We start from the raw sequence: 230,686 nt of genomic DNA on the forward strand, positions 1-230,686 counted from the left end.
GTGCCTGGCGCAACTCCATCATGCACCCCATCCAATACGCCGTGGCCCCCGCCTTCACAGAACTCGCCGACTTACTCAAGCAAGATGTCTCTGAACGCAAGAAAACCTCCTGGCAGACGGCCATCCGGCAGGCCATTGACAGCGTAGCCGGCCTCACCGCCGTAGACGGCGCCACCGTGCTCTCTGACCAGTATGAGCTGCTGGCTTTCGGGGCCAAGATTGTGCGCGCGCATGAAAGTGAACAGGTAAAGCAGATGATGTTCACAGAGCCCATTGTGGGCGGCGAGGCCATGGTCATCTCGCCGGGCCAGACCGGCGGTACTCGTCACCTCTCTGCCGCCCAGTTTGTGCATGACCAGAAAGACGCCCTGGCCCTGGTGGCCTCCCAAGACGGCCGCTTCACCATCTTCACTTGGTCTCCCTGTGAGAACATGGTGCACGCGCACCGGGTGGATGCGTTGTTGTTGTAGAGTTAGCTCAAAGTCTTTATCTTTAAAAAGCATATGACTGATGTCCACAGCAAAAAGGTCAGGAGCTTTAACATGTCCCAAATTAAAGGGAAGAATACAAAGCCTGAAGTCTTAGTCCGCAAGTTCTTATTTTCAAAAGGGTTCCGTTTTAGATTACATGATAAAAAGCTTCTGGGGAAGCCTGATATCATACTGCCTAAATACAAGACCGTTATTTTTGTTCATGGGTGCTTCTGGCATTGTCATAATGGTTGTAAGTATTTTGTGGTACCTAAAACCAGAACTGATTGGTGGTTGAACAAACTGCAGACAAATAGGAAGAAAGACGAAGAAAATGAGAATCTTCTGGTTGAGAGGGGCTGGAAAGTCCTGACAATTTGGGAGTGCGAATTAAAGAGTAAAACAAAAGAAGTAACCTTAGTAAAGTTAGAAGAGGAGTTATGGAGGAGTTTAAATCAATCCCAGTAATTGATTTGTTTGCAGGCCCAGGTGGTTTGGGTGAAGGTTTTTCAAGCGTAAAGAGTAACGATAAGTATTTTTTTGATATAAAGCTTTCAATAGAGAAAGATCCTATTGCGCATGAGACCTTGAAATTGAGGAGCTTTTACCGGAAATTTTTACATAAAGGCTTAGAAATACCAGAAGAGTATTATGACCTTCTCAGAGAACCAAGCCTTAAAAAGCGTGAAAAATTACTGAAGAGTTTGTATGCTCAATATCCAGAAGTAGCAAAAGAGGCGGACGTAGAAGCGCGCAAGATTGAGCTAGGATCAGATAATTATCCTGCTTTATATGTTGATGCGCGGATAAAAAATGCATTAGGTGAAGAAAATAAACATTGGGTTCTGATTGGAGGGCCTCCCTGTCAAGCTTTCTCACTCGTTGGCAGATCTAGAGTCGGGGGGGTACATGAAACTGATCATAGAGTGTACCTCTACAAGGAGTACCTAAGAATAATTGCCAATCACCATCCCTCCGTCTTTATTATGGAGAATGTGAAAGGTTTGCTTTCTGCACAGGTAAATGGAGAAAAAGTTTTCGACTGGATGTTACGAGACCTCCAAAATCCAGCATCTGTTTTTAAAAATTCAAAATCTCCTAAATACACCATTTACTCTTTAGCAAAAACTGATATAAAGGATCATAAAGACTATCTGATTAAGGCTGAGAAATACTCAATCCCTCAGAAGCGGCATAGAGTGATTTTAATTGGCGTGAGGGAAGATGTTAATGTTCAGCCTGAAGTATTAAAAGAAGGTGGTAAGGTTACCCTTGAATCAGTTATAGGTAGTTTGCCAGCATTGAGAAGTGCACTAAGTAGAGATTTTATTAAAAGTGAAATAGTTGAGGGGAGGAAAAAGAGGATATATGAAAAACTGGAAGACTCTGAAACACTATGGAATGAGAAAGTAAGGGCTTTCAGGAATCAACTTTTAACTAAGAATGAATTTGGTGTTAAAAAAGAGCTATATGAGAATATGCTCTTTGAGAATGGCATTGGGGCAGAGTTTATTGAATGTGCTAATACCATTGCTCAGGATCATCCGCTTTACAAATGGTACTCAGACCCTAAGTTGGGAGGTGTGATAAATCATGAGTCACGCTCTCATTTGTTGCAAGACATTAAGCGGTACTTATTTGCCAGCATGTATTCCAAGCATAATAATAAATTCCCACGAATGGCAGATTATGCAAAGTATGATCAGGAACTGCTGCCCGATCATGAGAGTGCAAGCACAGGAAAGTTTGCAGACAGGTTCAGAGTGCAGTTACCTGATGACACCGCTACCACAGTTACAAGCCATATATCAAAAGATGGACATTACTTTATTCACTATGACCCTAAGCAATGTAGAAGCCTGACTGTGCGCGAAGCTGCCAGAATACAAACATTTCCAGATAATTATCTATTCTGGGGTGGACGCACAAGCCAATTTCATCAAGTAGGAAATGCAGTTCCTCCTTATTTAGCCAAGCAGATTGGGGATATAGTGAGAGATCTATTCCTGAAGATGGAGGATCAAGAAATTAACGAGCAGGGTGATGCTCAGGAGCAGTTGAAAGGTGAACTTGTAATAGAGCATTCCTGATGATTGATTATACTCAATATGAAACTGCTTCAGCTGAGCCTGAAGCAGTTTCTATGATTGAAACGTTTCGTGCTATTGGGTATAATCTGGAGACTGCAATTGCAGATATTATTGATAACTCCATTTCTGCCGGAGCTAAAAATATCTGGGTAGATTTTGACTACACAGGTGCCTCTACGTGGTTGACCATAAAGGATGATGGTCATGGAATGAACAATGAGGAGTTAATCCAAGCGATGCGCCCTGGATCCAAAAACCCAAATGAAGAGAGAGATGCACGGGACTTGGGTCGGTTTGGTCTTGGATTGAAGACTGCATCCTTTTCCCAATGCCGGAAATTAACGGTTGTTTCTAAATATCGGGATTCCGAACCAGTTTACTGGACCTGGGATCTGGATTATGTTTCAAAGGCTGGTAAATGGAACCTGATCAAATATCAACTAAATGAAAATGTCTTATCACAGATTAATAATCTAAATTCAGGAACCATTGTCCTTTGGAATGATCTGGACAGAGTAGTTCAGTCCCTCCATTCAGACGACAAAGTTGGTCTGGAAAAGTTCTTACAGATTATGGATCATGTGAAAAGGCATATAGCCATGATCTTTCACAGATATATTGAAAGTAAAAAAGTTAAAATCTGGTTCCAGACAAGAGAAGTAAAGCCTTGGGATCCTTTTCTGATTAGTGAACCTTCAACCCAGAAATTTCCGGAAGATCCGCTTCAGAATGGGAAAGTTAAATTACGGGGTTACGTTCTTCCTCATAAGTCTAAATTAATAGATACAAAATTTCGGGAAGCTGAAGGACCAAAGGGCTGGAATGCCCACCAAGGTTTCTATATATACCGGAAGGACCGCCTTTTACTAGCCGGTGATTGGCTGGGTATGTTCCGGAAAGAGGAGCATTTTAAATTGGCTCGTATTGCTGTGGATCTTCCAAACAATTTAGATGCCTCCTGGCAGATTGACATCAAAAAATCTGTGGCCAGGCCACCGCTTATCTTGAGGGATCAGCTGAAAGCTTATGCCAGTAAGGTCAGAGCACAGGCAGTGGAGGTTTACAGACACAAGGGTAAAGTATTACAGCGGAAATATGGGTCTAACCAATATCAGCCAGTCTGGTTGGAAAAGCTTCGGCATGGTAAGAGATTTTATGAAATCAATCAGGAACACCCCTTAGTCTCCCATTTATTGTCTCAATTTCCTGGTAAAATTCAGGAATTAAAGAAACTGCTTTACTTGATAGAAGAAACTGTTCCTGTTCCCTTAATTACCATTAAGGAGAGCGAACAACCTGACCTTCAAGGGCAGCCATTTGAGGGGATCAACCATGATGCGTTGTTAAGTATGATGAAGCTTATGTATGCTTCTTACATAACACAAGGTATACAGGATGATCTGGCCAAGACCATGATTCTTAATATGGAGCCCTTTAATCTTTATCCCCAACTAATTGAATCTATTTAATAATTCTTAAGCTATTTAATTCAATATTCTATTATGCTAGAGCAGGCAAAACAAATTTGTATAACCTTATTACAAAATAAATCCACTATTACTGTTTCTGACATTGATGAGGCCATCGTTAACGTCCAGAAAATCTTTCAAATTGAAGAGGAAGAAAGTAAAACATTATATAAATATCTGGAAGCTCAATTTTCTGTTTTTTCTGATAATTATAAAATTCTGTCTGATCCTGGGACTTATGTCCCGTGGTTGAAAAACAAGAAATCAGAAATTAAATGGAATTTCTGGAACCGGTACCTGATATACCAGCAGAAAAAAATAGCACCACCTACCTTAAACAAGCTGGATAACCTAACTGATGATATTCTGGACAGGCTTATTGACCCAACAACCAAAGGCCCTTGGGACAAAAGGGGAATGGTGGTAGGGCAAGTGCAATCTGGCAAAACCAGTAACTATACTGGTCTTATTAACAAAGCTGCTGATACTGGGTATAAGCTAATTATTGTCCTGGCAGGCCTTCATGATAGTCTTAGAAGCCAGACTCAGGTCAGGATTGATGAAGGGTTTCTGGGGTTTAATACACAGACGGCCATGAACTTCTCCAATGCAGGCAATAGAATTGGAGTAGGTCTTATTAATAAAGATTTGCCTGCTCATGCTCTAACCACCAGTAGACTTAATGGTGATTTTAAAGGGCCTGTAGCACAGTCTTCCGGAGTAAATATCAGAGGAACGGATCCTATTATTCTGGTTATAAAAAAGAATGCCTCTATTCTCAAGAACTTAGTTGCCTGGCTCGCAACCAGAGGAGACAAAACACCAGAAGGGAATATTATCATACGGGAACTACCCTTTCTGCTTATTGACGATGAGGCAGACAATGCCTCAATCAATGTGAACCCCAAAAAAGTATCCACTATTAACGGTTGTATACGGGCGCTATTATCCTTATTTGAGCAAAGCGCCTACGTTGGTTATACTGCAACCCCTTTTGCCAACATTTTTATTCCTTTGTTATCAGAGGAAATCACCAAAGGACTAAATCTGACCATTAAAGATTTTGAATTTACAGTAGGTCAGGATCTGTTTCCTAAAGATTTCATTGTTAACATTCCAGCACCGTCTAATTATATAGGTCCAACTAAAGTATTTGGGCTGCCGGCTTCTTCCTCTTCTGAGTCAGCAGAGGAACCCTTACCTATTGCCGTACCTGTCTTTGATTATGAGGCTTTTGTGCCGGATAAGCACAAGAAGGATACGCCATTTCCTGAAGAGCTTCCTGCCAGTTTGCGTTTTGCCATTAAATGTTTTGTCCTTTCCTGTGCCGCAAGGAGGGTTAGAAAACAGGTTAATGTCCATAATTCTATGCTCATTCACGTTTCTAGATACGTGGTCTGGCAGGATAGAATTGCTATGTTGGTAGATGCTGAACTTAAGCATTATCAAAAGCAGATTGAATTCAATCAAGGATCTATTATTGAAGAATTGCGGGAAGTTTGGGAAACTGAATATGAACCTAAGACTAACCAGGTTCTAATGCAGGATCATATCTACCAAGATCCTGGCATCGTTCCCATTTCCTGGAGTGAGATTGAAAATGAGTTATTCAATGCTAGTGCCAGAATAGAAGTAAGAGCTATACACGGGGATAAAAATGAAGCCGGGTTATCCTATCATAATATATCTCCACTGGATTACTTTATGTCTGAGCAGCAGGGTACTTATTTATCTGTGATTGCAGTAGGAGGTGATAAGCTTTCACGGGGATTAACGCTGGAAGGTTTATCTGTAAGCTATTACTTAAGAGCCTCCAAGATGTATGATACGCTTATGCAGATGGGCCGGTGGTTTGGCTACCGTCCAAGTTACGCCGATTTGTGCCGGCTATTTACTACTAGTGATCTTATTGAATGGTTTGAACACATAACCATTGCTTCAGAGGAAATGCGGGCTGATTTTGATTACATGTTCCTGCTTAATGAGACACCTAAAAACTATGGGTTAAAAGTCAGAACACATCCTGGAGCTTTGAAAATTACGGCAGCAAATAAATTCCGCCATAAGCAGATCATGTTGCTAAGTTATTCTGGAGAACTTGAACAAACTTATAAGCTTAAAATTGACCAGCATATCTTCAGGCGTAATTATGAGGCAACAGTAGACCTGATAAACACACTAGGTAGGCCAGTAGAAGATCCTTTAAATAACGAGGTGAAAACACAGCCTAACATCTGGAGTGGAAAGAACAACAGTAATCTGGTTATCAAATTTCTGACTAGCTATAGTATTGGCCGGGAAGTATTGGATGTTCAAAAAATGGCTGACTACATTCAGGCCCAAGTGCGGCAAAGCAATCTAACTGACTGGACTATTGTTTTAATACAGAATTCCACAGCAAAAGAATCAGATACATACCCATTTGAAATCAACAATGAAACTAAGAACATTGGTATGACTGACCGGAGTATTAATCTTACCCGACCAGATGAGATTGTTAAAGCCTACTCCATTAATAAAGCCATGATTATTTCTCCTAATCATGAGTTAATTGATTTGTCAGATCAGCAAATTGCAGAAGCCCTAAAGCTCACAAAACAGGATTGGGAACAGGATGAGAAAAAAAATGAGCCTACATTGCCAAGTGGTTTCAGGATAAAAAGAGGCAGATCTTCCACTAGGGGTTTGTTGTTATTATATCCATTGCATTCTTCTCCGATGCACCGGTGGTTGTCTGAAAACAGTACTCCTGAAAATAAAGAGTATAAAACTGAGAGAAGGAATTATTCAGATGTGCCTATAATGGGGTTTGCTATCAGCTTTCCTAATATACCTAATGATGAAAAAATTGAGTATGCGGTAAACGAGCAATTTATGCAGGATTATGATTACGCAGAGGAATTAGATGCGGAAGAGTTAATGCATGAATAGGCTAAAAGAAATTTGGGCAGAACTCAGAAAGCAGCCCGCTTCTATGAGTGGGTTAGCTAAAATCCGGTATTCAGAGTCATCAGATTGTGACCTTTATCTGGGCATCAGGTTACCCGAGGACTCTTCTTGTTTACTTCTCGGACTACCAATAAGAGTTATCAACAAAATCAATTCTGAACGGAAGTTGAGGGGGTTGAGATTAGAAAAGGTAGATGATCCCCAACATAGCACACGAGGATTTTTAAATCTGATTCTGCTGGACAATAGGTTCTCTGATATTTTTGATAGCCTTATTTTGGATATAATAAGGCATATCATCAACTTAGAAAACGAAGGTATAATTGCGCGTGAATTCCTAAATAGAATTGATAAGTGGCAAGCCCTTTTTGAAAAAGCAGCTTCAGAAGGTTTATCACCAGAAGCTCAAAGGGGTTTGTTTGGAGAACTATATTTCCTGAAAAAGTGGCTTTACATTGTTGAGGACAAAGCTAAATGTCTGCAGGCATGGGTCGGGCCAGAACTTGCTGTCAGGGACTTTGAATATGGAGGTTTAGCTCTGGAAGTGAAAACTACTAAAGGGAACAACCATCAAAAGGTTCAAATCAGCAGTGAAAGACAACTGGATGTTACCACATTAGATTTTCTGTTTCTTTTTCATTTGTCTCTGGATGTGCAACAAAATGCAGGGGAAACCTTGCCTGGGTTGATAGAATCTATAAAGGCGCTATTAATTCATGACTTTTCTTTATATTCCATATTCCAGGAAAAGCTTCTGCAGGCAGGATACTATCTAAGCCATCAGCATCTTTATGAATTTAAGAGTTATAAAATCCGTCAGGAATCATTCTATGAAGTGAAAGAAGACTTCCCCAGAATACAGGAAAATGAAGTGCGAGGAGGAGTAGGCGATATAAAATATTCAATCATACTAAGTAATTATAGTGACTACCTGGTAGATGAACAGGTAGTCTTCAAAACCTTAAACTGGCATGGCAGAAACGCTAGAGAATCTTGAGTTAAATAAATTTTATGCAAACGTTCAGCAAGAGATAAGGGCTACACAGTTATCAGAAGATGAGGGTGGAGCATTAGAGCAGTTTTTTACACAGTATGCTATTGGCTTATTGGCAGATGCCGGGGAAACGGAGAATGCACGAGCCTGTTATGATGAAAAAGTAAATAAGGCTAATAGTGTTCAGCATAAGATCAATGGCTATGCTCTTTCTGATAACTACGAGACGCTGGATCTGTTCATTACTATTTTCAAAGGAACAGATGAGCCTGCCAGAACTTTCAAAGAGGAGGTAGATAAAGCTGCGAAGAGAATTACTGCCTTCTTCCGGAATGCAGTGTACAACACGTATGTGCTGGAAATAGAAGAAGCCTCAGAAATATTTGACCTGGCTCATACTTTAAGCGAATCTAAAGAGCTAAAAAGCAACCTTGTTCGGGTGAATGTAATGATTTTAACGGACGGAGTTTATCCGGGTGAAACATTGCAGGAGCAGAATATTTCTGGTTATAAAGTTTACTCCCGGGTAATAGATCTGAATTATCTTTATAATATCTCTGAAAAGTCGCATGTACCTATTGAGATAAATTTTCAGGCGGACGGTTACACCATACCTTGCATCTTTACCCCCTCTGATAATGAGGAATACCAGTCCTATCTGGCCATTATTCCTGGAGCTGCACTAGTCAATATATATGAACGGTTTGGGTCACGCCTTTTAGAACAGAATGTAAGGTCTTTCCTGCAATTTTCTGGGAAGATAAATAAGGGCATCCGGAAGACTATTCTGGAAGAATCTCATATGTTTCTTGCCTTTAACAATGGTTTGGCAGCTACGGCAGAAGAAGTGCAACTAGTCTCCTCCCCAGACGGCTATGGGCAATCAATTGCCCGGGTGAAAGATTTGCAGATAGTGAACGGAGGCCAGACAACAGCATCAATTTACCACACCTGGAAAAAAGACAAGGCAGATATCTCCAGGATATTTGTGCAGGTAAAGCTTTCAGTGGTAAAGAATAAAACCAATTTTACCAATGTGGTAGCCAGAATTGCTGAGTATGCCAACACCCAGAACAAGATTTCTGCTTCTGACCTCAGCTCTAATAGTGAGAACCATATCATGCTGGAAAAACTTTCCCGCACTATCTGGGCACCGCCTATGCAGGGCAAAACCCAACAGACGCGTTGGTTCTATGAGCGTGCCAGAGGGCAGTATAAGAATGCTATCCTGAAGGAGGGATTCACTCAGGCTAAACGGAAAGCTTTTGAGCTGAAGAACCCCAAGGTGCAAGTCTTAACAAAAGAAGATATTGCCAAGTATGTGAATTCCTGGCAACAAGTATATGAAGGTAAAAAACTGGTAGTAGGGCCACATTTTGTAGTTAGGGGAAACCAGAAAAACTATGTTCAGTTTATCAACTACAATTTTGAAAGTAAGCCAGACAACATCTATTTTGAAGATGCTATTGCCAAGGCTATCCTATTCAGGGCAGCTGAAAAGGTGTATGGAGTAAAGCCTAACTCCATTGGCGATATGCGCTATATAACTGTTCCCTATACAGTGGCCTGGCTCGGGTATAAGCTTATTTACAAACTGGATCTCTACAAGATCTGGAAAGCTCAGGGTATAAGTGGGTCTCTAAAAGAAAAACTGAGGGAGATAATGGTGAAGATGGAAGCTTTCATTAAGAAAAAGGCTCCAGGTTCACTTTATGGGGAATATGCCAAAAAGGAGGAATGCTGGGAGGCAGTTAAACAGCAGGATTTTAATCTTTCACTTGAAAGCCTGAAGTATGATCTGGAGTCTAATAGTAAAAGCCCTAAAAGAGTACGACTTACAGAAGAAGATACCTTGCAGGCAGAAGTAATAGCTCTTCAGGAAAGATTGAAATCAGTTCATCCTAAAACATGGGCAGAAATTGAAGAATGGGGAAGAGCTACCGGGAAACTATCTCCTTACCAGCGTACCATGACAACTACCATTAGTTCTGCTGTTCTAAAAAAGAAACTGTTCAGTGATACAGAATTAAGTAATGGACAGAAGATTCTGGACCTTGCTATAGAGGAGGCACCGGAGTTATTTCTGAATATGGATGAGTACCTGGATGAAGCTGGAACTGCTACCGATACCTTAACAGGTATTAACACTGATCAGCTTAAGGAAGTAGTGAAATGGGAAAAGAAGCATAAAAAGCTATCTGACCCTGAGTATAAGTTCCTTGTGCTTCTGGCAGAGGGTAAACGGCCACTTTCTGATCGGAATCTAGGCTTTATTTCAAAAGTAATGAACAAAGTAAAAAGGTTTGGGTTTGGCGTGGCTGTAAGTGAAGTAGGAACAGCTGAGGATGCCCGGTGGGAAACTTCTATATGCTATTGGAGTGCGGTTGAACTACCGGGCTATACTTATGCAATTAAAAAGAATGCTTGGTGGAAGAAAAAATAAATTCCAGAATTAGGAATTGAAGCTTTCTATTTTTGATAATTTATGTTTTTGCAGTTTATCTAATACCAGTACTGATTTTTAAAAGCGGATAATGTCAAAAACAAGGCATGCGCCAAAAAATATACTAACGTAGTACCATGAAATTGTCCTCAAATAAGAATTTTTTTCAACCTCGAGCTAGGCTTTTATTACAACTTGGTGATAAGCTTATAAAAAACGAAAATATAGCATTATTGGAGTTAATTAAAAATTCTTATGATGCAGATGCGAGAAAAGTAAATGTTAAGTTAGAAAAAGTAACTAACAAGGAGTTTGGAAGAATAGAAATTATTGATGATGGGGAAGGAATGGATTTAGCCATAATAGAAAACGTTTGGCTGGAACCAGGAAGCGATTATAAAGCAGATTTATTCTCTAAAAAGATACGAACATCAAAATACAAGAGATTACCAATAGGAGAAAAAGGGATTGGTAGATTCGGAGTGCACAAATTAGGGAATAGTATAGAACTAATTTCTAGAAAAAAGGATCAAAATGAAGTAGTTGTTAGAATAAATTGGAATGAATTCTCAAAAAATAAATACCTAAAAGACGCAAGGTTTGAAGTGTTCGAAAGGACACCAGAATATTTTCTTCGAAATAGGGTTGGAACTAAAATTATTATTTCTGATTTAAGAACTAACTGGGATAGGAGAATGGTGAGGGAACTATATAAGTCTGTATTCACTTTAAACTCACCATTTCAAAAAGTAGGAAACTTTAAAATTGATTTAAAAATAGATGATCAATCTTTAATTGACAATTTGCCTAAATGGGACGAAATAAAAGGGTTTTCATTATGGCATTTTAAATGTAAGCTTCAGGGATCATCTATAAAAGAATTTACTTACGAATTCACTCCATGGAGCTCTATGGAGGGTTTAGAGCCTAGAAAAGTAACCGAAGAAAGCGACTTCATTTCTAATAACTCCACCATTCTTTATAAAAGTAAGCAAAATCCAAAAGAAGAAGTAATAATTAATTTATCTAAAAACTATGGGACAACTTCTGAAGTAAGAACTATTGGAGAGATAAATTTTGAAGGTTACATTTTTGACAGGGATAAAAGCACTTTGGATTTAAGTGCGCAGCAAGGGCTTTCTCTATTAAAACAATATTTAGATGAACAAGGAGGTATTAGGGTATACAGGGATAACATTAGGATAAATGAATATGGTGAAAAAGGAAATGATTGGCTTAATTTAGATTTAAGAAGAGTAAATACCCCAGCAAAAAAAATTAGTAATAATATAATCCTTTCTGTTGTAGACTTAGATGTTGAACAAAGCGGTGCTCTGATTGAAAAAACAAATAGAGAAGGTTTTATTGAAAATGAAGCTTTTTTTGATTTTTGTGCAGCTTTGTTATATGCAATTAACCTGATAGAGATTCTGCGCAAAATTGATAAAGATTTAATTAGGGCAAAATATAACCCAACAGAAAAGGAAGAACCAGTTCTTCACCATGTAGGAGAACTTAAAAGAATTGTAGAAAATAAGGTTAAGGATGAGCCTTTAAAAGAAGAAATCATAAAACACTTAAATAAAATTGAGACTGACTATAACCAAATCAATGAAATTTTATTGACAAGTGCAGGTGCTGGGTTAACTCTAGGTGTTGGAATTCATGAAGTTCAGAAAGTAATATCTGAATTGAATTTAGTAATAAAGAAAGAAGAAGTACCTGAAAAAATACTTAATTTAATTACCCACCTTGATAATTTAATTGAAAACTATAGTGATTTGCTACGTCAGAATGAAAGTAAGGAGGAGGATTTAATCAAATTATTAAAGGGTGCACTTTTTAATGTAGAATACAGGGCGATTGCACATAATATTACAATTGTAAAAGAGTACCAAAACTTTAATTTTCCAAGTTTTGCCTATTGTAGTCGAAGACTCTTACTTGGAGCGTTAATCAATATATTTGACAATTCAATTTACTGGCTTGAGAGAAAATTCAAAAAGTTGAAGGATATTGATAAAGACTATTCAAAAAAAATATACGTTAATTTATATTCAAATGAAGATGAGTCAATTGAAATTTTAATCGCTGATAATGGCTCAGGATTCAACATTCCCACAAATCAAGTTACCAAGCCTTTTATATCAAATAAACCCGGTGGTATAGGGTTAGGTCTTCATATAGTTAAGGAGATAATGCAGGCTCAGGATGGAAAGCTTTTATTTCCTAGCTCTAATGAATATAGCTTGCCGGCTGAATTTCAAAATGGAGCCATTGTGGTATTAAAACTAAATAAAAAACTATGATTTTACCTGATAATGGAAAGGTTGTAGTCTTTGATGATAAGCACGAAGACATCAAAGATTTACTTTCAGCACTTTCTAAAAAGAAAATTCCATATTTATACTATCAGGATGAAGCCGGTGATGACTTGCCAGATACTCCTATTGAAAATATACGTTTGGTCTTCTTAGATTTAGAGCTGGTAATAAGTAATGCCTCTTCACATAATATAATCTCCTCTATAGCTTTTAGGCTACGAGCTGTATTGGAAAAAAATCCAATTTATGTTTTGATCTATTGGAGTACGAAAGAGAATAAATACCGCGAAGCATTAGAACAAGCATTCAGCGAAGGGCTCAAGGATTACAAGCCTATCATGCTTTTAAGTTTAAATAAAGCAGAGGCTAAAGCTAGTGGTAACCAGACTAATTATATTATTGAACATTTGCAAGAAGAAATAAAAGCTTTTAGTACACTAAATGCCTTTATAACTTGGGAGACAATAGTTAATAATTCTGCAGGATCCATTACTAACCAAGTTTTGTCGTTCTATCCATATGATGTTAATACGTGGGATTCTACCAATAAATTTTTACTTCATAAATTGGCTAAAGCATATTCGGGGAGTCTGGGCGAAAGATTTGATGATTTCACAAGGTTAAAAAACGCAATGTATACATTAAATCACTCCCTTATTGACAATATTGAAACAGGAATTAATATGATTGATTCAGGTGATGCATTCAATAATCTATTGAGCAGAACTGAATTAGGAATTGAGTACTTCAACTCAAAGCTAAATAAAACTTTATTGGTTAGTAACCTTTTTGATGACGTTGCGCAGCCGGGGAATGTTTACTTTATTATAAATGAAACTGAAGATCTTTTGAAACAAAATGAGGAAGAACTTGAAAAAGCACTCGCTCAAGTTAAAGAATTAAAGCCAGAACTTCAGGAACAGGCAAGAATTGGGAAAATCAAAAAGCATAAAGGGTCTGAAGAAATTTTGAGACAAAGGTTGAATAAGGAAAAGACTAGGATAAATTCATTGATAAACTCTTGCTTGAATTTGCTACTGCTAAATGGGAAGGATGAAGTAAGATCGCAAATTTTTGATTCCTCTATTGGGATTGATTTAAATATAACTCCAATTTGTGATTATGCTCAAGAAAAGACTTCTTTATTCAGAGTTCTGCCTGGTTTGTTAGTAGAACAAAGATTTAAAGAATTTATCAATAAAGAGCCAGTATACTGTTATATAAGTGACCCAATTATCCATATTTTAGATAAAGATTATTTTTTAGTTTTTGATTTTAGATATTTGAGTTCCTTTGATGAATCAGAAGTAAAACTACGTAAACCAAAGTTCAGATTGAAGCATCAGTTTTTATCTGATATACAAGTTAAAATGAGCTCCCATATAAGTAGATCCGGAATTTTCTTTGTTGGTTAATAATAAAGAATGTTTAATATTTAAGTTTGATAATTACAAGTGTTTTATTGCCTTTCCCTTGCTATGATATTTGTTTTTATGCATAATAAGTTAGCTCTTATAGTTGCCTATTACTTAGCCAGATTTGATAGATATGGCTTAGAGATGCTGGGGTTTATCTCTTTCAATAATGCATTTGTTGAAGTTGCAGAACGTTTAGGAGTAAGGAAAAATTATGTAAAATTGAGAAGAGATGAGTTTGATTTTGTCTTCCCATGGAGACAAGGCTGGAAGCGTCCAATGGATAAACAGATATTACATGTCATTGAGATGTTTTCTGATTTAGATGAGCCCGCTGTTAGGAATATTGTTCTTAAGATTTTAGAAAATCAAGAGTATCAGAAGAGTGAAGAGTTGAGTATTATGCTTCAGGTCCTTCAAGATAATGATTCTAAACATACAGGTAACTTTATATTGCGAGCACCAACAGGAAGGAAGGCTGAAGAGTATTTTATAAAATATTTTCATGATAATCATATGCCTGTAAATGGCTTTCTAAAAGATACCCGCGATTTGGGTTGTGGTTATGATTTTGAAATTAGCAATGTTGACCAAACTACATTTATTGAGGTAAAAGGCCTTTCTGAAGATGCGGGAGGTGTAACTTTTACAAACAAGGAATGGAATACAGCCTTAGCTTCTGGCAAGGCATATTATCTAGTGTTAGTTAAGAATCTTAATGAAGATCCAGAAATATTATTCATTCAGAATCCTGCTTTCAAATTGAAAGCTAAACAAACCTTTTATGCTACTTTACAAGTTCAATGGAATATCTCTGAAAATGATCTTCGTGGCATTTAGAGATATTATAAGGACCTTAGATCAATTATAAAGCAGGTGGGATATTACCAATAGTGCTTCATGATTACAAAAACAGTCATCAACTAAAATATTAGGAAAGTAGTGGTCCTTGTTAGTTTGAAGATGTGTCAGCTAGCAATTTCTGTTTATCAAACTCAAAAGTGTAGCCGTAAGGTTGTATCCTGAAGTTTTCTCCCCGTATTTCTTCAATTTTATTCAACACTCCATAAATGGGATTACCCATAAAGATCAGCTCATTAGGTGTTACCCGAACAATCAGGTAATTTTTTCTGGATCTTGCCACATTAACCTCACTCCCTGTGATCCTGAAATTGTTATTCCTTGGACTTTGAGTGGTTTTTACTTCTACTAATACCGCCTGCCCCTCATACCATGCAACCAGATCTGTGAAAGCAAATTTATAGTGCAGGGTTAGGTAATAGAATGGAATAAGGGCTTTGGCAAGTGCTGGTTCATCCTCTATATAATCGAGGCAGGTCTGATAAAAATTTCTATGTTTCTCTAAGGCTGGTTCGTCTTTGCCTAAGACAGTACAGATTAATTTGAATACCTCATCGAGAGCCTGTTTTCTGTCTTCTGGTCTTTCTACATGCAGAAAATATCTGATGAGATAGCCCAAAACCTCCTCCTCGCCATTGGCTCCAGTCACTTCGGCATTAGTTGCCGGTAAGGAGTTTCCTTTGTAAATCAATTTTTTTGATTTGACCGGAATAGTAGAGGAGCTTACAGTCGCGCTAGCCTGGAAGCCGGACAATGTTTTTGCCGGATGCTGGTTCAAACCCTGATATATTCTTTCAATACGGGAAAGAACAGAGATCTCACGGGTTGCATCTGCCAGCTGTCCAAAAGATGGTTTACTAGCCTGCTCCGGGAACGCCAGCTCAACATCTGCCTCCAGCCTTTCCAGATCTTCTAATATGCCCATTTTGCCAAATAAGGCCTGAAGACGACCCTGGAGCTCCTTACTGTTTTCCGGGTCTGCTTGCTCTAGCCTTAAACACAGTTTCGCCAGCCGCTCGTGGTGCAGGTTAAAGTCTATGTCAAGGTTAAAGTCTGCAAAGATGCCATCACTAAATTCTGTCTGCTTTCTGCGAATCATCAACTCCAATTCATTTAAACAATCTCTGCGGAAGACATCTTCCAGAAAACGACTTTGGTGGTTTGCGTTATACACATGCCAGCGGCTATCTTCTGCTAATTGCTCCTGGTTAAAATGAGACAATACTTCTTTGGAGAAAGCTTTGAACCTGGTGTCATAATCACTGATCCAATACCGTTTAAATACATCCTGATGTATTTTGAGTTGCGCATGATACTCTTCTCTCAGTACCTCTTCCTCTTTATGAAAGACAATGAGTTCTAATGCTTTTGCTATCCGGGTATTATTGAAAACGCCTTTTGCAATAGCTTCGGCTTGCTGGTGAACAGGTAGATCTTTAGAAAGAAATAATGCCTCTTCATTAGTGTCAAAAGTTCTTTCTACTGTTTTACAGATGTTCCCTATCTGAATATCTCTGGTCAGTCTGTCTGCTTCATAGAACCTGAGCTGTTGCAATCTTTTGGACAGTTCTGCAATTTTTTCTGGTTCTTCAAAGTAATCTGTTTCAGATAAAGTTGACTGGCTGATTTCTAACAAGACATACACTAATTTGGGTAAAAGCTTCTGACGGTAGTATTCAATTTTATCTACCTGATTTTGGGCCACAATAGCCGCTTCCGTAATTTTCAGAACCTTACCTTTAAGATGATAAGCTTCCAGATCAATTTTGCTTTTATGATAGACCAGTACTGGCTTGTCCAGATCAGGAATGTCTGCTGCCAACTTAAATTCACTCTCATTCTGTACAATATAAAAATCTGTATGATGAACAAATTCCAGTTTGTTCTGCCGGATTACCAGATACTCCTGAAGTCTTTTGGCTAATGGCTCGAATATTTTCTGGTAAAGACGGATAATCTGTTCTTGCCGGTGCAGATTATTCTGGCAGATAGTCACCAGTTGTTGGAGATATTCCTTTGGGAAGTCATTGTACTTCTTGATCAGTAGTGAATGAGCATCATCTTTGAATTCAGCTATTCTCAGCTTTTCCAGAAAAGAATACTCATTGTCATTGATCAGGGCCGGAGGTATGGCTTTTTCATTTGCTACCACTCTGATGCCTTCAACAATCATAGAGTGTCTTAACTGATCCTCCTGATTGCCACTGCTCCCTTTCCATAACGCAGGAATATAATCCAGACCTTCTTTCAATGACTCCCAGATAGACAGATCAACAAATCGGTAAGAAGTATGGAAGGATACCCCTAAATACTGAAGGAAGGTCTTCTGGCTAATTCCTTTTGGCATCTCCGGAAGAAAAGAAAGGTCCAGATCTTTCTCTCTGCAAAGCTGGGCGGGCTTATACTTGCCTGGAATAGTTTTCAGAAATACTGTAGATAAACTAAAGTCAGCCAGATTGGCCGTTGTGTTGTCTTCGCTGTTTCTGCGCGTGATAAAGCTATTGTACCGGTGGGTAGGCAGAATATTTTCTCCTGTTTTGCCCATCAACGTACTAATGCTTCTAAGTAAGTCCCGCTGTTGTTCTTCTGTTATTTGATTTTCAGGGCCATGGTGCCGCCCGGTAGGAGAAACCTGCCGGTAATGTTTCAGGATTTCATTTCTATCCCTATACTCTCTGATTCCTAAAGCCTGCCTTAATTCTTGATTTTCAACCTTGTAATTTATAAGGGTCAATCCGACGAAAGAAGGCACAAAAGATTGCAAGTCTTCATTCTGTTCACGATAGATTAACTCAGTACTTTCAGAAACCGATATTCCTGGACCATCATGAGCATAGATAACGGCTGCATTTTTCTTTTTAAGTTGCCGGGCGAATTCAGTATAGAAGTAATTCGTCCATTTCCTGTCCTGACCATCCTCCCGGCTGAAATACGCAATGAAAGCGGTGGTATGTTCAAAGAAATCATCATGGTCTGTTTTAATCCTGGTCTCTTGGAAAAATACTTTCGCTAAGGAACTCAGGAAATTACTCCCGGTGGCATAATTATGATTCCCGATTTGCAGAATGTCTCTAACATGGCCAAATGCTGGCCAAGGTGCATGCAATTGCAGATAGTTCCAGTTAAATGGTGCCAGAACAGTATCTGCAAAACTCACCTCCTTTATAAATTGTGATTTTAGCTGAGGGACAACTTCACTTTTGTTGTAGCTATTCAAGTAGGAAAAGTAAAGCTCCAGACACGCCCTGAATAACGCTTTATTATACTCTCCAATGTTGCCATTAAAATTAATTGCTGTCCGGTCTACAGTCGTATGGAAATCAGCATGAAAGTCTACATTCTTGAAAGGAGAAGGGTATTTGGTTGGTAGATAATTATATAATACACCGGCATTTTCTTTTGAATTCTCCGTCGGCTTTAAATAAAAAGCAATCTGAGGATTAGAGATGTTTATGCCAGCTTTTGCCGCTAAGACTTTTACGTCTTCTTTTAAAGAGCATTTAATAATGGCTATCTCCCCATCATTAGTCCCTGACTTTTTTGTAAAACAGAGGCTTTCATTCCCTTCATACTTGAAAGTTATAGTTAGTGGTTTGGAAACCCGCAGCTGAACGAACTCGAAATGAATTCCTTTTATTTCGGAAAAAAGCTTTTTTACTTCTTCTTCCTTGCTGACCGTAAATGGGATCTGAATAATAGTCACAAATCCTTCCTGAAAAAGCGATTGAACGTAGTCATTCTGCTCTTGTTCCTGAATGGGGAAATAGAATCCAGGAACACCTCTTCCTGAGTTTTCCTTCTGTACCGCCTCTATCTGTTCCTTTAAAGTTTCCCGGATATCAACATTTAATGTTTCCGGCAACTTCTCAGGATCTTTAAAGCTGTCATAAATACGGAAGCTGATATTGGTAGACGAAGGATCACCGGCTTCCTGTACTATTTCACCTTGAGTATGAACCTGTACATAATTGTCCCGGGCAATGGAAAAAGCAGACTTAAAGCCTACCCCTTTGTTGCCGATGCTGGTATCAGCTGATTTTGTAGAAGTGGAGATAGAGCATAAAGATTGAAAATCGGCTCTTTTTGAAGTTCCGGTTTTATAATCAAAATCTACTTGATAGGTGAAAGGTGTTCCATCATTCGCTATGTAAAGGCAATAATCTTTAGCTGTTATCAGAATTCTGCCTTCAGCTTTATCAAAAGCATTTTGTAAAAGCTCATAGATAACCCTCCCCTGGTAATCAGCGCTTACCTGCTCTACCTGTCCGGCCTGCTGCTTAATGGTTTCTATTCCCACATTTAGATAATAATTGTGGTGGGCTTTGAATATGGATGTTGCCATTTCAGGTTCAAGGAGAATCATAAATTGTATTTAATTGCTGATTGGGATATGAATTAAGTTATATTCAATTTGTTAGACTAGCCTATTCATTGAGGCCTTCTCTGAAAGAAGGTGTCCTAAGACATCTGAATATAGCTAAAATTAGATGAAGAACTGTTTTGTATAACTGTTGAAATTTCGAGAGGAAGATTAGAGGAGGGAAGTTGCGTGACGAAAGTAAATTGATAGGCCATTTTTTAGCCTCTTTCCTGCAAAACAGGCCAAAAACAAAAACATCCCATGACTACAAGCGCCATGGGATGTTCTTGCATATATGAAATCCTATCAATTAGTTGCCAGCGCCCAGCGTCAAGGTGTCTGAGGTGATGGAAACGTCTTTGGTGGTATCTGCTGCTACGGTGGTGGTGTCTGTAGTAGTAACAGTAGTCGTGTCAGTAGTGGTGGTTTCGGCGGTTTCTGCCTCAGTGCCCTTTTTCATATCTGAGCAAGACATAAAGGAAAGAAGCGCCACAACGGTTAATAATTTTTTCATAAGGGTATAGCGGATAAGGTTTTAAGATTAAATAGAAGTTGAAGGTATTGATGAATTACCATATATGCAATTTTCTATATGGTGGTCATGGGACAAAAAGGCGGATATGGTACATGAATACCAAGACGTGTCCTGCGGTGGTGCAAGGCAAACGTATGACGCCATGGTAGATGAAAGGCTTTGGTTATAAGTCTTTCGTTTTTAGCCCAATTCCTGCAAAACACCCCAAAAACAAAAATCCCGCTCCAATTGCTTGAAGCGGGATTTGCTGTTGTACTGGTGGTGATGATTGGAATCGAACCAACGACACAAGGATTTTCAGTCCTTTGCTCTACCGACTGAGCTACATCACCAGCACTTTTTCTTAACTAGTCTAACAGTCTGTTACTGCCGTTCCCGTTAAAAAGTATGCAAAGGTAAGCAGGCAGACCACATTTGCAAAACTTCTGGCAAAAAAATCTTTTACCGGCTTTTGCGAATAGTTTACTAAATTCGTTCGTAGTAGAAGCAGATTTCAACGCTAAACTCCTTTCCTGTGATCAATTCTATCGTCTTTATTCTGGTGGCTGCGCTGGGTATCGGTCTGTTTGTCTGGCAGATCCGCAAGATCACGCGCAACATTAACCTGGGCCGTGACAAAGTCATTTCGGGCAACACGCCAGAGCGCGTCAACAAGCTTTTATTGATTGCCTTTGGGCAACAAAAAATGTTTAAGCGCCCCTTGCCGGCCGTCTTGCACCTGTTTGTCTATGTGGGTTTCCTGGTGATTAACATTGAAGTGCTGGAGATTTTCATTGACGGCATCTTCGGGACGCACCGCGTGCTAGGCTTCATGGGCCCCGTGTATGACGCCTTGATTGGCTTCAATGAGATTCTGGCGTTTTTGGTAATTATTGCCTGCGTTATTTTCCTGGCCCGCCGCAACATCACCAAAGTTCCCCGCCTGACTACCAGCCCAGAGATGCGTGCCTGGCCGAAGATGGACGCCAACATCATTCTGATGATTGAGATCGTGTTGATGGTGGCCTTGTTTGTCTTTAACATAGCTGACCAGAAACTACACCTATTGCGCGGCGCCGAACTGGCGGGCGCGTTCCCCATCACCGGTCCTTTGGTGGACTTGTTCGGGAGCAATCCAGAGTCCTTGCATTTGATAGAGCGCACTGGTTGGTGGTTCCACATCATTGGCATTCTGGCGTTCATGAACTACCTGCCCAGTTCCAAGCACTTGCACATTGTGACCGCGTTCCCTAACGTGTACTACAGCAAAGTAGAGCCGAAGGGCCAGTTCAGCAACGTAGAAAGCATCACGCATGAAATAAAAGCGATGATGGACCCAAGCTATCAGGTACCAGCTTTACCAGAAGGCGCTGAGCCGCAGAAGTTCGGGGTGAAGGACGTGGAAGACCTAAGCTGGAAACAACTCCTGGATTCTTATTCCTGTACCGAGTGCGGCCGTTGTACCAGCGTGTGCCCGGCTAACTTGACGGGTAAGTTGCTATCGCCAAGAAAGATTGTGATGGACACCCGTGACCGCATGGAAGAGAAAGGTGAATCGCCGCTCATCTTTGACCCGGCTAACTACAAAACCGAGTCTGAGCGCGTGAAGGTGACTGAGGAGAGAACTTTGCTACGCGGCTACGTGACGCCAGAAGAACTGTGGGCCTGTACCACTTGCAACGCCTGCGTAGAGTCTTGCCCGGTGAACATTGACCAGCTTTCTTCTATTATGGATATGCGCCGCTACTTGGTGCTAGAAGAATCGGCGGCGCCAGCTTCTTTGAACACCATGTTCAACAACATTGAGAACAACGGTGCGCCATGGGCCTTCTCACCAAGCGACCGCTTCAATTGGGCAGACAACCTGTTCGTGGCCTCCAAAAACTAAACGCTTCCTCTAACTCAGGGAGAAGAAAAATAACCTCTGCTGAACTACTAGAAATAGCACATCAGCACGTTAAATAATTAACATATTAAGTGTTTGGTGGCTTATCTGATAAAATAGCACATCAGCACATTAAGAAATTAGCACATTAATACAATGTCAGAAAAAAGACAGATAGAAGTACCGGTAATGGCAGACCTAGCCGCCCGCGGCGAATCTCCGGAAGTATTGTTTTGGGTAGGCTGTGCCGGCGCTTTTGATGACCGTTACAAGAACGTGACCCGTGCCTTTGTGCGCATCTTGGAGCACGTGGGCACCAAGTACGCCGTGCTGGGCATGGAAGAATCCTGCACCGGCGACCCTGCCAAGCGCGCTGGTAACGAGTTCCTGTTCCAGATGCAGGCCATGACCAACATCGCCACACTAGACGGCTACGGCATTAAAACCATTGTGACGGCCTGTCCGCATTGCTTCAACACCATCAAGAACGAGTACCCGGCCTTAGGCGGAAACTACGAAGTCATTCACCACTCCACCTTCTTGCAAAACCTTATCAATGAGGGCAAGGTAAAGATTCAGGGAGGCGGCGAGTTCAAAGGCAAGCGCATCACGTTCCATGACTCATGCTACCTGGGCCGCGCCAATGACATTTATGAAGCTCCGCGCGAAGTGTTAGCCGCTTTGGATGCCGACCTGGTAGAAATGAAGCGTAGCCGCGCCAACGGTTTGTGCTGTGGGGCTGGTGGTGCCCAGATGTGGAAAGAGCCAGAGCCAGGTAAGAAAGACATCAACGTAGAACGCGCCGAAGAAGCCTTAGGCACCGGTGCCACCATCATTGCCAGCGCGTGTCCGTTCTGTATGACCATGATGTCTGATGGCGTAAAAAGCCAAAACCAAGAAGATAACGTACAAGTATTTGATATTGCAGAACTGATAGCCCAGGCCGAAGGTTTGAACGCCTAGTTTGTAGTATCAAGTAGCACGTATTAGTAGCAAGACACATTGTCCACAGTCATTTTTAGCCTGATTTGTAGAAAACAGGCCAAAAACGACAAACCAAAATCCCTGCTTCAAGTTTCTAACTTGGAGCAACCATTGGCGCAAGTTTTCAACTTGCGTTTATTGGTAATAGTGGATTACGGAAGTTGAAAACTTCCACCATCACAACCACAAGCTACAAGCTTGCGGTAGAAGAAGACTTTCGTTTTTGGCCTGATTTCCAGAAAACAGGCTAAAAACGGAGAGTCTTACGTCTTACATCTTGTGTCCTGTGTCTTCCATTAGCACATCAGCACATTAAAACATTAGCACATTAAAATGTACGTTCCGTTTCATCAGTTGCCTCCGCATAGCCGCCTCTGGATTTACCAGCTGGACCGGCCGCTTTCTGACCAGGAAGCAAAGGCCATGGAACAAAAGCTGGAGGAGTTTGTAACCGAGTGGAGCAGTCACGGCAACGACCTGCAGGCGTCTTTCCAGATAAAGGAAAAGCAGTTTGTGGTGTTGGCCACCAATGAGCAGGTGGCCTCGGCTAGTGGTTGTTCCATTGACAAGTCTGTGAATTTTTTACGGCAATTAGAGCAGGAGTTTCGCGTTCAATTATTTGATAGGACGCAGTTGGCGTTCCAGCAAGACGGAGACGTGCACTTGGTGCCCATGGCGCAGATAAAAGCCGAAGTGGAGAAAGGCACCCTGTCGCCGGACTCATTGTATTTTGATACCTTAGTTTCTACCGTGGGCGGCCTGCAACAGCAATGGCCCGTTCCCGCAAAAGATACCTGGCTGGCGCGTTATTTTCAGCCTGTGTCCTAACATCTTTACCATATGATGCGACACTACAAAACGCTTGGGGCACTGGCCCTTCTAGTTGCTCTCAACGGGTGCGGCCCGTTTAAATCGTCTTTGTCTAAAGGCGACAAGGACTTTAAGCAGGGAGAATACCAACTGGCCATTGAGCACTACCAAGCCGCTTTAAAGAACAGTCGCAACGCCAGAACGGCCAACTTTAAACTAGCCGAAGCCTACCGCCTGTCTAACCGACTTCCGCAGGCCGAACCGTTTTACAAAGCCGCCATTGACGCTGGGCAGAAGAGCGAGGAAACCTTGTTCCGCTACGGCATGGCCCTGAAAGCCGTGGGTAGATATGAAGAGGCCGCCGCCCAACTACAGCAATACTTAGCAGTAGCCGCCAACAAGACCTTTATTGCCATTGCCAGCCGCGAGGTAGAGAACCTCAAGCAGGTACCGGCTATCTTGAATACACCTACCTACCAGGTAATTGAGCCTTTTAAAGCCGCCAACACGGCAGCCTCAGACTTCGGGCCGGTAGTGCACCAAGGGCAGTTGATGTTTGCCTCTACCCGTGAGACCCAGGTGTACAAGGGCAACGGCGAAGGCTTCCAGGATTTATATGTGGTCACCCAGAATGACACCACGGGCAGTGCGGTTTCTTTTGGGGAGCCTGTGAACTCTGTAGGCATCCATGAAGCCACGCCTACGTTCACCAACGAAGGTCGCACCATGATTTTTGCCCGAAGCAACAGCGGCAAGAAGAAAGGCCGCCAAGACGTGGATTTGTTTGTGTCCCAGTTCAAGACTGGCAAATGGTCTGACCCTACCATCTTAAGTTTCAACGATGATGCCGCCTGGGATGCCACACCGGCGTTCTCGCCAGACGGTAAAACCTTATATTTCTCCTCAGACCGCCGCGGTGGCCAGGGAGGCAATGATATCTGGAGCGCTACCTTAGATGAAGGTGGTCGTTTCTCGCGTCCGGTCAATCTGGGAGCTCCCATCAACACACCGGGCAATGAATCGTTTCCGCACGTAGCGCCAGATGGCACTTTGTACATCGCCTCAGACGGGCATCCGGGCTTGGGCGGGCTGGACTTGTTCAGAATCAATGGGGACTCTATTATCAACCTAGGTGCGCCTTTGAATACCGTAGGCGATGACTTTGCCATCTTCTACATAGACAAAGACAGAGGGTATTTCTCTTCTAACCGTGCTGGTGGCCAAGGAGGAGATGATATTTATGGCTTTGAGAAGCGTCAGCCTAAGCTGGTTAACTTCTTCGTGGACGGCCGCGTGGTAGAACGTAATGACAAAACCAACGCCACCACGGCCATGGGCAATATTCGCGTCACCTTGCAGAACGCCCAAGGACAGAAAGTGGCGGAGACTGTTTCTACTGCTGGTGGTGCTTTCAGCTTTAAGCTGGACACGGCCAGCGTGTATTCTGTCTTGGCAGAGCGCGAAGGCTACTTTGCCGCCCGTCAGTCAGTGATTACACAGGGCAAAACGCCGCCGCAAAGCCAACTGACTCAACCACTCACCGAGATTAGACTCACCACCACGCTCACGCTCACTAAGATTGTGAAGAACAAAGCCATTGTGGTGGAGAACATCTTCTATGACTTTGACAAAGCCAACATTAGACCGGACGCGGCCATTGAGCTAGACAAGCTGGTGCAGACTTTGGTGGACAATCCTAAAATCACCATTGAGTTGAGCTCGCATACAGACAGCCGTGGTAATGATTTGTACAACCAGGATTTGTCACAGCGCAGGGCCCAAAGTGCCGTGGATTACATTATCTCCAAAGGCATTGACAAGAACCGCATCACGGCCAAAGGATATGGCGAGTCAAGACCAGTGGTGAAGAATGCTAAAACCGAGGCTGAGCACCAACGCAACCGCCGCACGGAGTTCAAGGTAACCCGCATTGACGAGTAAGCCTTCACAGAGATTTCATTTGAATTAATAAAATGTCGTTTTCGGCCTGTTTTCCAGAAAGCAGGCCGAAAACGTTTTTAGAGTGCCCATGGAGCTACAAAGGCTAAGCGCAGAAACATACGAAGCAATTTTCCCGGCGCCCTACCATGTCTACAATTCCGTGGGCTTCAACCAATTCAACGCAGATAGACTGGGGTTGGAATTGCACTGCCTCGCGTTCAAAACCAAAAAGTATAGGCTGGGTCTGTTGGGAGTTGTACAGGACGGTGTCTTTAAATCTCCTTTCTCAGCGCCCTTCGGTGGATTTTCTTTTGTGAAGGACGATGTGCGCATTCAACATCTGGACCAGGCGCTGGATTCATTGCAAGAGTATTGCCTTGCAGAAGGCGTTTCTAGGATTGAATTCACGCTTCCGCCGCTGTTCTATAATCCCAGTTTTCTTGGCAAGTCTTATAATGCTTTGCATAGCCATGGCTTTACAGTCATGCAATTGGAGTTGAATCATTCCGTGCATCTGGCCGGGCAAACCATAGAAAGCTATCAAGAGACATTTAGACGAAACGCCCAGAAGAATCTGGCCATTGCCGTGACCAAAGACTTCTCCTTTTCTGTTTGCGAGACCGAGGAAGAGAAACGACTGGCGTATGAAGTTATCAAGCAGAATCGCTTCACCAGAACCAAGCCCCTGCGCATGTCCTTGGAGCAGTTGCTCCAGACAGGTTCGCTCATTCCTTCGGATTTCTTTTTGGTACGATTGGCGGGTGCGCCAGTAGCGGCGGCCATTGTTTTTCAGGTAGCCAAAGATGTGGTGCAGATTATCTACTGGGGAGACTTGCCCGAGTTGTCCAGCAATAGAACCATGAACTACCTGTCTTTCCAATTGGTGCAATACTATTTAGACAAAGGCGTGCAGGTGATAGACGTGGGCTATTCCACAGAGGATAGTGTGCCTAACTACGGGTTGTGTGACTTTAAGGAAAGCATTGGCTGTACGGCCTATCCTAAGCTTTCTTTCAGCAAGACGTTATAGGGGTGAAGAGGAGGGAAGCCAGCTCCGGGATTATTTTCATGGGAATCAGAATAAAAGCCTTCAAACCCAGAAGGCTTTCTTATTTTTACCCCAACAAAAGCACGGCCGCGTTTTTGGCCTGTTTCTGTGAAAGTAGCCTAATAACGGCTTTCATCTTTCCACCATTCCAGAGAAGCCCACCATGGAAAACCGGTACCTGCAACGCGGCGTGTCTGCCTCCAAAGAAGATGTGCACAACGCCATCCAGAACATTGACAAAGGCCTCTTCCCCAAAGCCTTCTGCAAAATCATCCCAGACCTGTTGGTAGGCGACCCCGAGTACTGCAACATCATGCACGCCGACGGCGCCGGCACCAAATCTGCGCTAGCATATCTGTACTGGAAAGAAACCGGCGACCTCTCCGTCTGGAAAGGCATTGCCCAAGACGCCATTGTCATGAACACCGATGACCTGCTGTGCGTGGGTGCCACCGAAAACATTTTACTGTCCTCTACCATTGGCCGTAACAAAAACTTGGTGCCCGGCGAGGTGATTGCCGCCATCATCAACGGCACCGAGGAAGTCTTGCAGATGCTACGGGACAACGGCATTGGCATTTACAGCACTGGCGGCGAGACCGCCGACGTGGGCGATTTGGTGCGCACCATCATTGTGGACAGCACCGTGACGGCCCGCATGAAACGCTCTGAGGTCATTTCCAACCACACCATCCAGCCCGGCGATGTGATTGTAGGCTTCGCGTCGTACGGACAGGCGACCTATGAGAGCGAATACAACGGCGGCATGGGCAGCAACGGCCTTACCAGCGCCCGTCATGACGTCTTCGCCAATTACCTGGCCCAGGCCTACCCAGAAAGCTTTGACCCCGCGGTGCCTTCTGATTTGGTATACTCTGGCTCCTGCAAACTCACCGATGTCAATGAAGAAACCGGCCTGACTGTTGGGAAACTAGTCTTGTCACCTACCAGAACCTACGCGCCCTTGGTGCAGGCCATCTTGAAAGACTACCGAAGCCAACTGCACGGCATGGTGCATTGCAGTGGTGGCGCGCAGACCAAGGTGTTGCACTTCACAGAGAACGTCCATATCATCAAAGACAACCTCTTGCCGGTGCCTCCGCTGTTCAGGCTCATTCAAGAGCAAAGCAACACCAGTTGGCAGGAAATGTACAAGGTCTTCAACATGGGCCACCGCCTGGAACTGTACGTGCCTCAGGAAATAGCCGAAGACTTGGTGAACATCGGCAAGTCCTTCAACATAGACTCCCAAATCATTGGCCGCGTAGAAGCGAGTGAGAAGAATGAGTTGACTATTAAGAGCCCGTACGGCGAGTTTTATTACGAAGGGTAAGGTGACAGGCAAAGCGGTATGCAGAAAGCCATAAAGTCAATATTGATGACCTTGCTGTTCCTTTTTGCCGGAGTAGGAGTGGTTGCTTCAGGATTGTTACTGCGGGAAGTGTATCTAGAGAGTAGGTATGAAAAGCTCTACATCAGGAACTGCCACAAAGTAAAAGCTGGAATGACCTTGGAAGAGGCCAAAGTGGCCATGGGCGGCAGTCGTTACTATGAGCATCTTAAAAGCTTTTCCTATGAGACTACATTTGAGAAAGGAAAACCAACTGCGTTTTTATTGACCTATCCAACAAGCGGCGCCTCTTATACAGTTGCTATAGAATATGACCCGACCACGGGTTTGGTAAAAGAAGTTGAGTGCTCAGGCTATTGAAGAATTTATCCCAAAGAGATTCTTGTAAATATCAATCCCTTCTTCGTTTTTGGCCTGTTTTACAGAAAGTAAGCCAAAAACGGAAAAGGGATTCATTTTAAATATAGAATTGGCACAATACTTGGATAAGGCTTTACATGAGTTTTACCTAAAGAATTACAGCCATGAAACCTTTGTACGCCTTCGTGATTTTATGCTTGCTCCTAGCCCTGCCACAGGTAGAGGCCAGACCCAGACAAGAAGCAGCTCTTTCTATTGCTACCGTGCGTGGCGAACTGTTCTACCTGACCGTCGGCGGAAGAGTCATTAACCGTACCGCTACTAATAGAGTAGATGTAGGCGATTTGCCCGCCGGTAGGTATTGGCTGGACATCAGGATATTGAGAAGAGGCCGGGCCCAGAACATACGCGCCGAGGTGTTCTTGCAAGAAGGCTATGAAAGCATCTATGAACTGGCCCGCGGCCCCAGAGGAAACGCCTTGTTCCTGCGCAAAGTAGGAGAGGAACCTATGCGCCGCCGTCCTGACCCAAGACCGACTCCCAGACCAAACCCTAGACCAGACAACAATTATGACCAGGACGATGTAGTGTGCCGGAACGCCATGCAAGAACGGGAACTGGAGCGCGCGCTTCGGTTCATAAAAGAGGAAGGCATGGATGACCGCAAGCTGGAGATTGCCAAAGGCGAAATTAAACTGGCCGGTGGGATCATGACCGAAGACTTAATCGCGCTCATGGACGCCCTCACCTTTGAAGACCGCAAAGTGAAACTAGCCAAATACGCCTACACCTTCGTGTGCGACACCCGCAACTTCCCTAGAGTGCTGGACGCTTTAGAGTTTTCTAGCAACAAACGCGAAATGCAGGATTTCATCTACAAGCAGTAGCGGAGTAGATATAAGACGCAAGACATATGATTTAAGACTTCATTTTGAATCTACACCAGACTATGAAAACAGAAGAGCCTCTGCACATTGCAGAGGCTCTTCTATTTTATTGAGGTACTACTACTACTACTAATTCTCTCCCTCTTTTGTCATCCTGAAAGGATCTCGGTAGCGAACTAGATAGGTAGAGGCAATGAAACAACCCTCTTCTTGTATAACTAATTCAGATGTCCACTTTTGGAAAACGCTATTACAGCTTGCCCACAAGATCCTTTCAGGATGACAAAAGAGGAGGGAATGCCTAAAGAAGGGTTGAGGTAGGATTAAAAAATACGAAAGAAGTAGGTGAGAAGGGGTTAGGCCAAAGAGAGGAAATTGCAATACACCAGACAAGAGGCATGAATGCCAGTGCATCGTTTTTAGCCTATTTTCATCAAAATAGGCCAAAAACGAAAGACGCCAGACACATTAGAAAATCTTGTGTCTGGCGTCTTGTGTCTTAAGTCTATCTTCGCGCTTAGCGCAATCTATCCATTGACCGCACCAAGTCCTCATCGCGTTTGATGAAGCGGTTGGCGAGGGCATTCATAACCATGGCCACGAAGGGAATGTAAAAGCCAGACAGGCGCTCTCCTGCTTCTTTGGTGGGAACCAAGTCTTCGCCCACGTAGAAAGAGAAGTAGAATACCACGCCCACTAAGGCAGCCAGTACCACAGAGTTTAAAAGACCCAGTTTCATTTGGGTGAGGCGGCTCTTGTATTGGAAGATTTCATAAAGAGCAATAAGGGCGGCGGCCCCAGCCAGAATAGCAATGAAAATGGCGCTCTTAGAAGTGGCTCCCTCGGTGGCGGTTTCAGGTCCTAATTGGTAGGCGTCCAATACATATTCCACGCCATTGGCCGGATTCGTCTTCGCCCAGATAGGCACGAAGAACATACCCACCATGGCAATCACAATAAGCAACAGAAACACACTTTGAATTCTTTGTATCATAACAGGGTTAGTTAACTTGCAGTCAGTAATACAAAGCTACATAAAACTTGTCAATCATGGCTCAAGACGCTTATATCATAGACATCATCCGGACGCCGGTAGGCAAATTTGGCGGTTCGTTGTGCAGCATCAGGCCAGACGACCTGGGTGCGCACGTCATCAAAGAGTTGATGGCCCGCAACCCAGACGTGAATCCCAAGGATATTGAAGACGTTATTTTCGGTGCGGCCAACCAAGCCGGCGAGGACAACCGCAACGTGGCCCGCATGTCGGCGTTGTTGGCGGGCCTGCCGCAAGAGGTGGGCGGCGTGACCGTAAACCGACTGTGCGCCTCAGGTTTACAGTCCATCGCAGACGCCAGCCGCGCTATCAAAGCTGGTGAAGGCGAAGTTTACATTGCCGGCGGCGTGGAGAGCATGACCCGCGCGCCGTTCGTGATGGCCAAATCAGACTCGGCCTGGAGCCGCACCCCTGAGATTCATGACACCACCATTGGCTGGCGCTTTGTGAATCCTGCCCTTTCCAAACTCCACCACCCGTACTCCATGGGCGAGACCGCCGAGAACGTGGCCAAGCAATGGAACATCTCCCGCGAAGACCAGGATAAATTTGCCGTACAGTCGCAGACCCGTTACCAGGAAGCCGCCAAGGCCGGCAAATTTAAGGATGAGATTGTGCCTGTGGCCGTGCCGCAGAAGAAAGGCGAGGCTTTGGTATTTGACACCGATGAGCACCCGCGCTTATCGCCCATTGAAAAGTTAGCCGAACTGAAGCCTGCCTTCATCAAAGAAGGTGGTTCTGTGACGGCTGGGAATGCCTCTGGGATCAATGACGGAGCCGCCGCGGCTTTAATTGTAAGTGGTGACTACATGCGCAAGCACAACCTCAAGCCTATGGCTAGGATTGTCGCCGCCGCTGTTGCCGGAGTAGACCCTGCGCACATGGGCATCGGTCCAGTACCGGCCACCCGCAAAGTGTTGGAGCGTGCTGGGCTGGAAGTAAAAGACCTGGATTTGATAGAACTGAATGAGGCCTTCGCCTCACAAGCGTTGGCTTGCTCAAAAGAATTAGGGCTGGACCCCGAGAAAGTGAACGTGAACGGAGGTTCCATTGCCATCGGGCATCCACTGGGTGCCAGCGGTACCCGAGTGAGCGCCACGCTTCTGCATGAAATGAAACGCCGTCCAGACGCCAAGTACGGTTTGGCTACCATGTGTATTGGTGTAGGCCAAGGCCTGGCGGTGCTATATGAAAAATGTGAATAGCTTGCTTTAGCATATTATTTCCAGATAATCCCGTCTTTGCTTAGCAGAGGCGGGACTATTTTTTATGCCTGAATTTGAGCGCGTTGAAATCGTTTTTGGCCTGTTTTCTGAAAAGTAGCCCGAAAACAAAATTATTCTGGCACGGACGTTGCATTCTACTAGTCAGAACTTAAAACCCACAGATATGAAACGGTACTTTTTACTCGCAATGTTTAGTGTTTTGTCCTTCGGAAACTTGGCCATGGCCTCTGGTGTGAAAGATGCTGATAAAGACAAGCAACAGCAGAAAGCCGCTGAGCAAAACCGAAAAGCGTTTGAGAAGGCCGCCAAGAAAGACGTTAAAAAAAGCAAGCGTGGCGACGAGGCTTCTTACCAGCAAGAGATGGCCCGCGCCAAATCTCAATACAATAGAGACAAGGACAACCTGAAGCGGGAATACAACCGCCGTCAGCATGAACTGCGCGATCGCTATAGAGCAGATGAGAATAGCTTGTCTAGAACTGATTATGAGCAAGAGAAAGCGAGTATGAAAGCGAATTATGAAAGGGAAAAAGATGCCTTGCAGGCTCGCTATGAGCAGGACCGCGATACCCGTCAGCAGAACTGGGAAGCGTCCAGAGGCAATATGTCTTTGATTTCTTTCAATAGATAGTGAATAATGGTTTTTGAATAGGTTAAGGTGAAAAAACGGCTTCCCGGAGGGAGGCCGTTTTTTTTGTGCCTGTGATTTCAGTTTTAGCTCGTTTCCCAGAAAGTAGGCCAAAAACACCATGCCGATTCAAAGTGCGAATTCTCCCGTCAAAGTGCAGATTCTCCCCTTGAGGGGGAGCGAAGAGGGGTGTTTACAATCGCTAATCATACCCGTCCGCCGTTGTTGGTGTTATCACCAACGACCAGAACTGCCTCCCAACTCTTACTTCTCAACTTTCAACTTTTCATACTCCGAGAGAGGTTTGTCACTTTTCTCCTTGATGAGAAAAGTAACCAAAAGAATCAAGAAGAAAAGAAACTCGCTGCCGCTCAGACAGCTTTTCTTCCTTCTCTGCACCTGGCTGATGTGATTCGTTTCATCGCGGGCTTAGTCCTCTGCTACTTTAAACGTCGCTGCTTTCTCCCTCGGCAAAAGAGCCTTAATGGGAACAGGCTCTTTTGCCTCAGTCGAGGGCAGGCGGGTTGCAGGTGGAGAAGTTGCAATGCCTTCATCGCCCTGCAGGCGGGGAGAAAAAATGACTCAGGACTCGCGACTCAAGACTCAGGACTAGATTCATTATCTTTGCGGCATGCGGTATTTCTTAGATGTGGCCTATGACGGCACGCGGTTTCATGGCTGGCAGACGCAACCCAACGCACTTACGGTGCAGGAGGTACTGGATGATGCCATTTCTAAGGTATTCAGGGTGCCGCAGGTAGAAAGTATTGGCAGTGGCCGGACTGATACCGGTGTGCATGCGGGTCAGCAATGGGTGCATGTGGATTTGCCTAAGGTTTTTACGCCAGAGGAGATTGTTTACAAGCTCAATCGCCTTCTGCCGCCAGACATTGCTGTGCGGCAGGCCAAGCAGGTAGGGCCCGAGGCGCACACCCGCTTTGACGCTATTTCAAGAACGTATGAGTACCACATTACGCTGGAGAAGAATCCGTTTCTGGTGAGACATGCGTATTTCTTATCGCGCAGGCCTAACGTGGAGCAGATGAATTTGGCGGCGCAGGCCTTGCTGGAACTGGAGGATTTCACTACGTTCTCAAAAGTTAAAGGCGACACCAAGCACTACCGCTGTACCATCAACCAAGCCTTTTGGCTAGAAGAGGACAACAGGTTGGTCTTCACTATTCAGGCCAACCGCTTTCTGCGCGGCATGGTGCGCCTCATTGTAGGAACGTTGCTGGATGTAGGCAAAGGAAAACTCAGCGTTCACCGGTTCAGAGAAATCATTGAGAGGCAGGATAGAAGCCTGTCCAGCGGGGCCGCTCCTTCAGAAGGCCTTTTTCTGCATCGCGTAGACTACCCCGAGGGGTACTTTGACCAACAGCAAGCCTTGTATAACCAAGAAGCGCACCGCCTGCAAGCTTTATCCAATCAAGAAGGATAATCGTTTTGGCCTGTTTTCTAGAAAGTAGCCCAAAAACGCATTCTCAACTCAAGACTCGCGACTCAGGACTCAGGACTGCTTATGAAGTAAGCATTATTGAGTACTTTTGCCCGAGGCTCTGGCACAGGCGTTTTTGGCTTGTTTTCTGGAAATCAGGCCAAAAACGAGAATAACGCAAAACTATCAGGTACCTGTACAGGTTTGTTTTCCGTACCACGTTCTCAGGAGCCCATCAAATTTAGCACAAGACCACATGAGTGAAATAGGCGGCAGTAAGACAGGAAGTGCCTTTGACTGGGAGGTACTCAGGAAGATTTTCCGGTTTGTGAAGCCCTACAACAAGGTATTTTATTTCGTGATTTTTCTGACGGTGGCCTCTGCCGTGCTGGCCACAGTGCGCCCGTTCCTTATTCAGGAAATGGTGGACAAGCAGATTCTGCAGTACAACTGGGCTGGCGTGAACCGCATGTTCATCTGGCTGGTGGTGCTCTTGATTCTGCACACGCTTGTTTCGTATCTACACACGTATTTTGCCGGATGGCTGGGACAGTACGTAGTGCGGGACATCCGGGTGAAGCTCTATGAGCACATCCTTAAGCTCAGACTCAAGTTCTATGACCGCACGCCTATCGGGACGCTGGTGACGCGTAACGTGAGCGACGTAGAGACCCTTTCTGACGTGTTCTCTGAAGGTTTGGCCGCCATGATTGGCGATGTTCTGCAACTGGTCTTCATTCTGGCCTACATGTTCTGGCTGGATTGGGAACTGACCTTGGTGAGTCTTTCCATGTTCCCACTTTTGATTTTGAGCACTTATGTCTTTAAAGAGAAAGTAAAAGCGTCTTTCCAGGAGGTGCGCGGGGCGGTGGCTAAGTTGAATGCCTTTGTGCAAGAGCACATCACGGGCATGATGGTGGTGCAGATTTTCAACAATGAGGCCCGCGAGATGAAGAAGTTTGAGGCTATCAACAAAGAACATACCCGCGCCAATGTCAAGTCCGTGCTGTATTACTCGGTGTACTTCCCGGTGGCCGAGGTGATTGGCGCGGCGGGTACGGGACTTTTAGTTTGGTACGGCGCGAAGGGCGTGGTGCAGGACCATGTCACGCTGGGTACGCTCATCGCCTTTATCATGTACATCGCCATGTTCTTCAGGCCCATCCGCCAAATCGCAGATAGATTCAATACCTTGCAGTTGGGCGTGGTGAGCTCAGAGCGTATCATGAAACTGCTGGAAAGCAAAGAACTGATTTCAGACACCGGGGAATACCGTCCAGAAACCATCAAAGGCGGCGTGGACTTTGAACAGGTATGGTTCGCTTACAACGATGAGGACTGGGTGTTGCGCGGTATCTCGTTCCAGGTGCAACCGGGGCAGACCGTGGCCTTGGTAGGCGCCACCGGTGCGGGTAAGACGTCCATCATCAACCTGCTCAGCCGATTCTATGAGATTAACAAAGGCGTGATTAAGGTAGACGGGCATGATATTAAAGAGTATGACCTGGATGTATTGCGCCGGCACATTGGCGTGGTCTTGCAAGACGTGTTCCTATTCTCAGGCACTATTCAAGAGAACATCACGCTGGGCAACAAAGACATCACCGAAAGCCAGATTTGGGAGGCCGCTCGCTTGGTAGGCGCCGATAAGTTCATTGAGCGTTTACCGGGTGGTTTGCAGTACAACGTGATGGAGCGTGGGGCTACTTTGTCCGTGGGGCAGCGGCAGTTGATTTCGTTTGTGCGTGCCATGGTCTATGACCCTAAGATCATCATCCTGGACGAGGCTACATCTAGCGTTGACTCAGAGACCGAAGAACTCATCCAATTCGCCATTGCCCAGTTGATGGAAGGCCGCACCTCTATTGTGATTGCGCACCGTCTGTCCACCATCCAGAAGGCAGACAACATCATTGTCTTGGACCGCGGCGAAATCAAGGAAAGCGGCACCCATGAGCAGCTCCTGCAATCTGGCGGCTACTATGCCCAGTTACATGAGATGCAGTACAAGAACTTCGTGTAAGACTAAACTGAAAAGACCGTTTTTGGCCTGTCTTCCAGGAAATAAGCCAAAAACGGTCATCAAAATCATCTTCACATTTCCAAATCTTCAAATCAGAATAAATAGCACATCAGCAAATTACCCCATTCTCTCAATCACTCATTCTCTCATTCACTCAATAAAAAATGAATAAGCGTTTCTTGATCTACATGCTCCTGGTCATTGCCGCCATGATAGGCATATATGCGTACGTGGGTGGTTTCAAGCAGGTAGACATTACCAAGACCACTTCCAGCCAAATCTTTATCGCCGGAAAACTATATGAGGGCAAGCCCGATGCCGAGGAACTGGGTGATTTGTTTCAGGAAGTGGGGCAGATGGTAGAACAGAAGAAGATAGTAGGCGAGCCCGCCGGCATCTATTACAACAACCCAGAGAAGAAAAGCAATACTCTGAGGGCCTTCATAGGCGTGGCTATTGCAGATACCACCGTGGCCCTGCCCAAAGGCTACAAAGTGCGGATTGTGAAGGCAGGTCAGCCGGTCTTGCAGGGCACCCTAGACGCCAGCCAGATGATTGCCCCCAAGAAGATATACGAGGCGCTCTTTGCCTACGCCGAAGACCATAAGATCAAACTGAAGAACTACTTCGTGGAGCGGTATCCAGACAGAGAATCGGCGGTGATTCAGGTGGGTTTGGAGTAGACAAGGTTTGCTAGAAGGCAGATAACACAAGAGCGGTTTCCGGGGGTGGGAGGCCGCTCTTGTCGTTTTTATGCTGTTTTCAGGGAAATAGGCTAAAAACGGCTTTGAGAGCATGCTGAAGATATACAGGCACGAAGAGTTGTATCCACGAACGGTTGCCGCTTATTGCTCTGCTGAATGCTTTCCTTTAAAAGTAAAGTAAGCTATTGGCTCTTGCTGCGGGTGGGTTGTGCTCCCCGGGTTTTAGGAACCTTGGTTGGTCTGGCGTATGGCACTTTCACTAGCTGGTGGAGGCGGTTGTTCTTCCCCCTGATCTCAAAATCTACCACGTAGGGCGTCTGGTCCCAGTGGAACCGCATGATGCCAAAATTGAGCCGGTCCTGCATCTGGCCCACGCGATGGCGGTTGCGTTCATGCACAAAGCCGCTCATCCAGTTGTGGGTGAGGCCGCTGGATGTGAATTCAAAAATAGGGTAAGGCACGCCTGGCCATTGTATTTTTGAGATTTCCGCGAAGTGCCGGTCACCGGTGAGCAGGATCACATTAGCGGCTTTGGTCTTGGCAATGAGGTTGAAGAGGCGAGTGCGCGCCCTAGGGAAGTTGCCCCAGCGTTCATAACCGTGCTCATTGGGGATGATTTGCAGACCGGTTCCAATCAAATGAAATTGCGCCTTGCTGTGGCGCAGCTCCCGTTCCAGCCAACGCCATTGCGCCTCGCCTAGCAGGTCTCCCTTGTTGTTTTCGCCGTACTTGGGTTCCTGGCCCACTAAAGAGTCTCTATGGTAGCGGCCGTCCAGAAGCAGAACTTTTACCTGCTGGCCCGGCGGACCGTAGGTGTGGGCGCTGTACACACCTTTCTGCTTGCGCCGAGGGCTCTTGGTGGGCTCGTCCAGAAAGTCCCAGAACAGGCGGGCGCTCTGGGCTTTGAATTCATACTCTTTGCCAGCGTTGTTTCGGCCGTAGTCATGGTCATCCCAGACGCCAATGACCGGTATCTGCTGGTAGAGTTTCTGGTAGTCTGGGTGCTGCCGCTGCTGGTCATATTTTGCTTTGAGCACGCGCATGTCGTCCGTATCCCCATAAATGTTGTCGCCCAGCCAGATCCAGAGCTGCGGGTTGTTCTTAAGGATTTCCTGCCAGAGCGGCTGCTTTCTGGCGGTAGAGTTGCAAGAACCCAGGGCCAAGGTCACCAATGGCGTCTGGGCGTTGACGGGTGTTTGAGGATTGGTTTTTTGCTCTATGCTAGAGGTGGTACAAGATAGAAGCAATAGCAGCATTAGGCAGAGACCTCTGCACAGGTTGAGGTACGGGTGCGTCATAGCCAAGCCTACGCTTAGCGTGGGGAAAGTGATGCACCAGACAACGCGCAAAAAAAAGGACTGGCATTCATGGCCAGTCCTGTAGGGGGTAAAAGTGGTTTGCACCAGGTATATATACATCCCTTTGCAGGGTACACAGCCGCGTGGGGGCTATCGGGTGTTCATGATTCTAAAGGCTTCTTCTCTTGAAATCTCTCTGTCTGCCAAGAGTAGGTTGTTGCTGGCTACTATCAATAATTGAAACTTCTTCTTTAGATCATGGTAATAGATAAGCATCGTCAAATCTTCGTAACATCTTGAAAAGATTTTCCTAGCCTTCGTCTTTAAATTAAATAATTCTAAGCGTATCCTTCTTAATCTATTCATCATAACCTTGTAAGACAGCAAATTTCCTAGATGCCTTACATGAGATTTATACTGATAACCGCTAGATGATGTTACGGTAATTATAAAAGAATGAAATTGTATTTTTAGAACGTAGGTAATCTTCTATATACAGGCAAGTGCTGTAAAAACGGCGTTTGTTAGATATAGGCCAATGTTTTTAAATGAAGATGACACGCAAGCAGACTCATTTCTTCTGGTAACAGGTAAGCCAAAAACTTAGCCTAAGACTTAATCTTACCAGGGGGTTTCCCGTATAAATGCCTTATAAAACGTATTTAAAACTCATTTATATGGACAAGTTGTACAAAAGCGTATGGAAGGGATTGACCGTTCTGGTTTTAGCTGTATTGGTAGGCCATGCGGCCAGCGCACAAACCCTTACGGTGACGGATCTGGTAAACCTGCAGTCTAAGTCTCTGGACGAGGTAAAGGAAACGCTGGGCAAGAAAGGCTGGGTGTATGACGGCAACTGCGGCAGCGGCAACGTGAAGCGCTACTGCTTTAACGCCGCAGACAAAGGCGAAGGCCTGGCGGCCATTGTCTATGTAGAGATTGACGGCGCCGGGCAGCAGGTGATTGAATACAGCGTGTTCAGACCGGGTCTCATCCAGAACATCAGGAACAGTATCAAAGCCGCGGCGCTTAAGCTAACGCGCCAGGAAACCCTACTGGCCTCAGACGTGAAGCAGAGAATCTACAAGAAAGGCGAATACACCGTCATCTCCAGAGGAAGCGACCAGCAGAAATACCTGAGCCTGAAGGTTCAGAAAGGGGAGGCTGGTACAATCTCCAACATGCAGGCATCTAAATAAGACGGATACTCCTTTTACAACAGAAAGCCTCTGTTTCCTTGCGTTGCTAAGCACCAGGAAACAGAGGCTTTCTGTTGTAAAGGACAAACGGTGGAATGGGAAATCTTGGCTCCTGCCTGGGGCAATGGGATGAAAAAAGGACCGGCCCAGCGGCAACGCCGCTGGGCCTGTTTGGTTGTTAATTCTCTGAGAAGGTGTAGCCGCAGAAATTGTAAATCTCTGCAAGGGGGGCTACCGGTGGCAACGTTTGCTGCAACACCAACGGCGGATTGTCACCCGCCACAAAACCCCATTTGTTACGGTTGCAGTACTGCAACTCCATAGGTAATCTAAGCTTGCGGTGTTTCATAAAAAGGTCCTCCGTTTTTAGTTTAGACGGAAAATCAATAGCGCTACCCCTACGCAGCTGCCTACTTTTTCCTTACTTGCACACTCACGCTGGCCGGTATTCTACTTGCGGGTACAAAACCGGAACATGCGCCTTCCAAAACTCAAATGAATACTAAATCAGGACGGATTATTGCGGGTGCCCTTTTACTAGTGATAACCGGGCAGCACGCATTCACCCAAGACTACATGGCCGCCGCCGCGTGGGGTAGTTTAACAGTGGCGGTGCTGCTGGCAGAAAAGAAAGTGCCGGGAGAGCAGCGTACCATTAAAACCCCTAGGCAAGTGGCCATGCTTGCTTTTATTGTACTGGCATTGGCCCTATTTGGTTTCCAGCTTTATCATGGCCTTACAGACGCGGGCATGAGCCTAGGGCATGCCACTACCATTGACTAATAGTAGACCTTGCCGTTTTTGGCCTTTTTTCTGGGAATCAGGGGAAAACTAGATGTGTTTGGTGAGTTCTCTAATGCGGTTTCTGAGCATGTCCAGGTGCGCTTTTTCCTGTTGGTGTTTCTCAATTTCCTCCAATTGGTGCAACAGGTTCTGCATCTCGGCTATGTAGGCAGAGCGGTCCTTCTTGAGGTGGGCCTCTGGGTGGGCGTTGGCATCCCCCTCGCCCTTGAACACGTTGCCCTCGCCGTAGATCACCCAGCGGGAGTTGAGGTCTGGGAGCTGCTTGAGAAACGCCAGAAGGTCATCCATGCAGTATTCCTCGCCCTGCACAATGCAGCCAACCATGGCGGGCGGCGTCTGGGTTAAAACGCTCAGCTGGTAGACGTCCAGCTCTTTTATGCGCATGTAAAAATTGAGTCGGGCGCTTATCTGCTGTAAATTTATAGCCATGGTGGTTTCTGGTTAAGTGCAAGCCGGGGTGCAGTGCTTCTTTTGCCAAGACGCCTGCCTGTGTAGAAATTCCCCCTCGTTTCTCTTCATACGCAAGAGGGCTATTCTATGTTGAAGTAGCTATATTCTTATGCTTCCATAACCAGTTACCGGCTGTACCAAGGCTTGCCCGTTTTTGGCTTCTTTTCCAGAAAATACGCCAAAAACGCGGGGCACGTACTGTAGTGTCCGGTAGCGGGGTCTCTGCGGAATGTCGCTCCGCTGGGCAGGTAGGTGTTTCGTAGGCGGGTGTCTTGAAGGCTCAGTTTAGAAAGCCCATATTGTTTCTTATATTTGTGTTAGTGTGCGTGGCCTACCATGCGTGTTAATTTGAGATTTGCTATGAAAAGTCAGTACGAGCCGTTGGACTTGGTCATGTTGGTAGACGACGATGATACCACCAATTTTGTGAATAAGCGGTTGCTGCTCAAGTTGGGCGTGGCCAAAGACATCTTAGTGCGGAAGAACGGAATAGAGGCGCTGGAGTACCTACGGGAAGCTGAAGAGGGAAACCCGCAAAAGGCCTACCCAGACATGATTTTCCTGGACCTGAAAATGCCTGTCATGGACGGTTTCAAGTTCCTGGACGAATACCACAAACAGAATCACCCCAAGGGCATGATCATTCTCATGCTTACCTCTTCGGCTAGCTTTTATGACCTGGAGCGCCTGAAAGAGTATGAGCACGTGAAGAAGCATTTCTCCAAGGCCCTCACAGAGAATGACATCAAAGAAATCATGTCTCAGTACTACAACCGCTAAGAACAGACAGCCCCATAAAAAAGAGGAGAGCCGTGAAGATGATTCACGGCTCTCCTCTTTTTATGTATAGACCGGCTAGAGCTGCTCTTTGCCGGGTTTGAGCAGGGGCCAGGTGAAATGCATGGCGGTACCGCGGCCGTTAGACTCTACCCAGGCGGCGCCCTCCTTCTCCTGCACAATCTTCTTGACAATGGCCAGCCCAATGCCGGTACTGCCAGGGTGGTTCACGTCACTGGTAGTCTCAAACATGTTGAAGATCTTCTCATGGTCCTCGGGTAGAATGCCGGGGCCGTCATCTGCCACCACAAACTCCCAGCAGTCTTCCTGCGGTATGGCAGAAACGGATAAGTGGCCCTTGGGTTGGTCATGGTACTTCACGGCGTTGCTTACCAGGTTGCTGAAAATCTGCCGCAGGTAAATCTCCTCAGCCTCCAGCGTGGGCAGGTCGTCGGCTACGTCTACCGTAAAGCCGGCCGGGATGGACAGTCCCTCCAGCACGTTCTCCACCAGTTCGCGCGTGTTGATTTGCTTTACCGGAATCTGTTGCATGCCAGTAAGAGAGTACTCCAACACGTCTCGTATCAGGTGGTCCATGCGCGTAATCTGCAGCTGCACCATGGGTAAAACGGCCTGCGCTTCTTCTATGCTTTCTTCTGCCAGAAAATCTGCCATGGCTTCTGTAAGCCCCACCAGGTTCTGCAGCGGTGCCTTTAGGTCATGCGTGATGGTATGGGCAAACTCATCCAGGGTCCTGTTCACGCGCTGCAGCTGCAGGTTGTAGCGGTCACGCTCCTGCAAGAGACCATTGACCTCATGGTTGGAGGCCTGCAGCTCTTCGTTCAAATGCTGAATCTGCTGAAGCTGGTACTCAGCCTCAATGGTACGTACGCGCAACTGCTCCATGAGCTCAATGAGCTGCATGTTCTGGCGTTTGATCTCTGCATAGGGCGAAATCTCGGGCTCCAGATTGAAATAGTCTGACCAGCCTTTCAAGATGGCCGGGTTGATGGGCGGGTGGTTGGCCGGAATCTGCTTTTGCAGCCGTACGCGGGTACCTTTCTCAAAATCACTTTCCACCTGAAACACGTCCACCAGTTTGCGCGAACTATGGATCCCGTGCCCCTTGCTGCCGGTAGGCGTAAAGCGACGGTCCAGAATCTCAGTGAGGTTGGGAATGCCGCGGCCCCGGTCTGTGATGTAGGCCTCTAAATACAGAACGCCCCTGTTCTCTAGTACGCTGAACCTGATGTTGCCTTCGCCCACATGCTCCAGCACGTTGCGGCAGATCTCTGAGACGGCCGTGGCAAACTTGGTCTGGCCGGCCACCGGCAGTCCCGTGAACTGTGACAGCTGCATGGCCCGGTTATAGGCCAGTACCACGTCCAGCTCATTCTGCAGCTTTATAGAAATGATGGATTGGTTCATTGCAAGGCTTATACCGTGGCGCGTACTACTATCACCAGTGAGTCGTCTAGGGTACGCGTATTGTCTTTATACAACACCGCCGCAATTAGCGTTGGATCATGGCGGGTGAGTTCTGGGTATTTGGTGAAATCCCAGCGGCTTTTGAGCCCGTCTGAGTGTAGCACCAGCATGGTCTGGGCAGTCCAGTTGTGCTGATGGTCATGGATGGTAGTAGGCACGGCCATGCCCAGCGTGCCATTGTAAGACAGCAGGTTTTTAGTAACTCCTGGCTGAAACAAACGTCCGCTAATGTTGCCCACCCCGCAGAAAAGGAGTTGGCCGCTCTCTGCGTTCCAGTGGGCAATGGCACCCACCGCGCCCCTGGTTTTTTTAATGGAGGCATGCACCTCACGCAACATGGTAGAAGGCGATTCTTTGGGTTGCTGTAAAAATACCTTAATGGCTTGGGTGGCTGCCTCATGCGCATATTCGCCGTGGCCCAGACCGTCCAGGATCATGAGGTACGCGCCTTCATGCGACAGGCGCAGGTTCCAGCCGTCACCGCTTACTTTCTCGCCGGGCTTGGGTACTTTCACCGCGCCCACCTGAAACTTCTGCTTGGACCGGGCCGCTGATTTTGGGGCCTTTCCTTTGCGGTAGATCCTGGACAGCAGCACCGTGCCCAGGCCACGCTTAGAGTACATGTCAAAAAAGTCTGACTGCCGCTTGATAGCCCCCAGTCCTTGGCCCATGCTGCCGTAGGTAGAAACGCCGTCCTCCATCATACGGATTGGGTCGCTCATGCCGGGACCGTTGTCCAGGCAGATGACTTCCAGACCGCAGGCTTGGCCATTTTCTTCGCAGATGGGCTTGATGAGGAGTTCACCGCCTTTGTCACCAGCGTGCTTGACCAGGTTGGTGGCCATTTCAGTGATAATCAGGTTTACCCGGCCCGTCTCTGTCTCAGAAAAGCCAGTGGCTTCTGCAATCTTGCCAATGTCTCTCCTGACAATGTTGAGGAAGCTTCTGTCTGCTAGCACAAAGTGCTGATGTACGTCAAAATTAAAGTCCATTTTTCCACCGGATTATGGTGATGGTAGTTCCCTTGCCGGGCTCGCTTTTAATGTCAAACTCATTTACGAGCCTTTTGGCGCCTGGCAATCCCAGTCCTAAGCTCTTTCCGGTAGAATATCCATCTTTCATGGCTAAGGATATGTCTGCAATGCCTGGGCCCTGGTCTATGAAAGACAACCGTACGCCCGGTATGCTGTTGCGGCTCACCACCTCTATGTGCGTAATGCCGCCGCCGCCGTACCGTAACATGTTGCGGACCAGTTCACTGGCCGCCGTCATGAGTTTGGTCTGGTTTACCAGGCTCATGCCAATCTTGGTGGCTACTTCTTTGATGCGGTTCCTGAACAGAATCACATCCTGTTCTTTCTGGATGGGAAGCTTCTCTTTAGATAAAACTATCATAGAGGCCCTCTTCATCTGCGTCTTGCTGGCCTATTTTGGTTCTCAACAGCTCCATGCCTTGTTCCACGTCCAGGGCGGTATGTACGCCAGAGAGGGTAAGCCCCAGTTCTACCAGCGTAATGGCTACCGCCGGCTGCATGCCCACCACTACTGTGGCGGCATCCATGATTTTAGACATGGAGGCAATGTTGCCCAAGATGCGGCCCATAAAGGAGTCCACAATGCTTACGGCAGATATGTCAATCAATACACCTTTGGCTTCTGTCTTGCTCACCATGTTGATGAGGTCATTCTCTAAGGTAAGGGCCAGCCGGTCATACAAGTCCACTTGAATGGTCACCAGCAGGAAGGGGCCCATTTTTAAAATAGGAATTCTATCCATAAAGGTGATTGATTATAGTCCGAAGCTCTTGTTTCCCCCGAATGCGGCGTTCTGTGCACTACGCGTCACCTGGATGTTCAGCATGGAGAAGGACATCTTCAAGGCGCTGGCCAGAGAGGCTTTGGTGTAAATGTTGGTAAGGTCAATGCCTAAGTGCACAATGGTCTGGGCAATTTCTGCTCTAATACCGCTAATGATACACTCGGCACCCATTAAGCGGGCGGCGCTCACGGTTTTAATCAAATGCTGGGCTACCAGTGAATCTACGGTAGGTACGCCAGAAATATCTAAGATGGCAATGCGGCTGCCGGTGGCAACAATCTCCTCCAGCAAAGCTTCCATCACCACCTGGGTGCGGGCACTGTCCAGGGTGCCAATGATTGGCAGGGCCAGAATGCCTTCCCATACGCGTATTACCGGCGTAGAGATCTCGTTCATCTCATTGGTCTGGCGCAGGATCACTTCTTCACGGCCCTTGATGTAGGTTTCCATGGTGACTATGCTCAGGCTGTCCATGATCTTGTTCATGGAGATGATTTCCTTGTACAAGGTGGCAGGTTCCTTCGCTAGAAAATCTACTAGCGCGTTGCTTAAAATCTCTTTCAGGCTAAGGATGTAGGCGCTGGTCTCCCGCGGAGAGAATCCTTGACGGGCACGTGAAATAGAAATCTCGTTGATCAGGTCTTGCGTGGTCTCATATTCGCTAGACTCTATGTCTTCAGCAGTAGAACTGGCAAAGGCCTTGAGCAGCGTAGTGAGTAGCTCATCTGACTGCTGCTGTAATTCTGCCACGCTCATAAGGTCATCTCTCAAAGAAGCATCTTTGATTTGACTGCCCATCCAGGCTTCTAACAGTTGCTTTTTCTTGCCCTTCAGAAAGGTGGCGGTTTCTTTGTTCATATGGAGGTTGCTGAGAATGCTGGTTTGATTTTTCGTTTTTAGCCTCTTTTTCTGGAAACAGCAAGAAACCGTCGCCAGTAGAGGTAATGTAAAAGTAAGAAGTTCCTTGGAAAGTTTTGGTGTGTCCTCAATGTTTACCAAATGTTTACACTGGCCAGCCTCCTTAAACGCAAAACTCCTCTTCGGTTTGCCCAAAGAGGAGTTTTTATAAAATGCGGAACCAGTTCTTATTCAGTTTTTAACGCCCGCACAGGGTTGGCCAGCGCCGCCCGCAGCGCCTGCACGCTCACCGTGGCCAGGGCAATCAACAACGTAAGCGCCCCAGCCGCCAAGAACACCCAGTAACTGATGTCTATGCGGTAGGTAAAGTCCTGCAGCCATTTCTCCATGAAGTAGTAAGAAACCGGCGCGGCAATCACAAAGGCCACCAGCACCAGCTTGGTAAAGTCTTTGGAGAACAAACCCACAATGCTGGCAGACGAGGCGCCCAGCACTTTGCGCACGCCCACCTCTTTGGTACGCTGCGTCACCATGAAAGACACCAGACCATACAAGCCCAGGCAGCCAATGAGAATGGCAATAACAGAAAAAACTTTGAACAGGTAGGACTGGCGCGCCTCCTCCTCATAGAAACGGGCAATGGCGTCATCTAAGAACTCATAGTCAAACACATCGTCTGGATAGGCGCTAGACCATACCTGCTTAAGGTGGGCCAGCGCGGCCTTGCTGTCTTTGGCCTCAATCTTGGCGTTCACAAAAAAGTAGAACTGGCTGAACGTGCTCATGACCACCGGCGAAATCTCCTCGCGCAGAGACCTCAAGTGGAAGTCTTTGATGACGCCCACAATACGGCCCTGCGTCTGGCCGCCGTTGATCTGCAGCTGCTTGCCAATGGCGTTCTGCGGATTGGTTTCGCCTACTCTTTTCAAGAATGTTTCATTGACCAGGAACTCGCGCATGGTGTCGTTTTTTTCATACATGCGGCCGGCAATCAACGGAATGTCAAAGGTCTTGAGGTAGTGCTCATCGGCTAGTTTCATGTTCACGTCAAAATTGCACGGAACAGAGAAATCATCATACCGCAGGGACATGTTCATGTCTATGTTGGCAGAAGGCGGCGCCAGGGCGAAGGACGTAGACTTGATGGCCGGGTGGGCTTCTAACTGCGCGCGCAGGGCCATTAAATCCTTGGCTTTCCCCGAGGGGAGGGGCATGGTCACAATGGCGTCTTTGTCAAAGCCCAGCTCGGCAGACCTGAAATACTCCATCTGGTTGTGCACAATGATGGTGCAGATAATCAAAATCTGACAGATGGTGAACTGCAGCACCACCAGCACCTGGCGCAGAGAAAGACCGGCCGTGCGCGCCGTGGCTACCTTACTTTTGAGCGCAGAGATAGGTTTAAAGCCAGACAGCACCAGGGCAGGATAGAACCCGGCAAAGAATGTTACGGCCACCAGCGTCACTGCCAGGAACAGCAGCACATCCGGGCTCTTGAGGAGATAAAGCTGTATCTGTATTTCCAGCAGCTTGTTCAAATAGGGGAGAAGCAGCTCTGCCAGTACCACAGAAACGAAAATGGCCAGCAAGGTGATGAGGCCGGTCTCACCCAAAAACTGCGTCATCAATTGCGTTCTGCTGGCCCCCAGTACTTTGCGCATGCCCACTTCTTTGGCCCGCCGCAGTGCTTGCGCCGTGGCCAGGTTCACGAAGTTGATGGAAGCCACCAAGACCAGAAACAGACCAATCAGGCTCAGTCCCCAGAGCGTGGTCTTGCTCACCGTGCGCCCCGAAAAGTTGCCATACCGTTCATCAAAATGAAGCTCAGACAGCGGCTTGAAGACATATCGCTCCTGCTCGCCGGGTTGCTGCGGCCTGAATTTGGAAACCACGGCATTCAAACGATCTTCGGCCTGTTTAAGCGATGCCCCCTCTGGCACGGCAAAAAATACCTGTTGGTTGCTGTTGGTGCTGTTCCAGGAGTCGTTCATGAAAGCATTAACCTTCTTGGAAGACTCATAGTCTATGAGCATGAGGTAGGGCAGGTCTGTAGTGGCCGGAGCATCTGGAATTACGCCCGTCACCTTCAGGTTGAGAAGGTTGTTCATGCGCAGTACCTGTCCCACCGGGTTCTGGCCCGGAAAGTACTTGTCTGCGATGGTCTTGGTAAGCAAAACCGTGTTCAACTCCTTAAGGGCCGCTTTTCCGTCAACCCCATTGGTCTCTATGTCAAACAATTCAAAGAAAGTGGGCTCTACAAACAGCACTTGCTTGTCTTCCCTGAATTTCTGGATGGCGCCTTTCCCGTTTGAGGGGGTGATGGCAAAGGTGCCTCCTTCCTCATTGTACACATGGGTGGCGGGCTTGAGCTCCGGCAGGGTGGTTTTGAACGTGGCCAGCATAGGATACGGTGTCCCTGACGTGTAGGTAGGTCCCGTCTGGCTCATCTTGTCCACGGCAATGCGGTAGGTGCGGTCTGCCTTGCTGTGGTGGGCGTCAAAGCTGAGCTCATAGCGCACCACCAGAAAGATGAGAAGACTGCAAGTAATGCCCAGCGCCAGTCCAATCACATTGAGCATAGTATACCCAAGGTGCCGGCGCAACGTGCGCACCGCCACTAAAATGTAGTTTTTTAACATGTCTAGGTAGGTTTAGAGAATAGCCAGTTCCTTTACATTCTCAGAGATGATTTGTCCGTCAAACAGGTTCACAATGCGGTGGGCAAAGTCGGCGTCTGACGGGGAGTGAGTCACCATGACAATAGTAGTGCCTTGCTCGTTCAACCCGCTCAGAAGTTGCATCACTTCCTGCCCGTGCGCCGAGTCCAGGTTACCCGTAGGCTCATCCGCTAGCAACAGTTCTGGTTTAGAAATCACGGCGCGGGCAATGGCCACCCGCTGTTGCTGACCACCCGATAGTTGTTGCGGGAAGTGGTTGCGGCGGTGGGCAATCTGCATTTGCTCTAAGGCCTGCTCCACACGCTGTTTGCGCTCTGCGTTGCCAATCTTAAGGTAGATTAAAGGCAGTTCCACGTTTTCATAGACCGTTAACTCGTCAATCAGGTTGAAGCTCTGGAACACAAACCCGATGTGCTTTTTGCGCAGGTTGGCTCGCTGGCGCTCATTGCACTTGGAGATTTCCTGGTCCAGGAAAAAGAACTCGCCACTGCTGGGGTTATCCAACAAGCCAATGATGTTCAACAAAGTGGACTTCCCACAGCCCGAAGGCCCCATGATGGCTACAAACTCGCCCTTGCGCACATGTAGGTTCACATTGACCAGCGCCGTGGTTTCTACTTCATCTGTGGTGTATTTTTTCTGAAGGTTTACAGTTCTTAACATAGCTCTATTCTTGATTGCTAATTGTTGATTGCTAGTTGTTTTTGGTAGCGCGTATCGTGTATTAAGTAGCACGATTCAATTTGTCTCTTCTTCGTCCCCCTTTGAAGGGGGGATGATTTCTTTATCTGATGATTCTCCCCTTGAGGATTACCCAAACGCGAGTTTGAGGTAGCGGGCATAGCCTAGGAGAGGGGTGTTTACATTCCAAACATACTCTCCAACGATTACACCCCTAAAGTCCCCTCAAGGGGACAATCACTTACTTTGTCATCCCGTGCCTTCAAAGGGGACGAAATGCGTGAACAATTTCTAATTCTTAATTTCTAATTTTTAATTGAAGCTGAAGTAATACCGTTTTTAGCCTGTTTTCCAGAAAGTAGGCCAAAAACGGTTTTACTTCAGCTCCAGTCTATCTGTATTATTGTAAGCGTCATAAGAAGAAATCACTACTTGCTCGCCGGGTTTCAGGCCGTCCAACACCTCATAGTATTCTGGGTTCTGGCGTCCTAGCCTGATGTCGCGTTTGGTCGCAAACTTGCCCGATTCATCTAGCACGTACACCCAGGAGCCACCAGTGCTCTGGTAAAAACCGCCTCTGGAAAGTAGCACTGCCGGAGCTGGGTCTGACAGCTGTAAGCGTATCTGCAATGTCTGTCCACGTCTGATACCTTCGGGCACCTTACCGATGAACTTCATGTCCACGGGGAATTTTCCGTTGGTCACTTCTGAGTACACCAGGGAAATCTCCAATGGGTAGCTCTGGCCGTTGTAGGTGAACTCCCCGCGCTGTCCGGCAAACACCCGGCTCACATAATGTTGGTCTAGTTCTGCCTTCACCTTGAAACCGCTCAAGTCATCTATCTGCCCAATGATTTGACCTGCCTGCACCGGCGTTCCAAGTTCCACTTGAATAGAAGATAATTGTCCCGAGATGGGTGCTTTGATGTACAAATTCTTCAGGTTGTCCTCCATCATTCTCAGGTTGCGGCTGGTGCGGGCGATGGTGGTTTCCAGTTGCGCTATCTGCTGACGGGCGTTGTTCTCCTCAAACTTCTGTGACTCCTTTTCAATCTGAAACTCGGCTTTGAGGCGCTCATAGTCCCGCTTGTAGTTGAAGAACTCCTGCTGAGAAACGGCTTTGGCCTCATACAAAGAGATGTTGCGTTGGTATAGGTCTTTGGAGGCATCTAATTGAGCGCCTAACGTGGCCAGTCTCCTGCGCAGGTTGAATTTATTTTGCTGTAAGCTCAGTTTAGAATTCTGGAGGTTGTTGATAAGATCGTTCATGAGCGTCTCTTGGTTCATGAAGTCTAATACCAGACGGTTGTTGTTGAGCTTCAGGATGGGGTCTCCTTGTTTCACGGGCTTACCGCCTTCCAGGTATTTCTCTTCTACGGTTCCGCCTTCTACCGCTGGTATTACAATGGTCTTGATGGGGTGCACAGTGCCGTCAATGGGGATAAACTCCTGGAAGGACCCTTGGCTTACGGTGGCCATGGTAATCTTCTGGCTATCCACGTTCAGCTTAGAGCTGTTGTCGGCGATGGCCAGGTAGTAGGTCAAGAAAGCAATCACGCCCACCGCCAAAGTAAGCAAGGCTATTTTCTTGGGTGTCCAGCGTTTCTTCTCAATAATGCGGTCCATGATTCTTGGGGTTGACTTTTATGGTCACTCTCTTTTATCCAATAGCTGTGCCATTTTTATAAATGCCTGAAAACCAACCGTAAACAAAGGTGTGGTTTTGCAGAGTGTGCGCCAGCGGACACTCTCACGTTCACGCCTGAACACATCTGCGGTCAATGGCACAGCGGCAAGAACCGTTTTTGGCTTCTTTTTCAGAAATGAGGCCAAAAACGAAAGGGCTGTTTTTTCGCTCTCCGTCTGTTAATACCCTCCCTCTTTTGTCGTCCTGAAAGGACCTTATGGGCGAACCAGATAAACCCTGCCAAATGCAGATTCTCCCCTTGAGGATTGCCCAAACGAGAGTTTGAGGCAGCGAGCGCAGCTCTGAAGAGGGGTGTTTACATCAGCAGATAAACCCAGCCAGAGAAAGCAATGCGGTCTCTATAGGGTAATCAATATTTGGTGGTAATAGCATCCATAGCAACCGCCTGTCTAGTTTGCTCCCAAGATCCTTTCAGGATGACAAATAGTGTGATTAGTACTGTGGGTCATTTGCTTGCTGGTGATAGTACACAGCTAAGGCGAGGACTTCCTGCAAAGAGGCAAAAAGAAACTTCATGAAACTTTTAAATGCTAATACTTGTATATACAATAAATGTACATACATTTGTTTATTCTTTCGGGAGAACGAAAGCGAAAAGAGATTTTTAAAACTACATAAAAACACAAGACTATGGCAACTACAAAATGGGCAGTAGACCCAATGCACTCAGAGGTTCAGTTCAAAGTGAAACACCTCATGATTACCACCGTGACCGGTTATTTCCAGAGCTTCAACGTGGAGGCTGAGACGGCAGATGAGACCTTTACCAGCGCCAACAAAGTGACCTTTACGGCAGACGTGAATTCCATCAGCACCAACAACGAGCAACGTGACACCCACTTGAAGTCAGCTGATTTCTTTGACGCAGACACGCACGGCCAAATCAAATTTGAAGGCAATAACTATGAGCAAGTAGGCGGTGAGGATTACCTTCTGCACGGCGACCTGACCATCAAAGGCATCACCAAGCCCGTGACCGTGAAAGTAGAGTTCGGTGGTATCGTGGTGGACCCATACGGCCAGACCAAAGCTGGTTTTACTGTGACTGGCAAAATCAGTCGCAAAGAGTTCGGGTTGACCTGGAACGCCGTTACGGAGGCTGGAAGCGTGGTAGTGAGCGATGAGATTAAACTACAGGCAGAGATTCAGTTAGTGAAACAAGCCTAATACTGGGCGTCGTTTTTGGCCTGTTTCTGAGAAAATAGGCCAAAAACGGAAAAGCCTGAACATCAGACCAAACCTACGTCCGTACAACCATCCAAACAGCGACCGCATGCAAGTAGAAAGATTCAATCCTGCAGACAGAGGCCTCAAAGACATAGGCTGGCTGAAGAGCAATTTCGTGTTCAGCTTCTCTGGCTACCAGAATCCGGTGCGGAGTGGGTTTGGGTTGTTGCGCGCGTTCAACGATGACTTTGTGCAACCGGAGAATGGTTTTGGCCTGCACCCGCACGCCAACATGGAGATTATCTCTGTGATGCTGGCCGGTTCCATGAGCCACATTGACTCACTTGGCTACAAAGAGACTGTGCACAAAGACTGGGTGCAGATTATGAGTGCGGGCAGTGGTTTGCGCCATGAGGAGCACAACGTGGGCCAGGATGAGGTGAATTTCCTGCAAATCTGGATTGAGCCCAAACTACAGAACATCACGCCCCGCTACCAGCGTCGTCATTTCCCGGAGGCAGACCGCAAAAACCAATTGGTCACCATTGTGAGCCAAGAGGAAGGCACTGCCCACTGCTGGATTAACCAAAACGCGAAGCTCTCTCTAGGCTTCTTTGAGTCGGGGCAAACCGCTAGTTATTCTTTTAACCCGGTGAACAAAGCGGTGTTCATCTTTAACATCAGCGGGACATTGGAAGTGAACGGAGAACAGCTCACTAACCGCGAGGCCCTGGGCATCTGGGACACCGCGCAACTGGATTTCACCATCTCACAAGAGAGCCGATTTCTGCTCATAGAAACACCTATCAACCACTAAGCATCTACTACCACTATGGAAACTAAAATATTAGGCCTGCACCACATCACGGCCATCGCCGACAAGGCCAAAAGCAACCTTGATTTCTACACCCAAATACTAGGCTTGCGCCTGCTTAAAAAGACCGTCAATTTCGATGACCCCGGCACCTATCATTTGTACTACGGCGATGAAAAAGGAAGCGCGGGTACTATCCTGACGTTCTTCCCGTATGAAGGCGCCCGCCGTGGAAGCGCCGGTACCGGCATGGCCACCAACATCGGCTACTCGGTGCCCGAAGGAAGCTTTGACTTCTGGATGAAGCGCTTCGAGGACCACAACGTCATCTACAACAAACCGTCAGAGAAGTTTGGGGAGAAGTACCTGACGTTCCTGGACCCAGACGGACTGAAGTTGGAGCTGGTTATCCCTAAGAACCAGGACAACCGCACTCCTTGGGTTACGGATGAAGTGAGCGCCGAGGTAGCCACCAGAGGTTTCCACAGCGTTACCTTGACCTTGAAAGACATCAAAGCCACCGCCACTATCTTGAGCGATATCTTTGGCTACACTTTGCAGGAGAAAAGCGGTAACCGTTACCGTTACATAACCGATGCCGTGGAGCACGCCTCTATCATTGATTTGGTGGAACTGCCTAATGAGGCCAGAGGCATCGGAGGGGCCGGTACCAACCACCACATCGCTTTCCGGGTGAAGGACGAGGCCACGTTGATGGAGTTCCGGAAGAAAGTAGCGGGCGCCGGGCATAACATCACAGAGAAGATTGACCGCAATTACTTCTACTCTTTGTATTTCAGGGAGCCGGGCGGAGTGTTGTTTGAGATAGCCACGGACAACCCGGGCTTCGGGATAGATGAGGAGTGGGATAAACTGGGTTCTAACCTCTTGTTGCCTACGCAGTACGAAGCCAGCAGAGCCAAAATTGAAGCCGTCCTGCCGAAGTTAGACTAAGGCTTAATAACAAGAAGTTTTACAACCGAATCCTTTAACATGTACACCCATCAGAAGAACGTCATCACCGCCGGTAAGCCCTTAACCCCAGACAGCAAGGTCCTGGTCATGGTTCATGGCCGGGGCGCCACGGCCCAAAGCATTTTGGAACTGGCCAACCATTTGCCGGTAGAGGAGTTTGCCTTGTATGCCCCGCAGGCCACCCAGCACAGTTGGTACCCGTACAGCTTCATGGCGCCCGCAGACCAGAACCAGCCCGCCTTAGACTCGGCGTTGGAGCAATTAGATGACCTGGTGACCGGTCTGCTTGCGCAAGGCGTGAAGAGCGAGAACATCTATTTGCTAGGCTTCTCTCAGGGTGCCTGTCTTTCCTCTGAATATGCCACCCGTCATGCCAAACGCTACGGCGGACTGATGCTCTTCACCGGCGGATTGATTGGTCAACAACTCGAGACAAGTAGCTATCAAGGAGACTTCGCAGGGACGCCAGTTTTAATCACTACTGGTGACCCAGACCCACACGTGCCGGTGAGTAGGGTGGAGGAGACGGTAATCATCATGGAAAAAATGGGCGCGAAGGTGACTCAGAAAATTTACAAAGGCCGTCCGCATACCATCTTGCAGGAAGAGATTACCTTGGCCAAAGAAATTCTGTCTTCACCAACTGCTCGCTAATTCTCATGGACTTGAACATTACTAACAACGAGGCCACGCATCGGTTTGAAACCGAAGTGGAAGGCCACACCGTGCACATTGAGTATAAATTGAAACCCGGCGTGATGACCGTTCTGCACACCATTGTACCTAAAGAACTGGAAGGCCGGGGCATTGCCGGCGCCATGATCAAATACGTGCTGGATTACATTGCCGAAGAAAACTTACAGGTAGTGCCCTTGTGTCCCTACATGGCATCTTATCTCAAAAAGCACCCCGAATACCAATATATGATAAAGCCGTAAAACAAGAATGTAAACCCTAACTCGTCTGGTATGGCCTGTCACGTTGATTTCAAAGGAGAGCAGTTGGTGCCGGTGGCCGAGGGGCAGACCTTGTTAAACGCGTCTTTAAAGGCGGGCATTCCGCATTACCACGCCTGTGGAGGAAAGGGGAGGTGTACTACCTGCCGGGTGCGGGTGCTAGCCGGACAGGAACACCTCACCCCAGAAACCGATGCTGAGAAAACCATCAGGGCGGTGCGCCATTTTCCGGGTAACGTACGCTTGGCATGTCAGGCGCAGGTCACTGGGCCAGACGTGCAGGTGCAACGCCTCATCAAAGACGATGCAGACCGTTTCATCTTCATCAATGGAGAGCAGGAGAACATTACTGAGGTCACGGGCGAGCGCCGGAAAATGGCTTTGTTCTTCATTGACATCCGCAATTTCACGCCCTTTATAGAAGCGCATTTGCCGTTTGACGTCATCCACATCATGCGCCGTATGTTCAGTCTCACACGCAACGCCATTGAGCAGTATGACGGCAGAATCATAGACACCGCCGGCGATGGTTTATACGCCGTCTTCGGGATGGATACTAAAATCAAGAAAGCCACCGAGTCTGCCGTACTGGCGGGCCTCAAGATTCTGGAGGACGTCAAAATCTTCAACAACACCTACATGCGCCCCTACTTCAACCATAATTTTGAGGTGGGCATAGGCGTGCACGTGGGTAAGGTTATTTACGGGAACGTGGGCATTGGGCTGAACAACAACCTCACCGTGATGGGCTACCCCGTGAACATAGCCGCCCGCTTGCAAGCCGCTACCAAGGAAGTGAACAATAGCTTCGTGATTTCACAGCGGGCCTATAGTCTGCTCAAGAACCCACCGTACTCCATGGACAGCACCATGCTCAGCCTCAAAGGCGTCCGCACAGAGTTTGAAGTGCAACTCATTGGTAAGCCTTATCAATACTCCAACGCATCGGCGCAAACCCAGTAGAATTATGCAAACCGCTTTTGGCCTCTTTTCTGGAAAACAAGCCAAAAACGCATCAGCACTATCTCTTCTCCCTGAGGGAGAAGGTTAGGATGAGGGGGGCAGCGTTCCATATTGTAGAGACCAGGCACCGCCTTGTCTCCCTCGCATTACTGATTTTCTCTATCTATGTAAACACCCCCTTCGCCCCCCTCAAGGGGGGAGTCTGCAGCTTGAGACGTCCTTGGCGCAGACGCTCGCAGGAGCTTCGCACGCTTCGAGATCTTTTGAGTAAAGGCAGTTCTAAGCCGCAGCGCCCTAGTCATCCCTAACCCCTTGCAAGGGGACGAAATACGCAGTCCTTGGAGAGACCAGGCACCGCCTTGTCTCCCGCGAATACCTGATTAACGATGCGTTCGGACAGCCATGGTTTGCCTTATATCTTTTCGCCTTCCTATTGGAGTCTGGAGACTCCACCCACCGCACGTCAAGAGTCCGGAGACTCGCGCCATAGGACAATCTCCGTTTTTAGCCTCTTTTGAAGAAAACAGCCCAAAAACGATTCTCCAAACCCGAACAACGAGTAACCCAAAACGATCCTCAACCAAGCGGACAGAAAGTGTTCACCAGCGGACACTTTTTTGTTCAACGCCGGACACATCCTGTAGCTTATTTTGTACATTCACCTTGCCAGCAGGCATATAGGGTATTTTCTATCTTCTGGCACAGTTTAGGTGTAGCATCCAGTAAACTCAACCCAGACCGCCGTGCAACCAACCTTAGGCAAAATCCTGATTATAGATGACAACGAGGACGTGCTGTTCTCGGCTAAGATGCTTTTGAAAAAGCACGCCCAGCAGGTGCTCATTGAGAAAGACCCGCGCAAGATTCCGTTCCTGCTCAATCATGATACCTATGACCTGATTCTGCTGGACATGAACTTCACCGAGGACATTTCCAGTGGCAACGAAGGCTTCTTCTGGCTCAAGGAGATTCTGGCCCGCGACCCCAGCGCCGTGGTGATTATGATTACCGCCTTCGGGGATGTGGAAATGGCGGTGCGGGCATTGAAAGAAGGCGCCACGGATTTTGTGCTCAAGCCCTGGCAGAACGAAAAACTGATTGCCACGCTCACGTCAGCTTCTCGGCTTAAAAGCTCCTACAAAGAAATCTCCTCGCTCAAGAAAACCAACTCGGCGCTGGCGTCTCAATTGAACCAGAATGTAGACTTGGTGACCGGTAAAAGCCCGGCCATGCAACAGCTCTTGCACCTCATGCACCGCGTGGCCAAAACCGATGCGGATGTGTTACTCCTGGGGGAAAACGGAACCGGGAAAGAAGTCATCGCCCGCGCTTTGCACCAAGAATCGGCCCGCGCTGATAAAGTGTTTATTACCGTAGACATGGGCGCCGTCACTGAGACCCTGTTTGAAAGCGAGTTGTTCGGGCATAAGAAAGGCGCGTTCACAGATGCCAAGGAAGACCGCGTAGGCCGTTTTGAAATGGCGAACGGCGGTACCTTGTTCCTGGACGAAATTGGTAACCTGTCCATGGCCATGCAAGCCAAACTGCTCACCGTCCTGCAACGCCGTGAGGTGATTCGCGTGGGCACCGGTCAGCCTATTCCCATAGATGTGCGTTTGATTTGTGCGACCAACATGCCTTTGCAGCAGATGGTGGCGCAGGGGCAGTTCAGGCAAGACTTGCTGTACCGCATCAATACCATTGAACTTCATTTACCACCCCTGCGCAACCGCTTAGAGGATTTGCCATTACTGGTAGAACATTTCCTGCAACGCTACGCCCAGAAGTACAAGCAACCGGCCAAGTCGGTGTCAGAGTCGGCGCTGGATAGGCTCAAGCGCTATGATTGGCCCGGCAACATCCGCGAGCTGGAGCACGTGCTGGAGCGGGCCTCCATCATTTCAGAGAATCACGTGTTGCAACCCCAGGATTTCTTCTTCTTGCAGGTTCAACAGCAGGCGCTACATTCAAATACGGCCTCCCAAACGCATAACTTGGACGAGATGGAGAAAGCCACCGTGGTCAAGGCCATGAGTAAATACGACGGCAATATCTCCAAGGCGGCCAAGGAGCTAGGTTTGTCACGCGCCTCTCTCTATAGAAGACTGGAGAAGTATGGGCTTTAGGAACTTCCGGTTTCAGATAGTAGTGCGCGTGCTGTTGCTTGTGGCCACCGTGTTTGTGTTCTTCAAAATAGGGTTTAACGCAACGCTGGTCAGTACGCAAATCTTTGTGGGCCTTTTGATTTCCGGACAGACCGTCGCACTCATCGTGTTCATGGAGCGCACTACCAACCGACTCATCAAGTTTCTAAACACCATCAAGTATGATGATTTCACCGAGGTCTTCACTAGCAGGGGCGAGGGCGAGAAGTTTGACGAGCTGTACAAAAGCTACAATGAGGTCATCAAGAAATTCAAAGACATCCGCTCAGAGAAAGAAGCCACCACGCACTACTTCCAGGCGGTGGTTCAGCACATTGGCATCGGCATTCTCACCTTCAAGAAATCCGGTGAAGTACAGCTCATGAACAACGCGGCCAAGTGTTTATTGCAAGTGCCCAGGCTGGAGCAAATAGAACATCTGCGTGCGGTTTCTCCGCAGTTGGTAGAGCAACTTCTTACCCTCCCCGCCGGACAAAGCGCCGTGCTTAAACTGCCGCACGGCAAAGAGCGTGTGCCCGTTTCTCTATATGCTGTGGATTTAGTCCTGCGTGGCGAGGACTTTCGGTTGGTCTCCATCCAGAATATTCAGCGCGAACTGGAGGACAAGGAGATGGAAGCCTGGCAGAACCTCATTCGCGTGCTCACCCATGAAATCATGAACTCGGTGACGCCCATCGCCTCTCTGGCCGGGAGCGTGGCCGCCGATGTGCAGGACTACCTGGAGGCCCAGCCTGGCACTCAAATCTGCTTGGAGCGCGAAGAAACCGAAGACATGGGCTTGGCTCTGCAAACTATTGAAAAACGCAGTCAGGGCTTGGTACGCTTTGTCAACGACTTTAGAAGCCTAGCCCGCGTGCCCACGCCCAAAAAGCAATTATTCTCTGTGGAGGAAATGCTCAAACAGTTGCAGTTGCTGTTTCAAGAAGAAGTAGCGCATGAAAACATTCTGTTCATTGTGAACTGCCGGCCAGCTTCCTTAACCGTCCTAGCCGACCGCGAACTGTTGGAGCAAGTGCTCATTAACCTGGTGCGCAACGCCATTCATGCCCTGGCAGACCAGCCTAACAAGACGCTGCAACTAGAAGCCTTTCAAGACGAGGACAGCCGCACGGTCTTACAGGTCTCAGATAATGGCACGGGTATTTCTGAAGAGGCGCAAGAGCAGATTTTCCTGCCGTTTTATACCACCAAGCCCACCGGATCGGGCATTGGATTGAGCTTGTCTAAGCAGATTATGCGGTTGCACAAAGGGTCTTTGTCGGTGAGTTCAGAGTTGAGCAAGGGCACTACGTTTACGCTTCGTTTTTAAGCTGTTTTCCAGGAAATAGGCTAAAAACGATGCTTCCTGCTTCTGGTATTTTATTTTCAAGGACAATACCTGTTCACGTTTGCACAGCGCCCGTTTCAAGCAGCAAGTGGACGGAATGATCAGGCGTTTTTAGGCACTTTTTGTTAAAATAGGTTAAAAACGACAAATGTTGTCAATGGCACATTATCTTAGGGAGATAATACATAGCCTCATGTTTCCTTTCTCTCGTCTAGGTGTAGCCTGTCTGTTGTGGGTTTCGGTTCTAGTTGGTTTGCCTGGTAAAAGTCTTGCGCAAGGCACAGGAACTGTCATAGGCAGCACGGTTGACACCGAGGCCAACCAGCCGCTGGGGTTTGCCACGGTCTTCATTGCGCAGACTACCTATGGCACTATGGCCGCAGAGAACGGCAGCTTTAAACTACCTAACCTTCCGGCGGGCAAGCATGAGCTGGTAGTGTCCTATCTTGGCTATGAGACCGTAACCTATGCGTTCACGCTGCAGCCGGGCCAGGAGCTGAAAATCAAAGTAGGCCTTACGCCCAAACCCAACGCTCTGCAGGAAGTGGTCATCACCAAAGACCCGCATTGGCGAGAAAACTACGCGGTGTTTGTGAAGCATTTTCTGGGCAATTCGGTGCTGGCGAAGAAAGCACGCATTTTAAACTCAGAAGCTTTGTATTTTGAGTACATCCCTGCCACCAACGTCCTCACCGCCGAGGCCTCAGAAGCCCTCATCATTGAAAACAAGGAACTGGGCTACAAGCTGCACTTTCTGCTAAAAGAGTTTAGAGCAGATTTCAAGAACCAAAAAATCTTCCATGCCGGCTACCCCAGGTTTGAGCCCATGGTGGCAAAAAACGAAGGCCAGCGAAAGCGTTGGGAGAAAGCGCGCTTAGCGGCGTACAATGGATCTGTCATGCATTTTGTAAGAGCCTTACACACCAAGACCTTGAGGCAGGAGGGCTTTAGCGTGCGCCGCCTGCAACGTTTGCCCAACCCTGACCGGCTGCCAGAGGCGCAGATACAGGCCGGCCTGAAACGCTGGCGACCCAAAGGCAGAATTGCCATTGTGCAAAGTTCTTCCAACGCCCAAACCCAGGATAGTCTCAATTACTGGTTCCAAATGTCTAGGGTAGACAAAATAATGGAAGTGGTGCACAATGACCTGGTACCCTATGAGAACATGGTGCAGAGAGAGGCCGGCAGCAATCTGCTCCTGCTTCATTTCCAGGATTTTCTGCAAGTGGTGTACACGGGTGAGAAGGAGGAGCCGGAATATTTAGAGTCGCGCCCGTTTATGCCCAACCGTAAACCCTCTTTTCAGACATCGGTGCTTTCACTCTTGGAGCCCTTCACGTACCTGGAGCCCAAGGGCATGATCCTCAATCCTTATTCGTTCCTGGTGGAAGGGTACTGGGGCTGGGAGAAACTAGCCGAGATGCTGCCCCTGGACTATGCGCCTGTAAGCGAGTAAGTACGGAGAAACAGATAATGCATTTTACGGGAGACTGCTAAACGATATCCTGTCTATTTTATTTTGCCATAGGTTGGGATTCTGTTATTGATTTTCCTTAATTTTATTGGAGTTTCTGAAAAGGGACTCCATTTTTTATGTACCGGGTGCTCCGCAGCCCTCCGCTTCTGTCTTACTTCCCTTCCTTCGCCTGGCCTCTTCCCCTGAAGCACGCTAGCCTAAAAACTTACTAAATATTCTATTCAATGGGCTTCTGGGCAGTTTCTGCCGTGGCCAGATTTATATTAATTTTCTTCTATATTTTTTAAAGCATGCACAGTTCTATACTTTCTTGGGCTAAACTCACCTTATTGTTAGCCGTTTTTCTTGTGAGTCTTTCTGCCGCCGCCCAGCCGGTGCCCGTCAAGTTTGGGGAGGTGACCCCAGAGGAAGTAAAAATGAAAGTCTATGAAAAGGACACTGCCGCCGCGGCTGTGGTGCTGGTAGACTTCGGGGATTCTTACTTCACGTTTGTGGGAGGGGAGTTCAAACTGGTGTTTCAGAGAACCCTTCGCCTGAAGATTCTTAAAAAAGCCGGCTATGACCGGGCCAACATAGAGATACCCTACCTGTACGGCAACTCCTCTGCCAAAGAATTTGTGACCCGGGTAAAAGCCACCACCTACAACTGGGAGAACGGCACCGTGGTGGCCACGCCCCTGGACAGCAAATCCATCTTGGACGAAAAGAAGCACGACCACCTGTATGTAAAGAAGCTAGCCTTGCCAGCCGTCAAGGAAGGCTCCCTGTTGGACATCACCTACACGGTCAACTCAGACTTCTTCATGAAGTTCAATGACTGGACGTTTCAAGAGTCCATTCCTACGGCGCACAGTGAGTACAGAGCCGCCATCCCAGAATACTTTGAATACAAGCAGTACGTACAGGGGCATGAACCCATGCAGGTGAGAGAGTCCAAGAAAGGCAACATGAAACACGGCACCGCCACCACCAATGAGTACCGGTGGGTCATGAAAGACGTGCCGGCGCTGGTCTCTGAGGCCTATATTACCACCGTGGCAGACCACGTTTCCAGAATAGAGTTTGAGCTGGAGTGGATAAAGATTCCTGGCAGCCGGCACCAGCAGGTATCGGGTTCGTGGGGCAGCTTTACCAAAAGCCTGATCAATGAAGAGAACTTTGGGGGCCAGTTGGGCAAGGCAGGCTTTCTGAAGGCAGAAGTGGCTTCTTTTGCTTCCATCAAGGACACCATGGAGCGGGTGAACACCATTTATAACTTTGTGAAAGACCGCATTGAATGGAACAAGAGCACGGGCATTCTGGCCAGCAACAGCCTGCGCAAAACCTATGACAGCAAAACCGGAAGCGCCGCCGACATCAATCTGCTCCTGATTGCCTTGCTCAAAGAAGCCGGAGTAGAGGCCTGGCCCGTAGTGCTCAGCACGCGTGACAACGGCCACATTCCGCAGCACTCGCCCCTGATCAGTAGGTTCAACTACGTGGTGGGAAGTGTAGTGGTAGGCGGGAAGACCTTGCTGATGGATGCTACAGACCCCATGCGCCCCTTGGGTTTACTGCCTCAGAACTGCTTAAATGGAAAAGGCTGGCAGGTAACAACCGGCGGCGGCGAGTGGATTCCTCTGCAAACCGGAGACAAAACCATGGAAGCCTTTAGCGCAGACCTGCACGTGCTGCCCAACGGCACCCTGCGCGGAACGGTAAGAGAGTCGTCCAGCGGCTACGCTGGATTTAACCAGAGACGCACGGTGAAAGACATGGGAGAGCCCAAGTACCTGGAGGCGTTCACCAACAGCCAGAGCAACTTTACGCGCAAGAAGCCCGTGGTGCAAAACCTTCAGGAGCTAAGACAGCCTTTCAACCTAGAGTATGAGGTCTTAAACGAGGGAGGCGCCCAGGCCAAGGACATCATCTACCTGCATCCCATGGCACTAAAGACGCCGGCAGACAACCCCTTTAAACTGCAGGAGCGCAAATATCCGGTAGACTTTGCCTTTGCCAAAGAAGAAGTCTTTATGTGCTCTTTCACCATTCCAGAGGGTTATGTGGTAGAGGAACTGCCCAAGAGCGCGGTGATTTCTCTGCCAGAGAACAAGGGCAAGTTCACCTACATGCTGCAGGCCCAGGGAAACAAAGTGCAGGTAATTAGCAAGGTGGTCATCTCCAATCCTGTGTTTTATGCCCAGGAGTATGCTTTCCTGAAGCAGTTCTACGCCCAGATACTGGCCAAGCAGGCAGAGCAGATTGTGCTCAGAAAGAAAAGCTAAGATGAATGGCCCTTTAGCATGGGCATCCATTTTTCTGCTTCAAATAAGGAGCCTTGCTCTTATAGGCGCTTCCATAAAAAAATATGCCCCTTTACATTAACCATTTTATTTTTCATGTTATAAATCAACTGTTTGGCTTTTAAACCAATACCGTTTACCATTCTATCTAAACCCTCTAGTATGCATAACCCTACCCGCTTGCCTTTAAAGGGCATGTTGCTGGTGCTTTGCTTGCTGGGTAGTTTCCTGGCCATGGCCCAGGACGCCCCAGTTAAATATGGCAAAGTGTCTGAAGAAGAAGTCAAGATGAAGGTCTATGACAAAGACACCGCCGCCGCTGCCGTGATCCTGGCAGACTACGGCCGCTCTTTCTTTACCGTGGTCAATAATGACATGAAGCTCAATTTTGAGCGAACCATGCGCATAAAAGTCCTGAAGAAGGCGGGCTATGAGTGGGCAAACGTAACGGTGCCCTTTTACCAGCAGAGTTCTAGTAGCAAAGAAGCGGTCACCAACATCAAAGCCACCACCTACAACCTGGAGAACGGGCAGGTGGTGAAGGTGAAGATGGAGAACAATGCCATCTTTGAGGAAAAAGAAAGCGAGCATTGGTACAACAAGAAGTTTACCTTGCCAGCGGTCAAGGAAGGATCTGTGTTGGAGGTGTCTTACATGGTAAGTTCAGAGTTCTTCTTCAACTTCAGAGACTGGACTTTCCAGAGCTCCGTTCCGGTAGTGCACAGTGAGTACCGGGCTTCCATCCCTGAGTTTTATGAGTACAAGAATTACCTGCAGGGGTATGAACCGCTCCTGGTGAACGAGGTGTTGCCGGGCTCGGTTAATTTTACCTTTAGAACTGACGCTGAGGTGGGAGCTGGAATGAATGCCTCCAGAACCTCTGGTTACAATGAAACCTATCCGGCTAAAACCATGAACCACCGGTGGGTGATGAAAGATCTGCCGGCCATTGCGCCAGAGTCTCATATCACCACCATTCGGGACTATATATCCAAGATTGAGTTTGAGCTGGAGTGGATAAGATACCCGCAACAGCTGCCTAAGCGCGTAGCAGGTAACTGGAATAAGCTCACTGAAGAATTCCTGCTGGAAGACCGTTTTGGCGCGCAATTGAACCGCACCGGCTACTTTAAAAATGAGGTGGCCGCCTTGCAATCTGTCAAAGACACGCTGGAGAAGGTAAGCGCCATCTACGACTATGTGAAGAAGAACGTGAAGTGGAATGGCAGCGCCGGCGTGCTGGCTACCAACACCCTGCGCAAAGCCTTTGACACCAAATCTGGCAATGCCGCCGACATTAACCTCATGCTGGTAGCCATGTTGCGTGAAGCTGGACTGGAGTCTTATCCTGTCGTGTTGAGCACGCGTGACCACGGCAGAGTGCCCACCCACGCGCCCATGCTTAACAAGTTTAACTATGTGGTGGCATTTGTAAAAACACCTAAGGGCGATCTTTTAGTGGATGCAACTGATCCTTTTATGCCGCTGGGACAGATGCCTAAGCACTGCTTGAACGGGCAGGGCTGGTTGGTAGCCAAAGACCAGGGTTCTTGGATTCCATTGGTGCCTCAAGGCAGGTCTACTTCCTTGCTAAATGCAGAATTGCAAATCCTGCCAACAGGTGTCTTGAGCGGCAAGGTGCAGGAATCAAGCAGTGGGTTATTGGCTGTGAACATGCGCAATGCTGTGCACGAGACCGGCGAGGTCAAGTTCCTGGAGAACCTGGTCAGCGCTCAAAACCAATTTGAACGCAAGAAGCCTGTTCTAAAGGACTTTGCCCATGTGCAGAAACCTATTTCTCTGGAGTATGAGATTTCCAGCACCGGAGACGCTCAATCCAAAGACATCATCTACGTGAACCCCATGCTCCTCAAAGCCAGAGAGGAGAACCCGTTCAAACACACAGAGCGCAAGTATCCGGTTGACTTCGGGCACGGCAGTGAAGAAGTGTACGTGTGTAACTTCACCATTCCAGAAGGCTATGTGGTTGAAGAAATGCCCAAGGGCGTCATAATGGCCCTGCCAGAGAACGGCGGTAAGTTTACCTATATGCTACAGCAGAACGGCAACAAGGTGCAGGTGATGAGCAAGGTGACCATTTCGCGGCCTATCTTCTATGTGCAGGAATATGAGGCGCTCAAGCAGTTCTACGCGCAGATAGTAGCCAAGCACGCAGAACAGATTGTGCTTAAAAAGAAAATCTAGAACCGTTTTTAGGGCATTTCCCCGGAATTTATGAAAAACTGGATATTAGCTGTTGGGGTGGTGGTACTGTCATGTACTGCTGCCAGTGCCGGAGAGCCTTCTTTTTCGGCGCTCTCCATTGATGCCTCGCTTAAGAAAGGAGCCAATGCCGTGGTGCGCGCAGATGAAACGGTGTTTACCGTGCATTCGCCGCAGGCAGCCTCGCAAAAGAACCGCCAAGTCATCACGGTCCTGAATGAAAATGGCAAAGACCACGCAGAACTGGTGGTGCACTATGACAAGCTCAGCAAGGTGGACTACATCAAAGGCACCGTGTATGATGTGATGGGCAAGAAGGTAAAAACACTCAAGAACTCAGACATCATTGACGTGAGCGCCGTGAGCAACGGTGCCTTGTTTGAAGACAATCGCATGAAAGTGGCCAGGTTGTCCATGCCCAGCTACCCGTACACCGTGGAGTATGAGTACCAGACCAGTTCCAACAACCTGTTGTTCTACCCCACGTGGTACCCCATTGCCTCTGAGAAGCTGGCCGTGGAGCAAGCCTATTTCCAAGTGTCCATGCCAGCAGGCATGACGCTGCGGTACCGTGAGCTCAACCTGCCGGTAAAGGCAGAAACCTCTGAGGCCGCCGGAAGAAAACTGTATAGCTGGACGGTGAAGAACATTTCGCCTTTAGAGGTAGAACCCATGGGCCCCAGCTACAGAGACGTGATCCCGATGGTGTTCACTGCGCCTTCAGACTTTGAGGTGCAGGGCTACAAAGGCAACATGGCCACCTGGTCTGACCTGGGTAAATGGATCAACCTTTTGAACGCTGGCAGAGACCAGTTGCCAGAAGCCACCAAAGAGCATATCAAGACGTTGACCGCCTCTTTGCCAGATCCCAAAGCCAAAGCCGAAGCCGTGTACAATTACATGCAAAACAAAACCCGGTACGTGGCCATACAGCTGGGAATTGGCGGATGGCAACCGTTTGAGGCCACCATGGTAGATTCTAAAGGCTACGGCGACTGCAAGGCCCTAAGCAATTACACCAAGTCTTTGCTAGAGGCGGCGGGCGTGCCCAGTTATTATGCCCTCATCAAGGGCGGGGAAGACCAGTTGCCCATCATGGCAGACTTTCCTAGCAGCCAGTTCAACCACGTGGTGCTGTGCGTTCCCATGGCCAAAGATACGCTGTGGCTGGAATGCACCAGCCAGACCGAGGACGCCGGCTACACGGGTTCCTTCACCGGTGACCGCCAGGCGCTGTTGATTACCCCAGAAGGTGGCGTGTTGGTGAAAACCCCGCAGTTCAAGGCCAAGGACAACGGGCAGTTCAGGACGGTGAAGGTGAAGTTGAACGCCCAGGGCGGCGCCGTGGCAGAAGCCACCACGCTGTTCACGGGCAGCCAGCATGAAGACAGAAAAAGCATCATGCACCATTACACCCCAGAAGACCAACTGAAATGGATTTACAAAAACACCCATATTCCGGCATTTGAAATCAAGAAATTCACGCTCAACCAGGTGTCCAAGACCAGCGCCCCGCAAATGAAGGAAACCCTGCAGCTGGATCTGCCCCGAGTAGCCTCCATCAGTGGCAAGCGCCTGTTCATCACGCCCAACCTCATGAACCGCTGGACCTACGTGCCCCCTACTACAGAGAACCGGAAGCAGGACGTGGTTTGGTCAGATGCCTTCTATGACACAGACACGGTGGAGTTTGAGATTCCGGCGGGGTACCTGCCAGAGAGCGTTCCGCAGCCCGTGAAAATCTCCTCTTTGTTTGGCGAATATACGGCCCAGGTACAAGTAAAGGCTGGCCGTCTGGTGTACGTGCGTGAACTCACCATGCACAAAAGCCGTCATGCCCCAGCCAAGTACCAGGAGTTGGTCAACTTCTTAAAACAGGTTTCTAAGGCAGACCAGCAGCAAGTAGTGTTGGCCGCCACGCCGTCTTAATTTTTAATCTGCCGTTTTTGGCTTGTTTTCCAGGAAAGAGGCCAAAAACGGCCCATCGCCTCCTGCTCTGGCACTACTAGGGCAGGAGGCTTTTTACGCGTTTACTAGTTCCAAATGAAAACCAAGAATACCTCACCCGCCTTTTTTGCCAAAACCTCTTGTCTGTTGTTTTTCCTAGTGAGCCTGCCCTTGCTGGGCTGGAGCCAGGACCCGCTCAAAATGGGCCAGACCACCAATGAAGAACTGAACATGAAGGTGTACGCCCAGGACACCAGTGCCGCCGCCGTGGTCTTGTATGACTACGGGCACACGTCGTTCCTGTACACCAAAGGCACCCAGGTGCAGCTCAAACGACTGCTACGCATTAAAATTCTTAAGAAGGCCGGGCTGGACCAGGCCAACATCAGTATTCCCTACTACCGAAAAGACTTCAGCAACAAAGAAGAAGTGCTGGAGCTGAAAGGCATGACCTACAACCTGGAAGGCGGGAAGATTGAAAAAGTGAAGCTAGACGACAAGGCAGTCTTTGAGGAAAAGGCAGACGTGAACTGGTATGTGAAGAAAATTGCCATGCCCAACGTGAAAGTGGGCTCTGTGATTGAGATTTCCTACACCATCAAGTCACCGTATCTCTACAGCCTTCGCGACTGGACGTTTCAGGCTGAAATTCCAGTGGCCTGGAGCGAGTACCGCATGAACATGATGCCTTTCTATGAGTACACGCACCTCTTGCACGGCTTCCAGAGATACCACCTGGAAGACATGAAGGTGATTAGCCAGACCATTGCCTTTAACTGGGAGGAGGACATGGGCCACACTTCCCTGCAGAAGTGTGGCTCACAAGTGTACAAGATTGCGCAGTACCGCTGGGTCATGAAAGACGTACCTGCTTTTACCGAGGAGCCCTACATGACCGGCGTACAGGACTATCTCTCTAAGCTGGAGTTCATGCTCACCAAGATACAGTACCCAGAGCGGGAGCCAGAGTACATGGCCAGCAGTTGGGACGGGCTGGCCAAAGAACTGCAGAAAGAGGAACAGTTTGGCCTTCAGTTACAAAATACCGCCGGCTTTAAGAAGACCGTTGACCAGGCCACGGCCGCCAGCACAGACGTGTTGTCTAAAGCCAAAGCCATTGACGCCTACGTGAAAAACCAGATGGTCTGGGATGGCATGAACAGCTTCTACTCAGAGAACATAAAAAAGGCGCATGAAGCCCACAAAGGATCATCTGCTGATATTAACCTGCTGTTGGTAGCCTTGCTCCGCGAAGCCGGCCTGGACGCCCATCCTATGTTGGTGAGTACCCGCAGCCATGGCAGCGCCGCCACCAACATGCCTATGCTCTCCAAGTTCAACTACGTCATTGCCGCGGTAAAAGTAGGTGAGGCTACCCATCTACTAGATGCCACGGAGCGGGAACTGCCGTTTGGCGTGCTGCCGTACCGCTGCCTGAACGGGCAGGGCTGGGTGACCAACCTGCCGGCGGGCAAATGGCTGCCCCTCAAAAACAATGACCGCAACGTGCAACTGGTGTCTGCTCACATGGAGATTAAACCCACCGGCGAAGTGACGGGCAAGATGGAAGAGTCTTACAGCGGCCTGTCTGCCCACCAGATGCGTGCCAGCATCAAAGCACAAGGTAAAGAAGACTACCTCCAGAAACTGACCTCCAAAGACCCAGACTGGACCCGTCAAGAAATGAACCTGGCCAACCTGGAGAAGCATGACGCTGACTTGAAAGCCACCTACAAACTGCACCGTGTAGGAGAGGCACAACCCGTGCACCTGTTGTACGTGTCACCCATGCTCAATCATGCCACAGAGCAGAATCCATTTAAACTGGCCAACCGCTTGTTTCCCATTGACTTCGCCACGCCCACAGATGAGACCTACGTGTTTACCTATGTGCTGCCCACCGGTTATGAGGTAGAGGAAATGCCCAAGGGCCTCAACGTCTCTCTGCCAGACAATTCTGCTAGGTTCAGTTACCTGGTGCAGGTGACGGACGGTAAGTTGCAGATCATGAGCAAGCTCAACATCAACAAGCCCGTTTTCACTGCCAAAGAATACCAGGACCTGCGCGAACTCTACAGCCGCATGGTAGCCAAGCACGCCGAGAAAGTGGTGCTGCGCAAGAAGTCTTAAGCCCATCGTTTTTGGGCTGTTTTCCAGGAAACAGGCCAAAAACGATGCTTCTTTCTATGTTGTGTTAGGCAACCGTCTGTTATCAATTCAATTATTTTTATTTCTATGAAATCCCTCCCCCGTCTCTCTGGGGGCTTTGCAAGACCCTGGATGTTGTTTTGGTTTTTAGCCGTTCTGCCCCTTATTAGCTGGGCGCAAGACCCTCTCAAGCTTGGTCAGGTAACGGATGAGGAACTAAAGATGAAAACCTACGCTCCAGATACCAGCGCCGCCGCCGTGGTGTTGTATGATTATGGGCAGTCATCGTTCATCTTCACCAAAGGCACGCAGGTACAGTACAAGCGCACCGTCAGGATTAAGGTTTTACAGAAAGCCGGCCTGGAGCACGCCAACATCATCATTCCGTACTATCGTCAAAACAGAGACAACCAGGAACAGGTGGTAGAGGTGAAGGGCTTTGCCTACAACCTGGAGGGTGGTAAGAAAGTGGCCAGCAAACTGGATGAGACCGCCATCTTTGACGAACAGGTGAACGCCAACTGGTATCAGAAGAAACTCACGCTGCCCAACGTGAAGGTGGGTTCTGTGCTGGAGTACACCTATACTCTCACCTCAGACTTTCTGTACAACCTGCGGGAATGGGAGTTTCAGAAAGACGTGCCTGTGAAGTGGAGCGAGTACCGCGTAGACATGGTGCCCATGTTTGAGTACAAGCAGATGGTGCATGGGTTTCATCCCTTTCACTTGAGAGAAAGCAAAGAGTCAAAAGTGGGCGTTCCCATTAACTGGCACACTGAAAGAAACACCTCCTTCTCCACCGAACGTGGCATCTTGTACATGACCGTGACGCAGTACCGCTGGGTGATGAAAGACGTGCCGGCGTTCAGGCAGGAGGCCTATCTCACCAATTCTACAGACTACACCTCTAAGATTGTGTTTGAGCTGGCCAAGGTGCAGTACCCAGACCAGGAACCCCGGTTCATGGCAGTAGGTTGGGAAGACTTTACCCAGGAAATGCTCAAAGAGGAAAATTTCGGGAAACTGCTTACCAGCAACCCCGCTTATTTCAAGAAGGTTGTCCAGTCATTGGCGCTGGAGGAAAACGCAGACAAGCTGGCCCGGCTACAGGCCGTGTACGCGTACGTGCAAAAGCACATGCAATGGGACAAAAGGCAGCGTACCACGGCAGATGATTTAAAGACAGCGCATGAAGCCCGCACCGGCTCCTCAGCTGACATTAACCTGCTGCTGACGGCCCTGCTGCGGGAAGCGGGCTTAGTGGCCCAGCCCATGTTGGTGAGTACCAGAAACCACGGACTTCCGCCCGGAAGAACGCCCATGCTCAACAAATTCAACTATGTTATTAGCTGCGTCACCCTTGACGGCAAAGACTACCTGTTAGATGCCACAGAGCCATCCCTGGCCATGGGTATGCTACCGTACCGCTGCCTCAACGGCAAAGGCTGGGTGGTAGAAGAACCGGCCGGCCGGTGGGTGGCGCTGCAGGGCCTAGACCGAAACACCCAGTTGGTCTCCGCCAAAATGGAGGTGAAGCCCACCGGCGAGGTGACAGGCACCCTGGAAGAAAGTTACCTGGGAGTGCCCGCCCTGCAACTGCGGGACAAAATCAACAGCCAGGGCCAGGAAGACTACCTCAAGAGCCTGGGCAACGCCGGCGCCGACTGGACCTGGGAACAAATCAAGCTGACGCACCTGGAAGAACCGGCCAAGCCGCTTAAAACGAGTTATCAACTGCAAAAAACCGGCGAAGGAAAGGCCAGCGAAGTCTTGTACCTGCCTGCCATGCTGGTGCATGCAAAGCAAGAGAACCCGTTTAAGGCAGCCACCCGCCAATACCCAGTGGATTTTTCTACGCCCATAGATGAGACCTACGTACTCCAGTACCAACTACCGCAGGGCTATGAGGTGGAGGAACTGCCGCAGCCGGTCAATCTGCTGTTGCCCAACGGCGCTGCTAAATTCAATTACCAGGCCCAAGTGACCAACGGCAAACTGCAGATCATCAGTAAACTGGCCATCAACAAGACTGTCTTTTCGCCGGAGGAGTATGCGAGCCTTCGGGAATTCTTTAGTTTGATGGTAGCCAAGCACGCTGAGAAAGTGGTACTCAGAAAGAAATCCTAAACCTTCCGTTTTTGGGCTGTTTTCTTGAAAACAGCCCAAAAACGGAGATCAACCTCACAAAAAAAGCCCGTGGCTCTTAAAAGAACCACGGGCTTTTCTGTATCCGTCGGAATGGCAGGATTTGAACCTGCGACCTCCAGCACCCCATGCTGGCGCGATACCAGGCTACGCTACATCCCGATCTTGTATCTGTTACAAAGTAAACGAAAAAAAAGTAGATGCAAAAGTAGATGCTGCTGAATAATATTATCAGAAAATGCAGCTTCCTTGCTCTGTGGCCGCAAAACTGGTGGAGCAGGCTATCTATTTTCTGGTGGTTCTCACTTTGAAATGATACGTGCCCGAGATGTTTTTCTTGACGCCGTTGCTGTTAAGTTCCAGGGCAGACAATTGGTATTTGCCCTTAATCTGGAAGATAGCCTCATTGCCCGAAGCCCCGGCATACGTAATTGCCACTATTTCATTAAATTCTTCGGCCGTAAACCCCTCCTGGCTTACTAAGTAAGTGCTGCTGCCTTCCGTCACTGGCACCTTAAACGAGAACTGGAATGGGGCAGAAACTTGTCCAAACTCCTTAATGGTATACTTTTTCAGGTTGGAGGACTTGGCCATGGCAGAGCTGTCTTTCGGGAAAGAGAGAAAAAACGTGTTTCTGGTAGAAGCCGAAGAAGCAAATGTGAAATACGTGGAGGCATTGTATTCACTAGAAGGCAGATCCAGGTGCGTGCAGTCAATCTTCCTTTCCCAATCAGGTGTCTTGAAGGCTAGATGCAGGCTGTCGTCTGCTGCTTGTGAAGGTTCAGGATCGTCAGAGGGGCAGGCGGTTAAAAAGAAGAGGGCACAGCCCGTCAAGGCTAAGGAGAATACACGCTGGGTGATGGTTGGCATATAGCTGAAGGTTTAGATGGGAGAGGCAAGATGTGATAAGGCATAATCCTCTCAGAAGCTAAAATAGCAACCTATATCTAGTATCTACAATACCTGAAAATGAGTAGTTTATAAGCAAGGATAGAGGAGCGGAGCAGCGAAAGCAAAAGTTCGTTTTTGGCCTCTTTTGGTCAAAACAGGTCAAAAACGAACGGATTACTCAATATCCTCGGTTTGTAGCTGGCGCTCATATAAGGCGCGGTATAAGCCATCTGTGTCGGCCATCAGTTCGTCATGGCTACCGTGTTGTACTACCACGCCGTCATCCAAGACCAGAATCTTATCGGCTAGTTTCACGGAGCTTACGCGGTGCGAGATGATGATGGACGTGCGGTTGTGCATGACGCGTTGGAGGCTGTTCAAGATGGCGTTCTCCGTCTTGGTATCTACCGCAGAAAGCGAGTCGTCCAGAATCAGAATCTTAGGCTCACGGGCCAGAGCGCGGGCAATGGAGACACGCTGTTTCTGCCCACCGGACAAGGTAATGCCGCGCTCGCCCAACACCGTGTCAAACTGCTGCGGGAAGCGCATGATGTTCTCGTAGACATCGGCATCTTTGGCGGCTTGTAGCATCTTTTCCTCAGACAGCGCCTCTACCCCAAACCCGATGTTGTTTCTGATAGAATCTGAGAAAAGAAACACGTCCTGCGGCACGTAGCCAATCTGACTGCGCAAAGTGCTTAAATTATACTGTCTGATGTCCTCGCCATCTACCAGAATACGTCCACCAGTGGCATCATATAAGCGACATAGCAAAGCGGCAATGGTGCTCTTGCCCGAGCCTGTGTTGCCGATCACGGCCAGCGTCTCGCCGGGGTTAATCTGGAAAGACAGTTTCTTCAAGGCATAAATGCCGGTGTCTGGGTAAGTGAAGTCAACGTCCTCAAAGGTAATGGAGCCCGTGATGTCTTTCTCCTCTATCGGTCCTGAGAGGATGTCTGTCTTGGTGTTCAAAAACTCGTTGATGCGTTGCTGGGAAGCGGCGGCGCGCTGTACCAGAGAGGTAGTCCAGCCCAAAGCCGTCACGGGCCAGGTGAGCATATTCACGTAAATCAAGAACTCGGCTATTACTCCCGGCGTGATACTTCCGTTAATCACTTCTTTACCACCCAACCACACGGTGATAATAGTACTTAAGCCAATCAAAAATAAGATAAGCGGGAAGAACAATGAGTTGACAAAGTTGAGCTCCAGGGACTTGTCGCGGTAGGTGTCGCTGGCCACGGTGAAGTTGGCGTGCGAATCCTGCTCACGCACAAAGGATTTCAATACCCTGATGCCCGAGAACGCCTCTTGCACAAACGTAGTAATACCCGAAAGGCTTTTCTGAATCTCGTCAGACTTGCGCTCAATGATGTTATTCACGTAGTAAATGCTCATAGACAAAATAGGCAGGGGCAACAGCGTGTAGAGCGTCAGTTTCACGTTCACGGATAACATGTACGGTATGACCATCAGGAACAAGGCCACCAGGTTGATGCCGTACATGATGGCCGGCCCGATGTACATGCGCACACGGCCCACATCCTCAGAAATTCTGGCCATGAGGTCACCGGTGTTATTCTTGCGGTAAAAGCTCAATGGCAGGGTCTGGTAGTGCGCGAAGATTTCGTTCTTGAGGTCGTTCTCCACCAGGCGGCTCATCACAATGATGGTCTGGCGCATAAGAAACAGAAAAACACCCCGCAGCAAGGCCATGGCCACTATCACCGCACCATAAAACAGCGTACTGCGCGCGAAGCTGTCATACACCGTCTCTTGCTGGCCGAAGCCTTCGTGCAACTGGTGCAGGTTAATGCCTTCGCGCACCAGATCAAAGGCGTGCCGAACCACCTGCGCCGGGATGATGGCAAAGACGTTGGAAACAATCACAAACACAATTCCCCAGAAAAACCGGAATTTGTACTTGAGCAAATATTTATTGAGGTAGCGTAGTGATTTCACGGTATAATTTTAAGTTTTACTACGAGGCTAACAGATGTTAGGGTTTTCCTTGTTGTAGTAAAAAGATATGCCTACTTTTGCGGCAAAAGTACTAAATCTGGGAGCCGTTTTCCGCAGGTTTTGGAAGTAAATCATTTTATTCACAATTATGGTTGAAATAAAAGAAATAGCAGGAGGCCAGGAATCATCGGTTTTTAGCCAGATGGGCCAGTTTGATCATGAGCAAGTAGTGTTCTGCCATGACCACGACACTGGGTTGAAAGCCATTATTGGTATCCACAACACGGTGTTAGGCCCAGCCTTGGGCGGTACCCGTATGTGGACCTACGCCACTGAGGCCGAAGCACTACGCGATGTGTTGCGTCTTTCCCGCGGTATGACCTTCAAGTCGGCCATCTCTGGTTTGAACCTGGGCGGTGGTAAGGCCGTGATCATTGGCGACTCCAAAAAGGATAAGAACGAGGCGATGATGCGCAAGTTCGGGCGTTTTGTAAACAACCTGAACGGTAAATACATCACCGCCGAGGACATGGGCATGACCACCCTGGACATGGGCTACATTGCCATGGAGACCAAGCACGTGGCTGGTTTGCCAGAGTCGCAAGGCGGTAGCGGTGACCCTTCTCCGGTAACGGCCTACGGTACCTACATGGGTATGAAAGCCTCTGCCAAGAAAGCTTGGGGCAACGACAGCTTGGCAGGTAAAAAAATCTCTGTACAAGGTACTGGCCACGTAGGTGGTTATTTGATTGACTACCTGGTAAAGGAAGGTGCTCAGTTGTTCATCACTGACATTGACCAAGACCGTTTACAGCGTATTTCTTCGGCTACCGGTGCTACCGTAGTTGGCTTGGATGAAATCTATGACCTGGATGTGGATATCTATTCTCCTTGCGCCATGGGAGCCACCATCAATGACAACACACTTTCACGTTTGAAGTGCCAGATCATTGCCGGTTGCGCCAACAACCAGTTGCAGGATGAGAACGTGCACGGCCCGGCTCTAGTGCAGAAAGGCATGATCTACGCGCCAGACTTCCTGATCAACGCGGGTGGTATCATCAACGTGTACTCAGAAGTTAAAAAGCTGAACCGCGAGTGGTCTATGCAACAGACAGAGCAGATCTACAACACCACGTTGAACATCTTCGCGAAGGCTGAGGCAGACGGTACGCACACGCAGAAAGCCGCCACTGAGCTGGCGCAGAAGCGTATTGACGATATGGCTAAGATCAAAAGAACTTACTAATCTTAGTTTCGCCTTCTAAAGGCGAGGAGATATTTAGAAAGCGTTTTTGGCTTAGTTTCTCAGAAACAGGCCAAAAACGCTTTTTTGTTTCTGATTGACTTTGCCGCATCTTACCTCAGATTCTCCCCTTGAGGGGAGCGTAGAGGGGTGTTCTCACCGACAACTCTGACTGTCTGTCAAATAGCAGTTACCTCTCAACCTCGTTCTTCTTAACTTCCTTTTCTTACTTTCTACCCGCGTTTGTCACTTTTCTCCTTGATGAGAAAAGTAACCAAAAGAATCAAGAAGAAAAGAAACTCGCTGCCGCTCAGACAGCTTTTCTTCGGAGTGTGCACAGTGAGAAGCTATCTGTTCCATCGTAAGCTCACGCCATTGCCAATCGAACTTCTATTACTTTCTCCCTCGGGGAAAGAGACTTAAATTGACCAGTCTCTTTCCCCTCGGTCAAGGGCTGGCGGATGGCTAGGTGAGTCGTTGCAATGCCTGCATGCGCTGGCGCGGGAGATGTAGAGACAACGGCACCGCCTTGTCTCCTGCGTATTGCTTTGCTAGCCTGACCATCTGCCTCTGCTCTCAAGACCTCGTAGTGTCCGGCAGGACCTGCGAGCGTCTGCGCCAACAACCGTTTTCAACCTAATTCCCACAAAATACCCCAAAAACGCTTTTCCATTTTCCAGCCTCTTTCCCAGCCATCCACCAAAGACTCAGAATTAAAAAGAAGTACTGTTTGCTTCTTGCTCTCTTAGTTCGGACCTTTGCGCCAGAATTGGCGGTATCGCCATGCCTTGGCAGCGGGCCAGCGCCTCTTTGCCAACTTTTACGCTTATTTTCACGTTCACCACGTTCTTTCCTTATCCTCATGCTCAACCGCAGAATACTCCGGATCAAAGCCATGCAAGCCATCTACGCCTATGTACAGGCAGAAGGCTCTAACTATCTGTTGGCCCTAGACCGCATTGCAGACACGTTCGCGCCAGATTTAATGGCCATTGAGGCGCAAGACAGAAAGCTGCTGGAAGGGCAGAAGCAAATTGCCACGCTGCTCTTCAAAGAGTGGTATGAAACCAAGAAGTTTGACACCGAGGAGAAAGACAGAGAGATTCTCAACGCGGCCCAAGACGCCGTCAACTTCTACCAAAACTCGCTTAAGAAAGACTATAAATCCTTCGGGAACCAGATGCTTACGGCCGTAGAGGAAATCTATGACCGCTACCTGCTTACCTTGCTGGTGATGCAGGAAGTGACGCATTTGATTGAAGGCGAAGAGAAGAAAGCCGCCACCCGCTTCACGGAGCGCACGGATGTAGACCTGCGCGGTCTTCTCAGAAACAAAGCCTTGACCAAACTACAGGATAACAAGTTCCTGGAGCAGCGCGTGATCAGAAGAAACGTGAGCTGGGCGGGCAACCTGGACGTAGTACAGCAAATCTATAAAAACGGCATCAAGAAAGACGAGCAAGTGCTGGCCTATCTGGACCTAGTGGAGCCTACCTATGAGCAGGACCATGAGTTGCTCAAGCATCTTTATAAAAACGTCATTTTCAAAGACGAGAACCTGCAAGGCCTGTTTGAAGAGCAAGACCTGAACTGGGTGGAGAACAAGTCTGTGGTGAAGAGCCTGGTGAACAAGTCCATCAAGATGCTGGAAGAAACCACAGATGAGCACCTGCCGCTCTTGGACCTTTCGGCCAGCTGGGACGATGACAAGGCCTTCTTTGAAGAACTCTACCACGAGACCCTCAAAGACGACGCCAAGTATGAGGCCATGATCTCTGAGAGCGTGCAGAACTGGGACGTGGAGCGCGTGGCCCTCATAGACAAGATCATCTTAAAAATGGCGCTCTGCGAGATGCACATTTTTAGAAGTATCCCCGTGAAAGTGACTATCAACGAGTATATCGAGATATCCAAGGTGTACAGCACGCCTAAGAGCAAGCAGTTCGTGAACGGCGTGTTAGACAAGCTGTCACAGCAGTTAACCGCCAGCGGTGCCATCCGTAAATCAGGGAGAGGTCTATTGGACAACAAATAAGAAGCAGATTTTTGCGTTCTTACAGAAGCGAGCGTTGCATTAGACCCGTTTTTCAGCTATTTTTCTGAAAACTAGCCAAAAACGGCAAGGCTCTTTTTTATTGAAACCTGTAACCACAACCAACACCATGGGCAAAAAAACAACCTCCATCATTGCCTTTTCCACCGGAATCGCCACGGGTGCCATCCTGGGGATTTTATTTGCGCCTGAGAAAGGCCGCGAGACCCGCGACAAACTCAGCTTTCAATTAGAAAAATACCGTGCCCGCCTGCTGGAGCTTTCCAACGACCTGATTGCCGGCCGCGAGGAGCAGGGCTCTGCCGCCAAGACCGAAGGACAGCGCGTAATCAAAGACGCCCGCGACAAAGCAGAGCGCCTTTTGCAGGACGTAGACACGCTCATCAACGAAATAAACAGTAAGAAAGAAGCATAAGCCCTTGACCATGACAACCGTTACCCTTATTCCCGGCGACGGGATAGGTCCTGAGATCACTGAAGCCGTAAAGGCGATCTTCACTGCCGCACAAGTTCCTATTACTTGGGAAGAAGAAAACGCCGGACAAACCACCTTTGACAGCATGGGTGAGTTGATTCCGCAGTCTTTGATTGACTCGCTGGAGCGCAACAGAATTGCTTTGAAAGGCCCCATCACCACACCGGTGGGCAAAGGCTTCAAGAGCATCAATGTGCAGCTGCGCCAGAAGTTTGACCTGTACTCCAACGTGCGTCCCGCCAAAACCACGGCCGGTGTGAAAACCCGCTTTGATAACGTGAACCTGGTGCTGTTCAGAGAAAACACCGAAGGGCTGTACGCCGGCCTGGAGATGTATGATGAGCGCCTGGGCATCTCTGACTCCATTGCCCGCGTGACGGTAACCGGTTGCCACAAGATTGTACGCGCCGCCTTCGCTTACGCAGACAAAAACAAGAAGAAGGTGACCGTGGCCCACAAAGCCAACATCTTAAAGTCTGCCGGCAGATTGATGCTGGAAGCCGCCGCAGACGTGTCTAAAGAATTCCCGAACGTGGTTTGGGAAGACAAGATCATTGACAACATGTGCATGCAGCTGGTGAGCAAGCCAGAGCAGTTTGAGGTGATTGTGACCACCAACCTGTTCGGGGATATTCTCTCTGACCTGTGTGCCGGTTTGGTAGGCGGTCTGGGCGTGGTGTCTGGCGCCAACATAGGCGATGACATGGCTATTTTTGAGGCCGTGCACGGCTCTGCCCCAGATATTGCGGGTCAAGGCCTGGCCAATCCAACGGCTCTGTTGCGCTCTGGCATCATGATGCTGCAGCACATGGGCATGCAGGCAGAGGCAGACAGAATTGAAGACGCCCTGGAGAAAACCTTGCTAGACAAAAACTGCTGCACCCGTGATTTGGGTGGTACGGCCTCTACCTCAGAGTTCGCGCAGCACATTATTTCAAACTTGTAATTACCTTTCCCTTATATGAAAAAGCAATTTGTAATAGCAATGCTATTGGCTGCCGGTTTCTGGACCGCCGGCTGCGAGAAAAAGCAGGACACTGAAACTACCACTACCACCACAGAACAAACTGCTTCTGTGAGCACGGTGGCCACCAATGACCCTGCCACCAACCCTAACGTGGCCAGCGCTGAGCCGGTGAACCCCAACGCGCCAAAGCCGGTCATGACCTTCAAGGAGACCGAGCATGACTTTGGTACCATCAAGCAGGACAAGAAGGTACAGCACACGTTTTCATTCACCAACACTGGTAAATCGCCGCTGGTGATTGAGAGCGCTACCGCTACCTGCGGTTGTACCGTGCCAGAGTGGCCAAAAGAACCTATTGCGCCAGGTGCCACCGGCAGCATTAAGGTAGAGTTTGACCCAACCGGTAAAGTTGGTCAGCAGTCTAAGCAGATCACCATCACCGCCAACACTGATCCGCAGGTTAATCAATTGATCATCAAGACCAACATTACCGCTTCTGTGCCTACGGCCGGGGCAGATGGTCCTGTGCGCACTAACTAATCTCTGATGTTGACGATACTTTTACAAGCCAGCCCGCTAGGGGCTGGTGGACTTTCCAACATCCTGTTCTTCGGAGCAATCATCCTGGTGTTTTATTTCTTCATGATCAGGCCGCAGCAGAAAAAGGCCAAGGACCAGAAGAAGTTCAGAGATGAGCTGAAACGCGGCATGAACGTGGTCACCATTGGTGGCTTGCACGGCCGTCTGCTCAGCATTGATGAAGACACCGTCTGGATTGAGGTAGACAAAGGCATCAAGCTGAAGTTTGACAAATCGGCGATTGCCGTAGAGGCAACCAGCCGCGTGAACAAAGCTACCGCAGAAACTGCCGCTTAATTCTTTAGCATCATACTTTGCCATTCAATAAAACAAAGCAAGCCCTCCTCTGGTTAGTAAGACCGTTTTCTCCCAAACAGAAACGGTACTGGAGAGTGGTTTTGCTTTGTTTTTTGACGGCTACCACCTTCTGGGTGCTCAACTCTCTAAACAAGAGTTACATTGCCCGCATCTCGTATCCCATCCAATTTGTGTATGATCAGCGCCAGCTGGTGCCGGTAAAGCCCCTCCCCGAGGAGGTGATGGTAAGCGTGACCGGCAAAGGCTGGAAGCTGCTGCGCAAGAACCTCATGTTTCAGGTAAAGCCCGCCGAGCTTTCCATTAGAGGCTTACCCTATGTGAAGCGTCTGCCGGGCGCGGCCCTCAGACCAGCCATTGCCAACGCGTTAGACGGCCTGGAACTGAACTACGTAGCCACAGACACGCTCTACTTTGACTTTGACCATCTGATTACCCGCAAAATTCCGTTGGGCATAGACACAGCCCAGGTGCGCATTGGCCCAGGGTTTACGTATGGCGGCCAGCTGCGCATTCAGCCAGACTCTGTGGCCTTCACGGGGCCTAAGCAGATCATCAGCATGTTTCCCAGTCCGTACCCGCTGGCGCCTCCAGAGGCGGCCCTGCAGAGTTCCTTCAAGGGCGAGTTGCCGTTGCTGTATGATTTTACAGAACTGGTGAAGGCCAACATAAGCAAAGCCCAGGTGCAGTTTGCAGTATTGCCCCTTGACAAGCTGGAAGTGGTGGTGCAGCCGGTGCTCAAGAACTTTCCGCCTAAGTACCGCCTGGCCTACCTGAACGGACCCGTGAAGGTGAAATATGCCTTCCATCCCAGAAACCGAGGCCTTATTGAGGCCGCCCAGTTTGAAGTAACGCTGGATTATGCGCAGTACAATGCCGCAGACTCATCCATTGTGCCCACTATTACGCAGAAGCCTACGGGTATCCGGCAGGCTTCCATTGCACCGGGCAAAGTAAAAATTTCCTTAACCGCGCTCTAACCGTATGCTCAAGATTGGGATAACCGGCGGCATAGGGTCTGGCAAAAGCATTGTCTGCCGATGCTTTCAGCTGCTGGACGTACCCGTCTATGATTCTGATGCCCGCGCCAAATGGGTGATGCACGGTGACCCAGAACTGCGCGAAGGATTGATCTCCACCTTCGGGCCGAATACTTTTGATGCCCAAGGTAACTTGGATAGGCCATACCTGGCCCAGAGAGTTTTCCATAACCAAGAGGAGTTGGCCAAGCTCAATGCCTTAGTGCACCCACAGGTGCGCAAGGACTTTCACCGGTGGCTAGAGGCGCATGCCCAGGCCCCCTACATTCTCAAGGAAGCAGCGCTCATGTTTGAGTCCACGGCCTATACCCAGGTAGACCACGTGCTGACGGTTTCGGCCCCGGTGGCCCTGCGCCAAAAAAGAACCCTGGCCAGGGACCCGCACCGTACTGCCCAAGACATTGACGCCATCATCCACAAGCAACTGCCAGAAGAAGAACGCCTGCGACGCTCTCAGTTTGTCCTCTACAACGATGACCGACAATTGGTGCTTCCGCAAGTCATCCAGCTCCACCAAACGTTTCTAGGCTTAGCTTCTAACTCTTCCCATCATTAGTAGGAAATCCATTTTTGGCCTGTTTCCCGGAAATCAGGCCAAAAACGAGTTCTGCTGCGTTATTATTTACAATGCCTTGGTTCAACGGAGAGATTATCTGATGAATTAGCAGAGGCCTTAACAAGCTCTACATAAAGAAATGCTGACCTAGAGATGGTTCTCATTTGGTGCCACCTATCGCTGCGTAAAAACTACGTCGTGTCGGTGCCACGTCACTACAACCGGAAGCCGGCCGAAGGCCCAGCCGGTCTCGTGGCAGTAGATAAAGGAAACCGTGCCTTGGCACGAGTGACTCTGCAGCGACAGCCAAGGCCATTGCCCGAAACCAGCAAACCAACCATCAAACGAAAGCAGAATTGGGACCTAAACCAGTCCTGGCACTGAGCGCTTCTGGTGTTTGTGCGCCGCGGGCAGCGGCGGGAGGGACAAAGTCCCACAAACAACAGCAGCGCGAAGGGCAAGGACGGGGCCCCGCGGCCGTGAGCGCTTACCAGAAGAAATGAAACAGCAAAGGTTATTCGCACCGCAAGAAAGAACGTATGAAGTGATAGCCGACTGCGTGCACAAAGGCAGTGTCAGAAAGTCACGGATTTAACCTCCGCGCTATAGAAGGCAAGACGGAAAAGACAGTCCAAGGCCTTTATAAGAACACCAACAGCAAGCAATCAAACAATCGTTTTTCGCCTAAATCTCAGAAAACAAGCCAAAAACGCCATTCAGCCAACCGCTATTTAATAATAGGATACCGCTGAAACGGCTTAGATGGATCAAAAATCTTGCGGTACGTAACGTGGGTTTTGTAGATGACTGCCTCCAGCCCGCGCACCACCATCATCATTTTAGGATTAAAATCACCGATCCAATTCATTTCTACCACGCCTACCCCTTGCGCCAGCACGGCCTTTTGAGACATCGCAGACATGTAACTGTCAATGCCTTTGCCCTGGAACTCCGGGACAACGCCAAAGATCAACCCCAAGGCCTTTTTGTTGGGCGTGTGATTATAGCGCCAGCGGTAGTACAGAAACTTAAGCTTGCCCAGCCAGTCTAGGCGGCCGTTCAGGTGCTTGAAAATCTGGTTGAGTTCGGGGAGCATGATAAAGAAGGAGACGGGCTGGTCATGGTGGTAGGCAAAATAGATGAGCTTTTCATCCATGACCGGTTTCATGCTGTTAATCAATTTTCTAGCCTTCTCCAGCGTCATTTCATTGAGGCCGGAATGCCCTGCCCACGCTTTGTTGTAGACCTCCAGAAACTCCTGGGTGAGTTTTTCCATGTTCTTTTTAGAAACATGCCGGAAGGAGTAAGCCGGGTCGTTCTCAATGAGGGCCGCCCGTTGTAGGACCTTGTCGCTGAGCTGGTGGGCAGGATCACGGCGATAGGTGTACTGCTGAAAATACACCTGGAAGCCGTAGTTCTCAAAAAGCTCTTTGTAGTAGGGCGGGTGGTAGAACATGCCGTAGTTAGGCTCGGTGAAGCCCTTCACCAACAGTCCCCAGAAACGGTCCCGCTCTCCAAAGTTAATGGGTCCATCCATGGCTTCCATGCCCTGTGCTTCTAACCAGTTCTTACAGGCATCAAACAAGGCGTTGGCGGCGGTCTGGTCATCAATGCACTCAAAGAAGCCCATGCCGCCGGTCACGTACTCAGAGGCGTCTTTGGTTTTGCCGTTCACAAAGGCGGCTACCCGGCCTATGGTCTGGCCGCGGTCATCCTGCAGGAGCCACCGGATGGCAGAGCCGTTCTTAAAGTTGTGGTTGCGCTTCGGGTCAAAGGTCTGCTCAATGTCATTGTCCAGAGGCCTGATCCAGTTGGGGTGGTCTGTGTAGAGCGTAGCAGGAAAATCCAGGAACGACCTGAGGTGGGCGGCAGAGGTAACTTCTATCAATTGCATAACGGCGGCGTCTTGTAGCCCCCAAATTACACAATTGCCCTAAAAGTGCCATGACTCCCGCTATTGGAAGGCTCAGGCAAGCCCAGAGAGGAGGGATTGATGCGGGTGCGCCAGCATTTCCAGGTGCATGGCCTCACTAAAGCTGTAGGCCCTGTGGTCATAGGGGCTCACAAACGCCTCTTTCATGACCAGCCAGGAAATGTCAAAACCCAGGAAATACATGGGCACGGGGCTTATCTGCCAGCCCTGGGACAATAAAAGTTGCGCATTTTCTTCCATGGCGGTTGTCTGTCTAGGTGTGCGGAAAAGAAACCAAGGCCGTTTTGCTTGTCCAAAAAGACGCTGGTAAAAAGAATAACAGGAAAATAATCAGATTGTTAGAGCCCACAGGAGGAAATGAGGCTAGAGAGGGAGGCCTGAAGATATAGCAAAAACCATATAAAACAAAAAAGCCTTACCGGGTAGGTAAGGCTTTTTGAAGTGGGGCGTGCTGGATTCGAACCAGCGACCCTCTGCTTGTAAGGCAGATGCTCTGAACCAGCTGAGCTAACACCCCTTCTTTATCTTTCCGACGACCTATTGTCCCCGTTTGATGATGCAAATATGGGGGGTAAAATTTAATCTACCAAATGCGGTTCAGAAAAAACTTCAAAAAAATTTATGCCGCCCGCCTAGCTTTGGCGCGCTCATTTTATGCATGTATATTTAGACCCTGAAAATCAGAACGTTTGTGGGAAAGACAAAAAAGGTAGCCCGATATTTTTTTTTCGTGATGGGAGGGCTGGTGCTGGTGGCAGGACTGGCGGCGGGCACTATTTATCTTTACCAGGACAAAATCATACAGCTGTTTATCACGGAGGCCAACAAACACATCAAGACCAAGGTGGCCGTGGAGAAGATAGACGTCTCGCTCTGGGAGAAATTCCCGCAGGTGGCCATCTCCCTCCAAAACGTTGAAATCACCGAAGCTGTCCCCGGCAGCACCGCTCCGCTGGCCAAACTCAAAAACATTCACAGCACGTTCAGCCTCTGGGACCTGGTGTGGGGAGAATACCGCATCAGAGAAATCTATTTAGAGGAGGGCGAGGTGCATGTAAAGGTGCTTTCCAATGGCGAGGTCAACTATCTTTTTTACCAGTCTGCAGACACCGCGCAAACCGGAAAGCTCTCTTTTGACCTGCAGGGAATTACGCTGCGCAAGGTGCACGTGCTGTATGTAGACGCTCCCCTCCAGCAAAGGTATGACGTGCAGGCCCACCTGATGAAAGCCGCCCTCACCCTAGAGGAACCACTTGTGAACATTAAGCTCAAAGGCAACGCGCGGGTGAACACCATTCGGTTGGCCGGCAATGAATACCTCAAGCAGAAGGAACTCACGCTGGGCAGCCAGTTATCTGTAGACGCAGAACGCAAGCACGTGGCCCTGCAGCCCTCTGAGTTGCGCGTGGGCAAGGCGCAGTATCAGTTTGGCGGCACCATTGACTACGCCAACAAAACACACTTGGACCTGGCCCTGGAAGGCAAGAACACCGATGTACAGTCGCTGGTAGCCTTGCTGCCGCGCCAGGCCACCCAGTCTTTTGCGCAGTACCAGAGCCAGGGCGATGTCTATTTTAAAGGAACGGTGACCGGCGAGGCCTCCCATAAGAAAAGCCCAGCCATACAGGTAAGCTTCGGATGCCGGCAGGCTTCTTTCTTCCACCCAGAGTACCAGGAGAAGCTAGAACAGGTGAGCTTTACGGGGCGCTTTTCCAACGGCACGCTGCGCAACAGCCAAACCTCAGTGGTGGAGCTGCGCAACATCAAAGGACAGTTGCGCGGCAAACCATTCTCTGGAGAATTTGTGTATGCCAACTTTCTCAACCCAGACGTGCAAGCCAAGCTGAAGGCCGATCTAGACGTAGCGCACGTTTTTGGCCTATTTCCGGTAAAAGAGGTCAAAAACGGCAGCGGACGGGCGCTGGTAGATTTTTCTTTTGCGGGCAACCTACGCGCGTTCAAAGCCAATCCTAGGGGAGCGGGCATTTCTACTTCCGGGGAGGTACAGTTGCAGAACGTGAGCCTGCTGTTCAGCCAGCACCCACTGCCGTTCAAAGGCGTACAGGGCACGTTTCAGGTGCGCAGGAATGACGTGGCCATCTCAGACCTCAAAGGAACCATTGGGGAGACGGATTTTCTGGTGAACGGCTTCCTGAAGAACGCCCTGGGGTATCTATTCCTGGACAATCAACGACTGCGCGTAGAGGCCGATTTTAAGACTCGTTATTTGAACCTGGATCAGTTGCTGGCTGCCTCTACCACGGCCCCGCCGGTCAAGCGGCCATCTGGGAAAGTGGATGCCTACGGCTATGCCTTGAACATGCCCGCCCACCTGGAACTGGACATTAACGCCGCAGTGACTAGTTTGAAGTTCAGACGATTCAAAGCCAAGCAGCTACACGGCAACGTGCGGCTGCAGAACCAGGTCATCTCTTCGCCCAACATTGCCATGCAGGTGGTGGGAGGCCGGTTTCAGGTGCAGGGAAGCGTAGACGCCCGGCAGCCGCTCATCAAGATCAACTCAACGGCCAACATCCAGGACATTAAGGTAGACAGTTTGTTTTATGCGTTTGAAGACTTCGGGCAGGCCTTTATTACCCAGCGCCACCTGCATGGCACCTTGACGGCGCGCATTGAGTCTGAGCTATTCTTTGACCACCACCTCAACGCCCGCGAAGACCTGATGCAGGCCGAAATCAACACTACGCTGCGCGACGGCCAACTGCTCAACTGGGCCCCATTGCAGAAGATGAGCACCTTCATTAGTCGGGGTGAACTGGCCAACCTGCGCTTCTCAGAAATCAAGAACAACTTCTACATTCAGGACCGCACCATTTATATTCCAGAGATGGAAATCAAGTCCAGCACCAGCCGGTTCAACAACATCACGCTGTCTGGCATGCACACCTTTGACCAGCAGATGGACTATAAGCTCAAGATCCCGTTGTCTGGTGCCACCAAAGCCAAGCGCGACAAAGACGAGCGCTTTGGCGTGATAGCCACCACCGCCACTGCCAGCCCCAACCTGTTCCTCACCATCAAAGGCCGCGAGGGCAACTTTAAGGTAGCCTATGACCAGGAACGCGTCAAAGCCAAGATAGCCGCCGACCTCAAAACCGAAAAGCAGGAATTGAAAGAGCTCTTCCAGGGCAAGAAGAAGGAAGAGAAAAAGGCCGTGAAACCCACCACCGAGTACTTTGACTTTTAAGTCGTTTTTGGGCTGTTTTGGAGGAAAGAGGCCAAAAACAATTAATTTCAGAAAGTATTATTCTTATGTAAGCAATATTAATATATGCGGTAGATAGAATACCGCATATATTACATTCTCTAAAAATTCGAAATGAAAATCCTTCTTTATGTAATCATTTTACTTGCATCTACGGTGGCATTCGGCCAAAACGTGGATGACCAAACTCTTCAAATTAATGGAAGTGCAAGACTTTCTGTTAAACCTGATATAGGGGTTTTAAATATTAAAGTTTCTGATATAAACGCGTCAATGAGCAATTCAATTGCTAGAGTTGGCGAGAAAACAAACGACTATGTGAAAATTTTGCAAAAACTTAAATTCAACAAAGAAGATATAAAGACAACGAGCTTTGCAGTTTCTAAGAATAGTATATACAGAGATGAAAGATATGTTGATAGTGGCTATGTGGCCTCTCAAAATATTAGAATAGCGTTTCCGTATAGCCAAGAAATTCTTTCTAAAATTCTGAATGAATTTGCTAAAAGCTCTACAGAAGTAGACTTTAGTTTCGCCTTCGAACTTTCTGAAAAGCTGAAAACTGAAGTTCAGAATAAAATTATTGAGTTAGCTGTGAATGATGCAAAAAGTAAATCAGTAATTATTTCGAAAGCTTCAGGTCAAAAGCTGAAGAGAATTCAAAGTATTAATTATGGTTGGAATCACGACACTGGCATGGAGCAGATAGAAAGGGAACAAGTATATGCTGCGGAAGCTGTGGCCGCTGGCGGAAGCGTGCCATTCAATTTCACGCCAGATGATTTAATTTTTAGAGATACTATCACAGTAACTTGGATTATTGACTAAGCTATTCATTTTGATAAATCCTGCTTTGAGAACTTTTAGTAGATGTGGTTTAATAAATATTAGCCTGAGAAACTTTATCTGCTGCCTCTTTACATCCCTCTTATTAATATTTTCTGCCTGCCTACCTAATGCTGGCACAACTTCCCAAAGCGCAACCTCAACCGCCAATGTCTATTACCCTGGCGAAGGAGACAACTGGGAGCGCAAGAAGCCTGAGGAAGTGGACATGGATGCAGAGTTGTTGGCGCAGGCGGTGGCGTTTGCGCAGACGCAGGAGACCAAGCGGCCGAAGGATTTCTCTGACCAGGAGCAGATCTTCGGGAAGTTGCTGGGGCCTATTCCCGAAGACCGCGCAGCTACCAACGGCATCATCTTAAAGAACGGCTACATTGTGGCAGAGTGGGGAGACACCAAACGTGCAGACCCTACCTACAGCATCGCCAAAAGCTTTTTGTCTACCATTTTGGGCATTACCATAGACAAAGGCATGATCAAGAATGTGCAGGATCCGGTGGCCAACTACATCAAAGATGGCGGCTATGACTCTGAGCACAACAGAAAAATCACCTGGCAGCACCATGCCCAGCAGACCAGCGAGTGGGAGGGAGAACTGTTCGGCAAGAGCCACACCTTTTTGGGCAAAGAGGAGTTTGGAAGTGGAGAACGCAAACCCCGCGCTTTGCAAGAACCCGGTACTTTCTATGAATACAATGACGTGCGCATCAACCGTATGTCCCTATCCTTGTTGCGTCTCTGGAAAAAGCCCTTGCCCGAAGTGTTGAAAGAGCAGATCATGAACCCTATTGGCGCGTCCTCTACCTGGCAATACATTCCCTATAAAAACTCTTACGTGGACGTAGACGGCAAACAACTCCCCAGCGTGAGCGGCGGTACGCGCTGGGGAGGCGGCCTCTGGATCAATACCCGTGACGAAGCCCGCTTCGGGTATCTGTTTCTGCGCAAAGGCCGTTGGAAGGACAAACAGCTCGTCTCAGAGAAATGGGTACAACAAGCCCTCACGCCCAGCCAGCACGGACCCGACTATGGCTACCTTTGGTGGCTCAATACCCAGAAGAAGCAATGGCCAGACGCGCCTGCCACCAGCTACGCCGCCTTAGGCGCTGGTTCCAATACCATTTGGGTTGATCCTGAGCATGACATCGTGGTGGTATGGCGCTGGCACCAAACCAACGGCAACGAGTTCTTCAAGCGCATTCTGGCCGCGGTGAAGTAGTAGTAAGGCCTATCGGCTTTCCTTTGCCATGGTAGATTACTGTTTTAGCTGGCGTTTTTGACTTGTTTTCTGAAAAATAGCCGAAAAACGGGAAAGTATTAATATGGCAAATGCGTTTCATCAACGCAGATTCTCCCCTTGAGGGGAGCGTAGAGGGGTGTTTACAACTGCTGGTCTTGATATTTGTATTTAGTTTAGAGGTTAGTTGGTAGTAATATTGAATATTAAAAAATGAAAGGCGCCTTGAAAGCTATACTGTATATTTTTCTAGTCATACTTTCTATTGGTGTTCTCTTTGCCGCTGTTCTGATAGCTGATAATAAAGACAAGGAAGAAAAATTGAGTGAGGTTGCCCATATTGTGATTGGATTGGGAGAGAAAATAAATGATTTGGAATCAGCCGATTTAATTATCTGCGACAGCACATATAATTACCTGAATTCAAGCTTAAAAGATACGATTGGTGAAAATGTGGGGATACCAAATAGTAAATCCCCTTGTGCTGTTTTTATAAGATACAACTTCAAGTCAGGAAAATCTAAAGTTCTGGAAGCAGATAGCCTGTACGGACTTGATAAACTTTCTGGCGCAACCAGCTTTTACCTATTTAAAGACTCTGTTAAAGTCGCATATCACGACTAAAAAAATACTACCAACAAGGCATAAACGTCAGCCTCCGACCGACGGCCTCGCCCTTCGTTTATACTAGACGTTAGAGCAAAATGCCATCCCTTTTTGTAGAAGAAATAATTTACTATTCTCCTGTGTAAACACCCCTCTACGCTCCCTCAAGGGGAGAATCTGCGTTGAGAGTCTGTGTTCCATTTGAAAAAGCTACAGGCAATTCACTTCACTCTTTTCTTTCTCTTCTAAAATTTTTCTGTAAGCTACTGACAGACTGTTGTCACTAGGGGCGGGTACTTTTGGTGCATCGTTAAACAAGTAACCCCAAGACCTATGGAAACCATCACATCCACCACCCCTGCCACATCCATTATTTCATCCAAAGACCTGCTGGCTCACTGGCAAGGACACCGTAACGTCACCCGAAGAGTCATTGAGGCCTTCCCAGAGAAAGAATTGTTTGAGTTTTCTATTGGCGGCATGCGCACGTTCTACAAAATGGTGCAGGAACTGCTGCTCCTGGCCGCACCCGGCGTGAAGCAGATGGCAGATGGCACCGTTCCGCAGATCAAAGAAGACCTGTATCCAGCTAACAGCAAAGAAGAACTACTGGCCCTCTGGGATGCCCAAACCGAGGCCATGAACCAAGACTGGGCCCTTATACCAGATGAAAGATTTCAAGAAACCATTCTGGCGTTTGGTGCCTATGAAGGTTCTGTGATTTCTACCGTGCTGTATTACATTGACAATGAAATCCACCACCGCGGGCAAGGATATGTGTACCTGCGGGCGCTGGGCATTACGCCACCTAACTTCTATGAGAGGTAATCTAGGCCAAAGCTATGAGAACCGTATTGGTATTCAAGACATCGGTGCGCACCAGCCATGGCGTACAGCAGGTTGCTCCCTTGCTCAATCAGTTGCTAGATGCCACGGAGCGCTGGAACTTTGACCTGCAAGACTGTGACCATATCCTACGAGTAGAGGCGAAGGCGGTGACGCCTTCCGTCATCATTGATAAGATGCAACAAGCGGGTTTTCTATGTGCAGAACTAGAGGACTAGCCATAGATGGGCTCTGGTTGTAGCGCTAAGGATGCCTGCACTCTGGCAATGATGTCGCTTACCTGCTGCTTTAGGCTTTCGGGCTCCAGAATCTGGGCGCAGTCTCCAAACATGAGAAACCAGCGGGCCATGCCCTCGCATTGGTAATCGGTCATGAAGGTCATCTCCACATACTCTTCGGCTACCTCTTCAGAGACAAACCCATAATAGTTGCGGCTGGTCTGGATGTATTTGGCAAACTTTTTCTCTACCCGTAACACCACTTTTACTTTCTCAGAAGGCGATTTGGGCTTTCTATATTCTGATAACGGGCCGTGCTCTTTGCTGAAGGGCCGGTCCGTTAATTTTATCTGGAGCATGCGGTCCGTCCTGAACTGGCGGTAATCTTCGCGCAGATGGCAGTAGCCCATGATGTACCAGAAATTGTTTTCGTGGAACAGGCCCACAGGTTCAATGAGGCGCTCAGTGGCTTCCTCAGCACTGAAGGCCTGGTACTGGAGGGCCACCTGCTTCTTGAGGGCCATGCTGTCAAAGAGCACGTCTAACACATGGGGCGTGTGCTGGTTGAACAGCTGCGTGGTAGAGGAGTCTACCCAAATCTGCGCCTCCAGGGCGGCTACTCTATCTTTGGCGCTGCCCCGCAGCACAGATTTTACCTTGTACATGGCAGACTCAAAATGCGCGCCCAGGGCCTTGTCACTGAACTTCTGCATCAGTTTCTCTGCGGCCACAAAGCTGCCGGCCTCTTCATGCGTGAACATGACGGGCGGCAAGCGGTAGCCGTCCAGCAGGGAGTAGCCCACGCCGGCCTCGCCGGTGACGGGCACGCCCGAGGCTTCCAGGGACCGGATGTCGCGGTACACGGTGCGCAGGCTCACCTGAAACCGGTCTGCCAGTTCCTGGGCCTTTACCGTGCGGCCCGACTGCAAATGCTGCAACATGGCTACTATGCGGTCAAAACGGTTAAGTGATTCGCTGTCCATAGAAATGAGGCGTTGGCTTGTTAAAGCTACCAAAACAAGGGCAATAATGTACGGCAACTAGCTGGTTTTTCAAGGAAGGCTCAAGTTGGCGTTTTTGGCTTGTTTTCCGGGAAATAGGCCAAAAACGCCAACTCGTTTTTAGCCGCTCCGTTCATAAAGCTCTACACCAATGCAACTACAACCATTATGGCCGAAGAAACCACCTTACTCAAAGACTACTCAGACCAGGAAAAAGGAGCGTACCTGGGCGCCCTGGCCACCATTGCCTCGGCAGACGGAAACGTAACCGATGACGAGCTGGAGTTTCTGCGTCTTACCTCAGAAGCCGCCGAACTGCCCGCCAACCTGCAGCAGGAAATAGAATCCATTGCCAAGAACCCTTCCCAGATAAGCCTGCAGAAGTGCCTGGACGTGCTAAAGGGCAGCCAGCTGCGGTTCTCGTTTCTGACAGACGTGATCAGTTTCGCGAAGGCTGACGGAGAATACACCCAGGACGAGCAGAGGCGCATTTCTGAGATTGGCCAGTACCTGGGCATTGACCAGAAGCAGTTCAGCATCCTGGACCAGTTTGTGGACAAGGCCAACCAGGCGCAGCAACAGGGCGAAGACCCTACCTCTCAGTCCTTCCTGAACAAAAGCGGCTTTGGCGACATGTTCAAAAACGCCGGAATCTCGCCGGGCATGGTTACCGGTATGCTGGGCGTTCTGGCGCCCATGGTCATTGCCGGCATGATGAACCGCCGCGGCCGCAGCAGCATGGGTGGCGGTATGATGGGAGGCATGGGCGGCGGCCTTGGCGGACTTTTAGGAGGTCTGCTGGGCGGCGGCATGATGAGCAGAGGCGGCATGTACGGCGGTGGCCGCACGGGAGGCCTTGGTTCTATGGCCTCTATTCTGGGTGGCTTGGCCGGGCGAAGCCGTTACGGCGGTATGGGTTCCGGCGGATTAGGTGGCCTGCTAGGCGGAATCTTAGGCGGCGGCCGCCGTGGCGGGACCGGCTGGTAATTTTCTCTTTGCTCAGCAATCCCCGTTTTTGGGCTGTTTTCACCAAAACAGCCCAAAAACGGGGATTTTTGTTTGTAGCTGATATTTCCTTGCTGACGGATTTTGGTTCTCTTAACTGTCTGCGTATCCTCTCTCTGCGCGGTGGTTGGTGCCCTCACCAACCACTGTCAACTGCCTCTCCAATTGCCATTAGTTCTTATAACAGGCTTGGTGCACGCATTTGGAAGTTCCCTTGGTAAGACCGTCTGTTCCGGTGCGCACTAACTTCCTTTTTCATTTGTTCTGCTAAGCGCTCACGGCCGCGGGGCCCCGTCCTGGCCCTTCGCACTGCTGCTGTTTGTGGGACTTTGTCCCTGCCGCCGCTTCCAGCGGCGCACAAACACCAGAGGCGCTCAGGACCAGGACTGGTTTTGGTTCCAATTCTGCGTCTGCTGGATGGCTGGCTTTATTGATTGCAGGTAAGTGCAGTTCTTGTCGCTGCAGAGTCGTTCGTGCCTGGGCACGGTTACTTTATCTTGTCTTTAGAGTGTATAGGATAGATCAAACTTGCAAAAACAATGCTTGCAGAGTAAACAAAACTACCCAGTAAAGCCATGGAGCCACCCAGTATTTGGAAGGTTAAGACTATAAATACTATGATGATAAGATTAGTCAGAGACTTAAGTAGGGCAACAGAAGTAATTCTATAGGATAGGAATTTGAAGACAATGAAGCTGATGACAAGTGCTGGGAGTGAAAGCAACAACCCAAATAAGATAAGCAATGGGAGGATTTCATATCCGGTATTATAATCTTCGTGGAGCCATCCAACAATTACAAACAGCAAAGGCGCAATGAACACAATGCTTGAGCCCCAAACCAATAGAATATAGCCTCCAGATGTAGTATTATCTCTGTCCCCCATTTTCACATCTCCACATTTTCAAATCTTCAAATCAGTCTTCCTTCTGCATGATGACCGTCTGCGTTGGGAACGCGAACGCAGCGCCGTGCTGCTCTACAATCTCCACAATCTTGTAGTTGATTTCTTCCTTGATGTTCACGTACTCGTCCCAGTCAATGGTGTCAATAAAGTACAGCACCATCACGTCCTTGGAGTGGGCCCCCAGGTTCATGAAACGCACGCGGCCGTCTTGGTTGGTGCGCGGGTAATGGTCAATAAAGTGCTGGATGTCACGGACAATGGATTTTATCTGCGCCGAGGTGGTGTTGTAGGTGAGCATGATGTCAAACTTGACCCGTCTGAACGTGCGCAGCGTGAGGTTGTCCAGGGGCTTGTCAATCATGTGCTTGTTGGGCAGAGTCACGTAGCTTTTCTCCATGGTGCGTATGCGCGTGCTCCGGAAGCCAATCTTCTCAATGGTGCCCTGCACTTCGCCCACTTGCACCAAGTCTCCTACCACAAAAGGGTGGTCCAGGAAAATGGTGAAGGACGCCAGCAGGTTCTCCAGGCTTTCCTTGGCGGCGAAGGCAATGGCCAAACCACCCACGCCCAAACCTGCCACCAGACCTGCCACATTCACCTTAAAGACCGTGCCCAGCATCACAAAGAAGCCGATGATGACCACAATCACCTTAATGAAATCCACGAAGAACGGCACCAGCTGGTCATCCAGCTTAGACTGCGTACGGGCGGCGCGCTTGGAGAAAATCATGCCCACAAAGTCTACCAGGCGCATGACCACCCACGTGAGCGAGAAGATCAGGAAGATGCTGTAAATGCGCTGCAGCACGCGCTTCAGGCCCAGTTCATCTTTGGCGGGCAGTCCCAGTTCTGGCGGATAGTTAAGCCGATCAAACGCAATGTAGAGAAAGACCAGAAACGTGAGCGCCTCTAATGGGACTACCAGCAGCCGCCTGAACTCCTGCATGGTGACCTCAGAGGAGAAGCGTTTCACCATGACTCTGAACAAGATGGAGGTGAGGAGCTTGGATAGAATCTCTTTGAACAGGAAGCCGCAGAGCATAATGCCTATGAACAGGAAATACTGTTCTACCGTGTTGCCCAGATAGACCTGCTCTAGTATGGTCTCAAGTTGTTCCTTCATGTGCTTGAAATTATAACGGTCTGCAACCTTTGGGGCCGCAAACGGGTCATCAGGTAAAAATGGACATTATCTATGAAACGGAAAATTTTATCCCTGCTTATAATAATGCACGGCCTGTTCTTGTTTTCGGGCTGCCAGCACCCAGAGGGCAAAATAGAGTGGCCAGAGGAGAACCTGCAATGGCTCTCTTACGCAGAAACCCAATGCGCCGACCCCTGGGGCTACGGCAATAGCCAGCAGGACAAGGCCCAATACGTAAAAGGCTATCTGGAGAAGCAGGGCATACAAGTGTTCAACATTTCCCTGATCAAAGAAAGCGAGGGCGCCATGTGCCTGGCCTGTACCTGTCCCTCTGGTAGAGTTTTGAGAGTGCAAGTGAAGAAAGAAGACGAAGCCAAGTTACTAGCTTTAGGGTTTAAAATGATTTAGGGACGTGTAATCTCTTTTTTGAAAGATGCACTCTTCCACAGAAAAGCCTCTGCTCTGATAAGGAGCAGAGGCTTTTCCATTACCTGGATCTCCTTTCACTAACTTCCTTTTGTTATGTTGGAAGGACCTCATGGGCGAATTAGACAAGTGCTTGCTACATGTAAATTTCCCGTTTTTGCCCTACTTTCCAGAAAACAGCCCAAAAACGATTTCGCTGCTTCAAGCTTGCGAGAGATTTGGAGGGTGGCAGAGAAGCAAGCCCAACTTGCCGAAACACAGAAGCCGTTTTTAGCCTTATTCTCTGAAAACAGGCTAAAAACGGCTTCTACTATGTAATGAACGTCTATCTAATTCGCCCACAAGGTCCTTTCAGGGTGACAGTGGAGTAAGTTGATGGAAGATTGTCCGTCCGCTTTTCCCTTTCCTATCGTCGGTTTGAAGGCAAAAACAATTGCTAGAGCAACTGGCTCAAGGCAATCTCAAAAGAGGTCTTGGCAATCTCTGTTTTCTCTGGATGACGCGCGTGGGTTTTCTCCAGTGCTTGGCCAATGGTTCTAGAGATATCTGTGAAAATGGCCTCATCTGTAATCTCCACGTCCTGCTCCATCAAGTAAGCAAATACGCGGGCCATGCCGCAGTTGGCAATAAAGTCTGGAATGACAGACACATGCTGGTCGGCGAACTCACCCGTAGGACCGAAGAAGATTTCTGGGTCCTGGAACGGTACGTTGGCCCCAGAGGAAATCACTTCTAAGCCGTGTTGGCGCATGCGTTCCACCTGCTCTTTGGTCACCAATCTAGACGCCGCTGCCGGAATGAAAATCTCAGACTCCAAATCCCAGATGCGGGCGTTGGTGTCTTCAAAAGACAAGAGGTTCTCTGCGTACAAAGTATTGCCTCTGCGGTTTAAGAACAGGTCTTTAATCTCTTCAAACGCGAAGCCTTCTGGATTGATTAAGCCGCCGGCACGGTCAATGATGCCTACAATCTGCACACCTTCACTGGCTAAATAATAAGCCGCCGCCGCGCCTACGTTACCCCATCCCTGAATGATGGCGCGCTTACCCTTCAGCTCACCACCCCAGATTTGATAATAATGACGAACCGCCTCAGCCACGCCATAGCCCGTAATCATGTCGGCTACGTTGTATTTGCGGCTAAGCGAAGGAGAATAGTTGGCGTCTTCAATCACTTTGCTTACGCCTTGGCGCAACTGACCTATCTTGTTGATTTTCTGTGGTTCAGTGGCCTGGAAGTGTCCATTTACTACGCCCTCCTGTGGGTGCCACAGGCCATATTCTTCGGTGATAGGAATTACTTCATGGATCTCGTCCACGTTTAGGTCGCCGCCGGTGCCGTAGTAATTTTTCAATAAGGGGAACACCGCTTTGTACCAACGCTCCAGCACGCCTTTCTTTCTAGGGTCTGCCGGGTCAAAGTTGATGCCCGACTTGGCGCCGCCAATAGCTGGGCCAGAGACGGTGAACTTCACTTCCATGGTTTTGGCCAGAGATTCTACTTCGCGCTTGTCCAGGCCTTTGCGCATGCGGGTTCCGCCGCCAGCCGCGCCACCTCTCAAGGAGTTGATGACCACCCAGCCTTCGGCCTCGGTTTCAGCGTCTTTCCACTCAAAAACAATCTCAGGACGTTTCGTCTCAAATTTGGCCAGTAAGTCTTTCATAGAAATGAAGTGTTGGTTCTTAATGATGGCGCAAAGGTAGGATTTAACGAGCGTTAGTTACTAGAAGAAAAGTAAAAAGCAGAAAAGCGTCTAGAACGAAAGAAGACTTTGTTTCTACGCAAGCCAGTAAAGTCCCCCTCGGAGGGGGTGGGTGGAGGATGATTCATGATTCAGTTCTAAGTCAAAGACTAACTCGATGCGCAGATTCCTTCAATGACTTTCTGCCGTGCACTTCCGTTGGCTGTTCCTGAGAAGGTTCTTTCATCCAGTGCCCTTATGCCGCCTTGTTTCATTATGTCTGCTAAGCGCTCGCGGCCGCGGGGCCCCGTCTTCCTGCCTCGCGCTGTACCAGCTTGCCTCTTCTGCGTAGCAACTTCATTTAGTGGTCAAGTTGCTTATGCCTTGTAGTGGTCGCTGTTCTAACCTGAGGCGGCAACCTGCTTAGGCGCTCGTCAGAAAGACTGGAACAGGTGCGGGTAGCAAAGGCCTTTGCCAAACGCAGATTCCCCCCTTGAGGGGGGCGAAGGGGGGTGTTGACACCTGCAGTTAAAACATCCAGCAATCAACAATCAACAATAAGAAATAGAATCGTTTTTAGCCTCTTTTCTGAGAATCAAGCCAAAAACGAGTTACATCCAGTAAATGGCACCGCCGCAGTTGTCCTGGCTGGCACCGGTTACGCTTTGCAGACAGTTGTTTTCCTGGCGCCAGCGCAACACGCCCAGAAACGCGAAGATGAGGGCCTCTTTGAAATTAACCAGCTCTGGCTCCGGTACTACCACTTCAAACGTTGGTCCTAAGTAGTGTTGAATCTGCTCCACCAGAAAGCTGTTGAACGCTCCGCCGCCCGTCAACAAGAGTTTGCCGTGGGCCTGAGAGGCGTGCTGTTTCACAGACTGGGCAATCTGGTAGCCAATGTGATGACATGCCGTGTGTAGTTTGTCTTGGGTAGATGCTTTGGAGTGGCTTAAGACCTTGAGGCTGTTCTCATCTGCCCATTCCTTACCGATGGACTTTGGATAGGCCGCTGAGAAATAAGCGGCCTCATTCAGTTTCTCAAACAGGTCTTGTTGCAACTGTCCTTGTCTGGCCAGCTCGCCGTTTCGGTCATAGGCAAAGCCTAATTCCTCAGCCAAGTGGTTCAGGAGCATGTTGCAGCAGGAGATGTCAAAGGCCACGCGGCGGTCTGACCCTTCCTGCGAGATATTGGAGATACCGCCTAGGTTCAGGCAGAAGTCATAGCCAGAGAACAGCAGTTTGTCCCCGATGGGCACCAGCGGGGCGCCTTGTCCGCCCAAGGCAATGTCCAGGGTTCTGAAGTCGCAGACCACGGGTAAACCAGCCGCCGCGGCTAGATAAGCGCCGCTCCCCACCTGGAACGTGATGTCCAATTGGGGCTGGTGAAAAATGGTATGGCCGTGCGAAGAGACAAAATCAACCGAAAGTTTATTTGCCTCCACGAAGTTTTTTACTAGCTCACCTAAATAGCGCCCGTAGGCCCTGTCAGTGGCGATTATCTCGGCGGCGCTAGCTTCTGTGAGGGTAGAAAGAAGCTTCAGCCAAACATCTGTATATGGAAGTGTTTCAGTATTAAGGATTTTATATATCCAATTCTTTTCATTATACGTAAATCTGCAATAAGCTAAGTCAACTCCGTCAAGGGAGGTGCCAGACATTATTCCTATAACATGGTAAGTCGCCATGCGTTAAAGTAACATAATGTTCAGGTACCGTCAAAAACTGGAGGGGATTTGGCGGGTTTAAAGGCGTGTAGTAGCGCTAATTGTAGTACTGGTAAGTGTGTCCCTTATGAAAAGTTTATTATCCAGAGTTGAATCTAAGAAGATAGATAAGGCGGCGTCCATGCTGAAGGTGTTGGCGCATCCTAAAAGGTTGGCCATCGTGGATCTTCTGGGTAAGGAAGACAAAATGACCGTGACGGAAATCTATAATTACTTGGATTTGCCTCAGGCCATCGCCTCACAGCATTTGATTACCTTGAAAGACAAGGGAGTTCTTTCTTCCTTTAAGGTGGGCACCAAAATCTATTATTCCCTTTCCATCCCTAAGCTGATTGATGTGATTGACTGCCTGGAGGAATGTTGCGGTGACCTGTAATCTTTCTCCGGCGTAAGTAAATCTGTCAAGTAAGTACCCCCTGGAACCGTTTCCAGTCTGCAGTTGGTGTAGGCTAGAAACGGTTTTATTTTGCCCTTTTGTCAAGGAGACCGTTTTTGGGCTGTTTTCTGGGAAATAGGCCAAAAACGAAAAGCGGGACTCTCTAGAAAGAAAGTCCCGCTTTTTTATGGGTTTGCGTTGGCTTATGAATGTGCCTCGGCGGATTGTTTCTCTAAATCAAACAGGTCAGTTAAGACGTCAATCAGGGTCTCGGCCTCCCCGCGTTTGCAGGCGGCTTTCAATTGAAGCACCGGCAACTTGATGATTTTCTGCATCATGGACTTGGTGATGTCGTCAATGTGCCTGGCTTCTTCGGCAGAAACCTTCTTCATGTAACGGGCCATCTCTTCCTGACGGATAGTCTCTAGGGCGTTCTTCAGTTTCTGGATGGTAGGGGAGACGTTCATCTCTTTGCTCCAGTCCTCAAAAGAAGCAATGGACTCTGTGATAATCTGCTTCACATGCGGTACAGACTCAAGACGGCGTTGCAGGGCCTCAGAAGCTTTGCTCTGGATGGTGTCAATGTTGTACAGCAACACACCCGGCACGCTTTCTACTTCTGGCTCTACACTGCGCGGTACGCTCAGGTCAATAAAGAACTTGTAAGTCAAGACCTCCAGACGGCTTACCATCTCTTTGGTGAAGAACGGCTCATCGCGGGCCACTGAGGAGATGATGACATCAGCCTCTTTCATGGCCTCTACCAGATTCTCAAACGCAACCACTTCCAGACCGCACTCATCAGCTAAGATTTGGGCTTTGGCTTGGGTACGGTTAGAGATTTTTACGTTCTGGAATTCAGAGTCTTTCAAGTGACGGCACACATCGGCGCCAATCTCACCCAGGCCTACGACTAAGATTTTAGGGTTGGCTACCTCGGTGGTCAGGCTTTCTACCAGCTCCAGGGCGGCGTAAGAGGTAGAGGCGGCTCCGTCACGGAACGAGGTCTCTTGTACTACGCGCTTGTTGGTGAAGAAGATGGTGTGCAACAGGCGGTGCAGGAACGGGCCGGCGGCCTCGTTGTCCACGCTCCACTGGTACGCTTGCTTCACTTGGTTAGAAATCTGCATGTCACCTACCACCTGCGCCTCTAGGCCCATGGCCACGTTGAACAAATGCAGAACGGCGTCTGCGTGCTCATTGACAATGGTAAAGTAGTCTAGGTACTGTGAAATATTCTGGATTCCCTTGCTGATGCCCAACAGCTTCACAATCTCTTGGCTGTAGTCAGAATCAGCGGTATAGTATACCTCCGTGCGGTTGCACGTAGAAAGTACAAGGATGTCAGTAGCTTGGATGTATGTTTTGAGCGTTTGCAGGAACTGTCGGCACGACCCCTCATCCAACGCGATCAGCTCCCTTATGTCTAAAGGCGCTTTTTTATGTGAAAGACTGACGGCTCTAAAGTTTTGGAACATACGGCACTTTAAAATAGCACGCAAAATTACAATCGCAATAGTTAAGATGAAACCCTATTCTTTTATTATTTCATCTATTTATAGTCATTCAAAATTAGCGCGGGTAGACGCTTCTTCTGCTATCTTCGTTAAGAGTATGCTTAAATTGCTCTGGGCATAACCCTCTCACAGGACGGGCGTATCTCCTGAAGCGTTGCTTTGTACATGATTCCAACCTCCATTTATTCTAAAAAAGCCCGGATTAAGCTCCTCATCATGACCGTTGCCCTGGTCATTGGCGCTTCTACCGTGATTTATACCAACCTCTTGGTGGCCAAACTCTCTGAGCGCGAACAACAGCTCATTGACTTGTACGCCAAAGGGTTACGCTATATGAACAACGCTGACATTAACAGCGGTAACCTGGTGTTCATACAGGAGGAAATCATTGACGCCAACCGTTCTGTGCCCGTGATTCTTACGGATGAGAACGAAGAACCCATCGCTTATAAGAACCTCACACTGCCCCAAAAGATTTCAAAAAAGCGCGAAAATAACCTTCTGCGCCGTGAAATTGCCAAGATGAAGCTCCAGCACAAACCCATAGTGGTGGAGGAGCCGGGCGTGTTCAAAAACTATATTTTCTACAAGGATTCTGAACTGCTCACCCAGTTGCGCTACTATCCTTATGTGCAGTTGACTGTTATCGCCTGTCTTTCTTTGATTGCCTACTACGCCTTCAGTTATTCGCGCAAGGCAGAGCAGAACCGGGTGTGGGTAGGTCTGGCCAAGGAGACTGCGCACCAGTTGGGCACCCCGCTTTCCTCGCTCATGGCCTGGTATGAGTACATGAAAGGAAGCCCTCGGTTTGACAACGAGCCCATTGTGGAGGAACTGGGCAAGGACGTGCGAAGGCTGGAGATTATCACCGAGCGTTTCTCCAACATCGGGTCTGTGCCTATTTTAAAAGACGAGCCTTTGAAAAAGGTGGTGGAAAACGCCATCGGCTACCTGCGCAACCGCGTGTCCCAGAAGGTGGCCTTTTATATAGAGTCTGAGTTCCCCGAGGAGACCACGGCCAAGGTCAACATCCCGCTGTTTGAGTGGGTAATTGAGAACATCTGCAAGAACGCCGTTGATGCCATGGAGGGCAAAGGCAGTATCACGCTCCGTATCACCAAGAGCAACACCAAGAACGCCATCGCGCTAGACATCCAAGACACGGGCAAAGGCATCCCGAAGACCAAGCAGGAAGAAGTCTTCGTGCCGGGCTTCACGACCAAAAAGCGCGGTTGGGGCTTAGGTTTGGCACTAGCCAGGCGTATTATTGAGAACTACCACCAAGGGAGGCTCTTCGTGAAGAACTCTGAGGTAGGGAAGGGTACTACCTTTAGAATGGTCTTGAACCGGTAGCTCGTTTTTGGGCTGTTATGGTGAAAAGAGGCTAAAAACGGATTAGTGGAAGAGGTTGTGTACCCTTTGATACAAGCCACGGGGCGTGTACCATTTGTAAATTGGGAAGGCACCACCTACTATCACCACTTCATCAATTGGCTTATTTTCTGCTTGTAGTTGTATGATTATTGAAGAACTAATTTGGAGGTTATTCAATAGTCTTTCTTGTTCTTTATACCCAATAAAAGAGAATGTTAAAACAGGTTCTCCACCTAAATTTTTACTTGGTACATCTAAAATGAATCTCCCTTCTCCATTGGTAACAGATGCAATTCTAGTTCCTTTTAAAAGTATGGAAACTCCGGGAAGAGGCTCGTTTGTTTCAGCATCTATAACTTGTCCTTTTAGAACTACTTCGCTGTCCTGTGAAGAAGTAGTCATTGTTGCATTAGGCTGAACTCTGATGGCTGTAAAAACCGGCTGTTGAGAAGAAGGTGTACTACTTTTAGTTTGCGCCTCAACTGTCTTAGTGCTCAACCACGCTGAAAGTCCTAAAGCCACTGCCCGCCACGTCCAGCTATTGTTAGAAGGTGTAGAAGCGATAAGTTCTCTGGCTAATTGCTTCTCAGTAAACCGTCCGCAAGTGTTTCCTTTCTGCTTGCTCAACCAGCGCACTACTTCCGCATCTGTCATGAAGGTGAAGTCCACTACCGTCTTCTGGCAACTGTTGCAGTATCTGCCTTTGTCGTGGCGCGTCATAGCGTTCCAATCCTCATGGCAAGGTTCAGGTACTGTGACGGTAAGCCGGTTTTTAAACATAAAGGTTGTTTTTGGGCTGTTTTCTGGGAATTAGGTGAAAAACGGTATTATCGGAAGAGGTTGCGTAATCTATCATACGCGCCACGCGGGGTGTACCATCTATAATATGAAGTGACTGACACCTCGCCTAGCCAGTGAGTTGCTGGTTCTAGTGCTAAGAGCAGGAAGTCCTTTTTCAATACGTCTCCTATGTTACGTTCTTCTGTCTTATAGCCAACATAATAGAAGACGATGACACCAGTATTAAGTGAGACGTTATTTGGAATGCTAAGCGTAAAATGTCCTTTTTTATCAGTTGCAGTAGCGGTAGTTGTTCCTTTTATCTGCACTGTAACCCCGGGTAAACCTTCTTTAGTTGTCAAATCTAAAACCGCACCTTTCAGGAGTGCAGAATCCTGTTTAGACACTGATATAGTCTTATTTAAATCAAAAGACTGAATAGTAGATGACAAGGTTACTTGCTCCATGGTAGGAGTTGTGACCACTTTAGCCTCGGCTGTTCTTGTGCTTAACCAGGCAGAAAGCCCGAAGGTAATTGCTTTCCAAGTATAACTTTGGCGGATGGGGGAGGAGACAAGTAATTTGTCAAGTTGTCTGTCTTTAAACCTTCCGCAGGTGCGTCCTTCTGCTTTAGAAAACCACTGCACTATCTCTGCATTGCTCATTACAGTGAAATCTATAACCGTCTTAGAACAGCTCTGGCAGAAGCGGCCTTGGCCTTGCGGGGTCATGGCTTGCCAGGCTTCGTGGCAAGGCTGGGGGACGGAAACGGTGAGGCGTTGGCCGGGCATGGGAGATATAGCTATGTCTAAATATACGCAAGCTTCTTCAGTTCTGATTATTTTGATTAAATTTCACCTCCAAAACCTACACCAACGCTAACAAAGTGAGTCTAAAGAGCCTTTTCCGCCGCAAGAGTTTGACGGCCCTTATGCATACCCCGCCCGCCGATGTAGCGACCCACCCGGGCGCTGTGGAGGAGGGGTTGGAGCGTAACCTGACCGTACGGGACTTAACCTCCCTGGGCATTGCCGCCATTATTGGCGCCGGTATTTTCAGTACCATCGGTAATGCCAGTTTTGAGGGTGGTCCGGCGGTGTCTTTGCTGTTTGTGTTTACCGCCATTGCCTGTGCGTTCTCTGCCTTGTGCTATGCGCAGTTTGCGGCTACCATTCCCGTGAGCGGTTCTGCCTATACGTATGCATACACCTCGTTTGGCGAATTGGCGGCCTGGATCATTGGCTGGGCGCTTATCATGGAATACACCGTGGGGAACATTGTGGTGGCCATCTCCTGGAGCGATTATTTTACCGGGCTTTTGAGCGGCGTTGGGTTGGATATGCCGGCCTGGCTGACCATGGGTACCCAGAGTGCCTATAAAGGCTTTCAGGCGGTGCAGGAACTGTTGGCCACCGGGCAGCCGGCTTCTGCCGCAGACCCTGCCACGCTAGACGCCTACAACACCTGGCAAAGCGCCCCAGACTTTTTGGGTGGTAAACTGGTGATTGACCTACCGGCCTTTATGATCAATGCGGTCATCACTACGCTGGTGTACATAGGCATTAAAGAATCTAAGAACGCCTCTAACCTGTTGGTGATCTTGAAGATGGCCGTGGTGTTTGTAGTGATAGCCGTGGGCGTTTTCTACGTGCAGCCAGAAAACTGGAGCCCGTTTGCACCCAACGGCATTGGCGGGGTCTTGAAAGGAGTTTCTGCCGTGTTCTTCGCCTATATCGGGTTTGACGCCATTTCTACCACCGCTGAAGAATGTAAAAATCCCCAGCGCGATCTGCCCAGAGCCATGCTCTATGCCTTGGTCATCTGTACCGTTTTATACGTGATCATCACTCTCGTTTTAACAGGCATGGTGCCCTATACAGAACTAGCCGTGGGCGATCCTTTGGCCTATGTGTTCACCAAAGTAGGTGTGGATTGGCTGGCCGGCGTAGTAGCCGTGAGTGCCATTTTTGCCATGGCTTCTGTGTTATTGGTGTTCCAGATTGGCCAGCCCCGCATCTGGATGACCATGTCCCGTGATGGTCTCTTGCCGCCGGTGTTCTCCAAAGTGCATCCGCGTTTCAGGACGCCTTCTTTCTCTACCTTGGTGACCGGTTTCTTTGTGGGCGTGCCTGCTTTGCTCTTGAACATGGACCTGGTGATTGACCTGACCAGTATTGGAACGCTGTTCGCGTTTGCTCTGGTGTGCGGTGGCATTTTGATCATTGACCCACGCGGCACCTCAGATGCTCGTTTCAAAGTGCCTTATTTTAATGGACGGTTCTTGGTGCCGTTGTTGTTGTCTCTCATTGGCGTGGCTGTGCTCATGTACAACCGCGCGGCTATTGATGAGTTCTGGAGCGCCGTGGCTTGGAACGGCGGGTACGAAGAGTTCAGGCACCAGATTCCTATGGTCGTGTTCTTGATTTCCTGTGTCTTGTTGGCTTGGGTGTCCTTTGCCAAACAGCTTTCTCTGCTGCCGGTGCTGGGACTTTTGACCAATCTGTACTTGATGACGCAACTGGGTGTAAACAACTGGTTGCTGTTTGGGATTTGGTTGTTGATAGGCCTGGCCATCTACTTCGGGTACAGCCGTAAACACAGCAAACTAGCCGCCACCGAAGCTCAATAATATATTCCCTTGTTTGTAGCATCTGCTCTGGTAAACGTGCCAGGGCAGATGACTACCAAGTAGCTCCTCTATTCCCGTGATCGAGAAATTCATACCAGAAAGTAGTTTGCAACTCACCTTGCGCAAGGACATGGGTATTCTGTTCCTGCGTTGGTCTAAGCAGGTGAGCTCAGAACAGATTCGGCAAGGATATGTGCAGGCGCTGGACTTCGCGGAAGAAGTGGGGGCCCACCTTTGGCTTTTCGACTTGCGAGGCCGGGGCGGCGCTACAGCTGAGGACGAGGACTGGATTCTGCAGCATTTCTACCCAAGCGTTCAGGAACGTCTGCAACACATGGGCTATTTCGCGTACTTAGTCTCTCCCAAGCACTACACGCACCTGCGAGACAACGTGGGTCTGGAGCGCTTGTTCAACTACAGCGATGCCGTGAAGATCCGTCCTTTTGTGTCTGAGCTGGAAGCCGTGGAATGGCTGCAGCTCCACAAAACCCTTCCCTCTGCCAAAGACGCCTGACTTATTTAGCCCTGTTCACCAGCAGCACCCCGGCCAGAATCACGGCCATGCCCACGTAGTGCATCAGGTGAATACTTTCCCCATCGGCTACGCCCCAGATCAAGGCGACAATCGGCATTAAATAGGTAGACGTGCTGGCAAACAGCGTGCCCGTCATGTGGATGAGTTTGTTGTAAAACACCAAGCCAATGGCCGTGCTGAAGACCGCCAACAAGGTAATGTAGCCCAAGGCCTCCCACGCCTGCGGAACAGTGCTTAGCTTATGAAATGCATCTGTGGTACACAGGTAGACAAATGCTATAGGACCTACCGTAAGCAAGGCCAGACTAGCCATGGTGATGGCTTTTAATCCCGCCAGTTTGTGCTTAATGATGTTGAGGCTTCCGCCGTATAGGATGGTGGCCAGCACTACATACAAGCCATACAGCCCGTTGGACGAGTTTTCCTCGGCGCTGCCCGAGAAAATCAACACCGCCGTGCCCACAATTCCAATCACAATACCCGTCACGCGCAAAGCCGTAATCTTCTGCTGAAAGAAAATAGCGCCAATGATGAGCGTGAACAAAGCGGTCAGGGAATTCAACACGCCTGCCAAACCACTCGCCAACTGGGTTTCTGCATACGCGAACAGAAACGCCGGAAGAAGATTGCCAATGAGCCCGCTGATGAGTAAGAACTTCCACTGCTGCGGCGTAGGCGCCTTCAATCCCCTCAGTGCGAAAGGCAGCAGAGACACCGTGGCAATGGTAATCCTGATGGCGCCCAGCTCATCTGAACTGTACACTTCCAGCCCTTTCTTAATCAGGATGAAAGACGTTCCCCAAATCAGCGCCAGGCCAAACAGGATGATCCAAGCAAGGAGCGGGGTAGAAGTAGGGGCGGTGGTATCTTTTGTGGTCACGGTGCGTGAGAAGGATAGAAGTAAGGCCGCAAAGATAGAAGAAGCTTTTCCGTTTTTGGGCTAGTTTCCAGAAAACAGGCTAAAAACGAGGTGGAGGGTGTAGACACTCGATGGAACTTCGCGCGCACTACGAGGTCTTTTGAGGCTTGGCTACATTGGTCATTCTTCCTTTTTCTCTCACCTTTTCTATTGATATTGTCCTTTTACTTTGTCATCCTGAAAGGACCTTGGTGGCGAACTAGACAGGGCTTTGCCAAACGCAGATTCTCTCCTTGAGGATTGGCCCACCGCGGATTCTCCCCTTGAGGGGAGCGAAGAGGGGTGTTTACATCAGTAGGTCACTTTTTCCGCGTCTGCCTACCAAACCCATCTTTCCAACCTTCCCTGCATTTACTTTCTGCATAGGTCTGTTACTTTTCTCCTTGATGAGAAAAGTAACCAAAAGAATCAAGAGCCCCCGAACTCGCTGACCGCTCGGACAGGGCGGGGGCTCAAAGAGGTGCACCGTGAGAAGCTATCTGTTCCATAGCCGGCTTACGCCATTGCCAATAGACACGTCACTGCTTTCTCCCTCGGGCAAAGAGACTTAAACTGACCAGTCTCTTTTCCCTCGGTCAAGGGCAGACGGGTTAATGAGGGAGGTGTGGCAATGCCTGCATGCGCTGGCGCGGTGTAAAAGGTGAATCGTTTTTGGCTTGTTTTCCTGAAAACAGGCCAAAAACGAGAATGCCCTAAAGACAAATCTTCAGGGCATTCCTGTATTATAATTAACTCAAGACTCAGAACTCGCGACTCAGGACTCTACTTCCGCGTATTCTAAGGTGTTAGCAATCTCGTCTAAGATGGCGTAGATTTCTGCGGGGTCTTCTGTCTGCACCAGGCGCATACGGTAGCTTTTTACGTTGGGCAGGCCTCTGAAATAGTTGGCGTAATGGCGGCGCATCTCAAAGATTCCTAGTTTCAAACCTTTCCACTCCAGGCTGCGGTCAAAGTGCATCTTGCACATGTCAATGCGCTCCTGGATGGTAGGCGGGGCCAGCAGTTCGCCGGTTTGCTGGAAGTGCTTGATTTCTCTGAAAATCCAGGGGTAGCCAATGGAGGCGCGGCCAATCATGATGCCATCCACGCCGTATTGCTCTTTGTATTCCACGGCCTTTTGCGGCGTGTCAATGTCGCCGTTCCCGAAGATGGGAATTTTAATGCGGGGGTTTTCCTTGATTTTACGGATGAGGGTCCAGTCGGCCTCGCCTTTGTACATCTGCACGCGCGTGCGGCCGTGAACCGTCAAAGCCTGACAGCCGATGTCCTGCAAGCGCTCGGCCACTTCCTCTACGTTTTTGGTAGAATCGTCCCAGCCTAAGCGCGTCTTTACGGTCACCGGCAAACCGAAGGGCTCTACGGCTTTGACAATGGCCGAGGTCATGGCCACCATCTTCGGGATGTCACGCAACAGCGCTGCGCCCGCGCCTTTGCAGGCTACGTTCTTCACCGGGCAGCCGTAGTTAATATCAATCAAGTCTGGCCCTACGGCGGCAGAAATGGCGGCAGACTCGCGCATGGCCTCAATCTCAGACCCGAAGATCTGGATACCAATGGGGCGCTCGTAATCAAATATGTCTAGCTTCTGACGGCTTTTGGCGGCGTCTCTGATGAGGCCCTCAGAGGAAATGAACTCGGTGTACATCAGGTCGGCGCCGTTGGCCTTGCACACCGCCCTGAACGGCGGATCACTCACATCCTCCATAGGAGCCAGCAGCAGCGGGAAGTCCGGAAGCTCTATTTTGCCAATTTTTACCACGTGGAACAGTTTAATAATTTCGCGTAAATTTACGTCAAGTAAACCACACCGCCTATATGAAAGGTTTCATACACCCGCGTCTGCATCCATTTGTCTCTTTGTTGTTGCTGACGGTCTTTGTCATAGCAGGCTTGTTTGTGGGCATGTTCCTGGCCATGGTGGTGAACAAGGCGCTGTACGGCTACGGCATGATGCAGATGACCGAGATTCTGCAAAGCCCCACGGATTTTCCCGAAGGACGCCAGGCCATGTTGCTCTACCAGGCCATTACGCACCTGGGCGGTTTTACGCTGGGTACCCTGGCCTTCCTTAAATTCAACGCCCAGGCTCCTTTTTCATTTTTATCGCCGCGCACGCACGTACCCGCCGGGCTTTTGTTGATGAGCGCTCTGTTAATTGTCCTGATTATGCCGGCCAATTCCTGGCTGATTGAATGGAACGTCAATTTTAAGTTTCCGGAGTTTCTGAGAGCCTTTGAGCAGGACGCCAAAGCCACTGAAGAACGCCTGCGCGTACTGACCGAGTACCTGACCCGTTTTGAAACCGTGGGTTCCCTGATTTTTGGGTTAGTGGTGGTGGCCGTCATTCCGGCTATTGGCGAGGAGTTGGTCTTTAGGGGCGTGGCGCAGCAGGAGCTGGCGCGTTGGTTCAAAAATCCGCACGTGGGCATCTGGTTGGCGGCTTTCTTGTTTGGCGCGGTGCACTTTCAGTTCTATGGCTTCTTCCCGAGGATGGCCTTGGGCGCGGTGTTGGGCTATCTCTACTTATGGTCTAAGAACATCTGGGTGCCCATTGTGGGCCATTTTATGAACAACGGCTTCACGGTGCTTTTTCTGTACCTGCACCAGCGCGGAACGGTAGACGTAGAGATTGAATCTACAGAGGCCATGCCGTGGTATTGGTCCTTGGGTTCTGTGGTATTGAGCGGTGCCGTTTTGTACGTGCTGCAAAAAGGATACAACCAAGTAAGCCAACCGGCAGTAAACGAAGACCGTTTTTAGCCTCTTTTCCAGAAAACTGCCCAAAACGAAGTTTCATCACGCAGGCGTCTAAGCCTTCCCAAATTTATAATGGAGAAACCAACCAAGAAACCTTCCAGCAATCTGCAACAGCGTATTTGGGCCGGGGCCGCGGGTGCTGCTCTTTTTGTGGGTGGCATTTACTTTAGCGAATGGACTTTTTTTCTGCTGTTCCTGGCCTTGACCGTTTTGGGTCTGCTGGAGTTCTACCGTCTGCTTTCTGTCAAAGGCTTTCAGCCTAACCGGGCCATGGGGCTGCTGTTGGGGGTGGGGCTGTATGTGCTCAGCTTCTTTATAAAGCAAGACCAGATCTCCAGTGACTGGCTGTTTTTGCTGCCGCCGGTCATGCTGCTGGTGCTGGTAGCTGAGCTGTACCGCAAGAAAGAGCAACCGTTCACCAACATCGCCTTGACCCTTACTGGCGTGCTCTACATTGCCGCGCCGTTCAGCATGCTGCACGTGCTGGCCTTCTTGCCAGACCGCTACAGCTGGCAGATAATATTAGGCGTTATGCTCTTGATCTGGGCCTCAGACACGGGCGCGTACATAGCGGGTAAGTCGTTTGGCAGGCACAAGCTGTTCCCCAGGATTTCGCCGGGCAAGACCTGGGAAGGCTGGATAGGCGGCGTCATCCTGTCTCTGGTGGTGGCGTATGTGCTGGCAATGTACTTTGCGGACCTGACTTTGGTGCAGTGGCTGGGCGTGGGCGCGTTGGTGTCTGTGTTTGGCGTACTGGGTGATCTGGTGGAGTCTATGCTCAAGCGCAGCCTGGACGTGAAAGACTCTGGTACGTTGATTCCCGGGCACGGCGGCATCTTGGATCGGTTTGACAGTTTGATATTGGTGGTGCCTTTTTTGGTGGCTTTTTTGGAGTTAATACATTAAGTGTATAACAAATAATGAATGATGCCCAGATTACTGGCTTTACGTTGGAAATCTTCTAATTTTGCCACCCAAATAGAAACCAGAATTATAAAATTGATAATATGGCCTATAAAGAACCTGCCCCTATAAAGGACAAAGAAAGCCCATTTGAGTCTATGATGTCTCGCTTCAACATTGCTGCTGAAGCACTTGGGTTAGATGATGAGACGTATAACGTGTTAAAATCGCCGGCCCGTCAGGTGATTGTGAACCTGCCTGTGACCATGGATGATGGTAGCATCAAGGTGTTTGAAGGCTTTAGAGTAGTGCACTCCACTATCCTGGGTCCGTCAAAAGGTGGTATCCGCTATGACATGGGCGTATTTCTGGATGAGGTAAAGGCCCTGGCTGCCTGGATGACCTGGAAATGTGCCGTGGTGGATATTCCGTACGGCGGTGCCAAAGGTGGTATTGTGTGTGATCCTTCTACCATGTCTGCCGGTGAGATGGAGCGTTTAACCCGCGCCTACACCGTGGCTTTGATTGATACCTTTGGTCCAGATCAGGATATTCCGGCCCCAGACATGGGTACCGGTCCAAGAGAAATGGCCTGGTTGATGGATGAGTACTCCAAAACCAAAGGCATGACCGTGAACTCTGTAGTGACGGGCAAGCCGTTGGTATTGGGCGGTTCACTGGGGCGTGTAGAGGCTACCGGACGCGGCGTGATGGTGTCTGCCATGGCCGCCATGGAGAAACTGGGCATGGATCCAAGCCAGACTACGGCGGCGGTGCAGGGCTTCGGGAACGTAGGTTCCTGGGCGGCTAAGTTGCTGGCCGAGCGCGGTGTGAAAATCTTGGGCGTAAGTGACGTGAGCGGTGCCTACTGGAACGAGAACGGCATCAACATTGAAGAAGCCATTGCCTACAAGAACGCCCACAACGGAAGACTGGAAGGCTACACCGGCGCTGATAAAATCAGCAATGATGACCTCTTGACTTCTAAAGTAGACTTGCTGGTGCCTGCCGCGGTAGAAGACGTGATCACGGTGCGTAATGCAGACAAGATCCAGGCCAAGCTGATTGTAGAAGGCGCCAACGGCCCTACTTCTGCTAACGCTGACCGCATCATCAATGAGAAGGGCATCATGGTAGTGCCAGACATTCTGGCCAACTCAGGCGGGGTGACCGTGTCTTACTTTGAGTGGGTGCAGAACCGCATGGGCTACAAGTGGAGCCTGGAGATGGTAACCGAGCGCTCTGAGCGCATCATGAAAGAGGCGTTCAACAAAGTGTATGACGCTTCTCAGAAATACAACGTGCCAATGCGTATTGCGGCCTACATTGTGGCCATTGACAAAGTGGCGCAGACCTATAAATTCCGCGGCGGATTCTAAGCCCCGGGCACCGCAAGGTTAAAAATTTATAAAACTTAAGAAACCGCTTCCCGTCTTTGTAGATGGGAGGCGGTTTTTTTATATTTTTGCTGTAACTATCTAAAAGGAGTACATGAAAATTCACAAAGAAGGACGAAAGATTCTGTTCTTTACCTTGCTCGGCTTGTTGATCGCCAACCTGGTACTTTATTATTTTAACAGCAACCTCCTCGTTAACCGAATTTTCACCGGTGCCTCTGTTATTGTCTTTCTGCTCATTCTGCAGTTCTTCCGGAGCCCGTACCGCAACCTGTTGTTGCATGAGGACTTGGTCATAGCCCCTGCCGATGGAAAAGTGGTGGTGATTGAAGACGTGGAGGAGCCGGAGTACTTCCAGGGTATGCGCAAGCAGATTTCCATCTTCATGTCGCCTATTAACGTGCACATTACCCGCAACCCGGTTTCTGGCGTGGTGAAGTACTTTAAATACCACCCGGGTAATTACCTGGTGGCGTGGCACCCAAAATCCAGCACCAAGAACGAGCGTACCACCACCGTGGTTGAGTCTCTAGCTGGTCCAGAGGTGTTGTTCCGGCAGATTGCCGGCGCCATGGCCCGCCGCATTGTCTGGTATGTGACCGAAGGCGATGAAGTAAACCAAGGCGAGGAGTTCGGGTTCATTAAGTTTGGCTCCCGCGTAGACATCTTTGTGCCGCTAGACACCGAGGTGAGAGTGCAGCTGGGTCAAAAAACCAAAGGCGGCCAGACCGTGATTGCCCAGTTGAAGACAACGGTATAGTATCAAGTAGCACGTAGCAAGTATCAAGATTTAAAAAGGTATATAAAGCAGAAGCGGTTCCTTGCATGCAAGGAACCGCTTCTGCTTTAAAGGAGTGGATAGCGATTAGTCTATTTTCGTTTTTGGCTTGTTTTCCAGAAAATAGGCCAAAAACGAAAGTCTTGCTACCTGATACTTTCTACACGATACTAAACTTAAAACCAGCTTTCAGCCAGCTTCATTAACTGCTCCAAGTATTTCTGGTCTACTTCGTCAAAGTCATTGAGGCGGTCGCTGTCCACATCTAAGACCATCACTACCTCGCCGTTTTTCATGACCGGTACCACAATCTCAGACTTGGAATCTGAACTGCAGGCAATGTGCCCGGGGAACGCTTCTACGTCTGGCACTATGATGGTCTCTTGACGGGTATAGCAAGCACCACATACGCCTTTGTGGAACGGAATGCGCGTGCAGGCTATCGGTCCCTGGAACGGGCCTAAGACCAACTCGCCTTCCTTCACCAAGTACGCGCCCACCCAGAAAAACCCGAAGCCCTGGCGCAGGGCCGCCATGGTGTTGGCCAGGTTGGCAATCAAATCGGTTTCTGGGCCAATCAGCGCCTCTATCTGCGGAAGCAAGGCTTTGTATTTTTCCTCTTTGCTGAGGTTTGCGTCTATTAACAGGTTTTCTGCCATTTGAATAATGTGCTAATGGTGGAATGTGCTATCTCTCTTTACTAAAATGCACGTCAGTCATTTTAGAACTACAAAGGTAGCCTCTGAAGTTTCCTGTCACAACTATAGTGCGGTGGGCTGGATGATACCTTCCGTTTTTGGCCTATTTTCTAGAAAATAGGCCAAAAACGAAGCCTTAGAATTGGTTTCGGTAGATGGTCAAGGTGTCCTCGCCAATTTTCTCTTTATAAGTGGCGACAAGGTTTGGTAGCTGCGGACCTTTAATGCCACTTTGCAGGCGTTTAGGAGATTTAAATACTCTTATCTCGTCCCAAAGGCCTTTCTGAATAAAAGAATCCAGCAACGTGGTGCCGCCTTCCACCAGTACAGACTGCACCTGCCGCTGGTACAAGTCCTGCATCATTTGGTCTAACACGTCCAATTCAGGAGAGACTGTCACGAAATGCGTCTGGGAAAGGCTGGGTTTCTGGGCAAAAGTATAGACCCAGGTAGGGTGGGAGTTGTCTAGCAGATGGTGCGTGGCCGGTAGCTGCAGGTGCTTGTCAATGGTGATTCTCAACGGCGAAGGGCCATGCCAATGGCGTGCGTTGAGTGTGGGGTTGTCGTGCAAGGCGGTGCGCGTGCCCACCAGAATGGCCTGCTCTTGGGTGCGCCATTTGTGCACCAGCTTCTGCGACAAAGCCCCAGAGATTTGACAGGCTTGGTAGTCTGGGAGCGCAATGAAACCATCTGAAGACTCTGCCCACTTTAAAACCAGATAAGGCCTTTTCTGCGTCTGAAACTTGAAGAAACGTTTGTTGACTTCTAAGCCTTTTGATTCAAGGAGTCCAGTAGTGACCGTACAGCCTGCATCTTTTAATTTTTGAATGCCTTTGCCGGCCACTAGGGGATTTGGGTCTGTGTTGCAAATCACCACATCCTGCACGCCGTGTTTAATCAATAAATCTGCGCAGGGTGGCGTCTTGCCATAATGGGAGCAGGGTTCCAAGGTTACGTACACTCGGCTTTGGCGCAGCAGGCTTTTGTCTTGTACGCTATTGATAGCGTTGACCTCGGCGTGCGGGCCGCCGTATTGTTGGTGCCAGCCTTCGCCAGTGATCATGCCGTCATGCACAACCACGCAGCCCACCATGGGATTGGGTCTGGCAAAGCCTTCGCCTAAGAGCGCCAGATCCAGGGCGCGTTGCATGAATTTTTCGTCTACCGTTTCCATAAGCCTATTATTGGAGTGCCGAATATCGGGTGTTTTTTCAGAAATTGCCCAAAACCAGCAAAAGCATGACTATTCAAAACCTACTGCAAACGCTCACGGCCCAACTGGAAACCGTCTACGACGCCAATGAAGCCAGAACCATTACGGAATGGGTGCTGCAGCATGAGTTGAAATGCTCCCGCTTTGAGCTGTTACAGCAGCGGCTTTCTGAGGCGTCTGCTAAATTGCAGGACCAAGTAGATGGCTTCTTGCCTAGGCTTCTGGCACAGGAACCTGTGCAGTACGTGTTGGGCGAGGCTTCTTTCTATGGTCGTGAGTTTCTGGTATCGCCAGCGGTATTGATTCCCAGGTCAGAGACAGAAGAGCTGGTGCAAATGGTCATTCAGGAGTATAAACGTCATGCAGAGGTAAAGTTGCTGGACATTGGCACCGGTAGTGGCTGTATACCTATTACACTGTCGCTGGAACTGCCTCATGCCATAGTCTGGGGCTTGGACGTTTCCACAGAGGCCCTTACTATTGCCAGGCAGAATGGACTGGAACTAGCCGCACGGGTCCAGTGGCTGCACCAAGACATTCTTCAGGAAGTGCCGGCTATTGCCCCGGCGTCTCTGGATGCGGTCGTTAGCAACCCACCGTATGTGCTGGAGGAGGAGAAAGGACTGATGCGAGACAATGTACTCTCGTTTGAACCTCATCTGGCTTTGTTCGTGCCTGATCATGATCCGCTGTTATTTTACCGCCGCATTGCAGATCTGGCCTTAAACCAGCTTAAACCCCAAGGCAAGCTATTCTTTGAGATCAATGAACGGTACGCGCAGGAAACTGCGGCCATGTTGCGGGAATGGGGGTACAAGATGATAGAAATCAAAAAAGATTTGCGCGGAAAAGATAGGTTTGTCACGGCTTCTTTCGTTTAGCTACTAAAGCGTTCGTGTTCCATTCATAGTGTCTGGGCGAATTATTATAAATACCGTACCTTTGCCTATTAAAAATAATGATATCCTTTTGTCAGGTTTGTCCGTAGGTAGCCTGATTCTCTAGGGGTCCCTTTTGCCGATGTCTGATTTTTCTCAATCGTATTTTGCCCATGAAACTGCCGTCATTGATGAGGGCTGTACCATTGGCGAGGGCACCAAAATCTGGCACTTCTCGCATATTATGCCCAATTGCGCTATTGGCAGACGCTGTAACATTGGGCAGAACGTGGTCATTTCGCCAGACGTGGTGCTGGGCGAAAACGTGAAAATTCAGAACAACGTCTCTGTCTACAGTGGAGTGGTGTGTGAGGATGATGTGTTCTTGGGGCCTTCCATGGTGTTTACCAACGTGTTAAACCCTAGAAGTGCTATCAACCGGAGAGGCGAGTACCAGAAAACCCTGGTGCAGAAAGGTGCTAGCATTGGTGCCAACGCCACTATCGTGTGCGGAAACACCATCGGGTCCTATGCCTTGATTGGGGCCGGAGCGGTCGTGACCAAAGACGTGGCCCCTTATGCGTTAGTATATGGCAATCCGTCCAGGCAGCGCGGGTGGGTGAGCGAGGCGGGTCATAAATTGACCTTTGATGAAACGCAAAAGGCTATCTGCCCAGAGACCTACGAAGTATATCAATTAGAAAACAATACAGTAACCAAGTTATACATTTAAATAGAATTTATCGTGTATCAGCAACTACTTAACAAAGAGGCCAAGCTAGCAGTAATCGGATTAGGATATGTGGGACTTCCCATTGCATTGGAGTTCGCAAAGAAGATCAGCGTGATTGGGTTTGACATCAACGAGAAGCGCGTGGAGATGATGCGCAACAACATTGATCCGAGCGGAGAACTGGAGGCATCTGCCTTTGAAGGCACGGACATTACTTTCACGCATAAGTTGGACGTTTTAAAAGAAGCCCGTTTCTTCATAGTAGCCGTGCCAACCCCCATAGACGCTTATGCCCTACCGGATCTAAAGCCTCTTCTGGGCGCCTCTTCCACGGTAGGCAAGGTGCTGAAGGAAGGTGATTACGTGGTGTATGAGTCTACCGTTTACCCAGGCTGTACCGAGGAGGACTGCATTCCTGTACTGGAGCGCGAGTCTGGCCTGAAATTCCCGACCGACTTCAAAGTGGGCTATTCGCCGGAGCGCATCAACCCAGGCGACAAGGAGCACACGCTTACCAAGATCGTGAAAGTGGTTTCTGGTTGCGATGCGGAGTCTCTGGATGTGGTTGCCAAGGTGTATGAACTGGTGATTGAGGCTGGCGTGCACCGCGCATCTTCCATCAAAGTAGCAGAAGCAGCCAAGATCATTGAAAACACCCAGCGTGACGTGAACATCGCGCTGATGAACGAGCTTTCCATCATCTTTGACCGGATGAATATTAATACCTATGAAGTGTTGGAGGCCTCAGGCACCAAGTGGAACTTCTTAAAGTTCTTCCCAGGGCTGGTAGGTGGCCACTGCATTGGGGTGGATCCTTACTATCTCACGTACAAGGCCAAGGCCCTGGGCTACGACTCTAAGATTATCCTGAGCGGCCGTACCCTCAATGACGGTATGGGCGCCTATGTGGCCAGCAAGGCCATCAAGATGATGATCAAGGAAGGGAAAGCCATCTCCAAGGCCAAGGTGCTGGTAATGGGAGCCACCTTCAAAGAGAACGTGGAGGACATCCGCAACTCTAAAGTAGCAGATGTTATTAATGAACTGAAGAGCTTCGGGGTGCAGGTAGACGTGGTAGATCCGTATGCGGACTCTGCGGAGTTGGAGCATGAGTATGGCTTTGCCCTTCAGGAGAACCCGACCAACGACTATGATGCCATTGTGGTGGCGGTGAATCACAAAGACTACCTGGGCTTTGACGAGGAGTACTTCAAGAGCATCTCCACCGACCATCCGATCGTGATTGACTTGAAAGGAATATACCGTGGCAAGGTTAATTCTTTGCCTTATTGGAGTTTATAATTAGGTAGAATGAGTAAAATACTGGTGACAGGCGGGGCTGGCTACATCGGCTCCCATACGGTGGTAGAATTGGTGAATGCCGGCTATACTCCCATTATTGTAGACAACTTCAGTAACTCAGAGGAGCGCGTGCTTAATGGGATTGCGCAGATTCTTGGCCAACAAGTGGTTTGCCATAAGGTGGATTGTACGGACGCGAAGGTGCTCCAAGAAGTGTTTACCAAAGAAGGAGACATTGCCGGTGTCATTCACTTTGCAGCTTTTAAAGCGGTGGGTGAGTCTGTGGCGGAGCCTCTAAAATACTACCATAACAATGTGGCGGGGCTGGTGACTTTGTTGCAAGTGATGGAAGCCAATAAAGTGACCAGACTGGTATTCTCCTCCTCCTGCACCGTGTACGGTATTCCAGAGAAACTGCCGGTAACCGAAGAGACGCCTACCCAGAAAGCCAACTCGCCTTATGGTAACACCAAAAAGATTGACGAGGAGATTCTACGGGATGTGGCCACCAGCGGAAGCGCTTTGAGAACCATCGCTCTTCGGTATTTCAACCCCATCGGGGCGCATGAATCGGCATTGATCGGGGAATTGCCCTTAGGCGTTCCCAACAACTTAGTGCCGTTCATTACCCAGACCGCCGCCGGCCTGAGAGATAGCCTCACCGTGTACGGCACTGACTATGACACCCCAGATGGAAGCTGCATTAGAGACTACGTGCACGTAGTGGATTTAGCCAAAGCACACGTGGCCGCCATTAAGCGATTAGAGAAAGAGGAACCAGCTGCGTTTGAGGTCTTTAATGTGGGGACGGGGCAAGGAAGCAGCGTATTAGAAGTAGTGAAAGCCTTTGAGAAGGCCACCAGCAAGCCGTTTCCATATAAAACCGGCCCGCGCCGTGCTGGGGACGTACCGGCCATTTATGCAGACGTAACCAAAGCCACCGAAGAACTTGGTTTCAAAACCTCTCTTTCTTTAGAGGAGAGTCTTGCCAGTTCTTGGGCATGGCAGCAAGCGTTAGGAAAGTAATTATCTAAGAATGAAAATATTAATCACAGGAGGCGCGGGATTTATTGGCTCACACGTAGTGAGGCTGTTCGTTAATAAATACCCCAACTACCAAATCTTCAACCTGGACAAGCTGACGTACGCTGGTAACCTGCAGAATCTGACGGATATTGAGAATGCCCCTAACTATACGTTTATCAAAGGCGACATCACGGATCAGGAATACATCAACAGCCTGTTCCAAGAGCATCAGTTTGATGCCGTGATGCACCTGGCGGCAGAGTCGCATGTGGATAGGTCTATCACAGACCCCATGGCCTTTGTGCGCACTAACGTAAACGGTACCTGTAACCTATTGCACGCCGCCAAAGAACTGTGGAAGTCTGATTTCACGAACCACATCTTCTACCATATTTCTACTGACGAGGTATATGGCTCATTAGGCGAAGAAGGTATGTTCACGGAAGAGACCAAGTATGACCCTCGTTCACCGTATTCTGCTTCTAAAGCAAGTTCAGACCATTTTGTGAGGGCGTATTACCATACCTATGGCCTTCCGGTTAAAATTTCTAACTGCTCCAATAATTACGGCCCCAATCATTTTCCTGAGAAGCTGATTCCATTGGCGCTCAATAATATCAAGAATATGAAACCCGTGCCGGTGTATGGCAAAGGAGAGAACATCAGAGATTGGTTGTACGTGATTGATCACGCCCGCGCCATTGATGATGTGTTTCATAAAGGCGTGGTAGGCGAGACCTATAACATCGGAGGCGTGAACGAATGGCGCAATATTGACCTCATTCACCTGCTCTGCGACATCATGGACCAGAAATTGAACCGTGAGCCGGGCACCTCGCGCGGGCTTATCACATTCGTGACAGACAGAGCCGGCCATGACCTGCGTTATGCCATTGATTCATCCAAAATCATGAAGGAGCTAGGCTGGGCACCGTCCGTGACATTTGAAGAAGGTCTGGAGAAGACCGTGGACTGGTACTTGCAGAATGAAGAGTGGTTGACCAACGTAACTTCAGGCAATTATCAGGATTACTACCAGGAACAATATAACCGTTAAGTAGTATTGGCCTTTCGTTTTTGGGTTGTTTTATAGAAAACACCCCAAAAACGAAAGTTCTTCTATAGATAGTAGAATTCAATACTTCAATTTATTGGTAAAGAGAGCCTGCTTCAAAGGAGTGAGAACGAGCATTCAATTCTTAACTCCTAATTCTTAATTCATTAATTGAATACCGTGTACAACAAACCTTTCCATACTGGCTCTTTAGAGCAAACATCTTTCTTAGTAACCGGCGGCGCCGGGTTCATTGGTTCTAACTTGGTAGAGTACCTTTTGAAGTACAATGCCAAGAAAGTGCGCGTGCTGGACAACTACTCCAATGGCTTTCATAAGAACCTGAAGGCGTTTGAAGGCAATGAGCGACTAGAAGTGCTGGAGGGCGACATCCGGAATCTGGAAGACTGCATGAAAGCTTGTGAAGGCATGGATGTTGTCTTGCACCAGGCCGCTTTGGGGTCTGTGCCGAGAAGCGTGAAAGATCCGGTTACTTCTAATGAGGTGAACGTGGGTGGCTTCGTGAACATGCTCATGGCCACCAAGGAGCAGAATGTAAAACGCTTTGTCTACGCGGCCTCTTCTTCTACGTACGGCGACAGTAAATCATTGCCCAAGGTTGAAGATGTTATTGGCAAGCCGCTTTCGCCCTACGCCGTCACCAAATATGCCAATGAATTATATGCTGATGTGTTTGGCAAGACCTACGGCATGGAAATCATTGGGCTGCGGTACTTCAATATTTTCGGACCAAGACAAGACCCGAATGGCGCGTATGCAGCGGTGATTCCATTGTTCATTGATGCCGTGATGAATGGGAAGTCCCCTAGAATGAACGGGGATGGTGAGCAAACGCGTGACTTTACCTTCGTGGAAAACTGCGTAGAGGCCAACATCAGAGCGGCTTTGGTAGAGAAGCCAGAGGCCATCAACCAGGTGTACAACATTGCCGTAGGCGACAGAACCTCTCTGAACGACCTATTCAACATCTTGAAAGAAGAAGCCGGTGCGGACATTACGCCAGAATATGGACCAGAGCGCGCCGGTGACATCAGAGACAGCCTTGCTGATATTTCCAAGGCGAAACGTCTATTGGGCTATGATCCGCAAGTAAGAATACAAGAAGGTTTACAAAAGACATTAGCCTGGTTTAAGGATAACCAGGACTTCATCTACAACCAGAAGTAATACCATGAAAGGCATTATTCTAGCAGGCGGCTCCGGCACCAGATTGCATCCATTGACTTTGGCAGTAAGCAAGCAATTGATGCCGGTGTATGACAAGCCCATGATCTATTATCCGCTGTCTACACTGATGTTGGCAGGAATCAAGGATATCCTCATTATTTCCACCCCGCATGACCTTCCCATGTTTGAGCGTTTGCTGGGGGATGGTAGTCAGATTGGTTGCAACTTCAGCTACGCCGTACAGGAAATCCCCAACGGCCTGGCCCAGGCATTTGTGATTGGCGAGGAGTTCATCGGGAAGGAAAAGGCCGCCTTGGTGCTGGGTGATAACATCTTCTATGGTTCTGGCATGAGCCAGTTGATGCAGTCCAACAATGACCCTGAAGGCGGCGTAGTGTTTGCCTACCACGTACAAGACCCAGAGCGTTACGGCGTGGTGGACTTTGACGAGAACAAGAAAGCCTTGTCTATTGAAGAGAAACCAGCACAGCCAAAATCGAACTACGCGGTGCCAGGCCTCTATTTCTATGACAACAACGTGGTAGAAATAGCCAAGAACCTGCAGCCAAGCCCGCGCGGCGAATATGAGATCACGGATGTGAACAAGGAGTACCTGCGCCAGGGTAAACTGAAAGTAGGCATCTTGGACAGAGGAACCGCTTGGCTGGACACGGGCACCATTCAATCCTTGATGCAGGCGGCTACATTTGTGCAGGTAATTGAGGAGCGCCAGGGCTTAAAGATTGGAGCCATTGAAGAAGTAGCCTACCGTATGGGCTTCATCAACGCAGAGCAGCTGCAACGCGTGGCAGAGCCATTGCGCAAGAGCGGCTACGGAGATTACCTGTTAAGCATCTTAAAGCATTAGAGAAACGCAATCATATTAAACGGCAAAGCCGGTACTTGCAAGCAAGTACCGGCTTTGCCGTTTTTGGCCTGTTTTCCCCAAAAGAGGCCAAAAACGGCCCTACCCCGGAAAGATGAATCCTGTCACCAACCCAATGAGAATCAAAATAGGAGAGGGGATCCTGGTCCAGAGCAGCAGTCCAAACGTGACCACCACCAAGCCAAGGTTGTAGGGCGTATTCTCAATGGGATGGTAAAGCATGATGGCCGCGGCGCAGACCATCCCAGAACCTACGGCGTTGATGCCTTCCAAGGAGGCCTGAATGACGCGGTACTTGCGCAACTCTTCCCAGAACCTGATCACGAAGAAAATGAGGAAAGTACCGGGAAGAAAGATTCCCACCGTGGCGACAAAACCGCCCAGCAATTCTCCCCACAGGCCGTACTCCCGCATGGAAAGTGCGCCAATGTACGCGCAGAAGGAGAAGACCGGGCCGGGCAAGGCCTGCACCAAGGCAAACCCAGACAAGAACTCCTTGGAGGAGAGGTATTCCTTGAACTCCACAAACTCGGTGTACATGACCGGAATCAAGACCTGGCCACCGCCAAAAATAAGGCTGCCGTTGCGGTAGAAGTTCTCAAAGAGCAGTACCGCCCTGAACTGGGTGAACCTACCCAGCAAAGCCGCCACTACCAGCACGCCAATGAACAGCAGAAAGTTGGCCCACTCCACGTGCATGGGCTCTTTTTTGAGAATAGGCTGTTTCTGAAAGCGCAATGCCGTCAGGCTTCCGCCTACCAGAAGCAGCAGCGGAAACACCCACGGCGAACGGAAGAAAAACGCTAGAATAGCCGAGAACACCATGATGACAATGCCGCCTTTGGTGTACACTACCTTAGAACTTATCTTCCAGGCGGCAAAGGCCACAAACCCAACCGCCATGGGCTGGATGAACCGCGTAAAGCCCAAAGGCGCGCCATGCTCTCCCAGCATGGACATGGCCAGGGCGGCGGCCGTCATGATGAGGGCCGCAGGCAGAAGCCAGACCAGCAAGGTAAGGTACGCCAGGTTGGGACCGCCCACTTTAAACCCGATGGCTGTGATGGTCTGTGTAGAGGAAGGGCCGGGCAGGATCTGACAGAGCGCGTTCAGCTCCATGAGCTCCTTCTCATCAATGTACTTGCGCTTCTCTACCAGCAGCCGCATCATCATGGCAATGTGCGCCTGCGGACCCCCATATGCGGTAATGGCCAGATAAGCCACGTCTTTTAGAAAGATGTAATTACGAGGACGCAATAGGGCAGCGTTAGAATCTTTGGTTTTGGTCTATTTTCTAAAAATAGCTATAAAAACGAAAGGAGCCCGTAAGGCTCCTTTCTAAATTTTAAAATTAGGCTATTTCTTCAAGCCTAGTTCTACCAAGCGCTCATTCAGGAAGTCGCCGGCGGTGGTGTCTGGGTACTGCTTAGGGTTCTGCTCGTCAATGCAGCCTTCCAGGCAGGTCAAGTCCATTTCAGAACGCGGGTGCATGAAGAACGGGATGGAGAAGCGAGACGTGTTCATCAGCTCGCGCGGCGGGTTTACTACGCGGTGGATGGTAGACTTCAACTTATTGTTGGTGTGTCTAGACAGCATGTCTCCTACGTTCACAATCACCTGCTCTGGCAGGGCCGTGATTGGAATCCACTTGCCATCGCGGCGCAACACCTGCAAGCCGTCAGCAGAGGCACCCATCAACAAGGTGATCAGGTTGATGTCACCGTGCTCAGCGGCGCGTACGGCGTCTGCCGGCACGGCATCTGGGTTCTCAATAGGGAAGTAGTGGATTGGGCGCAGAATGCTGTTTCCGTTGTGCACCTTGGCATCAAAGTAGTCTTCAGACAGACCCAGGTAGAGCGCCAAAGCCTTTAACACCTGCTTGCCGGCGGCCTCCAGGCGCTGATAGGCTTCCAAGGCTACTTCCTTGAACTCAGGTACCTCTGTTGGCCACACGTTGTCTGGGTATTCTTCTTTGATGGGATCGTTGTCAGTTACTTCCTGGCCCACGTGGTAGAACTCCTTCAGGTCACCGGTGTTGCGGCCCTTGGCGTGCTCTTTTCCTTTGCCCACGTAGCCGCGCTGGCCGGCCAGGCCCGGAATCTCATATTTCTGCTTCACGTCATCTGGCAACGCGAAGAATTTTTTGATGGCAGCATACAAACGGGCGGTCAGGTCATCGCTCAGGCCGTGGTTTTTGAGGGCGGCAAAGCCAATGTTCTGGTGCGCATCGCCCATGGCTTGTACAAAAGCCGCCTTGCGGGCAGGGTCACCAGAAGTAAAATCAGCTAGGTCTAAAGAGGGGATTTCCTCTAATAATCTATCGTCCATATGGGGTAAATAATCGTTTCTTGAAAAGGGTGTTTATAGTTGGGCAAGATACAAAATTTCTATATTTGAAACATTCTCCAGTGTTATACGAAAACTATTGTACTATGAAAAAGAAACACTTGTCTTTTATGGCCATTGCGGCTATGCTTCTGGCATCTGCCTGCAGCGAGAAAAAAACATCCACCACAGAAACCACCTCTACGGAGCACACAGTAGCCCATGACACGGCAGCGGCCGTACAGCACAACGGAACCATGGGCACGCCTATGGAAAAAGGTGGCCTGAAAGTTTACTCATATAGCAACTCGGTAGACTTCCCAGATGCGGATCTGGATTTGAACCAGCCTGAGAAGGACGCCAAGCTCACCGGCGACTCTGTGCAGTTTGCCTATGAGGTGAAGAACTTCCAGTTGACGCAGCAGACCTCAGACGCGGGTACGCATGAGCACGCCAACTCCAAAGAAGGACAGCACATTCATAACATTGTAGACAATGAGCCTTACACGGCCCACTACAAAACCAATTTCAAGAAAGCCATCAAGCCGGGCCAGCACGTGGTGTTGTCGTTCTTGTCGCGGTCGTATCATGAGAGCATCAAGCATGATGACGCCTATGACCTGCGCGTGATCAACGTAGGCAACGCCGCTGCCAACGCTACCAAGTTTGACGAAAACGCCCAGCACCTGTTCTACAGCCGTCCTAAAGGCGAGTACAAAGGCGCTGACACCAAGAAAGTGATGCTGGATTTCTATCTGGTGAACACGTCCTTGAACAAAGACGGCAACAAGGTGCGCGCCACCATCAACGGCAACGAGTTCATCTTGGACCAGTGGCTGCCGTACCTGGTAGAAGGCTTGCCAATGGGCGAGAACACCTTCAAACTGGAATTAATCAACGCCCAGGGGCAGGTGATTCCTGGTCCGTTCAATACGGTAGAGCGTAAAATCACGTTAGTGCAATAAGCTCAACCCGCTTCCATTACAAGAAAGGCAGTCTGAGAAAAGGCTGCCTTTCTTCGTTTTTGGCCTGTTTTCCGGAAAATAAGCCAAAAACGCGCACCGGCTTTCCGTATTCCAACCCACTCACCTTTCCATTTCTATGAAAAACAATTCGCAACGCATTGAACTTCAGTTTGATCCAGAGAAAAGTGTGAACGCAGAGGGCAAGCACGTGCGGGACGGCCTTTCTACGGTCTTGCGCACCGGCGACTACCTCTGGATGAGTTGTGATGAGCGCACGTCTTTGGAGCGCCTGAAGAAAACAGGGGACACCACCTTTGGCCAGCACACCCACTTTGACTTGTCTGAGTACCTGGACCTGCCGGATGGTAAAAATTCTGAGGTGGACATTGAAGGCCTGGGCGAGTCTGGGGGGTACCTCTGGATAGTGGGCTCGCATAGCCTCAAGCGCAAGAAACCCCGCAAGGACGACTCCCCGTCAAAGCAGATAAAACGCCTGGCCAAAGTGTCTGTTGACCCTAACCGGTACCTCATTGCACGGGTTCCTTTGACCAAGGATGAAAACGGCGTGTACTCCCTTTGCAAAGAATGCCCAGACCCGGCCAATCCAGAAAAGATGCTTCGGGCGGCCCAACTCAAGGGTGACAAAGAAAGCAACCAGCTCATGGACGCCATCCAGGAAGACCCGCACATCAAAGACTTCCTGAAGATACCCGGCAAGGACAACGGCTTTGACATTGAAGGCCTGGCCCTGCATGAAGACCGGTTGTTCATAGGCTTGCGCGGCCCGGTGGTAAGAGGCTGGGCCATGGTCTTGGAACTGCAACTGGAGGAAACCAGACACCAAGGCGAATTACAACTAATTACCTTCAAAGAAACCGACAGACCTTACAAAAAGCACTTCGTGCATGCCTATGGCAAGGGCATCCGGGAACTAAGGATAAGAAACAACGACCTCTACCTGTTGGCAGGCCCCACCATGGACCTGGATGGCGTGATTGCGGTGTACCGTTGGAAAGATGCCATGCACCATACCAAAGGCGAGGAGCAGATCGTTCACCGTAGTGCACTGGAGCATCTCTTTGACGTGCCCTACGGCAGCGGTGAAACCTCTGGACAAGACAAAGCCGAGGGACTTGCCCTCTTTGACGAAAACCACCTGCTAGTGGTCTTTGACAGTCCATCAGACCAACGGAAGATTGGCGAGAACAACGTACTAGCCGACGTCTACAAAGTCCAGTGAACAGGTGTAACAGTAAATAGTAATCAGTAAAGAATAAGCAGTTAGCAATAGACAGGAGGGAAGCTTGCTTTTAGCATCCTAGAAGAATCATGTGTGCCAACTGCGAAACGCGGTTGCTGAAAAATGCCTCGCCTCAACCACTGTCTATAAAATGAGAATGTCGTTTTTGGCTTGTTTTCCTGGAAATACGCCAAAAACGAATGATGTACCACCAATTCAATTCTAAACGGAATCTGTCTATGCGATTTTCCTGGCTTCTGCTTTTCTTTTCCCTGGTTTGGTCGGGTTCAGTGGTGGGGCAGGTGAAAGGCACGGTTACTGACCAAAGTACAGGCAAGCCGGTGCCGTATGCCAACATCTGGGTAGAGAACGAGAACCTGGGCACCACCTCAGATGAGAATGGCAGGTTCTCTTTGGGCAACGCCGCCCTCGGGAAAACGCTGGTGGTCTCCTGCCTGGGGTATGAGCGAATGAAGACCACGGCACAGGGTGGCAGTATGACCGTAAAGCTGGCTCCGGCGCAGACGGCGCTCAAGGAAGTAGTGGTGAAAAAGAACACGCACAGAGACAAGAAAGTAGTCAACCCCTTGAATGACCGCACCGAGTTTGCCTTCAGCAGCAACGGCACGCCCTGGATTGTCGCCCAATACATTCCGTACCAACCCACGTTTGCGGCCACGCCTTTCCTAGATGAGATCGCCTTGGTCACACTCAGCAACATCAAGAAGGCCAAGTTCAAAGTACGCCTCTACCAGGTGGGCCCAGACGGTGCGCCCGGTGCAGATTTGTTGCCCGTGCCTTTGGTAGTGGAAGCTGGGAAGGGCGTGCAGAAAGTAACCGTAGACGTGAGCCAATATGATGTTCAGATGCCCAAGACCGGCGTGTTTATCGCCTTTGAATGGCTCATTCTGCCCCAGAACATCCATGAAAAAGTAGACGCAGAGACCGGCCAGAAAATCAAAGGCAGTGTTGATTATGAGCCCAGCATTAGAACCTACGGCCCGTCTCCCAGCAAAAAACGCAACGGCTGGATTTACGACCAAGGCAAATGGCGAAGTACCGATGAGAGAGACGGTGACGGCATCACTCAGGCTTCCCCGCATTTCCAGTTGACGTTGAGCAATTAACGGTTGATATTTATTTAACCAAGTATACTGCCTTCACTTCCTTTGTCATCCTGCAAGGACCTTGTGGGCAAACTAGAAAGTCCGTTTTTCGGCTGATTTCTAGAAAACAAGCCAAAAACGGACTTTTACAAAAAAGCCGGTACTGTATATTCAGCACCGGCTTTTAAATTATATCAAGGTATACATCAGTACCGCCAATAGACTCAAGAAAATGAGGAATACCCTCCGTTGGAGATGCTTGGTGACATAACCATCTTGCTTCAAGTTCCAGTCACATAAGACTTCCAAAAGGAAAGGACCGGGCCTGAAAAGCAAATCTATCCAATCATATCCCTCGTCAAACCTTTTATCAAGCGTTACTTGATGTTTCCTTTCATAGAATCTGTTCCAGAGGGCTATCTTCTTGTTAATTGCCTGGTCCGTCACACCTCTATTTCTAAGTTCTTGTTTCGCTTATTCAACCGCCAACGGGTTCCACTTGTCAGGAGAGGTTGAAATTCTTATGAGTTCATTGGTCTCCCGTTCAACTATAGGTGGCTTAAATTCCATTGCCTAATAAAGGGAGGATGTCTTACTTACCCGGCGTATCCTTTTTCTTTGCTTTTTCCATGGCGTCATAAACCACCTGCATGATGTTGGTGCGGGTGTTGAGTTGGCTTAGTTTGGAGTTTTCACGGGTTGGGTACACACGGTTGGAGGTGAATACATAGACTAGTTGGTTTACCGGGTCTACCCACGTGTAAATGCCCGTGAAGCCCGTATGCCCGAAGCTTTCTGCCGGCGCGCTAGGTGCGGCGTTTCCATTAGGTGTACCCGGTTTAGACGGACGGTCAAAGCCCAGGGCGCGGTAGTTGTCTGGGCAGAACTGGCACTTGCTGAACGAGCTCACCACGTGGTTGGCAATCAAACGCTTGCCGGCGTAAATACCGTCGTTCAAGTAAAGTTGCATCACTTTGGCCACGTCATTGGCAGAACCGAATAAACCGGCGTGCCCACTGATGCCACCTAGCATGGCCGCGCCCTCGTCATGCACCGTGCCATGCAGCAACTGCTTCCTGAAAAGGGAATCATACTCCGTTGGCACAATGCGCGACAGCGGGTATTGCTTGTAGGGGTTAAACGTCAAGGTAGAAGCGCCCAACGGACGGTACAGGCTGTCTTTCAAGTAGGTCTCAAAGTCTTGGCCGGTAATTTTCTGTACTACCAGCGGCGCCAGAATGAAGGACAAGTCACTGTACACGTAGCCCAGTTTCTCATTGAGCGGCGAGTCTTTGATTTCTTCGTAGATTTTCTCTTCGGCGTAGTCTTTCCGGATGAACAAGTTCTGGGCTACGCGGTAAGGGTACTTGTCTGATGAGTCTGGCCTAAAGATGTGGCTCTTCAGCTCACCATTGCTCTTCACGGCTTCTTTCCAGAACGGAATCCAAGACTTGAGACGGGCCTGGTGCGTGAGAATATCGCGGTAGCGCAGGTTCTCCTTGTTAGACTCCTTCATGAGCGGCAAATATTCGCCCAGGGTCTTGTCTACGTCAAAGCGGCCCTGGCCATGCAGACGCATGAAAGCGGCCAGTGAGGTGGTGATTTTGGTCACCGAGGCCAGGTCGTACAAATCTGTATTCAGTACCGGCGTCTTGTTCTCATACGTGTGGTACCCAAACGACTTATTGTAGATTACCTTGCCGTTTTTGGCCACCAACACCTGTCCGCCCGGCGTGGCTTTTGCTCTGATTGCCTGCGCCATCAACGAGTCAATACCCACTAAATCCTGGCTTCTTAGGCCCACGGCTTCTGGGTAGGTGTAGGCTAGTCTAAAACCGGTCTCGGTCTTGAGGCCGTCGCCTACTTTAAAGGCACTGGACAGTGTCACGGGCAGTTTGCCTTTGGCGCCAATGCCGCCAAAAACCAGCTGAGCCGCCAAGTCTTGGGTGATGTCATTCTCCTGGTAACCGGCTACTACAGCGTCGGCGCGTTCAATGTCCTCAAACTTGGCCAGGCTGTACACGTTACCAAACACGCCCACAATGGTTTTCTTGCTCCGGATGAGGTCTTTCAGGAAGAGGTTCATCTCGGCGGTGATGCCAAAGTTGCTGCTTCCGGCTTTCAGTTGCAGTTTGTGTACGCCAGCAATGACCAGGTTGTAGCCTTGCAGCTGCTCTTTCAGTTTCTGCAGGTCTGCAATGGTGCTGTTAGCTGGCAAGAAGAAGTTATCCACCTTGGTATAGCGCGCCAGGCCTCTCTGGAAGTCGGTTTCCTGGGTGGTGCCCACGGCCAGCGCGGCAATTTTCAACGTATCTAATCCCTGAAGCGGCAGTATCTTGTTCTTGTTTCTGAGCAGGGTAAGCGAGGCCTCAGTCAGCTGGTTGTTGAGGTAATTGGCGTAGGGTGTGTTCAGGTCCGCGATGAGGTTCTGGGTTTCAATGGGTTTCCAGTTGTCCAGGCCCATCCACTGTTTGGCGGCCAGCACTTTCTTGCAGCGGGCGTCAATCTCGGCTTGGGTAATCTCCTTGTTCACAATGGCCTTCTTCACCTCCTCAATGGTGGTTTTCACGTCCATGGTGTTCAATAGCATGTCATTTCCTGCCAGTAACGCCTTTACGTCTGCCACGCCCGGCGCGTAGAACTTGGCAACGGCTTGCATGTTCATGGCATCTGTGAATACCAGACCCTTATAGCCCAGCTCTTGCTTCAACAAACCCCAAACAATAGGCTTGGAAAGGGTAGAGGCCAGGTCTTTGGTGTTGTCCAGCACGGGAATGTTCATGTGGGCCACCATCAAACTGCCCAGACCGTTTTTCATCAACTCCCGGAACGGGTACAGCTCCACAGAATCCAGACGCTGGCGCGAGAAGTGAATGACCGGCAGGCCGTAATGCGAGTCTACGTTGGTGTCGCCGTGGCCGGGGAAGTGCTTGGCGTTGGCCAGAACCTGGTTGTCTTGCATGCCCTTCACGTAGGCCATGGCCTTACGGGTCACGTTGTATTTGTCTTCGCCGAAGGACCGGAAACCGATCACCGGGTTGTTGGCATTGTTGTTCACGTCAATCACCGGGGCAAAATTCACGTTGATGCCCAGACGGCGGCACTGGCGCGCAATTTCGGCACCCATGTCATAAATCAGTTTCTCATTCTCAATACCGCCCAAGGCCATCTGGTACGGGAACCGCACGGTGCTGTCCAGACGCATGGCCAAGCCCCACTCGCCGTCAATAGAGACCATCAAAGGCACCTTGCTTTCCTTCTGGTAGCGGTTGGTCATGTGCGCCTGACGCACCGGTCCGCCCTGGAAGAAGATCAAGCCGCCCACTTTGTAGGTGTTGATGAGCCGGGAGATGGAGTCCACGTGCGCCTGGTTCTTGTTGCTGTACACCGGAATCATAATCAGCTGCGCAATGCGCTCCTCTGGAGACAGCGTCTTGAACACAGAGTCTACCCAACGGTTGTTGCCGCCCAGAAAGGGAGGATCCGTTTTGGGGTTGAATACCGGCGCGGCGGGTTTTTTAGCGGCGGCGGCTTTGGCAGCAGTGGCTGTTTTCTTGGCCGGGGCCTTCTTAGTAGTAGTTTTTTTGCGGGTTTGAGCCTCTAATGAGCTAGAAGCTACCAACAAAAACAGGAACAGGACGAGGGAAAGGAAACTATACTTTTTCAAGATGAAGCGATGGTTGAGTGCGTAGGTACGGTTGAAAGGGCAAGTTAGGCTGTTTTTCTTAAAAACGACCTAAAATAGAACTCTCATGTTACACCACAACGCCGTTTAGCAGTTGAATAGTGCCATTGGCGGCGTTAATTTCTGCCATGGCGCCCACGGGTATGGTAAATTTGTGCGTGATGTGGCCAATCATGGCGCCAGAGTAAACTGGTACTTTTAAAGGTTGCAGATGCTGCTCCAGGACTTCCTCCAAAGTAAGGGAGCCGTAGCTTCCGCTGCCGGGATCACAGTCGCTGCACTTGCCAAACACCACACCCTTGACCTCGTCCAGCACACCCGCCAGTTTTAATTGCGTGAGCATGCGGTCTATCTTGTACACATTCTCATTGATGTCTTCCAGAAACAGGATGGCGTCTTTCCAGTGGGGCAGGTAGTCTGAGCCAATGATGGAGGAGAGTACCGTGAGGTTGCCGCCCACTAATCTGCCTCTGGCCGTGCCGGGCGTGATGGTGGTGATGCGGTCTTTGACGATGGTTAAATTGTCTCCTATCTCTTTGGGGTTCTCAAATAGAACGGCCTCGCCGTCAAACAACACCTTTGTGAAAAAGTCTGCCGAGAACTTATTCCAGGTGGCGGCTCCCACCGGGCCATGAAACGTCACCAAGCCAGTCTTGGCCGTAATGGCCACAAGCAACGACGTGATGTCTGAGTACCCGATCAAGGGTTTGGGGTTGCGCTGAATGGTCTTGTAGTCCAGCAGGGGCAGCAACCGCGCGCAACCCCAGCCGCCGTGAATGGCCAGAATCCCCTGCACGCCTTTGTCTGCGAACATGGCGTTCACGTCCTCGGCGCGGGCCTGGTCTGTGCCAGCTAAATAGCCAAACCTGTCAAACACGTGCCTGCCCAGTTTCACCTTCAACCCCAGCGCCTCTAGCGTCTCAATAGTAATCTGCACGGTTTCTTTGCTGAATGCCGCACCCGCCGGGCAAATGAGCCCCACGGTGTCATTGCGTTTAAGGCGCGGCGGCAAGAGGACCTTGGGTTCTTTGTCTGGGGTGAGGGAATGGGCAGAAGAAAAACCAAGCAGCGGAACGGCGGCAGCGGCCATGGAAAGGGAGGCCAGCACCTGGCGGCGGGAACGAACGGTCATAGGTCTATAGAATTTGCGGCCCTTAAAATAAGCAGATTGCCCGTAGCGCCCAGTTTTTTCAGATTACTTTATTGGAATCCGTTTTTGGCCTGTTTTGCGGGAAATAGCCCAAAAACGAAATTTTTGCCTATAGGCTTTCCCTATCCAGAATTTTTAAGGTACTTACCTCGGTAAATTGGATGACCATGTCTATACTCTCCCAAAAATCATTTCATAAGCTGTTGCCGGTTGTTGCCCTCTGGACGATTATGGGCTGTTCCAGCAGCAAACCCACTCCCGCCGTCACCGACACCGCAACGGTAGAACCCGCGCCAGCCGTGCCGGCACCACCGCCGTACGGGCCCGCCGAAATCAAGCGCCAGGTGCTGGCCTCTGAAGCACTCAAGAACCGGTTTGTAGGCTTCGCGCTGTATGATCCAGAACTCAAGCAGATGGTGGTGGAGCACAACGCAGACAAATATTTCGTGCCGGCCTCCAACACCAAGCTGTTCACCTTTTACGCCAGCCTCAAGATGCTGGGAGACTCCATTCCGGCGCTTAAGTACGTGGTGCGCGGCGACTCATTGATCTTTTGGGGAACCGGCGATCCTACCTTCACGCACATGGACCTGAAGAACACCCTGGCCTATGACTTCCTGAAGAACCGCAAAGAAAAGCTGTATTACCTGGAGGCGCCTTTTGAGAGCACGCCCTTCGGGCAAAACTGGGGCTGGGATGACTACAACTACTACTATCAACCCGAACGCAGCGTCTTTCCCATTCATGGCAACATCGTCAAGTTTGTAAAAAAGACCGGCGGATCTTCCTACTCAGTGACGCCCAAGCGGTTCAAAGCCTTGGTGAAGACAGACACCACCCGCAATGCCAGCAAAGACCCTTTTGTAAGAGCCTGGCGAAGCAATGACCTTCAGTATTTCCCCAAGCACGCCGCCGCTTCTTATTCTGTGGAAGTGCCGTTCATTCCGTCGGCAGACATGACCGTCAAGCTCTTGGCAGACACCTTGAAGCGATCAGTGACTTTGCTGAAAAAACGAGCCCTTCCCCAAGACGGACAAATCTTCTATGGGCTGCCGGCAGACACGGTGATCAAGCGCATGCTGCAGGTAAGCGACAACCTCTTTGCCGAGCAGCTCATGGCGCTTTGCTCTGGTACGCTCTCAGACACGCTCTCTGTGGAGCGCGCCATCAAGCACGTCACCAAAACCTACCTGGCAGACTTGCCAGATGCCCCCGTCTGGGTAGACGGCTCTGGCTTGTCCTCGCAGAACATGTTCACGCCGCGCAGCATCATTGCCCTTCTGCAGAAACTGCAGCAGGAGCGCCCTGAGGAACGCTTGTTGCCGCTTCTGGCCACGGGCGGGCAGCCGGGCACCTTTCGGGCCATTTACCAGGCGCCGGTGCCCTATGTCTTCGGGAAGTCTGGTACGCTGTCCCATGTGCACAACCAGAGCGGCTACATCAAGACCAAGAGCGGCAAACTTTTACTGTTCAGTTTTATGAACAACAACTACAGCACGTCTTCTGCTGAGATCAGGAATGAGATGGTCCGGATTATGACGGAAGTGCACGAGCGGTATTAAGAGACGGTGGTTGCAGAAGGCGTTTTTGGCTTGTTTTCCAGAAAACAGGCCAAAAACGCTTTTTCTGTTTTCTATTGCTTATGTGTACTTCTTTGAAAGGGTAAAGGAGAGGGCGGAGGTGTGCCGAGTTCAGATAGAGTCCCTGTTCCAGAGCAACTACCGTTGCCTAACGCACATTTTCCTCTTGAGGATTGCCCAAACGAGAGTTTGAGGCACCGAGGATTCTCCCCTTGAGGGGAGCGCAGAGGGGTGTTTACATAATTTGGTCAAACTCGCCAGCCATTGTTGGTGTTATCACCAACGACTAAGACTGCCTATCAAAAATCAATTACCTCCCAACCCGTCCTTTCCAACTTCTCCTTCCTTACTTTCTGCCCGCGTTTGTCACTTTTCTCCTTGATGAGAAAAGTAACCAAAAGAATCAAGAGCCCCAGAACTCGCTGACCGCTCGGACAGGCGGTGGCTCAAAGTTATGCACCGTGAGAATTGATTCGTTTCATGGTAGGCTTACGCCGCTGCCAAGTGAGAGACCATTGCTTTCTCCCTCGTGAAAAGAGACTTAAATTGATCAGTCTCTTTTCCCTCGGTCAAGGGCGGGCGGATTGCTGTTGGAGGAGTTGCTATGCCTTCATGCGCTGGCGCGGATGTCATTTTTCACCGTAGAGACAACGGCATCGCCTTGTCTCCCACGCATTGCCTTCTTCTTCCGGCCTCCTTGCCTCCTTCCTTTGCTCAAAAGACCTCGTAGTGTGCGCAGCTCCTGCGAATGTCTGTGCCGAGAACCGTTTCCAACTATTCTTGGAAAACAGCCCAAAAGCGCATCAGTAAAAAGCCCTTCTCCAGCACAACGGAGAGGGGCTTTTGTCATGTTAAGACATCTGCAGTTCTGTTGTTTTTGGCCTCTTTTCTAGAAAACAGGTCAAAAACGGACTCGCTGTTAAAATCAACTTTCTCTAAAGGCTTCTTATTTCATGGCAGGTGCTTCATACAAGGCAGAAGTACGAAGGTCTTGCAGGGTGGCTTGGGGTGGAATGCGTTTGGCGCGTAGGAAGCGGTTGAGCTCATAGGCGTCAAAGTTGGCGGCTTTGGGGTCCATGCTACTGATGCGCACGCGGCCTGCTGAGTGGATGAACTCGTTGTTGCCAATCCACATGCCCACGTGCACTACGCGCTCAGATTTGCCCTCCTTGGCGGGTGACCCGAAGAATAGTAAATCGCCGGGGCGCAGGTTCTGGAAGCCTTGCTGGGTGTCCAGTAGTTCGCCTACGTGCACTTGCTGGGAGGCATCGCGGGGAAGGATGAGACCGTTCATGAAATACACCGTTTTGGTGAAGCCGCTGCAGTCTACGCCTTTCAAAGAGGTGCCGCCCCAGAGGTACGGCAAGCCCATGAGGCGCTTCGCACTGGCTACCAGATTCTCCTCTGAAGGTTGGCGGGTAGCGGTCCACTCTTTGTACAAAACTGCATCGGCTACGGGTACAAAGCCCGTGCGTCCGTCGGGGAACTCTACTTCATACTGGTCTTTCGTCTTGGTTTTCAAAGCCAGCACATCGCCGTACACCAAATCAGAAACCGTGGCGCTCTGCCCTTGCGGGGAAGTTTGCGCAAACCCATATAACTGCGTGTAGAGTAGCTTTTCTTTCTGTTGCCAGGTGGCAAAGTCGGCTTCATTCATGAGTTTGATGCCCGCCGCGTCTACCCACGCCAGATATTTGTCTGGGGTTTGGACCAGGTACCAGCCGTCTTTGTATTTATACACGTTCAGGGGCGTGCCCATGGTGGCCTGGGTGGCCAATTCTGCCGGGTGCTTGGGCTCGCTTCTGAGGTTGGCCACGGAGAGGGTCACCACGGCCCTATTTTTACCCTGCAGTTTAGCGTCTGGCAATACCTGAATGCTGTCCTGGAAGGGAATTCCGGCTGAGGTCAAGCGGCTTAGCAAAGCAGCTTTGGCGGCAGGCACATTGGTCTCGCCGCGCAGCACCTGGCCGTTGGGGCTCACTTGAAACAACACGGTGCGCTTGTCTGGGGCAAACTGCTGGCGCACGGCCTCAATGTGCGGGGCCAGCGGTGAGGCTGCCGAAACGGTTTTCTGCTGAGGCGTCTTGGTAGTGGCACAGGCCATTAAAAACGATAGCAGAAGTAAAAGGGGACTGTTCTTCATCATAATAGCATTGATTCCTAAAGATACAGGTTCTGCTCACAAACTGGTAAGCTTTGTCCTTTCAACATCCTGCCGCCGGTTCAAGTTCTGGTAGGCGTCCTCGTTTTTGGCTTGTTTTCCGGGAAACAGGCTAAAAACGGCACAGGGGCATTGCGTATCTTTGCCGACAATCTTTTAATGACAATGCAAATGACCGCAGCTTCGGGCAAAGGCCTGGTACACATCATAGACTATACTCCTGCGCACGCCGCTTCTTTCAAAGACCTGAACCAAGCCTGGATTGAACGCTACTTTGAGATGGAGGAACTGGACCATAAATCCCTGGGCAACCCAGACGGTTACATCATCCAGAAGGGTGGGCATATTCTCATGGCCGAGTACAACGGCGAGATAGTGGGCACCTGCGCGCTCATTAAGATGGAGAACGACACCTTTGAACTGGCCAAAATGGCCGTCACGGACAAAGCGCAGGGCCTCAAGATTGGCCGCAAACTCGGCGAAGCCGCCATTCAGAAAGCCAGAGAACTGGGTGCCAAGACCTTGATGCTGGTGTCTAATAGAAAGCTGGAGACGGCCATTCACTTGTACCACCGGCTGGGTTTTGTAGAAGTGCCTTTGGAGGGACAGGACTACAAACGCGCCGACATCAAGATGGAAATGCCTTTGTAATCCTTACATTTGAGAAGGGCATTTAAGTAGCCCAGAATGAGATTCCAGTAAATTTTTCTCTAGCACGAGTTCATGAAGAAGATAGTTCAGTTGTTGGCGGTGTGGGCGGTGCCTTTGGCCGTGCAGGCACAGACGGCCGTGGTGCAGGACAAAAGCAATTTAACACCTTTGGTGGGCGTGAATGTAGTGCCCACCACGGGCGGCGGAACTGTGCAGACAGACAGCAAGGGCCGGTTTAAACTAGAAATGTTCAGGCCAACGGACAGCCTTCGGTTTGAGCGCTCAGATTACCAGCCGCGTACGGTGGCGGTGAGCCAATTGAAGACCATGCAATACCGCGTGCTGCTCTCAGAACGGAGCTATTCTTTAAACGAAGTGGTGGTGTCTGCCAGCAAGTTTGAAGAAAAGCGCGCCGATGTCCCCCAGCAGATTCAGGTGATCAAAGCCCGGGAGCTGGCGTTCCAGAATAACCAGACCACCGCAGACGTGTTGCAGCAAAGCGGGCAGGTGCTGGTACAGAAAAGCCAGGCTGGCGGAGGAAGTCCCATCCTGCGCGGTTTTGAAGCCAACAAGGTGCTCATGGTCATGGACGGCGTGCGCCTGAACAACGCCATTTACCGCGGCGGTCACCTGCAGAACGTGATCACCGTAGACAATGCCGCCTTAGAGAAAGTAGAAGTGGTGTTCGGTCCCGGTTCTGTGGTGTATGGCTCAGATGCCTTGGGCGGCGTGGTGCATTTCTACACCAAAAACCCGGTGCTGTCTGACAGCACCGGACAAACCAGATTCACCGGCAGTGCTTATACCCGCTACGCCACGGCCAATCAAGAGAAAACCGGTCACGTAGATGTGTCTGTGGGCGGACGGCGCTGGGGAAGTTTGACCAGCCTTACGTATTCAGATTTTGATGATTTGCGCCAGGGTGCGAAACGGAATCCCTTCTATGGCAACTGGGGGCTGCGACCGTTTTATGCAGCGCGCGTGAATGGGCAGGACGTGCTAGTGGCCAATGAGAATATCAACGTACAGAAACAAAGCGGCTACCAGCAGTATGATGTCTTGCAGAAAGTGTTGTTCCAAGCCAATCCTGCCACGTCTCATGTGCTCAACCTGCAATATTCCACCTCCTCCAATATTCCCAGATATGACCGCTTAACCGAGGTAGATAAGCAAGGCGTGCTCAAAAGCGCGCAGTGGTACTATGGCCCGCAAGAACGCTTTATGGCCGCTTATACGTTTGCCACACAAGGCACCGGCTGGCTGGAGAACCTGCGCACCACCGTGGCTTACCAGAGCATAGCCGAAAGCCGCAACAACCGCAGTTTTGGCAAGAGCTTGCTGCAGCACCGTAAGGAACACGTAGATATTTTTACGCTCAACGTGGACGCCAGCCGTCTGTTGGGAGACCATGAACTGCGCTACGGGCTGGAAGGAACCTACAACGATGTGCAGTCCCGCGCCTACGGGGAGAACATGAATACCGGCGAACGCTCTGCCTTAGACACCCGCTACCCTAGCGCCGGGTCAGATATGCGCACCGCTGCCGCCTACCTTACCCACACCTGGGAAATCAGTCCCCGGTGGATTCTGTCTGACGGCGTACGCTTTAGCCGCGTAGAGTTGAACGCAGATTTCAGGGACAAGACCTTCTTTAACTTCCCGTTTGAGGAGGTGAGCCAGAAAAACACCGCGGTGAACGGCAACCTGGGACTGGTGTTTCAGCCGGGCCGCGACTGGCGCCTGGCGGCCATGGCTTCCTCGGGGTTTAGAGCCCCCAACGTAGATGATTTGGCCAAGGTGTTTGAGTCGGTGGCGGGGCAGGTGGTGGTACCCAATGCAGACTTGAAACCCGAATACACCTACAACGCAGAGCTTACCCTGGGCAAGACCATCCGGCACAACATACACGTAGAAGGCACCGGTTTCTATACCTGGTACCGCGATGCCATCACCACGCAGCCCTTTCTGTACAACGGTCAGGCAGAAATTGAATACAACGGACAGGTAAGCCGCGTGACCGCCAACGTGAACGCCAACAAAGCCTATATTTACGGCTTCTCAGGCAGTCTCTCAGCAGACGTGACGCAGGCGTTCAGGCTTGCTTCTACTTTGACGTACACCTATGGCCGCATCCAAGCAGAGACCGGGGAGGTTCCATTGGACCACATTGCGCCGGTGTTTGGCAAGACCAGCTTGTTCTTGACCTTGCCCAAGTTCAGGTCTGAGTTTTTTGTGCAGTACAACGGCTGGAAGCGTCTGGAAGATTACAACCCCGTGGGCGAAGACAATCTGCAATACGCTACTCCGCAAGGCGTGCCGGCCTGGTATACTTTGAATCTGCGCACCTCGTACCAGTTCCTTCCTAAGCTACAAGTGCAAGCCGCGCTAGAGAATATCCTGGACCAGTTCTACCGCGTCTACGCCTCTGGCGTAAGTTCGCCGGGAAGGAATTTGGTATTGACGTTGCGAAGTAATTTTTAGGTTTAGACACAGGACGCAAGACATATGATAGTAAGACTCCGTTTTTAGCCTGTTTTCTGGAAAAGAGCCTAAAAACGGAAGTTGAAGGAAAGGCCTCACAGATTTAAGTATCTGTGAGGCCTTTGCATATAGATGACACTCGTAGGAGCTATGCACCCTACGAGGTCTGGTAGACTATTCCAGCAAAACCATCATCGCAACAACAACAACAACAACAACAACAACAACAACAACACATTTGTCATCCTGAAAGGACCTTGTGAGCAAGTTGTATTGACGTTTGCTAAGAGCAGATGATAAGTGTTTTTGAAGAAGTTCATTGTTTCATTGTCTACGCCTGACTAGTTCGGACACAAGGTCCTTTCAGGATGACAAAGAGAGTGTATAAGAAAAGCTTCCGTTTTTGGCCTAATTCCTTGGAAATAGGCCAAAAACGGAAGCTTCAAAGCTTAAAGATTTGCAAAGAATGACGCTTCTCCAGTAGTTAATAGGTAAGTAACATACAGGCCAACAACTAAGCCTAAACCAATTAAAAACCAGTAAAAGAATTTCCATTCAGGCCCTGTAGGATATAATTCCCCGTCGTAGTAAATAAAGTCTAACGTCTGCCCCTCTCTGTGCATGGGAACACCGGCGCCCACCGGATAATCCATTTGCAAAACTTCGCCTTCTTTCGTTTTAAACTCAACTACTGGAAAGAACGCATAAGAATGCCTGTTGCCAGTAAAAGACCATTTGCCTTTGGTTCTGATAACTCTTCCTATTGCATAGGACCCAAACTTTGTGCGTTTGGCATCTTGATATAGAAAGTATAAACCGTTCCCAATGAGCACGAAGGACACAAGTAGAAAGAAATACTGAAATATATTCCCTAGTTCCAATGTTACTGCACCTGCGCCTTGTCCACGCGTTTTGGGGTTTTCTTGCCGGCTACAAAGTCCTTTGCACCTAAAGCCACGGCTTTGATCATGTTGGTCATGTGCGCCAGGTCCAGGCTTTCTACTTCATCGTTTACAGAGTGATAGAGTTTGTCCTGGTCAATCTGTACGGAGGAGATGGTGTGCGCGGGTACGCCTAGACGGGCCAGGGTGGCGTTGTCTGAGCGGTAGAACAGGTTTTGAGTTGGATACGGGTCTGGGTGGAAGCTGTAAGCGGTTCCTTTCACGGCCTGCTGCAACAACGTCCCGAAGTCTGATTTTTCAAAGCCGGTGATGTACGCCGTGTTAGGACCAAACTTTGAGCCTTTGCCAATCATCTCAATGTTGAACATGGCCACAATCTCGTCTGGGTTCAACTGCTTGGAGAAGTGCTGCGAGCCGTAACCACCAATCTCCTCGGCAGTGAAGGCCACAAAGATGAGCGTGCGCTCGGGCTTGCCTTGTTTCTTGAAGTGCTTGGCCAGCGTGATCACGGCGGTGGTGCCAGAAGCATCATCATCGGCGCCGTTGGCAATGGAGTCGCCGTCTACGGGTTTGTCAATGCCAATATGGTCATAATGACCAGAGAATACCACGTACTCGTTGGCGCGCTTGCCAGGGATCATGCCCGCCACGTTGGCCAATGACATCTCGTTGACCTTGTTCTTGATCTCAATGTCAAACGACGAAATCTGGGCCTTGTCTGTGAGCACGTAGACCACGGTGGGGCCTTTGCCTACTTCGGTCACCGGAGAACCCTGGCGTATAAAGCCAGCGTAGCGGTTGAACATTTCCTGGTGCTTGGGGTGTACCAAGACCAGGGCGTCTTTGGTAGAGCGTCTGGCTTTGTTGAACGCAGCTCTGAAATCGTCGGCCTCGCCAATTATCAGGGGCTGAGGGGCTTTTTCTTCCCATTCCACCTTCTGGTGCGTGGTGCTGTAGAAGAAGGCTTCGGGCTTTAGTTGGGTGCCGTCAATCTCAATGTCTGCCTTCTCAGACGTGAGCGTGTACATCTTGAACTCCTGCTTGTAATCTGTGTCGCCGGCCAGCGGGGCCAGGCCAATCTTCTTAAACTCAGAAGAAATGAAGTCGGCGGCTTTTTCTATGCCAGGCGTGAAGGTCTTGCGGCCCATCATGTCATCGGCGGCCAGCGTCTGTACAATGCGCGTCACTTCTTTCTGGTCAATGTGCTTTTGCGCGAAGGCGCCGCCTAGTGGCAGCAGGGCCAGACACAAGGCAAGGGTTTTCTTTGAGGTCATGGGTGTGTATGCTGAGGTTTTGGTAACCTAAGTTTAGGCTTTTTTTCTGAAAAACTGGCCAAAAACGATTTACTCTTGCTCTTCGGGCGGGGTGGGACTTTTTTCTTCCTTTTCAATGGCCTCTTCTTCGCCTTTCACTTCTACGCCCTGATCGCCTAGCACGTCTTCTATGTAGAGCATTTTCACCAGCACCGTGATCACGGCCACAACGGGTACGGCCAGCAGCAAACCCCAAGGGCCGGCAATAATGCCCATGAGCACCTGGCCCATGATGGTGAGCACTGGCGGCAGGTCAATGATGCGCTTCTGTACCAGGGGCGTGAGCACGTAACCTTCCAGGCTTTGCAAGGCAATAAAGAAGATGACCACGGTTAAAGCTTTGTTGGGATCGTCTACCAGGGCCAGCAGAATGGCCGGCGCCGCGGCAATGAAGGGGCCAAGGTTAGGCACAAACTCCAGCAGACCGGCAAACACCCCCAGCAGCAAAGGCATGGGCACGCCAATGATCATAAGCCCGATGGAGGTGAGCGTACCAATGATCAACATGGCCAGCAGCGTTCCCTTCAGCCATCCCCACAAGGTAAACCGAAGCACGTGCACTACTTCGCGCGCCCTGGGCCTGCTGGCCTTGGGTACCAGGCGTACAATGCCGCTGGCCGCCTCCTGTGGCGAGGACGCCAGGTAAATCCCAATCACCAGCACAATCAAAATATTGGCCAGTGCCCCCAGAGAGGAAGAGAACAAGGCAATGGCGTTCTTAAACGAGGTGCCCTTGCTGCCCATCATTTCCTGCTGGGTGGGAAGCTGTTGAATAATCTGGTCACCCAAGGGCAGTGATTTTATCTTTTCCTCTAGCTTCTGCAACACCACCGGCAGGTCTTCGCGCAGCTCTACGGCCTGTTCTGAGAGGCTGGGCCCCAAGGTGAGAAAGGCCGTCACTACCAGGCCAGCCATGAGCAGACAAACCAGCCCCAGCGCCCAGGAGTAAGGCAGCCGGGTTTTGCGGTGCAGCCAACTGCTTAGGCCATGCAACAACACCCCAAACAAGATGGCGGCAAAAAACACCAGCAGCACCTGAAACGCCAGCTTTACCACCGTGTACACTACCACCAGCAGAATGACCACCAGCGCCGTGAGCAGCAACTTGTGCGTGAAGGAGAAAGATGCCTGACCGGCAGGGGCAGAGGAAGGGCCTTGGTTCATAGTGCTAGATAGGTATATATTGTTTTTGCCCTATTTTACGGAAAGTAGCCCAAAAACGATGAAATGCTTTTTATGCTACTATTTAAGCCGTTATACGATTCCAAGCTGAAATGTGACTTTTGAAAAAATATAGGTTAAATCATAAAAGAACGTAACCATTCAGGCCGTTTTCCGATAAAATAGATTCGGTTGCCACCAAGGATGGTGGGCCCTTAAGAAGATTTTAATACCACTTAATTTACATTTTACTACTATGGAAAACAGAACCAACCAAGCAGGACAACAGTCTTCTGCCTCTTCGCAAAATACGCCACAAGCTGGAACTCAAAATACTGCTTCTTCTCAGTCAAGAAGCCAGAACGCTACTGCCAGCAGCAGCCAGCAACAGCCTAGCTACACCTCACAGAGCCAAAGCCAGCAGAGCCCAAGAGCCCAGCAGCAAAACCAGTCTAGCAACCGTAACCAACAGCCGCAAGACCGTCAAGGTCAGCAGAGCAGCGGTATCTTAGGTGGTTTGACCAGCTCATTGAGCAACATTCAGATGCCACAGGCCGTGAAGGACTTTGGTGCTACTTGCGCTCGTTCTTACAATGGTTTGAGCACTACTCAGAAAGTAGTAGGCGGTGCGGCCTTAGCCTTAGGCGCCAGCTACTGGGCTGCCAAGTCCAGCGGATGGGTTGGCCAGGGAAAAGGTGCCAACAAGAATCGTAACAAATCTGGAAGATAAGCTGAATTGCTTTTCTCCCTGTAAACAAAGAGGCCGGACACACCATGTGTCCGGCCTCTTTGTTTACTATGGTTTTGGGGAAACTATCTGCCGCCAGATCTGCGACCGCCGCCGTTGCCGGAACCAGAGCGTCTGTCTCTGTTGCCACCGCCTGAGGCGTTCCCGCTACCGCCTGATCCAGAAGGATTGGGCTTGCGCGAAGATTGCGGCCGGCCGGCCTGCGGCTGTCTGAAGCTTCTGTTGCCACCGCCGTTGCTGGCCTTGGCAATCTTATCAGTGGACTTGCCGCCGGTCAAGGGCAGTTTTTTGTAGTCTGCGTGAAACGGCTGGTCTGTCTCTACCTCAATGGTCTGCTTGGTGAGGCGCTCAATGTCGCGTAGGTACGGCAGCTCAGTGTCATCGCAAAACGATAGGGCCAACCCCTCGGCGCCGGCTCTACCCGTACGGCCAATGCGGTGCACGTAGGTTTCGGGCTCGTTGGGCAGGTCAATGTTGATCACGTGCGTCAAGTCATCTACGTCAATACCGCGGGCGGCAATGTCTGTGGCTACCAGGGCGCGCAACTCGTTGTTCTTGAACTGGGTCAGGGCTTTTACACGGGTGCTCTGGGCTTTGTCACCGTGAATGGCTTGCGCCGAGATGCCGGCTTTGGCCAGGTCTTTGGCAATTCTATCGGCGCCGTGCTTGGTGCGGGAGAAAACCAGGGCGCGGGTAATATCACCGTCTTGCAACAAGTGTCTGAGCAAGGCGCGCTTGGCCATCTTGTCCACAAAATATACTTTCTGGGCAATCTTCTCAGCGGTGCTGGAAACGGGGGTCACTTCTACATACACCGGTTCATGCAAAATGCTGCTGGAGAGTTTCTGAATCTCCTGGGGCATGGTGGCAGAGAACAACAGCGTCTGGCGCTTGGCCGGAATCTGGGCAATCACCTTGCGCACGTCATGGATGAAGCCCATGTCCAACATGCGGTCAGCTTCGTCAAGGATAAACGTTTCCAGGTGCTTGATAGACAGCAGGCCCTGGTTCATGAGATCCAGCAAACGGCCGGGCGTGGCCACTAGAATGTCTACGCCGCGTCTTATCTGTTCTACCTGGGGCGTTTGTCCCACGCCGCCAAAAATAACGGTGTGCTTGATGTTGGTGTAGCGGCCGTAGGCGGCAATGCTTTCGCCAATCTGCAGGGCCAGCTCACGCGTGGGCGTCAGGATCAAGGCTCTGATGGCTTTGGCCGGGTGGGCCGGTCCCGCCTCGTGCAGACGCTGCAGCAAAGGCAAGCTGAAGGCGGCGGTCTTACCGGTTCCGGTTTGGGCGCAACCTAGAATATCGTCTCCGTTCAAGACCGGCGGAATGGCCTGTTCCTGAATGGGAGTGGGTTGCGTATAGCCTTCTTCGTGCAACGCTTGCAGAAGAGGTTCAATTAAATTAAGGTCTGAGAATGTCATTCTGAATGGAAATGGCCTGTGTTCGGCCTAAATAAAAAAGGCGTGGACGTATTGCCCGCCGCCGGATGTAGGACACAAAAGTACGCAAAAAGATTCAGTTTCCGTTTTTGGCCTCTTTTGGCCGAAATAGCCAAAAAACGACGCTTCCTTTCCTAGACATAGGCAACCTTAGAGCAGAAATAAGGTTAAAAGGAGGGAAGATAAACCAATAGATTATGGCAAAGAAATTGACCCTGAGAGGCACCCAGACTGAAACCATGGAGCCTATCCAGAAGAAAAATACACGCAACAGAACCACCAAGAAGCCCAAGAAGAAACGAATGAACAAGTGGTTGCGCGCCGGCCTGAGTGGCTTGGCCGGAGCCGTGGCCGTGACGCTGGTGCATGAGACCGTGCGCCGCTTCTACCCAGACGCCCCGCGCATGGACGTGTTGGGCATGCGTGCCATTGCCAAAGGCATGCGCTACGCCGGCCAAACCCCGCCCCCAGATGACACCCTGCACACCTGGTCCATGGTAGGCGACATCATCTCCAACGGCTTATATTACAGCTTGGTGGGCGGCGGCAAGAAAGCCCTGGCCAAAGGAACCATCTTGGGCGCGGCCGCTGGCTTAGGCGGTGTATTATTACCAGGGCCCATGGGTCTAGGCACTGAGCCTAGCAACAGAACGCGCCAAACGCAAGCCTTGACCATTGGCTACTATTTGTTTGCCGGTTTAGTGTCTGCGGCGGTGGCGGCAAGTTTGAGGAAGGTGAGAAGATAGAAGTAGAAAGTATTTCTGATAAGCAAAGGCTGGACTATACCAAAGTTCAGTCCTTTTTGTTTTTATTAGTAGCCTTGAGCGCATGCTTTCTTTTATTTAAAACCTATGGGCAAGACACTACTAACCAGCCTTCTTCTTTTTATCACCACGTTCACGTTTGGCCAGACCTATAATGAAGAAATTGGAGCACCCATGGTAGTGCTTACTGAGGAAGACCCTTGGCTCATGGTCATTGGTTCTGATGTGCCCACCTTTGTGTTGTATGAAAACGGACAAATCATTTACAAGAAGGTTGAAAACAGAAAAGTGAAGTATTTTACGGTGAGCCTAAGCAAGGAAGAAACACAGGCAGAGATTTATAAGATGGGTTTTAGTGACAGTCTATTAAAACTGCCCTCTTATATAGAAGCCTATAGGGCAACAGACCAGCCCACCAATGAGCTAATCTTGAATTTTGATAGTGCCAGAACCTTTAGGGTGTATGGTAACCTTAGAAATGAAACGGCACGCGCGGCTACGCCTAAAGCTTTCCTGACCGTGTATGACTACTTGAAAGGTTATTCCCATGCTAAGGCCATGCCTTGGATGCCAGAGGAAATAGAAGTGTTGGCCACAGATTACAGCCACTCTAAGGAGAAGGCCGCCAAATGGCCTGCCACCTGGCCTGACTTAAAAAGCCCAGAAACGGTGAGCAGAGGCGAAGACTTGTACAGCATCTATCTGCCCAAAGAACAGTTTGAAAGCTTCCTGCAATTGTCCCAGTCCCTTAAAGAGAAACAGGCCGTTGAAATTAATGGCAAGAAATTTAGTTTGTCTTACAGACTACCTCTTCCTAACATAAAATAATCTGAAAGCGAAAAACCCGTTTTTGGCCTGTTTTCATGAAAACAGGCCAAAAACGGGTTTTCCCTATATACAAATAAGCAATTAGTTCTTTTTGCCAGAGCCGCTTTTCTTGCCGCCGCCGTCATGTTTGTTGACAGTGGCCCAGGCGCGTTTTTCGGCTTCGTCTTCAGAGACCCCTTTCTTCTCGTAGCTTTCCTCAATGTGCTCAGCCTGCCGCTTTTGTTTGTCGGTGTAGGCAGATTTATCTCCTTGTGGCATGGTTTCCTCCTTTCAGGTTAAAAATGAAACATACTCTTAGCCTGTTGTATACGAAATCAGTTTTTAAAAGGATGGTAGATACTAGACGCTAGATGTTAGACTTTGATTTAAAAAAAGAACAAGTCTAGGATCTAGCGTCTAGCATCTAAAATTAAGGTTTACAGTGACAGAGGACTTCGCGCTGAAGGGGTTTGGTTTGGTAGTCAGGCAGCGTGGTTTCTTTCATGTAGACGATGGAAAGCTCGTCAATCTTTTCCTGGCCGGCGTGGGTCTCGTTCCAGCGGCGCATGAGGTAATGGCAATAGTAAGGCCGCATGTAAGCGTTGGGGACAAACAGGTAGTTCTCTGAGTATTTTCGCCAGCGGTCGTTCTTGAACAGACTTACCACGCTGGCGGGTTTCACCGTGTCTGGTTCTTTGCCTTGTTGGTTGAGGTCTACTTTCTTGTCTTTTAAGTTGATGCCTTCCAGTACATACCAGCCATCGTCTTTGAAAACATTGGGCGCGAACATGCTCCAGTTCTGGTCCAGGCGCAACACCAGGGCTACAGGCTGGGCACTTGCAGGCAACTTGGCGTATTGCGGTTTGTTGAGGGTATCTACGTTCCACCAGAAGGCAATGACCAGGGCGGTCAAGACCAAGACTTCGCGCAGCGCAATGATAGGGAAGTTGCGGGCCCAGGCAGGCGTGGTCCATTGCACTTGCACCGTCACAGGAGATTTCCACTGCTGGGTGGCCACGCTCCACCGCCGCTGAATCCTGGCATAGCCCAGCCAGAGCCTTCGGTCCAGAAAATCCATGACGGGCGTGGGCAGCAAGCCTATCACCGCCGAGATGCTGATCAAGTAAAACAGCCCCACAAACAAGGTGAGACTGATGCCAATGTGCAGGCCGATGATAGCCAGAATAAAGACCATCCTGAACCAGGCGTTCTTCCAGGGGATGAGCAGTACAAACGGCAGCCATAGTTCCACAAACATGGTAGCGTGCGTCAGGAACTTCATGAGGCCTGGGTACTGGTAGAGCACGCGCCCAGCAGGCATCAAAATCTGGTCAATGCTGAGGGCATAGTACAAGGCCGTACCCGTGGTGGTCCACTCGGGCCCAGACTTGAGCAGCGCCGTGAACACGTATACCCAGGCCACCTGCAAGAGATAGGCAAACGTGGCCGCACTGAAATAGACCGCTGATATAGGTTTGTTTTCTGAGGTGGGCGCTTTTCTGGCGTCTAAAGAATAGTGCCGGTGCCAGGGCAGAAACATACCCCAGAACAGAAGCATGCGCAGAAGACTGTCGCCGGATTGGGTGATGAGCGGGTTGCGGTTTTGGATGGACAGCAGCAGAAGCCAGGAGATGACCGTGGCCCAGCGCGTCTTGTAGCCCAGCAATAAACTGATGGCCGCGGCCGCCGCTAGGGCAAACAGCACTGCCTGGAACTGCCATAGGCCGCTCAAGACATGCAGAGAGAAATAGTATTGGTTCCAGGCGTTGGCGTGCAGGGTGTGCAGCGGCAGAATGCCCATGTTGGAATAGTGAGCCTCCAAATCTGTGGCCCGGGTAAGAATATCTAAAAGCAGCACGCTGGCCACCCAAATGCGCATGAGGGAGAGGGCGCGGGTATCAGCGTAAAACACACGGTGCAAGTACTGCTGTAATAGGTGCATGGTCTAGAGGAGGTAGCGTGGCAGGAAATGGAAAAGGCAAAACCAAACGGCTTTGCCTTTTCTGCTGTATGCATGTCGTTCTACGTGCAGAACGGAAATTGCTTAGCGGCCAGTGGTAGTACCCGTGGTAGTTCCGGTAGTGGTACCCGTGGTAGTTCCTGTAGTAGTACCGGTGGTGGTGCCTGTAGTGGTACCCGTTGTAGTACCAGTAGTAGTCATGCCGGTAGTAGTACCAGTAGTTCCGGTAGTGGTGCCCGTGGTGGTTCCGGTAGTAGTACCAGTGGTGGTGCTGGTTGTGCCGGTGGTAGTACCTGTGGTAGTTCCGTCAGTAGTGCCAGTTTCAGTAGACATATCTGTAGAAGTGGTGTCTGTAGTAGTTTCTGTGCTTCCAGAGCAAGAAGTAAGTGCTGAAGCGGCTACAAAAGCGGCGGCTGCGAACACATTGAAAAGCGTCTTTTTCATAGTCTTTGACAGGTTAAGTTTTTTAATGTTGAATTGGTTTTAGGTTACGAATCCTCTTTTACGACCTATTCTCAGAAAGGTGCTATATTTTATCCGAAATTTATTCTACTCAGGCACTACGCTTTTGGGCCTGGACGACTAACCCTGATCCCAGTTGTGCGTATTTTCCGCAGATTCTCTTACCTTGTCCTATGGTTTCTTCCCTGCCCACCACCATCCTGTTTGACGGCGTCTGCAACCTCTGTAACGGATTTGTACAGTTTGTCATCCAGCATGACCCGCACGGGCGGTTTCATTTTGCCGCCCTGCAGTCTGACCTAGGCCAGCAGATATTGGCTGAGCAGGGCATGGATACCCGTCAGTTTGAGACAGTGTTACTTTTAGAAAACGGAAAGCTGTATCAGAAGTCCACGGCCGCTCTGCGCATTGCCCGCCACCTCACCGGAGGGTGGTCCTGGGCGTATGGCTTTATCATTCTGCCTGCCTTTTTGCGGGATTTGGCGTACGGCGTGGTGGCCAGAAACCGGTACCGGTGGTTTGGTCAGCAAGAAAGTTGTATGCTGCCTACGCCCGCGCTCAAGTCCAGGTTTCTGGCGTAATCTACACTCAGCTTTTATGAACAGTTCTAGATTAAACCCCTATATTAGAAACTGGTCCTGTTAGGTAATCTCTACTACATCTATAGAGAATTTCGTTTTTAGTCTGTTTTCATGAAAATAAGTCAAAAACGGGACTTACTTTTGCGCCCTGCTTTTAAGAGCAGCCTATACTTATAACCCAATTTCAGTGGAAAAAATAGACGCCATCTTAGCCGAAGCCAGCAGTCTGGCCTGGGGCATGCCTTTGCTCATCTTGTTGATGGGCGGCGGTACCTTTTTAATGCTCTTCAGCCGATTGATCCCTTTCAGGATGCTGAGTCATTCCATTGCCATTGTGCAGGGCAAGTACCAGGACCCCAACGCCGCCGGCCAGATTACGCCGTTTCAGGCCATGGCCAGCGCGCTGGCCTCTACCATTGGCATGGGTAACATTAGCGGTGTGGCCGTGGGCATTGCCATGGGCGGACCAGGCGTCTTGTTCTGGATGTGGGTGAGCGCCTTTGTGGGCATGGCCACCAAGTTCTTTACCTGTACGCTCTCCATCATGTACCGCGGCAAAAACGAGCTGGGCCAGGTAGAAGGCGGTCCCATGTACATGGTCACCGAAGGCCTGGGCCAGAAATGGAAGCCTTTGTCCCTGCTCTTCGCGTTTGCCGGCCTGTTTGGCACCCTGCCTTTGTTTCAAGCCAACCAGTTGACCCAGATCATTACAGACGTGGTCTTGAAGCCGAGCGGCGTGGTAGGGCAGGATACGTTTGTCTCTAATTTATTCATGGGCATTGCCATGGCCTTGCTGGTGTCCATCATTTTGTTTGGCGGGCTTAAGCGCATTGCCAGCGTAGCTACCAAGCTGGTGCCTTTCATGGTAGTATTGTACACAGGTTCTGTGCTGTATATCATCTTCTCCAACTTGTCTGCAGTGCCCGGTATGTTCGCGCTCATCTTTGAAGACGCCTTTACCGGGAACGCCGTGATGGGTGGGGCCGTGATGCAGGTGATTATCATGGGTGCCCGCCGCGCCTCTTTCTCCAATGAAGCCGGTATTGGTACCGCCGCCATGATGCACGGCGAGTCGCAGAACAATGAGCCCGTCCGCGAAGGCTTAGTAGCCATGTGGGAACCGTTCATTGACACCATCATTGTCTGCACCATGACCGGCCTGGCTATTCTGGTAACAGGCGTTTGGGAGTCTAATACTGGCAACGGCGTCTCTATGACCGCCGCAGCGTTTGGCGTGGCCATGCCTGCCATGGGTAAGTATCTGCTGGTGATCTGTGTGTTTATCTTCGCGTTTACGTCTTTGTTCTCTTACTGCTACTACGGCTCCAAGTGCTTCACCTATTTGTTCGGGTTCAAGTACCGCCGACTGTATGACTACTTCTATATCTTAACCATCATCATAGGCGCCGTAGTCACCATCACATCCGTCATCAACCTGGTAGACACCGCCTTCGCGTTGATGGCCATCCCAACCATGACGTGTGCCATACTGCTGTCGCCTAGAGTAGTAGCAGCGTCTAAAGAATATTTAGGAAGGTTGAGAAGGGGCGAAGTGCAGCGGTTTTAAGGTAGTAGCAGGTAGCAGGATTTTCGTTTTTGGCGTGTTTTACAGGAAACAGGCCAAAAACGGAGAAGCGTCTGCTCAAGAGATCTCATTGAAGTCTTTTAGGACTTGCGAGCGTCTTTGTAATTGCCTTTACTAAAAGCGGATTCTCCCCTTGAGGGGAGCGCAGAGGGGTGTTTACATCAACAGGTAATAAGCCGCCTCTTAATCTAGGAGGAATGGGGATTAAATAAACAATGAGTCAGAGACAAGACCATGCCTGGTCTCTACAGATAACCAACAAAACAGAAAGGCCGCTCCTTAACGGGGCGGCCTTTCTGTTTTTTATCGTCATGCTACGTGATACGCACTACTTGATACAAACCAATTACTTACTCAAGTACAGATTGCGTTCAGAGTAGATTTTGGTGAAGTAATCGTCTTCAAGGTTGCCAATGAAGTAGATGGCCTCACCGGTGGACTTCATCTCGGGTCCTAGCTCCTTGTTTACTTCAGGGAACTTATTGTGCGAGAAGACCGGTACCTTGATGGCGTAGCCGTCCAACTTCGGGTTGAAGGTGAAGTCCGTTACCTTGTTGGCGCCCAACATCACTTTAGCGGCGTAGTTCACGTACGGTTCGCCGTAGGCTTTGGCAATGAACGGCACCGTGCGGCTGGCGCGCGGGTTGGCTTCAATGATGTAGACAATCTCGTTCTTGATGGCGAACTGGATGTTGATCAACCCCACCGTGTTCAACGCCAAAGCGATTTTCTTGGTGTACTCCCGTATCTGGTTCATCACGTTCTCGCTCAAGTCAAACGGCGGCAGCACCGCATACGAGTCACCGGAGTGAATACCCGCCGGTTCAATGTGCTCCATGATGCCCAGAATCTGCACGTTCTCGCCGTCGCAGATCGCGTCGGCCTCGGCTTCAATGGCGCGGTCCAAGAAGTGGTCAAGCAGTACATGGTTGCCCGGGCTGTCTTTCAAGATGTCCAGCACCTGCGCTTCCAGCTCCTTCTCATTGATGACAATCTTCATGTTCTGGCCACCCAACACGTAGCTAGGACGCACCAATAGCGGGAACTTAAGGTCTTTGCACACTTCCAGAGCATCCTCGGCAGAAGTCACACTCGCGAATGGTGGATACGGAATGTCATTGTCCTTGAGTAAGGTAGAGAAAGCACCGCGGTCTTCAGCTAGGTCCAGGCTTTCATAGGTGGTACCCATGATTTTTATCCCGAAGCGGGTCAGTTTCTCAGCGAGTTTCAAAGCCGTCTGTCCGCCCAACTGCACAATCACACCCTCTGGTTTCTCGTGCAGAATGATGTCATAGATGTGCTCCCAGAACACCGGCTCAAAGTACAGCTTGTCAGAGATGTCAAAGTCTGTAGACACCGTCTCTGGGTTGCAGTTAATCATGATGGTCTCATAGCCACACTCGCGGGCGGCTAACACACCGTGCACGCAAGAGTAGTCAAACTCAATGCCCTGGCCAATACGGTTTGGACCCGAGCCTAGCACTACCACTTTCTTGCGGTCAGAGACAATGCTCTCGTTCTCACCGTCAAAGGTGCTATAGAAGTACGGCGTCTGGGCCTCAAACTCGGCAGCGCAGGTATCCACCATCTTGAACACGCGCTTAATGCCCATGCTCCAGCGCTTCTCATGCACTTCGCTCTCCTTGCAACGCAGCAGGTACGCTAATTGTCTATCCGCGAAGCCCTTCACCTTGGCGGTGCGCATGAGGTCTGCCGGGATGTTGTCAATGTGGTATTTCAGGATTTCGCGCTCGGTTAATTCCAGCTCTTCAATCTGCTGTAAAAACCACGGATCAATCTTAGTTACTTTATGAATGGTGCTGGAGGCCACGCCAAACTTCATGGCGTCTTTGATGGTGAACAGGCGGTCCCAGCTTGGGTTGGCCAGGCTGTCCATCAACTGGTCATAATTGGTTTTCTCCTTGCCGTCGGCGCCCAGTCCGTTGCGCTTAATCTCTAAACTTTGGCAGGCCTTCTGAAGCGCTTCCTGGAACGTACGTCCAATGCCCATCACCTCACCTACAGACTTCATCTGCAAGCCCAGCGTTTTGTTAGCGCCTTTGAACTTGTCAAAGTTCCAGCGTGGTATTTTCACAATCACGTAGTCCAAGGCTGGCTCAAAGAACGCCGAAGTGGTCTTGGTGATGGAGTTCTGTAACTCGTCTAAGTTATAGCCAATGGCCAGTTTAGCGGCCACTTTGGCGATTGGATAGCCCGTGGCTTTAGAAGCCAAAGCAGAGGAACGGCTTACGCGCGGGTTAATCTCAATGGCGATGATGGTGTCATCCTCTGGGTTCACCGAGAACTGCACGTTGCAACCGCCGGCAAACTGCCCGATGCCATTCATCATCTTAATGGCCAAATCGCGCATGCGCTGGTAGACGGTGTCTGGCAGGGTCATGGCCGGCGCTACAGTGATGGAGTCACCGGTGTGAATGCCCATCGGGTCAAAGTTCTCAATAGAGCAGATGATGATCACGTTGCCGATGTTGTCGCGCAACAGCTCCAGCTCATATTCTTTCCAACCCATGATGCTTTGCTCCACCAGTACCTCATGGGTAGGAGAGGCGTGCAGACCGCGGGTGAGGGCGGCGTCAAACTCTTCTGGCGTATTCACAAAACCACCACCAGTACCCCCCAGCGTAAAGGATGGACGAATCACTAATGGGAAACCAATTTCCTGGGCAATCTCCTTGCCTTCCAGGAACGAGGTAGCGGTGTGGCCTTTGCAGACGTTCACGTCCAGCTCAATCATCAAAAGACGGAATTTCTCACGGTCCTCGGTGGTCTCAATGGCGCCAATGTCTACGCCAATCATCTTCACGCCGTATTTTTTCCAGATACCGGCTTTGTCACAGTCAATGGCCAGGTTCAGGGCGGTCTGTCCCCCCATGGTTGGCAGCACCGCGTCAATCCTATGCTTCTCCAGAATCTGCACAATCGACTTCTTCTCCAACGGTAACAGGTAGACGTTGTCTGCCGTGATGGAGTCGGTCATGATGGTGGCCGGGTTGGAGTTGATGAGGGTGACCTCAATCCCTTCCTCGCGCAGAGAACGGGCGGCTTGGGAGCCGGAGTAGTCAAATTCGCAGGCTTGTCCAATGACAATAGGACCAGAACCGATGATTAAGACTGACTTGATGGATGGATCTTTGGGCATGGTAATGGGGTATGTATAAATTGCCCAAAGTTAACGGAGAATCTTTAATACCTTCTGAAAAAGTGAGGAAACCTGCGTTTTCTTGCGAAAAAATAATTCTGGCGTACTCTTCTGAGATGTGTGATAGGCCAGTTTTAGGGCAGGATAAAGAACGGGCGTTTTTAGGCTGTTTTCTGGAAAATAGGGCAAAAACGGATTTCGATAAGTGGAACGTAGATAATTCAGTACCGCTGGCCAAATGCTGATTCTCCCCTTGAGGGGAGCGCAGAGGGGTGTTACTATTGGTGAGTTAATTGTGCCCCACTTGAGAGCGTACAGCATATAATATAAATAGCTAGTATGTTTTAAGGATTGCCTTTGCGAATATGAATGCTATGACCTGCAGATGTAAACATCCCTCTGCGCTTCCCCTCAAGGGGAGAATCAGCTTTTTGTAAAGGTTCTCGGCGCAGACGCTCGCAGGAGCTTCGCACGCTACGAGGTCTTTTGAGCGAACGCTTGCGCCATCGGAATTAGGAAAGTACTCGTTTTTGGCCTCTTTTCTGGGAAACAAGGCAAAAACGATCTGCAGAAACACGCAGATAAGGAATGACTACGGCTCTACCGAAGGATTCAAAGAAATAGCGCGCCGTTCCCATTCAGAGTACAGTTTCAGGGTCGGGAGCAGGTCTTGCAGAAGCCAGTTTTGTAACTCATTCTCAGTATCAAAAGACGTTATTTCTACTGGAAGCTCCGTCCTGAAGTGATTCATGGTAGAGGAATGCACCACCCTGGAATCCAGAATCACAAATGCGCCTTTGTCTTTCTCCCTCCGTACCAACCGTCCGAAGCCCTGCCGCAACTTATGCTGACTGGCCGGATAATAGAACTTGCCCCAAAACATACCGCCTTCCACTTCCTTGCGGTGTGCCACCAGCGGGTTGCTGATAGATGGGTTAGGCAGTCTAAACACAATCACCTGCGACAAGGTCACTCCCGGAAAATCCACCCCTGACCACATCCTATCCAACCCCAGCAACACAGAATGTTCCTCTTGTCTAAATCGTCTGATTTCCCAGAGGCTGGTGCCTTCTTGTCTGAGCAGTTCAATGTCATACGCTGGTAATCGGGAATGGAGCCAAGAATAGGCAGCGTCCATGTCTCTTCGGCTGGTGAAGAGAACCAAAGTCCTGCCGTTCAAGGCCACAATGCATTTGAGCAGGGTTTCCATGGCGATCTGGTTCCAGGCCTGTTTCTCAGCGGGCGGCATTTTGTAGTCAAAACAAGGAATGAAGGCGGGTACCACGGCCTGCACCTGTTCCTGCTGTTCATAGTTAAACGGCGAGAGCTGGCGTATCTCCTGGTCAAACGGCTCCGTCCTACCTAATTGGTTCCGGAAGTACTGCGTGGAGCTGGCTACATACAGCGTGGCCGAAGTGAACAGCAAACTTGGGTAGGCCTGTTGCAAGGTCTCCATCTCAAACTGCAAATAATACGGTACCTTGCTCACCGACCAGTACTGACTGCCTTTCTCCAGCACATGAATCCATTTCCGGCTGGGGAAGTCACTGGTGATTTTCTGAAGCGTATCGGCAAATTCGGCGGCTTTCTCCCGGTAGGTTTCCAGACGTCCATAGGTTTTGTCATCGGGCTTTTTGAGGAGCTTGTGGATGCGTTCCAGTTTGCCGGCCACAAACTGAATGGCCGTGCGCAGTTCCTGCAAAGTCTGCTCAATGTCTGCGCTGTAGTTGCGGGTCACCCATCTGCCTCTTTCCTCAAAAGAAACATCTTCCTGCCAGCGCTGTTCGCCGTTGGGAATGGGCAAGGCCTGCAAGCGGTCACTACTTTCCTTTACCGTCTGGCAGTCTCGGTAAATGGAGTCAATCTCATCCATGACCAGCAAAGCCGTCTCTGTTTCAAAGCCTTTGAGCACTCGGTCACCTACTACGTCCAGAAAACCCTTGCGCATGTTAGTGCCCAGCAAAGGGCGAAGAAGACGAGCCTCTAACATGTTCAGGCTGAAACCGATGCTCAGGGCATGGCGGGCATTGTCGGGGAACTGGTCGGCCTCGTCAATGATACAGTGCTTGATTAGCTCAGTGAGCTTAGGCGGGAACTGCAACAGCTTGTGGTGGTTGGTCACGATGATGTCGGCGGCGTAGGCCAGTTCCATGTGGCGGGCGTAGGTGCACTTGGCCGGCTCATGGCACAGCTGGGGCACGCAGACTTCCTGGGCATTGGCCTCGGCTAACAGTCTGGACGTGTCTGGCAATACCGCGCGTATGTTCTGCGGAATCTCCTCAATCTCACCTTGGGTATAATACACGCGCATGACCAGGTACAGCCAGCTCAGCCCTTCCTTGATGTAGCCTTTGCCCTGCACCACCAGCTCGTCATAGATGTTGAGCAAGGCAGACAGGCATAGATAGTTGTTCTTGCCTTTGACAATGGCCGGGCGCAGGTGCGCGTGCAAACCTTCTTTGAAGCGTAACCTCGGAATCTCGCCCTGCACAATCTGTTCCTGTAGGTTTTTGGTGGCGGTGGCCACGACTACTTTTCGGCCGGGGTTCAGGCGCAACAATTCTGCTGCGGCAATGAGGTAGCCCATGGTTTTGCCGGTGCCGGTCCCGGCCTCTGCCGCGAAAGTTCCTTTACCCGCTATGGCCTTGTTGCAGAACAGTGAGTATTGCATCTGCGGATATCGCTCCGGTAAATCATATCTATGGTACCAGGCCTGCAAAGCGTCCTGAATGTTTTTATTGTTGGGTGGCAGAATATCAGGTCTAGGCTTAACCGAGGGCGCCTCTGGCACGGTAGGCAACCATTGCGTGAACAGACCCCGCAAATGGAAAGGCAAGACCGGTGTCTCTACTGTAGCGGGTGGCGTGAGCCATGCCATGTTAGGAGACTCCAACGCTTCTACAGATTCGGTGGCCAACAACAATGCCCGCCAGGCACTGGCCGTGTGCAAAGAACCTAGAGCCAGTACCTGGCTCAGTAACTGCATGAATAAGGTAGGCTGACCCGGTTCGTTTTCTGGGGTGCTGGAGATATTCTGTAGTAGGACTTCTATGAGTCTAAAAAGCTGGTCGTGCAAAGCGGCCAAGGCGCCGTGCATAGGCAGGGAGGCGGGTTTTTTCTGGGCGGCGCTGGACAAGGCCACCAAGTCTGCCATCTCCATCAGGTTCAAATGTGGCAGGAAGTATGAAGACAGCAAGGCCAGATCTGCGAGAACCGGCGGATGGTCCATGTGCGCCACCACGTGGTATTTGAGCCAAGCCTGCTCGTGCCGTTCCTGAAAATAGAAGACGTGCGTGAAGGTGCTTAGATAGGCCTGGATTTCCTCTTTCTGCTCGGCCCAGGTCTCTGCGTTTTTGGCCTGCTCCTTACTAATTTTGGACTGCTGGTAGGCGCTTCGGCCAAACTCCACTTCTGGGTTGATGAACCACTCCTTGAGTACGCTCTGGCCCCTCTGCAAAGACAGAATGCCCACCTGCAGCAAGCCCTGCTTCCGGCTGTAAGAGCCGGTAGAAAACAGATGCAATACCGCAAAAGATGGGGAAGGGGAACTCATGGACGCCTCAGTCTCAAACACAGCCTTAAAATTACGGATTATCTGACTGCTAATGAAATGAGCAAGAGCGGGAAGAGAGAAAAACCTTTCATTTTTGTCATCTTGAACGCCCCCTCTTTTGTCATCCTGGTAGGATCTTGATGACTAGTTGTAAGGAGGTTTATTTAAGCACTTGTCTGGTTCGTGTATAAGGTCCTTCCAGGATGACAAGGGTAAATAGATTTAGATCCTGTTCAAAGTTATAACCAAAAGAGGCGTATTAGGAAATACGGCACTCGCTCGCCTCTGGCGAGTGTGAATTTAAAAGGCCTCTGGCCGCTATATGCTTAGTCTTAAAGCGGCGGGACGCCACACGTAGCCCACACTCGCCTCCGGCGAGTGTGGGAAGTCCAATTTCCCAAAAACTCCAAACAGGTTTTATACTAAGCGGATTTAAATACATAGGAAAAAATTTCGTTTTTGGGCTGATTTCTGGAAAAGAGGCTAAAAACAAAAAGGCCGCACTAACAGCGCGGCCTTTTCCTATATATGCAGTGATACAGTATGTACTTATTTAGACACAGTTTGTTCTACCAAGGCAGGATAATCTGTGTAGCCTTTTTCGCCGGTTGGGCTGTAGAAGGTGTTAGGGTCTGCCTGGTTCAACGGCGCGTGTTGCGCGAAGCGTTCTACCAAGTCCGGGTTGCCGATGTACGGTACGCCGTAGGCCACTAAATCGGCGTGGCCGGCTTCAATCACCTTGTTGCCGCTCTCTTGCGTGTAGCCACCGTTGGTCACCAAGGTACCGTTATAAATGCCTCTGAAATGCTTGGCCACCTCTTTGATAGCGTGCGGCAATTCGCGGGCTTTGGCGCCGGCCTCTGTTAGGTGCAGGTACGCTAATGAGTAGTCATTAAACTTAGAGATGATGTACTCAAACTGCTCCGGCGCATCTTCTGTCAAGGTAATCCCAAAGCCGGCGTGCATGGAAGGGTTCAGACGAACGCCTACTTTGCTCAGGTCAATGACTTCTTTCACGGCATCCAGCACCTCAAACAAGATGCGGGCACGGTTCTCTACAGAGCCGCCGTACTCGTCGGTGCGCACGTTGGTCTGGCTGTTGAAGAACTGGTGCAACAGGTACCCGTTAGAAGCGTGAATCTCCACGCCATCAAAGCCGGCTTTTACAGCGTTTGCGGCGGCGTTCTTGAAGTCCTGCACAATGGCTTTCACCTCAGAAGTTTCTAATGCTCTTGGCGTCACGGTGTCTTTGAAACCCTGCGGCGTGTAGGCCTTGTCATTCGGGTTCACCGCCGATGGCGCCACTGGCAACTCGCCGTTATGGAAGTCTGGGTGCGACATGCGGCCCACGTGCCACAACTGCGCGAAGATTTTTCCGCCTTTGGCGTGCACAGCCTCTGTCACCAGTTTCCAGCCTTCTACCTGCGCGTCTGTGTAAATGCCCGGCACGTTGATGTAGCCGATGGCCTGCGCGCTGATAGGCGTCCCTTCAGAAACGATTAATCCGGCACTGGCGCGCTGGGCATAGTACTTGGCGGTCAACTCTGTGGCCACGTTGTCTGAGTTAGTAGCCCGACTGCGCGTCATAGGCGCCATCACCACGCGATTGCGCAGGTCCAGATTATTTGATTTGTATGGGGTTAAAAGCGGTTGATTGTTCATAGTCTTTAAAATTATGTACGGACAAAAGTTGTGTATACAAGTATATAGGTAAAAAAATATTAGCGCTGGCGCACTTTGTCTAGCAAATTACCTAGCAGGGTAGCTTCTTCAGGGGTAAGATGCCCGAATCTGCTTTGAAAGTCCTTAATCACGGTGTCAATCTGCTTCAACAGCTCCAAGCCTTTGTCTGTGATCACAATGTCCACCTTGCGTCGGTTGTCAGGGCACTGGCAACGGCTTACCAAGCCTTTCTCCAAAAGCTTATCCACCAAACGCGTGGCATTAGACTCACGGTCCAACATGCGTTCCTGGATAATGCCCAACATGCAAGGATTAGGATGCTGGCCCCGAAGAATGGACAGCACATTGTGCTGTTGCAAAGACAACCCGAACGGCCTTACCGTGCTCGCCAACTCCTTGTGTAGCCAGTTACCGGTGAACATGATGTTCACGGCCATCCGGTGGTACGGACTGGTAAAGGATTTTTGTTTTATTTCGTCTTCCAGGTTCATCTAGTGCAAATGTAGAGATAACTATTGTATATACAATTGTTGCATTGGTATAGTTTCAGAAACCTTAAAGAAAGTCTGATTATTTACAGCCTGGGCAAAAAGAAAACAGGCCAAAGACGCAGAAGCGTTTTTGGCCTGTTTTGCAGGAATTAGCCTAAAAACGGCTTAGTTATCAAAAGCTTGTTTAAGCGCCATGGCCGCTTGGGCCTGGGCACTCTTGGCTTCGGGCAGAACGGTGGCCATCCCGAAGAACTCGTGCGTGACGCCATTGTATTTCTGGTAGTCGGTCTCTACGCCGGCTGCTTTTAATTTTTCTGCCAGCGCCTGCCCCTCAGAAGCCAGCGGATCAATCTCAGCCCCCACGATGGTGGTAGGAGGTAAGCCTTTCAGGTTGGCGTTCACCAGGTCAATCCAGGGTTTCTTGCCATCTGCCGGGCTGTTGAGGTACTGCTTGAAGAACCACTCCATCATGGGCTTGTCCAGAGGCTTGGCCTGGGCATATTTCTGGTAAGAGGCGGTATTGGTGTTGTAACCGGCAATAGGATAGACCAGCACCTGGTGCACGGGCATCTGTACCTTCTGGTCGCGGGCCATCATGCTCACGGCTGCAGCCAGGTTGCCCCCGGCGCTTTCGCCCACAACGGCCACATTTTTAGCATCGCCTTTCATAGAGGCGACATTGGTCAAAGCCCATTTATAAGCGGCAAAGGCGTCATTGTGGGCGGTTGGGTATTTATGCTCGGGCGCCTGACGGTAAGCCACAGAAATGACAATGGCATCGGCTTGCTCGGCTAATCCTCTGGCGGACCCATCATAGGTATCTAAATCTGCAATGACCCAACCACCGCCATGGTAGTAGACAATCACCGGATACGAGGCTCTACCGGTTTTAGGCGTGTACACCCGGGCGTGAATCTGACCACCCTGCACCGGAATCATCTTGCCCAGGGTGTCTACTTTGCTAGGCGGCATGGGAATGTTGTTCTCCTTCATCAGGTCCATGACGGCGGTGGTAGGCGTGGGATTGGTTCTGGCCTGGGGCGCGGTGAGTTGGGGAATGGGTTTAGCTTTATAGCTAGCCAGTTTTTCTATGACGGTTTGCATGGGCGGGGTGATGGTAGAGCCCCAGGCCGGTTTGGCTCCGGTGGGCTTCAGGCGCACCATGCTGGTATCTGTGGTGGTAGTGTTGACGGTATCTGGGTTGCCAGAAGGAAACAGTTCATCGTCCATGCCGGCGACTTTCTTGGCCTCGTCCCGGGCTTCGGCTTCATTGTCTACGGTGCGTTTGGGCTCACAAGACGTTAGAAGGAGGGCGCCCGCCGCCAACGCCACCATCCCCGATTTAAGATTAGAGCGAGATAGTACTTCTATTAAGTTCTTTTTCATAGTGTTAAGGTAGATTGGTTGCATTTATCTACGGCATACATCTATGAACGGATGGTGGCAGTCGGCTATTTATGAAGTTGAATCCCGTATCCACCAGGGGTCAACAGGATGATAGAGAGTGCCAATGCCAGGTTCTTGCCTTAGGCCCATTCTTCGCAACAGATGCCCAGAAGCCAAGCGTCCCGTTTTTGGCCTGTTTTCCAGGAAATACGCCAAAAACGGGGAGGGATTACTTCTTATGAGATTAACTGCTACCTATTTACTGTTCACTGTTAATTGATTATCCACCATGCGGTTGTTGTACTGCTGAATGAAGGCCTTGAGTTTGCGCTCCATAGAGGTCTGGACCTCGGGCAGAGTGCCTTTCAAGTCTTTCTTCAGGAACTTGTCTTGCTGGTAGTTGAAGAGGCCCAGGGTGTTGGTGCCGTCGTGTTGGAGCAAATACGGGCCTTCGGTCCATTGGAAGCCGCCCTGGTAGCTCACGGCAAAATTGCCCTCAGCTGGGTTCAGCATGTTCTTCCCGAAGGAGAAATACGGCTTGTCATAGTGCAGATAGCCTAGCACCGTGGGCATGATGTCCAGCTGTTGCACCACGCGGTCCTTCTCCACGCCTCTAAAAGTGGCATCGCCGGGCGCATAGAACAGGATTGGTACGGCAAAATTGCCCCACGCGGTCTGGTACTCTGGATAATAGGTATAGGTAGCCGAGTGGTCTGCCGTAATCACAAACAGCGTGTTTTTAAACCAAGGTGCTTTACTGGCCGTCTCAAAGAACTTGCGCAAGGCCATGTCTGAGTACCCTATGCACTCAAAAATCTCATATGGCCCCTTCTTGAACTTGCCTTGGTAACGCTCCGGCACTTTGTAAGGATGGTGCGAAGACGTGGTGAACACCGCGCTCATGAACGGCTCTTTGAAGGTGGCCAACTTGCCGGCCATGAACTGCAGAAACTCCTCGTCCCAGATGCCCCACATGCCGTCAAAGTCTTCGGGCTTGCCATACTCCGCCATGCCGTAATACTGCTCCACGCCCACCAGGTTCATGAGCGCGTCAAAACCCATGGAACCGTTGGGCGCACCATGGAAGAACGAAGTCTGGTACCCTTTCTCCCGCAGGGTGCGCGGCAGGCTGGGCAGCGTGTTACTCACGTACTGCGTGAGCACGAACGGTTCCTGAATGCTGGGAATGCTGGTCATCACGCTAGGCAAGGCATCAATAGACTTCCTGCCATTGGCAAACGAGTTCCAGTACACCTTGCTCTGCGTCATGAGAGAATCCAGGAACGGCGTGAAGCCCGTGTAGGTGCCGTTCTCCAGGTGCTGGTTGTAGCCGCCAATGGCTTCCTTTCCGAAGCTCTCCAATATAATCACCACCACGTTCTTGGGCGTGAACTGGGCACTGTCTACCGGCTGATGAATGGGGTTAAAGAGCTGTGATAGTTCAGGTTCCTGGAAATAAGTATGCTTCTGGAAGGCTGGCTTGTTCAAGGTCCTGATCACTGAGAACGGCGTGTTGAGCACAATGTACATCTCCTGCGGACGCTCCACGTATTCTCCGGCGTTGCTCAACGTAATGGGCCGCGTACTGTGCCTGATGCCGCCCCTGATGGCCACAATGGTCAAGCCCACAGACAGCAACATAAGCACCGTGTGCCAGGGATAATAGTACCACGGGTTGATGTTCTGAGGACGCACCAATTGAATACGATTGTACAACCACGCCAAGGCTACCATCAGCATCAGCCAAATGACCGGCACGTACCAAAAATCCACCAGAAAGCTGGTCGCAAACTTGCCCCAGCTCTCATTCCCAAACTCCTGCACCACGCTGGCCGTGGTACGCCGCAGCGTGAAACGGTAGTACACAAAGTCAATGCTGTTAAACGCAATCCCGATGGCATTGCTCACCAAAAACACCCACTTCACCACTTTTCTAAAGGCAGGATGATATCTAAACGGGAAGGGCAGAATCATGAGCACCAAAAACAGCGCATTGGTATACAGCACCGCCGACAGGTCAAACTGCAAGCCCGCCGCCATCAGGTACAGCAGATCTGAGAACGAGGTCTCCTCAAAGAAGCCCTGGTTGAACAAAAAGAACAGAACCCGGCAAATGGTATAGAACAGCATGGCCAGCCCCAACGAAAGCAGCAAGGCGGCATACACACTTTCGCGCAAAGGCCGTGGCCTAAAGAATTTTATCATGAGAAAAGAACAAGCCACAAAATTAGCCAACCCCCGCCACTTATCGAAACTGTCTGAGAATTAGCCCCGTTTTTGGTCTCTTTTCCAGAAAACAGGCCAAAAACGGGAGAATTGCTGGTTGTTGATTGTCGATTGATTTTATCTGTTGGTGTAACACCCCTCTACGCTCCCCTCAAGGGGAGAATCCTTGATTGGCAAAGGCCTCTGCTTAGTGCACCTATTCCAATTGCAGCTGGCAATAGTCATTACAATCCGTACATGCTCCAACTGAATTTAGGATAGGCCTTTACTAAACGCACCCGTTCCAGTCTTTCCGTCGAGTCGCCTAAGCAGGTTGCCGCCTCAGGTTGGAACTGCAGCAAAGACGGAGAGCTAGCCGTTCCTCCACCATGCCAGTTCCCACGCAGAGGAGGCAAGCTGGTACAGCGCGAGGCGGGAAGACTGGAACGGGTGCGAGCGCTTACCGGGAACAATGCAACAAGGCGGCATAAGGGCACCGGAAGAAAGAGCCTGCTCAGGGATAGCCAACGGAAGCGCACCAACCAAAAATAGAAGATCGTGGAAGTAAATCCACACCCTAGAAGCAAAAGGAAAGAGGCACCAGGCTGAATATCCGTTAGAATACCAACATCGGCACTAAGAAATGAAAAGCTGGAGAAGCAAAAAACGGAAGCCTTTAAAAGTACTTTCCAAGCAAAAAACACCCACCACAATATTTTACATAACCGTATAGGGGACAGCCCCTGTATCTTTGTCTTGCTTTGGACAAAGCAAAAAGCTGAAGCCCTGAACGAGGCTTCAGGGAAAAGGTCTTCTCCTAACCACCGATAAAATGACATTCTCTTTCAATAAGAAACGAACGACCGGAGCAAAAATGGCTTCGTGGCAAATACAGTTGGCAGTAGTGGGGCTTTTGGCGGTGACTAGCTGTACCGCACCGCGCTCCATCATCCACTCGGGCCGCGTGACGCCACACGGACAGTTCAAGGCGGGCGCCAACTTTGGAGGCAACATCGCTACGGAGCCCATCGGGCAGCTGAAAGACGTCACCGAAGACGCCATCGTGGCCCTGGCCAACCGCGACTCGGTCTATTATGACGGACTGGTGAAATCTGCTACCAAAGCCGCCATCGCTTATTCGCTGGACCCTGTAGGACCCACCTTTGATTTTTATGTACGCTATGGCGTGTTGCCTAGAGTGGATGTAGGGTACAAATATGCGTCTGGCGTGCACGTGCTAGATGCCCAATATCAGTTCTTGGGGCCAGAGGCAGGCACCAACGCAGGCAATGAAAGATGGTACGGCAGCGTGGGCGTGCAGTACGCTGGCCAGAACTCAGACATCTTTGACAAACTGTTTTTGAACAAATTAAGCTCGGTGCTGGAGTTTAAGGCCGCTAGAAAAGACGTGCTGGTGCCATTGACTTTCAGCCGGTCGTTCGGGCCAGATGAGGAGTTTGGGAACATCTCCTTCGGGGTGGCCTATAACCACACGTTTGTAGAATACGGCTTGGTGCCGGGCAAGCTGTATGAGAAAGTAGGCGGCGGAAAAGCCGTGAAACTGGAAGGATTGACCAGAAAGCAGGACTTCGCGTCGTATGGGCTGTTTGTAAACGCCAAGGTTGGCGCCAAGCGCATTTACCTGCTGCCATCCCTGTCCATGTTCTACCAGAAATACGGCACGTATGAACTGTTGAAAGGTGAGACCGAAGACTTCTCGGGTATCTCCATCATCCCGTCCATTGGCGTGCAGATTGGCCTGGGCCAGGGAAAGGTGGGCCGCTAAGCAAAAGTGCGTTTTTGGCCTGTTTTCTGGAAAATAGCCTAAAAAAGGCTCACCTCCTCTAAAACATAAAAAGCCCGTCTCCTATGATTAGAGACGGGCTTTTTACATTATGGGCAAGCGTCATTATTTGTTTCTGAAGGTAAGACCGGTCAAGGCAATGATGTACACGCCGCGGTCTGCGTCATACTCTAAGGTATAGGCAGATGGGTAATAGCCGGGGTCATCTACAATGTTGAGCGCCGGAATGTTAGAAGAAATCGGCATGCCGTCCATGAGGCTTTGCATGTAGGCCAGCGTGATCATGGGTTCTAAGAAGGTGACCTTGTCCTGGTTGGAGCCATAGATAAAGGTCTTGGAGAAGCCGGCCGGCGAAAACTCAGGCGAGGTCACGTCTGACCAGTGCAGGCCCATGTGCGGCACGGCAAACGGCGCCGGGCCAAACACATAGGTGGCGGGCAGCACGCCCCGGGCCATGAGCGAATAGGCCCCCTCGTCCAGACCGCCTTCTATGTTCATGATCTGGCCCTGGGTCATCATGTAAAAGTGGAAGTCAAAGTGAGGCAGGGTGTAGACACCGTCGGGCTCATGGCCGTCTGGGTTCCAGCCAATGCTGATGGATTTAATGCCGGTGGCATGCAGTTGGCCGGGCAGTTTCAGGAAATACTCGCTGGGTTCATGGGGCAGGTTTATCAAGGCTTCTTCAGAAAGCTCCAGGCCCATGGCGGTAGGGTGCCCGTTCATCATCTCCACCCAGGTGCGCACAGAGCCGCCCCAGAGCCAGGTGGTGGGGCCGTAATAGGTAGAAGAGATGCCCTTGGCCATGTTCTGGTTCAGGCTGCTGGGAACTACTTCCTCCTGGGGTTCACAGCCGGTAAAAAAGGACAAGCCGAAGAGAAGGGGGGCCAATAAGATTTTTTTGCTCAAGGTAGATACGTTTCTCATAGTACTGAATAAAAGGGATGACATGAAGAAAAAGCGCCGGTGAACGCCTGGCGGTGAGCCAAGAGTGGAAGAGTGGTTGCGTGTTGAAAACAGCGAGGCCAGACAAGCAAACAGCCTATCTTAATTAGAAGGAAGGTGGCCAAGGAGAAGTGCCTGCACCCGCCTTGCTGCGCTGCGCTTGTTACCTCCTGTATGCGGGCATGGGCGCGGCATACAAAGCATCGTGGGGCGTTGGTAAGAGAAGAAGCAGTAGGGATAGAGCAGGTGTTGGGGCTAGTGTGGGCAAAAGTAGAGGCGGGCAAAAGCAAAGTCTTGCACAAACCCGACATTCCGTTACCTGCATTTCTGGCCTGATAGGCGCTGAAAACACAAATTAATACTGGCAGAATTCCCGCCTGGCGCGGTAGTATTTCTGTCCAAAGAGTGACCTTGGGATAGCAAGAAGTTGGAAGCCGGGTATGATGCCGTAGTGAAGGTCTTCTTTCTGTCGTTTTTGGGCTATTTTCCAGGAAACAGCCCAAAAACGACAGGAATGTTGCAGGTTGGGTGAACGCTAAAAGGTGAGAAACTCCTGTGGCTGGGCCAGGTATTTGGTGGGTACAATGCCGGTCATCTGTTTGAATTCGCGGTTGAAATGGGCCTGGTCTGAATAGCCACCCAGGTAAGAGAGCTGGGCCAGGGGCAGGTTGGGGTTCTGCGAGAGCAGCTGCAGCACAGAGCTGAGCCGGCTGAGCCGCATGTAGGTTTTGGGGCTCAGGCCCAGGTTTTTCTTGAAGGCCCGTTCCAACTGCCTTACCCCAATGCACAGGTTCTGGCTCAGGCCCTCTACGCTCACGTGGCATTTCTGGAGCCTGATCAGTTTGGCGGCGGCTTCTACGTAAGACGGTCTTGCTTGAGAAGGGCCCGCCTGCCGCAAAGACTGCAGATATTTGTCTGCCATGCTAACGCGCTCCGGGTGGGTAGACGCCTGGCAAATCTGTTGGCAGAAGGCAGAGAAGGAAGCGTCCAGTTCTGTCTGGCAGGAGGCGCAGTTCAGGAAACCCGACGTAGAAAGGCCGAACAGCCCGGGCAGCGCCTCGGGGTGGAAGCAGATGCCAAACCATTCCCGGCTCTCAGGGGCGGGTAGGGCATGAGAAACGGTCCAAAAGCCTACTTGGCCGGTTACGCTGGCGTCTTTCTCACCGGCGCTCAAAGGCAAGACCACTTCCAGAAACCCAGACGGAAACACTTTCTGATGCTCAGCACGGCCCGTTTCTGTGCAGCTACCCACCCAGTAATGATTCACTACGTCTTGCAGCGTCTCTGCCGGCGCAAATTTTGTAATTGTTACCCCCATTGCTACGTACCATTTTCCTCCCGCACACCTCTCCTCTATCTCCTGGGCAAGCCTATGTTGCCAACCTGTCCTGTATAGCAGACAGTCTGGGTAGTATCACTTTGTAACGCCTACAGCTAGAGGAGGTTGCAGTAAAAATTGAAAGACGGTAGCCTGATTTGGAGATACCGGCAAGCGACCGTTTTTGGCCTCTTTTGGTGAAAACAGCATAAAAACGAAGCCCCCGTTGTTGAGGCGCCTCCAGGCTAAGTTCAGCGTACTTTGTTTTTCTGCTTCTGGTGAAAAGTACCAGCCTGCCAGTTAAGGGCAGAGCTGATTTTAGTAGTCAAAGCGGGGCAACATTAGGCTTTCTTTTGAGAGATTTCGACCTGCGCCATTAGAATAATTGGCCAACGTTATACGTAGCAGAAACCCGTACAGCAAGAACTATACGCGCAGTATTGGTATGGCAAGGCTAAGACAATGCTTGCGGGGCGGGGCTTCCGGCGGGTTTGGATTTGTCTTCGGGCAGCGGTACAAACTCCAGGTTGTCATTAGGCGGAAGCACAATGCGCCCTTCTTGCCAGTCTGACTTGGCCTGCTCAATGCGCTCTTTTCTACTAGACACAAAATTCCACCAGATGAACCGTTCACCCAGCGGCTCACCGCCCAAGAGCATGAGCGTAGTAGGTTCCAGCGCCAGCAGCATGGGGTCGGCGCCTTTGGTAAAGACCAGCATCTGCCCGGCGGTGTAGCGTCTGCCAGCCACTTCTAAGGTGCCTTTGGCAAGGTAGAGGCCGCGTTCAGAATGCTCCTTGGGCAGGCCAAAGCGGGCCCCGGTCTCCAACACCACGTGCAGGTAAAACAACGGCGAATGCGTTTTTACTCCGTTCTTAAGACCGTAGGCATCACCGGCAATAAGGCGCATCCAGACACCGGAGTCGGTGAAGATGGGTAGTTGATTGGGTTTGTAATTGTCGAAGGCGGGGGCGGCTTCCTCGTCTTTCTCTGGCAAGGCCACCCAGGTCTGAATCATTTCTAAGTTGCCACCCGCCAGGGTAGCCGGGTCTTCAAACCGCTCTGAGTGGGCAATGCCGCTGCCGGCCGTCATCCAGTTCACCTCGCCGGGCAAGATAATCTGCTCCACGCCCAGGCTGTCTCTATGCGTGACCTGGCCGCCAAACAGGTAGCTCACGGTAGACAAACCAATATGCGGATGGGGCAACACGTCTAGGCTGTGCACCAGCGGCGGCTGCACGTCTACGGGGCCGGCATGGTCCATGAAGATGAACGGGCCCACCATGCGGCGTTGTCTAAAGGGTAAGATTCTGCGCACGTCCATGCCTGGGGCAAGGGATGCTTTACGGGCTTCAATGACAATATCCAGCATGATGGTACAGGTTGGTTTCTCTTACAATAAACGGATTTGAATGGAAGAGGCCAATAAAGCCCATGTACTGGCACATCGATTTTGGCTAGTTTTCTGGGAAACAGGCCAAAAACGGAACCTGATGTGCATTAGAAGTGACGGTTTGCCGGTTTCTGAGAGGATAGTTGGTATGCTATGACAGGCGCCTTGTACACCTTGCCATTGAAGCATTTATCTTTCCTTCTCGTTAAGAGACTAAAGACACAATACCATTATGGAGATAGGCATCACCACCTTTGTAGAGAATACCCCAGACCCTACCACCGGAAAGCTGTTACCGCCCTATGAGCGCATGGCCAACCTTATGGAAGAAATTGAACTAGCCGACCAAGTGGGTTTGGACGTCTTTTCAATTGGTGAGCACCACCGCGAAGATTTTATTGTCTCCTCACCAGCAGTAGTATTGGCGGCCGCTGCGGTTAAGACTAAGAACATCAAGCTGTCCAGTGCCGTGACGGTGCTGAGCTCAGATGACCCGGTGCGCGTGTTTCAGGACTTCGCGCATGTGGATTTGTTATCTAAAGGCCGCGCCGAGATCATGGCCGGACGCGGGTCTTTCATTGAGTCGTTCCCGCTGTTCGGGCAGGATTTAGATGACTACAATGAGCTGTTCGCGGAGAAGCTGGATTTGCTGGTGCAGTTGAACAAAAGCGAAAAAGTGACGTGGACTGGCAAGCACCGCGCCGCCATAAATGACCTAGGCGTGTACCCACGGCCGTACCAAAAAGAATTGCCCATTTGGGTGGCAGTAGGCGGCACTCCGGCCTCGGTGGTACGCGCCGCTGACTATGGTTTGCCCATGGCCCTGGCCATTATTGGCGGTAGTCCTGACCGCTTCGTGCCTTTCACGGATTTGTACAAGCGATCTTACCAGAAAGCGGGACATGATATGACCAACCTGCAACTAGCCATCAATTCACACGGGTACATAGCCGATGACTCCCAGAAAGCAGCTTCTGAGTTTTACGGTCCTTACTCCTACCTAATGGGCAAGATTGGCAAGGAGCGTGGTTGGTCTGGCATGAGCAAAGAACAGTACGATCTCATGCGTGGCTCTCAAGGCTCCTTGTTGGTAGGCAGTCCTCAGCAGGTGATTGACAAGATTCTATGGGAATATGAGCTCTTTGGGAATACCCGTTTTCTGTTGCACATCAGCGTAGGCACCATGCCTCATGCGCAAGTCATGCACGCCATTGAGTTGCTGGGAACGGTGGTAGCCCCAGCGGTGAGGAAGGCAATTGGGCAGAAGGAGGGAATTTGACAGCGTAATAATCAGGAATGCGTGGGAGACAGGGCAGTGCCGTTTTAAAAACAACAATGTCTCAATTTTTTATTGTAGCCAACTACCCGCAGATTCTCCCCTTGAGGGGAGCGCAGAGGGGTGTCTACACAGGAGAGTCACTTTTGTCTTTCTTTGTAATCCTTAATCCAATGATAGATCTCCTGCATCACGTAGGCCATCCTTCTTTTCACGTCTATATTTTCAATTCTTAGGACGGTCACGCCATAGGATTTCAATTCTTGGTCCCTGTGTGCGTCATAATCCGCCTTGTGGTCGTGGCTATCGGGGTCCACTTCAATAGCCAATCGCAGTTCGTGGTTGTAAAAATCCACGATGTAATTCAGCATCGGTACTTGTCGGTGGAACTGGTATACCAGCTTCCTGTCTTTGATTTCCTCCCAGAGTAGGATTTCTGCCAGCGTGCTGTTTTTGCGCAACTGCCTAGCTTTCTCCTTAAGATCTGGTCGGTAAGGGATTATCCGGTTGAGCATAAATGCCTTTTACGGAATGCGTGCCCGCAGGTGTAGACACCCCTCTGCGCTCCCCTCAAGGGGAGAGTCTGCCCGTAGTAAGCTCATTGCTTGAGACTTCAGCAAATCAGGTAGAAATCTATTTACCGCTTAGCACTTGCCACCATTCCCTTATTAGGAGTTGTGGCGCTATCAGTTGTGGCTGGGTACAAGAACCCTCTAATGTCCTTCAGATAGCTTAGGCTTCCGTTGGGCAGATTGCTGAGTACGATAAGGGCGCTGTGGTCTTTGGGGTTGCGTAAAATATAGGTAGAGTAGCCGTGCCACAGTCCGCCGTGGTAGACGGCAGTGTCTCCATTCTCCAATGGCTTTATGCGCCACCCGAAACCGTAATCCTCATGCTGCTTCTTCTTGAGCCAAGTGCCAGTAAAGGCTTCTTTCAGGGTTGCGGGGCTTACTAGTTTGTCTGTGTAGAGCGCCTGGTCCCATTTATACAGGTCCTCAACGGTAGAGAAAACGCCTTTGTCGCCTAGGACGGTGTCCAGGTAGTCGGTGGTGCGTTTCTGGCGGTAGCGGGTGTGGCCGGTGGCTACTTTGCCCGTGAGCACCGCCATGTTGGGGCTGTACGTGAAGGAACCGGTCATGTCCAGGGGCTTGAAAATGCGCTTCTGCACAAACTCCGCGAAGGGCATCTCGCTTACCTGCTCCACAATAGAGGCCAATAGGCTGTAACCGGTATTGCTGTAATTGAAGCGCGTATTGGGTTTGAGGTACGTATGTGGCTTGTATTGGGCCATTAAGTTCAAGACGTCTTTGTTGGTGATAGGCACCTGGCGGTTAGGCCACAGTTCATCACTGAAATACGTGTAATTGGGCAGGCCCGACCGGTGGGTGAGGAGCATCCTGATGGTGATGCCGTGGTACGGAAAGTCTGGAATGTACTGCTGCACGCTGTCTTCATAGCTCAGCTTGCCTTCTTCCTTGAGCATCATGATGGACATGGCCGTGAACTGCTTGGACACCGAGGCCAGCTGAAAAGCGGTTTTGAGGGTGAGCGTGTCTCGCTTGTAGAAATCAGCGTACCCGAAGGCGCCTTTGTAGACCACCTGGTCGTATTTGGTTACCAGCACCGTGCCGTTGAAGCCCCGGCGCTTATGGAAATACTTGAACACCGAGTCTAAATGGTGGCTCAGCTTCTGCACGCTGTCGGCCGTGAACGAGGCCGGAACCGGCACCGTTTGCCGTACTTCCTTCTTTCCCCACAATGAAAACCGCTTCGTTTCTCCTTTCTCCTGACAGGAAAAAAGAAAAACACAGCCTATCACCGCTACAAGGCCTTTCAGCCGAAGATTCTGTTCTCTCAAAAATGCCATATCTGCTACTACCTACAAGAAACCGATTCTAAAGATAAGAAGGTTGTTTCTGTTTATAAAAGGAAGTTTTCGCCTAACTGTATATCCAATTGCTAAATATAGTCTACCTGATTTTTAGTATCCCACCTTGAGGCTTCCCTTGGAATGGGCTTTTATTACTCGCCTAGCCAGGATTGTAAGATAACTTTCTGTTGGGCGGTAGGGTTTTCTAGGTGGGTAATTTTATACTGTAGAGCCTGCTTGCCTTCTCCTGGTTTGGTTTCCAGTTTCAAGCCTGCGTAGCCCAGATAAGTGGCATAGTCTAGTTCTTTGGTGGTGTAGACGTACTCAAATAGAGAGGCTAGTGATTTGCCGGCTATGGTCTCACAGGTCTGCTGAAACTCGGCGTCTGTGAACCCGCGTCCTGCTTTTTTGTAGTACTGCCAGTAGAGCTGACGCATGACATCGTCTAAAGACTTCTTGTTCTGAGTGGCATGGCGAATCTCAAAATCAAGCAATAAACCAACCAACGGGCCTTTGTCATAGTAAGAGATGGCTTTGTTTGGGTCTTCGCCCTGCGTACCAAAGGGGCCGTCCTTCCAGGTGTTGTAGCTGGCCTGCACTAGAGACTGGTGCCGTTTGCCGGGGTTGTTTTCTACGGCGTTAAGCTTGGCGTTGAAATTAGATAGAAGCGTTTCTGCGTCTGCCAAGCCCGCTCTTTTTACAATGAGGTTGTCATAGTACACCGTTAACCCCTCGTTCACCCAAAGCAAGTTGGTTTTGCTCCCTTGGTCATAATCAAATGGCCCCAACTCCAGCGGCCTGATGCGTTTGGCGTTGTAATGATGAAAATATTCATGCGCCAGGAAGTTCATCATGCGGTTGGTACTAGCCGCGGTAGTGAGAGACTTTCCATTAAAGCTAACCGTGGTGTTGTTTAAGTGCTCAATACCGCCTTGCCCCGGCCCGATGCCTATAAACGTGTACTGCTTGAAAGGAATGTCTCCTATCACGGCGACGGCGGCCTCTACTACTTTCTTGAGTTTGCCCATGAAAGCCACTTTGTCAAACTCGCCCATTTGGTAGCCAATGAACCGATGCTCCACGCCCCCCACTTTAAAAGAAGGCAGCTCTTCTAAATTGCCCATCAAAATGGGGCAATCATAGAGGATGTCAAAATCTGGGGCAGTAAATTCAGTGGCCTTGCCCACGACGGGTTCTAAGCCCGTGACCAGGTTCTTCCAAGCGGCGGGTTTTTGGAAAGAGACAGAAACCGGCGTGTTCAACAGTCCATCCACATACAAGAAGCTGTTGCCGGGAATAAGGTACGCATGCGCGCTATCTACATAACTATTGGCTACAAACTGCTTAGAGGTTTTGATGTCATAAGACAAGCGCAGGGGTTTGTTCTTCACGCCCGTCGCCCGCCAGGCATTGTCCGCAACCTTGGTTAAGGGAATGCTTCGGCCTTTCTCATCTTTAGCCACCAAGTTCTCAATGCCCTTCGCATAATCCATGAGTTGGTAGTAGCCCGGCATCCAGTTGGGCATTTTGAACAAGAGCGTGTCCTGCGGGAATTTGCCGGTATTCAAATCTATATGGTAGGTGTGGGAGGCTGGCTTCGGGAATGATATCGTGTATTGGAATTGTGGAGTCTTTCCTTGGGCCTGAACAGCTTTTGGAGCAAGGAGCACGGCTACCAATAGCCCAAGCAGAATGCATCCGAAAGCAGTTGGTGTTTTGGAGAAGCGTAACGTTTTGGTAGAATAGTTTGCCATAATATGGAGAACGGAGAAAGAACAGAGGTTAAACTAAGTAATAAATTTGATTAGCAGTAGACACCGGCTGCCGTTTTCAGCCCATTTCCACCAAAACACCCCAAAAACGCCTGCCTTTGTTTTCTCCCGGTAGAATCCAGAACTTTACCCCGTGAAATTCTTTCGTAAACTATTGGTCAAGGCGCTCGGGTTTGAGGGCTATCTGCGTCTGGTGAGCCGGATGTACATTATCATGGTGGGCTCGGGCAGAGGGCAGGCCAAGTATCCAGAGCTATTTTTCCTGCGCAGAATCATTCGGCCGGGGTATACGTGCCTGGACATTGGCGCCAACCTGGGCTACTATTCTACTTTCTTGTCGAAGCTGGCCGGGCCTACTGGGCAGGTGCTGGCCGTGGAGCCGGTGCCTTTGTTTGGCAGAATCTGGCAAGACAATGTAAAGGCCAGCGGGGTGGACAACCTTACGTTGTTGCCGTTCGCCTTGGGCGGGGAAAACACCACTATTGAGATGGGTACGCCCCTGCGCGATGGGCTGGTACACCACGGCATGACCAAAATTGCCAGCAGTGCCCAGGAGCAATATGCCCAAACGTATGAGGTGGAGATGCGCGTGCCAGATGAACTGTTCGCAGACTTGGAACAACTCCATTTTATAAAGTGCGACGTGGAAGGCTATGAGCACCAAGTGTTTGCCCACCTGCAGGAAACTATAAAGAAGCACAAGCCGTTGATTCAGACAGAGCTCAATGGGGCAGAGAACCGCAAGAAAGTGGTGGAGATTTTAACCGGTTTAGGCTACGGCGTATACACGTTAAGCCCGCAACGCACGTTATCTGTCTGCGCGCCCTATGAGATTGACAGCTACCAGGGCGGTGACTTTTACTTTAAACCAAACAAACAGTAGACTTGAAAACCTTCCTTATATTTTTAGCCATTGGTTTTGCACTACGGTACCTTATGCCGTACATCATCAAGTTTGCGCTTAAACTATTTGTGCAGAAGCAAATGCGCAAGGCGCAGCAATTCACGTACCAAGGCCAGGCCCAGCAACAACGCGCCTATCAGGCCAACGGGCACAGCACGGCTTCTTCTAGCCCCGACGCCGGTAAAATAAAGGTAGACTACGTGCCCGAAGAACAGCGCCAGAAGAAAGACTTCCCCGACGGGGAGTACGTGGATTATGAAGAAATAAAATAAACTGATTATCTTTCAAGCCCGATGCTCTCTGCATCGGGCTTTTTTCTTCTATTAGACGCTATGGCCTCTTCTTTACCGGCGAAATTCAACTTCAATCGCCATCTGTTGCCGCACCTGCTGGTGCTTCTGTTTTTCTTGCTACTCACGGTAGCCTATTTCTCACCCATTTTCTTTGACGGCAAAAGCCTGATGCAACATGACGTGGTGCAGTTTCAGGGCGGCGCCAAAGAGATAACAGATTATCGCGCAGCCACCGGCGAGGAAGCCCTCTGGACCAACTCCATGTTCAGTGGCATGCCGGCCTACTTGATCAGTGTTAAGTTTTCGGGTGACCTGTTCCAGTACGTGCATGACCTCTTTACTTTTGGCTTGCCGCTGGTAGCGTCTAACGTGTTTATTACGCTGCTGTGTGCCTATATCTTATTTGCGGTGTTGGGCTTGCGCCCGATGCTGGCGGCGGTTGGGGCCATTGCCTATACGTTTGTGTCTTACAACTTCGCTATTCTAGAAGCGGGGCACAACACCAAATCACTGGCCATTGCTTACCTGCCGTTAGTATTGGCCGGCTTGATTCATGCCTACCGCAAAAATCTCTGGATTGGCGCGGCGCTGTTCGCCTTCGGGTTAACCATGCACATCCGCGTGAACCACTTGCAGATAACGTATTACCTGCTCTTGATTGTGCTAATCTTTGGCATTGTAGAGTTGGTGCATTGGTACAAAGAAGGCCGTATTGCGGAGTTCTTCAAACGCACTGCCATCTTGGCCATTGGTGCTTTACTGGCCGCGGGCGTAAGCTTCGGGCGCATTTATACCACCGCAGAATATGGTCAATATTCCATCAGAGGCGCTTCTGAACTAAAGCAAAATGCTGATGAAGCCAGCTCTGGCCTGGACCGCGAATATGCGTTCCAGTGGAGCTACGGTATTGGCGAGAGCATGACCTTGCTCATTCCTAACTTCTACGGAGGTGCCAGCCAAGGACCATTGGAGAAAAACTCAGAGACCTACGCTGCCTTGAGCCAAGCCGGAATGCCGGCCGCGCAATTAGCCGATGCGTCTATGCCGTTCTACTGGGGAGACCAGTCGTTTGTAGGCGGACCTGTGTACATGGGCGCTATCATCTGCTTCCTATTTGTGTTAGGTCTGATGGTGACGCCTCGCCGTTTGTGGGTGTGGCTGTTGAGCGCTACCATTCTGTCCTTGTTCCTGGCCTGGGGAAAGAACTTCGCCGAGTTTAACTACTTCATCTTTGACGCTCTGCCGGGCTATAACAAGTTTAGAGCCGTGAGTATGGCGCTGGTGATTGCGCAGGTAACCATGGTGCTGTTGGCTATTCTGGCCCTTTGCCGTGTTATCCAGAACGAAGCCCTGGACCAGAAAGAACTACAGAAGAAAATCTTAATCGCCTTGGGCGTGGTGGGCGGAATCTGTGCCTTCTTCTTCATCTTCAGTGGCATCTTTGATTACGTGGCGCCGGTAGACGAGCAGTTGTTGCAATACCAGTACCCAGTGCAGGCCATCCGCGCCGACCGCCAAGCGATGTTGCGTGGTGATGCCCTTCGTTCGTTGGTATTCATCTTGTTAGCTGGTGGAGCCTTGTACATGTTTACTAAGCGTAAACTATCGGCGTTTGTGACTACGCTTATTGTTGGTTTCTTGATTCTGGTGGATTTGTGGGGCGTAGACAAGCGCTACCTAAATGACAAAGACTTCCAGAAAGACTACAGCAAATCTTATTTTACCCCTACCACTGCAGATGAAATCATTCTGCGCGACAAGTCCTTGAGCTACCGCGTGTACAACGTGCCAAATCCGTTCAACGATGCGCGTACCTCTTACTTCCATAAATCCATTGGCGGTTACCACGGTGCCAAGTTGCGCCGTTACCAAGACGTGATTGAGAAGCACATTGCGCAGGGCAACATGAACGTCTTGAACATGCTCAACACGCGTTACGCCATCACGGGCAAAGACGAACAGCCGGTACAGCAAATTCCGGGAAGCTTGGGCAACGCCTGGTTTGTGCAGACGGTGCGCGCCGTGAACTCGCCAGACGAGGAACTGGAAACCTTAAAAACCTTTGACCCAGGCAACGAGGCCATTGTGGACGTTTCTAAATTCCCGAACGTGAAGCCCCATGTGTACGGAGCCTCGGCGTCCAGAATCACGCTCACAGAATACAAGCCTAACTACTTGAAGTATGACGCCGAAGCCACTCAGGACGGCGTGGCAGTCTTCTCTGAGGTGTACTACAAAGACGGCTGGCAAGCTTATTTGGATGGCAAACCAGTTGACCACTTTAGGGTAAATTACATCTTGCGCGCTATGCCTATTCCAAACGGCAAGCATGTGGTAGAATTCAAGTTTGAGCCTACGGAATACACCTTGGGTAACACCGTGTCGCTTATCTCTTCACTGCTCTTGTTGGCAGGATTGTTTGGAGCGGTATACGTGACCTTTAAAAGAAGAAAACCAGAAACGGTTTAAGTAAATTGAGGTGCCCCGTTTTTGGCCTGTTTTCTCATAAATAGGCCAAAAACGGGGCATTCTTGTGTCTATCCCAATCTAATGGCAACACCGCTCCAGTACCTCTCGCACCCGCTACTCACCCAGAAACTGGTGACCTTGGCTGTACTGCGCGAAGACCTGTTGCATCCCACCATCCCCGGCAATAAATGGCGTAAACTCAAGTACAACTTACAAGAAGCGCGTACGCAGAATGTAGAGACGTTAGTCACCTTTGGAGGTGCTTTCTCTAATCATATTTCCGCGGTAGCCTCAGCAGGGCAGGAGTTTGGGTTTAGCACAATCGGCTACATTCGCGGGGAGGAAACGTTGCCCCTAAATCCAACCTTACAGCACGCTACATCTTGTGGAATGCAACTCCGCTACCTTTCCCGCGAAGATTATCGTCTAAAAGATGATTCCGCGTTTCAAGCGCAACTGCTGACACACATTCCCCATCCTTATCTGCTCCCAGAAGGTGGCACCAACCTGCTGGCGGTGAAAGGCTGTACCGAGATTGTCACAGAACTACAGGAATCCTGGGACGTACTCTGCGTGGCATCGGGCACGGGCGGGACCTTAGCGGGCATCATTGCTGGGGCAGGAGGGGAAGGCCACATCATCGGGTTTCCGGCCTTGAAAGGCGGAGAGTTTCTACATGCAGAAGTAACTCAACTTGTACAAGCCTACGCCGGACAAGCATATGATAACTGGCAACTGCAAACGGAGTACCACTTCGGGGGGTACGCCAAGCACACACCTGAACTGCTGACCTTCATCCAAGACTTCTACGAGCAGCACCAGATTCTGCTAGACCCGGTGTATACGGGCAAGCTACTGTTTGGCGTATTTGACTTGATTGAGAAGGACTACTTCACCGAAGGTACCCGCATTATAGCCATACACACTGGTGGCTTGCAGGGTTGGACTGGATTTAAGCAGCGGTATGGCGTGGGCTGGCCAACAGAGGAGATGTTGAGCGTCTAGCTTAGAGTTAGAATACACGTACCCGCATTCAGTAACGTAGCCTACCAAAATCAACCTCCCCATTGTCATCCTGAATGGACCATGGTGGCAAACTAGACAGGCTGAAGCAAAACGAACAACTTCCGTTTTTGGCCTGTTTTGCGGAAAATAAGCCAAAAACGCCTTTGCTTGCTTCAAGCTTATAGCTTGGAGCTAACAATGGTGCAAGTTTATCAACTTGCCTACTTCACCATTCAGCAAACTCTGGCAAGTTTGTAAACTTGCTCTAAGATTATCCACAAGTTACAGCTTCGCTCAAACTTGCGGGAGTTGCATTTGGGTAAACGTCTTTACAACTTACCCACAAGGTCCTTTCAGGATGACAGATGAGAGGAAAATTGGCTTACGATGGAAGGATTTCTGCATTCCTGAAAATGCAATGCGACATCAATTTCTGATTCATAATTTCTAATTTTTAATTGTCTCCGTTTTTGGCTTGTTTCCCAGAAAACAGGCCAAAAACGGAGAAGTGTAACCTTCGGCGTGGTTTTCGCTTATCTTGTGGGGTAAACTACTCTAATCTGATGCGACTTCTGTACGTGCTTCGTAAGCTCATCTTTCCTTTAATAATTTTTATTCTGACCTTCTTGGCTTGGAAAGCTTGGCGTGATCCCGTCAAAGAATTTTTTGGGGTGAATAAAAAGCCAGAGGTGGAAGTGACGCACAATACCATTCTCACCAAGATTGAGGAGATGGGCAAGCTGGAGTTGGTGCGTTACAATTTCAAAGACGTGGTGGAGTACAGCAAGGAAGTCTCCCGGTTCCTGCCCAATTCTAAAGTCGCTTTGATTGTCTCTGGTGAGGCCGTAGGCTGTATTGACCTGCAAAAACTACAAGCCAGCGACCTACAGTTCCTGGGTGATTCTGTGCTGCACATAAGCCTGCCCGCCCCTGAGATTTGCTATTACCGCGTGAATCACACCGAATCCAAGGTTTTCGGGAAAGAGAATACCTACTTTCAGGATGCTGAACTGGTGGATGAGGGATACAAATTTGCCGAGAAAAATGTGAAGCAGGCAGCCTTGAACAGCGGTATTTTAAAGCAGACCTCTATCAACGCAGAGAAAATCCTGAAACCCATGCTAGAAAACATGACCGGCCGGAAGGTGTATTTGATGCCTAAGACCACCATGCAAGCGCCACCGGTGCCTAAGAAACGCTAGCTTTCAGATGTGAAGATGTGGAAGTTTGAAAATGTGAAAATGGCAGCGCTAATAACTTGGTAAACTTCGTTTTTGGCCTGTTTTCTGGAAAACAGGCCAAAAACGAAATTCTGAAATGGCCATCTTCACATTTCCACATCTCCAAATTTTCAAATCAATCCAAGCCCAGTTCTTTCCAAGCATCGTTGATAAGGTCTAGTTCATAGCCTTTGCTTTGCAGGAAGAAGTTGATTTTCTGTTTGCGGGCCATGGGGTTGCGCTCGCCTTCGGTTTTGTGCTTGCGTTCCAGCCAGTAGAGCAGGTTCTCCCAGTAGGTGTCGGGGTCAATTTCCTGTAGGCCTTTCTTGATGCAATAGTCAGAGATGCGTTTGGCTTTGAGGCCTTGCATGATTTTTCGTCGGCCCCAGCGCTTGAGGCCGTACTTGCCCCGCACGTAGGCCTGGGCATAGCGTTCTTCGTCCAGGAATTTCTCTTGGGTCAGGTGGATAATCAGGTCATCGGCCTCTTCCAAGTCTAAGCCATAATCCAGCAGTTTGGCGCGCACCTCGTTCTGCGTGCGTTCCTGGTAGGCGCAGTAGGCCGCAATTTTGGGCAGGGCCTCCTTCTTAGTATAGACTTTCTTTTTCTTGGGTGTGAACACGGCAACAAGCTAAGTACGCACGGGGAATATCCCTTTCTATTAACCAAAAGTAGGCAAAAACAGTTTACCTGTGGGGCGGGTTATCTGCTAGAAATGTCTTGGTGAAAAGCACTTCTTTTGCCGTAAATCTCCCGACCTTTGTCCTGTTCCCCAACCACTGCCTCTATGACCAAAGGTGCCCAGTACATGTTGCTCTCCACGTTCTTCTTTGCGTTGATGAACGTGTGCGTGAAATACCTGCCTCACCTGCCGTCCATGGAAATCATTTTGGTAAGGTCAGTTATTTCCTTGGCTATGAGCTATGCCACCCTGCGGTACATGCAAATAGAGCCTTGGGGAAGCAACAAACTCATTCTGGTGGGTCGGGGCATTACGGGCGTCATTGCGCTTATGCTATACTTCACCACCTTGCAGAATATTCCGCTGGCGGGCGCGGTGACCATTCAGTATTTGTCTCCCATTTTCACGGCGCTGTTGGGCGTATTTATTGCGAAGGAGAAAGTGCATCCCTGGCAGTGGCTGTTCTTCTTGATTTCGTTTGCGGGCGTGCTGGTGATTGAGGGCGTGGACACGCGCATTTCTACTTATTACCTGTTGGTGGGCGTCGGCGGGGCGTTCGTTTCAGGATTATCTTATAATTCCATCAGAAAGCTCAACGCGCGGGAGCACCCCATGGTCATTGTATTTTACTTTCCGCTGGTGGCCTTGCCGGTGTCTGCGGTGTTCTGTCTGTTCAAGTGGGTGCCTCCAGTGGGCATGGACTGGGTGTGGCTGTTTCTGACGGGCATTTTCACGCAGCTGGCGCAATACTACATGACCAAAGCCTACCAGGCCGAAGAGCTTGCCCGCGTAGCCAGCCTCAACTATGTGGGCATTTTCTACGCGCTGGGCCTGGGGTTCCTGCTCTTCGGGGAGGTGTTTGACGTGTTCTCCTACCTGGGCATTGCCCTGGTGCTGGTGGGCGTGCTGTTGAACATGGAGTACAGCCGCCGTTTGCGCAAGCGCGAAGCCATAGAAGCCCAAGCAACGGTCTAGTCGTTTTGGCCTGTTTTCCGGAAATCAGGCCAAAAACGGTTTGGCTGGCGTCTGTTTCCCTCTTTCTTTTCGCTTATCTTTAAGAAGAAGAAAAAAGAGGAGGTTATCCCAGCGGGCTGAAAGAATGGGATGGAAACAATATTAAGTATTTTTAATACTAGATATGTCGAAAGCCTGTAATAGCGCGTTCCTCCTGTACATCTTTGTATTCCTTTCTTACGCTTCGTGTTTATGCCTATCGCTTCGCTTACAAGAGTTTTCTGGTTACTGCTTTTCTCATTGGTATCTGTCTCTGTAGCGCAGGCCGGGATTCTGAAAGGTAAGGTAACAGATGAGAAAGGCGAGGGGATGGGTTTTGCCACGGTCTACATCAAAGGCACCACTATCGGGTCCACTACCAATGAGCAGGGCAACTACCAACTCACGGTAGACCCGGGTACCTACACGGTGGTGTTCCAGTACGTGGGCTATAAAAGCCAGAGCCGAACCATAGAAATCAAAGACACCACAGAGCCGGTGGTGCTGAATGTACAACTAGAGCAGGACGTGTACGCCGTGGGCGAGGTGCGCATTAGCGGTGACGGCAAAGACCCCGCTTACAGCATCATGCGGCAGGCCATTGCCAAACGCGACTACCACCTAAAGGAAGTAGAAGCCTACAGCGCGCAAGTGTACATCAAAGGTTTGCAACGACTCATCAACGTCCCTAAACGCGTGTTGGGCATCATGAAAGTGCCAGCAGGACTGAAGCCGGGAATAATTTACCTATCTGAGTCAGTCTCTGAGTTGCATTTCAAACAGCCTAATAAGATGCGGGAACGCATGATTTCGTCTAAGGTGAGCGGGAACAGCAAAGCTTTCAGCTTCAACAACGCTTCAGATTTCAGCATCAATTTTTATAAGAGCCTTATCAAAGCCAATGGCATCAATGAGCGGGGCTTTATCTCGCCGGTGGCAGGCAACGCGCTTTTGTTCTACAACTATGAACTCATGGGAAGTGCGCAGAACAACGGAAATCTGGTGCATCGCATCAAAGTCACGCCCAAGCGCCGGCATGACCCGGTGTTCACGGGCTACATTTACATTGTAGACGATTCGTACCGTATTCATAGCCTGAACCTGTACGTGACCAAGGCCCAGCAGATTGAGTTTGTGGACACCTTGCGCATTACCCAGCAGTTCACGCCCGTGCCCGGAAACGTGTGGGTGTTGCAGTCCCAGAAATTCACGTTTGACGTGGAAGGCTACGGCTTTAAAGGCAATGGCTACTTTACCGCCGTGTACAGCAAGTACCGCGTACAGCCCGCATCTTTTGTGAAGCCACCCGCCCCGGCGCCAACTGTCACCGCCCCGGTTGCCGAGCCTGAGAAACCCATTGCCGTGGTGGTGCCTCCTACACCCGAGAAAAAGCCGAAGCGCCTACCCAAAGCAAAGAAAGACCAGATGCCGGCCAACGGCGTACCCGATGATGCCTTTTTCAAGAAAAAGGAGGTGTTAGCCATTGAAGAAAACTCCAACAAACGCGACAGCGCCTATTGGGATGAAATACGCCCTGTGCCGCTCACTGTAGAAGAAGTGGTGGATTACCATGAGAAGGACAGCATTCAGGTGGTCAAAGAATCTAAGCCGTACCAAGATTCCTTGGACCATAAGAACAACAAGCTCTCTCTGGCCGATGTCTTCGTGACGGGCTACTCTTACCGTAACTCGTTTGAGCGCACCTCTTACACGGTAGAGCCTATCACGCGCATCTGGCAGTACAACACGGTAGAAGGCTTGGTGGCCAACTTGCGTTTGGGGTATAGCAAGCGTTTTGAGGACGGCCGAAACTACTCCATCACGCCCACCGTGCGCTACGGCTTTAGTAATGAGCAGTTCAATGCCAAAGTTGCCGCCGGTTACCAGTACAACTTGATCAAACGGCAGTCCATTGGCATGGAGGCGGGTCGCTTTGTGAGTCAGTTCAACGCGCAGGACCCTATTACGCCGTTCATCAATACCGTCTACACCCTGCTGGCTGAGGAGAACTGGCAGAAGCTCTACCAGCGCGACTACCTGCGCCTGTGGCACCAGCGCGAACTGGTCAATGGCCTGTCTGCCACGTTCATGGTGGATTACGCCCAGCGCCGCATGCTGTTCAATACCACAGACTACACCTGGCGCGACCGAGCCCACAAAGAATTTACGTCCAATGAACCTATCAACGCCGAGGTCGCTTCTACCGCTTTTCCGGAGCATGAGGCGCTCACGGCTTCGGTGGTCTTGAGCTACAAGCCGGGCCAGGAATACATTTCGCACCCAGACCGGAAAATCAACCTCGGTTCCAAATGGCCCACCTTCACAGCCCAGTACCGCAAAGGAATAAGTGGACTATTGGGCAGTGATGTGGACTATGATTTGATAACCCTGGGCGTGCGGGATGAACTTAAGTTGGGCTTGCTAGGCACCAGCACGTATTCTGCCAGCATAGGCACGTTTTGGCGCAAGAAGCAGCTATACTTTATAGACTTTAAGCACTTTGAAGGCAACCGCACCCTGCTTTCCGGTGACTTCAGTGGTTTCCAGTTGCTGGACTATTATCGTTACAGCACCCAAAGTACTTATGTAGAAGCGCATTACAGCCACCATTTCAATGGCTTCATCTTGAACAAAGTGCCGCTGTTGCGCAAACTCAAATGGCAGGAGGTAGGCAGTGTCAATTACCTGCATACAGCCGCCGCCGGACATTACTTAGAGTTGGGCGTGGGTCTGGAGCATTTGTTCAAAGTAGTTCGCGTGGACTTCTTCACCGCCTTCCAGGAAAAAGTGAAGGTGAGCTCTGGACTGAGAGTTGGGTTTGGGTTTTAGGAAATCAGTTAGAATGGGTAAAACGTGGGTGCTCGCTTTTCTAATCTTAGCCAGCCTTATATTCTCCATTGTGATTATTGCCCAATGGGCGTTATTGAAAGAATTTCTTGTTGCCATAAGCAATTACTCTCAAAACCAGAAAAAGGGAGTTTCAACACTTGAAAACTCCCTCTATAAATATATTGGTCAATGCTTATTTTACCTTTTAGGCTCAGCGATATTAATTATTGCCATTATGACCTATGCCCGTAAAAGAGAACTTAATAGAATAATATTGATCTTAAGTTCCATTTATTTCTTAATCTTTATTGGTCTTGAATTACCTCTGTATGGATGGGAAACAAGCCACGGGCACTCTTTCTGGAAAGGCTTCCATTTTCACTAAAGACTATCGCTAACAAATCGAAGGTAACGGCCTATTCTAAGTGATTTAATTGAAGTTGGCGAATCTACGTATCGTAAGTATTTAAATACCAATTAAATATGAAGGCTAGTGTCCTCCTCTCCATTGCACTGCTCTTACTTTCTTTTCCTTCCATCGCGCAGGAGACCGATAGTCTTAGACGAGAAATTGAAAAGCTTGACTTGGCGCACGCCAAAGCCATCTTCACCTCTGATGCAAAAGCCTTAGATAGATTAATGGATGATGAGATAACGGTCAATCACCCCACCAATAAAATCATTAATGAGAAGGCTGAACTCCTTAAGCTTATCAAAAGCGGCGTGATTCGGTATACTTCCTTTAAACGGTATCCAGAGAAGTTCTTGTTTTATAAGGACATGGTGGTTGTGATGGGACATGAAGAAGTGGTTCCCGCCAAAGGTGCGCCCAATGCCGGCAAGAAGCTTAACAGAAGGTATACCAATGTTTGGATGAAGAAGGAGAACGTCTGGAAGCTGACGGTACGACACGCCAACAATGTGTGTCTGGATAATTAGTAAATCCTAGAAGCCGCTTGCTGCCAGTTGGCAATTGATTTATAGATAATTTTATGGAAGAGAAATATGTAGTCCCCGCACAGACCCGCATTGGCCATGTGCACTTAAAAGTAGCCGACCTGGACCGTTCCATGGCCTTCTATTGTGACCTGCTGGGGTTTGAAGTCACCACCAGGTACGGGAGCCAGGCCGTGTTCATTTCAGCGGGTGGGTATCATCATCATATTGGCCTCAACACCTGGTACAGCAAAGACGCACCGCCCGCCGAGCAGGAAGGCGTGGGCTTGTTTCATACAGCCATTCTATACCCCACCAGAAAAGATCTGGCGGTTATCTTTGACCGGCTGCGCAGGGCCAAATACCCCTTGACCGGTGCCAGCGACCACGGCGTTTCTGAAGCTCTCTACCTCAATGACCCAGATGGCAACGGCGTAGAACTGTACTGGGACAGACCCAAAGACCAGTGGCCTTCCAAGCCAGACGGCTCCCTGGAGATGTACACCAGACCGCTAGACCTGCCAGGATTGTTGAAGGAGTTGGAAGCCTAATGCGCCAATCAAAATAACCTGAGGAAAGGTGAGTCGTTTTTGGCTTATTTTCCAGAAAAGAAGCCAAAAACGAAGAGGCCCTGGCGTAACAGATACGCCAGGGCCTCTTCGTTTTACAGACATTCCCATTCAAGAGAATGGGGCAAAACCAAAAGGTCTGGAAAAGCGAAACCCGCGGTCCTGGACCGCGGGCTCACCTCTTTCAAACAACCCTCTATCAATAAACTCGATAAAGACAAACTACAAGGACCGTACCGTCACGGAGACGATTTTCTCTTCTGGCGTAGGCGCAGACGTGTTAGGGTACGGTAGTACGGAGTGGAGAATTAAGCGGTAGTTCTTCTGGCCCAGTTGTACTTCCACTGAGTCAGCGGACCGGTCTCCTCTGTTGTTGGGCGCCGGCAGCTTCTCGCCCAGATACAAGACCTGAGATTGGCTGTTGCCGGCGGCATCCTTCACTTCAAGCGTGGCAATGGCGGAGCCCTGTCTAATGCACATGGCATTCATGGGGCATCTACTGTCTTCCACTTTTTGAAGCTGTACAGAGAGTTGGTTTAGCTGAGCTACCTGCTTTACCTTTAGTTCTGCGGTTTGGCTGGAACCAGAGGAGACCTTGGGGGCGGCTCCCTCTTTTTCCGGTCCCGGCGAAACGTCTGCCCGGGTACAACCCATGGCCAACATTCCGGCAAACAACCAAAGACTTTTTCTCATAAACATCTCCTGAAAAAGTGCCCCAATGGGCGCCTTTACTATGAAGAGCCCTCAAACCCAGGATTGGTTGCACGGCCTCAGAAAAATTTTCAAATATTTTTTAGGCCTCAGAAATGGCTGGCTTCTTCCCGATGGGCAGGTTGTACAAAATCACCGACAGAAAAATGACGGCGTACGCGATAACCTTCTGATTACTGGCCACTTCGCCAAAATAAACAAACGCCATGGTGAAGTTGATGATGGGGTTGAGGTACATGAGAATACCAATAGTAGCTGACTTGATTTCTTTGAGCGCATACAGGTTCAGGAACAAGGGCAGCACCGTGAACAGCCAGCTCAACAACACAATCTGCCTAACAAAATGCCCTGTGATCGGTACCGCCTCAGCGCCTACAAACCAAGAATAACTCGGCCCGATGATGCAAAACGCCAACAGCAACTGCAGAGTCAGGAGCACAATCTTGTCATAATCCTTGAGCAGACGCTGGGTAATCAAATAGAAAGCATACGAAGAGGCAATGAGCAGACTGAACAGCAGGTTGGTCAAAGAATCTGTGCCCACCAAGAGGCAGCTCATCAAACTCAACCCCACAGACAGCCACTGGTTCACGCGCAAATGCTCCTTCAAAATTAAGAAGCCCAGCACCGCCGTGAGAATGGGGCAGAGCAGATAGGAGAAGGAGCCCGTCTGGATGTCCACATGATTCACCACATAAATAAACACCAGCCAGTTGACTGTGAGCAACAAACCGCCCAGCAACGTAAAGGCTAGGAATTTGCGCTTCTCTTTTGGAGCGTGGCCTTGAAAAAGGGCTTTGGTTTCTTTCCACTGCTGGCGGCGCGTCAACAAGGACACCACCACCAAGGTCAACACTGACACCAGTATCCTGAAGTACAGAATCTGGCTGCTGGGGTACTCTGCCAGGGCTTTCAAGGGGAACGGGATGAAACCCCAGATGATGAAGGCACTGATGGCGGCCCCGTAATATTTATTCACTTTCACTGACTGGCTCTTTAAAAAGACAAAGGTAGAGTATGTGCAAGAGAACCGACCGTTTTTGGGCTGTTTTCTGGAAAAGAGGCTAAAAACGGCCGATGCCTCCTCCTTCTTATTTAGCGGGCAAGAGAGCGCAACGCAACTTGTGCGGGGGGAGCCTGGTAAAATGGAAGGAACCTGGCCCTTGCGGTAAGCCCCCGGTGTCCTGTTTCTTCTTGTATATTTGGTCTTGACTTACGCTATGCCTATGCTCACGCTTCAAGAACTCACCCAAGCTACCGGCGGCTCTGTGGTACAATGGGCCCAACTCTATCCCATCCAACATCTGCTCACAGACAGCCGAAAACTTGTGAACGCGGCCACGTCGGTGTTCTTCGCCATACGCGGCGATTTCCATGACGGCCATGACTATGTGGCGGGCTTGTACCAGCAGGGCGTGCGGCAGTTTGTGGTAGAAGATCTGTCTGCGTTCTCTGAGCTGTCTAGCTTCCCAGACGCCAACCTTCTGCTGGTGAACAGCGGCGTGAAAGCCCTGCAAGACGTAGCCGCCTACCACCGGGTGCGGTTTCATTTGCCTGTGGTGGCCATCACCGGCAGTAACGGCAAAACCATCGTCAAAGAATGGCTGTCCCAGCTGTTGAGTCCCACGGAGCGGGTGGTGAAAAGTCCCAGAAGTTACAATTCCCAGATTGGCGTACCGCTTTCTGTCTGGCAGATCAATGAGACGCATACCATTGGCGTGTTTGAGGCGGGCATTTCTGAACCCGGCGAAATGGAGAAGCTGGCCAAGGTCATTCAGCCTACGCTGGGCATCTTCACCAACCTGGGCTCTGCGCACAATGAAGGGTTCAGCTCGCAGGAGCAGAAGCTGGAAGAAAAGCTACTCTTGTTCAGTGGGGTGAACAAACTCATTTACTGCGCAGACCATGAGCTGGTGCGGCAGGCGGTGCATCACCACAACATATCGGGCTTCACTTGGAGTTTGAAAGGCAACGCCGCCCATGTGCAGGTCAAAATCAAGAGTACCTCCACCCACAAGACCAAGATTGCCTATACCTACCAAGACCAGGAGCATTCCCTCACGCTGCCCTTCACCGATGATGCCTCTCTGGAAAATGCCCTGCACTGCTTAACGCTCTTGCTGCGCCTGGGCCTGCCCCCCGAAAAACTAGCCCCCGCCTTTGAGCGCCTCACGCCCGTGGCCATGCGCCTGGAACGCAAAGAGGCCATCAATGGCTGCTACGTCATTGATGACACGTACAACAATGACCTGGCCGGCCTACGCATTGCCCTGGACGTACTGGGCCAACAGGCCCGCCGCGGACGGAAAACCTTGATTCTCTCTGATTTGCTGGAAGCCGGCTTAGAGGAAAAGACGCTGTACCAGCAAGTAGCCTATGACGTGGCCGCGCACGGCGTAGACCGGGTTATTGGCATAGGCGATGTCATCAGTCGGCACCAGCATTTGTTTCCATCGGGCAGTGAATTCTACTTCGGGACAGATTCTTTTCTGGGGCAGCTGCGTCCGGAGACCTTCCGGCAGGAGACCATTCTGGTGAAGGGCGCGCGCGTGTTTCAGTTTGAGAAAGTGGTGGCCGCTTTGCAACAGCAGGTGCACGGCACGGTGCTGGAAGTTAACCTGGACGCGCTGGTGCACAACCTCAACTTCTACCGTTCCAAAGTATCTACCCAGACCAAGATCATGGTCATGGTGAAGGCCTTCGCGTACGGCGCGGGGTCTTATGAGATTGCCAACCTCTTGCAGTTCCACCGCGTGGATTACCTGGCCGTGGCCTACACAGATGAGGGCGTGGCCTTGCGCGAGCACGGCATCACCCTGCCCATCATGGTCATGAACCCCAGCCCAGACAGCTTCTTAAAGATGCAGCAGTACAACCTGGAGCCCGAGATTTACTCACCAGACCTGCTGCATCGGTTTTTAGACTATTTCCCGGAAAACAGCCCAAAAACGCCGCGCATCCACTTGAAGCTGGACACCGGCATGCACCGCTTGGGCTTTGACCCTGCAGAACTCACTGAAGCCCTGGAAGTGCTGGTGCAGGTGCCCCACGTACAGGTAGAAAGCGTCTTCAGTCATTTGGCTGGCGCCGATGAAGCCTTGTACAATGACTTCTCTAGACAGCAAATCTCTGCCTTTGAGCAAATGGCGCAGCAGGTAGAAAGTACCCTGGGGTATGCAGTGACCAAGCATATTTTGAATTCGGCGGGAATCATACGCTTTGGGCAGGAGGCCGCCTTTGACATGGTGCGGTTGGGCATCGGGTTGTACGGCATAGAGTCCTCGGGCATGGAGCAAGGGGGCCTTCAAACCGTGGGGCAGCTCAAAACGACCATCTCCCAGGTGAAGCGGGTAGCCAAAGGAGACACCGTGGGCTACAGCCGCAAAGGCGTGGCAGATACGGACAAAGTCACGGCCACCATTGCCATTGGCTACGCAGACGGCTATGACCGAAGGTTTGGCAACGGCGTAGGGGAGGTGCTGGTGAACGGACGGCGCGTGCCCATCATGGGCAACATCTGCATGGATATGTGCATGATAGACGTGACCGGTTTAGACGTGCAGGCCGGGGAAGAAGTAATCGTGTTCGGGAAAGAACTACCCTTGACCGAGCTCTCTAGCCGCATTGGCACCATTCCCTATGAACTGCTCACCAACGTGAGCACCCGCGTGAAACGTGTGTTTTACAACGAGTAGCCTGGACTGCCTGATGAATAAACTATTACTCCTTTCTTGTTTTCTGATTTGTACTCACTTCTCTTTTGGGCAGTCCGTTAGTATATCTGACAGTGTGCAAATAAGGGAAGCACTAAAAGAGGTATTCAGGAATTTTGAGAGTCCCAACTACTCTGATTTTAAGAAGATAGCCGCAAAAGAGATTTGGTGCCTAGTGTGTGATGCTGGAATTCCGCCTAGGCCAAATTCGCAAAGGATGACTAGGAGAAAATTCTACTCCAGAAAGTTGAAGGAAATAGTTGATTCTGGAAGCTGGTTAAGAGTCCGGCAATTAAATGATATCAGATTGCAAAAGGAGAATCATCCTTCTTCTGATATCAGCGCCATACTCACCATCTTGCAACCCGGTGAGTATGCTCCAGGGCATGAAGGAGCTTCAATGGCTATTCACTTTAAGAAAATTGGTGGTGAGTTTAAATTCTCAGGCATAGAGACAATTCCATAAATATGCTTTAGTCGTGTTAAAGCAAGGAGCATTTTTAGCCTATTTCCCAGAAAACAAGCCAAAAACGGCCTGAAAACGAAGAAGCCTTGACCGTCAAGTCAAGGCTTCTTTATGTTACTTCTTCTTTATGCAATTGGGGACTTGCTTGCCGTCTTTGTCTTTCATGCCGGCCTGTTCATAGCCTTTCCAGCAAGGGTCCTCCTTCTTCTGATCTTTCTTGGTCTTGGGCATAGCGGTACAAGTTTGGTATTACTCTATGTACGCCAAGTGCCAGAAAGTAGATTTACCGGCGGTTTAATTTAGCAAGCAGACGCAGAATCTCCAGGTACAACCATATTAAGGTAACGGCCAGGCCAAAGGCGGCATACCACTCCATGTACTTAGGGGCACCGTACTCCACGCCGCGCTCAATGGTGTCAAAGTCCAGAATGAGGTTCATGGCGGCAATCACCACTACCAGTAAACTAAAGATGATGCCCGCCATGCCGCTGCTATGAATCAAGGCTACCTCAATGCCAAAGAAACCAAGTACCAGGGCTATCATGTAGTAGGCAAAAATACCCAGCGTGGCCGTCATGATGATAGACTTGAAGCGCTCGGTGGCCTTGATTAGGCGGGTGCTGTACAAAAGCAACATGCCGCCAAACACGGTAAAGGTGAGCAGCATGGCCTGGTTGGCAATGCCTGGATAACTAGCTTCTAAAACGCCTGAAATGGTGCCCAGGAACAAGCCTTGGATAGCGCAGTAGATAGGCGCAATGTATTGAGCTAAGTGCTTCTTAAACGAAATCAAGAACAACAGGCCCAGACCTACCAGCGGCAAGGCCAACATGAACGGCAGTGGCTGCCCCACAAACTGCAGGAACTCCCATGAAAACAAGGCAAACACCACTACCACGCCAAACAGAATGGCAGACTTGGCAATGGTGCCGTTGAGGGTCATGACGCCCGCGCCGGCGGCATCTTCTGAGGCGACGGAGGAGGTGAACGCTTCTTCTTTAAGGGTTGGGTTGTTAGAGCTGAATAATGACATGGTTTTCTTTTTATCTAGGTGAAATTTACAGAAACACTTGTGAAAAAGCAATAATCTCAGACAATTGCCGGAGTAATCACCAAAAGACTGCTTCTTTTTTGGATTCAAAAGGAACACCTAGTACCTTGCAACTGTTTATAACGAGTCTAAATAAAAGCAGACCAGGTGCAACGAGAGCAAAAGAGCGTACGGGATTTGAAAATTGGAGAAAGCGGAATCATCTGTTGTTTAAACGATCCAGAAATGTCTCTGAAATTACTGGAGATGGGCTGTATACCGGGTGAAAAAGTAAAGCTGAACAGCCGCGCCCCGCTAGGCGATCCCATTACCATCATTGTGAACGATTATACCCTGTCCCTGCGTTTAGACGAAGCTGCTACTATCATGCTAAAGGCTTAGTCTATGTCCGAAGTTCTTGCCCCGGTTCCGGCCGCTGCTCCCTCTATTCTCACAGGTGCCCGCAAAGGCGTCTCTAAAATTGCGTTGATCGGGAATCCTAACTCGGGTAAGTCCTCCCTCTTCAACCACCTCACCGGCCTCAACCAGAAGGTGGGCAACTTCCCGGGCGTAACGGTAGACAAGAAAACCGGCACCTCCTTCCTCACGCCGCAACAACGCGTGCAGATCATTGACTTGCCAGGCACCTACAGCCTTTATCCAAAATCCCTGGATGAGAAGGTGATCATAGACCTGCTGCACAACAAAAAATCAGACTTCTACCCAGACGCCCTCATCATTACGGCAGACGCCTCTAACCTGAAGCGCAACCTGCTGCTCTTCACCCAGCTAGCGGACCTCAAGATTCCGGCGGTGTTGGCCTTGAACATGATGGACCTGGCAGGAAAGCACGGTATTTCCATTGACTTAGAAGAACTGCAGCGCGAGCTGGGCGTACCCATCATCCCCGTAAACGGACGTAACGGTAGCGGTGTGGCTGCGCTTAAAATCTTGCTTTCGCAGCCCTTGCAGGTGTCTACGGCCACCTTCTTTGAGATACCGGATGATCTGCTGGTGATGGTGCGCCAGATACGCTACTACTTTGAGCTCAGCAATGACTACCTGGCCCTGCATTACGCGCACCAATACCAGAAGCTGTCCTTCCTCTCTGAGGATGACAAGGAATACATAGCCGAACTGGTCAAAAAATACGATTTCAAGTCCAATACCCTGCAGGCCAATGAGACCATTGCCCGCTACGTGCGCATCAATGAAATGCTCCTGGACGCCATGCAGGTCACCAGGGCCGAAAGCAACGAGCAGCAGAGCAACAAACTAGACCAGATCCTAACCCACAAGGTCTTCGGGTACCTGATTTTCTTTGGCGTGCTCTTTTTGATGTTCCAGGCCATTTTCGCCTGGGCCAGCTACCCCATGGACATGCTGGATCTGGCCGTGGCTACGCTCAACGCCTGGATTCAAAGCAAAGCAGACGGCCCGCTCATTGACCTCCTCACCGAAGGCGTGTTGGCTGGTTTGGGCGGTGTGCTCATGTTCATCCCTCAGATTGCCATCTTGTTTGCCTTCATTGCCATTCTGGAAGAATCTGGCTACATGGCCCGCGTCACGTTCCTGATGGACAAGATTATGCGCAAGTTCGGGCTGAACGGTAAGAGCGTGGTACCTTTGATTTCTGGGGTGGCCTGCGCCGTGCCCGCCATCATGGCCACGCGTAACATTGACTCTTTCAAAGACCGCCTCATTACCATCTTCGTGACACCGCTCATGAGCTGTTCGGCGCGTCTGCCTATTTATACCGTCATGATTGCCCTGGTGGTGCCAGAAACCTATGTGTTGGGTATTTTAAGTCTGCAGGGTCTGGTCTTGATGGGCTTGTATCTGATTGGCTTCCTGGCGGCAATCTTCTCGGCGGCGCTCATGAAACTGGTCTTGCGCACCAAAGAGCGCAGCTACTTCATCATGGAGTTTCCTACCTACAAAATGCCGCGTTGGAAGAACGTGGGCCTCACAATTTTGGAGAAGGTAAAGGCCTTCGTGTTTCAGGCGGGTAAGGTCATCATGGCCATCTCCATCATTCTGTGGGTGATGTCCTCGTATGGGCCGGGCAACAAAATGGAGCAGGCAGAAGCCAGAGCCACGATAGAAGCCAAAACCCAGCAGCTGAGCGAGCAGGACGCCGAGGCGCACATTGCCGGCCAGAAACTGGAAGAGTCGTATGCAGGTCAGTTTGGCAAGTTCATTGAACCGTCCATCAGGCCGCTGGGCTATGACTGGAAGCTGGGCATTGCCTTGTTAACGTCCTTTGCGGCGCGCGAAGTGTTTGTGGGTACCATCTCCACCATTTACAGCGTAGGCGACTCTGAGAACATTGCCACGGTCAAGGAAAAACTCATGGCTCAGAAAGACGAGTTCGGGCAGCCGTTCTTCTCCCCGGCGCGTGCGTTCTCATTGCTTATTTTCTACGTGTTTGCCATGCAGTGCATGAGTACCATTGCCGTGGTGTACCGTGAGACCAAAGGCTGGAAATGGCCTATCCTGCAACTGCTGTACATGACCGGTCTGGCCTATGTGAGTGCGTTTGCGGTCTTTCAGATTTTCTCCTAGACCCCAGCCGTTTTTGGCCTTTTTTCTGGAAAAGAGGCCAAAAACGGAAAGAAATAGTTTCTGAACCAAGCGCTGCAAACGTTCTATATAGGCCGGTGCTTGTGTTTTAGATGAATTATTTGTACATTTGTGCGATTAAAGAGCAAAGAAGGGGACGCGATAGTCCCCCTTTTTATTTCTTACCCTGTTTGATACTATGGCCCTAGACGAAAAAATAATTGAAGGCTTCGCGTTGGAGGCACTGCCAGAACCAGACCTTTTTCTGGTGTCTGTAACGGTGTCAGACAGTCCGGTTCGGCCTAAAGTGACTATTCTGGCAGACGGCGACCAGGGCATCAGCATTGACCAGTGCGCCAAGATCAGCCGCCGCGTGGCCAAGCGCATTGAGGAGACCATGGGCGAGGAGTTCAGCTTTGTGATTGAGGTTTCCTCGCCGGGCGTAGATTTTCCGTTGACCACGCCGCGTCAGTTCACCCGTAACATTGGCCGCCACGTAAAGCTCAAATTAGCCGAGGGCGTAGAGAAGACTGGTGAGATTGTGGACGCCATGGAAGATGGCTTCCTGTTTGCCGAAGAAGTAAAAGTAAAACATAAGAAATCTTTGCTGGAGCCCGTGCACGTGGCCTACAGTGATATTGTGAAAGCGCAGATTGTAATCTCTTTTAAATAAGATAAGACATGGATAGTTCAGTATTGATTGAATCGTTTGCGGAATTCGCTAAGTTCAAGAACATTGACCGCCCTACCATGATGCGGATTCTGGAAGACGTGTTCCGCACCATGATTCGTAAGAAATGGGGAACAGACGAGAATTTCGACATCATCCTGAACGTAGAAAAAGGTGATTTGGAAATCTGGCGTAACCGCGAGATCGTGGATGACAACTCAGAGGACATCTGGGACCATGACAAGATTCCGTTGGAAGAAGCCCGCAAGATTGAACCAGACTTTGAGGTAGGCGAAGAGGTTTCTGAGCTGATCAAGCTGGAGGACTTTGGCCGTAGAGCGGTTTTGACTGCCCGCCAGACCTTAATCCAGCGCGTGAAAGACCTGGAGAAAGACTTGCTGTACCAGAAATACAAAGACCAGGTGGGTGAAATCATCTCTGGCGAGGTATACCAGGTGTGGAACCGCGAGGTATTGATTCTGGATTCAGAGGACAATGAGTTGCTGATCCCTAAAACGGAGCAAATCCCGAAGGACCGTTACCGCAAAGGTGATGTGGTAAGAGCGGTAGTGCAGCGCGTGGAGATCATCAACGGTAACCCAAAAATCATTCTTTCTCGTACTTCTCCGCAATTCCTGGAGCGTTTGTTTGAGAACGAGGTGCCAGAGATTTTTGACGGCCTTATCACCATCAAGAAGATTGTACGTGAGCCGGGCGAGCGCGCCAAGGTGGCCGTGGAATCATATGATGACCGCATTGACCCGGTGGGCGCCTGCGTGGGTATGAAAGGATCTCGTATCCATACCATCGTGCGGGAGCTGGAGAATGAGAACATAGACGTTATCAACTACACAGATAACATGGAGCTGTACATCCAGCGGGCGTTGAGCCCTGCCAAGATCAGCAGCATCAAAGTAGACGAAGAAAATGGCCGTGTGTCTGTATTCCTGAAACCAGACCAAGTATCATTGGCCATTGGTAAAGGCGGCCAGAACATTAAGCTGGCGAGCAAGCTGGTGGGCTTAGAGATAGATGTGTTCAGAGAGTCAGAAGGATTTGAAGAAGACATCAGCCTGGACGAATTCTCAGATGAGATTGAAAGCTGGGTAATTGATGAGCTGAAGCGCATTGGCCTGGACACCGGTCGTAGCGTATTGGCTGTGAGCAAAGAAGATTTGGTACGTCGCACAGAATTGGAAGAAGAGACTGTGGAAGACCTGCTCAACATCATTCGCTCAGAGTTTGAGTCAGAATCAGAAGAAAACAACTAGTGGCGTGGTACTTGTGCCAGATTATTTGACCTAGAGAAGTGGGTGCCGTTTTTGGCCTTATTTCTGGAAAACAGGTCAAAAACGTGAAAACGTACCGGCAAACCCACACCATACTTAAAGAGTCACGTAATCAAAACAGAACCAAATAAAAACAACAGCATATTGAGCATGTCAGAAGAAAGAACGATGAGGCTTAAACAGGTAGCCACCACCTTGAACATCAGTACCTCTACCGTAGTGGAGTTCCTGGAGAAAAAGGGGATGGATGTCGAGAATAAACCTACTTCAAAGATTACCCAAGAGCAGTTCAATATGCTGTCGAAAGAGTTTGCCTCGTCCATGCAAGCCAAGGCAGAGGCAGCCGAGTTGAACATTGGGAAAAAACCAGCCGGGGCAGAAGAGAAGCCAGAACCTAAGAAAGCCCAGGACCCGGAGCCCGAAATGCTCATCAAGAACAGTGCCCCGGCCCGTCCGGCGGCAGAGCCAGAGAAACCAGCCGCACCGGCACCAGCAGCCCCTAAAGCCGCTGAGCCAGCGCCTGCACCGGCCGCTAGTGCCTCTTTGCCAGGCATAAAGGTATTGGGCAAGATTGACCTGGATGCCAAAGGTCGTCCCGTGCCAAAACCTGCTCCTGCCCCCGCGCCTGCTCCGGCAGCACAGGTGGCCGAGAAATCAACAGAAGCACCCGCTCCGGCCCCGGCCGCAGAGAAACCTGCCGCTCCGGCGGCTCCTGCTCCAGCCCCGGTAACACCAGCGGCCTCTGCGCCAGAAAAACCAGCTACTCCAGCGCCTGCTCCTGCAGCACCGGCCGCCCCGGCAGCTCCCGTTGCAGAGAAGCCAGCTGCCCCGGCAGCCGCCGCACCACAGGCCCCGGTAACACCGCCGGCACCTGCGCCAGCTCCGGCCCCAGCGGCTGAAGCAGCCAAGCCAGCAGCACCAGCCCCACAGGCTCCGGCAGCGCCGGTAACTCCGGCTGCACCCGTTGCGCCAGAGGCTTCTGCCCCAGATGCTGATACCACGCCGCAAGGCACCATCAAAGCACAGGCAGACCAGTTGAAAGGGTTGACAGTGTTGGGTAAGATTGAATTACCCGTGAGTGGTGGTCGTGGCAAAGGCGGTAAGCCGGTAGCCTCCTCAGATGAGCGCCGTAGAGGCAATCAGCCGGGTGGACAAGGCGGCCAAGGCCAAGACAAAAAGAAACGCAAGCGCATTGAAGTGCCTAAAACAGGTGCTCCAGGTGCTGCCAATACTAATCCTAATGCACCACAACCGCACCGCGCTGGTGACAGAGCCAACAGCACCCGTCCTTTGGGAACAGGCCAGGCGGCTAACCGTCAACCAGGCGCCGGTGGACCAGGTCGTCCAGGCGGTGGCTACCAAGGCAACCGTCCAGGTGGCGGCGGCCGTCCAGGCGGACCGGCAGCCCCTCGCGCTGAGTTAACGGATAAGGAAATCCAGGATCAGATTAAGGCCACGTTGGCCCGCTTGAGCGGTGGCAAAGGCGGTAACCAAGGAAACCGTTCCAAATACCGTAGAGAGAAACGCTCTGCCGTGGCAGATGCCGCAGATGAGCGCAGAATGCAGGAACAATTAGAGTCTAAGATTCTAAAAGTAACTGAGTTCGTGTCTGCTAATGACTTGGCTGCCTTGATGGACGTGAGCGTCAACGAGGTGATCAAGACCTGTATGAACCTGGGTATGTTCGTATCCATCAACCAGCGTCTGGATGCCGAGGCCATCACCATCATTGCAGATGAGTTTGGCTATGACATTCAGTTCGCTTCGGCTGAGGAAGAAGAAAATACTGGTATTGAGGAAGTAGACGCTGAAGAAGATCTATTGCCACGCGCTCCAATTGTGACCATCATGGGTCACGTGGATCATGGTAAAACCTCTTTGCTGGATTACATAAGAAGAACCAAGGTAACCGCCGGTGAGGCCGGGGGTATCACCCAGCACATTGGCGCCTACCAGGTAACCACTGAGGCCGGGAAAGACATCACCTTCCTGGATACACCGGGTCACGAGGCCTTTACCGCCATGCGTGCCCGTGGTGCCAAGGTAACAGACGTTGTTATCATTGTGGTTGCAGCTGATGATAACGTGATGCCACAAACCAAGGAAGCCTTGAACCACGCGCAAGCGGCGGGCTCTCCAATCGTGATTGCCATTAACAAGATTGACAAGCCAACGGCCAACCCAGACAAGATTCGTGAGGAGCTTGCCCAGTTGAACGTACTGGTAGAAGAGTGGGGTGGTAAATATCAAAGCCAGGAAATATCCGCTAAGACCGGACAAGGCATTGACGAACTCCTTGATAAAGTATTGCTAGAGGCCGAATTACTGGAGTTGAAAGCCAACCCAGACCGCCGTGCCGTTGGTACGGTGATTGAAGCCGCCCTGGATAAAGGTAGAGGCTACGTAGCCACGGTATTGGTACAGACCGGTACGTTGAAGATTGGTGACATCCTGGTTGCTGGTTCACACCACGGCCGCGTGAAAGCCATGACTGATGAACTGGGCAAACGCCATAAGACTGCCGGACCATCCATGCCGATTCAGGTATTGGGTATTGACGGCGCTCCGCAGGCGGGTGACAAGTTTGTGGTAATGGAAACGGAGCGTGAAGCCCGTGAGATTGCCGTGAACCGTCAGCAGTTGCAGCGTGAGCAGAGCATGCGCACCAAGAAACACATCACCCTGGATGAAATCGGTCGTCGTTTGGCCATCGGTACATTTAAGGAGTTGAACGTGATTGTACGCGGTGACGTGGATGGTTCTGTAGAGGCACTTTCTGACTCATTATTGAAACTATCGACTGAGGAAGTACAGGTGAACATCTTGTCCAAAGGGGTTGGTCAAATCTCTGAGACGGACGTATTGCTGGCCTCGGCCTCAGATGCGATCATCATTGGTTTCCAGGTGAGACCTTCTACCAACGCCCGTAAGCTGGCAGAGCAGGAAGAGATTGACATCCGTCTGTACTCTATCATCTACAACGCCATCAATGAGTTGAAAGACGCCATGGAAGGTATGTTGGCGCCAACGGTGAAAGAAGAAGTAACCGCCAACGTAGAAGTACGCGAGGTGTTCAAAATCACCAAGGTGGGTACCATTGCCGGCTGTATGGTGACGGATGGTGTGATTACGCGTAACTCTAAGATCAGAATTGTACGTGACGGCATTGTGGTTCACTCCGGTGAAATCCTGGCCCTGAAGCGTTTCAAAGACGATGCGTCTGAAGTGCGTACCGGCTACGAATGCGGTATCAGCATCAAGAACTTCAATGACCTACAACAAGGTGACGTGATTGAAGCCTACGAAGAGCGCGAAATCAAGCGTACTCTGTAAGCAAATAGCAAGAGTCACTTATAAGCACCGCAGCCCCGCCCGCAAGGACGGGGCTGTTTTTTTATGCCTACTACCTATGGTGTCATGCTAATCTCAGAAAAGCCGTTTTTAGGCTATTTCCTGGAAAACATACCAAAAACGATATCCTCTCCGTAGCGTGGTTCCGCGGAACGATCTAGTCTCACAGAACTTCCCGCCTCAAATTTAATGGACAGACCTCTGCAACAGGAGCCTGCCTTTCCTTTACCTGCGCCAGGGAGACTAGCCTGTTTGGATTATAGAGTTCTTGTCGCATGGAGGCACGTCGTTCCACGGAACGGCGCTACAACCGGCGGTCTTTCTTGGCCGCAAGATTGGGCCGGTCCCGTGCCAACAAATAGAAAAGCAGTGCGCAGCACGCATGCCTCTGCACCGACAGGAACTGCTATTACTAGTAACCAGCTAAACCAGCCAACAAACCCATGCAGGATTGGAACCGAAACCAGTCCTGGTCCTGAGCGCCTCTGGTGTTTGTGCGCCGCGGCCAGCGGCGGCAGGGACAAAGTCCCACAAACAACAGCAGTGCGAAGGGACAGGACGGGGCCCCGCGGCCGTGAGCGCTTACCAGAAGAAATGAAACAAGGCTGTGAGTGCGCACCGGAAGACGCGGCCACTACAAAGGGAAGGCCAACGGAAGTACGCAACAGCGAAAGTCATGGAAGTAACACCCTCGCTATAGAAAGAGAACCAGCCAGCCCAAGTCTTCAAGTGAAAACAACCAACAACGCCAAGCCAAGGTGAAGGAAGAGGAAAAGCGTTTTTGGCGTATTTTCTAGAAAACAGGCTAAAAACAGCGAGAATGCTTTTAAACAGGGAGAACGTTGCAGCAAAGACAAGTCATTGCCTAGTCAACGGCACATGCCAGACCAATACAGCTGTAGGCGCTTCCACCATAAATGAAAAGACTTCCCAAAGACGCCTTCTATAAAACCCAAAGCGCCTCTCTTGCAGAACAGGAGAGGCGCTTTGGGTTAAAACAGGCTACAGGCTAAAAGAACAAGAACCGTTTCTTGCGTTTTTTCTGTCCTTTCTTGTAAAGCTTCCCGTTGGGATTGGCCTGGTCAATGACTTTTTTGGAACCCTTGGGTTTCTTGGTTTTGGCGTAATTGGTCTTGTTCTGGTATTTGCCTTGGGAGAAGCCTCCCTTGCCTTTGTCATAGGTATTCTTGGCAATGGCCAGGCGCGGACCATTGTAGGCGCCGCCGTTGGCCTTGGCCTGGGCAATGGCCTTTTCACGGTCCAACAGCATCTTACGGTCACCGTTGCCGTCCGGGGCTTGTCCGCGAAGGCGGCCGTCCGGGCCTTTGCGTCTCATTTCTTTGCGGGCTTTGCTTTTCTTCTTGCTGCTCTGGGCAAAGGTCTGCGTGAAAGTGGACGTGGCCAATAGAAGGCAAAACACCAAGGTGATCTGTCTGGTTAAATTGCGCATGGGCAAAAGTAAGGATAAGGTGAATACAAGTAGGGGTGTAACTATTGGGAGAACGCAACGGTTCCCGCGCGGCGTATGTGAAAAAGAAAGAAATTTCGGGTTTACCGGCTTGACAATCAAATAATTCTCCCTCTTTTTTTGTCTTAGGCCAGATGCGGTTTATTCTGTGGGCTTTTCTTTATATTTGCGCCTTTCGTTTTTGAAAAAACTTTACGTAGAATTTAAGCCATGGCGCACTACCATAACCTTCAGTTGAACAACCAGGACGGCATTCTGTTCATAACGGTAAACAGGCCGTCTAAAATGAACGCGCTGAACATTGAGACCGTGCAGGAGATTCAGATGGCCATGCAGGAAGTGTATGACGATGAGGAGGTGCGCGGCGTCATCTTGACCGGAAGCGGCGAGAAAGCGTTTGTGGCCGGCGCAGATATTGCAGAGATTGCCGAGTTGAACGAAGTGAACGGGCGTCGTTTCGCCGAACGCGGCCAGGACGTCTTCTCCATGATTGAAGAATGCCCCAAGCCCGTGATTGCCGCCGTGAACGGTTTCGCCTTGGGCGGTGGTTGTGAACTGGCCATGGCCTGTCATATTAGAGTAGCCAGTGAGAACGCCCGCTTCGGGCAGCCCGAGGTGAACCTTGGCTTGATACCCGGCTACGGAGGCACCCAGCGCTTAACCCAACTGGTAGGCAAAGGCAAGGCCATGGAGTTGATGATGACCGGTGACCTGATCCCGGCCCAGGAAGCCAAGGAGCTAGGCTTGGCCAATCATGTGACCACCCCAGAAGATCTCATGCCCAAGTGCCTGGAGATCATGAACAAGATCATTGCCAAAGCGCCTTTGGCCGTGGGCATGATCGTGGACTGCGTGAACGCCTGGTATGACAAAGAAGAGCACGGTTATCAGACAGAAGCCAACTCTTTCAGCCGCTGCTGCGGGTCAGATGACTTTAAAGAAGGAACCAGCGCGTTCTTAGAAAAACGCAAGCCCCATTTTAAAGGCGAGTAATCCTGTCCAGGGATAAATAGTTTATACTAGAATAGTACCTGCTCCCGTTTTTAGCCTGTTTTCTGGAAAAGAGGCCAAAAACGGGAGTAAGTGTGCATAGGGCATTGGTAACAAAGCCAAGCCTCCCATAAAATCACGAGAGGAACCAACATGAGCATTGCGAAAAAACTGGTAGGACAGACGGCGGCATACGGCTTGAGCAGCATTGTGGGCCGCGCGCTCAATTACCTTTTGGTGCCCCTCTACACCGGTATTTTCGCGCGGGAAGAGTACGCCGTGGTGACCAAGCTGTACGCCATTGTCGCGTTCCTGAACATCGTCTATACCTATGGCATGGAAACAGCCTTCTTTAGGTATGCCAACAAGCCGGGGGCAGACAAAAAGGAACTCTATCAGAAAGTGCAGACGCTTGTGCTCACCACCAGCCTCACGCTCACGGGCGTGTTGCTGCTCTTTAACTCATCCATCGCGGCCAGTTTAGGCTATCCCAAGCACAATGAATACATCATTTGGCTGGCCATTACCATTGCCGTAGACGCCATTGTGGCCATTCCGTTTGCCCGATTGCGGCTAGAGAACCAGGCGGCTCGGTTCGCGATCATTAGACTGACCAATATTTTTCTGGTGATAGGCGGTAACTTGTTCTTCCTTTTGTTCTGCCGGCACGTGTATGAGGGAAAGTACCTGCCTGAATTGCGGCCTCTGGTAGAAGCCATCTACAACCCAGACTTGGGCGTGGGCTACATTTTTGTGGTGAACATGGTGGCCAACCTGCTGTTCATTCCCATGCTTTGGCGCGAGTTCGCAGACTTCAAGTTCAAGCTGGCCTTAGCCGAAATGAAGCCCATGCTGGTGTACGCGTTCCCTATTCTGGTCATGGGGCTGGCGGGTGCCACTAATGAAATGCTCTCCAGAATCATGCTGGAAGACTGGCTGCCCGAGGGCTTTTACCCTGGTACCACCAATGAGCAGGCACTGGGGGTGTTCGGCGCAAATTATAAGCTGGCCATCATGATGAGCCTCATGATTCAGGCGTTTCGGTATTCGGCAGAGCCTTTCTTCTTTTCACAGGCCCAGGAAAAGAATTCGCCGGCTACGTTTGCCGTGGTCATGCGGTGGTTTGTCATTGTCTGTGCCTTCGCGTATCTGGGCATCAGCGCCAACCTAGATATCTTCCAGTACTTTCTGGGCCAGAAAGAATACCGTACGGGCATGGAGATTGTGCCGGTCTTATTGTTGGCTTATCTATTCAACGGCGTGTACTACAACCTCACGGTGTGGTTCAAGCTCACAGATAAGACGCATTACGGGACGTACATCACAATCTTCGGGGCTATTGTCACGGTGGTGGCCAACTTTTTGCTCATACCGGTGCTGGGGTACATGGGTAGTGCCGTTGCGGCGTTCCTGTGTTATTTCCTGATGGCGGTGGTCTGCTACGTGATCGGGCAGAAGTACTTTCCGGTGCCGTATCCCATCAAAGCCATCTTTGGGTATCTGCTGCTGGCTTCGGGCCTTATCTGGTTGGCGTATGCCTGGGGAATAGAAAATTTCTGGATCAGACAAGTCTATCACTTGGGGCTTTGCCTGGTATTTTTGGCCGTGGTGTGGGTAGTGGAGAAACCGGCGCTTCGTGGCATAAATAGATAAATTAGTATATTAGCTGACTATGAATTCTTCGCTTTCTGTTAAAGTCATCAATTTAAGCAAGCACCCGCTGCCACATTACCAGACCGAGCAATCGGCTGGCATGGACCTGCGCGCCAATCTAGAGGCTCCTATTACACTCAAGCCTTTGCAACGCACGTTGGTATCCACGGGCCTCAGCATGGAATTACCTGAAGGCTACGAAGCCCAGATACGTCCGCGCAGCGGCCTGGCCTTCAAGCACGGCATCTCCATTGTCAACACGCCCGGCACCATTGACGCTGATTACCGCGGCGAGATTAAAGTGCTACTAGTCAATCTCTCAGACACGGATTTTGTGGTGGAGGACGGAGAGCGCATCGCCCAGATGGTGGTGGCCAGGCATGAGCGCGTGGCCTGGCAAGCCGCTGAGGAACTGTCTTCTACTGAAAGAGGCGCGGGCGGCTACGGCAGCACCGGAGTAAAGTAATCCCTCCGTTTTTGGCTTGTTTTCGTAAAAATAGGTCAAAACCGATTTTTCCTATATCTAAAACCTGGCTTGCCCGTACGTAGGCCATACTTACCCCATTCAAATCAAAAGACACTATGAGAATAATAGTACCAATGGCCGGCATGGGCAAACGCATGCGCCCCCACACGCTTACTGTTCCTAAACCCCTTATTCCTATTGCCGGCAAGCCCATTGTGCAGCGCCTGGTAGAAGACATTGCCAAAGTATGCCAGGAGCCTATTGAAGAAGTGGCCTTCATCATCGGGCATTTCGGGGCAGAGGTGGAAGCCCGCTTGATTAAGATCGCCGAGTCTGTAGGCGCCAAAGGTACTATCCATTACCAGGAAGAACCGCTGGGCACGGCCCACGCCATTCTTTGCGCCCAGAGCGCCTTGAAAGGCAACGTGGTAGTGGCCTTCGCGGACACGCTTTTCAAAGCAGACTTTACCTTAGATACCTCGGCCGAGGGTACTATCTGGGTGCAGAAAGTAGAAGACCCGCGTCCGTTTGGCGTGGTGAAGCTAAACGAGAAGGGCCAGATCACTGAATTTGTGGAGAAACCGCAGGAGTTTGTCTCTGACCTGGCCATCATTGGCATCTATTATTTTAAAGACGGCGAGTACCTGCGCAATGAGTTGCAGTACCTGCTGGACAATGACATCAAAGACAAAGGCGAGTACCAGTTGACCAACGCCCTGGAGAACATGAAGAGCAAAGGCTCTGTGTTCATACCGGGTCCTATCTCTGAGTGGCTGGACTGCGGCAACAAGGACGCCACCGTGTACACCAACCAGCGCTACCTGGAATACATCAAAGACGAGGAAGGTTTAGTGGCTTCCAGCGCTACCTTGAACAACACAGTCATCATTCCGCCGGTTTATATTGGAGAAAATGCGGTGCTGAACAATTCAGTGGTAGGTCCGCACGTTTCCATTGGAAATAACACGCAGGTAGACGGTTCTGTGCTGAGCAACAGCATAGTGCAGGAAAACAGCAAGATCAAGAGTGCCCTCATTGCCAACTCAATGGTAGGAAACCATGTGGTATATGAGAAAACACCGGCAGATCTTAGCCTGGGCGACTACAACACCCTGCGCGACTAGGTTAGCGTACTACATTTATGTTGAAAAGAGGACTCACGATAGTGGCCGCTTTGTGCGGGTTGGTGCTTACAGCAGAGCCGGGCTATGCCCAGTCTGACCGTAAGAAGCAGAAGGAGGCCGCCGAGGCGACGCCCCCGGCTGCGCTGCCTGCCCTAAGCGCACAGGAAGCCCAACTAAGTGAGTCCTATTTTCTGGAAGGTATGAAGTTCTTCGTGCTGGAAGAATATGCCAAGGCCCTGGACCGGTTCCAGCGGGCGTACGCCATCAGTCCGTCCAATGCGGCGGTCAATTACAAGATAGCCGAAACCAGCCTGCTGCTGGGAAGCACGCGCGGAGCCTTGCCCTTTGCCAAGGCGGCGCTAGAACTTCAGCCCAACAACCCATACTATCACCTGCTGCTGGCCCAGATTTACTCTAACCAACAACAGTATGACGAGGCCATCAAGGTCTTCGCCCGGCTAACCCAGGAACTGCCCAACACTGAGCAATACCTGTTTAACCTGACGGACCTCTACCTGGCCAAAAACCGGCTGGATGATGCCTTGAAAACCTTGGCGCAGATTGAGGTGAAGTACGGCTACATTGAGGAAGTCTCTTTCAAGAAGCAGCAAATCTACCTCAAGCAGAACAACCTGGCCCAAGCCTTGAAAGAAGGCGAAAACCTGATTGCCGCCAATCCAGAGGAGGTACGCTACGTATTGGCCCAGGCCGAGATGCTGGCTGCCAACAAACGCATAGCCGAAGCCACGGCCATGGCCGAACGCGCCTTGCAGGTGGCCCCGGATAATGCTTACGGTAGGCTCATGCTCGCAGACTTGCTGCGCCAGCAGGGCAAAGTAGACGAGAGTGAGTCACAGCTGGAGCTGGCGTTCGGGAATGCAGGTCTGGATATTGACACCAAGGTGAAGATTCTGGTAGACTACATCAGGCGCCTCCCAGATGCGAAAGTAGCCACCCAGGCCATTAAACTAGCCGAACTCACCACCAAGTCACACCCGCGGGAAGCCAAGGCCTTTGCCGTGGCCGGTGATATTTACGCCAACACAGACCATAAGCAAGCCGCCCGTGATAATTATTTGAAGGCGGTGAAACTGGACCCGGGCCATTACAAAATCTGGCAGCAGATTGTGCTCCTGGACGGTGAAATGAACCAGACTGACTCCCTCATTCTTCATTCTGAGCAGGCGCTGGAGTTTTTTCCCAACCAGGCCATGTTCTGGTTCTACAACGGCACGGCGCACCTCATCAACAAGAACTATCCCAAGGCCACTAAGTCGCTGGAGTATGGCAGAAGGTTGTCGGCGGGCAACCCAGAGCTGCTGCTGCAGTTCAACCTTCAGCTAGGCGATGCTTATAATTCTACGGAGCAGTATGACCTTTCCAACCAGGCGTATGAAACCGTGCTGGCCCTGGACCCCAACAATCCGCATGCGCTAAACAATTACAGTTATTTTCTTTCTATGCGCGGGCAGAACCTGGCCAAAGCCAAAATGATGGCCGGCGTACTGGTGGCGCAGAATCCAGACAATGCCACCTACCTAGACACCTACGCCTGGGTGCTCTATAAACTCAAAGACTACCAAGAGGCCAAACGCTTATTAGAAAAGGCCGTATCTCTCTCTTCTGATGCCACCATCATTGAACACTACGGTGATGTGCTCTACCAACTAGGCCAGCGCGAACTAGCCCTCAAGCAATGGGTGAAAGCGAACCAGGTAGGCGGGGCCTCGCAGGTCATCAGCAAGAAGATAAAAGACAAAAAACTCTATGAATAGCAAGTTACTTCCCCTGTGGGCGCTTACCCTCCTGTTGTTAGCCAGCTGTAAAAAAGACATTGTTCCCGTAGCTTCTCCTGGCAACGCGCCAGAAACCATCAACAAAGTAAATGTGGTTAATATTGACTACAATTACCTTAGCGCCAAGGGCAACGTGCAGCTGGAAAGCCAGAACCTGAGTGCCAACGTGACCATGCGCCTAAAACGGGATGAGATGATCTGGGCAACTGTTTCTAAGTTGGGCATTGAGGCCGTACGCCTGAAAATAACGCCAGACTCTGTGTACATGATCAACCGCCTCAAGCAGGAATACTTTGCCGGGTCTTATGCGCTGCTGCAGCAGAAGTACAAGATAGACGTCAATTTCAAGGAGCTGCAGGACATTCTGGTAGGTAATTTTGTGCCCGGCGACCCCGCCAAGGAGAAGTACATGGAGATGGGGCCCATCCAGCACGTGCGCCAGTTGCGCAACAATTTGCAGGTAGACCAGTTTGTGGACACCACCCGCTATAAGCTCAAAAGAATTGAGGTGCGCAACCTCACCAACAAAGACCTCATGACCATGGATTATCAGGAATTTGACAAGGTGAACGGCAAGCCGTTTCCTATGGCGCTGCTCCTGACCATACAGCAACCAGAGGGCAATGCAGCTAAAACCACGGTAGTGGCGGTCAAGCACAAACAGGTTTCAGTATCGGAAACTTCTCTGGATTTTCCTTTTTCTGTACCTTCGGACTATGAACGTAAATAGGCTGGGGGTATTCTTTCTTTTTTTCTTTCTTTTCATAGCTGTTTCTGGAGGCGTAGAAGCCCAGCAGAAGCAAACCACGCGTACCAAAACCACCACTAAAAAGGCCCCGTCCAAGAAAACTACGGGTAAGAAAGCCCCGGTTAGAAAGCCAGCCGCCAAAAAGACAACTTCCAAGACGCCCGTTAAAAGCAAAGCCCAGCTGGAGCGAGAAAAGCGGGAGAACCTGCGCCGCATTCAGGAGGCCAACCGCATTCTGGAGCAGACCGCCCAAAAAAAGCAGGCCTCTCTGGGACAGTTGAACGTGATCAAAGAAAAGATTACGGTGCAGAAGGGCATGATCCGAAACATCTCCTCAGAGATCAATTACCTCAACAAAGACCTGAGCGCCACCGAAGAGAAAGTAGGCGAGACTCAGATGAACTTGGCGCGCCTGAAAGAGGAGTATGCGCAGCTTATCTATGCGGCCTCCAAGTCTTCTAACAGCTACAACAAGCTCATGTTCCTGTTCGCGTCCAAGTCCTTCAACCAGATGATGCGGCGCATGAGCTACCTGCGCCAGTACACCGAGGCCCGCAAGAAGCAGGCCGCCGCCATTGAGCGCACTCAGCAGAACCTAAGCCAGCATCTTTCTACCCTCACTACCCAGAAGCAGAAGAAAAAGAGCCTGTTAAGCGTGCAGTTGCAGGAAAATAAGAACCTGCTGTCCATGCGCGACGAGCAGGACCAGGTGGTACAGCAGTTGAGCTTGCAGGAGCAGTCCTTAAAGCAAGAAGTAGAGAAACGCCAGGAAGCCGTTCGCAAATTAGACCGATTGATTGAAAACTTAGTACGCGAAGAAATTGCCAGAGCGGCCCGCGCCGCTGAGGCCGCTGCCAGAGCCAAGGCTGCCCGTGAGGCTGCCGCCGCTGCCAAAGCCGGGAAGCCTGTACCTACACCTTCTGATGATGATGAACCAGCCGCGCCGCGCAGCAGTAACAAAGTAGCCTTGACTCCAGAAGGGGAGTTAGTGTCTTCTAACTTCGCCGGAAATAAAGGAAAATTTGCCTGGCCGGTAGAGCGTGGGTTTATCTCGCAGCGCTTCGGGCGTCATGCGCACCCAGTCTTGAAAGGCGTAGTCATTGAGAACCGCGGACTGGACATACAAACAGGTGCCAATGAGAAAGTACGCACCATCTTTGGCGGGAAAGTCTTAGCCGTACAGACCATTCCAGGCATGAACAACATCGTCATGATCCAGCACGGCGAGTACTTTACCGTCTATGCCAAACTGCGCAGCGTGAACGTAACCGAAGGTCAGCAACTAGACGCCAAAGACGTGATTGGTACCGTGTACACAGACCAGGAAGGCACCTCAGAACTGCAGTTCCAAATCTGGAAGAACCAAACCAACCTCAACCCAGAGGGCTGGCTGTTGAGGAAGTAATGATAGCATAATAGAATCAGCTGACTTTTCTCCCCTGTTGTCATCCTGAAAGGATCTTGTGGGCGAACTGTAACAATGTTGGCAAAAAGATACCTCCCGCAAGTTTTTAACTTGTGGGTACCATAAAGCAAGTTTTCAACTTGCGAGAATACCAAACACAGGCCCACGCAAGTTGAAAACTTGCGCCATGATTAGCTCCAAGCTGCAAGCTTGAAGCAGGGATAGGGGAAAGCGTTTTTTGGCTGATTTCCAGAAAATAAGCCAAAAACGAATTCCTGCGCTTAGCCTACGTCTGTCTAGCTTGCCCACAAGATACTTTCAGGATGACAAAAGTGGGGAGAGGAGTTTTGGAAGTATATCTAGATGACAGTAGATTCAAACATAATCAAGTAGTTCATCCAAATACAAATAACAGAAAGGCCGATGCTACAGTAGCACCGGCCTTTCTGTTTTATACAAAGCTTCGTTTTTGGCCTGTTTTTCAGAAAATAGCCTAAAAACGACCCCTAGCTTTTACCGCTTATAAATCAAAAACACCGCGGGCTGTTTGTGCAGGTCTGGGACTTTGCCTTTCCAGTTGGCGACGGTCTTGGTCTGGATGAACTCATTGGGGCCGGTGATGTTGGCGGCAATGCAGAGCTTGGTGTCCTTGCTCAGATTCTGCAACAAATCCTCAATCATCTGGCGGTTGCGGTAAGGCGTTTCCATGAAAATCTGGGTCTGGTCCTTCTGTTGCATTTCCTTCTCCAGTCCGCGCAAAGCCTGCAAGCGGTCTCGTTTTTCAATAGGCAAATAGCCATGAAACGCGAAAGACTGTCCGTTAAACCCAGACGCCATCAATCCCATCAAAATCGCCGAAGGTCCCACCAAAGGCACTACCTTAATACCATTTTGGTGCGCCAGTCGGGCCAGTTCTGCGCCAGGGTCCGCCACGCCGGGGCAACCCGCTTCAGACACTACGCCGCCGTCCTGACCCGCCAGCAAAGGCTTTAGCGCCGCTGATAGTTCTGTGTCTGAGGAGTCTTTGTCAATGACCGTAATCTGCAGTTCTTCTATGACCTGCGAGGGCGCAATGGACTTGATATAGCGGCGGGCCGTGCGGGCATTCTCCACCATGAAGTATTTCAACTGCGCAGTGACCTCGGCCACTTGGCGGCAAATGACTTCGTTGGCAGTGTCCTCGGCTAAGACCGTCGGAATTAAAAATAAGGTGCCTTTGCCGCTCATGTTAGGCGTTCAAGAATTGGTTAACAAGGACGAAGAACTCCTGCGGCTTTTCGGCGTGCAGCCAGTGGCCGGCGCCTTCAATGGTTTCTATGCGTGCCTGCGGGAATAGTTTCTGAATCTCTGCCGTGTCTTGCTCTGGCTTGATGTAGCGGGAATTTCCGCCTCTTATGAACAACGTGGGTTTGTTGAACGGCGTCTCAGAAACTACCTGGTCCAGAATGCCGGGCAGGTTGGCTTCAATGGCGTCAATGTTCAGGCGCCAGCCGAAGGTATTGTCTTCTTTGCGGTACAGGTTTTTAAGTAGGAACATGCGCGTACCCATATCGCTTTCCTTCTGCGCCAGGATAGCATCAGCGTCATTGCGGCTTTGCAAGGTGTTCAGGTCAATAGAGCGCAAGCCTTCCAAAATAGCGTCATGGTGGGGCGGATAGGCTTTGGGGGCAATGTCGGCTACTATCAGTTTGGAGAGCTTATCTGGGTGCTGAACGGCAAAGTTCATGGCCACTTTTCCGCCCATGGAATGCCCCAGGATGATGGGGTCCTGGATGTTGTGTTGTTCCACAAACTCCAGCAAATCATCGGTCATCAACTGGTAAGAAAACTCATCTGAATGCGGCGAGCGGCCGTGGTTGCGCAGGTCCAGCAGGTACACTTGGTGTGTCTCTGAGAACTGCTTGCCCAGGGTTTGCCAGTTGTCTGAGGTGCCAAAGAGACCGTGTAGAATGATGAGCGGCGAACCTTCGCCCAGGGTGCGGTAGTGTAATTCCATATGAATTGTGGGTATAGGGAAGTATCGTTTTTTGCCTGTTTTACAGAAAACAGATGAATTTCGTTTTTACAGAGTAAGCGACGCGGGGCCAAAGGGCTTTTAATTGTTCCAGGTCAATGAGCAATGAAGTGATAGTCAACTGGCTTCCGTCGGCTAGGGTAAGCGTCAAATATTTGTAAGGGCTCCAGAAGAAACTGTTGGAACTGCACTTGGTCTCCTGCACCGCGCGCACTTGGGCAGCATCTAAGTAATACCGATGGCCCGGCCGTAACAACAAGGCTACTCCGCTTTTGGCATCCAGTTCCAGCGCGCTTTCCTGCTCAAACCGCCAGTACTGAAAATGCACAAAAAGAGTGGGCAAAGAAAACAGCAACAACATTGTGCCAATCCCCGCAGCTAAGCCTTTCTCCAGCAACGTATCCGTCTGCGCTCTGGGTATCAAACTCAGAATAGAAGCGCCCAGCCATGTTCCAATGGCAGACCAGAACACCATCCCGAATTGACGTGCCGGGGCCAGGTAGTAGACTTTGCTCTTGCGCGAGAAGACCTTGAGTAGGAAGCCCGCCACGTAATGCGCCAGTACCAGAAACGCTGTTATCTTTAAAATAGTCCCTATCATACGGTGGGCGTTTTTGGGCTATTTTCCAGAAAACAGGCAAAAAACGGAAGGTTGAGCATTAGTAGTTAAGTTGGCGCAGGTACAGCTGAATGGTGTTCTCCAGCCCGAAATACAGCGCATCACACACCAAAGCATGGCCAATGGAAACCTCCTGTAAATTAGGTAGGCGCTCTTTTAAGAAACGCAGATTGTCCAGGTCCAGGTCATGGCCGGCGTTCAAACCCAGGTTGCATTGAAGGGCCACTTTAGCGGCCTCGGCGTACGGGGCCACGGCTTTCTCGCGGTCAGCCAGGTACTGAGAGGCGTAGGCCTCGGTGTAGAGTTCTATGCGGTCTGTGCCGGTCAAGGCGGCGCCTTCTACCTGTTTGGGGTCTGGGTCCACAAAGATGGAGGTCCGGATGCCTTGCTCTTTGAACTGCGCGATGATGTCTACCAGAAAGTCTTTGTGCTTGAGGGTGTCCCAGCCGGCGTTGGAGGTAATGGCGTCGGGCGCATCGGGCACCAACGTCACTTGCTCTGGCTTTACACTCAGTACTAATTGGATAAAGTCTGGCGTAGGATTGCCTTCTATGTTGAACTCGGTGGTGACGGCGGGTTTCAGGTCCAGCACGTCTTGGTAGCGGATGTGGCGTTCATCGGGGCGCGGGTGCACAGTGATGCCCTGCGCGCCAAACCGTTCACAGTCCAACGCCGTTTGAAGAACATTAGGACGGTTGCCGCCGCGGGCGTTCCGCAACGTGGCTATTTTATTTATATTTACGCTCAGTTTCGTCATGATTGTCGCGTTTGATTTGGTCAATTCCCTCATACGGAGGTGGCAAAGATAAAAACAATTTGACGGCACCCTTCAATAGATGTCTCACGCCGGTTGCCTTTGCGGTAGCCTTACAAAATTAACTATGAGTTTAAAAGCAAACGTAGAAGCAGGTATCAAGCAAGCCATGCTGGCCAAAGATAAAACCCGTCTACAAGCCCTAAGAAGCATCAAGTCCCAAATTCTTCTAGCCGAAACCGAGAAAGGCGGCGCCGATGAATTAACTCAGGATGCGGAGATGAAACTGTTGACCAAGTCGGCTAAGCAACGCCGCGATTCGGCTGAGATTTACCGTACTCAAGGCCGTCAGGATTTGGAAGAAGTGGAACTGGCAGAACTGGCCGTAATTGAGGAATTCCTTCCGAAGCAGTTGGACGAAGGAGATTTGCGTGAGCGTCTCTTGGAAATCATTCAGCGCACCGGTGCCTTGGGGCCATCAGACATGGGGAAAGTAATGGGCGTAGCCTCCAGAGAACTAGCCGGCCTAGCCGATGGCAGAGCCATTTCCAGTGCGGTGAGTGCCTTGTTAAACAATACCAACGCCTAAGCATCTATTTACTTGAGCACGTTTGACATGTTTCTGCTTCTCCCGGTGGCCTACGGTGCCATTAAGGGGTTGTGGAAAGGCTTGATTTTAGAGGTTGCCTCTCTGGCGGCCTTGGTGATTATCGTCGTCTTCGGAGTTAAGCTGGTGAGCATGGCTTCTCCTACCATCAATGAATGGCTGGGCGACAGTGCCGGTTTTTTGCCGTTTCTGCCGTACCTGCTGGTGTTCATTGCCATCGGGTTTGCCGTGCGGTTTATTGGCCTACTCTTAAAGAAGACGGTCAATCTCACGCCGCTGGGTTTGTTAGATAAAGTGGGCGGTGCATTTTTTGGAGCGCTTAAGTGGGGTTTTGCCGTGTGTCTATTGGTGTATTTTGCCAACATCGCCGGGTTAGACACTGCTTTTGCCACCGTGAAAGAGTCTACCGTATATCCGTTTTATATAGAAGCCGCGCCTAGTGCCTGGGCTTTCGTGCAATGGGTGATTCCGGTGGGCCGAGATGCCTTAGGCGCACTTTAATAATATTCCATGTTTCCGTTTTTGGCCTGTTTTCCAGAAAAGAGGCCAAAAACGGAAATTCTTTTCTCTCAGTATCTATTCTGTGCTACTGCTCCTGGACAACTTTGATTCGTTTACTTACAACCTCTATGACTATTTCAAACAAATAGGCGTGGAGGTAGAAGTGCGGCGCAATAATGTGTCTCTAGAGGAAATACAAGCCTTGCCCCTGGAAGGAATTGTGCTGTCGCCGGGACCGGGTACGCCTGAAAAAGCCGGGGTAATGCCTGCCGTCATTGACTACTACCATGATAAATTACCTATGCTGGGCATTTGCCTCGGGCACCAGGCATTGGGACAGTTCTTTGGTGGTCAGGTGGTCAAGGCACTCAAGCCCATGCATGGTAAAATCTCAGAGATTACCTGCGTGCCAGACCCGTTGTTTGCCAATATGCCCCAGAAGGTACAGGTAGTGCGCTATCATTCATTGGTGGTGACAGAAGCCCCGGCTTCATTAATTGCTTTGGCGGAAACCGCAGAAGGGGAGTTGATGGCGTTTAAGCATAACCAATTGCCGCTCTATGCGTTGCAGTTTCACCCAGAGGCGGCTTTAACTACTCATGGGCTCACTATGCTTAAAAATTGGGTAGATATTGTTAATATTACAACCCACTAGAAGTTTTTAGTAAAGATTACCACAACCGATTCTCTACACATGGACCTGGAAATTAAGAAGGAAGGCGGGTTTGAATTCATAGACGAGGGCGAAGGCCAAGTGCTGATTCTGTTACACGGGCTCTTCGGGGCGCTCAGTAATTGGCAGGGGGTGGTGTCGCATTTCAGGAAGAATTACCGGGTAGTCATCCCCATGATGCCTCTTTATACCATGCCATTGCCACAGGCAAGCGTACCGGGTCTGGTAGAGTTTGTAGAGGAGTTTGTAGCGTTCAAAAATCTTTCAGAATTAACCCTGCTCGGTAACTCATTGGGTGGACACGTGGCGCTAGAGTATGCCATTAAAAATCCAAGCTATGTAAAGCGCCTGGTCTTAACGGGTAGCTCTGGTTTGTTTGAAGACTCCATGGGTGGTTCTTTCCCTAAGCGTGGCAATTATGAATTTGTGAAAGAGCGGGTGGAGTATACCTTCTATTCCCCAGAGACGGCTACCAAGGAACTGGTGGACGAAGTTTTTGACATCACCAACAGCAATCCCAAGGTCTTGCGCATCATCTCCATTGCTAAATCTGCGCAGCGCAACAACATGGCAAAGGATTTAGTCAAAATCACGGCGCCTACTTTATTAATCTGGGGGTTGAATGACACCATCACGCCGCCTATTGTGGCGCATGAGTTCAACAGGCTCATCCAAAACTCAGAATTGCACTTCATAGATCATTGCTGCCACGCGCCCATGATGGAACATCCAGACGCCTTTAACAGTATCTTAGATAGATTTCTGCTAAAGACCGCCTCTCTATGATTGCCGAAGAATTGATAAATCAAATGGTGCCGCCGCTAAAACTCTCTGACTCAGGAGAGAAGGCGGTGAAGTGGATGGAAGAGTTCCGTCTAAACCAATTGCCAGTCGTCAAAAACCGGAAATACCTGGGCCTGGTCACTGAAGATGATGTGCTGGAAGCCAAAAATACGGACCTGGCTCTGGAGCAGATTTCTTTTGATTTTGAGCACGTGCATGTGCAGCAGAACCAGCACTTTTACAGCGTTATGGAACTGGCCATTAAAAACAAAGTACAGGTAGTGCCGGTTCTGGATGAATTGCAGGAGTATCTGGGTGTTATTACGGTAAATGACACTATTGCCGCCTTCGGGCAGATGTCTGCCATGCAAGGCCAGGGCGGTATTCTGGTCCTGACCATGGCCGAGCGGGATTACTCCCTTTCAGAAATAAGCCGTCTGGTAGAATCCAACAACGCTAAGATTTTAAGCGCCTACGTGTCTCCAGATGAGGTGGATATCTTTCAGATAAAGCTTACCTTGAAGATTAATACCGTAGACCTTTCCCGTATTGTAGCCACCCTGGAGCGGTTTGGTTACAGAATCACTGCCCAGTTTCAAGACGGTGGCAAGACAGATGAAGACCAGGACAGATTAGATATGCTCATGCGCTATCTAAATGTATAGGTCTCTGACTCTGCTGTTCTACCAAACGGCATCCTTATAGCTGCAGGCCCTATGAAAATAGCAATTGTTGGAAAACCCGTGAAGGAGGAGGTGTTGCCTTATGTCAAAGCTCTCTTTGACAACTTGTTGCAGCGGGGTATCACAGTGACCGTTTCAGAGAGTTTCGCTGAGCTATTAGCCCCTAGTCTGACCTTGCCCTCTCAGATAGAATTCTTTAACCGACAGACTAGCCTCCGCGAAGTTTCTTACATGCTCAGCCTGGGCGGTGATGGCACCTTATTGGATGCGGTCACCTATGTGGGGCCGTTGCAGATTCCCATCCTGGGCATTAACATGGGACGGTTGGGGTTTTTAGCCTCAGTTCCGTATGCCCAGTTAGAAGCCGCCATTGACACGCTCTTAAAAGGACACTATACTTTTGACGAACGCTCGCTCATTCACTTAGACAGTGACCAAGAGGTGTTTGACGGCATCAACTTCGGGTTAAATGAATTCTCCATCTTAAAGCGCGATACGTCCTCTATGATTGCGGTGCATACGTACATAGACGGGGAGTACTTGAACTCTTATTGGGCAGACGGATTGATTGTGGCTACGCCAACGGGTTCTACGGGCTATTCTTTGAGTTGCGGAGGGCCGGTAATGATGCCGCAGACAAACAATTTTGTCATCTCTCCCGTATGCCCTCATAATTTGAACGTCCGCCCACTGGTGGTGTCAGACAGAAGTGTGATCTCTTTTGAAATAGAAGGGAGGAGCACCCGGTATTTGGTGTCTTTAGATTCCAGATCACGGCCTGTAGACGCTACCATCCAACTGGCAATACGGCGGGAGGACTTTAATGCGCGCTTAGTGAAGCTCAACCAGGTGAATTTTTTAACCACGTTGCGTACTAAGATGCATTGGGGCTTAGATCAACGAAATGGCTAACAACCATTTATTTATACATTATAATTTGTGTATATAGCTGATCTTAATTTAAAATAAAATGATAAATTTGCCTGTTGGAGTGCAAGTGAAATTCCTTTAATGTGAATCCAGCAAATTGATTGACGGCATGAAAAACGTATTCTCAGTATTTTTAATTGTAATAACTCTTAGTATTGCGTTTTCGCAGGATGCAGAGGCCCAGCGCTTTAGGATCAGAAACAGATATAATTCTGTGAGTGTGAGCTTAAACGCCATGAACTACTTCGGGGATGTGACGCCAGAGGCAGACTTCACTAGTTTGCGCCTGAAATCAACCCGTCCCAGCTTAGCGATCAGCTATACCAGAAGATTTTACCCAAGACTTTCTGCCAGGGCTTCCTTCAGCTGGGGACGTATTACCGGCGATGACGCCAAAAGTGCCTCGCCAGATGAAGATGAGAATGCGCCAAGATTCAAGCGTAACCTCAGCTTTAGAAATGATATCAAAGAATTGAGCGTGGTAGGTATTGTAGACCTTTTTGAAAACCGCCGCTCTTATTTACGCCGTCCTGACTTCACTCCTTATGTCTTTGCCGGGGTAGCCGTTTTCCATCATAACCCCAAAGCGTATTATGATGGCGGGAATGCTACTTTTCCAAACGTAGCCTCTGGATGGTATGAATTGCAACCTCTAGGTACAGAAGGCCAATATTCTGATGCAGATGGCTACCCAGATCCATATTCCAGAATTCAGTTCTCGGTTCCTTTCGGGATTGGTGCCAGATACAGAATTGACAAACGCTGGGACATTGCCTTAGAGATTGGCTGGAGAAAAACCTTCACTGATTATCTGGATGACGTAAGTGGTACTTATGCCAACAAAACTGATTTGAAAAATGATGAGGCAAGGCTTTTCTCAGACAGAAGTGCTGAAAGTGGACAGCCAGGCGTAGTAAATACAGGTGGTTATCCACACATCAATGGGTACGGTATGAAAGGCGACCAGCGCGGCGATATCACTGATGATGACTGGTACATTACTACTGGCGTTACCTTAAGTTATATTTTAAGGCCAACAAGAAAAGGACCTAAATTCCGTTAATAGAGAGAATCCAACCTTTACTAAATGAGAATACAGATCTTACGGACACTCCTTATTTGCCTTTGGGTCCAAATAGGGAGTGTTTTTTTTATGGGCGCTTCTGCGCAGAACCAGGAGAGAAGTACCAATGAGATTGGTATAGGGGTTGGAGGTATTTCTTATAAAGGGGATGTGTCGCCTAGGTACAGGTTGTTGAGTAACCGGCCCGCTATCACCTTGTTCTACAAGAAAGACGTATCCAGAGCCTTGGTTCTGCGGGGCAGTCTTCTGGCGGGCAAGGTGAAAGCAAAGGATGAACATTATGAAAGCCTGCCTCTTTCAGATTACAGAAAAGCAGAGGTGGCCACTAGCTTGATTGAACTGGCAGTAGGGATAGACTATAATTTCCTGGACTATTATGATTTCAGGAGAAATGTGCGCTGGACTCCTTATTTCACCTTAGGAGTGGCAGGGCTCGCCTATAATAATAAAACCATCGCCAAGAACCCTGCCATCATCTACCCAGAGAACGGTGGGAACAATGAGCCCTACAGAACGGCCTTCACCATGGCCGTGCCCATTGGGGTAGGTGCCAAGTATGCCCTTACGCACCGGTTGAACCTGGGCGTTGAGTTTGGGGCACGCTTTCTATTGACGGACCGGTTTGACAACCTTACCAATCAGAATGAGAAAGTGATGAACCCGTATGACAGTGACTGGTATTTTTACAACGGCGTTTATCTCTCCTATACCTTCTATAAAATCAATTGTCCTTTATTTTAAAAGAAATCAATGCCTTAATTACAAGGTATAGTGGAAGAGGTATGTCTAATATTGTCAAGCTTTTCCTAAATTGCATTGAAATTTCTTTTTAATGAGCCTGAAGGAAAAGATAGATCTAGGCAATTTGCCCCAACACATTGCCGTTATCATGGACGGAAACGGGCGGTGGGCGAAGAAAAAAGGCAACCTCCGGATCTTTGGCCACCAGAACGCAATCACCGCTGTTAGGGAAACAGTAGAGGCATCTGCTGAGTTAGGAGTGCAATACCTGACGCTGTATGCCTTTTCTACGGAGAACTGGTCACGGCCTAAGCAAGAGGTAGACGCCTTGATGCAACTGCTGGTAAGCACCATTAGCAAAGAGACGGCCACGCTGAACAAGAACAACATTCGGCTACAGGCTATAGGAGACTTGGCTTCGCTGCCCGCGTCTTGTAGAAAGCAGTTGGAAGAAGCCATGGCCAAGACAAGCAAGAATACCAGAATGACTTTGGTACTGGCGCTGAGTTACAGTGGCCGTTGGGACATCACCAATGCCGTTCAGCGGGTGGCAGAGGCCGTAAAGGCTGGTGAACTAGCCCCAGAAGCTATTACAGAGCAAACCATTGGAAAATATTTAGCCACCGCTGGCATGCCAGACCCAGGTCTGCTTATTAGAACTAGCGGCGAGCAGAGAATCAGTAACTTCCTGCTTTGGCAGTTAGCCTATACAGAGTTGTATATTACAGAGCTGTTATGGCCAGATTTCAGGAAAGAGCATCTATATGAAGCCATACTTGCTTACCAGCAGCGGGAGCGCCGGTTTGGTAAGACAAGTGAACAATTACAAAAAGCACATTCTTAATGAGTAAGTATTTTTGGCTGTTATGCCTATTAGTAATGTCTAATGCGGCATCAGCGCAGGTAAGGCTTGGCGTTGGCAGAAGCACACCACAACAATCCCCTTCTACGTTAGACTACAGCAATCCAAAGAGATACGTCATTGGCGGAATCACCGTTAGCGGCGCTAAGTTTCTGGACCCCAATACGCTCATCTCCTTAACCGGGCTAGACGTAGGGGACGAGATCACGGTGCCTGGCGAGGATATTGGGTTTGCCATTCAAAAGTTGTGGGACCAAGGTATCTTGGGTGGGGTAGATGTGCGCGCCACCAACATTGAAGGCAACAAGATTTACCTAGACTTCTTTTTAACAGAACGCCCGCGTTTGTCAAGGTTTGAGTTTAGCGGCGCCAGCAAGTCGCAGGCCGAAGACCTGACAGAACAGATTTCCCTGAGCAAAGGACGTGTGGTGACTGACGCGTTGCTCAACTCCACCCGTACGGCAGTAGAGAAATTCTACCAGGAGAAGGGCTATTTAAATGCCCAGGCCACCATTAAGCAAAGCCCAGACTCTGTTATCGCTAATAGCGTTGCCCTAGATATTCAAATCAACAAAGGGGAGAAAGTGCGCATTGGCGAGCTCATCATTGAAGGTAATGAGGCCATCAAGGACAGCAAGCTGAAGAAGAAGCTTAAGAACACCAAAGAGAAGAAATTTTACAAGTTGTTCACTGGCGGTAAATTTCAGCAGGCTGAGTTTGAAGAAGACAAAAAAGCCCTGATTGATTACTATAATACGCAAGGGTACCGTGATGCCACCATTGTGTCTGACTCTATCTACAAGATCAGCGATGACAGGATTGGCATTAAAATAGTGGTTGATGAAGGAAATAAGTATTTCTACCGGAACATCACTTGGTCTGGCAACTACCTGTACGATGACGCCTTCCTTTCCAGAGTATTAGGTCTGCAGAAAGGAGACGTGTACAACAAAGAGGAACTGGACAAGCGCCTGAACTACAACCCGAATGAAACAGACGTAACCTCCCTTTACATGGATGACGGTTACCTGTTCTTCCAGATTGAGCCAGTAGAAGTAGCCGTAGAAGGCGACTCTATTGACATTGAAATGCGGTTGAGCGAAGGTTCTCAGGCCAAAATCAACTCAATTGCCGTTTCTGGGAATACCAAGACCAGTGACCACGTAATCCTAAGAGAATTACGGACCCTGCCGGGACAGAACTTCAGCCGTGCGGCGTTGATTAGATCGCAGCGCGAAATTGCCGCCCTTGGGTATTTTGACCCAGAGAAGATTGGCATGAACCCAATCCCTAATCCGGCAAACGGAACGGTAGACATCCAGTACTCCGTAGAGGAGCGGCCCAATGACCAGATTACCCTTTCTGGAGGTTGGGGTGGTGGCCTTGGTGCGGTGGGTACCGTTGGCTTGGTGTTGAACAACTTCTCTTTGCGCAAAGCTGGCAACCTCAAGCACTGGAGACCGGTGCCGTCTGGTGACGGGCAGCGTCTGGCCTTGAACATTCAGGCTAACGGCAAGCGCTACCAGTCCTACTCTCTGTCATTCACAGAGCCATGGTTGGGAGGTCGTAGACCAAACTCATTGACGGTGAGCTTAAGCAAGTCTATTCAACGGTTCTCTGAGTATGATGAGTTCAACCAGTTGCGTGACGCCTATATTGACATCAACGGAGTATCTGTAAACCTGGGTCGTAGATTGAGATGGCCAGATGATTACTTTACATTGAGTAACTCTGTGTCTTTCTATCGCTATAACATGAGCAACGGGGCCTCTATCTTTAGAGGCTATCCAGAGGCAGATAGTATTAAGGACGCTAATAACTTCTCCTTTATTACGGCCTTCTCTAGAAATAGCATTGACAACCCAACTTTTACAAGATCTGGTGCTGCGCTTAGCCTAACAGCCACACTAACACCACCTTACTCCTTGTTTAAGGGCAGAACCAACTCCTTCCAGTGGATTGAATTCCATAAATGGATGCTGGATGCGTCTTGGTTCCATAATTTGGCAGGGAATTTGGTATTGAATACAAGAGCACACTTCGGTTTCATTGGCACCTACAGTTCAAAAGGAACTATTGGGCCGTTTGAAAGATTTAAACTAGGGGGAGCAGGCTTAGGCGGTGGCTCTTACATTGTAGCTACAGACTATGTTGGTCTACGTGGATACGAAGATGAGAGCATCACGCCATTATCTGCCAACGGAGCAGTGTCTGCGGGCGGTGTGGCGTTCAACAAGTACGTGGCTGAACTGCGCTACCTGGTTTCGCCAAACCCAGCAGCAACGGTGTATGTATTGGGCTTTGCCGAGGCCGGAAATAACTTCCCTAGCCTCCGGACATATGATCCATTCAAATTGTATCGTTCTGTAGGGGTAGGAGCCAGGGTGTTCATGGCAGCCTTCGGGTTGCTGGGCTTTGACTATGGTTGGGGCTTAGACACGGTGCCAGGTTTGCCAAACGCCAACGGTGGTCAGTTCCACTTCATGATTGGGCAGCAGATACGGTAAGTAAAAGAAAAAAGACAGCATGAGAAGAACGCTTGGATTCCTATTGGTCGTTACTTTGTTCCTGTGGAGCAGTCAGTCTTCCTATGCCCAGCGGTTCGGCTATATTGATTCTGAGTTTATCTTGCAGAAGATGCCCGCCTACTCTAATGCCCAGGCTGAAGTAGAAAAACTTTCAGCGGCCTGGCAGAAGGAGATAGAAAACATGCGGGCCGAGGTAGAGAAGCTGCGCAAGGTCTATCAAGCCGAGGAGATTCTGCTCACGCCCGAGATGAAGACCAAGCGCCTGGACGAGATTGCCCGGAAGGAAAACGAGGTGAGAGAGTACCAGCGCAAGATGTTCGGGTTTGAAGGAAGCCTGTTCAAGAAACGCGAGGAGATGATCAGACCAGCCCAGGACCAGCTGTTTGAAGCCCTGGAAAAGGTAGTGAGGCAGAAGGGCCTCAGCTTTATGTTTGACAAGTCATCCAGAGACGTGGTCATGTTGTACACAGACCCACGCCATGATTACACAGAGTACGTGCTGGAAGAGCTGGGATTAGCCTCCAAAGAGGCAAATTCACAAGGCGCCCGACCAGCCGACGCCCTGATAGATAAACCAGAAGACATACCTCCGTTGCCTGAGGCGGCCACCGAGAAGTCTCCTGCTAAGAGCACCAAACCTGCCTCCGGCACTAAAAAGCCGCCAGTGAAAAAGAAAAACAATTAAACAAACAAAGTAACTTACAATGAACAAATTGAAATCTCTGTTGGTCGCCGCTTTTGTATGCGTGAGCATGGCTTCATTTGCACAGACGGGAACCGTTAAGATTGGTTATACCAACGCAAACTACATTATCAGCCAGTTGCCTGAGAGCCGTCAGATTGAATCTGATTTGAAAGCGCACAGCAGCCAGTTGGAGAAAGAGCTTCAGAATAAAGTTAGAGATTACCAAACCAAGCTGGAGGCCTACAACAAAGGTGCCCAGACCATGACAGACGTAATCAGAGCAGACAGAGAAAAAGAGTTGACCTCTCTGCGTTCTTCCATTGAAGAATTCCAGCGCAACGCAGACGCTTCTTTGCAGAAGAAAGAGCAGGTTGCCTTGGAGCCCGTAATGAACAAGATCCAGAAGGCGATTGATGACGTTGCCAAAGAAAACGGCTATACGCACATCTTCACCGCCGAGGCTTTGTTGTACGGCCCAGAAGACGGAAACAACTTCACGGATCTGGTATTGAAGAAACTAGGGGTAACGCCAGGTGCCAAGCCTGCCGCGCCAGCTGCTTCTTCTGCTAAGCCAGCCGTTACTCCAGCTAAGACTACCACGCCAGTTAAGAAAAAGAACTAAGCGGGCTTTATATTCACGGAAAAGCCGATGGTGACACACACCATCGGCTTTTCCGTTTTTTGCCTATTTTCACCAAAACAAGCCAAAAACGACATGATTTCCTCTTTGGACCAGGAAGATGAAACCGCCGGCAGCCTTGACTCTGACGATCTTTTTGAACACCACCGCATTGTAGTAGACAAGGGCCAGGCGCTTTTACGGGTAGACAAGTTCCTGATGGACCGCCTACCCAACGTAACCCGCAACAAGCTGCAGGAGGCCATCAAAGCGGAGTCTGTGCGGGTGAACGGGCTGGCCATCAAGTCTTCTTACAAGGTGAAGCCGCTGGACGTAATTACCATCACCCTGGCAGATCCGCCCCGTGACACAGACGTGGTACCAGAGGACATTCCCCTGAACATTGTCTTTGAGGACGAGGACCTGTTGATTGTGAACAAGCCAGCCGGCATGGTGGTGCACCCGGCATATAACAACTGGTCTGGGACGCTGGTGAATGGATTGGTGTTTTACCTGCAAAACCTGCCCACCAGCCGCAACGGCGAGATTAGACCAGGATTGGTGCATCGCATTGACAAAGACACGTCTGGGCTGCTGGTAATAGCCAAATCTGAGCTGGCCATGGCACACCTGGCCCGGCAGTTCTATGACCACTCCATTGAGCGCACGTATTACGCCTTGGTTTGGGGCGTGCCAGCCCAAGAGAAAGGCACCATTACGGGCCATATTGGGAGAAGTGCCAAAGACCGGAAAGTAATGGCCGTGTACCCAGAGGGAGACTTTGGAAAACACGCCGTGACGCATTACCAGTTACTGGAGAACTTTACCTATTGCAGCTTGCTCAAATGTAACCTAGAAACCGGACGCACGCACCAGATCAGAGCGCATATGAAGTACCTGGGGCACCCGTTGTTCAATGACGGTACCTACGGCGGAGACAAAATCATGAAAGGACAGCAGACAGGCTCTTACAAGGCGTTTGTGCAGAATACGTTTGATGCCCTCCCGCGCCAGGCCTTGCATGCCAAATCTTTAGGCTTTATTCACCCCAGAACTCATGAGTTTTTGCAGTTTGAGTCTGAACTGCCAGAAGACTTTCTGGCGGGCTTGGCCAAATGGCGCCAGTACGGCAAGATGCTTCAGGAAAGGGCTCAGTAAGAAAAGGCCGTTTTTAGCCAGTTTTCCAGAAAAGAAGCCAAAAACGAGAAATGAAAAAAGGCTGCTCTATTTCTAGAGCAGCCTTTTTTATTGAATTGGACTTAGAATTACTTTAATGCTTTCAAGCCATTAATGGCGTCTGCATTGGTTGGGTCTAAGGCTTGTGCTTCTTGCCAGTATTTAGTGGCATTGGCCTTGTCTTTCTTCTGGTAGTAGTAATAGCCAAGGTAGTTGTTGGCAATCACTAAATCCTTCTTGTATTTCTCTTTGTCACCAGCCGTAAGCTCAATGAACTTCTCATAATGCGGCTTGGCCAGTCCCTGGGTGCTTTCTGGGTCAAGGTAAGCGTTGGCACGCGCTCTCCAGAAATGACCGTACGCGTAGTTAGGGTTCTTGGTGGTGATGATCGCGTAGATGCTGTCTGCCGTCTGGAACTGGTTGTTCAATTCATGCGCCTGACCAAAATAGAACAAGTCTGTGTTGGAGGGAGGTGCTGTGCTGAACTTCGCTTTGTAAGATTCAATGGCTTTGCCATAGTCCTTTAGCTTGGTGTACTGCTTGGCTAGCAGGTCATCATATAAAGGATTTTTAGGATCTACCTGCTTGGCCTTCATGATCAACTCTACCGCCTCCTGGTTTTTGTTATTGGCAACCAAGGCGTTGGCATAGTACTCATAGTCAGAAGGAATACGCTTGGTCTCATCAAACTTGCTGAAGTAAGCGGTCATCGCCTCCAAAGCCTTCTCGTCCTGCTTGGTATCTACGTAGATGTAGCCGCGCAGACGGTTCATGGCAATGTTGTTCGGGTCTGCCTTTAGCACGTTCTCCACCTCTGCAAGAGCGGTTGGAAAATCTTTGGTCAGATACAGGATAGAAGCATACTTGGCGCGGGTCTCTGGCGTATTTTCTGCCATGGACACGTACTTCTTAATGTACTCGGCGCTTTTTGGCAGTTGGTCTGCGCGGTAATACAGTTCAGCAAACTCTAGGTAAGCCGGCGCATAGTTGGCATCTGCGGCAATGGCAGCGTCTAAGGATTCTTTAGCGGCCGTGAAGTTACGCGACTGTCCGTACAGCTGGCCTCTGCGCAGATGCGCCTTGGCAAACTTAGGATTGGCGGCAATGGCTTTGTCATAGTTAGAAAGCGCCTTGCCTCCGTCTTTGTCTTGCTTTAAGTAGGCATCGCCTAGGGCTACATACGCCGAGGCGTTTTTAGGGTCTCTTTTAACGGCTTCTTCCAACACCTTGATGGCAGGGGACAGGTCTTTGGCTTCAGCGTCTACATAGGCTTCACCAATGCTCGCCATCACACTGGCATCTTTGTTTTTAGTCATGGCCAGGGCCTTGTCAAAGAACTGCTGTGCTTCTGCGGCATTTCCTTTCTGCAAAGCGGCTTTCCCTTGTTTTACCAATGCCATGGCAGGAGAGTCCTGCAGGAGGGCGCTATATGATACGTAAGCTGAGGAAGCGCTATTTTCAAACTCACCAGAACGTTGCCCGTCTACACCATAGGCTAGGACTCCGGCAGTAGGCAGGAAAGCCACTGCTAAAACCCCATACTTTTTCCAGTTCTTAATCATTTTGTTGTGTGTGGTTAGAGTTAGTAAAGTAATATGTTGTACGCTGTTTTATTCTTCTTCTTCAGAGAAACCCACAATTCTTACCGGCATAGAGGCCGGCACCAATCCAGATTTCAATATAATGCGTTGGCCTTTGTCACCAGAAACAAATGAGGCAAAACCTGTGCCAAGTCCTGTTCTGGCTTCACGGCTTATGATAAAAACCTCTCTTCTTAAAGGATAAGTTCCTTGGGCCAGGTAGGCTTGGTAGGGTTGTATGTAATCCTCAACGGACGTAGGGTTGGTTTTAGTGCTTATGCCCACCACATTCACCTTGTCTAAAAAGTTGGTGGTGGTAGAGTCATCACGGTCACTGATCCAGTTCACGCCAATCACACCGATGGCATTCTTATTCTGGGCAATGTAGTCTACCAGGTTTCTATTAGACTTGGTGGCATAGGTATTGCCGGGCAACGGTTGCTTGAAATTAATGGAGTCAAGGATGTACCGGGCTGTGCTGGAGTTGCTGTTGTCAAATACAATGGTGATGGGGCCATTGGTGCCAGCTCCTGTCACCTGGTTCCAATTAGTGGCCTTGCCCGTGAAGATGTCCCGCACCTGCTGCATGGTAAGGGTGGTATCTGTGTTGGTTTTGTTGATGATGAGGGCAATGCCGTCTATGGCAATCTTAATGACGGTGGGGGTGATTTTTTCTCTTTCAAAGGCAGCTTTCTCTTCTTTGTTTAAAGGACGGGTAGCCACCGCCAGCCGTATGCTGTCTTGCAGAAGCGCCTGCATTACCTGGCCCTCCGGGGCATATTGGGCATTGATCTTGGCGTATTTGTACAGACCCATAAAGGTGTCTACGTGAGATTCCAGAATGGGCGCGAACGACTCGTCAACGCCAATCTTTATTTCGCCCGTGGTGGGAGTGTCTGTGGGGGAGGAGCTGTTCTGATGGCAGGAAAAGAACAGAACGCTACAAGCAAGCATGCTCAAGCGGGTGACAAGACTATTCAACTTCTTCATCTCTTCTGTTTTTCTTATAATACTGCTGGTAGCTGCGCACAAATCTAATTAAACCATACAAAAAGAGCATTCCCCCTATAATGTATTTATAATTCTGAGGCAAGCTCATTTGGCCTGAGCTGGAGAATATCACATACAAGCCCACGGCTATGTATACCAGGGCCATGAACATGGAGGCATATTTCATGGCAGAAGACGTTTTGCTGCGCTCTGGTCTGGTGGGTCTCTGGTAGTTGTTCATGGGTATGTATACGTTTGGGACGGGTTAAACAACAACAAGCCATGGCCTGTCTGGGTTAAAAAAGAACTCCGGAAACAAACTGGGCCGTGGCTTAGTTTATTTCCGGAGTTGGGTGTAAGCCTTTCAGCGTTGCCGCTGAGTGATTATTTGATGGAGATACGGTAAGGGATGGTGTATTTCACAGACACCTTACGACCGTTCTGCTCACCTGGATTCCATTTTGGCATGCTCTTCACAACGCGAACAGCTTCCTCATCCAATCCATAACCAAGCTTTTTCAGGATTTGCACATCAGATACTTCACCTGTTGGGCCTACCACAATAGAGAGTACTACGGTTCCTTCAACTCCTGCGCGCAAAGCGGCAGACGGAACGCGGTAGTTTTTCTGAAGGTATTTGTACATGGCTTCTTGTCCGCCAGGGAATTCAGGCATCTTTTCTACCGCTACATATACTTTGTTTTCAAAAACCTCTTCTACCGGGCCGGTTCCTTCTTCAATACCCTCCAAGGTGGGCGGTGCATTAGGATCTCCCTTTACGGTTTCAGTACCAGCGTCAACTTCTTTCAGTTGCTCTACGTCCGGAATCTCTTCCTGGCGTACTTCTTCGTCACGTTTTACAACCGGAGGCGTGAACTTTACAGTTGAACGCACGGGCGGTGGCGGTGGCGGCGCATCTGGTGGTGGGGGCGGTGGCGGAACCACTTTCTCCACAGATGGTGGGGCCTCTAAGTCTACCACCGTAATCTTAGGTGGAGCTTTTACGGTCTCAGTATCACCAAAAAGCATTTTTCTAATCACCGGCGCACCTAGCGCTATCACAAACAGAATAATTGCAATGACAATGGCTCTGTTAATGTGAGAGTTGTAAATCTTACGAAGGCGGTATGCTCCATACTCTTTGTTACGGCCTTCAAAGACCATATCATCCAGTGTGGCGGTAGCTAAATATTTACTATTATCCATTATCTACCTCCTTTTTCTGTAAGTAAAGTGGCGTCTGCGTTGTCCATAGGCACAATTGCATACTTCTTGGTATTGGTGATGGTCATCTCATCCAAGACATCCACCACGTTCTTATACGTAGAAGTTTCATCTGGCTTAATTAGAACTACCAGGTCTTTGTTGCCCTGCGTTGATTCTAATACTGCCTTACGGATTCCGTTTTTAGACCAATCTGATTCTATCAGGTCTACTTTTGCCGAGCCATCATTCAAGCCTTTGTAGTAGAAAACCTTATCATTATCACCCAAAAGGATGGTGAATGCATTAGAGGCTTTTAACTGAAGCTGCTCATCAGGATTTTTAGGCTTAACCGGCATGTTGATCTCCATCGTCTGCGGCTTCGCAAGCGTGGTGGTCATCACGAAGAACGTTAGCAAAAGAAAGCCCAAGTCCACCATTGGTGTCATGTCAATACGAGTTGACATTTTCTTGGCCCGTTTCTTACCGCCTTCGTCTCCGCCTTTCTGTTGTATTTCTGCCATGTCGTTAACTAAGGTTACAAGGTCGGTCTGGTTTCCATGTCGGTTACCAGGTTAAACCGGTTAATCTTTTTCTCTTGCAAGATCTCAATCACGCGTCCTACGGCTGGGTAGTCAGAAGAACCGTCACCCTTCACGGCTACAATAGCCTTGGGGTTAGAGTATCTGGTCTGCATGATCCAGTCGCCAAGTTCGTTTCTAAGAGAGTCTGTAGGGATGCCGGGCTGTCTTACCTTCTTCTGCTCCTCAGGAGTCATGTTCAGGAAAGATTTTAAGCTGGCAACTGGTACACCAAAACTGGCACTTCTAGAGAATAACTCTTTCTCTTCTTCAGTAAAGGCAATACCGTACTTCTCTCCCATTTTGTCAATGAGTTTACGTCGGGTGGTGGTTCCGTCTACGTTAAAAAACACACGTCCTTCTTTCCCAACAGAGATGGTGATCAAGTTGGCGTCTGGAAGTTTGATTTCAGATACGGATGACGGGGTGTCCACTACCAGCACTTCTTCTGGTGCGAACTTCGAAATAAGCATGAAGAACGTTACCAGAAGGAATGCCAAGTCCACCATGGGCGTCATGTCCAGGGATGGAGAGGTTCTATGTACTTTTACTTTAGGCATTTTTTCCTTCTATTAACTTAAAAGCTAATTACGCTCTTGTTTCACCGTGCTGAGCGGCATAGGTCTGAATGATGCTGAAAGAAGCCTCATCAATGCTGTACGTCAACTCATCAATTTTGCTGGTGAAGTAGTTGTAGGCAACGATAGCGATGGTAGAACCAGTAATACCAAGAGCCGTGTTGATCAAGGCCTCAGAGATACCGTTTGCCAGCTGTGTTGCATCTGGGGCTCCACCTGCCGTTGCAAGGGCCGCGAACGCTTTAATCATACCCAATACTGTACCAATCAAACCTACCAGAGTAGAGATAGAGGCGATAGTAGAGATGATTACCAGGTTTTTCTCCAGCATTGGCAACTCAAGAGCAGTAGTCTCTTCAATTTCCTTCTGGATAGCCAAGATACGCTGATCCTTGGTCATGGAAGTGTCTGTGTGCATCTCTTGGTACTTCAAAAGACCGGCTTTCACCACGTTGGCTACAGAACCTTTCTGCTGATCGCAAAGGGCAATGGCACCGTTGATGTCATTCACGTTCAATTTCTGACGTACGCTGCGTACAAATTGCTCAAGACCTTTAGAACCTTTTGCTTTAGAGATTGTCAAGAAACGCTCAATAGCAAACGCAACCACTAGAATAACGATTGAGATCAGGATAGGAACGATGAAACCACCTTTGTAAACCTGGCCTAAGTAATTACCTGGCAGTGGGTGATTGGCATTGTCTCCGCCTTCAAAGTTAGCAGGGTTACCAAGAATGAACATATAAATCAAGATAGCAGCGATAATTGCAACTGGAATCACGATGCTGGCGAACATTGAGCCTGCTTTGCCGTCTTTTTTCTGTACTGGAGTTGGTTTTGCAGTTGCAGGTGCACTCTTTTTTTCCATTGTGTCTAAGAATTTAGGTTTAGTTGTTTTGTGTTACTCTGTGAGTTTTGTTTAAAAATTTGTTGTTACTGAAAACGCTCATGAACGCTATTGCCGTTTGTTTGTTTCGCTTGACCGAAACATTAGTCACCACATCATGAGCAACATAAATACAAGCCTAGGGATTTTAATGCAAATAATCAAATATAGTAGTAAAAAACATTAGTTCTTTACCGGTATACTCTAAGATTATTGCAATTGGGTTTTGTGAAAGTTAGAGATGCTTGGCCTGGTTCCAGTAAACTTCCATCTGTTCAAGGCTGAGCTCATGAATCTTCTTCCCTTCCTGCCGGGCACCTGCCTCAATATGCTGAAAACGTTTTATAAACTTTAGGTTTGTCTTCTCCAGTGCCTCTTCTGGGTTTAGGTCTAGAAAGCGGGCATAGTTGATCAAAGAAAATAAAACGTCTCCTAACTCATCTGTGGCTTTAGACGCCTGGTCTGCTGTAAAGGAAGGGGATTCCACCTCGGCCTTGAACTCAGCCAGTTCCTCCTCTACCTTTTCCCAAACCTGACTGGGCGTATCCCAGTCAAAACCAACCCCGCGGGCCTTCTCCTGTATGCGCATGGCTTTCACCAGTGACGGCAACGAGGAAGGAACGCCGGCTAAAACTGATTTATTGCCTTCCTTTAGCTTAAGGGTCTCCCAGTTCTTTTTCACCTGCTCTTCTGTGGTGGCCTCTGTGTCTCCGTAAATATGCGGGTGCCTGAACACCAGTTTGTCACACTGCGCGTGCAATACCTGGGCCAGGTCAAAGGCTCCTTTCTCAGAGGCAATCTTGGCGTAAAAGACCAAGTGCAGCATCACATCACCCAGTTCCTTCTTAATCTCAGGCAGGTCTTCTTTTAAGATGGCGTCTGAGAGTTCATAAGTCTCTTCAATGGTGAGGTGGCGCAAAGACTCCATGGTCTGCTTCTGGTCCCAGGGACATTTCTCCCGCAGGTCATCTAAGATGTCCAACAGCCTGTTAAAAGCATCAAGCTGTGCCTGGCGGGCGGCAGTTACTGGTCTCAGCTGGTTTTCCATGGCCTAAAGATACATACTAAGTCAATTGTTTAACCAAGGACGGCGGCTATAATCTTTTCTAGTAACAATATTTTAACACAACCTAGCGTCTCTTAGACACAGGTGGCAAGGGAGCGTTAGCTGGAGTCCAGCCGGGCTGTGGGATGATGGGATGTTTTCATACGTAAAACGGTTAGTGGAACTACTTTTGCCTATAAGATGCAGCCGCTGGTCAGTTTCCATAAAAAGATTTTTAATTTTTTTTCAGCCTTGGCCACGCAAGATAACTGGCATGTGAAAAATTGCGGTGAATACCCGTTTTTAGGCACTTTTCTGGGAAACAGGCCAAAAACGGTCAGCTTTATTCTCCTGAAAAAAATTGATTTAAGGATAAGAGGCTTGAACCATTGGCAAGGGGCTGCGGTATGGTTTAACGGGAGTTGAGGCCATTGCGGGGCGAAGGTAGCAGCCCCGTAGCAGAGGTTATATTCTTAAGTAAAGAGGACTGATGGACGGCGAGGCCGTCAATTTTTCAAATATTAGGCAAGGTTTTGCTACTTTTGTGGGATAAAATTGAAGAACACGTGGCATTAATAAAATCTATTTCAGGAATAAGAGGTACCATTGGCGGAGAAGTAGGCGAGGCCCTTACACCATTAGACGTAGTGAAATTTGCGGCCGCTTTTGGCACGTGGGTACTACAGACCACCAATAACAACAACATTGTCATAGGCCGCGATGCCCGTCTCTCCGGAGACATGGTCAACCGGCTGGTAGTGGCTACCTTGCAGGGCTTGGGCATCAATGTCATTGACCTGGGCTTGTCTACCACGCCAACCGTAGAAATGGCCGTGCCTGCTAAAAAAGCAGGTGGCGGCATCATCTTAACAGCCAGCCACAACCCCAAGCAGTGGAAC

192 protein-coding genes and 3 tRNA genes (2 of these 195 running past the window's edge) are annotated in these 230,686 nt (G+C 49.8%); 122 read left to right on the forward strand and 73 right to left on the reverse strand.

All coding sequences use genetic code 11. The features are described from left to right. From GU926_RS12610 to GU926_RS12655, 10 genes are all read left to right on the forward strand, one after another. Nucleotides 1-470: the 3' portion of a putative sensor domain DACNV-containing protein gene (locus GU926_RS12610; protein WP_160692393.1), read on the forward strand. It extends 673 nt beyond the left edge of the window; the window shows 470 of its 1,143 coding nt (coding positions 674-1,143); the start codon falls outside the window, past its left edge; its stop codon occupies nt 468-470. A 33-nt stretch (nt 471-503) separates the two neighbouring features. Beyond that, nucleotides 504-938: a very short patch repair endonuclease gene (locus GU926_RS12615; protein WP_160692395.1), complete on the forward strand. Its 435-nt coding sequence runs from the start codon at nt 504-506 to the stop codon at nt 936-938. Beyond that, nucleotides 911-2,560: a DNA cytosine methyltransferase gene (locus GU926_RS12620; protein WP_160692397.1), complete on the forward strand. Its 1,650-nt coding sequence runs from the start codon at nt 911-913 to the stop codon at nt 2,558-2,560. The genes GU926_RS12615 and GU926_RS12620 overlap by 28 nt, the downstream gene beginning before the upstream one ends. Then, nucleotides 2,560-4,029: an ATP-binding protein gene (locus tag GU926_RS12625; RefSeq protein ID WP_198001415.1), complete on the forward strand. Its 1,470-nt coding sequence runs from the start codon at nt 2,560-2,562 to the stop codon at nt 4,027-4,029. The genes GU926_RS12620 and GU926_RS12625 overlap by 1 nt, the downstream gene beginning before the upstream one ends. 33 nt (nt 4,030-4,062) lie before the next feature. Then, nucleotides 4,063-6,960: a Z1 domain-containing protein gene (locus GU926_RS12630; RefSeq protein ID WP_160692399.1), complete on the forward strand. Its 2,898-nt coding sequence runs from the start codon at nt 4,063-4,065 to the stop codon at nt 6,958-6,960. Further along, on the forward strand, nt 6,953-7,975 hold the full coding sequence (locus GU926_RS12635; RefSeq protein WP_160692401.1) for a PD-(D/E)XK motif protein: 1,023 nt from the start codon (nt 6,953-6,955) through the stop codon (nt 7,973-7,975). The genes GU926_RS12630 and GU926_RS12635 overlap by 8 nt, the downstream gene beginning before the upstream one ends. Beyond that, nucleotides 7,950-10,415 carry an AIPR family protein gene (locus GU926_RS12640; protein ID WP_160692403.1) on the forward strand — a complete coding sequence of 822 codons (2,466 nt, stop codon included), beginning with the start codon at nt 7,950-7,952 and terminating at the stop codon, nt 10,413-10,415. The genes GU926_RS12635 and GU926_RS12640 overlap by 26 nt, the downstream gene beginning before the upstream one ends. A 137-nt stretch (nt 10,416-10,552) precedes the next feature. Continuing rightward, a complete protein-coding gene (locus GU926_RS12645) occupies nt 10,553-12,724 on the forward strand; it encodes an ATP-binding protein (protein WP_160692405.1) in 2,172 nt (723 codons plus the stop codon). After that, nucleotides 12,721-14,154 (forward strand): hypothetical protein, encoded by a 1,434-nt coding sequence (locus tag GU926_RS12650; RefSeq protein WP_160692407.1) that lies wholly within the window; start codon nt 12,721-12,723, stop codon nt 14,152-14,154. Before GU926_RS12645 ends, GU926_RS12650 begins: the two co-directional genes overlap by 4 nt. Nucleotides 14,155-14,232: 78 nt before the next feature. Then, nucleotides 14,233-14,994, forward strand: a complete 762-nt coding sequence (locus GU926_RS12655; RefSeq protein WP_160692409.1) for a DUF3883 domain-containing protein — start codon at nt 14,233-14,235, stop codon at nt 14,992-14,994. Between the two features lie 112 nt (nt 14,995-15,106). Here GU926_RS12655 and GU926_RS12660 read toward each other — a convergent pair whose 3' ends face one another. From GU926_RS12660 to GU926_RS12670, 3 genes are all read right to left on the reverse strand, one after another. Next, nucleotides 15,107-19,378 (reverse strand): sacsin N-terminal ATP-binding-like domain-containing protein, encoded by a 4,272-nt coding sequence (locus tag GU926_RS12660; protein ID WP_160692411.1) that lies wholly within the window; start codon nt 19,376-19,378, stop codon nt 15,107-15,109. Between the two features lie 307 nt (nt 19,379-19,685). Further along, nucleotides 19,686-19,889: an entericidin gene (locus GU926_RS12665; protein WP_160692413.1), complete on the reverse strand. Its 204-nt coding sequence runs from the start codon at nt 19,887-19,889 to the stop codon at nt 19,686-19,688. A gap of 277 nt (nt 19,890-20,166) precedes the next feature. Next, nucleotides 20,167-20,242, reverse strand: a tRNA-Phe gene (locus tag GU926_RS12670). A gap of 182 nt (nt 20,243-20,424) precedes the next feature. Between GU926_RS12670 and GU926_RS12675 the strand changes: the two genes are divergently transcribed. The 8 genes from GU926_RS12675 to GU926_RS12710 all read left to right on the forward strand — a co-directional run bounded on the left by GU926_RS12675 (nt 20,425) and on the right by GU926_RS12710 (nt 29,155). Further along, nucleotides 20,425-21,777, forward strand: coding sequence for a (Fe-S)-binding protein (locus GU926_RS12675; protein WP_160692415.1), 1,353 nt, complete (start codon nt 20,425-20,427; stop codon nt 21,775-21,777). A 186-nt stretch (nt 21,778-21,963) separates the two neighbouring features. Beyond that, nucleotides 21,964-22,737: a (Fe-S)-binding protein gene (locus tag GU926_RS12680; protein ID WP_066512607.1), complete on the forward strand. Its 774-nt coding sequence runs from the start codon at nt 21,964-21,966 to the stop codon at nt 22,735-22,737. Between the two features lie 354 nt (nt 22,738-23,091). Continuing rightward, nucleotides 23,092-23,586, forward strand: a complete 495-nt coding sequence (locus GU926_RS12685) for a hypothetical protein (protein ID WP_160692417.1) — start codon at nt 23,092-23,094, stop codon at nt 23,584-23,586. 12 nt (nt 23,587-23,598) lie between these two features. Beyond that, complete coding sequence (locus GU926_RS12690; RefSeq protein WP_160692419.1) at nt 23,599-25,509, forward strand: OmpA family protein; 1,911 nt, start codon at nt 23,599-23,601, stop codon at nt 25,507-25,509. 88 nt (nt 25,510-25,597) lie between these two features. Next, nucleotides 25,598-26,539 carry a hypothetical protein gene (locus tag GU926_RS12695; protein WP_160692421.1) on the forward strand — a complete coding sequence of 314 codons (942 nt, stop codon included), beginning with the start codon at nt 25,598-25,600 and terminating at the stop codon, nt 26,537-26,539. 181 nt (nt 26,540-26,720) lie between these two features. Continuing rightward, entirely contained in the window at nt 26,721-27,890 is a 1,170-nt protein-coding gene (locus GU926_RS12700; protein ID WP_160692423.1) for an AIR synthase related protein, read from the forward strand. Nucleotides 27,891-27,908: 18 nt separating this feature from the next. Beyond that, nucleotides 27,909-28,268 (forward strand): hypothetical protein, encoded by a 360-nt coding sequence (locus tag GU926_RS12705; RefSeq protein WP_160692425.1) that lies wholly within the window; start codon nt 27,909-27,911, stop codon nt 28,266-28,268. A 164-nt stretch (nt 28,269-28,432) separates the two neighbouring features. Beyond that, the gene (locus GU926_RS12710) at nt 28,433-29,155 is read left to right on the forward strand and encodes a DUF4476 domain-containing protein (protein WP_160692427.1); all 723 of its coding nucleotides are present in this window, start codon (nt 28,433-28,435) and stop codon (nt 29,153-29,155) included. A 517-nt stretch (nt 29,156-29,672) separates the two neighbouring features. Here the strand turns inward: GU926_RS12710 and GU926_RS12715 are convergent. After that, nucleotides 29,673-30,149, reverse strand: a complete 477-nt coding sequence (locus GU926_RS12715) for a DUF4293 domain-containing protein (RefSeq protein WP_160692429.1) — start codon at nt 30,147-30,149, stop codon at nt 29,673-29,675. 56 nt (nt 30,150-30,205) lie between these two features. Between GU926_RS12715 and GU926_RS12720 the strand changes: the two genes are divergently transcribed. From GU926_RS12720 to GU926_RS12740, 5 genes are all read left to right on the forward strand, one after another. Next, a complete protein-coding gene (locus GU926_RS12720) occupies nt 30,206-31,414 on the forward strand; it encodes an acetyl-CoA C-acyltransferase (protein ID WP_160692431.1) in 1,209 nt (402 codons plus the stop codon). A 184-nt stretch (nt 31,415-31,598) separates the two neighbouring features. Continuing rightward, on the forward strand, nt 31,599-32,066 hold the full coding sequence (locus tag GU926_RS12725; RefSeq protein WP_160692433.1) for a hypothetical protein: 468 nt from the start codon (nt 31,599-31,601) through the stop codon (nt 32,064-32,066). Between the two features lie 628 nt (nt 32,067-32,694). Beyond that, complete coding sequence (truA, locus tag GU926_RS12730) at nt 32,695-33,504, forward strand: tRNA pseudouridine(38-40) synthase TruA (protein ID WP_160692435.1); 810 nt, start codon at nt 32,695-32,697, stop codon at nt 33,502-33,504. Between the two features lie 253 nt (nt 33,505-33,757). After that, on the forward strand, nt 33,758-35,524 hold the full coding sequence (locus GU926_RS12735) for an ABC transporter ATP-binding protein (RefSeq protein ID WP_160692437.1): 1,767 nt from the start codon (nt 33,758-33,760) through the stop codon (nt 35,522-35,524). A 164-nt stretch (nt 35,525-35,688) separates the two neighbouring features. Further along, nucleotides 35,689-36,207, forward strand: coding sequence for a GyrI-like domain-containing protein (locus GU926_RS12740; protein WP_160692439.1), 519 nt, complete (start codon nt 35,689-35,691; stop codon nt 36,205-36,207). A gap of 203 nt (nt 36,208-36,410) precedes the next feature. On the opposite strand, the gene GU926_RS12745 is transcribed toward GU926_RS12740, so the two are convergent. Further along, a complete protein-coding gene (locus tag GU926_RS12745; RefSeq protein ID WP_160692441.1) occupies nt 36,411-37,526 on the reverse strand; it encodes an alkaline phosphatase D family protein in 1,116 nt (371 codons plus the stop codon). Between the two features lie 677 nt (nt 37,527-38,203). Here GU926_RS12745 and GU926_RS12750 point away from each other — a divergent pair. Beyond that, nucleotides 38,204-38,725, forward strand: a complete 522-nt coding sequence (locus GU926_RS12750; RefSeq protein WP_160692443.1) for a hypothetical protein — start codon at nt 38,204-38,206, stop codon at nt 38,723-38,725. A gap of 178 nt (nt 38,726-38,903) precedes the next feature. On the opposite strand, the gene GU926_RS12755 is transcribed toward GU926_RS12750, so the two are convergent. Beyond that, nucleotides 38,904-39,074: a hypothetical protein gene (locus GU926_RS12755; protein ID WP_160692445.1), complete on the reverse strand. Its 171-nt coding sequence runs from the start codon at nt 39,072-39,074 to the stop codon at nt 38,904-38,906. A 146-nt stretch (nt 39,075-39,220) separates the two neighbouring features. Here GU926_RS12755 and GU926_RS12760 point away from each other — a divergent pair, with 146 nt between their 5' ends. Then, complete coding sequence (locus GU926_RS12760; protein ID WP_160692447.1) at nt 39,221-39,508, forward strand: hypothetical protein; 288 nt, start codon at nt 39,221-39,223, stop codon at nt 39,506-39,508. A gap of 48 nt (nt 39,509-39,556) precedes the next feature. Here GU926_RS12760 and GU926_RS12765 read toward each other — a convergent pair whose 3' ends face one another. Next, nucleotides 39,557-39,958, reverse strand: coding sequence for a hypothetical protein (locus tag GU926_RS12765; protein ID WP_160692448.1), 402 nt, complete (start codon nt 39,956-39,958; stop codon nt 39,557-39,559). Between the two features lie 381 nt (nt 39,959-40,339). Here GU926_RS12765 and GU926_RS12770 point away from each other — a divergent pair, with 381 nt between their 5' ends. Next, entirely contained in the window at nt 40,340-40,759 is a 420-nt protein-coding gene (locus GU926_RS12770; RefSeq protein ID WP_160692450.1) for a response regulator, read from the forward strand. Between the two features lie 75 nt (nt 40,760-40,834). On the opposite strand, the gene GU926_RS12775 is transcribed toward GU926_RS12770, so the two are convergent. From GU926_RS12775 to GU926_RS12810, 8 genes are all read right to left on the reverse strand, one after another. Then, a complete protein-coding gene (locus GU926_RS12775; protein WP_160692452.1) occupies nt 40,835-42,184 on the reverse strand; it encodes a sensor histidine kinase in 1,350 nt (449 codons plus the stop codon). A gap of 8 nt (nt 42,185-42,192) precedes the next feature. Beyond that, complete coding sequence (locus GU926_RS12780; RefSeq protein WP_160692454.1) at nt 42,193-43,236, reverse strand: SpoIIE family protein phosphatase; 1,044 nt, start codon at nt 43,234-43,236, stop codon at nt 42,193-42,195. Next, nucleotides 43,226-43,639, reverse strand: a complete 414-nt coding sequence (locus tag GU926_RS12785) for an anti-sigma regulatory factor (RefSeq protein WP_160692455.1) — start codon at nt 43,637-43,639, stop codon at nt 43,226-43,228. Before GU926_RS12785 ends, GU926_RS12780 begins: the two co-directional genes overlap by 11 nt. Next, nucleotides 43,623-44,021, reverse strand: coding sequence for an STAS domain-containing protein (locus tag GU926_RS12790; RefSeq protein ID WP_160692457.1), 399 nt, complete (start codon nt 44,019-44,021; stop codon nt 43,623-43,625). The genes GU926_RS12785 and GU926_RS12790 overlap by 17 nt, the downstream gene beginning before the upstream one ends. A gap of 12 nt (nt 44,022-44,033) precedes the next feature. After that, on the reverse strand, nt 44,034-44,921 hold the full coding sequence (locus GU926_RS12795) for an STAS domain-containing protein (protein WP_160692459.1): 888 nt from the start codon (nt 44,919-44,921) through the stop codon (nt 44,034-44,036). 227 nt (nt 44,922-45,148) lie between these two features. Continuing rightward, nucleotides 45,149-47,560: an ABC transporter permease gene (locus GU926_RS12800; protein WP_160692461.1), complete on the reverse strand. Its 2,412-nt coding sequence runs from the start codon at nt 47,558-47,560 to the stop codon at nt 45,149-45,151. Nucleotides 47,561-47,572: 12 nt separating this feature from the next. Then, entirely contained in the window at nt 47,573-48,262 is a 690-nt protein-coding gene (locus GU926_RS12805) for an ABC transporter ATP-binding protein (RefSeq protein WP_160692463.1), read from the reverse strand. A gap of 393 nt (nt 48,263-48,655) precedes the next feature. Further along, complete coding sequence (locus GU926_RS12810; protein ID WP_160692465.1) at nt 48,656-49,906, reverse strand: efflux RND transporter periplasmic adaptor subunit; 1,251 nt, start codon at nt 49,904-49,906, stop codon at nt 48,656-48,658. Nucleotides 49,907-50,618: 712 nt separating this feature from the next. Between GU926_RS12810 and GU926_RS12815 the strand changes: the two genes are divergently transcribed. The 14 genes from GU926_RS12815 to GU926_RS12880 all read left to right on the forward strand — a co-directional run bounded on the left by GU926_RS12815 (nt 50,619) and on the right by GU926_RS12880 (nt 70,559). Beyond that, entirely contained in the window at nt 50,619-51,155 is a 537-nt protein-coding gene (locus GU926_RS12815; protein WP_160692467.1) for a YceI family protein, read from the forward strand. Between the two features lie 106 nt (nt 51,156-51,261). Continuing rightward, nucleotides 51,262-51,972 (forward strand): pirin family protein, encoded by a 711-nt coding sequence (locus GU926_RS12820; protein WP_160692485.1) that lies wholly within the window; start codon nt 51,262-51,264, stop codon nt 51,970-51,972. A 15-nt stretch (nt 51,973-51,987) separates the two neighbouring features. After that, a complete protein-coding gene (locus GU926_RS12825; RefSeq protein ID WP_160692487.1) occupies nt 51,988-52,923 on the forward strand; it encodes a ring-cleaving dioxygenase in 936 nt (311 codons plus the stop codon). 39 nt (nt 52,924-52,962) lie between these two features. Then, complete coding sequence (locus GU926_RS12830) at nt 52,963-53,598, forward strand: alpha/beta hydrolase (protein ID WP_160692489.1); 636 nt, start codon at nt 52,963-52,965, stop codon at nt 53,596-53,598. Between the two features lie 5 nt (nt 53,599-53,603). Further along, nucleotides 53,604-53,882, forward strand: coding sequence for a GNAT family N-acetyltransferase (locus GU926_RS12835; protein WP_160692491.1), 279 nt, complete (start codon nt 53,604-53,606; stop codon nt 53,880-53,882). Between the two features lie 30 nt (nt 53,883-53,912). After that, the gene (locus GU926_RS12840) at nt 53,913-54,863 is read left to right on the forward strand and encodes an adenylate/guanylate cyclase domain-containing protein (protein WP_160692493.1); all 951 of its coding nucleotides are present in this window, start codon (nt 53,913-53,915) and stop codon (nt 54,861-54,863) included. A gap of 743 nt (nt 54,864-55,606) precedes the next feature. Beyond that, the gene (locus GU926_RS12845; RefSeq protein ID WP_160692495.1) at nt 55,607-56,989 is read left to right on the forward strand and encodes a sigma-54-dependent transcriptional regulator; all 1,383 of its coding nucleotides are present in this window, start codon (nt 55,607-55,609) and stop codon (nt 56,987-56,989) included. After that, complete coding sequence (locus GU926_RS12850) at nt 56,979-58,337, forward strand: sensor histidine kinase (protein ID WP_160692497.1); 1,359 nt, start codon at nt 56,979-56,981, stop codon at nt 58,335-58,337. The genes GU926_RS12845 and GU926_RS12850 overlap by 11 nt, the downstream gene beginning before the upstream one ends. Nucleotides 58,338-58,548: 211 nt before the next feature. After that, a complete protein-coding gene (locus tag GU926_RS12855) occupies nt 58,549-59,811 on the forward strand; it encodes a carboxypeptidase-like regulatory domain-containing protein (protein ID WP_160692499.1) in 1,263 nt (420 codons plus the stop codon). Between the two features lie 311 nt (nt 59,812-60,122). After that, nucleotides 60,123-62,096, forward strand: coding sequence for a DUF3857 domain-containing protein (locus GU926_RS12860; protein WP_160692501.1), 1,974 nt, complete (start codon nt 60,123-60,125; stop codon nt 62,094-62,096). Nucleotides 62,097-62,276: 180 nt separating this feature from the next. After that, on the forward strand, nt 62,277-64,319 hold the full coding sequence (locus GU926_RS12865; protein ID WP_160692503.1) for a DUF3857 and transglutaminase domain-containing protein: 2,043 nt from the start codon (nt 62,277-62,279) through the stop codon (nt 64,317-64,319). A 30-nt stretch (nt 64,320-64,349) separates the two neighbouring features. Then, entirely contained in the window at nt 64,350-66,266 is a 1,917-nt protein-coding gene (locus GU926_RS12870; protein WP_160692505.1) for a DUF3857 domain-containing protein, read from the forward strand. A gap of 114 nt (nt 66,267-66,380) precedes the next feature. Then, nucleotides 66,381-68,414 carry a DUF3857 domain-containing protein gene (locus GU926_RS12875; protein ID WP_160692507.1) on the forward strand — a complete coding sequence of 678 codons (2,034 nt, stop codon included), beginning with the start codon at nt 66,381-66,383 and terminating at the stop codon, nt 68,412-68,414. Nucleotides 68,415-68,654: 240 nt separating this feature from the next. Next, nucleotides 68,655-70,559: a DUF3857 domain-containing protein gene (locus tag GU926_RS12880; RefSeq protein ID WP_160692509.1), complete on the forward strand. Its 1,905-nt coding sequence runs from the start codon at nt 68,655-68,657 to the stop codon at nt 70,557-70,559. A gap of 106 nt (nt 70,560-70,665) precedes the next feature. Here the strand turns inward: GU926_RS12880 and GU926_RS12885 are convergent. The 3 genes from GU926_RS12885 to GU926_RS12895 form a co-directional block, all read right to left on the reverse strand. Then, nucleotides 70,666-70,739: transfer RNA gene (locus GU926_RS12885), tRNA-Pro, on the reverse strand. Between the two features lie 123 nt (nt 70,740-70,862). Further along, the gene (locus GU926_RS12890; protein WP_160692511.1) at nt 70,863-71,447 is read right to left on the reverse strand and encodes a hypothetical protein; all 585 of its coding nucleotides are present in this window, start codon (nt 71,445-71,447) and stop codon (nt 70,863-70,865) included. A 195-nt stretch (nt 71,448-71,642) separates the two neighbouring features. Next, nucleotides 71,643-73,430 (reverse strand): ABC transporter ATP-binding protein, encoded by a 1,788-nt coding sequence (locus GU926_RS12895; RefSeq protein WP_160692513.1) that lies wholly within the window; start codon nt 73,428-73,430, stop codon nt 71,643-71,645. Nucleotides 73,431-73,578: 148 nt separating this feature from the next. On the opposite strand from GU926_RS12895, the gene GU926_RS12900 reads away from it, so the two are divergent. The 8 genes from GU926_RS12900 (at nt 73,579) to coaE (ending at nt 80,661) form a co-directional block, all read left to right on the forward strand. Next, nucleotides 73,579-74,679 carry a Glu/Leu/Phe/Val dehydrogenase gene (locus GU926_RS12900; RefSeq protein WP_160692515.1) on the forward strand — a complete coding sequence of 367 codons (1,101 nt, stop codon included), beginning with the start codon at nt 73,579-73,581 and terminating at the stop codon, nt 74,677-74,679. Nucleotides 74,680-75,538: 859 nt separating this feature from the next. After that, nucleotides 75,539-76,711 (forward strand): transcription antitermination factor NusB, encoded by a 1,173-nt coding sequence (gene nusB, locus GU926_RS12905; protein WP_160692517.1) that lies wholly within the window; start codon nt 75,539-75,541, stop codon nt 76,709-76,711. A 127-nt stretch (nt 76,712-76,838) separates the two neighbouring features. Beyond that, nucleotides 76,839-77,144 (forward strand): YtxH domain-containing protein, encoded by a 306-nt coding sequence (locus GU926_RS12910; protein ID WP_160692519.1) that lies wholly within the window; start codon nt 76,839-76,841, stop codon nt 77,142-77,144. 10 nt (nt 77,145-77,154) lie between these two features. Then, nucleotides 77,155-78,150, forward strand: coding sequence for an isocitrate/isopropylmalate dehydrogenase family protein (locus GU926_RS12915; protein WP_160692521.1), 996 nt, complete (start codon nt 77,155-77,157; stop codon nt 78,148-78,150). A gap of 15 nt (nt 78,151-78,165) precedes the next feature. Further along, the gene (locus GU926_RS12920; RefSeq protein WP_160692523.1) at nt 78,166-78,711 is read left to right on the forward strand and encodes a DUF1573 domain-containing protein; all 546 of its coding nucleotides are present in this window, start codon (nt 78,166-78,168) and stop codon (nt 78,709-78,711) included. 6 nt (nt 78,712-78,717) lie between these two features. Continuing rightward, entirely contained in the window at nt 78,718-79,047 is a 330-nt protein-coding gene (gene yajC / locus GU926_RS12925) for a preprotein translocase subunit YajC (RefSeq protein ID WP_160692525.1), read from the forward strand. 113 nt (nt 79,048-79,160) lie between these two features. Next, complete coding sequence (locus GU926_RS12930; RefSeq protein ID WP_160692527.1) at nt 79,161-80,045, forward strand: YbbR-like domain-containing protein; 885 nt, start codon at nt 79,161-79,163, stop codon at nt 80,043-80,045. 4 nt (nt 80,046-80,049) lie between these two features. Further along, nucleotides 80,050-80,661 carry a dephospho-CoA kinase gene (gene coaE, locus GU926_RS12935; protein WP_160692529.1) on the forward strand — a complete coding sequence of 204 codons (612 nt, stop codon included), beginning with the start codon at nt 80,050-80,052 and terminating at the stop codon, nt 80,659-80,661. A gap of 727 nt (nt 80,662-81,388) precedes the next feature. Here coaE and GU926_RS12940 read toward each other — a convergent pair. The 3 genes from GU926_RS12940 to GU926_RS12950 all read right to left on the reverse strand — a co-directional run bounded on the left by GU926_RS12940 (nt 81,389) and on the right by GU926_RS12950 (nt 83,111). After that, nucleotides 81,389-82,555: a hypothetical protein gene (locus GU926_RS12940; protein WP_160692531.1), complete on the reverse strand. Its 1,167-nt coding sequence runs from the start codon at nt 82,553-82,555 to the stop codon at nt 81,389-81,391. A 72-nt stretch (nt 82,556-82,627) separates the two neighbouring features. Next, nucleotides 82,628-82,834: a hypothetical protein gene (locus tag GU926_RS12945; protein ID WP_160692533.1), complete on the reverse strand. Its 207-nt coding sequence runs from the start codon at nt 82,832-82,834 to the stop codon at nt 82,628-82,630. A gap of 202 nt (nt 82,835-83,036) precedes the next feature. Then, nucleotides 83,037-83,111, reverse strand: a tRNA-Val gene (locus GU926_RS12950). 174 nt (nt 83,112-83,285) lie between these two features. On the opposite strand from GU926_RS12950, the gene GU926_RS12955 reads away from it, so the two are divergent. From GU926_RS12955 to GU926_RS12980, 6 genes are all read left to right on the forward strand, one after another. After that, complete coding sequence (locus GU926_RS12955; protein WP_262886142.1) at nt 83,286-85,802, forward strand: AsmA family protein; 2,517 nt, start codon at nt 83,286-83,288, stop codon at nt 85,800-85,802. 132 nt (nt 85,803-85,934) lie between these two features. Continuing rightward, nucleotides 85,935-86,648, forward strand: coding sequence for an SIMPL domain-containing protein (locus GU926_RS12960; protein ID WP_160692537.1), 714 nt, complete (start codon nt 85,935-85,937; stop codon nt 86,646-86,648). 226 nt (nt 86,649-86,874) lie between these two features. Beyond that, nucleotides 86,875-87,882 (forward strand): serine hydrolase domain-containing protein, encoded by a 1,008-nt coding sequence (locus GU926_RS12965; protein WP_160692539.1) that lies wholly within the window; start codon nt 86,875-86,877, stop codon nt 87,880-87,882. Nucleotides 87,883-88,113: 231 nt separating this feature from the next. Next, complete coding sequence (locus GU926_RS12970) at nt 88,114-88,524, forward strand: hypothetical protein (protein WP_160692541.1); 411 nt, start codon at nt 88,114-88,116, stop codon at nt 88,522-88,524. Between the two features lie 315 nt (nt 88,525-88,839). Next, nucleotides 88,840-89,334, forward strand: coding sequence for a DinB family protein (locus GU926_RS12975; RefSeq protein WP_160692543.1), 495 nt, complete (start codon nt 88,840-88,842; stop codon nt 89,332-89,334). Between the two features lie 14 nt (nt 89,335-89,348). Next, nucleotides 89,349-89,570, forward strand: coding sequence for a hypothetical protein (locus GU926_RS12980; RefSeq protein ID WP_160692545.1), 222 nt, complete (start codon nt 89,349-89,351; stop codon nt 89,568-89,570). Here GU926_RS12980 and GU926_RS12985 read toward each other — a convergent pair. Continuing rightward, nucleotides 89,567-90,553 carry a helix-turn-helix transcriptional regulator gene (locus GU926_RS12985; RefSeq protein WP_160692547.1) on the reverse strand — a complete coding sequence of 329 codons (987 nt, stop codon included), beginning with the start codon at nt 90,551-90,553 and terminating at the stop codon, nt 89,567-89,569. The two genes, GU926_RS12980 and GU926_RS12985, sit on opposite strands and share 4 nt — an antisense overlap. 186 nt (nt 90,554-90,739) lie before the next feature. On the opposite strand from GU926_RS12985, the gene GU926_RS12990 reads away from it, so the two are divergent. After that, nucleotides 90,740-91,558, forward strand: coding sequence for a TerB family tellurite resistance protein (locus GU926_RS12990; RefSeq protein WP_232058320.1), 819 nt, complete (start codon nt 90,740-90,742; stop codon nt 91,556-91,558). Nucleotides 91,559-92,493: 935 nt separating this feature from the next. On the opposite strand, the gene GU926_RS12995 is transcribed toward GU926_RS12990, so the two are convergent. After that, nucleotides 92,494-93,606 (reverse strand): mechanosensitive ion channel family protein, encoded by a 1,113-nt coding sequence (locus GU926_RS12995; RefSeq protein WP_160692549.1) that lies wholly within the window; start codon nt 93,604-93,606, stop codon nt 92,494-92,496. Between the two features lie 72 nt (nt 93,607-93,678). On the opposite strand from GU926_RS12995, the gene GU926_RS13000 reads away from it, so the two are divergent. After that, nucleotides 93,679-94,035, forward strand: a complete 357-nt coding sequence (locus GU926_RS13000) for a hypothetical protein (RefSeq protein ID WP_160692551.1) — start codon at nt 93,679-93,681, stop codon at nt 94,033-94,035. A 454-nt stretch (nt 94,036-94,489) separates the two neighbouring features. On the opposite strand, the gene GU926_RS13005 is transcribed toward GU926_RS13000, so the two are convergent. Then, nucleotides 94,490-95,716 carry a Glu/Leu/Phe/Val dehydrogenase dimerization domain-containing protein gene (locus GU926_RS13005; protein WP_160692553.1) on the reverse strand — a complete coding sequence of 409 codons (1,227 nt, stop codon included), beginning with the start codon at nt 95,714-95,716 and terminating at the stop codon, nt 94,490-94,492. 629 nt (nt 95,717-96,345) lie between these two features. Continuing rightward, entirely contained in the window at nt 96,346-97,419 is a 1,074-nt protein-coding gene (locus tag GU926_RS13010; protein ID WP_160692555.1) for an anhydro-N-acetylmuramic acid kinase, read from the reverse strand. Between the two features lie 106 nt (nt 97,420-97,525). Here GU926_RS13010 and GU926_RS13015 point away from each other — a divergent pair, with 106 nt between their 5' ends. Continuing rightward, nucleotides 97,526-97,834, forward strand: coding sequence for an ArsR/SmtB family transcription factor (locus GU926_RS13015; RefSeq protein ID WP_048921996.1), 309 nt, complete (start codon nt 97,526-97,528; stop codon nt 97,832-97,834). A gap of 203 nt (nt 97,835-98,037) precedes the next feature. On the opposite strand, the gene hemA is transcribed toward GU926_RS13015, so the two are convergent. Then, nucleotides 98,038-99,312, reverse strand: coding sequence for a glutamyl-tRNA reductase (gene hemA, locus GU926_RS13020; RefSeq protein WP_160692557.1), 1,275 nt, complete (start codon nt 99,310-99,312; stop codon nt 98,038-98,040). 204 nt (nt 99,313-99,516) lie between these two features. Between hemA and GU926_RS13025 the strand changes: the two genes are divergently transcribed. Beyond that, complete coding sequence (locus GU926_RS13025) at nt 99,517-100,704, forward strand: sensor histidine kinase (RefSeq protein WP_160692559.1); 1,188 nt, start codon at nt 99,517-99,519, stop codon at nt 100,702-100,704. A gap of 42 nt (nt 100,705-100,746) precedes the next feature. On the opposite strand, the gene GU926_RS13030 is transcribed toward GU926_RS13025, so the two are convergent. Beyond that, nucleotides 100,747-101,505 (reverse strand): carboxypeptidase-like regulatory domain-containing protein, encoded by a 759-nt coding sequence (locus GU926_RS13030; RefSeq protein WP_160692561.1) that lies wholly within the window; start codon nt 101,503-101,505, stop codon nt 100,747-100,749. Between the two features lie 47 nt (nt 101,506-101,552). After that, entirely contained in the window at nt 101,553-102,236 is a 684-nt protein-coding gene (locus tag GU926_RS13035; RefSeq protein WP_160692563.1) for a carboxypeptidase-like regulatory domain-containing protein, read from the reverse strand. Between the two features lie 200 nt (nt 102,237-102,436). Here GU926_RS13035 and GU926_RS13040 point away from each other — a divergent pair, with 200 nt between their 5' ends. Then, a complete protein-coding gene (locus GU926_RS13040; RefSeq protein ID WP_160692565.1) occupies nt 102,437-104,134 on the forward strand; it encodes an amino acid permease in 1,698 nt (565 codons plus the stop codon). Between the two features lie 76 nt (nt 104,135-104,210). Next, nucleotides 104,211-104,648 (forward strand): hypothetical protein, encoded by a 438-nt coding sequence (locus GU926_RS13045; RefSeq protein ID WP_160692567.1) that lies wholly within the window; start codon nt 104,211-104,213, stop codon nt 104,646-104,648. 1 nt (nt 104,649) lies between these two features. On the opposite strand, the gene GU926_RS13050 is transcribed toward GU926_RS13045, so the two are convergent. Together GU926_RS13050 and dusB are read right to left on the reverse strand one after the other, a co-directional pair. Next, the gene (locus GU926_RS13050; protein WP_160692569.1) at nt 104,650-105,549 is read right to left on the reverse strand and encodes a DMT family transporter; all 900 of its coding nucleotides are present in this window, start codon (nt 105,547-105,549) and stop codon (nt 104,650-104,652) included. A 793-nt stretch (nt 105,550-106,342) separates the two neighbouring features. Beyond that, a complete protein-coding gene (gene dusB / locus GU926_RS13055; RefSeq protein WP_160692571.1) occupies nt 106,343-107,347 on the reverse strand; it encodes a tRNA dihydrouridine synthase DusB in 1,005 nt (334 codons plus the stop codon). A gap of 56 nt (nt 107,348-107,403) precedes the next feature. Between dusB and GU926_RS13060 the strand changes: the two genes are divergently transcribed. The 4 genes from GU926_RS13060 (at nt 107,404) to GU926_RS13075 (ending at nt 111,405) form a co-directional block, all read left to right on the forward strand. Further along, nucleotides 107,404-108,348: a CPBP family intramembrane glutamic endopeptidase gene (locus GU926_RS13060; RefSeq protein ID WP_160692573.1), complete on the forward strand. Its 945-nt coding sequence runs from the start codon at nt 107,404-107,406 to the stop codon at nt 108,346-108,348. 69 nt (nt 108,349-108,417) lie between these two features. Continuing rightward, the gene (locus tag GU926_RS13065; RefSeq protein WP_160692575.1) at nt 108,418-109,251 is read left to right on the forward strand and encodes a phosphatidate cytidylyltransferase; all 834 of its coding nucleotides are present in this window, start codon (nt 108,418-108,420) and stop codon (nt 109,249-109,251) included. Between the two features lie 101 nt (nt 109,252-109,352). Continuing rightward, a complete protein-coding gene (locus GU926_RS13070; protein ID WP_160692577.1) occupies nt 109,353-110,627 on the forward strand; it encodes a Glu/Leu/Phe/Val family dehydrogenase in 1,275 nt (424 codons plus the stop codon). Nucleotides 110,628-110,739: 112 nt separating this feature from the next. Further along, nucleotides 110,740-111,405, forward strand: a complete 666-nt coding sequence (locus GU926_RS13075; protein WP_160692579.1) for a phosphatidylserine decarboxylase family protein — start codon at nt 110,740-110,742, stop codon at nt 111,403-111,405. Nucleotides 111,406-111,599: 194 nt separating this feature from the next. Here the strand turns inward: GU926_RS13075 and GU926_RS13080 are convergent, their stop codons facing one another. Beyond that, nucleotides 111,600-112,082, reverse strand: coding sequence for a GAF domain-containing protein (locus tag GU926_RS13080; protein ID WP_160692581.1), 483 nt, complete (start codon nt 112,080-112,082; stop codon nt 111,600-111,602). A gap of 175 nt (nt 112,083-112,257) precedes the next feature. After that, nucleotides 112,258-113,295, reverse strand: a complete 1,038-nt coding sequence (gene ribD, locus GU926_RS13085; protein ID WP_160692583.1) for a bifunctional diaminohydroxyphosphoribosylaminopyrimidine deaminase/5-amino-6-(5-phosphoribosylamino)uracil reductase RibD — start codon at nt 113,293-113,295, stop codon at nt 112,258-112,260. A 65-nt stretch (nt 113,296-113,360) separates the two neighbouring features. Here ribD and prmC point away from each other — a divergent pair, with 65 nt between their 5' ends. The 7 genes from prmC to rfbA all read left to right on the forward strand — a co-directional run bounded on the left by prmC (nt 113,361) and on the right by rfbA (nt 120,383). Continuing rightward, nucleotides 113,361-114,215, forward strand: a complete 855-nt coding sequence (gene prmC, locus GU926_RS13090; protein ID WP_160692585.1) for a peptide chain release factor N(5)-glutamine methyltransferase — start codon at nt 113,361-113,363, stop codon at nt 114,213-114,215. A 139-nt stretch (nt 114,216-114,354) separates the two neighbouring features. Continuing rightward, on the forward strand, nt 114,355-114,945 hold the full coding sequence (locus tag GU926_RS13095; RefSeq protein WP_160692587.1) for an acyltransferase: 591 nt from the start codon (nt 114,355-114,357) through the stop codon (nt 114,943-114,945). A 12-nt stretch (nt 114,946-114,957) separates the two neighbouring features. Continuing rightward, nucleotides 114,958-116,247 carry a nucleotide sugar dehydrogenase gene (locus tag GU926_RS13100; protein ID WP_160692589.1) on the forward strand — a complete coding sequence of 430 codons (1,290 nt, stop codon included), beginning with the start codon at nt 114,958-114,960 and terminating at the stop codon, nt 116,245-116,247. A 9-nt stretch (nt 116,248-116,256) separates the two neighbouring features. Next, entirely contained in the window at nt 116,257-117,273 is a 1,017-nt protein-coding gene (gene galE / locus GU926_RS13105; RefSeq protein ID WP_160692591.1) for a UDP-glucose 4-epimerase GalE, read from the forward strand. Between the two features lie 10 nt (nt 117,274-117,283). Next, nucleotides 117,284-118,330 carry a dTDP-glucose 4,6-dehydratase gene (rfbB, locus tag GU926_RS13110; RefSeq protein ID WP_160692593.1) on the forward strand — a complete coding sequence of 349 codons (1,047 nt, stop codon included), beginning with the start codon at nt 117,284-117,286 and terminating at the stop codon, nt 118,328-118,330. A 177-nt stretch (nt 118,331-118,507) separates the two neighbouring features. Further along, complete coding sequence (locus tag GU926_RS13115) at nt 118,508-119,515, forward strand: SDR family oxidoreductase (RefSeq protein ID WP_160692595.1); 1,008 nt, start codon at nt 118,508-118,510, stop codon at nt 119,513-119,515. Nucleotides 119,516-119,519: 4 nt separating this feature from the next. After that, on the forward strand, nt 119,520-120,383 hold the full coding sequence (gene rfbA / locus GU926_RS13120; protein ID WP_160692597.1) for a glucose-1-phosphate thymidylyltransferase RfbA: 864 nt from the start codon (nt 119,520-119,522) through the stop codon (nt 120,381-120,383). A 99-nt stretch (nt 120,384-120,482) separates the two neighbouring features. Here the strand turns inward: rfbA and chrA are convergent, their stop codons facing one another. Beyond that, nucleotides 120,483-121,658: a chromate efflux transporter gene (gene chrA, locus GU926_RS13125; RefSeq protein ID WP_160692599.1), complete on the reverse strand. Its 1,176-nt coding sequence runs from the start codon at nt 121,656-121,658 to the stop codon at nt 120,483-120,485. Nucleotides 121,659-121,757: 99 nt separating this feature from the next. Further along, nucleotides 121,758-122,729, reverse strand: a complete 972-nt coding sequence (locus GU926_RS13130; RefSeq protein ID WP_160692601.1) for an isopenicillin N synthase family dioxygenase — start codon at nt 122,727-122,729, stop codon at nt 121,758-121,760. 104 nt (nt 122,730-122,833) lie between these two features. On the opposite strand from GU926_RS13130, the gene GU926_RS13135 reads away from it, so the two are divergent. From GU926_RS13135 to GU926_RS13145, 3 genes are all read left to right on the forward strand, one after another. Continuing rightward, entirely contained in the window at nt 122,834-123,691 is an 858-nt protein-coding gene (locus tag GU926_RS13135) for a hypothetical protein (RefSeq protein ID WP_160692603.1), read from the forward strand. Between the two features lie 136 nt (nt 123,692-123,827). Continuing rightward, on the forward strand, nt 123,828-124,931 hold the full coding sequence (locus GU926_RS13140) for a DUF3616 domain-containing protein (RefSeq protein ID WP_160692605.1): 1,104 nt from the start codon (nt 123,828-123,830) through the stop codon (nt 124,929-124,931). Between the two features lie 239 nt (nt 124,932-125,170). Next, complete coding sequence (locus GU926_RS13145) at nt 125,171-126,058, forward strand: carboxypeptidase-like regulatory domain-containing protein (protein WP_160692607.1); 888 nt, start codon at nt 125,171-125,173, stop codon at nt 126,056-126,058. A 571-nt stretch (nt 126,059-126,629) separates the two neighbouring features. On the opposite strand, the gene GU926_RS13150 is transcribed toward GU926_RS13145, so the two are convergent. Both GU926_RS13150 and GU926_RS13155 read right to left on the reverse strand, forming a co-directional pair. Further along, nucleotides 126,630-129,704 (reverse strand): glycoside hydrolase family 3 N-terminal domain-containing protein, encoded by a 3,075-nt coding sequence (locus GU926_RS13150; RefSeq protein WP_160692610.1) that lies wholly within the window; start codon nt 129,702-129,704, stop codon nt 126,630-126,632. A gap of 88 nt (nt 129,705-129,792) precedes the next feature. Further along, nucleotides 129,793-130,854: a S66 peptidase family protein gene (locus GU926_RS13155; RefSeq protein WP_198001416.1), complete on the reverse strand. Its 1,062-nt coding sequence runs from the start codon at nt 130,852-130,854 to the stop codon at nt 129,793-129,795. Between the two features lie 185 nt (nt 130,855-131,039). Here GU926_RS13155 and GU926_RS13160 point away from each other — a divergent pair, with 185 nt between their 5' ends. Continuing rightward, nucleotides 131,040-132,434: a D-alanyl-D-alanine carboxypeptidase gene (locus GU926_RS13160; protein ID WP_232058321.1), complete on the forward strand. Its 1,395-nt coding sequence runs from the start codon at nt 131,040-131,042 to the stop codon at nt 132,432-132,434. Nucleotides 132,435-133,398: 964 nt separating this feature from the next. Here the strand turns inward: GU926_RS13160 and GU926_RS13165 are convergent. Continuing rightward, nucleotides 133,399-134,598: a C40 family peptidase gene (locus tag GU926_RS13165; protein ID WP_160692614.1), complete on the reverse strand. Its 1,200-nt coding sequence runs from the start codon at nt 134,596-134,598 to the stop codon at nt 133,399-133,401. A 180-nt stretch (nt 134,599-134,778) separates the two neighbouring features. Between GU926_RS13165 and GU926_RS13170 the strand changes: the two genes are divergently transcribed. The 3 genes from GU926_RS13170 (at nt 134,779) to GU926_RS13180 (ending at nt 138,042) form a co-directional block, all read left to right on the forward strand. Next, nucleotides 134,779-135,264 (forward strand): GNAT family N-acetyltransferase, encoded by a 486-nt coding sequence (locus GU926_RS13170; RefSeq protein WP_232058322.1) that lies wholly within the window; start codon nt 134,779-134,781, stop codon nt 135,262-135,264. Between the two features lie 72 nt (nt 135,265-135,336). Continuing rightward, the gene (locus tag GU926_RS13175) at nt 135,337-137,745 is read left to right on the forward strand and encodes a TonB-dependent receptor (RefSeq protein WP_160692616.1); all 2,409 of its coding nucleotides are present in this window, start codon (nt 135,337-135,339) and stop codon (nt 137,743-137,745) included. Between the two features lie 150 nt (nt 137,746-137,895). After that, nucleotides 137,896-138,042 (forward strand): hypothetical protein, encoded by a 147-nt coding sequence (locus GU926_RS13180; RefSeq protein ID WP_160692618.1) that lies wholly within the window; start codon nt 137,896-137,898, stop codon nt 138,040-138,042. Nucleotides 138,043-138,194: 152 nt separating this feature from the next. Here GU926_RS13180 and GU926_RS13185 read toward each other — a convergent pair whose 3' ends face one another. The 3 genes from GU926_RS13185 to GU926_RS13195 form a co-directional block, all read right to left on the reverse strand. Continuing rightward, nucleotides 138,195-138,587: a DUF3592 domain-containing protein gene (locus GU926_RS13185; RefSeq protein WP_160692620.1), complete on the reverse strand. Its 393-nt coding sequence runs from the start codon at nt 138,585-138,587 to the stop codon at nt 138,195-138,197. 41 nt (nt 138,588-138,628) lie between these two features. Next, nucleotides 138,629-139,921: a M20/M25/M40 family metallo-hydrolase gene (locus tag GU926_RS13190; protein ID WP_160692622.1), complete on the reverse strand. Its 1,293-nt coding sequence runs from the start codon at nt 139,919-139,921 to the stop codon at nt 138,629-138,631. A 69-nt stretch (nt 139,922-139,990) separates the two neighbouring features. Next, nucleotides 139,991-141,124: an AI-2E family transporter gene (locus tag GU926_RS13195; RefSeq protein ID WP_160692625.1), complete on the reverse strand. Its 1,134-nt coding sequence runs from the start codon at nt 141,122-141,124 to the stop codon at nt 139,991-139,993. Nucleotides 141,125-141,377: 253 nt separating this feature from the next. On the opposite strand from GU926_RS13195, the gene GU926_RS13200 reads away from it, so the two are divergent. After that, nucleotides 141,378-141,851, forward strand: a complete 474-nt coding sequence (locus tag GU926_RS13200; protein WP_160692627.1) for a hypothetical protein — start codon at nt 141,378-141,380, stop codon at nt 141,849-141,851. An 83-nt stretch (nt 141,852-141,934) separates the two neighbouring features. Here the strand turns inward: GU926_RS13200 and GU926_RS13205 are convergent, their stop codons facing one another. Next, nucleotides 141,935-143,296 (reverse strand): DEAD/DEAH box helicase, encoded by a 1,362-nt coding sequence (locus GU926_RS13205; protein WP_160692629.1) that lies wholly within the window; start codon nt 143,294-143,296, stop codon nt 141,935-141,937. Nucleotides 143,297-143,511: 215 nt separating this feature from the next. On the opposite strand from GU926_RS13205, the gene GU926_RS13210 reads away from it, so the two are divergent. Then, on the forward strand, nt 143,512-144,060 hold the full coding sequence (locus GU926_RS13210; RefSeq protein WP_317165570.1) for a hypothetical protein: 549 nt from the start codon (nt 143,512-143,514) through the stop codon (nt 144,058-144,060). 105 nt (nt 144,061-144,165) lie between these two features. Continuing rightward, nucleotides 144,166-144,906, forward strand: a complete 741-nt coding sequence (locus GU926_RS13215; protein WP_160692631.1) for a hypothetical protein — start codon at nt 144,166-144,168, stop codon at nt 144,904-144,906. 81 nt (nt 144,907-144,987) lie between these two features. Here GU926_RS13215 and GU926_RS18390 read toward each other — a convergent pair whose 3' ends face one another. From GU926_RS18390 to GU926_RS13225, 3 genes are all read right to left on the reverse strand, one after another. Next, a complete protein-coding gene (locus GU926_RS18390; protein WP_198001417.1) occupies nt 144,988-145,164 on the reverse strand; it encodes a hypothetical protein in 177 nt (58 codons plus the stop codon). Between the two features lie 151 nt (nt 145,165-145,315). Further along, nucleotides 145,316-146,827 (reverse strand): HTTM domain-containing protein, encoded by a 1,512-nt coding sequence (locus tag GU926_RS13220; RefSeq protein ID WP_160692633.1) that lies wholly within the window; start codon nt 146,825-146,827, stop codon nt 145,316-145,318. A gap of 102 nt (nt 146,828-146,929) precedes the next feature. After that, nucleotides 146,930-147,289 (reverse strand): hypothetical protein, encoded by a 360-nt coding sequence (locus tag GU926_RS13225; protein ID WP_160692635.1) that lies wholly within the window; start codon nt 147,287-147,289, stop codon nt 146,930-146,932. A 191-nt stretch (nt 147,290-147,480) separates the two neighbouring features. Here GU926_RS13225 and GU926_RS13230 point away from each other — a divergent pair, with 191 nt between their 5' ends. Together GU926_RS13230 and GU926_RS13235 are read left to right on the forward strand one after the other, a co-directional pair. Beyond that, a complete protein-coding gene (locus GU926_RS13230) occupies nt 147,481-147,888 on the forward strand; it encodes a thiol-disulfide oxidoreductase DCC family protein (RefSeq protein ID WP_160692637.1) in 408 nt (135 codons plus the stop codon). Between the two features lie 187 nt (nt 147,889-148,075). Then, on the forward strand, nt 148,076-149,455 hold the full coding sequence (locus GU926_RS13235; protein ID WP_232058323.1) for an alanine/glycine:cation symporter family protein: 1,380 nt from the start codon (nt 148,076-148,078) through the stop codon (nt 149,453-149,455). 364 nt (nt 149,456-149,819) lie between these two features. Here GU926_RS13235 and carB read toward each other — a convergent pair whose 3' ends face one another. The 6 genes from carB to GU926_RS13265 form a co-directional block, all read right to left on the reverse strand. Next, on the reverse strand, nt 149,820-152,633 hold the full coding sequence (gene carB / locus GU926_RS13240) for a carbamoyl-phosphate synthase large subunit (RefSeq protein ID WP_160692640.1): 2,814 nt from the start codon (nt 152,631-152,633) through the stop codon (nt 149,820-149,822). A gap of 592 nt (nt 152,634-153,225) precedes the next feature. After that, entirely contained in the window at nt 153,226-156,186 is a 2,961-nt protein-coding gene (locus GU926_RS13245; protein ID WP_160692642.1) for an ATP-dependent DNA helicase, read from the reverse strand. A 549-nt stretch (nt 156,187-156,735) separates the two neighbouring features. Then, the gene (locus GU926_RS13250) at nt 156,736-157,848 is read right to left on the reverse strand and encodes an alkene reductase (protein WP_160692644.1); all 1,113 of its coding nucleotides are present in this window, start codon (nt 157,846-157,848) and stop codon (nt 156,736-156,738) included. A gap of 59 nt (nt 157,849-157,907) precedes the next feature. After that, nucleotides 157,908-158,360 (reverse strand): MarR family winged helix-turn-helix transcriptional regulator, encoded by a 453-nt coding sequence (locus GU926_RS13255; RefSeq protein WP_160692646.1) that lies wholly within the window; start codon nt 158,358-158,360, stop codon nt 157,908-157,910. A 165-nt stretch (nt 158,361-158,525) separates the two neighbouring features. After that, nucleotides 158,526-159,746 (reverse strand): alpha/beta hydrolase, encoded by a 1,221-nt coding sequence (locus tag GU926_RS13260; RefSeq protein WP_232058324.1) that lies wholly within the window; start codon nt 159,744-159,746, stop codon nt 158,526-158,528. Between the two features lie 255 nt (nt 159,747-160,001). Then, nucleotides 160,002-161,951: an LTA synthase family protein gene (locus GU926_RS13265; protein WP_160692648.1), complete on the reverse strand. Its 1,950-nt coding sequence runs from the start codon at nt 161,949-161,951 to the stop codon at nt 160,002-160,004. An 874-nt stretch (nt 161,952-162,825) separates the two neighbouring features. On the opposite strand from GU926_RS13265, the gene GU926_RS13270 reads away from it, so the two are divergent. Further along, on the forward strand, nt 162,826-163,737 hold the full coding sequence (locus GU926_RS13270; RefSeq protein WP_160692650.1) for a hypothetical protein: 912 nt from the start codon (nt 162,826-162,828) through the stop codon (nt 163,735-163,737). A 123-nt stretch (nt 163,738-163,860) separates the two neighbouring features. Here GU926_RS13270 and GU926_RS13275 read toward each other — a convergent pair whose 3' ends face one another. The 3 genes from GU926_RS13275 to GU926_RS13285 form a co-directional block, all read right to left on the reverse strand. Beyond that, complete coding sequence (locus tag GU926_RS13275) at nt 163,861-164,679, reverse strand: hypothetical protein (RefSeq protein ID WP_160692652.1); 819 nt, start codon at nt 164,677-164,679, stop codon at nt 163,861-163,863. A gap of 553 nt (nt 164,680-165,232) precedes the next feature. Continuing rightward, the gene (locus GU926_RS13280; protein ID WP_160692654.1) at nt 165,233-166,015 is read right to left on the reverse strand and encodes a helix-turn-helix domain-containing protein; all 783 of its coding nucleotides are present in this window, start codon (nt 166,013-166,015) and stop codon (nt 165,233-165,235) included. Between the two features lie 454 nt (nt 166,016-166,469). Further along, a complete protein-coding gene (locus GU926_RS13285) occupies nt 166,470-167,384 on the reverse strand; it encodes a pirin family protein (protein WP_160692656.1) in 915 nt (304 codons plus the stop codon). A 253-nt stretch (nt 167,385-167,637) separates the two neighbouring features. Here GU926_RS13285 and GU926_RS13290 point away from each other — a divergent pair, with 253 nt between their 5' ends. Further along, nucleotides 167,638-168,684, forward strand: coding sequence for an LLM class flavin-dependent oxidoreductase (locus tag GU926_RS13290; RefSeq protein ID WP_160692658.1), 1,047 nt, complete (start codon nt 167,638-167,640; stop codon nt 168,682-168,684). Between the two features lie 137 nt (nt 168,685-168,821). On the opposite strand, the gene GU926_RS13295 is transcribed toward GU926_RS13290, so the two are convergent. The 3 genes from GU926_RS13295 to GU926_RS13305 form a co-directional block, all read right to left on the reverse strand. Continuing rightward, on the reverse strand, nt 168,822-169,196 hold the full coding sequence (locus tag GU926_RS13295) for an endonuclease domain-containing protein (RefSeq protein WP_160692660.1): 375 nt from the start codon (nt 169,194-169,196) through the stop codon (nt 168,822-168,824). Between the two features lie 122 nt (nt 169,197-169,318). Next, on the reverse strand, nt 169,319-170,440 hold the full coding sequence (locus GU926_RS13300) for a serine hydrolase domain-containing protein (RefSeq protein ID WP_232058325.1): 1,122 nt from the start codon (nt 170,438-170,440) through the stop codon (nt 169,319-169,321). A 263-nt stretch (nt 170,441-170,703) separates the two neighbouring features. Further along, nucleotides 170,704-172,221: a M61 family metallopeptidase gene (locus GU926_RS13305; protein WP_394350781.1), complete on the reverse strand. Its 1,518-nt coding sequence runs from the start codon at nt 172,219-172,221 to the stop codon at nt 170,704-170,706. 235 nt (nt 172,222-172,456) lie between these two features. Here GU926_RS13305 and GU926_RS13310 point away from each other — a divergent pair, with 235 nt between their 5' ends. The 5 genes from GU926_RS13310 (at nt 172,457) to GU926_RS13330 (ending at nt 178,196) form a co-directional block, all read left to right on the forward strand. Next, on the forward strand, nt 172,457-173,206 hold the full coding sequence (locus tag GU926_RS13310; protein WP_160692666.1) for an FkbM family methyltransferase: 750 nt from the start codon (nt 172,457-172,459) through the stop codon (nt 173,204-173,206). 2 nt (nt 173,207-173,208) lie between these two features. Continuing rightward, on the forward strand, nt 173,209-173,499 hold the full coding sequence (locus tag GU926_RS13315; RefSeq protein WP_160692668.1) for a DUF4834 family protein: 291 nt from the start codon (nt 173,209-173,211) through the stop codon (nt 173,497-173,499). A 60-nt stretch (nt 173,500-173,559) separates the two neighbouring features. Continuing rightward, nucleotides 173,560-175,989 carry a YfhO family protein gene (locus GU926_RS13320; protein ID WP_160692670.1) on the forward strand — a complete coding sequence of 810 codons (2,430 nt, stop codon included), beginning with the start codon at nt 173,560-173,562 and terminating at the stop codon, nt 175,987-175,989. 81 nt (nt 175,990-176,070) lie between these two features. After that, on the forward strand, nt 176,071-176,994 hold the full coding sequence (locus GU926_RS13325; protein WP_160692672.1) for a 1-aminocyclopropane-1-carboxylate deaminase/D-cysteine desulfhydrase: 924 nt from the start codon (nt 176,071-176,073) through the stop codon (nt 176,992-176,994). Nucleotides 176,995-177,665: 671 nt separating this feature from the next. Beyond that, on the forward strand, nt 177,666-178,196 hold the full coding sequence (locus tag GU926_RS13330) for a DUF4230 domain-containing protein (protein ID WP_232058327.1): 531 nt from the start codon (nt 177,666-177,668) through the stop codon (nt 178,194-178,196). 154 nt (nt 178,197-178,350) lie between these two features. Here the strand turns inward: GU926_RS13330 and GU926_RS13335 are convergent, their stop codons facing one another. Beyond that, nucleotides 178,351-178,836: a regulatory protein RecX gene (locus tag GU926_RS13335; protein ID WP_160692676.1), complete on the reverse strand. Its 486-nt coding sequence runs from the start codon at nt 178,834-178,836 to the stop codon at nt 178,351-178,353. 165 nt (nt 178,837-179,001) lie between these two features. On the opposite strand from GU926_RS13335, the gene GU926_RS13340 reads away from it, so the two are divergent. The 4 genes from GU926_RS13340 (at nt 179,002) to GU926_RS13355 (ending at nt 184,205) form a co-directional block, all read left to right on the forward strand. Then, nucleotides 179,002-179,871 carry a DMT family transporter gene (locus GU926_RS13340; protein ID WP_232058328.1) on the forward strand — a complete coding sequence of 290 codons (870 nt, stop codon included), beginning with the start codon at nt 179,002-179,004 and terminating at the stop codon, nt 179,869-179,871. Nucleotides 179,872-180,102: 231 nt separating this feature from the next. Then, complete coding sequence (locus GU926_RS13345) at nt 180,103-182,718, forward strand: DUF5686 and carboxypeptidase regulatory-like domain-containing protein (protein ID WP_160692678.1); 2,616 nt, start codon at nt 180,103-180,105, stop codon at nt 182,716-182,718. 483 nt (nt 182,719-183,201) lie between these two features. Further along, entirely contained in the window at nt 183,202-183,657 is a 456-nt protein-coding gene (locus GU926_RS13350; RefSeq protein ID WP_160692680.1) for a nuclear transport factor 2 family protein, read from the forward strand. A gap of 53 nt (nt 183,658-183,710) precedes the next feature. Beyond that, nucleotides 183,711-184,205 carry a VOC family protein gene (locus tag GU926_RS13355; RefSeq protein ID WP_160692682.1) on the forward strand — a complete coding sequence of 165 codons (495 nt, stop codon included), beginning with the start codon at nt 183,711-183,713 and terminating at the stop codon, nt 184,203-184,205. 240 nt (nt 184,206-184,445) lie between these two features. Here GU926_RS13355 and GU926_RS13360 read toward each other — a convergent pair whose 3' ends face one another. Together GU926_RS13360 and GU926_RS13365 are read right to left on the reverse strand one after the other, a co-directional pair. Then, on the reverse strand, nt 184,446-184,916 hold the full coding sequence (locus GU926_RS13360; protein WP_160692684.1) for a hypothetical protein: 471 nt from the start codon (nt 184,914-184,916) through the stop codon (nt 184,446-184,448). A 100-nt stretch (nt 184,917-185,016) separates the two neighbouring features. Then, entirely contained in the window at nt 185,017-185,919 is a 903-nt protein-coding gene (locus GU926_RS13365) for an EamA family transporter (RefSeq protein ID WP_160692686.1), read from the reverse strand. A 241-nt stretch (nt 185,920-186,160) separates the two neighbouring features. On the opposite strand from GU926_RS13365, the gene GU926_RS13370 reads away from it, so the two are divergent. Then, a complete protein-coding gene (locus tag GU926_RS13370) occupies nt 186,161-188,629 on the forward strand; it encodes a bifunctional UDP-N-acetylmuramoyl-tripeptide:D-alanyl-D-alanine ligase/alanine racemase (protein ID WP_160692688.1) in 2,469 nt (822 codons plus the stop codon). 94 nt (nt 188,630-188,723) lie between these two features. Beyond that, nucleotides 188,724-189,113 carry a hypothetical protein gene (locus GU926_RS13375; RefSeq protein ID WP_160692690.1) on the forward strand — a complete coding sequence of 130 codons (390 nt, stop codon included), beginning with the start codon at nt 188,724-188,726 and terminating at the stop codon, nt 189,111-189,113. A 283-nt stretch (nt 189,114-189,396) separates the two neighbouring features. On the opposite strand, the gene GU926_RS13380 is transcribed toward GU926_RS13375, so the two are convergent. Next, nucleotides 189,397-190,146: a Bax inhibitor-1/YccA family protein gene (locus tag GU926_RS13380; RefSeq protein ID WP_160692692.1), complete on the reverse strand. Its 750-nt coding sequence runs from the start codon at nt 190,144-190,146 to the stop codon at nt 189,397-189,399. Between the two features lie 165 nt (nt 190,147-190,311). Here GU926_RS13380 and GU926_RS13385 point away from each other — a divergent pair, with 165 nt between their 5' ends. The 5 genes from GU926_RS13385 to infB all read left to right on the forward strand — a co-directional run bounded on the left by GU926_RS13385 (nt 190,312) and on the right by infB (nt 197,997). Beyond that, nucleotides 190,312-190,545, forward strand: a complete 234-nt coding sequence (locus GU926_RS13385; protein ID WP_160692694.1) for a FeoA family protein — start codon at nt 190,312-190,314, stop codon at nt 190,543-190,545. Nucleotides 190,546-190,548: 3 nt separating this feature from the next. After that, nucleotides 190,549-192,708, forward strand: coding sequence for a ferrous iron transport protein B (gene feoB / locus GU926_RS13390; RefSeq protein WP_160692696.1), 2,160 nt, complete (start codon nt 190,549-190,551; stop codon nt 192,706-192,708). Nucleotides 192,709-192,904: 196 nt separating this feature from the next. Beyond that, on the forward strand, nt 192,905-193,378 hold the full coding sequence (locus GU926_RS13395) for a ribosome maturation factor RimP (RefSeq protein WP_160692698.1): 474 nt from the start codon (nt 192,905-192,907) through the stop codon (nt 193,376-193,378). 8 nt (nt 193,379-193,386) lie between these two features. Beyond that, nucleotides 193,387-194,646 carry a transcription termination factor NusA gene (nusA, locus tag GU926_RS13400; protein WP_160692700.1) on the forward strand — a complete coding sequence of 420 codons (1,260 nt, stop codon included), beginning with the start codon at nt 193,387-193,389 and terminating at the stop codon, nt 194,644-194,646. Between the two features lie 186 nt (nt 194,647-194,832). Beyond that, the gene (gene infB / locus GU926_RS13405) at nt 194,833-197,997 is read left to right on the forward strand and encodes a translation initiation factor IF-2 (protein WP_449406801.1); all 3,165 of its coding nucleotides are present in this window, start codon (nt 194,833-194,835) and stop codon (nt 197,995-197,997) included. Nucleotides 197,998-199,024: 1,027 nt separating this feature from the next. On the opposite strand, the gene GU926_RS13410 is transcribed toward infB, so the two are convergent. Then, nucleotides 199,025-199,465 carry a hypothetical protein gene (locus tag GU926_RS13410; protein WP_160692704.1) on the reverse strand — a complete coding sequence of 147 codons (441 nt, stop codon included), beginning with the start codon at nt 199,463-199,465 and terminating at the stop codon, nt 199,025-199,027. Nucleotides 199,466-199,693: 228 nt separating this feature from the next. Between GU926_RS13410 and GU926_RS13415 the strand changes: the two genes are divergently transcribed. The 7 genes from GU926_RS13415 (at nt 199,694) to GU926_RS13445 (ending at nt 207,665) form a co-directional block, all read left to right on the forward strand. Further along, on the forward strand, nt 199,694-200,476 hold the full coding sequence (locus GU926_RS13415) for an enoyl-CoA hydratase/isomerase family protein (protein ID WP_160692706.1): 783 nt from the start codon (nt 199,694-199,696) through the stop codon (nt 200,474-200,476). Between the two features lie 150 nt (nt 200,477-200,626). Continuing rightward, entirely contained in the window at nt 200,627-202,126 is a 1,500-nt protein-coding gene (locus tag GU926_RS13420; RefSeq protein ID WP_160692708.1) for a lipopolysaccharide biosynthesis protein, read from the forward strand. 19 nt (nt 202,127-202,145) lie between these two features. Then, a complete protein-coding gene (gene dut, locus GU926_RS13425) occupies nt 202,146-202,592 on the forward strand; it encodes a dUTP diphosphatase (protein WP_160692720.1) in 447 nt (148 codons plus the stop codon). 116 nt (nt 202,593-202,708) lie between these two features. Beyond that, a complete protein-coding gene (locus GU926_RS13430) occupies nt 202,709-203,716 on the forward strand; it encodes a sugar phosphate nucleotidyltransferase (protein WP_160692722.1) in 1,008 nt (335 codons plus the stop codon). A 17-nt stretch (nt 203,717-203,733) separates the two neighbouring features. Beyond that, the gene (locus GU926_RS13435) at nt 203,734-205,491 is read left to right on the forward strand and encodes a tetratricopeptide repeat protein (protein ID WP_160692724.1); all 1,758 of its coding nucleotides are present in this window, start codon (nt 203,734-203,736) and stop codon (nt 205,489-205,491) included. Continuing rightward, entirely contained in the window at nt 205,484-206,242 is a 759-nt protein-coding gene (locus GU926_RS13440) for a lipoprotein insertase outer membrane protein LolB (RefSeq protein ID WP_160692726.1), read from the forward strand. The genes GU926_RS13435 and GU926_RS13440 overlap by 8 nt, the downstream gene beginning before the upstream one ends. Next, a complete protein-coding gene (locus GU926_RS13445; protein WP_160692728.1) occupies nt 206,229-207,665 on the forward strand; it encodes a murein hydrolase activator EnvC family protein in 1,437 nt (478 codons plus the stop codon). The genes GU926_RS13440 and GU926_RS13445 overlap by 14 nt, the downstream gene beginning before the upstream one ends. A 513-nt stretch (nt 207,666-208,178) precedes the next feature. On the opposite strand, the gene GU926_RS13450 is transcribed toward GU926_RS13445, so the two are convergent. Genes GU926_RS13450 through GU926_RS13465 form a run of 4 tightly spaced genes read right to left on the reverse strand, consistent with a single transcriptional unit; the run spans nt 208,179 to nt 211,055 of the window. Beyond that, the gene (locus GU926_RS13450; protein WP_160692730.1) at nt 208,179-208,892 is read right to left on the reverse strand and encodes an SAM-dependent methyltransferase; all 714 of its coding nucleotides are present in this window, start codon (nt 208,890-208,892) and stop codon (nt 208,179-208,181) included. A 1-nt stretch (nt 208,893) separates the two neighbouring features. Then, complete coding sequence (locus GU926_RS13455) at nt 208,894-209,661, reverse strand: alpha/beta fold hydrolase (protein WP_160692732.1); 768 nt, start codon at nt 209,659-209,661, stop codon at nt 208,894-208,896. A 40-nt stretch (nt 209,662-209,701) separates the two neighbouring features. After that, nucleotides 209,702-210,280: a hypothetical protein gene (locus GU926_RS13460; RefSeq protein ID WP_160692734.1), complete on the reverse strand. Its 579-nt coding sequence runs from the start codon at nt 210,278-210,280 to the stop codon at nt 209,702-209,704. 58 nt (nt 210,281-210,338) lie between these two features. Beyond that, nucleotides 210,339-211,055: a pyridoxine 5'-phosphate synthase gene (locus tag GU926_RS13465; RefSeq protein ID WP_160692736.1), complete on the reverse strand. Its 717-nt coding sequence runs from the start codon at nt 211,053-211,055 to the stop codon at nt 210,339-210,341. Nucleotides 211,056-211,179: 124 nt separating this feature from the next. Here GU926_RS13465 and GU926_RS13470 point away from each other — a divergent pair, with 124 nt between their 5' ends. The 13 genes from GU926_RS13470 (at nt 211,180) to GU926_RS13530 (ending at nt 222,906) form a co-directional block, all read left to right on the forward strand. Then, complete coding sequence (locus GU926_RS13470; protein WP_160692738.1) at nt 211,180-211,641, forward strand: GatB/YqeY domain-containing protein; 462 nt, start codon at nt 211,180-211,182, stop codon at nt 211,639-211,641. Between the two features lie 27 nt (nt 211,642-211,668). Further along, entirely contained in the window at nt 211,669-212,160 is a 492-nt protein-coding gene (locus GU926_RS13475; protein ID WP_160692740.1) for a CvpA family protein, read from the forward strand. 82 nt (nt 212,161-212,242) lie between these two features. Then, a complete protein-coding gene (locus tag GU926_RS13480; RefSeq protein ID WP_160692742.1) occupies nt 212,243-212,815 on the forward strand; it encodes an anthranilate synthase component II in 573 nt (190 codons plus the stop codon). 39 nt (nt 212,816-212,854) lie between these two features. After that, entirely contained in the window at nt 212,855-213,619 is a 765-nt protein-coding gene (locus GU926_RS13485) for an alpha/beta fold hydrolase (RefSeq protein ID WP_160692744.1), read from the forward strand. Next, nucleotides 213,616-214,281 (forward strand): CBS domain-containing protein, encoded by a 666-nt coding sequence (locus GU926_RS13490; RefSeq protein ID WP_160692746.1) that lies wholly within the window; start codon nt 213,616-213,618, stop codon nt 214,279-214,281. The genes GU926_RS13485 and GU926_RS13490 overlap by 4 nt, the downstream gene beginning before the upstream one ends. Before the next feature lie 51 nt (nt 214,282-214,332). Then, nucleotides 214,333-215,211, forward strand: coding sequence for an NAD kinase (locus GU926_RS13495; protein WP_160692748.1), 879 nt, complete (start codon nt 214,333-214,335; stop codon nt 215,209-215,211). A 127-nt stretch (nt 215,212-215,338) separates the two neighbouring features. Beyond that, nucleotides 215,339-216,292 carry a DUF6089 family protein gene (locus GU926_RS13500; protein WP_160692750.1) on the forward strand — a complete coding sequence of 318 codons (954 nt, stop codon included), beginning with the start codon at nt 215,339-215,341 and terminating at the stop codon, nt 216,290-216,292. Nucleotides 216,293-216,382: 90 nt separating this feature from the next. Continuing rightward, nucleotides 216,383-217,054: a type IX secretion system protein PorG gene (gene porG / locus GU926_RS13505; protein ID WP_160692752.1), complete on the forward strand. Its 672-nt coding sequence runs from the start codon at nt 216,383-216,385 to the stop codon at nt 217,052-217,054. Nucleotides 217,055-217,145: 91 nt separating this feature from the next. Further along, nucleotides 217,146-217,898 carry an isoprenyl transferase gene (locus GU926_RS13510; protein ID WP_160692754.1) on the forward strand — a complete coding sequence of 251 codons (753 nt, stop codon included), beginning with the start codon at nt 217,146-217,148 and terminating at the stop codon, nt 217,896-217,898. Continuing rightward, the gene (gene bamA / locus GU926_RS13515; protein ID WP_160692756.1) at nt 217,898-220,423 is read left to right on the forward strand and encodes an outer membrane protein assembly factor BamA; all 2,526 of its coding nucleotides are present in this window, start codon (nt 217,898-217,900) and stop codon (nt 220,421-220,423) included. The genes GU926_RS13510 and bamA overlap by 1 nt, the downstream gene beginning before the upstream one ends. A 19-nt stretch (nt 220,424-220,442) precedes the next feature. Then, on the forward strand, nt 220,443-221,129 hold the full coding sequence (locus GU926_RS13520; protein ID WP_160692758.1) for an OmpH family outer membrane protein: 687 nt from the start codon (nt 220,443-220,445) through the stop codon (nt 221,127-221,129). Between the two features lie 67 nt (nt 221,130-221,196). Beyond that, a complete protein-coding gene (locus GU926_RS13525; protein ID WP_232058330.1) occupies nt 221,197-221,751 on the forward strand; it encodes an OmpH family outer membrane protein in 555 nt (184 codons plus the stop codon). A 93-nt stretch (nt 221,752-221,844) separates the two neighbouring features. Next, entirely contained in the window at nt 221,845-222,906 is a 1,062-nt protein-coding gene (locus tag GU926_RS13530; protein ID WP_160692762.1) for an RluA family pseudouridine synthase, read from the forward strand. Between the two features lie 107 nt (nt 222,907-223,013). Here the strand turns inward: GU926_RS13530 and GU926_RS13535 are convergent, their stop codons facing one another. From GU926_RS13535 to mazG, 8 genes are all read right to left on the reverse strand, one after another. Beyond that, nucleotides 223,014-224,486: a tetratricopeptide repeat protein gene (locus GU926_RS13535; protein WP_160692764.1), complete on the reverse strand. Its 1,473-nt coding sequence runs from the start codon at nt 224,484-224,486 to the stop codon at nt 223,014-223,016. Between the two features lie 48 nt (nt 224,487-224,534). After that, entirely contained in the window at nt 224,535-225,494 is a 960-nt protein-coding gene (locus GU926_RS13540; RefSeq protein WP_232058331.1) for a PstS family phosphate ABC transporter substrate-binding protein, read from the reverse strand. After that, nucleotides 225,478-225,735 (reverse strand): hypothetical protein, encoded by a 258-nt coding sequence (locus tag GU926_RS13545; protein WP_160692766.1) that lies wholly within the window; start codon nt 225,733-225,735, stop codon nt 225,478-225,480. Before GU926_RS13545 ends, GU926_RS13540 begins: the two co-directional genes overlap by 17 nt. A gap of 143 nt (nt 225,736-225,878) precedes the next feature. After that, on the reverse strand, nt 225,879-226,700 hold the full coding sequence (locus GU926_RS13550; RefSeq protein ID WP_160692768.1) for an energy transducer TonB: 822 nt from the start codon (nt 226,698-226,700) through the stop codon (nt 225,879-225,881). Further along, nucleotides 226,700-227,221 carry an ExbD/TolR family protein gene (locus tag GU926_RS13555; RefSeq protein WP_160692770.1) on the reverse strand — a complete coding sequence of 174 codons (522 nt, stop codon included), beginning with the start codon at nt 227,219-227,221 and terminating at the stop codon, nt 226,700-226,702. Before GU926_RS13555 ends, GU926_RS13550 begins: the two co-directional genes overlap by 1 nt. Nucleotides 227,222-227,235: 14 nt before the next feature. Beyond that, on the reverse strand, nt 227,236-227,838 hold the full coding sequence (locus tag GU926_RS13560) for an ExbD/TolR family protein (RefSeq protein ID WP_160692772.1): 603 nt from the start codon (nt 227,836-227,838) through the stop codon (nt 227,236-227,238). A 28-nt stretch (nt 227,839-227,866) separates the two neighbouring features. Then, nucleotides 227,867-228,724 carry a MotA/TolQ/ExbB proton channel family protein gene (locus GU926_RS13565; protein ID WP_160692774.1) on the reverse strand — a complete coding sequence of 286 codons (858 nt, stop codon included), beginning with the start codon at nt 228,722-228,724 and terminating at the stop codon, nt 227,867-227,869. A gap of 253 nt (nt 228,725-228,977) precedes the next feature. Next, nucleotides 228,978-229,790: a nucleoside triphosphate pyrophosphohydrolase gene (gene mazG, locus GU926_RS13570; protein ID WP_160692776.1), complete on the reverse strand. Its 813-nt coding sequence runs from the start codon at nt 229,788-229,790 to the stop codon at nt 228,978-228,980. Nucleotides 229,791-230,353: 563 nt separating this feature from the next. On the opposite strand from mazG, the gene glmM reads away from it, so the two are divergent. Continuing rightward, nucleotides 230,354-230,686 carry the 5' portion of a phosphoglucosamine mutase gene (gene glmM, locus GU926_RS13575; RefSeq protein ID WP_160692778.1) on the forward strand. The gene runs 1,053 nt beyond the window's last position, so the window shows 333 of its 1,386 coding nt (coding positions 1-333); it begins with the start codon at nt 230,354-230,356; the stop codon falls past the right edge of the window.

The organism is Nibribacter ruber (genome assembly GCF_009913235.1).
GTDB lineage: Bacteria > Bacteroidota > Bacteroidia > Cytophagales > Hymenobacteraceae > Nibribacter > Nibribacter ruber.

Excerpts from the sequence above, each read along its gene's own strand:
- GU926_RS12615 (WP_160692395.1), top strand. The coding sequence starts at position 504 with ATGACTGATGTCCACAGCAAAAAGGTCAGGAGCTTTAACATGTCCCAA.
- GU926_RS12620 (WP_160692397.1), top strand. The coding sequence starts at position 911 with ATGGAGGAGTTTAAATCAATCCCAGTAATTGATTTGTTTGCAGGCCCA.
- GU926_RS12625 (WP_198001415.1), top strand. The coding sequence starts at position 2,560 with ATGATTGATTATACTCAATATGAAACTGCTTCAGCTGAGCCTGAAGCA.
- GU926_RS12630 (WP_160692399.1), top strand. The coding sequence starts at position 4,063 with ATGCTAGAGCAGGCAAAACAAATTTGTATAACCTTATTACAAAATAAA.
- GU926_RS12635 (WP_160692401.1), top strand. The coding sequence starts at position 6,953 with ATGAATAGGCTAAAAGAAATTTGGGCAGAACTCAGAAAGCAGCCCGCT.
- GU926_RS12640 (WP_160692403.1), top strand. The coding sequence starts at position 7,950 with ATGGCAGAAACGCTAGAGAATCTTGAGTTAAATAAATTTTATGCAAAC.
- GU926_RS12645 (WP_160692405.1), top strand. The coding sequence starts at position 10,553 with ATGAAATTGTCCTCAAATAAGAATTTTTTTCAACCTCGAGCTAGGCTT.
- GU926_RS12650 (WP_160692407.1), top strand. The coding sequence starts at position 12,721 with ATGATTTTACCTGATAATGGAAAGGTTGTAGTCTTTGATGATAAGCAC.
- GU926_RS12655 (WP_160692409.1), top strand. The coding sequence starts at position 14,233 with ATGCATAATAAGTTAGCTCTTATAGTTGCCTATTACTTAGCCAGATTT.
- GU926_RS12660 (WP_160692411.1), bottom strand. The coding sequence starts at position 19,378 with ATGATTCTCCTTGAACCTGAAATGGCAACATCCATATTCAAAGCCCAC.
- GU926_RS12665 (WP_160692413.1), bottom strand. The coding sequence starts at position 19,889 with ATGAAAAAATTATTAACCGTTGTGGCGCTTCTTTCCTTTATGTCTTGC.
- GU926_RS12680 (WP_066512607.1), top strand. The coding sequence starts at position 21,964 with ATGGCAGACCTAGCCGCCCGCGGCGAATCTCCGGAAGTATTGTTTTGG.
- GU926_RS12685 (WP_160692417.1), top strand. The coding sequence starts at position 23,092 with ATGTACGTTCCGTTTCATCAGTTGCCTCCGCATAGCCGCCTCTGGATT.
- GU926_RS12690 (WP_160692419.1), top strand. The coding sequence starts at position 23,599 with ATGATGCGACACTACAAAACGCTTGGGGCACTGGCCCTTCTAGTTGCT.
- GU926_RS12695 (WP_160692421.1), top strand. The coding sequence starts at position 25,598 with ATGGAGCTACAAAGGCTAAGCGCAGAAACATACGAAGCAATTTTCCCG.
- GU926_RS12700 (WP_160692423.1), top strand. The coding sequence starts at position 26,721 with ATGGAAAACCGGTACCTGCAACGCGGCGTGTCTGCCTCCAAAGAAGAT.
- GU926_RS12705 (WP_160692425.1), top strand. The coding sequence starts at position 27,909 with ATGCAGAAAGCCATAAAGTCAATATTGATGACCTTGCTGTTCCTTTTT.
- GU926_RS12710 (WP_160692427.1), top strand. The coding sequence starts at position 28,433 with ATGAAACCTTTGTACGCCTTCGTGATTTTATGCTTGCTCCTAGCCCTG.
- GU926_RS12715 (WP_160692429.1), bottom strand. The coding sequence starts at position 30,149 with ATGATACAAAGAATTCAAAGTGTGTTTCTGTTGCTTATTGTGATTGCC.
- GU926_RS12720 (WP_160692431.1), top strand. The coding sequence starts at position 30,206 with ATGGCTCAAGACGCTTATATCATAGACATCATCCGGACGCCGGTAGGC.
- GU926_RS12725 (WP_160692433.1), top strand. The coding sequence starts at position 31,599 with ATGAAACGGTACTTTTTACTCGCAATGTTTAGTGTTTTGTCCTTCGGA.
- truA (WP_160692435.1), top strand. The coding sequence starts at position 32,695 with ATGCGGTATTTCTTAGATGTGGCCTATGACGGCACGCGGTTTCATGGC.
- GU926_RS12735 (WP_160692437.1), top strand. The coding sequence starts at position 33,758 with ATGAGTGAAATAGGCGGCAGTAAGACAGGAAGTGCCTTTGACTGGGAG.
- GU926_RS12740 (WP_160692439.1), top strand. The coding sequence starts at position 35,689 with ATGAATAAGCGTTTCTTGATCTACATGCTCCTGGTCATTGCCGCCATG.
- GU926_RS12745 (WP_160692441.1), bottom strand. The coding sequence starts at position 37,526 with ATGACGCACCCGTACCTCAACCTGTGCAGAGGTCTCTGCCTAATGCTG.
- GU926_RS12750 (WP_160692443.1), top strand. The coding sequence starts at position 38,204 with ATGGACAAGTTGTACAAAAGCGTATGGAAGGGATTGACCGTTCTGGTT.
- GU926_RS12755 (WP_160692445.1), bottom strand. The coding sequence starts at position 39,074 with ATGAAACACCGCAAGCTTAGATTACCTATGGAGTTGCAGTACTGCAAC.
- GU926_RS12760 (WP_160692447.1), top strand. The coding sequence starts at position 39,221 with ATGAATACTAAATCAGGACGGATTATTGCGGGTGCCCTTTTACTAGTG.
- GU926_RS12765 (WP_160692448.1), bottom strand. The coding sequence starts at position 39,958 with ATGGCTATAAATTTACAGCAGATAAGCGCCCGACTCAATTTTTACATG.
- GU926_RS12770 (WP_160692450.1), top strand. The coding sequence starts at position 40,340 with ATGAAAAGTCAGTACGAGCCGTTGGACTTGGTCATGTTGGTAGACGAC.
- GU926_RS12775 (WP_160692452.1), bottom strand. The coding sequence starts at position 42,184 with ATGAACCAATCCATCATTTCTATAAAGCTGCAGAATGAGCTGGACGTG.
- GU926_RS12780 (WP_160692454.1), bottom strand. The coding sequence starts at position 43,236 with ATGGACTTTAATTTTGACGTACATCAGCACTTTGTGCTAGCAGACAGA.
- GU926_RS12785 (WP_160692455.1), bottom strand. The coding sequence starts at position 43,639 with ATGATAGTTTTATCTAAAGAGAAGCTTCCCATCCAGAAAGAACAGGAT.
- GU926_RS12790 (WP_160692457.1), bottom strand. The coding sequence starts at position 44,021 with ATGGATAGAATTCCTATTTTAAAAATGGGCCCCTTCCTGCTGGTGACC.
- GU926_RS12795 (WP_160692459.1), bottom strand. The coding sequence starts at position 44,921 with ATGAACAAAGAAACCGCCACCTTTCTGAAGGGCAAGAAAAAGCAACTG.
- GU926_RS12800 (WP_160692461.1), bottom strand. The coding sequence starts at position 47,560 with ATGTTAAAAAACTACATTTTAGTGGCGGTGCGCACGTTGCGCCGGCAC.
- GU926_RS12805 (WP_160692463.1), bottom strand. The coding sequence starts at position 48,262 with ATGTTAAGAACTGTAAACCTTCAGAAAAAATACACCACAGATGAAGTA.
- GU926_RS12810 (WP_160692465.1), bottom strand. The coding sequence starts at position 49,906 with ATGGACCGCATTATTGAGAAGAAACGCTGGACACCCAAGAAAATAGCC.
- GU926_RS12815 (WP_160692467.1), top strand. The coding sequence starts at position 50,619 with ATGGCAACTACAAAATGGGCAGTAGACCCAATGCACTCAGAGGTTCAG.
- GU926_RS12820 (WP_160692485.1), top strand. The coding sequence starts at position 51,262 with ATGCAAGTAGAAAGATTCAATCCTGCAGACAGAGGCCTCAAAGACATA.
- GU926_RS12825 (WP_160692487.1), top strand. The coding sequence starts at position 51,988 with ATGGAAACTAAAATATTAGGCCTGCACCACATCACGGCCATCGCCGAC.
- GU926_RS12830 (WP_160692489.1), top strand. The coding sequence starts at position 52,963 with ATGTACACCCATCAGAAGAACGTCATCACCGCCGGTAAGCCCTTAACC.
- GU926_RS12835 (WP_160692491.1), top strand. The coding sequence starts at position 53,604 with ATGGACTTGAACATTACTAACAACGAGGCCACGCATCGGTTTGAAACC.
- GU926_RS12840 (WP_160692493.1), top strand. The coding sequence starts at position 53,913 with ATGGCCTGTCACGTTGATTTCAAAGGAGAGCAGTTGGTGCCGGTGGCC.
- GU926_RS12850 (WP_160692497.1), top strand. The coding sequence starts at position 56,979 with ATGGGCTTTAGGAACTTCCGGTTTCAGATAGTAGTGCGCGTGCTGTTG.
- GU926_RS12855 (WP_160692499.1), top strand. The coding sequence starts at position 58,549 with ATGTTTCCTTTCTCTCGTCTAGGTGTAGCCTGTCTGTTGTGGGTTTCG.
- GU926_RS12860 (WP_160692501.1), top strand. The coding sequence starts at position 60,123 with ATGCACAGTTCTATACTTTCTTGGGCTAAACTCACCTTATTGTTAGCC.
- GU926_RS12865 (WP_160692503.1), top strand. The coding sequence starts at position 62,277 with ATGCATAACCCTACCCGCTTGCCTTTAAAGGGCATGTTGCTGGTGCTT.
- GU926_RS12870 (WP_160692505.1), top strand. The coding sequence starts at position 64,350 with ATGAAAAACTGGATATTAGCTGTTGGGGTGGTGGTACTGTCATGTACT.
- GU926_RS12875 (WP_160692507.1), top strand. The coding sequence starts at position 66,381 with ATGAAAACCAAGAATACCTCACCCGCCTTTTTTGCCAAAACCTCTTGT.
- GU926_RS12880 (WP_160692509.1), top strand. The coding sequence starts at position 68,655 with ATGAAAACCTACGCTCCAGATACCAGCGCCGCCGCCGTGGTGTTGTAT.
- GU926_RS12890 (WP_160692511.1), bottom strand. The coding sequence starts at position 71,447 with ATGCCAACCATCACCCAGCGTGTATTCTCCTTAGCCTTGACGGGCTGT.
- GU926_RS12900 (WP_160692515.1), top strand. The coding sequence starts at position 73,579 with ATGGTTGAAATAAAAGAAATAGCAGGAGGCCAGGAATCATCGGTTTTT.
- nusB (WP_160692517.1), top strand. The coding sequence starts at position 75,539 with ATGCTCAACCGCAGAATACTCCGGATCAAAGCCATGCAAGCCATCTAC.
- GU926_RS12910 (WP_160692519.1), top strand. The coding sequence starts at position 76,839 with ATGGGCAAAAAAACAACCTCCATCATTGCCTTTTCCACCGGAATCGCC.
- GU926_RS12915 (WP_160692521.1), top strand. The coding sequence starts at position 77,155 with ATGACAACCGTTACCCTTATTCCCGGCGACGGGATAGGTCCTGAGATC.
- GU926_RS12920 (WP_160692523.1), top strand. The coding sequence starts at position 78,166 with ATGAAAAAGCAATTTGTAATAGCAATGCTATTGGCTGCCGGTTTCTGG.
- yajC (WP_160692525.1), top strand. The coding sequence starts at position 78,718 with ATGTTGACGATACTTTTACAAGCCAGCCCGCTAGGGGCTGGTGGACTT.
- coaE (WP_160692529.1), top strand. The coding sequence starts at position 80,050 with ATGCTCAAGATTGGGATAACCGGCGGCATAGGGTCTGGCAAAAGCATT.
- GU926_RS12940 (WP_160692531.1), bottom strand. The coding sequence starts at position 82,555 with ATGCAATTGATAGAAGTTACCTCTGCCGCCCACCTCAGGTCGTTCCTG.
- GU926_RS12945 (WP_160692533.1), bottom strand. The coding sequence starts at position 82,834 with ATGGAAGAAAATGCGCAACTTTTATTGTCCCAGGGCTGGCAGATAAGC.
- GU926_RS12960 (WP_160692537.1), top strand. The coding sequence starts at position 85,935 with ATGAAAATCCTTCTTTATGTAATCATTTTACTTGCATCTACGGTGGCA.
- GU926_RS12965 (WP_160692539.1), top strand. The coding sequence starts at position 86,875 with ATGGATGCAGAGTTGTTGGCGCAGGCGGTGGCGTTTGCGCAGACGCAG.
- GU926_RS12970 (WP_160692541.1), top strand. The coding sequence starts at position 88,114 with ATGAAAGGCGCCTTGAAAGCTATACTGTATATTTTTCTAGTCATACTT.
- GU926_RS12975 (WP_160692543.1), top strand. The coding sequence starts at position 88,840 with ATGGAAACCATCACATCCACCACCCCTGCCACATCCATTATTTCATCC.
- GU926_RS12980 (WP_160692545.1), top strand. The coding sequence starts at position 89,349 with ATGAGAACCGTATTGGTATTCAAGACATCGGTGCGCACCAGCCATGGC.
- GU926_RS12985 (WP_160692547.1), bottom strand. The coding sequence starts at position 90,553 with ATGGACAGCGAATCACTTAACCGTTTTGACCGCATAGTAGCCATGTTG.
- GU926_RS12990 (WP_232058320.1), top strand. The coding sequence starts at position 90,740 with ATGGCCGAAGAAACCACCTTACTCAAAGACTACTCAGACCAGGAAAAA.
- GU926_RS12995 (WP_160692549.1), bottom strand. The coding sequence starts at position 93,606 with ATGAAGGAACAACTTGAGACCATACTAGAGCAGGTCTATCTGGGCAAC.
- GU926_RS13000 (WP_160692551.1), top strand. The coding sequence starts at position 93,679 with ATGAAACGGAAAATTTTATCCCTGCTTATAATAATGCACGGCCTGTTC.
- GU926_RS13005 (WP_160692553.1), bottom strand. The coding sequence starts at position 95,716 with ATGAAAGACTTACTGGCCAAATTTGAGACGAAACGTCCTGAGATTGTT.
- GU926_RS13010 (WP_160692555.1), bottom strand. The coding sequence starts at position 97,419 with ATGGCGACTTACCATGTTATAGGAATAATGTCTGGCACCTCCCTTGAC.
- GU926_RS13015 (WP_048921996.1), top strand. The coding sequence starts at position 97,526 with ATGAAAAGTTTATTATCCAGAGTTGAATCTAAGAAGATAGATAAGGCG.
- hemA (WP_160692557.1), bottom strand. The coding sequence starts at position 99,312 with ATGTTCCAAAACTTTAGAGCCGTCAGTCTTTCACATAAAAAAGCGCCT.
- GU926_RS13025 (WP_160692559.1), top strand. The coding sequence starts at position 99,517 with ATGATTCCAACCTCCATTTATTCTAAAAAAGCCCGGATTAAGCTCCTC.
- GU926_RS13030 (WP_160692561.1), bottom strand. The coding sequence starts at position 101,505 with ATGTTTAAAAACCGGCTTACCGTCACAGTACCTGAACCTTGCCATGAG.
- GU926_RS13035 (WP_160692563.1), bottom strand. The coding sequence starts at position 102,236 with ATGACCCCGCAAGGCCAAGGCCGCTTCTGCCAGAGCTGTTCTAAGACG.
- GU926_RS13040 (WP_160692565.1), top strand. The coding sequence starts at position 102,437 with ATGCATACCCCGCCCGCCGATGTAGCGACCCACCCGGGCGCTGTGGAG.
- GU926_RS13060 (WP_160692573.1), top strand. The coding sequence starts at position 107,404 with ATGAAAGGTTTCATACACCCGCGTCTGCATCCATTTGTCTCTTTGTTG.
- GU926_RS13065 (WP_160692575.1), top strand. The coding sequence starts at position 108,418 with ATGGAGAAACCAACCAAGAAACCTTCCAGCAATCTGCAACAGCGTATT.
- GU926_RS13070 (WP_160692577.1), top strand. The coding sequence starts at position 109,353 with ATGGCCTATAAAGAACCTGCCCCTATAAAGGACAAAGAAAGCCCATTT.
- GU926_RS13075 (WP_160692579.1), top strand. The coding sequence starts at position 110,740 with ATGAAAATTCACAAAGAAGGACGAAAGATTCTGTTCTTTACCTTGCTC.
- GU926_RS13080 (WP_160692581.1), bottom strand. The coding sequence starts at position 112,082 with ATGGCAGAAAACCTGTTAATAGACGCAAACCTCAGCAAAGAGGAAAAA.
- ribD (WP_160692583.1), bottom strand. The coding sequence starts at position 113,295 with ATGGAAACGGTAGACGAAAAATTCATGCAACGCGCCCTGGATCTGGCG.
- prmC (WP_160692585.1), top strand. The coding sequence starts at position 113,361 with ATGACTATTCAAAACCTACTGCAAACGCTCACGGCCCAACTGGAAACC.
- GU926_RS13095 (WP_160692587.1), top strand. The coding sequence starts at position 114,355 with ATGTCTGATTTTTCTCAATCGTATTTTGCCCATGAAACTGCCGTCATT.
- galE (WP_160692591.1), top strand. The coding sequence starts at position 116,257 with ATGAGTAAAATACTGGTGACAGGCGGGGCTGGCTACATCGGCTCCCAT.
- rfbB (WP_160692593.1), top strand. The coding sequence starts at position 117,284 with ATGAAAATATTAATCACAGGAGGCGCGGGATTTATTGGCTCACACGTA.
- rfbA (WP_160692597.1), top strand. The coding sequence starts at position 119,520 with ATGAAAGGCATTATTCTAGCAGGCGGCTCCGGCACCAGATTGCATCCA.
- GU926_RS13130 (WP_160692601.1), bottom strand. The coding sequence starts at position 122,729 with ATGGACGATAGATTATTAGAGGAAATCCCCTCTTTAGACCTAGCTGAT.
- GU926_RS13135 (WP_160692603.1), top strand. The coding sequence starts at position 122,834 with ATGAAAAAGAAACACTTGTCTTTTATGGCCATTGCGGCTATGCTTCTG.
- GU926_RS13140 (WP_160692605.1), top strand. The coding sequence starts at position 123,828 with ATGAAAAACAATTCGCAACGCATTGAACTTCAGTTTGATCCAGAGAAA.
- GU926_RS13145 (WP_160692607.1), top strand. The coding sequence starts at position 125,171 with ATGCGATTTTCCTGGCTTCTGCTTTTCTTTTCCCTGGTTTGGTCGGGT.
- GU926_RS13155 (WP_198001416.1), bottom strand. The coding sequence starts at position 130,854 with ATGACCGTTCGTTCCCGCCGCCAGGTGCTGGCCTCCCTTTCCATGGCC.
- GU926_RS13160 (WP_232058321.1), top strand. The coding sequence starts at position 131,040 with ATGTCTATACTCTCCCAAAAATCATTTCATAAGCTGTTGCCGGTTGTT.
- GU926_RS13165 (WP_160692614.1), bottom strand. The coding sequence starts at position 134,598 with ATGATGAAGAACAGTCCCCTTTTACTTCTGCTATCGTTTTTAATGGCC.
- GU926_RS13170 (WP_232058322.1), top strand. The coding sequence starts at position 134,779 with ATGCAAATGACCGCAGCTTCGGGCAAAGGCCTGGTACACATCATAGAC.
- GU926_RS13175 (WP_160692616.1), top strand. The coding sequence starts at position 135,337 with ATGAAGAAGATAGTTCAGTTGTTGGCGGTGTGGGCGGTGCCTTTGGCC.
- GU926_RS13180 (WP_160692618.1), top strand. The coding sequence starts at position 137,896 with ATGCACCCTACGAGGTCTGGTAGACTATTCCAGCAAAACCATCATCGC.
- GU926_RS13190 (WP_160692622.1), bottom strand. The coding sequence starts at position 139,921 with ATGACCTCAAAGAAAACCCTTGCCTTGTGTCTGGCCCTGCTGCCACTA.
- GU926_RS13195 (WP_160692625.1), bottom strand. The coding sequence starts at position 141,124 with ATGAACCAAGGCCCTTCCTCTGCCCCTGCCGGTCAGGCATCTTTCTCC.
- GU926_RS13200 (WP_160692627.1), top strand. The coding sequence starts at position 141,378 with ATGGAAAACAGAACCAACCAAGCAGGACAACAGTCTTCTGCCTCTTCG.
- GU926_RS13205 (WP_160692629.1), bottom strand. The coding sequence starts at position 143,296 with ATGACATTCTCAGACCTTAATTTAATTGAACCTCTTCTGCAAGCGTTG.
- GU926_RS13210 (WP_317165570.1), top strand. The coding sequence starts at position 143,512 with ATGGCAAAGAAATTGACCCTGAGAGGCACCCAGACTGAAACCATGGAG.
- GU926_RS13215 (WP_160692631.1), top strand. The coding sequence starts at position 144,166 with ATGGGCAAGACACTACTAACCAGCCTTCTTCTTTTTATCACCACGTTC.
- GU926_RS18390 (WP_198001417.1), bottom strand. The coding sequence starts at position 145,164 with ATGCCACAAGGAGATAAATCTGCCTACACCGACAAACAAAAGCGGCAG.
- GU926_RS13220 (WP_160692633.1), bottom strand. The coding sequence starts at position 146,827 with ATGCACCTATTACAGCAGTACTTGCACCGTGTGTTTTACGCTGATACC.
- GU926_RS13225 (WP_160692635.1), bottom strand. The coding sequence starts at position 147,289 with ATGAAAAAGACGCTTTTCAATGTGTTCGCAGCCGCCGCTTTTGTAGCC.
- GU926_RS13230 (WP_160692637.1), top strand. The coding sequence starts at position 147,481 with ATGGTTTCTTCCCTGCCCACCACCATCCTGTTTGACGGCGTCTGCAAC.
- carB (WP_160692640.1), bottom strand. The coding sequence starts at position 152,633 with ATGCCCAAAGATCCATCCATCAAGTCAGTCTTAATCATCGGTTCTGGT.
- GU926_RS13245 (WP_160692642.1), bottom strand. The coding sequence starts at position 156,186 with ATGAGTTCCCCTTCCCCATCTTTTGCGGTATTGCATCTGTTTTCTACC.
- GU926_RS13250 (WP_160692644.1), bottom strand. The coding sequence starts at position 157,848 with ATGAACAATCAACCGCTTTTAACCCCATACAAATCAAATAATCTGGAC.
- GU926_RS13255 (WP_160692646.1), bottom strand. The coding sequence starts at position 158,360 with ATGAACCTGGAAGACGAAATAAAACAAAAATCCTTTACCAGTCCGTAC.
- GU926_RS13260 (WP_232058324.1), bottom strand. The coding sequence starts at position 159,746 with ATGAAAAAGAACTTAATAGAAGTACTATCTCGCTCTAATCTTAAATCG.
- GU926_RS13265 (WP_160692648.1), bottom strand. The coding sequence starts at position 161,951 with ATGATAAAATTCTTTAGGCCACGGCCTTTGCGCGAAAGTGTGTATGCC.
- GU926_RS13270 (WP_160692650.1), top strand. The coding sequence starts at position 162,826 with ATGGCTTCGTGGCAAATACAGTTGGCAGTAGTGGGGCTTTTGGCGGTG.
- GU926_RS13275 (WP_160692652.1), bottom strand. The coding sequence starts at position 164,679 with ATGAGAAACGTATCTACCTTGAGCAAAAAAATCTTATTGGCCCCCCTT.
- GU926_RS13280 (WP_160692654.1), bottom strand. The coding sequence starts at position 166,015 with ATGGGGGTAACAATTACAAAATTTGCGCCGGCAGAGACGCTGCAAGAC.
- GU926_RS13285 (WP_160692656.1), bottom strand. The coding sequence starts at position 167,384 with ATGCTGGATATTGTCATTGAAGCCCGTAAAGCATCCCTTGCCCCAGGC.
- GU926_RS13290 (WP_160692658.1), top strand. The coding sequence starts at position 167,638 with ATGGAGATAGGCATCACCACCTTTGTAGAGAATACCCCAGACCCTACC.
- GU926_RS13295 (WP_160692660.1), bottom strand. The coding sequence starts at position 169,196 with ATGCTCAACCGGATAATCCCTTACCGACCAGATCTTAAGGAGAAAGCT.
- GU926_RS13320 (WP_160692670.1), top strand. The coding sequence starts at position 173,560 with ATGGCCTCTTCTTTACCGGCGAAATTCAACTTCAATCGCCATCTGTTG.
- GU926_RS13325 (WP_160692672.1), top strand. The coding sequence starts at position 176,071 with ATGGCAACACCGCTCCAGTACCTCTCGCACCCGCTACTCACCCAGAAA.
- GU926_RS13340 (WP_232058328.1), top strand. The coding sequence starts at position 179,002 with ATGACCAAAGGTGCCCAGTACATGTTGCTCTCCACGTTCTTCTTTGCG.
- GU926_RS13345 (WP_160692678.1), top strand. The coding sequence starts at position 180,103 with ATGCCTATCGCTTCGCTTACAAGAGTTTTCTGGTTACTGCTTTTCTCA.
- GU926_RS13350 (WP_160692680.1), top strand. The coding sequence starts at position 183,202 with ATGAAGGCTAGTGTCCTCCTCTCCATTGCACTGCTCTTACTTTCTTTT.
- GU926_RS13355 (WP_160692682.1), top strand. The coding sequence starts at position 183,711 with ATGGAAGAGAAATATGTAGTCCCCGCACAGACCCGCATTGGCCATGTG.
- GU926_RS13360 (WP_160692684.1), bottom strand. The coding sequence starts at position 184,916 with ATGAGAAAAAGTCTTTGGTTGTTTGCCGGAATGTTGGCCATGGGTTGT.
- GU926_RS13370 (WP_160692688.1), top strand. The coding sequence starts at position 186,161 with ATGCTCACGCTTCAAGAACTCACCCAAGCTACCGGCGGCTCTGTGGTA.
- GU926_RS13380 (WP_160692692.1), bottom strand. The coding sequence starts at position 190,146 with ATGTCATTATTCAGCTCTAACAACCCAACCCTTAAAGAAGAAGCGTTC.
- feoB (WP_160692696.1), top strand. The coding sequence starts at position 190,549 with ATGTCCGAAGTTCTTGCCCCGGTTCCGGCCGCTGCTCCCTCTATTCTC.
- GU926_RS13395 (WP_160692698.1), top strand. The coding sequence starts at position 192,905 with ATGGCCCTAGACGAAAAAATAATTGAAGGCTTCGCGTTGGAGGCACTG.
- nusA (WP_160692700.1), top strand. The coding sequence starts at position 193,387 with ATGGATAGTTCAGTATTGATTGAATCGTTTGCGGAATTCGCTAAGTTC.
- infB (WP_449406801.1), top strand. The coding sequence starts at position 194,833 with ATGAGGCTTAAACAGGTAGCCACCACCTTGAACATCAGTACCTCTACC.
- GU926_RS13410 (WP_160692704.1), bottom strand. The coding sequence starts at position 199,465 with ATGCGCAATTTAACCAGACAGATCACCTTGGTGTTTTGCCTTCTATTG.
- GU926_RS13415 (WP_160692706.1), top strand. The coding sequence starts at position 199,694 with ATGGCGCACTACCATAACCTTCAGTTGAACAACCAGGACGGCATTCTG.
- GU926_RS13420 (WP_160692708.1), top strand. The coding sequence starts at position 200,627 with ATGAGCATTGCGAAAAAACTGGTAGGACAGACGGCGGCATACGGCTTG.
- dut (WP_160692720.1), top strand. The coding sequence starts at position 202,146 with ATGAATTCTTCGCTTTCTGTTAAAGTCATCAATTTAAGCAAGCACCCG.
- GU926_RS13430 (WP_160692722.1), top strand. The coding sequence starts at position 202,709 with ATGAGAATAATAGTACCAATGGCCGGCATGGGCAAACGCATGCGCCCC.
- GU926_RS13435 (WP_160692724.1), top strand. The coding sequence starts at position 203,734 with ATGTTGAAAAGAGGACTCACGATAGTGGCCGCTTTGTGCGGGTTGGTG.
- GU926_RS13440 (WP_160692726.1), top strand. The coding sequence starts at position 205,484 with ATGAATAGCAAGTTACTTCCCCTGTGGGCGCTTACCCTCCTGTTGTTA.
- GU926_RS13445 (WP_160692728.1), top strand. The coding sequence starts at position 206,229 with ATGAACGTAAATAGGCTGGGGGTATTCTTTCTTTTTTTCTTTCTTTTC.
- GU926_RS13450 (WP_160692730.1), bottom strand. The coding sequence starts at position 208,892 with ATGAGCGGCAAAGGCACCTTATTTTTAATTCCGACGGTCTTAGCCGAG.
- GU926_RS13455 (WP_160692732.1), bottom strand. The coding sequence starts at position 209,661 with ATGGAATTACACTACCGCACCCTGGGCGAAGGTTCGCCGCTCATCATT.
- GU926_RS13460 (WP_160692734.1), bottom strand. The coding sequence starts at position 210,280 with ATGATAGGGACTATTTTAAAGATAACAGCGTTTCTGGTACTGGCGCAT.
- GU926_RS13465 (WP_160692736.1), bottom strand. The coding sequence starts at position 211,055 with ATGACGAAACTGAGCGTAAATATAAATAAAATAGCCACGTTGCGGAAC.
- GU926_RS13470 (WP_160692738.1), top strand. The coding sequence starts at position 211,180 with ATGAGTTTAAAAGCAAACGTAGAAGCAGGTATCAAGCAAGCCATGCTG.
- GU926_RS13475 (WP_160692740.1), top strand. The coding sequence starts at position 211,669 with ATGTTTCTGCTTCTCCCGGTGGCCTACGGTGCCATTAAGGGGTTGTGG.
- GU926_RS13485 (WP_160692744.1), top strand. The coding sequence starts at position 212,855 with ATGGACCTGGAAATTAAGAAGGAAGGCGGGTTTGAATTCATAGACGAG.
- GU926_RS13490 (WP_160692746.1), top strand. The coding sequence starts at position 213,616 with ATGATTGCCGAAGAATTGATAAATCAAATGGTGCCGCCGCTAAAACTC.
- GU926_RS13495 (WP_160692748.1), top strand. The coding sequence starts at position 214,333 with ATGAAAATAGCAATTGTTGGAAAACCCGTGAAGGAGGAGGTGTTGCCT.
- GU926_RS13500 (WP_160692750.1), top strand. The coding sequence starts at position 215,339 with ATGAAAAACGTATTCTCAGTATTTTTAATTGTAATAACTCTTAGTATT.
- porG (WP_160692752.1), top strand. The coding sequence starts at position 216,383 with ATGGGCGCTTCTGCGCAGAACCAGGAGAGAAGTACCAATGAGATTGGT.
- GU926_RS13510 (WP_160692754.1), top strand. The coding sequence starts at position 217,146 with ATGAGCCTGAAGGAAAAGATAGATCTAGGCAATTTGCCCCAACACATT.
- bamA (WP_160692756.1), top strand. The coding sequence starts at position 217,898 with ATGAGTAAGTATTTTTGGCTGTTATGCCTATTAGTAATGTCTAATGCG.
- GU926_RS13520 (WP_160692758.1), top strand. The coding sequence starts at position 220,443 with ATGAGAAGAACGCTTGGATTCCTATTGGTCGTTACTTTGTTCCTGTGG.
- GU926_RS13525 (WP_232058330.1), top strand. The coding sequence starts at position 221,197 with ATGGCTTCATTTGCACAGACGGGAACCGTTAAGATTGGTTATACCAAC.
- GU926_RS13530 (WP_160692762.1), top strand. The coding sequence starts at position 221,845 with ATGATTTCCTCTTTGGACCAGGAAGATGAAACCGCCGGCAGCCTTGAC.
- GU926_RS13535 (WP_160692764.1), bottom strand. The coding sequence starts at position 224,486 with ATGATTAAGAACTGGAAAAAGTATGGGGTTTTAGCAGTGGCTTTCCTG.
- GU926_RS13540 (WP_232058331.1), bottom strand. The coding sequence starts at position 225,494 with ATGAAGAAGTTGAATAGTCTTGTCACCCGCTTGAGCATGCTTGCTTGT.
- GU926_RS13545 (WP_160692766.1), bottom strand. The coding sequence starts at position 225,735 with ATGAACAACTACCAGAGACCCACCAGACCAGAGCGCAGCAAAACGTCT.
- GU926_RS13550 (WP_160692768.1), bottom strand. The coding sequence starts at position 226,700 with ATGGATAATAGTAAATATTTAGCTACCGCCACACTGGATGATATGGTC.
- GU926_RS13555 (WP_160692770.1), bottom strand. The coding sequence starts at position 227,221 with ATGGCAGAAATACAACAGAAAGGCGGAGACGAAGGCGGTAAGAAACGG.
- GU926_RS13560 (WP_160692772.1), bottom strand. The coding sequence starts at position 227,838 with ATGCCTAAAGTAAAAGTACATAGAACCTCTCCATCCCTGGACATGACG.
- GU926_RS13565 (WP_160692774.1), bottom strand. The coding sequence starts at position 228,724 with ATGGAAAAAAAGAGTGCACCTGCAACTGCAAAACCAACTCCAGTACAG.
- mazG (WP_160692776.1), bottom strand. The coding sequence starts at position 229,790 with ATGGAAAACCAGCTGAGACCAGTAACTGCCGCCCGCCAGGCACAGCTT.